We start from the raw sequence: 161958 nt of genomic DNA on the forward strand, positions 1-161958 counted from the left end.
CGCCCGCCGGTCGAAGAAGCGCGGTGCGTTGACCGCGGAGGAGCGCCGGCACCTGGAGGAGATGCAGGCCGCCCTGGAGCAGCAGCGGCTGATCGAGCTCAACGAGGCCATCCCGACCCAGATGATCGAGCACGCACCGGTGGACCTGGCCGAACTGGAAGCCCGTCAGGAACGGGTCAAGGAGATCCGGCAGATGGCCAAGGACCAGCCCGACGAGATGGCAATCCTGGTGCGCAGCTGGCTCACCGCCGACGCCACCCGCTGAGCCCGAAACGGGCGGCCGGCTTTCGCCGGTCGCCCGTTTTGCCATGTTATGCGGATAAGATAGACCTAGCTTGGGCCGAGGGAGTACGCGTTGACGACACCGGAACTCACCACGCTGTCGATGACCGGCGTGCGCAAGGCAGCGATCATGTTGGTGCAGTTCGACAAGGACCAGTCCGCACAAATTCTGGCCAACATGTCGGAGAAGGAAGTCGAGATGATCTCGGCCGAGATCGTTCGGCTGGACAAGCTCGACCCGCTGGTCGTCGATGACGTGCTGGACGAGTTCTACGCGATGGCGACCACCCGGTACGCCGGCGCCGGCGGCATGGCCTATGCCCGCGAGCTGCTCGAGGCGTCCCTGGGCAAGGAGCGCGCGGCGCAGATCCTGGACCGCCTCGAAGCCTCGATGAACGACATCCCGTTCAACTTCCTCAGCAACGCCGACCCCCGGCAGCTGCTCTCGTACGTGCAGTACGAGCACCCGCAGACGATCGCCCTGGTCCTCGCGCACATCCCGGCGGGCCTCGCCTCGTCGATCCTGGCCGGCCTGTCGCTGGAGGTGCAGACCGAGGTCGCGCACCGGATCGCGGTGATGGACCGGACGTCACCGGAGATCATCCGCCAGGTCGAGACGGCCCTGATGCGCAAGCTCTCCACCGTGCTGCAGCCCGACGAGCTCTCCACGGTCGGCGGCCTGGGGCCGCTGGTGGACATCATCAACCGCGCCGACCGCACCACCGAGCGGCTCATCCTGGAGGCCCTGGACGCCCGCAGCCCCGAGCTGGCCGAGGAGATCCGGCGCCGGATGTTCATGTTCGAGGACATCGTCAACCTCGAGGACCGCGCCGTGCAGCTGGTGCTGCGGCAGGTCGAGCCGGCCGACCTGGCGACCGCCCTCAAGGGCGTGCCGGATACGGTCCGCGACAAGGTCACCCGCAACCTGTCCGAGCGTGGCCGGGAGAACCTGCTCGAGGAGATCGACCTGCTCGGCCCGGTCAAGGTCAAGATGGTCGAGGAGTCCCAAGCCAAGATCGTCAGCGTGATCCGTACGCTCGAGGACTCCGGCCAGATCGAGGTCCAGCGCGGCGGCGAGGCCGATGAGCTCATCGCCTGACCCACGCAATCCGGTGATCCGAGGCGCGGTCGCGGAGAAGGCCACCGCCGCGCAGTTCGGCAAGAACCTGCGGGGCCAAACGCCCGCGGAGACCGCCGAGGAGATCCAGAACGCCCTGGAACAGGCCCGCACCACCGGATACGCCGAGGGTTGGGCCCAGGGCCAGCGAGAATATGCGATGGCCGCCGAGAAGGCCGCCGCTCGGGCCCAGGTCTCCCAGCAGGCCTACGACCAGCGCCTGGCGACTGCGCTCGCGCAGGCGGTGAACGCGCTCGGCCGAGCGGTCACCGAAATCGAGAACCAGCTCAAACCGACCTTCACCGAGCTTCAGGAGGTGCTGCTCGCGCACGCCTTCGAGCTGGCCGAGGCGATCGTCGGGCGGTCGCTGGACGACCCGCAGAAGCGGACCGCGGACGCGCTGCGCCGGGTGATGGCCGCGGCCCCGGAGTCCGGGCCGCTGGTGGTCAGCCTCAGCCCGGACGACTACAACACGCTGGTCGGCAAGGACGGGCCGGACGACTTCGACTACGAGGGGCGACACGTGCGCCTGCGCCCGAATCCCGCGCTGCAGCCGGGCGACGCGACCGCCGAGACCGGCATGGCCTCGGTGGACGCCACGATCTCGTCCGCGGTGGCCCGCGCCCGGGAGGCACTGCGCCTCTGAGCCGCGGCGCCAAGAGAGTGGGGGCCTGAACCATGACCGACCTGTTCCGCCACCGGATGGCCGCGGCGGTGAAGGCGTCGCGGCCGGTCGCCAGCGGCAAGGTGACCGGCGCGGTGGGCCTGCGGGTGACCGTGAGCGGGCTCGAGGCCCGAGTCGGCGACCTGCTGCGCATGGGCGACGGCCCGGAAGCGGTGTTCGCCGAGGTGGCCGCGCTGGACGGCGACCGGCTCTCCTGCATGCCGCTCGGCCCGCTGGTCGGCATCGGCGCCGGCACCCCGGTGACCAGCACCGGCGGTCCGCTGCGGGTGTCGGTGGGCCCGGATCTGCGCGGCCGGATCCTGGACGGCCTGGGCCGGCCGATGGACGGCGGTCCGCCGCTGCGCGGCGAGGAGGTCAGCATCGCCACCGCGCCGCCCTCGGCGATGGAGCGCCAGCTGGTCGACGCGCCGATGCCGCTGGGCGTACGGGTGCTGGACACGCTTGTGCCGTGCGGCCGGGGGCAGCGGATCGGCATCTTCGCGGGCTCCGGGGTCGGCAAGTCGAGCCTGCTCAGCATGATCACCCGGGGCACCTCGGCCGAACTCAACGTGGTGGCCCTGGTCGGCGAGCGCGGCCGGGAGGTACGCGAGTTCATCGAGCACGACCTCGGCCCGGAGGGTCTGGCCCGCTCGGTCGTGGTGATCGCAACCTCGGACGCGGCGCCGCTGGTCCGGCTGCGGGCCGGCGCGGTCGCCACCCGGATCGCCGAGTACTACCGGGACGAGGGCGCCGACGTGTTGCTGCTGATGGACAGCGTGACCCGGGCGGCCATGGCGCAGCGTGAGGTCGGGCTGTCGGTCGGCGAGCCGCCGGCCACCCGCGGATATCCGCCCTCGGTCTTCGCCATGCTCGCCTCGCTGCTGGAGCGGGCCGGCCCGGGCGCCCGGGGCAGCATCACCGGCCTCTACACGGTGCTGGTCGAGGGCGACGACCACAACGAGCCGATCGCCGACGCGGTCCGCTCGATCCTCGACGGCCACATCGTGCTGGACCGGAAGCTGGCCACCGCCGGTCACTTCCCGGCCATTCAGGCGCTCGACTCGATCTCCCGGGTGGCCAACCGGATCACCACCCCGCAGCAGCGGGCGGACGCTACCGAGCTACGCCGCCTGATGGCCGCGCACCGGGAGGTGCGCGAGCTGATCGAGATCGGCGCGTACGTCCCGGGCACCAACCCGGAGGCCGACCGGGCCAACGCCATCTGGCCGGAGATCACCGCGTTCCTGCGCCAGGACCTGGACGAGCGGGTCACCCCGGAAGCGTCCTGGGCGGCCCTGCATGCGATCGCCTCGGCGACCTGAACATCTCCTCCGGTGCAGGACGGGTGCAGGAGTCCGACGGACTCAGCGATCCGGGGCGGCTGTCGATGCGGTCATGTGAGGGAAAGGCTCAGACCACCCGCGCTAGGAGGCAGCAACCTTGAACCGCCTGTTCCGACTCGGTCCCGTGCTCCGCGCCCGCAAGGCGCAGGAGGACGCCGCCCGTGGTGCCGTGAACCAGTCGCGCGCCGAGATCCGCGAGGCTGAGGCTCTGGCCAAGCGCCGCCACCTGGACCTGGTGGGGTCCGAGGCCCCGACCGAGGGCACCGCCCGGGCCATGGTCGCCTCGCTGGTCGCCCGGCAGTCGCTGGCCGCCAGTCTGTTCGGCGCGCAGCGCATGGTCGCGGACGCCGAGGAGGTCGAGCGGGAGCGGCTCGCGGTACTGGCCGACGCGGCCAAGCGCCGGCGCGCGGTCGAGATGATGGCCGAGCGGCACGCGGAGCTGGTGCGCGCGCACGACCTGCGAGTCGACCAGGCCAGCCTGGACGAACTGGCGATCACCGCCAAGGCCCGGAACATGGCTCTCGGCCTCGGCGAGGGAGGCCCCGCGTGACGTTCATGGGCGTGGCGGGAGTGCTCTCCCGGATCCAGAACATCCAGAACCAGCTCAACCCGAACGCGATCGGCTCGGATGGCACCACGGTCGTCCCCGGCACGGTCACCACGACCGGGTCGTCGGACCCGACCTTCGCGTCGCTGCTCGACAACGCGAGCGGCGGACAGTCGATGGACGGGTACGGCAGTGTCACCGGCGACGCGGTGGTGGCGGACGCCAAGAAGTACCTCGGCATCCCGTACGTCTTCGGCAGCACCGACCCCAGCAAGGGCCTGGACTGCTCGTCACTGGTCCAGCGCGCCTACGCCGACCTGGGCATCCAGCTGCCGCGCACCTCGTGGGAGCAGGCGAAGGCCGGTCAGCCGGTGGACAGCCTCACCGACGCGAAGCCGGGCGACATCCTGGCCTTCGGCTCCCCGGTACACCACGTCGGGATCTACCTGGGCGACAACCAGATGATCGCGGCGCCGCACACCGGCGACCACGTCAAGATCCAGAAGGTGTACGAGCGACCCACCGCGATCCGCCGGGTGGTGACCGACGCGACCGCGGTCGCCATGCAGAACATGGCCGCGGTCCGGCCGGCCGCCCTGCAGGGCACCGGCGGGCTGGACGGCGTGCCGTACGGCGATCTGTTCGTCAAGGCCGGCACCAAGTACGGCGTCTCGCCGAAGCTGCTCGCCGCGGTGGCCAAGGTCGAGTCCGGCTACCACCCGGACGCGGTCAGCAAGGCCGGCGCCCGCGGCCTGATGCAGCTCATGCCGTCGACCGCCAAGGGTCTCGGGGTGGACAACGCGTTCGACCCGGAGCAGGCGATCTTCGGCGGGGCCAAGCTGCTCGCCGGCAACCTGCGCGAGTTCAAGTCGCTGCCGCTGGCGCTGGCCGCCTACAACGCGGGCGGCGGCGCCGTGAAGAAGTACGGCGGAATCCCGCCGTTCGCCGAGACCCAGGCCTACGTGCCGAAGGTACAGAAGGCTCTGGCCGCCCTCGGCGGCTGACCCTCCGACCCCCACGACTGACAGGAGAGCCGCGTGAACATGTCGAGTTCCGTGACGGGCCCGGACCGCGCCGGGATGGCCGATGCCGGCCGCCGAGGCACCGACCGGCGTGCGGACGGTGGCGACGACTTCGGCTCGGCCCTCTCGGCCGAGCTGAGCCGCCCCGGACGCGATGACAGCGCGGCGGCCACGGCCAAGGCCGCCGACGCCCGGGCCGCCGACGCCCGAGCCACCGACGCAAGGATCGCCGCCGACCGGGCGGCGAGCAAGGTCGCCGCGAACCGCGCCGCCGCCGACCGGGCGGCCAGCAAGGTCGCCGCGAACCGCGCCGCCGACCGGGCGGCCGCACGCCGCGCCGACCAGGCCGAGGACGACGAGGTACGGGCCAAGGCCGCCGCGCGCGAGCGGTCGGAGGCGGCCGAGGCCACGGACGACACCGGCCGGACCGACCCCACCGAGGGCAAGGTCGAGACCGACCAGAAGGCGGACCGGCAGGCCGAGGGCGGCACGGCGCCGGTCGAGGCGAAGGCCGCCGGCGAGACCGCGCCGTCGGTCACCACACCCGGCCTGGCCGTCGCGGCCATGCCGGTCGCGACGCCGTCGTCCATCCCCGTCGCCACGGCTCCGGCTCCCTCGCCGACGCCGAACGCCCCGGGCGCCGCGGTCTCCGGCGTGGCGCCGGCCGCGGCCGGCGCCACCGCGCTGCCGGGCGAGCCGAACGCGCCCGCTCAGCCGGGCTCGTCGGGGACCCCGGTCGCCGCGGGCCAGCCGGCTGGTCCCGGCACGGTCACGCCCGGCACCGCCACGCCGGCCGACTCCGCCTACGCGGCGGCCGCGGCGGCCGGGACCACCGGCCCCGTGGTCCGCGACGCGGCCGGCAAGCCGGTGGCGACCCAGGACGCGCGGGCCGACACGGACAAGGCCGGCGCGCCGGTGACCGAGGCGAAGCTAGCGCAGCAGCCGACGACGGCGATGGCGGTGGCCAAGCCGGACCCGGCCGCCGAATCGACCCCGCAGCCGCCGTCGACGCCGGTCACGCCGGACGCCAAGGCGACCTCGCCGGACACCACCGGCGCGGCCACGCCGGACGCCGCCAAGGCGACCGCGGTGACGCCCGCCCCGGGCGCCGCCGATCAGCCCGCCTCGACGCCGGATGCCACCCACCGCGCGTCCGACGCCACGACCCCGCCGCCGACCGGCCAGATCCCGGCCGCCACCCCGGCGGTCGCGGTGGACGGGACGGCTGCTCCCGGCGTACTCGGTCAGGCCGGTCTCGCCGGAGTCACCGGACCGCAACCCACCGCCCCGGCCGCTCCGGCGGCCGCCCCGGCGCCCGCGAGCACGACGGCCTCGCCGACGCCGCCGCCCGCCGCGCAGATGGCGATGCGGATCGCGCCGCTGCGGCTGGAGGCGGACGGCGTGCACCGGTTGACGGTGCACCTGCACCCGGTCGACCTCGGCCCGGTGCAGGTGGTGGCCGAGGTCCGCAACGGGGACATCAGCCTCCAGCTGACCGGTACCACCGACGCCGGCACCGACGCGCTGCGCAACGCGCTCGGCGACCTGCGCCGGGAGCTCGCCGACTCGGGCTTCGCCAACTGCACGCTCGACCTGCGGCAGGGCACGGCGCAGCAGGAGCGGGCCCGGCAGCAGTTCGCCGAGACGGGGTACGCCGGGGGCCGCCGCGACTCGGCGACGGCCGACTCCACCGCGTCCGCCGAGCCGAGCCGCACGGTACGCCGTACGCCGGGCAGCAGCCGACTGGACGTGCACGCCTGACCGAGCACGAGCGCCGGTGGACATCCTCCCGATGTCCACCGGCGTTCTTCGTCAGGCGGGATTCTCCATCTCGTGCACGTCCACCGGGGTGGGCGTGACCGCCGTGGCCTCCGGCTCCGGCTCCTCGGCACGGCCGTACCCGGCCGTCACGAAGCGCAGCGCGGCCAGCAGCAGCGCGGCGATCGGCACCGCGATGATGAACCGGATCAGCACGTCGGTGAGGTCCAGCTGATCGTGCAGGAACCGGTACAGCGCCGGTGCACTGAGCACGAACGCGAAGAGCAGGACCGACGGACGAATCACTGCCGCACCGCACGGGCCGGCCGCCGCGGCGGTGCCGACACCGGCATCACTTCGGTGGCGATCCGGGCGCAGAGCATCGCGGCCCAGACGTGCGGCGTGGCCGGCTTGCCGTCGAGCGAGTAGATCGGCAGGTCGAGCCCGAGCACCGAGCCGGGGTCGGTGGTGATCTCCACACCGTGCACGACGAGCGCCTCGACCTCACCGAGGATCCGCAGGTGGCGGGCCGTGTCGGCGGTCTTGCGGGTGGCGTCCACGACCGCCCAGACCGCGGTGGCTCCGATCGCGTCGCACATGTCGTTGACCCAGAGCGGGTCGGTGCCGCCCACCGGCGCGTCCATCACCACGACCCACGCCTGCTCCGCGTTGTGCAGCTTCTCCGCCCGGGACTCGGCGCCCTCGCGGGTGGAGATCAGCCGGGAGGCGTGCAGCCCGGTGCCGGCGGTCGACTCGGCCGCGAGCAGCAAGTGGTTCTCCGGCACGCCGATCTGGTCGAGCAGATGCCGGCCGATGGTCACGCCGAGGTTGAGGTCCCCGGCGAGCACCAGGATCTCGCCCGGCCCGTCCGGGATGCCGGGCGCCGGCGGCCGCGCCGCGAGCACGCTGAGCACGCCCGCGTAGGTGTCGGCGCCGGTGATCTGCCGGGCCATCGCCTCCGGCACGCCGACCGACATGAGATTGCGGACCACCGGCTCGTTGTCCGGCGTCGGTGCCGCGTGCGCCGGCGAGGCGGACATCGGCTTCAGCGGCTGGGCCAACAGCGTGGACTCGGCCAACGGCGTGGGTTCGGCCAGCCGCGTGGACTCGGCGAACATCGGGGGCGCGGCCAACGGTGCGGACGCCGGTGCGGGCGCAGGCGCGGGCGCGGGCGCGGGCGCTCCCATGGGCGCGGGCGCGGCCAACGGCGCGGACGCCTGCGCGGCGAACGGCGGAGGCGCGGGCGCGGTGAACGGCGCGGGCGCGGTGAACGGCGCGGGCGCGTCCGCCGCCAGCTCGGTCTCCGGGACCGCGATGGGCGCGTCCTCCTCGACCTCGAGGTCCCCGGCCAGCCCGCCGATCCGCTCGGCGAGGCTGGGCATGGGGGCCTTCGGTGGCGTGTTCACCGGCGTCTCGGTGGCCACGGCGGGACGGAACGGACGGACCGTCGGAGTGTCCTCGCCCCGCAGCGGCGTCGTGACCGGCGGCGGCGGGGTCCGCTCGATGCCGGGCTCGGCGTGCGTCTCCAAGCCCGCCATCAGCTCGGCGAACGCCGCGCTGGTGTCGCGCACACCGGCACCCCGGCTGACGTCGGCATCCGGAAACGCCGTCTCCGGCGGCCGGGCCTCGGCCGTGCGCCACGGCGGGTCGGCCTGCTGGGCCTGGGCCGCCGGCCGGGAGAACGTGGTCTCACCGGGCTGCGCGGCGCCGGCGGGGGCGGGCGCGGCCATGCGGGCCGGCGGATCCATCCGATCCTGGGACTCAGTCTGCTCCAGCAACCGCTCCAGCGAGTGACCGTTCTCCCCGGTCGTCGCGCGTTTCGCCAGGTCAGCCCGATCCTCGTTGGGGTCCGGCACCTCCACGGAAAGCTCGTAATGCTGCTTCGCGAAGAAGCCACCGACACCACCGCTGCGGACCTTGTCGGCGGAGATGATCCGGACACCGGAGCCGTACTCATCGCGGACCTGAGCCAGCAAAGGCTCGATGGCCGGTCCCTCAAGCAGCACCCGCGTAGGCACCGTTCACCACCCCAATCGTCTCGATCTGTGCTGTGGAACCAGAGATTTCGCCGTACGACAGCACCTGCACCCGGCGCGAGCCGGCGCGCAGCAGTCGCATCAGTGGCAGCCGCAGCTGTGGCGAGCAGGCGAGCACGGGCGAGAGCCCCTGCTGCTCTGCCGTCTCGACCAGGCGAGCGGCCTCGGTGACGATCGCCTCGGCACGCATACCGTCGATCGCCATGAAGGCACCGACCTCGCTCGGCCGTAACGATTCGAGCAGTTGCTGCTCGAGCATCGGATCGAGGGTGATCACCGTCAGCTTGCCGTCGGTCACGTACTGGGCGGCGATGGCCGGGCCGAGTGCGGCGCGGGCCGCCTCGACCAGGCCGTCGTGGTCGGCGGAGATCTTCGCTCGCAGGCTGAGCGCCTCGAAGATTCGGACCAGGTCGCGAATGGGCACGCCCTCGTCCAGCATGGCCTGCAGGACCTTCTGGATCTGGCCGAGGCTGAGCAGCCCCGGGGTCAGCTCCTCCACGACGACCGGATGGGTGCGCTTGACCACCTCGGTCAGCGCCCGGACGTCCTCGCGTCCGAGCAGCCGGCTCGCGTTGCTGCGAACCACCTCGGCCAGGTGCGTGATGATCACGCTGGCTCGGTCCACCACCGTGGCTCCGGAGAGCTCGGCCTGGTAGTGCAGCTCGGCGGGCACCCACTTGCCGGGCAGGCCGAAGACCGGTTCGACCCCGGCGCGGCCGGGCAGCCCCTGCAGGCCCTCGCCGATCGCGAGCACCGTGCCGGGCGGAGCCTCGCCGGTGCCGGCGTCCACCCCGGAGATCCGGATCGCGTACGAGGAGAGCGGCAGGTCGAGATCGTCGCGGGTCCGCACGGGCGGCATGATCACGCCGAGCTCCATCGCCATCTTGCGACGCAGGGCGCGCACCCGGTCGAGCAGGTCCCCGCTGCTCGCGTCGACGAGGTCGACGAGGTCCGGGGAGAGGGCGAGCTCGAGCGGGTCGACCCGCATCTCGCCGAGAAGTTGTTCCGGGGAGTCCGGCGCCGGCATGTCGACCGCCTCGGTGACCGCCGCCTCGGATTCGGGCACCGGGTCCTTGAGCCGCTGCGCGATCAGCAGGACGGCCGCGCCGACGACCAGAAACGGGATCTTGGGCAGGCCCGGGATGACGCAGAGGGCGAGCGCGGCGCCGCCGCCGATCCGCAGCGCCAGCTTGTTCTGGCTGAGCTGAGCGGTCACGCTGGCGCCCATGTCGCCGGAGGTGGCCGAGCGGGTCACGATCAGACCGGTGGCGACCGACAGGAGCAGCGCGGGCACCTGCGAGACCAGGCCGTCGCCGACGCTGAGCAGGCTGTACTGGTTCATCGCGTCGGTGGCCGACAGGCCCTTCTGCATGATGCCGACCGCGAAACCGCCGATCAGGTTGATCAGGGTGATGATGATGGCCGCGATCGCGTCGCCCTTGACGAACTTCGAGCCGCCGTCCATGGCGCCGTAGAAGTCGGCCTCGGAGGCCACCTCGGCGCGGCGGGTCTTGGCCTCGGCCTCGTCGATCAGGCCGGCGTTGAGGTCGGCGTCGATGGCCATCTGCTTGCCGGGCATCGCGTCGAGGGTGAACCGGGCGCCGACCTCGGCGACCCGCTCGGCGCCCTTGGTGACCACGACCATCTGGACGATCACCAGGATCATGAAGATCACCAGGCCGATGACCAGGTTGCCACCGACCACGAAGCTGCCGAACGCGTGGATCACCTTGCCGGCGTCGCCGTCGCGCAGCACCAGCCGGGTGGCGCTGATGTTGAGCGCGAGCCGGAACAGGGTGGCGACCAGAAGCAGCGCCGGGAAGACCGAGAAGTCGAGCGGCCGCTGGACGAACATGCTGGTCAGGAGAATGAGCAGGGCGCCGGTGATGTTGAGCGCGATCAGCATGTCCAGCAGGAAGGTCGGCAACGGGACGACCATCATGATGATGATGCCGATGACCCCGATGGGTACGGCAAGCCGGCTGATGTTGCGGTTCTTCACGGCACCTTCCCGAGACCAGGGTGAGGCTCACCCATCAGCCAGATCTTCCCTCGTTCGAGGTACGCATGTGAGGAAATCTCCTAAATTTTCGGTTATGCGGCTGCTGGGGCGGAGTGAGGGCTGCGGTGCAGACCAGCAGCAGAGCCACGTGCTTTGAGACTCATCACGAACGCCAGCACCTTTGCCACCGCGCCGTAGAACTCCGCGGGGATCTCGGCGCCCACCTCACAGCCGCCGTGCAGGGCCCGGGCCAGCGGCACGTCCTGCACCATCGGGACCCGGTGCTCGGCGGCCAGTTCACGGATCTTGGTGGCCACCGGGCCCTGCCCCTTGGCCACCACCCGGGGCGCGCCCTTGGTCGGCTCGTACCGCAGCGCCACCGCCACATGCGTCGGGTTGACCAGCACCACATCCGCGGTCGGCACGTCGGCCATCTGCCGGTTGCGGGCCATCGCCATCTGCCGGGACCGGATCTGCGCCTTGACCAGCGGGTCACCCTCGCTGTTCTTGTTCTCCTGCTTGACCTCCTCCTTGGTCATCCGCAGCTGCTTGTTGGTACGCCGGCGCACCACGAAGTAGTCGGCGGCCGCCATCACGATGCCGGCCGCGGCGGCGGCCCGGATCAACCCGAGCACGGCGTCCTTGACCGTGGACAGCAGCGCGGACAGCGGCAGTTGGCCGGCCGTCATCAGGGTGGGCACGACGTCCTTGGTCGTGGTGTACAGCACGGCGGCCAGCACCGAGGTCTTGACCAGCGCCTTGACCGTCTCCCAGAGCGCCTGCGGCCCGAACATCTTCTTGATCCCGGGCAGCGGGTTGAGCCGGCTGAACTTCGGGATGAACAGCTTGGTGGCCACCCGGATACCGCCCTGCGCGCCGGCCGACGCGATGCCGACCGCCGCCATCGTCCCGGCCAGCGGCAGCACCGCCCAGGCCACGCCAAGCCCGGCGTCCTTGAGCATGTGCATCGCCACGCTCGGATCGGGGTTCTCGATCACCCCGGGGACCTTCGCCATCAGGTCGCGGGCATGGTCGATCGCGGCGCTCAGCGTCCGGGGCAGCATGATGCTCGCCGCCAGCATGCCGAACCACGCGCCGATGTCCTGGCTGCGACCGATCTGACCTTCCCGCTTGGCCTTCTTCAGCCGCTGTTGAGTCGGTTGTTCGGTCTTCTCGCCCGCCATCGGTCACCTCCCCCGTCAGCCGCCGGTCAGCTTGAGCACCGCGGCCACCGAGCGCTCGACCAGCGTCTCGATCACCGCCGGCAGGGTGGTGACGGCGATCCCGGAGAGGACCAGCAGCAGGAAGATCTTGGCGGGGAACCCGAGCTGGAACGCGTTGAGCGCGGGTGCTACCCGGTTGAGCAGGCCGAACGCCACATCGGTGAGGAACAGGACGACCACCAGCGGGCCGGCGATCTGCAGCGCCGCCAGAAACATCTCGCCCACCCCCTTGATCAGCAGTTGGCCGAAGGTGGCGAGGTTGAAGCTGGCGTTCAGCGGCAGCGTCTGGAACGACTTGAGGAACCCGTGCAGGATCAGCAGGTGGCCGTTGGTGGCGAACAGGATGGTCATCGCGATCAGGTTGTAGAACCGGCCGAACACCGAGCTCTGGTTCTGCGACATCGGGTCGTACGCCATCGACAGGGTGAAGCCGCCGAACAGGTCGAGCATGTCGCCGGCCGCCTGCAACGCCGCGAACAGCAGCCCGGTGATGAAGCCGAGCCCGGCTCCCACGAAGACCTGCAGCACCGCGCAGGCGATGATGTCCCAGGTCTCCAGCGACGGGACCGACCCCCGCAGGTACGGCAGCATCGGCAGGGTGAGCCCGATCGACAGCAGGGCCTTGACCGTGCCGGGGATGTTCCGCGCGCTGAACGGCGGGGCGAGCATCATCCAGGCTCCGGTGCGGGCGGCGCCGAGCATGACCGCCAGCAGATCCGCGATCAGGACGTTCCAGTTCATTTGTACGATGCCACCAGCGCCGTGAGGATCAACCCCCAACCGTTGACCAGCACGAAGAGCAGCAGCTTGAACGGCAGGGAGATGGTCACCGGGGGCAGCATCATCATGCCCAGCGACATGAGGGACGCGGAGACCACCATGTCGATCAGCAGGAACGGGATGAAGATGACGAAGCCGATGATGAACGCCGCCCGCAGCTCGGACAGGACGAACGCCGGGATCAGCGTGGTCAGCTCGACATCGTCCTTGTTCGCCGGCTTAGGCTGGCCGGACAGCTTGATCATCAGGGCGACCTCGTCCTCGCGGGTCGTCTTCCACATGAAGTCGCGCAGCGGCTCGACACCGTCGTGGAACGCCTGCGACTGGGTCTTCTCCCCCTTCAGGTAGGGCTGGACGCCCTGCTGGTTCATGGCGGAGAGGGTCGGGCTCATGATGAACAGGGTCAGGAACAGCGCCAGCCCGGCGAGCACCTGGTTGGGCGGCATGCTGGTCAGGCCCAGCGCGTTGCGGGTGATCCCGAGCACCATGAAGATCTTGGTGAACGACGTGCACAGCAGCAGCAGGGACGGCGCCACCGAGAGCACGGTGATGCCCAGGATGATGACCAGCGAGGTGGGCGGCTTGGTGCCGTCCGGGTTGGTCCCGTTGATGTTGAGATCGATGCTGGGCGCGGTCGGTTTGACCGGTGGTGTCGGGGAGGGCGCGCGATCCGGCAGGGCCACCGCCACCGGCGCGTTGCCGGGCTCGGCGGCGGCCGCACCCGGCAGCAGCACCAACGCCAGGCCGATGCTCGCCAGCAGGAGAAGGATCGCGCGTCGCATCATTGCCTCGATGTCCGATCGCGAAGGTAGTCCAGGAACTTCCGGTTCGCGCGGACGGTGGCCGCCGGATGTGCGCCGGGCAGGTCGACGTTGTCGCGCCGTTCGGCCGGCGGCTCGAAGTCGGCCAGCTCGGCCTCGCCGAGAAGGCTGACGTGCTGGTCGGTGACCCCGAGGATCATCGCCCGGTCGGCCACCTTGACCACGGTGACCGTGGCCCCGCGGGCCAGCTGCTGCCGATTCAGCACCGCGAGACGGCCGTGCGCCCGGCCCACGCCCCCCGGTCGGCGTACCACCCGCGCCAGGGCCCACATCAGGCCGAGGACGACGAACAGCGAGAAGCCGACCCGCAGGACGAGCTCGAACAAGGCCGTTACCCCTCCGCACCCGGCGCGACGATCTCGGTGATCCGGATGCCGAAGTTCTCGTCCACCACGACCACCTCGCCGCGGGCGATCAGCCGGCCGTTGACCAGCAGGTCGGCCGGGCTGCCGGCGGCCCGGTCCAGCTCGACGACGGCGCCGGGGGTGAGCGAGAGCAGCTCCCGCACGCTCATCCGGGTGCGGCCCAGCTCGGCGGAGACCTCCATCTCGACGTCGTGCAGCATGTCGAGGCCGCCGCGGCGCGCGGCCGGCGCCTTGCCCGGCTGGGCCACGTCGATCTGACCGGGCTCCTCGCTCGGCCACGGGCTCAGCGCGAGCGCGACCACCGCGCGTGCCTCCTGGCCCTCGACCAGCGGTACGACCACCGCGTTGTCCTTGGCGGCGAGCGCGCTCAGCGCGACCGGGGACTCCATGATCACCCCGGGGTCGAGAACCACCGGCCCGAAGACCCGGGCCGCCGCCTCCAGGGCCGGGCGGATCGCGGCGGTCAGGTCGAGCTCGCCGAGCGGGCTCGCCTTGAGCGCGTCCGCGAGATCCTGGCCAACCACCACGACGACCTCGCCGGTGGCCGCCCCGCTGAACTTGGCCGTGACCGCCGTCCCGCCGGGTAGGACGTCCGCGGTCGCGGCGACCGGCGCGCCGACGGCAAGCTCACGGCTGGTGGGCAGGACGGCGAGCGCGGCCCGGGCGGCGTTCCGGGCGAGCGTCAGCTGCGGCGCGGTGATGGTGAGCGCGGTCATAGGTGGCCTGACTCCTTGGACGACTCGGGCGACGGCACCACGAGACACGCGAGCCGGGAACCCTGATTACCGGGAACTGCGTGAGCGAAAACGATCTCTTTGACGGTCACCTCGAGCGGCCGGCTGGTCGTGTGGGGCAGCGGCACGATGTCGCCGGGGCGCAGATCCACGATGTCATCGGCACGCATGCGAATGGGCTGAAATCGCACCGCAACGTCGATCGGCGCCGCGAAAAGTCCGGCCGTCAGATTGCGCCGGGCGAGGTCGCGGCTGGCCCGCTCGCTGTCGGTGAGCACCACCTGCTCGGCGCGGGACAGCACCGGCAGGATCATGTTGAACGGCATGCAGATGGTGGCCAGGCACTCCTCCGCGCCGATCTTCAGCTCGAAGGTGGCCACCACGCAGGCGTCGCCGGGCGCGTGCGCGCGTAGGAAGCTGGCGTTGTACTCGATCTCCCGCAGCCCCGGCGTGATGTCCACCAGCTGCTCGAAGCCGTACCGCAGCTCGCCCAGCATGCGCTCCATGAGGCTGCGTAGCAGCGGCATCTCGACCTCGGTGAGCGGACGCTCCGGCTGGGGTCCGCCCGGCCCGCCGAGCATGTGGTCGATCGCGGCCATCACGGCCGAGGACGCCAGCTCCATCAGAGCCGTGCCGGGCAACGGGTCGAGGGTCACCACGGCGATCACCGTGGGGTTGGCCAGCGAGGCGGTGTACTCGTCGTAGTTAAGTTGCTCGATGGCCGCGAGCGTGAGGGTGCTGACCACGCGCAGCCGGGTGGTCAGCAGGGTGCCGCAACTGCGCGCGTACGTCTCGAAGGCGATCTGCAGCGTGCGGATGTGTTCTCGAGAGAGCTTGATCGGGCGGCGGAAGTCGTACGGCAACGGTCCGCCTTGGCCGCGACGCGACATCTTGCCCGGGGATCGTGTTGCGGAGGTCACGACGTCCCCATCGGCTCATTTCCGGTGGCGCTGAGCGCGAGGGCCGTTTTTGGCGGAAGATCGGTGAATGGGTGGGTTCACCGAAATGAACCCACCCATCCTCGTTGTCCGGATTACTGGGTCACGAACGCCGTGTAGTACAGGTCCATGACCTCCTGCTTGCCGTCGACCGTGTACGCCTTCACCACCTTGTCGAGCAGCTCGGCCTTGATCGCCTCGCGGCCGTTCTCGGTGGAGAGCTCGGCCACCGACCTGCCGGTGTACTCATCGATCGCCAACTCGATCGCCTCGGCGGTGCTGACCGCCTCGGTGCCGGTGTCGGCCGTCTGCTGGATGGCGAACCTCAGCTTGAGGTAGTGCGCGTCGGCCAGGTTGACGGTCAGGGCGTCGTCGATGGGCGTGACGATGCCCTTCTTGGGCGCCGCCGACGCCGCCGACTTGTTGCTCTTCATCATGAAGAACGCCCCGCCGCCACCGCCGAGCAGCACGGCCACCGCCACAATGATGATCATCATCATGGTCTTGTTCGACTTCTTCGGCGCGTCGGCGCCCTCTCGCTCGTCAGACATCGAATGCCCCCGTCAGTCGGTCGTGGTTGTGGTCGTGGAGTTGGGCGTGCTGGTGGAACCGGGCGTGCCGGTGGAACTGGTCCCGTTCGCCGCGGCCGCCGCCTTCGCGAGCGCCTCGGCCTGGGCCGTGGTCTGACCGGTGTGCAGCTTGGCGTCCGCGCCGGCCGCGGCCGGCAGCAGCGCCGCCTGGTCGGGCGGGAGCGTGGTGAGGACGACGACGTCCACCCGCCGGTTCATCGTGATCGACCGCGGGTCAGCCGGGTCGATCAGCGGCTTGGTGTCGGAGAAGCCGACCGCGCTGAGCCGGCCCTTCGCGATGCCGTGCCCGGCGAGGTACCGGACCGTGGTGGAGGCCCGGGCCGCCGACAGCTCCCAGCCGCTGGGGTAGTACGTGGTCACGGCCTTGAGCTGGTTGGTGTTGCCGTCGACCTCGATGTTGTTCTTGATCTTGGTCAGCGTCGGCGCCAGCGCGTCGAGGATCTTCCGGCCGCCGGCCTGCAGGTCGGCCCGGTTACCGTCGAACACGATCTCGTTGGTGACGATGGTGACCACCAGGCCACGCCGGTCGATGGTGAACTGCACCGCGTTCAGCAGCTTCGCCTTGGCCAGCGCGTCGGACAGCTTGTTCTCGAGCTTCTTGAGGTTCTCCGCCTCCTTGACCGCCGCCTGGGCGTTCTTGGAAGCCTGGTACCGCTCGTTGGCCTTGATGGCGGCCTCGACCGCCGCCTTCTGCTTCTCGGTCATGTTCGAGGTGCCGGTCTTGCCATCGCCCGGGTTGGCACCCGGATCGATCCGCACGATCTCGGCCGACTGGCCGGCGCCGTCCAGCGCCGAGGTCTGGTCGGAGAAGACCGCGCTCTGCGAGCCGAACCCCGCGGACAGACCCGCGGCCAGCTCGGCGAACTTCTTCAGGTTGACATCGGACATCGAGTAGAGCACCACGAAGAGCACGAACAGCAGGGTGAGCATGTCGGCGTACGACACGAGCCACCGCTCGTGGTTGACGTGCTCCTCGTGCTCCTCATGTCCGACTTTCCGGCGCTTGGTCCGGCCACGGCCAGAGCTCATCGGTTACGCCGCCCTCTTGGTGCTCGCGGCTGCCTCGGCCTTCTTCGCCTCGTCCGGCGGGAGGAGGCTACGCAGCTTCTGGGCAACCAGACGCGGGTTCGAGCCGGCCTGGATCGCGAGTACGCCGTCGACCACCAGCTCCATCTCCTCCGCCTCGACCGCGCTGAGGCGCGCCAGGCGGGCGGCGATGGGCAGCCAGATCAGGTTCGCGCTCAGCACGCCCCAGAGGGTCGCGACGAACGCCGCGGAGATGGACTCGCCGAGGCCCTCGGGGTGCGCCAGGTTCGCCAGCACGTGGACCAGGCCCATGACCGTGCCGATGATGCCGATCGTCGGGGCGTAGCCGCCCATGTTCTCGAACAGCTTCGAGCCGGCCTTGTCAGCCTTCTTCTTGGCCGCGATCTCGGCGTGGAGGATGTCGTGCAGCTCCTCCGGGTCGGTGCCGTCGATCGCGAGCTGCAGGCCGCGCTTGAGGAACGGGTGCTCGACCGTCTTGACGGCGTCCTCGAGGGCCAGCAGGCCCTCGCGGCGGGCCCGCTCGGCCAGCTTGACGATGTTGTCGACGAGCGTGGTCGGCGGCGTCACCTTGGCCAGGAACGCCTTCTGCAGCTGCTTGCCGATGCCGGTCGCGTCCTTGAGCACGCCGCCGGCCATACCGGCCGCGAACGCGCCACCGAACACCAGAAGCATCGAGGGGATCAGGATGATCGAGGACGGCGATCCACCCTCCAAGATCTGGACGGTGAAGACGATCGCCAAGGAGGCGACCACACCGACGATGGTGGAGATGTCCATCAGCGTTCCTTCCGGTGCAGCGGGAGCACCTTGGCGTCCTGGTCGTCTTCATCGGAAGACTGGGCGTTGGCCGGCGGCTCGGCCTCCATGCGGCTCGCCTGGGCGATCAGCGAGGCGCGGTAGTGGCGTACCGAGTCGATGAACTCGGGCACGGACTCGGCGATGACGTACTTGGTGCCGTCCACCAGCGTGACGACCGTGTCCGGCGTGCAGTCGACACGCTCGACCAGGTCCGGGTTCAGGGCGAACACTGCACCGTTGATGCGGGTTACGAGGATCACTTACATCCGTCCTTGGCTGGTGGTGGTCCTGGGCTGGTGGGGCCGTCCGTGTGCCCCTGTCCCCCGAACAATCGGCTGCTCGACCTTGCGCATGAGATGCGGCCGGTCGCGTTACGGGTGCAGCCGAACGGTCAAAAGGCGGCGGCCGGACTGCTCTTCTATTAGCGCTTCATGCTGACGAGTTCCTGGAGGATCTCGTCGGAGGTCGTGATGACGCGGGAGTTCGCCTGGAAACCGCGCTGCGCGATGACCAGGTTGGTGAACTCCTGAGCGAGATCGACGTTCGACATCTCCACCGCGCCGCTGATGATCGAACCCATGCCCCCGGCGCCGGCCTGGCCGACCTGCGCGTACCCCGAGTTGACCGTGGAGCGGTAATTCGAGTCGCCGGTCTTCTCGAGGCCGTTGGGGTTCGTGAAGGTCGCCAGCGCGAGCTGACCGAGAACCATCTTCTGACCGTTGCTGTACACGCCGACAAGCTGGCCGGTGTCCGAGACGTTGTAGGACAGCGAGGTCAGCGCGCCGGCCGACTGGCCGTCGGTGGTGAACACCCGGGCGTCGCTCTGACCGGAGTACATCGTCATGTCGGTGACATCGAGGGTGAGCTGGTTGGGCGCCGCTCCGAAGGTCATCAAGTCCCGGCCGTTGGTGTGCGACAGCCCCGCCGGGGGCGGAGGCGTCTGGTCGACCGTGCCATTAAGGAACGGCAAGGTCAGCGTGCCGCCGATCGGGGTGACCCCGTCCGAGTCGATCAGGTCAACCGACCATTGCGGGCTGGATGTCGTCGCGGGCGGCGCGGGATAGTTGTTGGTGAACTTGGCGGTAACCGTCCGGGTCGCACCCGTCGCGTCGAAGACCTTGACCGGAATCGTCGTGCTGTACGAGGTGACCAGCGGGTCCGGGTCCCGGTCGCTGGTCAGGTTGCCCCGGAGCGTGACCTTCGAGGTCGCCGCAGGCGGGACCGTGCTACCCAGCGGCATCTTGATGTCGCCGGGCTGGCCGGCGGCGTTGACCACGCCGTTGACCGCGTTCCAGCCCTGCACCGGCTTGCCGTCCGCGGTGACCAGGGTGCCGTTCGCGTCGAAGGAGAACGAGCCGGCCCGGGTGTAGAGGTCCTCGCCACCGCTGCGGACGACGAAGAAGCCGTCACCCGAGATCATCATGTCGCCGGACCGGCCGGTGGTCTGGGTGGAGCCCTGCGCCCAGTTGGAGACGATGCCCGCGGTGCGCACGCCGAGGCCGATCTGCGCCGGGTTGGTGCCGCCCCCGCCGTTCTGCGGAGCGCCGGCCGAGCCGATCATCTGGCTGAGCGTGTCCTGGAACTGCACGGAGCTGGCCTTGTAGCCGACCGTGTTGACGTTCGCGATGTTGTTGCCGGTGACATCCATCATCTGCTGGTGGGCGCGCAGACCGCTGATGCCGGAGTACAGAGAACGGAGCATTTACTTTCCTTTGCGGGTCGGGGAACACGGGATTGGCGGTCGCGGGACCGTTAGTCGGACTGACGCTTGTGGTGCTGTCCGACTAGGGGGCCACCGAACCGGTCGAACCGGTCCTCGTGGCGGTCGAAAGGACTTCCGTGACCTTGGACAGCTGCACATCCGTGTTCCCGATCCGGAGGATCGGTTCGCTGTCTCCGTTGAGCTTGGCGGCCGAGACGACACCCGACTGGCTGACGCCGTTCTCGTCCATGTACGTGACACTGTTGCCGACCAGTCCGCTCACCTGGGTGAGGCGTTGCGACTTGAGCAGGTCGGCGATGTCGGCGAGCTTCTCGACCTGGGTGAACTGGGCGGTCTGCGCCAGGAACTGGGTCGAGTCGGCGGGGTTGCTCGGGTCCTGATACTTGAGCTGAGCCACGAGCAGCTTGAGGAAGGTGTCCTTGTCCCCGAGCTCCTTGCTCTTGTCAGCGATGCTGGTCGAGGGCGTGGCGCCGGTCGCACCGGAAATCGGCGAGGTCATTGACTTCTCCTGTCCGTTGGCTTTGCTCGACCTAACGTTCGACCACCCCACGTTTTTGCTTAGCCACAACCTTCCGACCACCCCGCCCACCACCCAAAAGCGGACTGAAGGCAAAAATTCGCGGGCCCGCCGTGGAGGCGGACCCGCGATAGGTACGAAAGATGCGCTCGATCAGAACGCGAGCGCGAGGCTGAATTTGCCCCCGCCGTACCGGTTGATCTCGACGGCGATGTCAATCCGGCGGCCCAGCGCCAACAGGTAGGCCCGGGCATCCTCGGGCAGCTCGTCACCGGGATACACCACCTGGTACAGCTTGATGTGCGGTCCACCCTTCCGGTTGAGCAGGCTCGTCAGGACGTTGCACAGCTCGAAGACGTTCTCGGCGAGGTTCGGGAAGAGCTGCTCCTCGTCGATGCTGTCCTCGGCCGCGCCGGCCGGTAGCAGGCCGAGCGCGGCGCCCGCGTTGGCCGCCAGCGACAGATCCATACCGAGTACGCCGTACGTCTTCAGCGAGTCGGTGAAGATCGCGACCGTGGCCGTGGGGAGCTCCTCGGCGGAGATCGGCTCGCCGGGACCGACGGTCACCTCGCGGCCGAGCAGATCCTCGAAGAGGTTACGAACGGCCAAAGTGCCAGGAAGAACCGATACATCGGACATGACGCAATCATCCCAGAATAGGAGAGAAGACCTCATCGAATCGCTCAGGCGAGAACGGCTTGACGATGAAGAAGAGGGCGCCGGCGTGCGCGGCCTGGTCCTTCATCTCGGGCGTGCTCTCCGAGGTCACGAAGCCGAACTTGACCTCGTTGCCCGCCGCGCGCAACTGCCGGAGCAGCTCCATGCCGTTCATCTCCGGCATGTTCCAGTCCGACAGGATCAGATCCGGCTTCTCTGCCTTGGCCAGATCCAACGCTTCGCGCCCGTTCGAGGCTTCGATCAGAGAGTGCTCGCCGAAACCAGCCTGACGCAGGGTCCGCACCACGATCTGACGCATGACCCTGCTGTCGTCGGCGATGAGGATCTTCATGCGCCGCCCTCCCCGCTGCCGCCCGGGCCGCTGTGCCAGACGGAGATCGAGATGGGTTCACCGTCCCAGAGGCCGTAGACGCCGCTGATCCGCTCGGTGTTCGGGAACCGCGCGGTGGATTCCGGAGCGAGCGTCACCTGGGGCAGGGAGAGAAGAGCGCCGTGCGGCAGCATCGCCTTCACGTTGCCGCCGACGATGTTCGCGAGTTCGCCCAGCGTGTCCTCGAGGTCCTCCGGGCTGACGTCGTCGATCTCCATGGCGAGGAAAGCGGCGGCGGCGCGGCGCGCGGCCTGCTTGGAACACGCATAGACGACGTGCCCGGTCCAAGATCCGGTGATGGAGACCGAGGAGTGCACCTCGGAGGGCTGATTCTCGTCATACGTCGGGATCAGCGGGCTGACGCCCTCCGGATCCAGGTATGACTCCCACACCTGTTCCACCATCTCGGCGAGATCGCTCTCGTTGACCTCGGCTTCGACGCTCATCAGCTCGCTCCGGTCGAGACGAGGCCCAGCAGGGCCAGCTTTTCGATCATGGCGCCCTCGGTGAAGGGCTTGATCACGTACTCGTGAGCGCCCGCGGCGAGCGCCCGTACGATCTGGCTCTGCTCGCTCTCGGTGGTGACCATGACCAGCGTCATCTCGCGCAGGCGTGGGTCCGCCCGGACGTTGGTGACAAACTCGAGCCCGTTCATGTTGGGCATGTTCCAGTCGATGAGGGCCAGGTCGGGCACCTCTTCCATCTCGGCGAGCAGGTTGAGTGCCTCTTGGCCGTCACCTGCTTCCACCGCGTCGAAGTTGAGCTTGGTGACAATGCGCTTGAGGATCATGCGCATTGCGCGGGAGTCGTCGATCACCATGGCGCGCATCGCGGCCTCATCCCCTTCTCGGAGCGCCCACGGGCACCCCGGTACGTACTCGGTAGGCGGAGGTGCGGCCGGCGGCCACCCGCTCGTAGTTGTCATCGATGCCGATGGTCGTCTCGGCCGCACCGAGGAAGAGCCATCCGTCCGGCCGGAGCAGCTTCGCCACGTTCTGCAGCACGGTCCGTTTGGTCGCGACATCGAAGTAAATCAGTACATTACGGAGGAAAATCACATCGAACGGCTGCATCGCCGGAAGCGGTGCAGTGAGGTTCATCAACTTGAACGACACGTTCTTGCGAAGCTGCGGAGCGACCCGCCAGTGCGCGCCGACCCGCTCGAAGTACTGCACCAGCTGAGTGGCCGGAAGGCCGCGGTTGACCTCGACCTGACTGTATTCCGCCGCCTCGGCCCGTTTGATCATTTCGGTGGAGATGTCGGTCCCCACGATCTCGTAGGACCAGCCGGGCGGTAGCGCCTCCTGGAGCGTGATGGCGAGGCTGTACGCCTCCTGCCCGCTGGAGCTCGCACCCGACCAGAACCGGACCGTTCGACTCGCCGAGCGCGACTTGACCAACTCCGGCAAGATCACGTCGGTGAGCGCGGTGAACGGCTCCCGATCTCGGAACCACGAGGTCTCGTTGGTGGTCAGCGCGTCAATGATCTTGCGCTGATGTCCCGGGTTCGGCCGGCGCTGCAGCTCGCCCAGGAACTCGTTGACATTGGCCGCGCCGACCGCCCGGGCGACCGGGATGAGCCGCGCCTCGACCAGGTACTCCTTGCCCGGCGCCAGGACGATCGAGGCTTCCTTCCGGACGAGCGTCGAGACGAAGGCGAACTCGGTCTGGGAAAGGGTCATCGAGCCACCGCCGCGGACCGACCACTCTTCACCCGGTTGACCAGAAAGCTCGCGATCCGCTCGAGCGGCAGGATCTCGTCCGCCAGGCCGGCGCTGACCACGGCGCCCGGCATGCCCCAGACCACCGAGGTGGCCTCGTCCTGGGCCAGGATCTCGGCTCCTGCGTCTCTCAGCACCTTCGCACCACCCCGTCCGTCTTGTCCCATTCCTGTGAGTACCGTCGCAAATGCCGATGCCCCGTAGAGGCTCGCGACCGACCGGAACATCACGTCCACGGCCGGACGGCAGGAGTTCTCCGGCGGCGCGCCGCTGAGCTGAGTCAGCGTCGCCGTGCCGCGACGGTGCAGGACGAGGTGCGAGTCGCCCGGGGCGATGTACGCCCAGCCGGGCGTCAGCTCCATCCCGTCGGTGGCCTCGACCACGTGCAACGCGGTGCTGCGGTCCAGCCGCTCGGCGAACATCTTGGTGAAGACCGGGGGCATGTGCTGGGTGATCACGATCGGAACCGGGAGGTCGGCCGGGATGCTGGTGAGCACCTTGGTGAGCGCGTCCGGGCCACCGGTGGACGCGCCGATCGCCAGGATGTCGACCTTGCCGCCCGGCGCCCGCTTGGCCCGGGCCGCGGCCGCCGGCGGGCCGGCGGGCACGGCGCCCGGCCGGCCGGGGCCGGAGGTCGGCAGTCCCGCCCGCGGCGGGGCGACGCCCGGCCGCAGCGGACGCGCCGGTGCCGCGCCGGGACGGGCCGGCGGCGCGCCGGCCAGGCCCGTGGAACGCCGCCGGCCGCCGAGCGCGTGAATCTTCGGGACCAGTTGCTCGCGGACCGCCGCGATCGACTCGCTCACCGAGCCGACGTTGCTGGGCTTGGTCACGTAGTCGGTGGCGCCGGCGGCCAACGCCTCCAGCGTGGCGCTCGCGCCGGCCGCGGAGAGCGTGCTGAACATGATCACGGGGATCTGCTTGTGGCGCTTGCGCAGTTCCTTGACCGCGGTGATGCCGTCCATCTGCGGCATCTCGATATCCATGGTGATCACGTCGGGCTTGAGCTGATCGATCTTCGCCTGGGCCAGCAGTCCGTTCGACGCCGTGCCGACGACCTGGATGTCCGCGGCCCCGCCGAGGGCGTCGACGATGAGCCGACGGACCACCACGGAGTCGTCTACGACCAGGACCGAAATCATCCGACCACCCCCTTTCACCCGAGCCACGCGGGGCCCAGTGCCGCCACGACCGGTGCTAGTAGCCGGTGCGCGGTGGAGGTGTCCAACAGGTCACGGACCACCAGCGCCTGTACGGCACCGCTGAGCATGTTCCAGACGCCACCGGCCCGATCGGCCAGCGGAATGTCGGCCGTATCGACGGCCTGTACCAACAGCATCTGCGCCGCGGCGGCGGTGCGGACCCGTTCCGAGAGATACGCCGCCCACGAGGCCGAGTGGACGGCCGGGGACCAGCCGCCCGCGTTCCGTCGCGCGTCCTCCGCCGAGGCACTGAGCCGGTTCATGTCCATCGACCGCAGCGAGCGGAGCCGGTCCAGCAGCGCCGACACCGTGTAGTGGTGCGGGCCCAGGTCGATCGGCGCTCCGACGGGAAGCTTGCGGGTGGCCGCCACCCAGCCCGCGCCGAGGTACCGGCGAGTGTCGTCGTCCAGCACCTCCCGCAGGTAGCTGGCCACCGCCGCATCGCAGAGCAGGGCGGTGGCCGACGCGGCCGTCTCGGTCTGCTTGGCGTCCCGGCCGGTGCCGGTCCAGGTCCAGGACATGACGTCGTACCGCAGGCAGGTCAGCAGCGCGTCGACCGAGCCGATCGGGGCCCGCTCGACCAGCGCGAGGCTGCCCGTCGGGTCATCCTTGGACATGCCCTTCAGCGACGGCATCCGCCGTGCAGCGCTCTCCACCTCGACCCAGAGCGGGCCGCGGACGCCCTCGTCCGGCAGCTTCTCGGCGAGGATCGGCAGGTCGTCGGTCTGCAGGCGCAGACCGCGCAGCACCACCTCGGCCGTGGCCGACCCGCCGGCGAGGCGGGTCAGGTCGAAGCCGAGGACCGGAGCGCTGACGAGGCTGTACATCAGGTCGTAGCACGGTACGTGTCGACGGCCTGGTTCACGTCGAGCGCGAGCATCAGCCGCCCGTCGAGCTTGAAGGTGCCCACCACGAGGTCCCGGGTCGGCCCGCTCAGCGTGTCCGGCGGCGGCTCGAACCGCTCGTCGTCCAGGTCGACCACCTCGCCGATCTTGTCGACGACCAGGCTGACCGGCTCGCCGTCGCCGCGCAGGATCACGTTCATGACCGGGCCCTCCAGCGCCTTACGGGCCATGCCCAGCTGGACCCGCAGGTCGACGGCGGCGATCACCTGGCCGCGCAGGTTGAACAACCCGCCCACGGCCGGCGGAGCGAGCGGCACGGGGGTGTACTCGTTGTACGAGAGCACCTCCTGAACCGTGTGCACCTCGACACCGAAGAGCTGGCCGGCCACCTCGAAGGTGGCGAACTGTCGGCTCGCCATCTCAGGCCTCCACCAGGATCTCGTCGTTCTCCAGGTCGGTGTAGAAGTTCGGGTCGGCGGCGAGGATGGCCCGGCGCACGTCCAGCAGCTCGGTCACCCGTTGCTGGATGACCGCGGTGCCGACCAGGCCGTCCTCCTCGGCGTCCCGGCGCGCCGTGGTCGAGTTCTCGGCGATATCCACGATCCGGTCCACCACCAACGCCACGCTCCGTCCGCCCTCGCTGTAGACGACCACCGACACGGTGTCGCCCTCCGGCTCCTCGCCGTACGCCCCGAGCAGGTGCGACAGCCGCACCAGCGGAAGGATCTGGCCGCGATACTGGACCACCTCGCGGGAGCCGGCATGCTCGATCCGGTCCCGCGGGAACTCCTCGAGCCGGGTGACGGTGTCCAGCGGGATCGCGACCCGCCGCTCGCCGACCGCGGTGACCAGCAGCCGCTCCCCGGTACCGCTGCCGGCGCTCGCCCGGGCGGAGGCCTCCAGGTTCTGCCGCTCGGCCTCGGCGGTCAGGTGACTGCGGCGGGCAAGCGAGGAGACGTCGAGGATGAGGCCCACCTTGCCGTCGCCCAGGATGGTCGCGCCCGCGTACAGGCCGATGTCCTTGAACCGGCTGTTCAGGGCCTTGACCACGACCTCCTCGGTGTTCAGCACCCGGTCGACGATCAGGCCGAACCGCCGGCCGTCGGCCTGCAGGACCATGATGTAGACGCCCTGGTCGCCACCGGGTTCCATGCCGAGCGCCTTGTCCAGCCGGACCAGGGGCAGCAGCTTGCCGCGCAGCCGGTAGACGGGCGCGCCCGAGGCGTACTCAATCTTGGTGGAATTTCCGTCGATGAACACCAGCTCGAGCACGGCGACCTGGGGTACGACATACCGCTGTTCGCCGCAGTCGACGGTCAGCGCCTGGATGATGGCCAGGGTCAGCGGGATGGTGAGCCGCCAGACGGTGCCCTCGCCGGGCGTCGAGTCGACGCTCACCGCGCCACCGATGTTCTCGATGTTGGTCTTCACGACGTCCATGCCCACGCCGCGGCCGGACACGTTGGTGACCTTGGCGGCGGTGGAGAAGCCGGGCTGGAAGACCATCGCCATGATGTCGCGCTTGTCCATGTTCGGGATCTGCTCGGCGCGGAGCAGCCCGTTCTGGACCGCCTTCTGCGCGATCCGCTCCACGTCCAGGCCCGCACCGTCGTCGGCCACCTCGACCGCGACGTGCCCGCCCTCGTGGTAGGCGCGCAGGGTCAGCGTGCCCTCGGGGCTCTTGCCGGCCGCCGCGCGGCGCTCCGGCTCCTCGATGCCGTGGTCGACCGCGTTGCGCACCAGGTGGGTCAGCGGGTCCTTGACCGCCTCGAGCAGGCTCCGGTCGAGCTCGGTCTCCTTGCCCTCCATGACCAGCTGGACCTGCTTGCCGAGCGAGCTGCTCAGGTCCCGGACGACTCGGGGCAGCTTGGACCAGATGTGCTCGATGGGCTGCATCCGGGTCTTCATGATGCCCTCTTGCAGCTCACTGGTGATCATGCCGAGCCGCTGGGCGCTGCGCACCAGGCCGGAGTCGCCGATCTCCATCACGCCACGGACCAGCTGGTTCCGGGCCAGCACCAGCTCGCCGACCATGTTCATCAGGGTGTCGAGCAGGTCGACGTCGACCCGGATCGCGCTGTCCGCGATGCTGCGCTTCGGCGATTGCGCCTGAAGCGCCTCGCTGACCGCGGCCGGCTTCGCCTTGCCCTGGTCGAGCAGGATCGTGCCGAGCTTGCGCTCGTCGCCCTCGATCTGCTGCTGCAACGCGGAGCCGACGTCGGAGGCCTGCGCCGCGCCCTGCTCGACGAGGATCTCGCCGAGCGGCTTGCGCTGGTGCTCCACCGGGTCGGGCGCCCGCCGGGCGGCCGTCTCGTCGAGCTGCTCGAGCTGCTCCGCCGCGGGCGCTTCCGCGGCCGGCTTCGCCGCGGCAACAGGTGCCGGCGCGGCGCTCTCGCCCGCCTTCATCTGCGCGTTGACCTGCTCGATGATCCGGTCGATGTCGACGTCGCCCTCGGCCTGGGTCTCCTCGATCGAGGAGAGGATGGAGCGCACGCCGTCGATCGTGGCCAGCAGCGTCGTGATCGTCGCCGGGGTCACCGGCATCACGCCGTCACGCAGCTTGGACAGCAGCGACTCACCGGCGTGGGCCAGCTTCTCCAGACGGCTGAACGCCAGGAACCCGCTCGTGCCCTTGATCGTGTGGATCGCCCGGAAAATGCGGGAGATCAGGTCACGCGAGTCGGGGTCCTGCTCGAGGGCGACCAGGTCACGGTCAATCTGGTCCAGGTTCTCGTGGCTCTCCAGAAGGAACTCGCCAACGATTTCGCCAAGGTCTTCCACGCTCACGTACCTCCAACTCGGCTTCCTCAGCTCTCATCGACGGCTACGCCCGTCATCTGAGAACACCTGTGACCAAGACGCCGGAAATCAGGACTCGCCTCCGGGCCGGCGGTAGCGGTAGCCGAATCCGCGGACGGACTCGATGGGTGACTCGTCAGGATCGGACCAGCCGAGCTTGCGGCGCAGCCGCAGGACGGCGAACTTCACCCGTTCCTGCCCGATGCCGGTGGGGTCGTCCCAGGCCTGGGTCAGCAGCTGGTTCGGGCTCAGCACCGCGCCGGCGTGCCGGACCAGCGCGTTGAGCAGCCGGAACTCGGTGGGTGTCAGGCGCTTCTCGTCCCCCCTCACGTAGACCCGGCGCTTGGTCGGGTCGAGGTGCACCAGTCCGTCGTCGTAGACCTGGCTGGCCCAGCTGTTCTGCCCGCTGGACGAGCGGCGGAGCAGCGCCTCGACCCGGGCCAGCAGCTCGTTGTTGGCGAACGGCTTGGTCAGGTAGTCGTCGGCACCGCCGCGCAGGCCGCGCACCTTCTCCGCCTCCTGGCCGTGCGCGGTGAGCACCAGCACCGGCACGTCGGAGACGTCGCGCAACCGCTCGAGCACCTGCCAGCCGTCCATCTCGGGCAGGCCGACGTCGAGCACGACCAGGTCGGGGTGCTCGGCGTAGGCCTCCTTGAGGCCGGTGCGACCGTCGCCGGCGTGCGCCACCTCGTAGCCCGCCCGGCTGAACAGCAGCCGCAGTGCAAGCGCGATGTCCGGGTCGTCCTCGACGACGAGAAGGCGACTCATCGTGTGCTCACCCTGCCTATTCCTCACCGCATTTATCCACACAAAGAACTCAATAGCGTGGTGTTGCGGCTTATTTACGGATAGTCACAGTCTACCGAGCCATCCGGCCCACGGGGGCGGTTCTGGCTGGGGGCTTATGTGATCCCTGGGGCGGGTGCGACAGGCCATCCCACCAGCCTGACACTTTTGCGTAGGCCAATACCGGTTTCCGCCAAATAAGGGACGTACGGGCCGGAAACAGGTCCTATATCCCTGGTGGGCGATCAGGCCCGCCCCGGATACCGGAGGCACCCTGTGCTACTACGTCTCGCCCTGTTCACGGCCGCACCCACGCTGCTGCTGACCAGTTCGCCGGCGTGGGCGGCAGTGCCGGCGCCGCCCCTGCCGCCGCACGCCCCGGCCACCGCCGTCGCACCGGCCGAGCTGATGTCTGAGGTCGTCACGATGACCAACCAGCAGCGGAACGCGAACGGGTGCGGCCAGCTCGCGGTGGACGCGGAGCTGACCGTCGCCTCCATCCGGCAGAGCCTGTACATGGCCCGGACCGGCCTGTTCAGCCACGTCTGGCGGGACGGCACGACCTTCGTGGCCCGCTCGCACGATGCCGGGTATGCCGAGCCGTCGGGCGAGAACATCGCCTGGGGGTACCGCACCGCGGCCGAGGTGATGCACGCGTGGATGGCCAGCCCGGGGCACCGGGAGAACATCCTGAACTGCGAGGCGCACTCGATCGGGACGGGCGTCGCGTACGGCCCGAACGGTCTGGCGTACTACACCCAGGTCTTCGGCTACGAGTGATCTATTGACATCAGTCGCTGGAATCTTCTATTAGTTAGGTTAACTAACCTAACTTCCCCCGAAGAAGGTTCCCCATGCGCCGATCCCTCGTGGCGGTTGCCGCGGCCGCCGTCTGTGCGACCGCGTTCGTCGCCGCCACCTCACCCAACGCCCAGGCCGCCACCACCTCACGCATCCCCGCGCACGTGTTCGCGCCGTACTTCGAGGCGTACAACGGCGACAGCCTGTCCGGGCTGTCCAGTCAATCCGGCGACAGGTTTCTCACGCTCGCCTTCGTGCAGACCCCGAGCCGGGGCTCCTGCACGGTCTACTTCAACGGCGACACCTCGATGCCGATCGCGTCCGGCACGTTCGGCTCCGACATCAGCGCGATCCGGGCGTCCGGCGGCGACGTCATCCCGTCGTTCGGCGGCTACGCGGCCGACAACGGCGGCACCGAGATCGCCGACAGCTGCACCGACGTCGACTCGATCGCCGCCCAGTTCGAGAAGGTCGTCACCACCTACGACGTCACCCGCCTTGACTTGGACATCGAGGACAACTCGCTCACCAATACCGCCGGCATCGACCGCCGCAACAAGGCGATCAAGAAGGTCGAGGACTGGGCGGCCGCGAACGGCCGACTCGTCGAGTTCAGCTACACCCTGCCGACCACCACCACCGGCCTGGCCGACTCCGGCCTGGCCGTCCTGCGCAACGCGGTCAGCAACGGCGCCCGGGTCGACATCGTCAACATGATGACCTTCGACTACTACGACGGCGCCTCGCACAACATGGCCACCGACACCCAGACCTCGGCCAACGGCCTGGTGAACCAGCTCAAGTCGCTTTACCCGAGCAAGAGCACCGCGCAACTGTGGCAGATGGTCGGCATCACCGAGATGATCGGCATCGACGACTACGGCGCGGCCGAGACCTTCACCCTGGCCAACGCCACGACGGTCACCAACTGGGCCAAGACCCAGGGCATCCGGTCGCTGTCGTTCTGGGCCCTGCAGCGCGACAACGGCGGCTGCCCCGGCGGTGGCGCGGCCGACAACTGCTCCGGCGTCTCGCAGAGCACCTGGCAGTTCAGCAAGACCATGCAATCCTTCACATCCGGCTCGCCGACCACCCCACCGACCACGCCGCCGACCACCTCCCCCACCACCACGCCACCGACAACGACCCCCACCACGCCGCCGACCACCGCCCCCGGCACGACGACCTGGGCGCCCTACACGGCGTACACGGTGGGCCAGATCGTCACCTACAACGGCAAGCGCTATCAGTGCCGCCAGTCGCACACGTCCCTGCCCGGCTGGGAGCCGCCGAACGTGCTCGCGCTCTGGCTGCCGCTTTAAAACCATCCGGGAGCGCTCCGGCTGCCGCTTTAGAACCATCCGGGAGTACGCGAAGGGGGTCGCCGCCGGTGCGGTGGCCCCCGCCTCTCCCCGCGACCACCTGCAACGAAAGGCCGTGGACGCGCGTCTCGCGTGAGTGGTCGGCCAGCTCCTGCGCGAGCCGTCCCGCCCGGTCCCGCGCCCGCCCGGTCCCGCGCCCGCCCGGTCCCGCGTGCCGCGCCCGCCCGGTCCCGCGCCCGCCCGGTCCCGCGAGCCGCGCCCGCCCGGTCCCGCGAGCCGCCCCCGCCCGGTCCCGCGAGCCGCCCCCGCCCGTTTGGGTGGGGCCGATTCAAGCAGACGGGTCCGACAATTCTCGGCCGTTGTCCACAGGCAGGGCGGTCAGAGCTCGCAGTTGATCAGAACCGGCTCGGGGTGCAGGTCGATGCCGAAGCGGGAGCGCACGCCGTCTCGGATGGTGCGGGCGAGTGCCAGTAACCCGTCCGTGCTGCCCGCGCCCCGGTTGGTCAGCGCCAGCGTGTGCTTGGTCGAGATGGCCACCCGGTCGCCGGCGAAGCCCTTCGGGAAACCGGCGTGCTCGATCAGCCAGGCCGCCGGGATCTTGACGGAGCCGTCGTCGCCGGGCCAGTGCGGCGCATCGGCCAACCCCAGCTCGGCCCAGCGCTCGGCGGAGACCACCGGGTTGGTGAAGAACGAGCCCACCGACCAGGTGTCCTGGTCGTCGGGGTCGAGCACCATGCCCTTGCCGGCCCGCAGCTTGAGCACGGTGTCCCGGGCCTGGCGGAGCGGCACCCGGTCACCGGCCTGGACGCCGAGGCTGCGGGCCAGCTCGGCGTACCGGATGGGTGCGGAGTCACCGGTGACCGCGAGCCGGAAGTCGACGTACGTGACGAGGAAGCGGTCGCTGTGCTTGAAGACGCTCGACCGGTACGCGAACGCGCACTCCAGCGGCGACATCGCGCGGATCGTGTCGTGCTCCCGGTCGTAGGCGTGCACGGCCACGATGGTGTGCGCGACCTCCTGCCCGTACGCGCCGACGTTCTGGATCGGGGTGGCGCCGGCCGAACCGGGGATGCCGGACAGGCACTCGATGCCCGACCAGCCGTTGCTCACGGCGTACTCCACGAAGTCGTCCCAGACCTCGCCCGCGGCCACCCGCACCACCACGCTCTCGGCCCGCGCCTCCACCACCTGGATGCCGCGGGTGCGCAGCAGCAGCACCTCCCCGGGGAAGCCGGCGTCGCCGATCACGACGTTGCTGCCGCCGGCCAGCACGAGCATTGGACGACCGGCCGCCGCGGCGTTACGCACCGCAGTGACCGCCTCGTCCGTATCGGTGGCGACCGTCAACGTGCCCGCCGGACCACCGAGGCGTAGCGTCGTGTACTCCCCGAGTGAGTCGGCGAGTGTGTCTGTTTGGCGTGGGCGACTAACGTCAGGCACGACGTTCACCCTAGGCTCAAGGGGTCAGGGCACTCATCGGCGGTCCGGTGGAGTGGAGAGATTCGCGATGAACAGGCTGCACGCGACGAAGGACTTCTGGCTCGCGGCGCTGCGGGCGGACAGCCCCGCGCTGCAGGATGCGGTGGCCCAGGCCGGGCCGGATGCCGAGGTCCCGTCCTGCCCCGGGTGGACCTGCGCCGACCTGGTCGAGCACGTGACGACGCTCCTGCACTGGGTGCGTGAGACCGTCCCGCGCGGCACCACCGCCCCGCCCACCACCCGCCCCGACCGCGACGGCCCCCGCCCGGCTTGGGAGCAGGCCCTGGATGAGCTGCGCCGGGAGTTGACCGGCACGATCGAGACGCTCGAGGCGGTGGAGTCCGACTTCGCGGCGTGGAACTGGGCGCCGCAGAGCAAGCAGGCCGGCTTCTGGCACCGCCGGATGGCCCACGAGGTCTCCGTGCACCGCTGGGACGCCGAGGCCGCGGCCGGCCGCCCCACCCCGATCGAGACGAAGCTGGCCGCCGACGGGGTGAGTGAGGTGCTCGACACCTGGCTGCCGGCCGGCAAGCGCAAGGGCCCGACCGACCTGCACGGCGTGGTTCACCTGATGGCCGGCGATGCCGGGCACGAGTGGTTCGTGCGGCTGCGCGGCGCCGGGGTCGCGCTGCTCGACACCGCCACGATCCTGGACTCCGACGACCACCACGCGCGGGCGCAGGCCACCGGCACCGCGAGCGATCTGCTGCTCGCCCTGATGGGCCGGCAGCGGCTGGATCGCCTGGTCGTCTCCGGTGATCCACGCCTGATCGGTGCCCTACGGACGGGCTGACCCGGTTAAATTCGTCTTACCGGCTCATCGCGTGGTCGTCCCGGCCCCTATGATTAACCGGTTAAGTAGACCTCGGAACACCAGGAAGCGGTGAACGCATGACGGCAACCGTCACGTCCACGTCGGCGCAGCCGGCCTTAGCCGGGATCACCTTCCCCGACGGCTTCGTCTGGGGCGCGGCCACCGCGTCCTACCAGATCGAGGGCGCCGTGCGGGAGGACGGTCGAGGGCCGTCCATCTGGGACACCTTCAGCCGTACGCCGGGAAGGGTCTACGCCGGGCACACCGGCGACGTGGCCTGCGAGCACTATCACCGCTATGTCGACGACGTGGCGCTGATGGCGGACCTGGGTCTGGCGTCGTACCGGTTCTCGGTCGCCTGGCCCCGGATCCAGCCCGACGGCACCGGCCCGGTGAACGTGAAAGGCCTGGACTTCTACGACCGGCTGACCGACGAGCTGCTCGGCAAGGGCATCGACCCGGTGGTCACGCTCTACCACTGGGACCTGCCGCAGACCCTGGAGGACCTGGGCGGCTGGGCCAACCGGCTGACCGCGGAGGCGTTCGCCGAGTACGCCCAGATCGTGCACGCCAGGCTCGGCGACCGGGTCGGCACCTGGACCACGCTGAACGAGCCGTGGTGCTCGGCCTACCTCGGGTACGCCAGCGGCCGGCACGCGCCCGGCCGCCAGGAACCGGCCGCTGCCTTCGCCGCCGTGCACCACCTGCTGCTCGGCCACGGCATGGCCGCCCGGACGCTGCGCTCGGCGGGCGCGCGCACGATCAGCATCACGCTGAACCCGTCGGTCGCCTTTCCGGTCGACCCGGAGAGCGCCGCCGACCGCGAGGCCGTCCGGATCATCGACGGGCTGTCCAACCGGATGTTCCTCGACCCGCTGCTCAAGGGTCAGTACCCGGCGGACATGCTCACCCACCTGGCCCGGTTCACCGACCTGTCCTACCTCCAGGACGGGGACCTCGCCACGATCAACGCCCCGATCGACGTGCTGGGGATCAACTTCTACCAGCCGTCGTACGTGTCGGCGAAGCCCGGCACGCCCGCGGCTCCCGACCAGCCGGGCAGCGAGGGAATCGCCTTCCGCGCCCCGGACGGGCCGGTCACCGACATGAACTGGCTGATCGAGCCGTCCGGGCTGACCCGTCTGCTCCAGCGGATCCACGACGACTACGACGGCATCCCCATGCTGATCACCGAAAACGGCGCGGCCTACCCGGAGGGACCGGCCGAGGACGGCGGCGTCCACGACACCCGTCGCATCGAGTATCTCGACGGCCATCTCCGGGCCTGCCATGATGCCTTGGCGGCCGGTGTCGATCTGCGCGGATACTTCGTCTGGTCGCTGATGGACAACTTCGAGTGGGCCGAGGGGTACGCGAAGCGCTTCGGGATCGTGCACGTCGACTACACGACGCAGCAGCGCGTCCTCAAGGACAGCGCGAAGTGGTACCGGGAGGTGATCCGGCGAAACGGCATCGCCGACCCGGGAGAGAGCGAGGGGTGACCTGGTGGTGACGCGGGAACGCCCGACCCTGGAGGCAGTGGCGCGCCGCGCCGGAGTGTCCCGGGCGACCGTCTCCCGCGTCGTCAACGGCTCGACGTCGGTGGCCGCCTCGATCCGCGAGGCGGTCAACCGTGCCGTCGACGAGCTCGGGTACGTGCCCAACCAGGCCGCCCGCAGCCTGGTCACCCAGCGCACCGAGTCGATCGCGCTGATCCTGCCGGAGACCGCCAACCGGGTCTTCTCCGACGACCTGTTCTTCCCGGCCATCATCCGCGGCGTGGGTGGCGAGCTGGAGGCCGCCGACAAGCAGCTGGTGCTGATGATGGCCGGCTCCGCCAAGAGCCACGACCGGGTCGAGCGGTACGCGGTCGCCGGTCACGTCGACGGGGTCATGTTCGCCTCGATGCACGGCGCCGACCCGCTCCCCGGCACCCTGGTCCGCCTCGGCATCCCGGTGGTCTGCAGCGGCCGCCCGATCGGCGAGGCCCCCGTCCCGTACGTGGACGTCGACCACTTCGGCGGCGTCTGCTCGGCGGTGCGGCACCTGGTCGCCGCCGGCCGCCGCCGGATCGCCACCATCGCCGGCCCGCAGGACATGGTGGCCGGCATCGACCGGCTGGCCGGCTACCGCGCCACCCTCGAGGAGGCCGGCCTGGCCCAGCACGTCGCGATCGGCGACTTCACCCGCGAGTCCGGGATCACGGCGATGCGCTCGCTGCTCGCCGACGACCCGGCCCTGGACGCGGTCTTCGTTGCCTCGGACATGATGGCGCACGGCGCGCTGCTCGCCCTCAAGGACGCCGGGCGCCGGGTGCCCTCCGACGTGGCGGTGGTCGGCTTCGACGACTTCGAGATCAGCCGGTACAGCGAGCCGCCGCTGACCACGGTGCGCCAGCCGATCGTGGAGATGGGGCGCACGATGGCCCGCCAGCTGCTGGGCCTGATCAACGGCGAGCCCCACCAGGCCGACGCGGTGGTGCTACCGACCGAGCTGGTAATCCGGGAGTCGGCCTGAGGGCAGCTCCACCGTCGGCTGGTCCAGGACCGTACGGGAAAGCAGGGTCGCTCCCGCGACCGCGGCCGGCATCAGCAGGATCGCGCCCAGCGGGATGAGAAAGCAGCAGAACACGGCTACGCCGAAGCCGAGCGCGAGCGGGCAGTGGGTGCGCAGCCGGGCGCGCCGGTCGGCCAGGCGCAGGCCGCGACGCTGGAACGGCACACCGGTCAGCTCGACGGCGAGCAACCAGCCGCCGATCGCGCCGCCGAGGACCGGGATCACCGTTTGGCCGACGACCGGCAGGAAGCCGAGCAGGAACAGCGGGATGCCGATCAGCACGGACAGTGCGATCAGGCGCAGCGAGTCGGTCAGGCCGCGGACCAGCGACCGCCAGAAGCCGACCTCGACCTCGTCCGGCACCCCGCCGAACCGGTCTTCGACCAGCTCGGAGATGCGCTCGTAGAACGGGTCGCCGATCAGCAGGGTCACCGCGGTGAAGGACAGGATGCCGAGCAGCGCGGCGACGCCGAGCAGGCCGGCCCCGGCCAGCACCTGGGTGAGCTGCCGCCAGCCCTCGGCCCAGCCGTCGGCGAACCAGGTGACGTCGCGGGACAGCCGGGGCAGGAAGTCGATCAGCACGCCGAGGGCGGCGGCGTACAGCAGGCCGGTGATCACCGCGGGCAGCAGGCCGAGGAGCAGCAGCTTGGGGCTGCGCAGGACGAGGACCAGGCCGCGGCCGAGCATGGCGACGCCGACGAAGAACTGCTTCACGACCCGGCAGCCTATTGCCTGCGCGCCACATCGCCACTTGTCGCTCGAGCCACTCATCTCGCCGCCGGAGCAACTCGCCGCCGGAGCAACTCGCCGTTGGAGCTACTCGTCGCTGGACGGCGAGGGGCTCGGCGAGACACTGGGCGGCGGCGGCTCCTCGCTCGGCATCTCGATGATCTCGGTGGGTGTGGGAACCGGCGGGTCGTCGAGGATCGGGGGCAGCGTGACCGAGGTGGCCTCGACCGTCGTCGGCGCGGCCGTGGTGGGCACCGGCGCCCCGGACGGCGCGGTGACCGGGAGGGTCACCCTCGCCATCGGGCGGGGCGTGAACTGCACCTCGGTCAGCGGCTGCGGCCTCGCGGGCCGCCGGGGCGCCGTGCCGAGGCCGTCACTGCCGCCGGCGCGCAGGCCGCCTTGGTCGGCCGGCGCGCCGATCGAGGCCGGCGGGCGGGCGGGGGTGGCCAGCGCCCAGCCGGCGGCCACCGCGATCGGCAGCCCCAGCATCACGAGTCCGAAAAAAATCGATTTGGGGGATAACTGCACGTCCAGAAAACCGCTTGAACGCCCCCAAAGGTTACGGCGCCGGTCTAGGAATTGAGGAAGGTCGAGATGCGCTCCCGCAGCTCGGCGCGGTTCGTCCAGAGCATCGCCGGGCGGTCGTACACGTGCAGCTCGGCCCCCGGCAGCAGGCCGGCCAACCGCTCCGCCCACGCCGCCGGGTGCACCTCGTCGCCCAGGCAGCCCAGCACCAGCGCCCGGCCGCGGAAGGCGCGCAAGGCCGACTCGTCCGGCACGGCCGGCTGGTGCCAGAGTGTGCTCAGCTCGGCCGCCAGCCCGTCCCGCTGCAACTGCTCCACCCGCTGACGCAGATAGCTCCAGCCGGTCGGGGTGTTGCGCACCGAGGGCGGCAGCTCGGACTCGGCGGCGGCGGCGATCGACGCCGCCTCGCCCGACTCGACCGCGGCGAGCAGCCGCTCGACCCGCGCCTCGGCGGCGGCCGGGCGGATCCCGTCGAGCGGGGCCGGCAGGTAGCAGACCACTCGCTCGAAGCGCTCCGGGGTCTCGCTCAGCAGGCGGCACAGCGCCCCCGAGCCCATGCTCACGCCGAGCGCCCGGGTGGCGCCGGCCAGGTCGGCCACGGCGCGCAGGTCGTCGGCGAGGTCGCCGAAGGTCCACGGGCCGACCGGGGCATCCGAGCGGCCGTGCCCGCGGAAGTGGAAGAAGACCCGGCGGCCGGTGACCGCGCTCGCCAGCGGGCGGGTGCCGGAGATGTCGCCGCCCAAGCCGTGCCCGAAGACGGTGACCGGCTCACCGACGCCGGTGACCAGCTGCTCCAGGCGTACGCCGGACGGGGTGGAGATCAGCTCGGTGGGCGGGCCGGGCAGGGTCGGGCGCCCGGACCGCGGGCCGGTCGGATCGGGGCGGTGCAGGCGCGGCCCACCGTCCGGCGGCGGCGGACCGAACCGCCTCACCAGAAGCCTTTGCCGTCCGACAGGTCTTTCAGCCCGGGCCGGACGTCAAGCAGATAGATCAGGGCGGCGCCGATACCGATCAGGCTGAAGATGCCGATCGCGTTGCTCACCAGCAGGGTCAGCACGATGCAGACCGCCAGGATCGCCGCCCAGGCCCCCTTCGGCAGGGTGCCGATGGCCTGGAATCCGTCGCCCCGCTGGGTCAGGCAGTGGATCAGCGCGACCGCCTGCACGACCAGCGAGAGGATCAGGATGAGGATCTCGATGTACGTGCGTACATGGAGGTAGAAGATCGGCGCGGAATAGGCCATGACGGAAAGTCTATGCCGCGGGCCCCGGCAGATGCCGGGGCCCGCTGATCACGATTGCCTACTGGCGTCCGATTACTTCTCGGCCGGCTTGGTGGCGCGCTTGCGCGGCTTCGGGGCGGCCGGGGCGGCCTCGACGGCCTTCGGGCCCTCGGTGGTCTCGATGTCCGCGTTCACCACTTCGGCGGTGGTCACGACGCCGGCGCCGACGACCTTCTCGCCGCGGGCGACCAGCGCGGTGTACGCCGCGACGGTGCGCTCCTGGGCCAGCTGCGCGATCGAGGTCGCCACGCTGGCGGCGTTGCCCCGGAGGGCGTCGAAGTCGGTGGTCTGCGCCTTTTCCCGCAGCTGGGTGGCCTTGGCGTTGGCCTGCTCGTTGTAGGTGCGCAGCGACGCGGCGGCCTTCTCGCTCAGCTCGGTCACCACGGCCGGCAGCTTGCGCAGCTGCTCGTAGGCCAGGTCACCGGCGCCGGCGGCGGCGTACAGCGGGGCGGGAAGCTTGGTCTTGGTCTGCTCGGTCATTTCGTCTCCTCGGCGGTGTCGGTGGTCTCGGGTGCGTGCCGGGCGTTCTCGTTGCGGAACGTCTCGTAGATCTGCGACAGCGACTGTTTCTGGGCGATCGTGAGGTCGGGATCGACTGCGATCGCGGCCAGCACCCCCTGCTGACCCTCGCCGTCCAGCAGACCCGCACGCAGGTACATCGCGGGTGTGGAGACCCGCAGCGCGCTGGCGATCTGCTGCAACACCTCGGCACTCGGCTTACGCAGGCCACGCTCGATCTGGCTGAGATACGGATTGCTCACGCCCGCCTTGTCGGCGAGCTGGCGCAGCGAGATCTTGGCATTCTCCCGCAGGTCACGGATGAAACTTCCGATGTCCTGTGGCAGATCCTTCGGCGTGCCCATGTCTCGAAGTTAGCTCGAAGTGCTAGCTCTTGCAAGCAGAATGCTAACTACAGCTAGCGTGAATCAGGTCACCCGGACCGCGCGCACCTCGCCGACCGGCTCGCCCCCACCGAGGATCAGCTCCTCGAGAACGGGCACGTCGACGCCGAGACGGCGCAGTTCGTCCAGGAGAACGGGGATACGAGCGCGTTGCCCGCCGTCCTCGATCTTGATAGCCACCGCGCCCACGCCAGGCATGGCCGCCGCCACCACGCCCTCGGCTCCACCCTTGACGAGCAGGCCGGGTACGGCGGCCATCAGCACCGTGTCGTCGGCGCCGGTGCCGGCCACCAGCTCGGGATGGGCACGCATCTCGTCGGCGACCCGACGCTCCGGCGTACCCGGGCCGGCCTCGACCAAACGAAGAAACGCGCGCGCCAGCCCGGTGAGCGAGTACGCGTGCACCGGCGCACCGCAGCCGTCGATCCCGATCGCGGCGACCGGCTCGCCGGCCAGGTCGGCGATCGCCTCCGTGATCGCCGCCTGCACGGGGTGCGCCGGGTCCAGGTACGACTCGACCGGCCAGCCGTTGGCCACGCAGGTCGCGAGCATCCCGGCGTGCTTGCCGGAGCAGTTCATCAGGATCGGCTCGCGGCCGCCCTGCCGGCGCAGCCAGTCCTCGCGCACCGCGGCGGACAGCGGGAACGCGGCCGGGCAGCGCAGCGCGGCCGGCTCGAGACCGGCGGCGTCGAGGATGTCGCGCACCCGCCGGACGTGCAGCGGCTCGCCGTAGTGACTGCCGCCGATCAGGGCCAGGTCGGACGGATCGCGCGGGGTCAGGCCGGCCCGCAGCATGCCGACGGCCTGCATCGGCTTGCTGGACGAGCGTGGGAAGACCGGCACGGTGACGTCGCCCCGGCTGACCCCGCCCAGGACCGCGACCGAGCCGTGGTGGACGCTCTCCACAAAGCCGGAGCGCACCACCTCGGCAACGATCATCGCGCCGGCCCGCCGCGGAGAGCGATCATCGCGCCGGCCAGCGGGAGAACGGCGGCCAGAGCGAGAACGGCGGCCAGAGCGAGAACGGCGGCCAGAGCGAGAACGGCGGCCAGGGGGAGAACGGCGGCCAGAGGGAGAACGATCATCGCGGCGGCACGCCGAGCAGCTTGCGGGCGGCCGCGGTGGTCAGCGGCGGCCGCTGGGCGAGCTGCGCGAACCCGGTGGCGCGGGCCACCAGCTGCATGTTCGACTCGACCGGCTGGCCCTTCGCGTACGTGACGGTGTCCTCCATCCCGACCCGCAGGTGCCCGCCCGCCGCCAGCGACGCCAGCATGACCGGAATGGTGCTGCGGCCGATGCCGGTCGCCGAGAACGTGGTGCCCGCCGGCAGATCGCGGATGGCCTGCTCGCAGGCGACCAGCGCGCCGGCCGTCCCCGGCATCCCGCCCGGCACGCCCATCACGAGGTCGACGTGCACGTGGCCCCCGGCCGGCAGGCCGTACTTGCCGAGCAGCCGCTGCAGCGTGGTCAGCTGGCCCAGGTCGAAGATCTCGTACTCCGGCACGATGCCCCGCTCCTGCATACGGGTGTGCAGGTCGACGATGAACTCCCAGCGGTTCAGGAACACGCCGTCGCCGAAATTGACCGTGCCCATCGTGCACGAGGCCATCTCGGGCCCGGCGTCGAGCACCGCCAGCCGGTCGGACTCCGGATCGGTCACCGCCCCACCCGAGGAGAGCTGGACGATCAGGTCGGTGGCTTCCCGCAGGGCGGCCACGGTGGCCCGCAGGCGGCCCTGGTCGAGGGTGGGCGCGGCGGCGTCGTCACGGATGTGCACGTGGATGATCGAGGCGCCCAGCGCCTCGCACTCCTTGGCGGTGCGCACCAGCTCGTCGATGGTGACAGGCAGGGCGGGCACATCCGCCTTGCTGACTTCCGCGCCGGTCGGAGCGACAGTGATCACGGTCCCGGTCATGGCATGAACGTTAGTTCAGGCGGGGTCGACCGCGGCGACCGACTCACCCACTCGCAGTGCCGCGTCGTCGGGCACGTTGCGCTTGAGCACGGCCAGGGCGATCATCCCGAGCTCGTGGTGGCGGACCGCGGTGCCGACGAAGCCCACCTCGCGATCGTCGAGGGTCACCGGGGTGCCCTGCGCCGGGGGCTGGTCGGACGCGATGCCGTCGAAGTGCAGCAGGACGAGGCGGCGGGGCGGACGGCCGAGGTGATGCACCCGGGCGACCGTCTCCTGGCCGCGGTAGCAGCCCTTGTCCAGATGGACGGCCGAGGCGATGAAGTCAGCCTCGGCCGGGATGGTGCGATGGTCGGTCTCCCAGCCCAGGCGGGGAATGCGGCGTTCCACCCGGATGGCCTCGTAGGCCCACAGGCCGGCCATCGGGACGCCGAGCGCTTCGATCACCCGGGTGCGTGTTTCCCGTGGAACCAGAAGATCGACACCCAGCGGTACGCGCCGGGCCAGGCCACCCTCGAACTCCCGTACGGCGTACCGGCTCGTCGCGTGCGCGGGCACCGAGCCGGCGGCGAACTTCGGACCCGGCACCGCGCCCACCCGCGGCTCGGCCAGCTCGGGGAAGAGGTCGGCGGCGCCCGGGCCGACCAGCGAGAGCACGGCGATCTCGGGGGTGGCGTCGCGCGGCTCGACCTTGCTGAAGAAGCGCATCATCTCGAGGTACTTCAGCAGCCCGGCGCCGGCCCCCGGCTCGGTGTCCAGCCAGGCCGTCTCGCCGTCCTCGGTCACGTAAGCATGCTGCTCGACGTGCCCGTGCGGGGAAAGCACCAGGAGCTCAGAGCCGGAAAGACCGGACAAATCCGAAAGATGCTGAGTGGTCAGGGTGTGCAGCCACGACGCCCGCTCCTCGCCCGGCACGGCGATCACGTCGCGGTTCGAACGGTCGACGAGGCCGACCGCGGTGGCCAGGGTGCGCTGCTCCCGCATCGGGTCGCCGTAGTGCGCGGCCACCCCCGCGTCGGCGGACGAGGGATCGAGGTCCTCGACCATCACGACGGTCATCTCACAACTCCTTGCAGTCCTCGCAGACGCCGAAGAGCGAGACATGGCCGACGTCGACCCGGAAGCCCCGCTCCGCGAGCAGCCGGTCGGTCACCGGCAGCATCACCGTCGGGTCTACCTCAGAAATCGATCCGCATCCACGGCAGACCAGGTGAACGTGCTGATCCTCACCCGCGGCGTGATAGGTGGGCGAGCCGTGCGACAGGTGCGTGTGGTTGACCAGCCCGAGCTCCTCGAGCAGCTCGAGGGTGCGGTAGACGGTGGTGATGTTGACGCCGGCGACGCGCTCCCGCACCGCCGTGTGCACCTGCTCGGGCGTGGCGTGACCGAGCTCGTGCACCGCCTCCAGGATCAGCTGGCGCTGCGGCGTGAGGCGCAGCCCGCGCTCCCGGAGCATCTCGGCTAGCGAAGTGGCGGACACGTGACAAGCATAGGCCGACGGTTACGCTGCGCCCGTGCCCGACGAAGTCCTGGTCTCCCCGGCCGAGCTGTTCGGCGACGGCGTCTTCGAGACCGTGCACCTGCGACCGTCCGGCCCGTGGCTGCTCGACGCGCACCTGTCCCGGCTGGCCCGGTCGGCCGCGCTCCTCGAGCTTGACGTGCTGCCGCTCACCCTCGGTGCGATGGTCTCGGATGGCCCGGAGAGCGCGCTGCGCATCATCCGCACCCGTCGGTCACAGCACGTCACGATCTCGCCGATCCCCGCGGAGACGCTTCGCGAGCGCATGTCCGGCGTCCGGGTGATCAGCGCCGGCCTCGGCTACGCCCTCGGCGGCAAACCACCATGGTCACTCTGGGCGGCCAAGACCCTGTCGTACGGGTCGAACTTCGCGGCCCGCCGCTGGGCGCGCGAGCGGGGCGCCGACGATCTGCTGTGGCTGTCCACCGAGGGGTACGCGCTGGAGTCCCCGACCGCATCATTGGTCTGGCTGACCGGCGACGAGCTGTGCACCGTCCCGCCCGAGCAGGCGCAGATCCTGCCGGGCACGACGGCCGCGCACCTGCTCTCGGTGGCGCCGTCGGTGGGACTGCGCCCGGCCCATCGCCTGGTCACCATCGAGGAGTTGCGCGGGGCGGACGCGATCTGGCTGGCTTCGGCCCTGCGCGGGCTCGCCTTCGTCAAATCCCTGGACGGCGCCCCTCGACGCACGTCGCGTTGGACGAAGGTCCTGCTCGACCTGCTGGGCTACTAACCGCCGATCCGCAGCAGCCGGGCCGACATGTGCGGCCGCAGTCCACTGTCGTCGACCGCCATCTCGTGCGCGTAGAGCAGCGCGCCCTCGACGATGCCGAAGAGTCGCTGGGCGCCGGTGACATGCAAACCCGTCGGCGTGTACGCCGTGGCATCCGCCGCCATCTCGAGCCGGGTCGTGCCGATCGTCTTGCCGAGGTACAGCTCGGCCGTACCCTCCGGCGTCACGACCACGGCCTCCATCTCGTCGCCGGCCCGCCCGTCGACCAGCACCGGCCGCCAGAAGCCCGACTCGGTCACCCACTCCCCGATCGGCTTCGACTCGTCGTCGAGCAGCCACGAGGTCGACTCGAAGCGCAGGAACGGCCGCCCGTCGTGGCTGATCCGCACCTGCTGGGCGAAGTTGTAGTCGTCGTCGGCCGGGAACCCGCCCTGCCCACGGCCGCGCCACAGCCCCACGAACGGCAGCAGCCCGAGCAGCGCCGGGTGCAGGTCGGGGCCCGTACGCAGGTCGTGGGTGTCCTCGTACGGCGATGGCTCGACCGGTGGCGCGTTCAGCCACGGCGGTGGGCCCAACGGGTTGTCCGACTCGCCGCTCACCAACGCCCCCTCGAAATCCGAATCGCCAGATAGCCGAGTCCACCCGCCAGCGCGCCCAACCCGGCGACCAGCAGGCTCACGAACCCGATCTCCGTAACCATGACCGGCCCATCCTATGCTGACCGGCATGGCACGTTTGCTGGTCGTCAAGGCAACCGCCGGTGCGGATTCTCCCGAGCGCTGCTCGCAGGCCTTCACGGTGGCGTCGACCGCCGCCGCGTCCGGCGTGGACGTCTCGTTCTGGCTGACCGGCGAGTCGACCTGGTTCGCGCTGCCCGGCCGGGCCGCCGAGTTCGAGCTGCCGCACGCCGCGCCCCTGCCCGACCTGCTCGACCTGCTGCTGGCCAGCGGCAAGGTGACCGCGTGCACCCAGTGCGCCGCCCGCCGCGCCATCACCCCCGCCGACGTCCTGCCCGGCATTCGCATCGCCGGCGCCGCGGTCTTCGTCGAAGAGGTCACCGCCGAGAGCGCGCAGGCCCTGGTCTACTGACCTCTTCGGCGTCCGGCCGGCCCCGCCGGTGCACGGGCGCCGGTGCGACACCCAGCTCCGGCCCGGTGGCCTAGCAACCGGTGCCGACGCCCACCCGAACCTGCTCGCCGTCCGGCACGACCACCACCGAAACCCCATTCCTGCGGTACGCCCACGCGACGTCATCCGACCGCACGATGGTCGCCCCCGCGCTCACCGTCCGCATCCGCGCCGCCAGATCGGCCGGCGGCGGCACCTCCACGGTGTAGCTGGCTGCCACCCCGCCATCCGGACAGGCGACCGCCCGCACCTGGGGCGCCGACGCCTTGGCGCCCAGCCCGGTCAGCACGGTGGCCAGCTCGGCCGGCGTCGCCGCGGCCCCCGGGTCCCGCTGGTCGGCCGCGCTCACCGGTCCCGGCCGGCACCCGCTGGTCAGCCGTAGGGTGATCGCCCTGGTCGTGGCGTCCAGCGCCGTGTCGATCCCGATGAAGTTCCCGGCGTCGGCGTGCATCGCCAGCCGCGTCCCGCCCCGGCCCTCCGACACCTCGGCGCGATAGGCCGCCGGCAGCGCGCCGGCGATCGCGTCGAGGGTCGCCCGCGCATCCCCTTGCCGCACGTAGACGGTGAGGTCGCGGGCCGCGACATACCCGTGCCGCACCGGCGTGATCCGGCAGCCCTCGATCAGCTCCAGCTCCCCGAGCATGACGACCCGCCCGTCCCCGTCGGCCGCCGCATAGGCCACCCCCGCCGCCTGCTGCAGCTCCGGCACGGCGCGAGCGATGTCCCGCTGCTCCGGCACCGTCGCCGGCGAGTGCCAGACCGACCAGGCCCCGACCACGACCACGACCGCCATCCAGGCGAACACGAGCCCGATCAGCCACCGCCGCCCTTTCCCGGCCGGCGGCGGAGTCCCGGCCTGCAGTCCCGTCACGGCAGCCATGGTGACACGCCCCAGCCCGTCGCGGGATCGGGCCGGGCTGTCGCATCACGGCTAGTCCGGGGACAAGGGCCGGGCTCAGCTCTTGGCGAGGCGCTGGAGAGCGCCGACGGCGACCTCGGGACGAGTCGTATACCAAAACGGGGGAAGTGACCTGCGGAGGAAGGCGCCGTAGCCCCGGGCCGTCTCCAGCCGGGAGTCGAGGACGGCGACCACGCCCTTGTCGCCGGTGGAGCGGATCAGCCGGCCCACGCCCTGGGCCAGGCGGATCGCGGCGATCGGGACGCTTACCGAGGCGAAGCCGGAGCCGCCGGCCGCGTCGACGGCCGCCGAGCGGGCCGCGGCCAGGGGCTCGTCGGGGCGCGGGAACGGAAGTCGGTCGATGACGACCAGCTGGCAGGCGTCGCCGGGCACGTCGACGCCCTGCCACAGCGACATCACCCCGAAGAGGCAGCTCGCCCTGTCCTCGCGGAACTTGCGGACCAGCAGCGGCAACGCCTCCTCACCCTGCAACAGGATCGGCAGGTCGGTGCGGGCGCGCAGCAGCTCGGCCGCCTGGGTCGCGGCCCGGCGGGACGAGAACAGGCCGAGGGTGCGACCACCCAGCGCGGTGACCAGCTTGAGCAGCTCCTCGCCGGCCGGGTCGGGCAGGCCGGACGCCATCGGGCGGGGCAGGTGCGCCGCCACGTACAGAATCCCCTGCTTGGGATAGTCGAAGGGGGAGCCGACATCCAGCGACGTCCAGCCGTCACCCGAGGCCGGCGGGGCATCGGGGGTGAGCGCGCCCGGAGCCGTGCTGCTACCGCTTGGTGCGCCGGACGGCACAGCGGGGACCGCGGCGACCGGCAGGCCGAGCGAGCGGGCCACCGTGTCGAAGCGGCCGCCCAGGGTCAGGGTGGCCGAGGTGGCCACCACCGTACGGTCCGTGTACAGGCCCTGGGAGAGCGTGCCGGCCACCGAGAGCGGCGCGACGACCAGCGCGCGTCGCCCGGTGCCCAGGTCGGACTTCTCCACCCAAGCCACGTCGAAGTCGGACTCCTCCTTCAGGCGCTGGGCGGTCTCGAAGAGATCGTCGAGAGCGGCCTTCGCCTGCTGCTTGCGTACGGGATCGGGGTCGTCGCTCTTGATCTCGCCGATCGCGGTCAGCGCGGCGCGCGCGCCCGACTCCAGCAGGGTGACCGCCTGATGCAGCGGCGGCGGCAGGCCCGCGGTGAGCCGGCCGGCCGGGATGTCGGCCAGCCCGACGGTGAGCGCGTCGGCCGCCTCGGCCAGCGACTCGGCCGCGGCCGGCGGGATGAGCTTGCCGGCGCGGCGGGCCGAGCGCTCGATCGCGTCGGGGGTCAGCTCGGCCTGGGCCGCCGAGGAGACCCGGTCGGCCAGCTCATGTGCCTCGTCGATGATCAGCAGCTGGTGCGGCGGGACGATGTGCCGGTCGGCGAGCATGTCGACGGCGAGCAGGCTGTGGTTGGTGACCACGACGTCGGCCTCGCGGGCCCGGGCCCGGCTGGCCTCGGCGAAGCACTCCGCGCCGTACGGGCATTTCGACGCGCCCACGCAGTCGCGGGCCGGCATCGACACCTGCCGCCAGGCCGTGTCGTCGACGCCGGGGTCGAGCTCGTCCCGGTCGCCGGTCTCGGTCTTTTCCGACCAGGCGTGCAGCCGCTGGATCTGCTTGCCGAGCTTGCCCGCCTCGCCCAGCCACTTGGTGGCCTTGGGCGGCGCGTCGTCGAAGAGCGTGTCGGTGATCGGCTCTTCCTCGTCGGCATGCTCCATCTTGGCCAGGCACAGGTAGTGGTGCCGGCCCTTGAGCACGGCGAAGGTGGGCCGGCGGCCGAGGACCGGCTCGACCGCGTCGGCGAGGCGGGGCAGGTCGTGCTCGACCAGCTGATTTTGCAGGGCCAGCGTGGCCGTGGAGACCACCACCGGGCCGTCGACGAGCAGGGCGGGCGTCAGGTAAGCCAGGCTCTTGCCGGTGCCCGTGCCGGCCTGGACGAGCAGGTGCTCGCGGTCGCGGACGGCCCGGTCGATCGCGCTCGCCATGGCCTGCTGACCGGGGCGAGCGGCGCCGCCGGGGACCGCGCCGACGGCGGCGGCAAGGAGCTGGTCTGCGGTCGCTTTCTTGCGGGTTGCTGCGGGCACGCTGAGACGGTACCCGCCACCACCGACAGAAGCCGACCACCGTTAGGGTTCTCGCATGCCGCAAGACATGGTCCGGGTCGTCTACACGAAGTACGACGGTTCGGCCCACCGGGACTATCCAGCGCGCCGCTTCGACTCCGATGACCTGGGCGTCTGGGTGGGCGTGACGCGCGGGACGCCGTCGGTCTACCACGGCCGCCCGTCGGTGGAGCAGATCCCGTTCGTCCTGCTGATCCCGCACCACGCCTGGTGGACCGCCATGTTCAACCCGCCGCCGCGGACCAGCGAGGTGTATTGCGACATCACCACGCCGGCCCGCTGGGAGGGCGACACGGTGCACATCATCGACCTCGACCTCGACGTGGTGCGCCGGCGCGAGACCGGCCTGGTGGAGCTGCGCGACGAGGACGAGTTCGACGAGCACCGGGTGCAGTTCGGCTACCCCGACGACCTGGTCGGCGAGGCCCGGTTCGCGGCCGACCGGCTGCTGACCGCCCTCGGTGACGGCAGCGAGCCGTTCGCCGGGCAGTACCACAAATACCTACTCCAGGTCGCGTAGCTCGAGCTTGCTCGGGTTGAGCTGGTTGAAGAGGCCGGTGATCCGGCCGTCGTCGACCGCGATCGCGAGCACCGAGTAGAGCGGCCGCCCGTTCGCGTACGTGCCCCGCACCAGCAGCCCGATCGAGCCGTTGACCAGCACCGACTCGACCTGCACCGGGCCCATTCCGGCGGCGATGCCGAGGTAGAAGCGGGCCACCTTCTCGGCGCCGACGATCGGGCGGGTGCCCACGCCGGGGACCAGGCCCCCGCCGTCGCCGATCGCCACCACGTCCGGCGCGAGCAGCGCCGCCAGCGCCCGCAGGTCGCCGCCGTTGGCCGCCGCCAGGAACGCGCCCAGCACCCGGCGCTGCTCGGCCAGGTCCGCGGTGTGCCGGATGGAGTCCTGGGCGACCGCGCGACGGCCGCGGGAGGCGTGCTGGCGGGCGGCGTTCTCGGTGGTGCCGAGCACGTCGGCGACGTCCTCGAAGGGCATGCCGAACGCGTCGTGCAGGACCAGCGCCACGCGCTGCTCCGGGCTGAGCTTCTCGAGGACCACGAGCAGGGCCATGGCGATCTGGTCGCTCATCTCCGCGCGGGCGGCCGGTCCGGCGTCCGGTTCCACCACGTACGACGGAAGCCACTGCCCCGGATAGGCGGTGCGGCTCACCCGGGCCGACTTGAGCACGTCGAGGCAGATCCGCCCGGTCACCGTGGTGAGCCACCCGCGCAGGTCGTGGATCTCGCCGCCGTCGCGCGCCTTGGCGTAGCGCAGCCAGGCCTCCTGCACCGCGTCCTCGGCCTCGGCGCGGCTGCCGAGCATCCGGTAGGCGACGGCGAGCAGGCGCGGCCGCTCGGCCTCGAACTCGGTGGCGGTCAGGGACGGCATGGGGGAATTCTGCGCGAGATTGCCCGAGTGCGGGTATCGGATGTGCCACAGTAAGAAACCCGCATTTCGTACGAATCGGATGGTGCAGTGAACGCTGCGACGATCGCCGGAGCTGTGACCGGCGCGGCCGGGCTGACCGGCCTGCTCTCCACCGGCGCCGTCCAGCTGCGACGCCCCCGACCCTTCCAGCCATCCGGGCACGCCATCGCCGAGCCCACGGCCATCGACCCGCTGCCCGACGTGCTGCGCCGCGGGCTCGGCGGACTGACCGTGTCGGTCACGCCCGGCCCGCACGGCGAGCTGTTCCTCGGCCCCGGCGGCCCGCAACCCGGCCGCACCCTGCGCCGCCTCGTGCTGACCCCGCTGTTCGCCCGGGCCAGGAGCCGCGGCGGCCGGCTCGCCCCCGATCAGCAGGTGCCGTTCCGGCTGGTCATCGAGTTCGCCGGTGCCAACCGCGAGGCGGAGACGCTGCTACGCGCGTACCGGATGCTCGATCAGCAGTTGCGGGACCACGCGGCGCTGCTCAGTCGCTGCGAGGGCGACACCCTCGTGCCGAGCGCCGTCGCCGTGTCGGTCGCCGGCATCGTCGACGTCCGGGACCTGCTCGCCGGCCAGAAGATCCGGTACGCGTTCGCCGACGGCTCCTTCGACGACCTCGGCTCCTGCGCGGCCCCGCCCACCCTGGTCCCGGTGATCAGCGAGCCGTGGAACCGGCGGTTCGGCTGGGACGGCCGCGAGCCGATCCCGGCCGAGGAGCGACACCTGCTGCACGCCATGGTGCGGCACGCCCACCGGGACGGCCGCACCGTGCGGATCGCCGGCCTGCCGGAGGGTCCGCGCCGGGCGCGCCGGGCGATCTGGACCGAACTGGGCGCCGCCGGGGTCGACGTGATCGCCGACCACGACCAGCGCGGCCTGGTCCGCCATCTGAACCGGCACCCGGTCAGCCGGCGGGTCGAGCCCGCTACGCTGCCCACCCGCGGGGTCCGCCGCACCTCGCCCCGGCCGCACCCGCCCCGCCCGGACCGCCGCGCCGAGCCGGTCTAGCGAACGGTTGCATGCCAACAGTCCGCTTTGGGCGGTGCGGCGGCGCGCCTGCGGTCAGGCGAACGCCAGATGAACGACGAGGGACCGCTAGCATGCCTGGAGATCCATCCCAAGCCCATCGATCGAGGTCCGCGCCGTGAAGTTTTCCTTCCGCCCCGTCGAGGGCGCTTTCTACGATCTCTTCACCTCCGCTGCGCAGAATCTGGTCAAGGGCACCGAGCTCCTCAACGAACTGGCGTTGCCGGGTGTCGACGTGCAGTCGGTCAGCGAGCGACTGAGCGATGTGGAGCACGACAGCGACCAGCTCACCCACGAGCTGTACAAGAAAATCAACTCCACCTTCATCACGCCGTTCGACCGGGCCGACATCTATTCGCTCGGATCGCAGTTGGACGACGTGATGGACCACCTCGAGGCGGTCGGCAGCCTTCTTTACCTGTACGGGCTGACCGCGCTCCCGTCACTCCCCCGGGAGATGCACGAGCTGATCACCGTGCTCGACCAGCAGTCCAGGGTGACCGCCGAAGCGATGCCGCGGTTGCGCACGATGAAGGACCTCGACGAGTACTGGATCGAGGTGAACCGGCTCGAGAACGACGGCGACCGGGCGTACCGGATGCTGCTGGTCCGGCTCTTCTCCGGCGAGTACGACGCGCTCACCGTGCTCAAGATGAAGGAGGTCGCCGACGAGCTGGAGGCCGCCTGCGACGCCTTCGAGCACGTGGCGAACACCGTCGAGACCATCGCGGTCAAGGAGTCGTAGACCTTGTCCGCCGATTTCATCGCCGTGTTCGCGGTGATCGTGGTGGCGATGGTGTTCGACTACACCAACGGCTTCCACGACGCGGCCAACGCGATCGCGACCAGCGTCAGCACCCGCGCCCTGACCCCGCGGGTGGCGCTGCTAATGGCGGCCGCCGGCAACTTCATCGGCGCCCACTTCGGCAAGAACGTCGCTAATACCGTCAGCAGCATCATCGAGGTGCCGCAATCGCAGGCCGGCCTCGGCGCGGTCTTCGCGGCCGTCGTCGGCGCGATCGCGTGGAACCTGATCACCTGGTACTTCGGGCTGCCGTCCTCCTCGTCGCACGCGCTCATCGGCGGGCTGGTCGGCGCGGCCCTGATCGCGGGCTACACCGTGGCCTGGGACGCGGTCGTCAGCAAGGTGGTCATCCCGATGGTGGCCTCCCCGCTCGTCGGCCTCGTCGCCGGCTTCCTCTTCATGCTGGCGATCATGTGGATCTTCCGGAAGGGCCGGCCGGCCAAGCTCAACCGCGGCTTCCGGCTCGCGCAGACGTTCTCCGCCGCGGCGATGTCCATCGGGCACGGCCTCCAGGACGCGGCGAAGACGATCGGCGTCATCGTCCTGGCCCTGAACGTCGGGGGCTACCAGGACTCGATCACCTACATCCCGCCGTGGACGTACTGGACCTCGGCGACCGTGCTCGCCCTCGGCACCTACGCCGGTGGCTGGCGCATCATCCGCACCCTGGGCCGCAAAATCATCCACCTGGGCCCGCCCGAGGGTTTCGCGGCCGAGACGGTCGCGGCGGTCCTGCTCTTCGTCTTCGGTATCAAGCTGCACGCCCCGATCAGCACCACCCACACGATCACCTCGGCCATCATGGGCGTCGGCGCCACGAAGAAGTTCTCCGCGGTCCGCTGGGGCGTGGCCGGCAACATCGTCACGGCCTGGATCCTGACGTTCCCGGGCGCGGGACTCATCGCCGCCGCCGCCTACCTGCTGACCCACCAGCTGTTCATCTGAGCCGTTCGATGGGGTTTCGATGGGTGTTTCGATGGGGTGAGGTGCTGTCTCGGGCGGGAGACAGCACCTCACGCGATGACCCTCCGAGGCTACTGACGGAGGGACGGTCAGAGCGACCACCAGACGGTCGTGTCCGCCGGGATGATCGCCACGCCGGCCTCGATCGTGACCGGGCCGCTGGCGATCAGCAGCTCGCCCGGGGCGTCGAGGCGTACCGGGGAATCGCCCATGTTGACCGTGCAGCGGAACTCCGGTCCACGGTCCAGCACCAGCACCCCCTCGGGCGCGTCGTGCCAGGTCAGCGCCGCGTTTCCGGCGAGGGCCTTGCGGCGCAGCGCGAGCGCGTCCCGGTACATGCTCAGCGTCGAGCCGGCCACGCCGTCCTGGGCCGCCACGCTCAGCTCGGCCCAGGAGTCGGGCTGCGGCAACCACGACGAACCGCCCTCCGGGCCGAAGCCGTACGGCGCGGTGACGCCCGACCACGGGATCGGCACCCGGCAGCCGTCGCGATAGCCGTCCTGGCCGGTGGCGCGGTGGAACGCCGGGTCCTGCCGCACCTCCGGCGGCAGGTCGACGACCTCGGGCAGGCCGAGCTCCTCGCCCTGGTAGAGGTACGCCGAGCCGGGCAGCGCGAGCAGCAGCAGCGTCGCCGCCCGGGCCCGGCGCAGGCCGGCAGCCGGATCGACCGCGGCGGGCTTCTTGCCGGCCACGTCGCCCTGCTCGTCCTGCATCAGCCGGTTGGTGTGCCGGACGACGTCGTGGTTGGAGAGCGTCCAGGTGGTGGGCGCGCCGACCGCGTCGTTGGCGGCGAGCGAGGCGTCGATCATGGCGCGCTGCGCGGGGACGTTCCAGGCAGTGCTCATGTAACTGAAGTTGAACGCCTGGTGCAGCTCGTCGGGGCGGACGTAGTCGGCGACCCGGGCCAGCGTGGGCGCCCAGGCCTCGGCCACGGCGATCCGCTCGCCGGGGTACTCGTCGAGGATCGTGCGCCAGCTGCGGTAGATGTCGTGCACCCCGGGGCGGTCGAAGCACGGGCTCTCGCCGACGTCCAGCAGGTGCCAGGAGGTCTCCTTGCCGATATCCGGCAGGCCCTTCTCCTTGACCAGGCCGTGCGCCACGTCGATCCGGAAGCCGTCGACGCCGAGGTCGAGCCAGAAGCGCAGGATCGTCCGGAACTCGTCGGCGACCGCCGGGTGCTCCCAGTTGAGGTCGGGCTGCTCGGGCGCGAACAGGTGCAGGTACCACTGCCCGTCGGCGACCCGGGTCCAGGCCGGCCCGCCGAAGATCGACGGCCAGTCGTTGGGCGGCAGCTCCCCGGACGAACCGCGGCCGTCCCGGAAGTGGTACCGCCCACGCAGCGGCGAGCCGGGACCCTCGGCGAGCGCCTGCCGGAACCAGTCGTGCTGGTCGGACGAGTGGTTCGGTACCAGGTCGACGATCACGCGCAGACCCAGGTCGTGCGCGTCGGCGACCAGGCACCGGGCGTCGTCGACCGAGCCGAAGATCGGGTCGACGGTGCGGTAGTCGGCGACGTCGTACCCGGCGTCGGCCTGCGGGGACAGGTAGAAGGGGGACAGCCAGACCGCGTCGACACCCAGGTCGCGCAGGTAGGGCAGGCGGCTGCGGATGCCGGGGAGGTCACCGATGCCGTCGCCGTTAGCGTCGGCGAAGCTGCGCGGGTAGATCTGGTAGATCACCGCATCGCGCCACCAAGCCGGGGGAAGATCGCTCATGGCGTGACGGTAGCAGGTTACTAACTCGTGTTACACCAGTGGTTTGGCCGCCGAGTCGCGGACGATGAGCGAGGTGCTGAGCAACTGATGGGGGTGCTGGTCCTCACCCCGAATGGCGGAGATGAGAAACGAAGCGGCACTCCTACCCTTCGTCACGATGGGTTGGCGGACGGTGGTCAGCCGCGGCCGGAACCACGCCGACTCGGCCAGGTCGTCGAAACCGGTCACCGAGACCTGATCGGGCACGGACAGCCCGAGCTCCTCCAGCGCATCCACCGCACCGAACGCGAGGACGTCGGAGAGCGCCAGGATCGCGGTGGGCCGGGGGTCCCGGGCCACCAGCTGCTTGGTCGCCCGGTAGCCGTCGAGCCGGCTCACCGGCACCTCGGCGAGCGCCACGTCCGCCATGGTCATGCCCGCGCCGGCCAGCGCCTCGGCGATGCCGTCCAGCCGGCGACCCAGCGGACCGCGGTAGCCGCGGGTGGCGACGTCCGGGCCCGGGCCGATGGAGAGCACGCCGATCCGGCGATGCCCGAGCTCGAGCAGGTACCGGGTGACCTCGCGGGCGCCGCCGTGGTCGTCCACGTCGACGCTCGGCGCGTTCTCGTACCGGTCGCTGTCGATCAGCACGAACGGGATCTTCCGGCGCTCCAGCTCGACCACCTCGGCGCCCTCGGTCTCCAGACCGCAGACGATGAAGCCGTCCACCGCCGCGTACGGGATCGCCTTGAGCACCGAGTCCTGCAGCGGCGGGGTGAGCAGCAGGGTGTAGCCCTCCTGGTCACAGATCTGCCCGACGCCCATCAGGAAGCGGGCGTAGTACGGGTTCTCCAGGATCTGCGCGAGCCGCTGCGGCAGCAGCACGCCGAGCGAGGTGGTCGTCCCGGCCTGCAGCATCCGGGCCAGCGTGTTGGGGGTGTAGCCGAGCTCGGCGGCCGCCGCGAGAATCCGCTCACGGGTGGTCGCCGAGATGCGCTGTGGACTGTTGAACGCGAACGAGACGGCGGACCGGGAAACACCCGCGGCCGCGGCCACGTCGCTCGACGTCGGCTTGCCGCCGACCTTCCTCGACGGCATCGCCCCAGAATAGTCAGTAGGTCACACCGATCTGCTCGCGGATGGCATCCAAGAGGCCCATGATCTCCAATGTGGTGGTGTGCGGCATGAGCGGACTCTCCAGCTCACCGGCCAGGATGCAGCGCTGCACCTCGGCCGCCTCGAACTGGTAGCCGCTGCCCTCGAACGGGAACTGGTACGTCTCGGGGGCGCTACCCGACCGGGTGAGGGTGAACTCGCGCGGCGCCCAGAAGCCCGGCGGGATGTCGATCCGCCCGTCGGTGCCGGTGATCGACGCGGCGTTCCGGCTCTCGCCGTTGATGCTGCAGGTCAGGGCGGCGACCGCACCGGGCTGCCAGCCGAGGAGCACGCCGGTGTTCTCGTCCACGCCCTCGGGGGTCAAATGCGCCCACGCCCGTACGGCGGTGGGGCTCCCCATGATCAGGTGGGCCAGGTTGATCGGGTAGACGCCGACGTCGAGCAGTGCGCCGCCGCCCAGCTTCGGGTTGCGCAGGCGGTGCTCGGCCGCAAACGGGCCCTGCAGACCGAAGTCGGCGTGGATCGCGCTGACCCAGCCGATCGCGCCCTCCTCGACCAGCTCCTGGATCTTCCGGACGGCCGGGTTGAGGCGCATCCACATCGCCTCCATCAGGAAGACGTTGTTGGCGTGCGCGGCCTGCACCAGCCGGGCCGCCGAGGCGAGGTCCAGCGTGATCGGCTTCTCCACCAGCACCGCCTTGCCGGCCTCCATGCAGAGCAGGGCGGCGTCCAGGTGCTGGGCGTGCGGCGTGGCCACGTAGACGACGTCCACGTCGGGGTCGGCGGCGAGGTCGGGGTAGGAGCCGTACACGCGGGCGAAGCCGTACCGCTCGGCGAACGCGACGGCGGTCTCCCGGGAGCGCGAGCCGACGGCGACGAGCTCGGCACCCGCGACCAGCGGGAGATCCTTGGCGAACTGTGCGGCGATCCCGCCGGGGCCGACGATGCCCCAGCGGACCTTCTGTTCGGTCATGATCGGTACGTTAGTCCCCCTTCCCGCGCTCCAAACCTCACCGCTTGCGGGTCCTTCCGATTTGGGTGATGGGTAGGGCGGCGGAATGGGGCACGATCGACGGGTGACCGACTCGAACCCTGCCTCCCTGTCCTTCCCGCTGCCGGATGCCATGGTGCGCCGGGCCCGCGAGTTCCGCGGCGATCCGGCGCCCACCCGGCCCGCGGCCACCGTCGTCCTCCTGCGCCCCGAGGGCCAGACCTTTCAGCTGTACGTGCTGAAGCGCGCCGCCACGATGGTCTTCGGCGGCCTGCACGCGTTCCCCGGCGGCGGCGTCGACCCGTCCGACCGTCCGGAGACCGTTCGTACCGACTGGGCCGAACGGCTGGGCGTGCCCGGCGAGCAGGCCCGCGCGATCGTCGGTGCCGCCGCCCGCGAGCTCTTCGAGGAGGCCGGCGTCCTGCTGGCCGGCCCGGTGGACGAGCTCGACCGCACGGTCAGCGACGGTTCCCTGAGCGGCGTCGTCACGCACGGGACCGAGCCGGCCGGCGGCGAGGCGGCGGGCGGGGACGACCGGGTCATCGGCGACGTCAGCGCCGCGGACTGGGAGGAGGATCGGGCGGCGGTGGCGGCCCGCAAGCTGACCCTGACCGACCTGCTGTGCCGGCGCGGGCTACGACTGCGGGACGATCTGCTGCTGCCGTGGGCCCGGTGGATCACGCCGGAGTTCGAGCCCAAGCGCTTCGACACCTGGTTCTTCGTCGCTCTCCTGCCGGAAGGCCAGACGGCGCGCGACGTCTCCGGTGAGAGTGAGTCGGCCACCTGGATCAGCCCGGAAGCCGCCGACGGCCTGGCCATGCTCCCGCCTACGAGGTCGACCGTGAGCTCGCTCCGCCCGTACCGGAAGATCGCGGAAGTGATCGCGGCCGCGAGTCGCCGCGATGCCGCACGGCCGGTCATGCCTCGCGTGGAGGTGAAGGGGGACGGGAGCGCCGTGTTGCACGTGGCGCTCCCGTCGCAGTAGGAACTTTCGATCAGCCGAAGCGGCCGGTGATGTAGTCCTCGGTCTTCTTCTGGGTCGGGTTGCTGAAGATCTTCTGGGTGTCGTCGTACTCGATCAGGCGGCCGGGCTCGCCGGTCTTGTCGATCGAGAAGAACCCGGTCTTGTCGCTGACCCGGGCGGCCTGCTGCATGTTGTGCGTGACGATGATGATCGTGAAGCGGTCCTTCAGCTTGAACATCAGGTCCTCGATCGCCAGCGTCGAGATCGGGTCGAGCGCCGAACAGGGCTCGTCCATGAGCACGACCTGCGGCTCGACCGCGATGGTGCGGGCGATGCACAGACGCTGCTGCTGACCGCCGGAGAGGCCGGCGCCGGGCCGGCCGAGCCGGTCCCTGACCTCCTCCCAGAGGTTCGCCGACCGGAGCGACTGCTCGGCGGCGTCGTCCAGCACGGACTTCTTCTTGACACCGTTGAGCTTGAGACCGGCCACGACGTTCTCGTAGATCGACATCGTGGGGAACGGGTTGGGCCGCTGGAAGACCATGCCGATCATGCGGCGGACCGCGGTGACGTCCACGTCCGCGTCGTAGATGTTCTGGTCGTCGATGGTCAGCCGGCCCTCGATGCGGGCGCCGGGCAGCACCTCGTGCATCCGGTTGATCGACCGGAGGAACGTGGACTTGCCGCAACCGGACGGGCCGATCAGGGCGGTGATGGTCTTGGGCTCGACGGTCATGGAGATGCTGTCGATCGCCTTGAACGAGCCGTAGTACGAGGTGACGTTGCTCGCCTCGATGCGCTTAGCCATGGGGATTACCTCTTAACGGGTCAAACTGTTGCGACGGGCGAGCATCTTGGCGGCGATCGTGAGCACCAGAACGAGCGCGACCAGGGTCAGCGCGGCGGTCCAGGCCCGCGCGGGTGCGTACTTCGAGGCGTCACCGGCCTGCTGGTACACGAAGAGTGCCAGCGAGGACTGGTTGCCACCGAACGGGTTGAAGTTGATCGCGTCGGCGCCGCCGGCGACCAGCAGAACCGGCGCGGTCTCGCCGGCCGCGCGGGCGATGGCCAGCATGACGCCGGTGACGATGCCGGGCAGCGCCGTCGGGATGACGATCTTGATGATCGTCTTCCAGTGCGGCACGCCGAGCGCGTACGAGCCCTCCCGCAGCGGGCCCGGCACCAGCCGCAGCATCTCCTCGGTGGACCGGACGATCGTCGGCAGCATCAGCACGGACAGCGCCAAAGCGGCGGCGAAGCCGGAGAAGCGCGGCTGCCCGTTGTTGAACCACGGGCTCACGATCAGCACCCAGAACGACAGGATGAACAGACCGGCCACGATCGACGGGATACCCGTCATGACGTCGACGAAGAAGCGGACCGTGTTGGCGAACCTGCCCCGGCCGTACTCGACCAGGTAGATCGCGCCGAGCACACCCAGCGGCACCGCGATCAGGGTGGCGATGCCGACCTGCTCGAGCGTGCCGATGATCGCGTGGTACGCGCCGCCGTTCGGGTCGCGCGCACCGATGTTGTTCATCGACGTGGTGAAGAAGATGGCGTCCAGGCGCTCCAGGCCCTTGGAGATCAACGTCCAGACCACCGAGGCGAGCGGCAGGATCGCCAGCACACAGGCCGAGTAGATCAGCGACTGCCAGGCCCGGTTGCGGGCCGCGCGACGGCCCTCGACCCGGCTCGCGGCCAGGAACAGCCCGATCAGGTAGAGGAACCAGCCGAGGACGACGACCAGCACCCAGTTGCCGACGCCCAGGCCGTAGACGACCGCCGCGGACAGGCCGAACGCGATCACGGCAACCAGCAGGTTGGTGACCAGCGGCAGCCTCTTGGTGCGGATGTGGTCCGGGGTCATCACGACGCCGGCCAGGTCACTTCGCGTCATCATGCTCATGCGGCACTGTCCCGGAACTCGCGACGGCGGTAGATGATCGCCCGGGCCGCCATGTTGACCACCAGGGTGATGGCGAACAGCACCAGGCCGGAGGCGATCAGCGCGCCCCGGCCGATGTCGTTGGCCTCGCCGAAGGTGTTGGCGATGTTGGCGGCGATCGAGTTACCGCCGGTCTGGATCAGGTTGAACGAGATGTTGAAGACCGTGCCGAGCGTCAGCGCCAGGGCGATCGTCTCGCCGAGGGCACGGCCCAGGCCCAGCATCACGGCGGCGATCACGCCGGGCTTGCCGTACGGAATCACGGCGGTGCGGATCATCTCCCACTTGGTGGCGCCGAGCGCGAGAGCCGCCTCCTCGTTCATCCCCGGGGTCTGCTGGAAGACCTCTCGGGAGAGCGAGGTGACGATCGGCAGCACCATGATCGCCAGCACCAGGGAGCCGAGCATGACCGAGCGGCCGAACGGGCCGTCGCCGCCGAACAGCGGGATCCAGCCGAAGTAGTGGTTGAGCCAGACCGAGAAGTTCGTCACCGGCTCGGAGAAGACGTCCCGGCCCCAGAGACCGAAGACGACACTGGGCACCGCGGCGAGCAGGTCGATCACGAAGCCGAGCGGGTTGGCCAGCCGCTTCGGCGCGTAGTGCGAAAGAAACAGTGCGATACCGAGCGCGATCGGGACCGCGACGATCAGCGCGATCACCGACGACAGCACGGTGCCGAAGGCGATCGACGCGATGCCGAAGTTCGGCTGGGCGTCGTTCGGGAACCACTTCTCGTAGGTGAAGAAGTTGGCCGTGTTCGCCTGCAGCGCCGGAATGGCCTTCGAGATCAGGAAGATCGCGATGGCCACGATGATGACCAGCACCATCGCGCCCGCCGAGACCGATAGACCTCTGAACCCGGACTCCATGGAGAACCGGGCCTTCCTCTGCAGAGGGGCGCCACCGCCGCCGATTGGGGGTTCTTGGTAACTACTCGGCGAAACGCCGTTGCCGGCGGACCGCGCGTGACGTCCTGTCACACCCGAGCCGCCGGCGGTGGCGTTCGTCGAGCGGGAGGGGTAGTCACCCATCTACTCGCTCGCTGTCGTGTCGGAGGGATGTTCCCGTTACTGGGGGGCGGAACAGCGTCAGCTGATGGAGGCGACCGAGGTCGCGACCTTCGACTGGATCGACGCGGGCAGCGGGGCGTAGCCCAGGTCGCCCAGCGCGGCCTGGCCGTCGGAGCCCGAGGTGTAGGTCAGGAACGCCTTGATGTCGGCGGCCTTCGAGGAGCCCTTGCTGCAGGCGATCTCGTAGGTGACCAGCACGATCGGGTACGCGCCCGGGGTGGTGGTGGCGTAGTCGATGTCCATCTTGAGGTCGTTGCCGGTGCCGACGACCTTGGCGCCCTCGATGGTCTTGCCGGCGCTCTCGCCGGTCAGCTCGGTGAACTCACCCGCGCCGTTCTTGATCTTCGACATCGCGAGGCCGCCGTTCTCGGCGAACGAGAACTCGACGTAGCCGATGGTGCCCGGGGTGCTCTTGATCAGGCTGGCGACGCCGTCCGACTTGGCAGCGCCGGTGCCGCCCGGAGCCTTCCACGCCTTCGCGTGGTCGTAGGTCCAGTCGGCCGAGGCGGTCTTGCTGAGGTACTTGGTGAAGTTGTCCGTGGTACCCGACTCGTCCGAGCGGTGCACGGCCTGGATCGCGGTCGACGGCAGCTTGGCGGCGGTGTTCAGCGCGGCGATGGCCGGGTCGTTCCACTTGGTGATCTTGCCGGAGAAGATCTTGGCAAGCGTCGAGGAGTCGAGCTGGAGGCCGGTCACGCCCTCCACGTTGTAGACCACCGCGATCGGGCCGATGACCATCGGGATGTTGAGCGCGGGGCCGCTCGCGCACTTGGCGTCGGCCTTCGGCTGCTCGTCGGGCTTCAGGTACGAGTCGGAGCCCGCGAAGTCGGCGGTGCCCTGAATGAAGGCCTGCACGCCGGCGCCGGAACCGGTGCCCTGGTAGTTCACCGAAGCGCCGGAGCACTTGGCGCTGTACTTCTTCGTCCACTCGTCCATGGCGTTCTTCTGAGCGGTCGAGCCCTGCGCCGTCAGGCTGCCGGTGCCGCAGCTACCCGGGGCGGCGGAAGCATCGCTCGCACTTCCCGTCGAAGTGTTGTCCGAGCCGCAGGCGGCGAGCGCAAGCGTCGCAGTCAAAGCAATGCCGGCAAGGTAGCCGGACCGCTGGAGCTTCACGATTTTCCCTTCGGGGTGGGGGTGCACAAGCCGATCTCGAATCGGCATGCCCCGAAGCTAGGAGGGCGAGGTAGCCGGTTAACCGGCCCCAAATGAACGAGCGGTGAACACGTGGGCGCCTCGAGTTTGCTTTCTACTGAGGCCGAGTTGTCCGTTACGTGAACTGGGTGAGCGAAGTCGGACATGTACGGTATTTCAGCCGCGTGTTTATCGCCTCGAGATCCGCGCTTGTCCGTCCCGTGACGCACCGGGCGGGTCACCCGAGGGGTCTAGCTGTATGCCGCAGCTACAAGTTTTCCCCCTTTTGAGCGATCCCGGATCCCATCCGCAAGAAATCGGGCCACATCGATGCCGACCGTCCGCCTGGCGGACACCGCCGAGACGCCGGCCGTATGCCTGTCTCGGCGCCTAGGCCGCCGCCGAGCCGGGCGCCCCACGAAGGCCGGACCGAATGGTTGCCATGTTTATGGTTGACATGTTTAGCTTTTGGCGTGGAGACCATCGGGGCGTTGTTGTGGCGGGTCACCAATCGGTGGCGGGCCGCGGTTGATCGGGCGCTGGCGCCGGTCGGCCTCACCCACGTGCAGTACTCGTTGCTGGCCACGCTCTACGGGATGGGGCGCGAGGGGCTGACCCCCAGCCAGCGCGAGCTCGGCGAGCGGGCCGGGTTCGAGCCGATGTACGTCTCCAAGGTGGCCCGCGGGCTCGAGCAGGCCGGTCTGCTCGAGCGGGCCCGTCATCCGCACGATCCGCGGGCCTTCGGGCTCGCGCTCACCGAGCACGGTCAAGAGGTGATCGGCCGGGCGATTCCGATCGTCGCCGGGCTGCAGGCCGAGTTGACCGCGCCGATCGGCGGGCCCGAGGGTGCGCGCGCCCGGGAGCTCGCCGAAGTCCTTCGGATTCTGCTGAAGCGGGAGTGAGGAAACGAGAGTGAAGATCACATGCCTGCCTTGACCGGACAGACCATCGCCGAGGCGCAGGGCGCGGTGCGTGCCCTGCTCGATCAGACGCTCGCGGGCAGCGGGCTGACCGGCAACGAGTACGTGGCGCTGCGGGTGGCGACCGCGCGCCGGACCGACGACCTCGCGGGATTCCTCGCGGGTCAGCCGCAGTTGGGTCTCGACCCGGCGGCGGCCGCCGCGCTGGTGCACGGACTGCAGATGCGCGGGCTCCTGGTGGAGAGCGCGATCAGCCCGGCCGGGGCCGAGCTCTTCCAGCGGATCACCGGCCGGGTCGCGGCGACCACCACCGAGCTCTACGCCGGGATGGACGAGAACGACCTGGCCACCGCGCATCGGGTGCTCACCGCGGTGATCGAGCGGGCCGGCGAGCTCAGGTCCGCGCGTACCTGACGTCGGTCTTGTAGATCTCGAAGCCGAGCTTGCGGTAGAGGGCGACCGCCGCCGCGTTCGACTCGTCGACGTAGAGCATCGCCTGGGTGAGGCCGGTGTCCGCGAGGTGGCGGAGGCCGGCCACGCTCAGCGCGGCGCCGAGGCCGCGCCGGTGGCCGCCCGGGTCGACGCCGAGCACGTAGATCTCGCCGATCGCCGGGTCGGCGCCGGTCGGCGGGTGGACCTTGGTCCAGTGGAAGCCCAGCAGGGTGTCCTCGAGGTCGACCGCGAGCAGGAAGCCGGCCGGGTCGAACCACGGCTCGGCCTCGCGCAGGCGCAGGTCGTCGACGGTCCAGCGACCCTGTTCGGGGTGGTGCGCGAAGGCCCGGGCGTTGACCGCGAGCCACGCCTGCTCGTCGTGGCCGGGCCGGAAGTGGCGCAGCGTCACTCCGTCCGGCATGACGGAGACTTCCTCGAAATCGGCCAACGACCGACGCATCTGCCAGAGGACCCGAGCACGCATGAATCCGGATTTCTCGGCAAAAACCCCGGCGTTGTCACCGTGGGCCCAGAACGCGAGCGGCCCGTCACCGGCGGCGGCCAGCAGCGCCGTGCCGTAACCGTGCCGCCGATGCCCGGGATGCACGACGAGCTCGCCCGACCCCGCATCGTCCACAAAGGCATAGCCGGCGAGGGCGCCGTCGTCCCCGTACGCCAGCAGATGGGTGCCGCCACCATTGCGTACGCGAAGAACCACGTCCTCGGAGAGCGGGTACACCCCGTCGGCCTGCTCCGCAGCGGTGGCCAACGCGAGAACGTCGGCCACCGTGTCGGCGTCCGGCCGGTCCACGGACCGGATCTTCGTCATCGATTCGTCTGGGGAAGGAGCGTCAGACCGGCAGCGAGACCGGCTCGTTGTCGGGCAGCTGGCGCCCGCTCGGCGGGACCACGAACTTGTAGCCCACCTGGCGGACCGTGCCGATCATCGACTCGTACTCCGAGCCGAGCTTGGCGCGCAGCCGCCGCACGTGCACGTCGACCGTGCGGGTGCCGCCGAAGTAGTCGTAGCCCCACACCTCACGCAGCAGCTGGTCGCGGGTGAACACCCGGCCAGGGTGCTGCGCCAGGAACTTGAGCAGCTCGAACTCCTTGTACGTGAGGTCGAGCGGGCGGCCCTTGAGCTTCGCCGCGTAGGTGTCCGGGTCGATGTTCAGCTCGCCGGCCCGGATCGAGCCGCCGGCCCCGGCGGTCGCGTTGTTGAGCCGGCCCACGCCCAGGCGCAGCCGGGCCTCGACCTCGGCGGGCCCGGCACCGGCCAGGATGACGTCGTCGACGCCCCAGTCGGCGTTCAGCGCGATCAGCCCGGCCTCGGTGACGACCGCGATCAGCGGCACCCCGATGCCGGTCGCGTGCAGCATGCGGCAGGTGGCACGGGCCTCGGAGAGCTCGGAGCGGGCGTCCACCAGCACGGCGTCGGGGCTCGGCCCGGACACCAGGGTGCGGACGTCGCGGGGCGCGGTGCGTACGGAGTGGGGAAGCAGATCCAGCGCGGGCAGCACGGCCGATGGTTCGCCAGCGCGTGCCGTCACCAGAAGAAGGATTTCCACACTCACCTCCGTCCTTGCGGCGCGAGGCCGCTCGGGTGACCCGGTTTGCGGCGAATTGCGGACCGCTTCCCGGAGGACTGTTTCCCCGGCGTCACCGACGGGTGGGCTGGCGTTACCTTAACTGATACAAGAGGTCGGAAGATGATTTTGTTAGACCGAGTGACGCACTAAACGCTCGTACGGTGGGCAAATGCCCAACTCGTAACACGCCTTTTACAAACCCCCCCTTGCCGGTGATCAACAAAAATGCCGCCACCGACTCACCGTCACCCCAAGCCCCGCTCAGCCACACAACCCCCTATCTGAGCGAACCCCCTATCTGAGCGAACCCCCTATCAGGGAACGGCCCGCGATCGCCCCGCTGATGAGGAGGCAGCCAGCTCAGCCGCACGGGACAGTCCCCCACGCGACTCACCCGGCCGACCGCAACCACCAGCCCAGCGGAGCAGCCAGCTCACCCCCCACGAGACAGCCCCCCACGCGACTCACCCGGCCGACCGCAACCACCAACCCAGCGGAGCAGCCAGCTCACCCCCACGAGACAGTCCCCCACGCGACTCATCCGGTCGACCACAACCACCAGCCCACCGAGAACAAAGCGGATCCAGCCAGCTCAGCCCACGGAGCGAAGCGGAGCCAGCAACTCAGTACCATCGCAGGGTGTTTCCCTCTACGCCGCAGGACGACGCCTGGGATGCGGACGCCTCGCGCGAGATTGCGCGCTCGGCGCCGGGCCGGCCCCCGGGCGGCTTCTACGGCGCCGAGTCCGACGAGAAGCCGGTGTCGCGCGCCGACGACGGCGAGCCGGACGAGGACGACGAGGAGGAGATCGAGGTCGTCCCGGTCCGGCGGCAGCTGTCGCTGGCCATCGCCGGGTTCGCCGGGCTGCTCGGCCTGGGGCTGGCGCTCGGAGCGCAGACCTCGGTGCCGGACAATCGCCTCCCGTACGCGATCGTGCTGTTCGGTGTGCAGTTGCTGTACCTGCTCGCCTGGATCATGGCGTTGCACCCGCCGGCGCCGGGCGCGACGGCCGCGATCAGCGCCGTGGTCGCGGTGGTGGCCGACTATCTCGCCGTGACGAGCACACCCGCCTCGCTGCTACCGCTGATCTACGTCGCCCTCGGCGGCTTCGCGGCGGCTCTGATCGGGCAGCTCTTCCGGGCGGAGGATCGCAGCCGGGTCAAGGACTCCTGGCGCGACACCCTGCTCATCGTGCTCGGCGTGGTCGGGTACGCGATCCCGGTGCTGCTCACCCGCCAGCCGCTCGGCACCCAGACGATGATCGTCAGCGCGGCCGGGGCGGGGGTGGCGCTGATGGTCGCCCGGGTGACCGACGCGATCTTCCCGAAGCCGCGGATGGCCCTCCAGGTGCCGCGCGGCGGTACCGGCGTGGTGCTCGGCGCGATGCTCGGCACGCTCGCCTCGGCCGGGCTGGGCAGCGTGCTGGTGTTGCCGTTCACCCCGGCCAAGGGCGCGGTGATCGGCCTGGTCGCCGCCGGAATCGCCACCGTGGTCGACCTCGCGGTGAACTTTGGCGAGGCGGGCCGGCGGCTGGCCGGCGACGCGCCGACGTTCTGGGTGGCCCGGCACATGCAGGGACCGCTGGGCGCGTTCGCGTCGACTGCGCCCGCCGCGTACGCGCTGGTGCATTGGTATTTGTCATAACGAACGTTGCGTTTTGCCGGACCCTGGAACCGGGCATGTAGCGTCCAGCGGAGTCGACGGACGGGAGAACCGGTGGCCGAGGTGTACGGAGCGCGACCGCGACGGCGAGGGCGGCGGGTGCTCTTCACATTCATCGTGCTGGTATTGATCTTGGTCGCCGCGCTGGCGGTTGCCGACCGGTTCGCGGCGTCGTTCGCCGAACGCAAGATCAGTGACCGGGTCGCCCAGCAGGTCGAGCAGCAGAAGGCGACCAGCGAGCAGCCGGAAGTGACGATCGAGGGCATCCCGTTCCTCACCCAGGTCGCCCGCGGCGAGTACCACGAGATCAAGATCGAGCTCGCGAACTTCTCCGGGCCGGTCGGGAACGGCCGGACGATCAAGATGAAGCTGCTGGACGTCCGCGCGAACGACGTGCGCGCGCCGCTCGACACGATCCGCTCCGGGAACGGCACGGTCACCGCCGGCTCGGTCATCGGCACCGGGCTGATCGACTACGCGCAGATCGTGCAGCTGGCCGGCCAGCCGGGCGTGCAGCTCGGCGAGCAGAACGGCAAGCTGGTCGGTTCGGCGCCGGTGCAGGTACTCGGCCAGACCTTCACGGTCAGCGCCACGGCCGACCTGAAGGTGCAGGGCGACGTGGTCCAGGTCGGTTTCAGCGATGTCAAGGCGGCGGGTCTGCCGGATAACGCGCTCGTCCGCGGGCTGGTGAACTCGTACGTCCAGAAGCTCGGCTTCAGTCTGCGGATCCCGGCGCTGCCGCTGAACCTAAAGGTCAAGAGCGTGCAGCCGCAGGCCGACGGCCTGAAAATCACCGCGGCCGCGACCAACGTCGCGCTCAACTCCGGCGGGCTGTGACCCCGGACTCGTTCCCGGATGGTGGTCGAGGCTGTTCCGCGGTCTGGAACCGCTGGTAGGGTCGCTTTCCATGAGCCCGTTGCTCACCAAGAGGCGTGCGGTCGACCTGTGCCGCATGGCCGCCTGCCTGTGTCGCCCTGTCCTCTGACGGGGCCACTAGTGCTGAGCATCTTCTGCTCGTAATCCCAAAGCCCGGCAGTGGCGCCGTCGCACAAGCACGAGATCTGAACCCAGGGTCCCGCGCGGGGTGCGACAAAACCTCCGTGCGCTGACTCTCCCCCCACCATCAAAGGGAGCGAATCGATGAGTCGCGACACCGCACTCGTCTCGGTCGATTGGGCCGAGAAGAACCTCGAAACCCCGGGCGTGGTCTTCGTCGAGGTCGATGAGGACACCACCGCGTACGACGGCGGGCACATCCCCGGAGCTGTGAAGATCGACTGGAAGAAGGACCTGCAGGACCCGGTCCGGCGGGACTTCGTCAACCAGGAGCAGTTCTCCGCGCTCCTCTCCGAGCGCGGCATCGGCAACGACGACCTGGTCGTGCTGTACGGCGGCAACAACAACTGGTTCGCCGCGTACGCCTACTGGTACTTCAAGCTGTACGGCCACGAGCAGGTCAAGCTGCTCGACGGCGGCCGCAAGAAGTGGGAGCTCGACGCCCGGCCGTACTCGAAGGACCTGCCCTCCCGCGCCCGGACCAGCTACTCGGCCAAGGCCCCCGACCTGACCATCCGCGCTTTCCGCGACGAGGTCGTCCAGGCCATCGGCGTGCAGAACCTGGTCGACGTGCGCAGCCCCGACGAGTACGCGGGCCGCCTGCTCGCCCCGGCGCACCTGCCGCAGGAGCAGTCCCAGCGGGCCGGCCACATCCCCACGGCGATCAGCGTGCCGTGGAGCAAGGCGGCCAACGAGGACGGCACGTTCAAGTCGGACGACGATCTCGCCAAGATCTACGGCGAGGCCGGCCTCGACGGCAGCAAGGACACCATCGCCTACTGCCGGATCGGCGAGCGCTCCTCGCACACCTGGTTCGTGCTCAAGGAACTGCTGGGCCAGCAGAACGTGAAGAACTACGACGGCTCCTGGACCGAGTACGGCTCGCTCATCGGCGTGCCGATCGCGCTCGGCGACGAGCCCGGAAAGGCGTGATCATGACTTCTCCGAACATCGCGGCCGGTTGCGCCGCTCCTGACCAGTCCGCGCCCCTCCCCGCCGGCGTCGACCTGGAGAAGGAAACCGTCATCACCGGCGTGGTGAACAACGTCGAGGGCGAGCCGGTCGGCGGCGCGTACGTGCGCCTGCTCGACTCGTCCGGCGAGTTCACCGCCGAGGTCGTCACCTCGCCCGCCGGCCTGTTCCGGTTCTTCGCGGCGCCGGGGTCGTGGACCCTGCGGGCCCTGAGCCGGGCCGGCAACGGTGACCTGGTCGTCGACGCCACCCGTGGCGTCAACGAGGTCGCGATCGGCGTGGTCGCGGCCTAGCCCACGCTCTGTTACAGGGCGGGACCCCCGGCGGGGTCCCGCCCTCAACTTATGGTGCCGCCGACCACGACCGCATCGGGCGGCACTTCCGGGCGCCGGCGGGACAACCGGCGGATGCCGGTGTTCAGCACGGCGATCAGCGGCACCGCGACCAGCGCGCCGATGATGCCGGCCAGCGTCGCACCGCAGGCGATTCCGATGATCACCACGAGCGGGTGGATGGCCACCGCCCGGCCCATGATCAGCGGCTGCAGCACGTGCCCCTCGACCTGCTGCACCAGGATCACCGCGCCCAGCACGATCAGCGCGATCACCCAGCCCTGGTCGACGAGCGCCACCAGCACGGCGACCGCGCCGGACACGCTCGCACCGACGATCGGGATGAACGCGCCCAGGAAGACCAGCGCGGCGAGCGGGAACGGGAACGGGATGTTCAGGATCACCAGCGCGGTGCCGATGCCGACCGCGTCGATGAACGCGACCAGCACGGTCGCCCGCACGTAGGCGCCGAGCGTCACCCAGGACGCGTCGCCGGCGTCGGCCAGCGACCAGCGGGCGTTCACCGGGAACAGCCGGACGATGAACCGCCAGATCTTCCGCCCGTCACGCAGGAAGAAGAACGTCGAGAACAGCACCAGCAGCATGCCGGTGACCACCTCGAACAGGGTGGCCGCGGTGGCGATGCCGGTCGAGGTCAGCTGCGAGGTGTGCGCGTTGACCCAGTCCTGCGCGTTGTTGATGGCCTGGTTCACCTGGGCGTCGGACAGGTGCAGCGGACCGGTCTTCAGCCAGTCCTGGATCTGCCGTACGCCGTCGCTCGCCTTCTGGGTCAGCTCGGACGCGCCGTCGACGAACTGCGAGATGACCAGGGTGAGGGTGCCGACGATCACGGCAAGCCCGCAGATCAGCACCAGGAAGGTGGCCAGCGAGCGGTTCAGGCGCAGCCGGAGCAGCCAGCCGACGGCCGGGGCGAGCAGCGCCGACAGCAGCATCGCGATCGCCAGCGGGATCACGACGAAGCTGACGATGCCGATGAAGTGCAGCAGCGCCCAGCCGACCAGGCCGACCACGATCAGCCGCCAGCTCCAGGCCGCGGCGATCCGCAGCGAGTGAGGCACCTCGGCGTCGTCCCGGCTGTTGGTCGAGTCGTGCACGACCTCCGGCTCGCGCGGCGGCGGCTCCACGTCGTCGTCGCGGGGCGGCTCGCCGGTCACCACCTCGTCGGCACGCGCCTCGCGCACGGATTGACGGCCCGAGTCATAGGCGCCACGCAGTTTGTCGCGGACTCGCTGGAAACGGCTCAAACCGGCCTACCCCCTCGCCGAAGCGGCGCCACGGTGTGGCGCGCGGTAATCACCGTAGTAGGAGTTGTCCTGCCGATCACGCGCGGCTTGCGGCGGCGTACCGTCTGGACTCGTGAGTTCCGATACCCGCACCGAGGCCGGACTGCCGATCCGGATGCTGCACGACCGCGTACTCGTTCGCCAGGACGGCGCCGAGGGCGAGCGGAGATCGTCGGCCGGCATCGTGATCCCGGCTACCGCATCCGTCGGGCGCCGGCTGTCCTGGGCCACGGCGGTCGGGGTCGGGCCCAACGTGCGGTCGATCGTGGTCGGCGACCGGGTGCTGTTCGACCCGGACGACCGCTCCGAGGTCGAGCTGCACGGCCGCGAGTACGTACTGCTGCGCGAACGGGACGTGCACGCGGTGGCGGCCAGCCGGGTCGAGTCCGACGGGACGGGCCTCTACCTCTGAGCTCTCCGGTGGGTCACGCCGGGCGGTTCGGGTTCGGCGGCGTCGTGCTCGGGCCGTTCGACGACGACGGGTACGGGTATTGCCAGGGATCCGGCTGGGTGTTCGGGTAGCCGCCCTGCTGCGGCGGATAGCCCTGCTGCTGCGGATAGCCCGGCTGGGGGTAGCCCGGCTGCGGGTAGCCCTGCTGCGGCGGCTGCGCGTAGCCGCCGTACTGGGGGTAGCCCGGAGCGCCGTACTGTGGCGGGCCGTACCCGGCCGGGGCGTACCCCGCGTACGCCGGCAGCCGGATCGGCACCGGCACCACCGGGTCCTCCGGCGGGGCAATCGTCCGGGGAACGCCGTCCGGGAAGATCACGTGGTAGTTCAGGCCGTCCCAGAAGGCCTGCGGCGTGGTCGGGTCCTTGGCCGTGAACAGTTGCCGGTAGGCGTGCACGTCCCAGAGCAGCCGCTGCTCGTCGGCACTGGTCTTCAGCTGATCCTTCGGGGTGGTGTGCAACCCCCGTTGCATGCCGTCGCGCAGCAGCGCCAACTGGGTCGCCGCGAACTGGAAGTCGCGCATCGCCTTGTGCCCGAGCGGCCCGGCCACCCGGCGCGCCCACTCCCGGGCCGAGTGCCGCCGACCCAGGCTGCCCAGGCTGGCCACCTCGGGCGGGGAGAACCATCCCCAGCGTACGTAGAGCGGCAGCACCCGCTCGGTGAGCCGGCCCTCCCACGCCCGCAGCGCGATCGCGAACCCGACCACCGTGAAGAAGAACGGGACCATGAAGCCCAGATAGCCGTACAGCATGATGATCGGTTTGTTGAGGCTCGCGGAGAGCGTGGGCAGCAGGTTGAACGTCCCGTGCAGGATCATCGCGAGCAGCAGGCCGGCGATCGGGGCGAGCCAGCGGACCCGGCGGTCGCCGGAGCGGACCGAGACGCCCAGCCCGATGCCGGTCATCGAGGTGAAGAGCGGGTGCGCAAAGCCGGTGAACAGGATGCGCACGATGAAGATCAGGAAGAGGTTTTGCAGACCCGTCGCCGGGCCGTACTCCTCGGCGCCCGCCGCGTACCCGTGCTTGCCGAGGTACAGGACGTTTTCCACCATGGCGAAGCCGAGCGCGGACATGCCGCAGTAGACGATGCCGTCGGTGATGCCGGACCACTCGCTGCGCCGCCGCCAGGCCAGCAGGATCGGGCCCAGCGCCTTCATCGACTCCTCGATGAACGGCGCCACCAGCACCGCGACCAGCGCGTCGGGCAGTCCCCAGTAGTCGAAGAGCTTGGCCGCGAAGGTATTCACGAACAGGGCCACCGCGGTGGCGATCGCGGCCCCCCAGGCGAAACAGAAGGCCAGGTAGCGCACCGGCTCGGGCTCGTAGCGGTCGAGCCAGAGGAAGCTCGCCACCAGCAGCGGAACCGGGATCACCGCGGCGGTCAGGCCGACCAGCAGGCCGGTGAGGCCGATGTCGACGCCGAGGAAGAGCAGCATGCCGACCGCGCCGAGCAGCAGGACGACGATCACGCAGACCATCGGAGCGTAGCGGCGCCAGGCCGGCCGGCGGGGCTCGGGCGTCCAGTCGATGGCCGACGGGGCGGCCAGTGCCGTTCCGGCCTCGGAGGGCAGCACGTCGGGGCCGGGCGGCGGGAACGACTCGACCGGCGGCTGCGGAGCGGGCGCCCCCGCCGGATCGGCCAGGCTTGCCGAATATGCCGGATCAGCCGGGAATGCCGGGCTTGGGAGCGCGCCCGGCACGGCCTGGCTGGGTGCGCTCTGGTCGGGCGGCCCGCCCGGCGAAACGTCGGCCATGCCAGCCAGCGTAGTCACCCGAACGGGTACCGACCGCCCCGGCCGGGTTACCAAATGATCAAGCGCTGGTCAGCCGTGCCCCCGTGCGGGCGGGCGGCGGCCGGAGCGGCGGGTCGCCCGCGGCCGGTCGTGCCAGCCGGCCGCCCGGCGGACCAGGCGCGGGGCCTCGGCGAAGTCGACGCCGCTCGCCCGCAGCAGGTCGGTGGCGGCCGAGCGCACCTGCGCCACCACCACCCCGCCGGAAAATCCCAGACCGTCGTCGTACGCCTTGGCGGCCTCGGTGACCGCGCTCAGCGCCCGCTCCCGCGCGGCGATCGGCTCGGCCGCCTTCGCCCACTCCTGCCGCAGCAGGTCGACCGCGTCCCCGAGCAGCCCGATCGCGGTGGCCAGCACCTCGGGCATCCGCTCCTGGTCGGCCAGCCCGGTGCTCACCCGGCGGAGCAACACCCGGACGTTTCGCAGCGCGTAGGTCGCCTGGGTGGCACCGTCCACGTACTGGGCCAGGGCGGTGCGGGTGTGCCAGCGGGCCGGGGCGAAGGCGACGTTCTCCCGGGCCGCGGTCACCGCGGCGGCGAAGGCGGCGAACGACGTCTCGGCCGCCCGCAGCCGGGCCAGCGTCGCCTCGATCTCGTCCCGGTCCCCGGCGCGCAGCGCGGTCGCGACATCGCGCAGCCCGTCGGCGAGCGCGCGCAACGCCGGGTCGGCCGCCCGCCGCACCACGGTGAGCGGGTTGAGCGGCAGCAGGACGGTCATCACCACCAGACCGACGCCGCCGCCTATCAGCGCGTCGAAGAAGCGGGTCCAGGGCAGGGCGGTGGCCGAGGTGAGGGTGGCGACCAGCACGGCCGACGAGGCGGCCTGGACGACCAGCGGGGTGCCGCCGCCGACCGCGGTGGCGACCAGGATGGCGAGCAGCACGATCAGGCCGATCTGCCACGGGCCGGTACCGATCAGCAGGATCAGCGCGTCGCCGATGCCGATCCCGATGGCCACGCCGATGACCAACTCGACCGTGCGGCGGGCGCGCTGGCCGACCGAGGAGGCCAGGGTGATCACCGCGGCGACCGGGGCGAAGAACGGGACCGGCCGCCCGATCACGTCGTGCGCCAGGAACCAGGCGAGCGCGGCGCCCACGCCGGCCTGCACGGCGAGCGCCAGGCCGCCGCGCACCCGGTGCAGGCCGGCGGCGAGCCCGGCCCGCGCGCGGGCCAGCAGCCGGGCCGGTGCGGACGTCATGGTCACGGACTCTTTCTACGCGCGTGCCAGGATGGCGGCGTGACTTCTCTCGTGGACGAGTTCCGCGCCGCGGCCCGGCAGGCCGGCGCCACCGCGGACGACGGCGACCTCGCGGCCGCCGGTGAGTACCTGCTCGCCCGCTGGTCGGAACCGCAGCGGCACTACCACACCGTCGCACACCTGTCGGCCGTGCTCGACGTGGTGGAAAGCCATGCGGAGCTCGCGCCGCATCCGGAACGGGTCCGCCTGGCCGCGTGGTTGCACGACGCCGTCTACGACCCGCGGGCGCTCGGCGACGCGAACGAACGCGACAGCGCCGAGTTCGCCGAGGGACTGCTGACCACGCTGGGCGTGCCGGCCGGGACGGCGGCCGAGGTGGCCCGGCTGGTCGGGCTGACCGCGGGGCACGCGACCGAGGCCGACGACCCCGATGGCGAGCTGCTCTGCGACGCCGACCTGGCCGTCCTGGCCGGCGACGACGCGGCGTACGCGTCGTACACCGCCGCCATTCGCCGGGAGTACGCGCACGTGCCCGACGACGCCTTCCGGGACGGCCGGGCCCAGGTGCTCGAGGCGCTGCTGGAGCTGCCCTCGATCTACCGCCTCGACCCGCTGCGGGCCGCCTGGGAGGAGAGGGCCCGCGCCAACCTAGTCCGGGAGCTGGAGGTGCTTCGGCCGGCGTAACCCGGCCGCCCGCAGGCGAGACGCCAGCTCCCGGGAGGGCAGCAGGGTCGCGCCGAGCCACAGCGCACTGCGGAACCGCTGGTCCGGGATGTCGTAGTGGTCCCGGTCGAAGCCCCGCCGCGGTACCCCCAGCATCTCCGCGAACACGTGCAGCTCGGCGTAGGACAGATCGCTGACCAGGTGCGACCAGAGCCGCCCGCGGGCCGGCCAGAGTGGCTCGTCGACGAGGATCAAAGATCGCCGAACGACGGAAGATCGGCCAGCAGGTCGATCGCCCGGTCGGCGGCGAAGCCGCGGACGTCCGGCACGCCGATCCGGGCCGCGTCCGCGGTCAGGTCGTCGGGCATGGTCTGCGACTGCCGCTCGGCGGCCACCCGGGCCAGGTAATGCTCGATCTCCCGGCTGCGCACCGCCTTGTCCCAGCCGAGCGCGTCGCTCATCACCGCGGCGGCGTGCTCGGCCGACTCGGTGCCGCGGTGCGCGGTCTCGAACGAGATCCGGGTGCGGCGGGTGAGGACGTCGTCCAGGTGCAGCGCACCCTCGGCCAGCGCCGCGTACGCGACCTCGACGGCAAGATATTCCGGCGCGCCGGTCAGCGGCGTGGCCAGCGCCGGCTCGGCGGCGATCATCGCGAGCAGGTGGACGGACAGCGTCCCGTACCGCTCGAGAAGGTGCTCGACCGCCCCGGCGCTGACGCCGTGCCGCCGGGCCATGTCGTGCCGGTCGCGCCACGCGGCGGCGTAGCCGTCCGCGCCGAGCAGCGGCAGCTCGTCGGTGCGCGACGGGCGGGCCGGACCGCCGAGCCGGCGCACCGCGTGATCGATCACGTCGGCCGCCATCACCCGGTACGTCGTGTACTTGCCGCCGGCCACCAGCAGCAGCCCGAGCATCGGCTCGAACACCGCGTGCTCGCGGGAGAGCTTGGAGGTCGAGTCGGCCTCGCCGGAGAGCAGCGGGCGCAGGCCGGCGTACACACCCTCGATGTCGTCGGTGGTCAGCGGGCGGTCGAGCACGGTGTTGACCTGGTCGAGCAGGTATCGGATGTCGCGGGCCGAGGCGGCCGGGTGCGAGCGGTCGAGCTTCCAGTCGGTGTCGGTGGTCCCGATGATCCAGTGACCGCCCCACGGGATGACGAACAGCACCGAGGTGGGCGTGCGCAGGATCAGGCCGGCCTCGCCGGTGATCGCCGAGCGGGGCACCACCAGGTGCACCCCCTTGGAGGCACGCACCCGCAGGCCGGGGCGGACGCCGACGTCGCTGAGCATCTGCGACATGTCGTCGCTCCACACGCCGGTGGCGGCCACCACCGTGCGGGCGCGGACCTCGAACTCCGGCGAGTCGGGCGACTCCAGATCGCGGACCCGGACGCCGACCACCTCGCGCGCCTCGCGCACGAAGCCGACCACCCGGGCGCTGGTCACCACGGCCGCGCCCAGGCTCGCCGCGGTGCGGGCCAGGGTCACCACCAGGCGCGCGTCGTCGACCTGGCCGTCGTAGTAGCGGATCGCGCCGGTCACCGCGTCGGCCCGCAGGCTCGGGAACAGATGGCGGGCGCCGTCCCGGGTGAGGTGCCGGTGCAGCGGCATGCCCCGGCCCTTGCCGAAGACGCCGGCGAACGCGTCGTACGCCGCGACACCGAGCCCGTAGTAGGCGCGGTGCCAGACCCGGGCCGGCGGGTTGGCGGACGGCAGCGGCACCAGGATCGGCACCGGGCGCACCAGGTGCGGCGCGAGCCGGGTGGAGAGCAGGCCCCGCTCGGTCAGCGCCTCGTGCACCAGGTGCAGCTCGAGCTGCTCCAGGTAGCGCAGGCCGCCGTGGATCAGCTTGCTGGACCGGCTGGACGTGCCGGCGGCCAGGTCACGGGCCTCGACCAGGGCCACCTTGAGCCCGCGGGAGGCGGCGTCGACGGCCGCGCCGGCACCGGTCACCCCGCCGCCGATGACCAGGACGTCGAACTGCTCGTCGCGGAGGCGCCGGAGATCGGCTATCCGGCGGATCGGCGAGAGCCGGCCGGCCGAGTAGCGGGAGACGGAGGGATCGCGCACCCGTCCCACGTTAGCGCCCAGGTGCGTCACACCGGCGGATGAAAATCTCAATGTCGGGCCGGGGCAGGCAAAAGGCGGGCCGCCGAAGCGACCCGCCTTTCCGTTTTGTTGCCGAAGGGCTGGACTCAGAAGTCCATGTCCCCGCCGCCCGGGGCACCGGCCGGGGCCGGGGTCTTCTCGGGCTTGTCGGCCACGACGGCCTCGGTGGTGAGGAACAGCGCGGCGATCGACGCGGCGTTCTGCAGCGCCGAGCGGGTGACCTTGGCCGGGTCGATGATGCCCGCGGCCAGCAGGTCGACGTACTCGCCGGTCGCGGCGTTGAGGCCGTGACCCGCGTCGAGGTTGCGCACCTTCTCCACCACGACGCCGCCCTCGAGGCCGGCGTTCACGGCGATCTGGCGCAGCGGGGCGTCGAGCGCGAGCTTCACGATCGTCGCGCCGGTCGCCTCGTCGCCGACCAGGTCCAGCTTCTCGAACGCGGTCTTGCCGGCCTGCACCAGGGCGACGCCACCACCGGGCACGATGCCCTCCTCGACGGCCGCCTTCGCGTTGCGAACGGCGTCCTCGATGCGGTGCTTGCGCTCCTTGAGCTCGACCTCGGTGGCCGCGCCGACCTTGATGACCGCAACACCGCCGGCCAGCTTGGCCAGACGCTCCTGCAGCTTCTCGCGGTCGTAGTCGGAGTCCGACTTCTCGATCTCGGCGCGGATCTGGTTGACCCGGCCCTGGATCTGCTCGGCGTTGCCGCCACCGTCGACGATGGTGGTCTCGTCCTTGGTGATGACGACCTTGCGAGCGGTGCCCAGCAGGCTCAGGTCGGCGTTGTCGAGCTTGAGGCCGACCTCCTCGCTGATGACGGCGCCACCGGTCAGGATGGCGATGTCCTCCAGCATGGCCTTGCGGCGGTCACCGAAGCCCGGGGCCTTGACGGCGACGGACTTGAAGGTGCCGCGCACCTTGTTGACCACCAGGGTCGCCAGGGCCTCGCCCTCGACGTCCTCGGCGATGATGACCAGCGGCTTGCCGCCCTGCATGACCTTCTCCAGCACGGGGAGCAGGTCCTTCACGGCGGAGATCTTGCTGTTCGCGATCAGGATGTACGGGTCGTCGAAGACGGCCTCCATCCGCTCGGCGTCGGTCATGAAGTACGCCGAGATGTAGCCCTTGTCGAAGCGCATCCCCTCGGTGAGCTCGAGCTCGAGGCCGAAGGTGTTGCTCTCCTCGACGGTGATGACGCCTTCCTTGCCGACCTTGTCCATGGCCTCGGCGATGATCTCGCCGACCGTGGAGTCACCGGCGGAGATGGAGGCGGTGGAGGCGATCTGCTCCTTGGTCTCCACGTCCTTGGCGATCTGCGAGAGACCCTCCGAGACGCTCGCCACGGCGGCCTCGATGCCCCGCTTCAGGGCCATCGGGTTGGCGCCGGCGGCGACGTTGCGCAGGCCCTCGCGAACGAGCGCCTGGGCCAGGACGGTCGCCGTCGTCGTGCCGTCACCGGCGACGTCGTCGGTCTTCTTCGCGACCTCCTTGACCAGCTCGGCGCCGATCTTCTCGTAGGAGTCCTCGAGCTCGATCTCCTTGGCGATCGATACGCCGTCGTTGGTGATGGTGGGGGCGCCCCACTTCTTCTCAAGGACGACGTTGCGGCCCTTGGGGCCGAGCGTCACCTTGACGGCGTCGGCGAGCTGGTTCATGCCCCGCTCGAGGCCCCGACGAGCTTCCTCGTCGAATGCGATGATCTTGGCCATACGGCGTTGTCCTCCTGGACATTCGCGGTGCCGGGCCGCCTGGGCCCGCCCGCACGTTGCGGAACTGCGGACGTCGCCACCTGGCGATGCGACGTCCTCAGGCCGAGCCGGATAGCCCGCGACGACCGGCCCCGTGCCCCGGCGCCGATGGCGGCGCCGCGACCGGAACCCCACCGTCCCGACCTGCTTGGCACTCAGCGGTCGTGAGTGCCAATGACCTGTTTAGCACTCCGGTGGGGCGAGTGCAAGGAAACGCCACCTTGCGCGCAGGCGGCCCGCGGTCAGTCCGGCTCCGGCGCGCAGAGCTCGGCGAACAGCGAGACGCTGGTCACCCGGCCTTCGGCGCGGCGGGCCTGGGCGTACGTCACGAGGGCGGCGATCGCCCAGAGCAGAACCGTGGCGACGGCCACCACGGTGGAGGCGATCCCGCCCCAGACCGCATCGGCCAGCCGGGGCAGCACGGTGACCCCGAGCGAGGCCACCGCCAGCTCGCCCAGCCGGCCCCGTGAGCACAGATGCAGCGCCCGGCGGCGGCTGTGCTCGCGCTCGATCATCACGACGCAGCCGAGCACACCGAGGAAGGTGAGCACCGCGGTGGAGAGCGCGGTCAGGCCGATCGCGAGCGGGACCGCCACGGCCGGGCCCAGCCGGTCGGCGGTGAGCAACAGCGGCAGCGACTGGGTGAGCAGGCTGAACGCGGCGAACCAGAGCCAGAGCGGGCGCAGCCGGTTGGCCACCAGCCGCCACACCCGGCGCGGGCCGGGCAGCGAGCCGGCGGCACCCTCGGCGAGGGCCACCGCGGCCCCGCCGGCCAGCGCGAGGACCAGCGGCAGTGCGGAGACCGCGAAATAGGCCAGCCACATCAACGGGAGCAGCAGCAGGCCGAAACCGCCCAGCAGGTCGGAGAGCGCCGGGGCGGCCACCACGGTGTCGTCCACCCGGCCGACGAAGAAGTGCATCGGCAGCGCGGCGATCAGGCCGATCGGCAGCAGGCCGAGGACGCAGCGGCGGAGCACCCCGCGCCAGCGGGCGAGCCAGCCGGGCAGGTTGGCATCGCGCGGCGGGACGATCGGGTCGTCCTGCTCCGGCTCGGCCGGCTCGGTCGGGACGGGCTCGCCGGGCCGGCCCAGCTCGGCCGTGCGGAGCTCCGGGTCCCACGGGTCGGCGGCCTCGACCACCGGGCCCTGGACCATCCGCATGTGGCCGTCGCCCGATTCCATCGACACACTTTGCCTCAGTCGTGGCCGGATCGGCCACCCCGGTCCGGTTTGTACCCGACCGGGTTGCCACGTCCCGCGACAGCGGGTAGGGAGGACAGCGTGAACAGCTGGCGCGTGCACCGGGTGACCGTCGAGGACGCGGCCCGAGTGCGCGCGCTGCGGCTGGAGATGCTGGCCGACCACCCGCTCGCCTTCCTGGAGACGCTGGCCCAGGCGGCGGCCCGCCCGCACGAGGCGTTCCGGCAGCGGGTGGCCCAGGCCGCGCGCGGCGCCGGGGTGGCACAGTTCGTCGCCGACCCGGGCGGCCGGGCCCGGCTGATCGGGCAGGCCGGCGGCACGGTCCTGCCCGATGTCCCCGGCGAGACGGTGATCTTCGCGGTCTACGTGACCCCCGCGCACCGCGGTGGCAAGGTGCTGGCCGAGCTGGTCGAGGCGGTGGCGGGCTGGTCCCGGGCGAGCGGGCGGGAGCGGCTGATGCTCGAGGTGGTGGAGGGCAACCGGCGCGCGGTCCGGGCGTACGAGAAGCTGGGTTTCGAGGACACCGGCGAGCGCGTGCCGCACCCGGTGCTGCCGGCCCTGACCGAGCTGCGGATGCGCCGGGCCTGCTGAGACCGTCCCCGCTGCGACCGGTGGCTCAGAGGGTCATCTGCCAGTAGGTGAGCGAGTCGATCGGCCGGAAGCCCATCGCCCGGTTGATCCGCAGCATGTGCTCGTTGGACGCGGCGTTGCAGGTGTCGATCCGCTGGAGGCTCGGGCGCAGCGCGCGCACGTGCGCCAGATTGGCGATCTTCACGAGCGTGCCCAGCCGGCGGCCGCGGTGCTCGGGGGCGACCAGCGTGATGTTCTGCCAGGCGTGCGCCTCGCCGACCAGGTCACCGGCGATCTTCGTCCAGGCGACCAGCCGTGCGCCGAGCAGGGCGCCGGCGTGGTAGCTGATGCGCCCGCGCCGGGCCGCGCGCAGCTCGCCCTCGCGGATCTTTTCGGCGTCGGCCTTCGCCGGCTCCCAGGACGGATCCCCGACCGGGGCGTCGACGTTGAGCCGGCTGTCCAGGTAGGCAACGTCCTCGACGATCTCCGCGGGCGGTACCCCGGTCCACTGGGTCAGGCGGTAGCCGGTCGCGTGCCGCCAGGCGTCCGCGTACAGGCCGTCGATCCGGGCCTGGTCGAGCGTGCGCAGGTCGAGCCGGCTGCGCACCTCCTCGAGGCCGGGCTTGGCGTCCATCGCGGCGGCGAACAGCGCCCCGTCCGGGTGCCGGGACATGACGTGACCGATCACCGTCTTCCGACCGGCCGCCCGGGCCCGCTCGACCACCATGTCGACCAGCGCCCGGCCCACCCCGCGGCGGCGGTAGCCGGGTAGCACCGACAGCTGGATCTGCACGTTGCCCAAATTGTCTAGATAGGGCAGCTCCATGTCGACATATCCGACCGGCATCCCGTCCACGTAGGCCAGATAGTGCTCGTGATCGGAGCCGGGCCATGGGTGGGCGAGCCGGGCGACGAAATTGTCGCGGGAGATGACCGGAATATCGGGCTTGTCGTGAACCTCGCTGGCACGAAAAATCTCGTACGCGTCGGCAGCCGCGACCAGCGGACCCACCAAAAGGCTCATGGCCGCCACCCTTCCGGGCAGCGGCCAAGAGCGCCAGAGTTTTTGGTCGGGAGGAGCTGACGCACAGCGCCTCCGGCACTGGGTCGTTGGGCACCTCAAGAGATTGTCGCCAAGCTCGAAAGGTGAGGGGCCTCGTACGGCGTCGGCCCTCCCGCAGAGAGCATCCTGCCGACACTGTGATCCCGGCGCAAGTCCTCCGGGGATGGAATCTTCAACTAATGGCAGACAGACGGTTACCCACCGTCATCCCAGCAGGCCGGCCTCGCGTGCCCCGCGCAGCGACGGTTTGATCCGATGAGTCGGTCCGACCAGCTCGGACACCGCGTCGAGCGTCTTGAGGCCCTCGCCGGTGTTGTAGACGACGGTCTCCTTCTCCGGATCGAGCTTTCCGCTCGCCACCAGCTTCTTGAGTACCGCGACGGTGGTACCGCCGGCGGTCTCGGCGAAGACGCCGGTCGTCTCGGCGAGCAGCCGGATGCCCGCGCGGATCTCGTCGTCGTCGGCGTAGTCCATCCAGCCGCCGGTGCGCCGGACCGACTCGATCGCGTACGCCCCGGCCGCCGGGTCGCCGATGTTGAGCGACTTGGCGATGCCGGTCGGCTTCACCGGGACGATCTCGTCGGTGCCGTTGTGCAGCGCCACGGCGATCGGGTTGCAGCCGGACGACTGGGCGCCGAAAACGGTCCAGCCACCGTCGGTCGCCGTGGCCAGTCCGATCTCGACCAGCTCCTGGAACGCCTTGTCCACCTTGGTGAGCAGCTCGCCGGAGGCCATCGGGATGACCACCTGGGCCGGGATGCGCCAGCCGAGCTGCTCGGCGACCTCGTAGCCGAGCGTCTTGGAGCCCTCGGCGTAGAACGGGCGCACGTTCACGTTGACGAACGCGGTGTCCTCGAACTCGTCGGTCTCGACCAGCTCGCCGCAGAGCCGGTTGACGTCGTCGTAGGAGCCCTCGATGGCAACCAGGTCACCGCCGTAGACCGCGGTGGTGACGACCTTGCCCTGCTCCAGGTCGTAGGGGATGAAGACGATGCTCGGCGCGCCGACCCGGGCCGCGTGCGCGGCGACCGAGTTGGCCAGGTTGCCGGTGGAGGCGCAGGCGAAGCGGGTGAAGCCGAGGCCGCGGGCGGCGGTGAGGGCGACCGAGACGACCCGGTCCTTGAACGAGTGGGTCGGGTTGGCCGAGTCGTCCTTGACCCACAGCGGCGCGCGCAGGCCCACGGCGGCGGCCAGGGCGGGCGCGCTGACCAGCGGGGTCAGGCCCGGGTCGAGGGTGACCCGGGTGGCCGGGTCCTGACCGGCCGGGAGCAGGCCCGCGTACCGCCAGATGTTCTGCGGGCCGGCCTCGATCTGGGCACGGGTCACCCGCGCGAGAGCAGCCTGGTCGTAGGCCACCTCGAGCGGGCCGAAACACTCGTAACAGGCATGCTGGGCGATAAGCGGATATTCGGCACCACACGCGCGGCAGACCAGGCCACGGGCCGGAGATGCGGTGATCGAGGGTGTGCTGACGGCAGACGTCATCGAGGCCTTCCTCTCATCTTTCCCCGCCGGCGGCCTGCCGGGCGAGGACGGAATTAGCACCTGCCGCAGGCGGCCTCGTCATCGAGACTCAACGGTGGTTGCCGGGGCTTCATCGGGCCGTTCCCTCTGCCCCTCTGGATGAGGTATTCAGTTGTGTTCCCAACACCATACGTCCTGGTTCGCCGAACGATAACGGGTCGTCCCGAGGTGTGAGCCAGTCGGCATCCCTACGAGGTGATGTCCTTGCGGGTGAAGCGCCAGAACGCCAGCGACCAGAAGAGCGTGGCGTAGACGACCGCGGCGATCGTGCCCTTGACCAGGTCATCCACCTGCGCCGGGGTGGACAGCAGGCCCAGCCAGGCGTCGCTGTAGTGGGTCGGCAGGCCCACCCGCAGGCTGCCCAGCGCGGTGATCTGGTCGAGGATGCTGGACAGGATCCAGAGCAGCACCGCACCGCCCACCGCGCCCAGCGCCGCGTCGGTCAGCGTCGAGAGCAGGAAGGCCAGGCCGGCCACCACGGTCAGGATCACGGCGAGGTAGGCGACGACCCCGAGCAGCCGCAGCACGCCCTCGCCGGGCGGGATCGCGGCGGCCACGGTGCTGCCCAGCGGATGCCAGCCGTACCGCAGGGCGCCGACCAGCAGGCCGGTCGCCGTCAAGATCAAAAGCGCGAGCAGCGAGTACGCGAGCGCCACCACCAGCTTGACCGCAAGCAGCCGGACCCGGGGCACCGGGATCGCCAGCAGATAGCGCAGGCTGCCCCAGCTCGCCTCGCTGGCCACCGGGTCGCCGCAGAACAGCGCCACCACCACGACCAGCAGGAACCCGGCCGACACCGCGAGGCAGAACAGCGCGAAGTTCAGCCCGCCCGAGGTGGCCAGGTCGACCAGGCTGCCGAACGCGCCGCCGCCGTTCTGGTCGTTGTTGTCGTCGCCGCCCCCGCCGAACGCGAAGGCGACCAGGATGATGATCGGCAACAAGACCATGAAACCCAGGGCCAATTGCGTACGCCTGCGGGTAGCTTGCCGCTTCACCTCGGCCCACACCGGCAACGTCGCCGACGCCCGCCATCCAACCGCCCCGCCCGCCGCCCTTGACCGGGCTGAAGGCTTTTCCCCGAGTGCGCTCATCGGTCACCACTCCCCCGCGAGTTGTCCCCGACCAGGGCCAGGAACGCGTCCTCGAGCCGCCGTCGCGGCACCACCCGGTCGACGTCGACGCCGGCCCGCACCAGCGAGGCCACCACCTCGGCGCGCGGCGTGCCGTTCATGTCCACGATCAGGCCGGAGGGCCCGTCCGGCGTCACCGAGCGCACGCCCAGGCCCGCCAGCACCTGCGCGGCGGCCGGCACGTCCGAGACGTCGAGCAGCACCGACGGCGAATCGCCGACGATCTCGTCGACCGGGCCGGACGCGACGATCCGGCCCTTGTTGACCACCACGGCGTGCGTGCAGGTCTGCTCCACCTCGGCGAGCAGGTGGCTGGAGACCAGCACGGCCCGGCCGTCGGTGGCGTACCGGCGCAGCACCCGCCGCATCTCGGCGATCTGCGGCGGGTCGAGCCCGTCGGTCGGCTCGTCGAGCACCAGCAGCTCGGGCAGGCCGAGCATGGCCTGGGCGATGGCGAGCCGCTGCCGCATGCCGTGGCTGTACTTGCGGGTCTTGCGGTGGATCGAGTCGCCGAGGCCGGCGATCTCCAGCGCCTCCTCGAAGTGCGCGTCCGCCTCCGGCCGGCCGGTCGCCCGCCAGTACGAACGCAGGTTGTCGAGGCCGCTCAGGTGCGGCAGGAAGCCGGGGCCCTCGACCAGCGCGCCGATCCGGGACAGCACCGGCGCGCCCGGGCCGAGCCGGTGGCCGAAGACCAGGGCGTCGCCGCCGGACGGCATGGTCAGGCCCATCAGCACCCGCAGCGTGGTGGTCTTGCCGGCGCCGTTCGGCCCGAGCAGGCCCACCACCTGGCCGCGCTCGACCGTGAAGCTGATCTCCTCGACCGCGACGAAGCCGTCCCCGTACGCCTTGCGCAGGTCGCGCACGACCAGCGGGGTGTCCGCGAACTCGTCGACCACCTCGTCGTGCCGGCGCCGCCGCAGCCGCCGCCGGACCAGCAGCACCACGGCCAGGCCCAGCGCGATCGCCAGCACGAGGCCGGCCAGCACGTAGCGCCAGATCGTCTGCGGGTTGGGGATCGGGGTGCCGACCACGGTCGGCAGGGTGATCGCCGAACCGGCCTGCACGGTGTAGACGGCCGGCTGAGCGGGCGTGAGGAACGCCTGGTCACTGGTGGCGACGACGACCCGCACGGTGTGGCCGGCGTCGATCCGCCGGACGATCGCCGGCAGGGTGACCGTCACCTCGGTGGCCTTGCCTAGCTCGGCCGGCAGGCCAGTGAGCCGGACCGGCGCGACCAGGCCGGCGCTGAGCGTCTCGGCGCCCGACCGGTCGACGTCGTAGAGCTTCACGAAGAGCGTCGCCGCCCCGGTCGGCGAGGCCGCGCGCAGCCGCACGGTGGGCGCGCCGGTCACCTCGACCGCGCTGGCCAGAGGGGTGGAGTCGAACGTCGCGTACTGCCCCGGGATGTCCCCGGCGACGCCGCCGAGCAGCTCGCTGAGGCGGCCGCCGGCGCCGGGCAGTGAGGAGATCGCCGCCGGGTTGCCGTTCGGCGGGTTGGCGATCGGCTGGGCCGGGCCGGCGATGGCGACCTGGGTGCTGCCGGTCCCGGTGAGGCCCGGGTACGCGTCGGTCGAGTACCCGTTGGTCACCAGCCCCCGGTCGAGCGCGCTGAAGCCGGCCACCCGGGAGTAGGTGAAGCTGTTCCCCGGCGGGTCGCCGTCGCCCTTCACGTAGTGGTCGAGCCACTGGACGGTGAGGTATTTGACCCTGTCCTGATCCGTTTTCGGGCCGGCGCCGCCGTCGTGCCCGCCGGTGAACCAGGCAACCCGCACCGGGGTGCCGGCGGCCGCGATACCGCGGGCGTTCGCATCCGCCTCGGAGAGCGGGAACAGCGTGTCGACCTCGCCCTGGATCAGCAGCGTGGGTGCCTTGATCTTGTCGAGCACCGTGGCCGGGCTCGACTTCTGCAACACCGCCCGGGTCGCCGCGTCCGGCGTGCCGGTGGTCGCCAGCTGGAGGTACGCCTGGCAGACGTCGGCGGCGAACCGCCCGCAGGCCGGATCGATCGCCCCGGCGCCGCCGGGGTGCTCGCCGCTGCCGGTCCCCTCGCCGCCGCCGGCGCCCGCGCCGCCGGCGGCGCCCACGGCCGAGCCCAGCGCGGACTGGCCGGCCGCCGCGCCGTTGCCGAAGAAGAGGCCCGCCCAACCCTTCTTGAAGACTCCGGTCGCGGTGGTGCCGGCGGACTGCGGCAGGAAGACGTTGGTGAAGTCGTTCCAGGTGATCGACGGGACGATCGCGTCGACCCGCCGGTCCTGTCCGGCGAGCAGCAGGGCCAGGCCGCCGCCGTACGAGCCGCCGACCACGCCCACCCGCGGGTCGCCGGGCGCGTCGAGGCGCACCTCGGGGCGGGCGGCCAGCCAGTCGAGCAGCCGCTGGGCGTCGCGCACCTCGTAGTCGGGGCTGTCCAGGTGGATCTGGCCGCCGCTGCGGCCGAAGCCCTGTGCGGTCCAGGTGAGCACCGCGTACCCCCGGTCGGCGAGCGACTCGGCGTCGGAGCTCACCGAGTTCTTCGTGCCGCCGAAGCCGTGCGCGAGCAGCACCGCCGGGACCCGGCCGCCGCGGTCGCGCGGCAGGTAGAAGCGGGTGTCGAGCACCACGCTCTGATCGCCGGCCGGCCCGGTGTGCACGGTGATCTGCTGGTCGGTCGCCGTCCACCCGGGGGTGTCGGGCCAGACCGCCCACCCGACCAGCCCGGCAACGAGCACGAGGACCGCCGAGCCGGCGACGAGGCGGCGACGAGTGACCGCTTTACGGAGGCGGCCCGACAGTGACATGAGGCAAAGCTATCCGGCCCGATCTGAGGCGCCGCTGTGAAGCGTCACAGGAGCGTGGCGGCGATAGCGTGTACCACTGAATCGCCGGATCGATGACGGAGGCAACTCGCGGTGGCCGATGAACTCACGCTGACCGTAACTTTGCGGCCGGCCGCCCTCGACGCCCGTCGCGGCATCGTCCGGCTCCACCCCGAGGTGATGACCGCCCTCGCGATCAACCCCGGCGATCCGGTACGCCTGGCCGGCAGCCGGACGACCGCCGGGGTGGCCGCGCGCGCCGAGGCGGATGCCAGCCGCGCCCTGCTCTACGCCGACGACCTGGTGATCGGCAACCTCGGCATGCGCGACGGCGGCCAGGTCACCATCGCCCCGCTGCCGGTGGTCGCGGCTCGCCGGGTCACGCTCACCGGCCCGGCCGAGATCGTCGCGGTGGTCTCCCCGGAGATGCTGCGGCTCGCCCTGCTCGGCAAGGTGGTCAGCGCCGGCGACGACGTCTCCCTGCTGCCGCAGGACGTGCTGCCCGCGGCGGCGAACCGCTCGCTGGTCGAGGCGGCCCGGCGCAGCCTGGCCAACCGGGTCGGCTACGGCTGGACCAGCGCCCTGCTCACCGTGGCCACGGTCGAGGAGACCGACGCCGCGCTGGTGACCATGGACACCGTGGTCGGCTGGGCGGACGGCTACGAGACCGCCGGCGGCACCGCGGCCACCCCGGTCGTGCACGCCGCCGCGCCGGCCGCCACCGACCCCGAGGTGCCGCCGCCCAGCCTCGACGACCTACCCGGCCTGCGCGCCCAGGCCAAGGAGCTGGAGGAGCTGCTCGACCTCGGCTTCCACCACGGCGAGGTGCTGGCCCGGCTGGCGACCAAGGTCTCGCTCGGCGTGCTGATCTCCGGCCCGTCCGGCTCGGGCAAGTCGGCCCTGGTCCGCGCGGTGGCCGCGCAGGTCGGCGCCCGCGTGCTGCCGGCCTGGGCGCCGTCGCTGGCCGCGCTCACCAACGACGCCGCCGCCCAGCAGCTGCGGGCGCTGGCCCGGGACGCCCGCGCGTCGGGCCCGTCGGTGCTGCTCTTCTCGGATGTGGAGGCGCTGGCGCCGCGCGACGAGCCCGGCCCGCTGGCGACGGTGTTCCACCAACTCCTGGAGGAGACCGTGCGGGCGGGCGTCGCGGTGGTCTGCACGACCAGCCGGCCCGAGTCGGTCGACCCGTCGCTGCGCGCACCCGACCTGCTCGCCGTGCAGCTGGCGGTGCCGCTGCCGGACGCGGCCATGCGCCGGGAACAGCTGGGAGTGCTCACCCGGGGCATGCCGCTGGCCGAGGACGTGCGGCTGGACGACGTCGCCGGGCGTACGCCCGGATTTGTCGCCGCCGACCTCGGCGCGCTCGCCCGCGAGGCCGGGGTGCGCGCAGCGTTGCGGCAGAAGGCCGCCGAGTCGCCCACGGTGACCATGGCCGACTTCGAGGCCGCGCTGGACGTGGTCCGGCCGACGTCGATGGCCGACTCGACGCTCGAGGTGGCCGCGGTGACCCTGGACGACGTCGGCGACCTGGAGGACGTCAAGCAGGTGCTCACCGAGTCGGTGCTGTGGCCGCTCACCTACCCGGACACGTTCGCCCGGCTCGGCGTCTCCCCGCCGCGCGGCGTGCTGCTCTACGGCCCGCCCGGCTGCGGCAAGACGTACCTGGTCAAGGCCATCGCCGGCACCGGCAAGGCCAACGTGCTCTCGGTCAAGGGCGCCGAGCTGCTCAGCAAGTGGGTCGGCGACAGCGAGCGGGCCGTGCGCGAGCTGTTCCGGCGCGCCCGGGAGGCGGCACCGACGCTGGTCTTCCTGGACGAGGTGGACGCGCTCGCGCCGACCCGCGGGCAGGCCACCGACGGCGGCACGGCCGACCGGGTGGTGGCGGCGCTGCTCACCGAGCTCGACGGGGTGGAGGAGCTGCGCAACGTGGTGGTGGTCGGGGCGACCAACCGGCCCGACCTGATCGACCCGGCGCTGCTGCGGCCCGGCCGGCTCGAGCGGCTGGTCTACGTGCCGCCGCCGGACGCGGCCGCCCGGGCGGCCATCCTGCGGGCGTCGTCGAAGCAGGTGCCGCTGGACCCGTCGGTCGACCTGGACGCGCTCGGCGCCGACCTCGACGGGTTCTCGGCGGCCGACTGCGCGGCGCTGATCCGCGAGTCGGCGCTGGCCGCGATGCGCGACTCGCTGGAGGCGACCACCGTCACGGCGGACAATGTGGTCACCGCACGCGAGCGGGTGCGGGCCTCGCTGGACCCGGCGCAGGTGGCCTGGCTCTCGGCGTACGCGAAGGAACACCAACCGGGCTGAGGCTATCGACGGCGGGTGCGTGACCGGGTGGCCCGCAGCCGCCGCAGGCGGCCGACCAGAACGGGGTCGTGCTCGGTGGCCTCGGGCTTGTCGAGCAGGCCGTTGAGCAGCTGGTAGTAGCGGGTCGAGGAGAGGCCGAAGGTGTCCCGGATGGCCTGCTCCTTGGCGCCCGCGTGCTTCCACCAGCGGGCCTCGAAGGCGAGGATCTCGAGCTCACGCTCGGTCAGGCCCGGCTTCTTCTCGATGCCACGCTGGGCGGGAATTTCCTGGGCGGTGGTGGATTCTTCGGACGGGTCCGCGGCGGCGGGCTGCATGGTGCTCCAAAAGCGAGGGCGTGGGGCCGCGAGCAGCATAGGTCGACCCACGGCCCGCGCGCATGGCCGACCCGACGTTACCTCACGTTATGTCCCGCTTACCCTATGTCCACAATGTGCCACCCGCCCGGTCACGCGGTGATGACGTGCACGCCGGCCTCGCGGAATGCGGCGACCGTGGCGGCCGGCGCGCCCGAGTCGGTGACCAGGGTTTCGATCTTGGTGATCGGGCAGATCCGGGCGAAGGCGTGTCCGCCCAGCTTGGACGAGTCGGCGATGACCACGACCCGCTTCGCGCGGGCGACCATCAGGCTGTTCATCGCCGCCTCGCCCTCGTGATGGGAGGCCGCGCCCAGTTCGACGTCCAGGGCGTCGACGCCGAGCAGGACGATGTCGAGGGTCACCTCCTTGAGCAGGGCGCCGCCGAGCGGGCCGACCACCTCGAAGGACTGCGGGCGGACCACGCCGCCGGCCACGACGATCTTCATCCGGGAGCGGACCAGCAGCTCGTTGGCGATGTTCAGGGCGTTGGTGACCACGGTCAGCTGGCTGCCCTCGCCGCCGGCGTTGAGGTCCGGCCGGACGGCCAGGGCCCGGGCGACCTCGGTGACCGTGGTGCCGCCGTTGAGGCCGACGACCGTGCCGGGGGTGACCAGGCCGGCCGCAGCCTCGCCGATGCGCTGCTTCTCGGCGGAGTGCTTGGCGCTCTTGTAGCGCAGCGGCAGGTCGTACGAGACCCCGTTGGCGACCGCGCCGCCCCGGGTTCTGGTGATCATCTGCTGCTGGCCGAGCTGATCGAAGTCGCGTCTGATGGTGGCCTGCGAGACGTCCAGGCGCGCGGCAGCGTCCTCGACGCTGACCCGGCCGCTCTCGGCGAGTAACTCAAGCAGGGCATTCCACCGCGCGTATCGGTCCACCAAGCCGCCCCAATGCACGTTCTGTGATAAGTGTGTGCACATTAGTGCGCGAAAGGCCGGGAAGCAAAGCTCCGCGCTGCGCGGTACGGCCTTGGTGGCGGGACGACGGTTGCGTCCGCCCGACCGTTCCGCGCAGAATGGCGCTCGAAAGAGCGGCGTACCGAGCGCTTATGCGCATCCGCGACGGTGTGAAGGGTGGCCCATGAGGCACGTCAAGGCGGAGATCGCGAGCCAGCCGGACTGCTGGAGTCACGCGGCCAAGCTGGCCGGCTCGCGGGGCCTGCCGGCCCGTGGCGAACGGGTCGCGATGGTCGGTTGCGGCACGTCGTGGTTCATGGGCATGGCGTACGCGTCCCTGCGCGAACGGGCCGGCGAGGGCGAGACGGACGTGTTCCAGGCGTCCGAGTTCCCGCACGGCCGGCGCTACGACCGGGTCGTCGCGATCACCCGCTCCGGCACCACCACCGAGATCATCGAGCTGCTGGACGCGCTCGACGGGCGCACCCCGACGACCGTGCTGACCGCCGACGGCGAGCAGCCGGCCGCCGCGCTGGCCACCGACGCGATCCTGCTGGACTTCGCCGACGAGCAGGCGGTGGTGCAGACCCGGTTCGCCACCAGCGCGCTGGCCCTGCTCCGCGCCCACCTCGGCGAGGACCTCGAGCCGGTGTGCGCGGACGCCGAGGTCGCGGTGCGCCTGCCGCTGCCGGTGCACCCGGCGCTGGTCGAGCAGATCACCTTCCTCGGCCGGGGCTGGACGATCGGACTGGCCCACGAGGCCGCGCTGAAGTGCCGGGAGTCCGCCGCGTACTGGGCCGAGGCGTACCCGGCCATGGACTACCGGCACGGGCCGATCTCGATCGCGGGGCCGCGCCGGGTGGTCTGGGCGTTCGGCGAGATCCCGCCGGGCCTGGCCGACGACGTGGAGGCGACCGGCGCCTCGTTCGTGCACAGCCGGCACCACGGCGGGTACGCCGCGCTGGGCAGCTGGCGCGGCGGCCGGTCCCCGCTCGACCCGATGGCCGACCTGGTGCTGGCCCAGCGGGTCGCGGTGCTGCTCGCCACGAGCCAGGGCCTCGACCCGGACAATCCACGCAACCTGACCCGGTCGGTCGTGCTGGCGTGACCGCCTGCACCGAGCGGCACCTCCGGGAGTTGCGCGCCCAGGCCGAAGGCGAGGGCCAGAAGGGCACGCCAAAGGAGGGCACAGCGTGACCGCCTGCACCGAGCGGCACCTCCGGGAGTTGCGCGCCCAGGCCGAAGGCGAGGGCCAGAAGGGCACGCCAAAGGAGGGCACAGCGTGAGCACCGGCGTCGTCGTTGCCCTCGACGTCGGCGGCACGGGCATGAAATGCGCGCTGGTTCGCCCGGACGGAACCGTCCACCACGAGGAGCGGCACCCCACCCTCGCCGCGCGCGGCCCCGAGGCGGTCACCGAGAACATCGTGGCGATCGCCGCCGGTCTGGCCGGCCGGGCGCGCGCCGACGGGCTCGAGCCGGTGGCCGTGGGCGTGGCCGTACCGGGCGTGGTGGACGAGGAGAACGGCGTCGCGGTCTGGTCGTCCAACGTCGGCTTCCGGGACGTACCGCTGCGGTCCCTGCTCGAGGAGCGGCTCGGCCTGCCCGCGGCGCTCGGCCACGACGTTCGCGTCGGCGGCATCGCCGAGGCCCGCCTCGGCGCCGGGAAGGGCGAGCGGCACGTGCTGTTCGCGGCGATCGGCACCGGCATCGCGGCCGCGCTGGTGGTGAACGGCGTGGGCTACCACGGCACGCACGGCGCGGCCGGCGAGCTCGGGCACATCATCGTGCGCCCCGGCGGCACCCCGTGCCCGTGCGGGCAGAACGGCTGCCTGGAGGCGATCGCCTCGGCCCGGGCGATCGGGGCCCGATATGCCGAGCTGTCCGGTTCTCCCGGGGCGACGGCGTTCGACGTCGTCAGTCGCATCGACTCGGACGAGACCGCGCGCCAGGTCTGGCACGAGGCGGTCGACGCCCTGGCGGACGGCATGATCACCGCGCAGGCACTGTTCGACGTGGGCGTGCTGGTGCTCGGCGGCGGCCTGGCGGAGGCCGGCGCCACCCTGCTGACCCCGCTCGCCGAGGAGATGGGTAAGCGAGTCACCTTCCACCGCATGCCCAAGATCGTGAAAGCCGCCCTCGGCGACACCGCCGGCTGCAAGGGCGCCGCCCTCCTGGCCCTGGACCATCTGGAGCACACCGCGTGAAGATCACTGGCCGGATCGTTCGCCCGGGCGCGGTAATCCCGGGACATGTGGAGATCGACGGCCCGACGATCATCGACGTGGTCGCCGACAACGCGGCCGGCGACGACATCGTCGTGCCCGGCTTCGTCGACCTGCACTGCCACGGCGGCGGCGGGCACACCTTCACCACCGGCGACCTCGCGCAGGCCCGGGGCGCCGCCGGGTTCCACCTCCGGCACGGCACCACCACGATGCTGGCCAGCCTGGTCAGCTCCCCGTTCGAGCTGATGCGCGACGCCACCGCCGCCTACCTGCCGCTGGTCCGCGAGGGCGTGCTCGCCGGCCTGCACTACGAGGGGCCGTACCTGTCCGGCGCGCGGTGCGGGGCACAGAACCCGGAGTTCCTGCGCGATCCGTCGATGGCCGAGCTCACCGAGCTGATCGAGCTCGGCGAGGGCTCGGTACGCATGGTGACCATCGCCCCCGAGCTGCCCGGCGCGACCAAGGCGATCGCCCTCCTGCGCGAGCACGGGGTGCTGGCCGCCATCGGGCACACCGACGCCACGTACGAGCAGGCCAAGGCCGGCATCGCGGCGGGCGGGACGGTCGGCACCCACCTGTTCAACGGGATGCGCCCGCCGCACCACCGCGAGCCCGGCCCGGTGGTCGGCCTGCTCGACTCGGTCGCGGTGTGCGAGCTGATCGCCGACAACATCCACCTGCACCCGGGCATGCTGGCGTTCGCGGCCCGCGCGGCCGGGCCGGACCGGGCCGCCCTGATCACCGACGCGATGGACGCCGCGGGCATGCCGGACGGCGACTACGAGCTGGGCGGCCAGCAGGTCGTGGTGGCCGACCGGGTGGCCCGGCTGGCCCGCAACGGCTCGATCGCCGGCAGCACGCTGACCATGGACCTGGCGCTGCGCAACGCGGTCGAGGCCGGGATCCCGCTCCAGGACGCGGTGGCGATGGCCTCGACCACCCCGGCCCGGGTGCTGGGCCTGGACGACGTCGGCGCGCTGGAGGCCGGCCTGCGCGCCGATCTCGTGGTGCTCGACGCCGGCCTGCGGGTCAAGGGCGTGCTGCGGGCCGGGGTCTGGGTGTAACTCGCGGCCGCGGCCCGGGGATGACTCGCTGCCACGGGACCCGCTCGATCAGCCGGGCCAGGAACAGGCCGAGCAGTACCCCGGCGATCGAGTCGGTGAGCCAGTGGAAGCCGGTGTACACCGTCGTGCAGAACAGGATGGCAACCGGCAGCACGCGTACGGCGAACGACTCTCGTGTGCGCAGCGGCCGCTGCAGCAGCAGGGCGGCGAGCAGGGCGATCACCGCGTACCAGATCAGCGAGTTGCCCATGTGCCCGGACGGATAGCTCATCGCCTTGACCCCGCTCGCGTACGGGTTGAACATCACCGCCTTGTCCGGCCCGTCGAAGCTCGGCGCGGCCCGGTCCGCCCAGATCTTCAGCGGCCCGATCGTGACGTAGGTCAGCACGAACGCCGCCGCGAACGGCAATACCGCCCGCCACGACCGGGTCCGGTACGCCAGCACACCGGTCAGGATCAACCCGACCGGCATCAGCACCTGACCGCCCTGGCCCAGGTAGTTGAAGACCCGCGCGGTCCAGTAGATCGGGGCCGGCTGGTGCGCGAACGACCAGTCGGCCACCCGCTGGTCGAGCGCCAGCAGATGGCCACCGGCGAGCGCCGCGGTCAGCCCGACGAACGCCGCGACCAGCACGACGTCGAGCCACCACCCGAGCAGCGGGCGGGTGCGGACGGGCGGCGGGATCGTCTGGGTCACGCCCTCAAAGCTAGAGGAGGCTGCGTAACCGCGCGGCGAGCAGGTCGCCGCGGACCCCCGAGTTGGGGCAGCCACCGAAGTGATGCAGGGCGACGACCTTGTTGGTGGCGCGGGACAGCACCGGCGAGCCGGACGAGCCGCCCTCGGTGTCGCAGTAGTACGAGACGTCCGAGCCCGCCGCGTACCCGGTGTAGTTGGGGTCGGCCACCGCGCAGTTGCCGGCCTTCTCGCCGAGCGAGCCGGCGATCCGGGTGGGCTGCCCGGCCGGGTGCTGCGGCACGTAGAGCTCCTGGCCCTTGGCCGGACGGGCGGTGTCCAGCGTGAGGTAGCCGAACTTCTGCACGGCGCTGAAGTTGTCGACCGTGAACAGCGTGTAGTCGTACGCGTGGTCGGTGGAGAGCACCTTGCTGCCCCAGACCTTGGTCGGCTGGAAGATGTCGTAGCCGCCGCAGGTCGCGCACTGGTAGTTGAACCAGACCTCGGTGTCCTGGGCCTCGGCCGAGGTGGTGAGGCAGTGGTTGTTGGTGAGCATCCGGTTGTTCGGGCCGACCCGCCAGCTGGTGCACAGCTCGGTCCCGTTGATCAGCAGCCGGGCGATGGCCTTCGACTTCGTGTACGCGACCGGGTCGCTCGAGCGGTAGCAGACCGCGTCGGTCGAGGTGTCGGCGCCGCACACCGACTCCTCCCGGCCGGTGGTGCCGGGCCGGGTGAGCTGCCCCTCCGGCTGGCGGGTCTGCTGGGAGCCGGTGAACCCGCGAACCACCCGGTCGACGTTCACGCCGAGGGTGTGGCGCTTGGCGCCGACGCCGAACACGTCCGACGTGCGGTGCATCTCGAGGACGGCGGCCTCACCGGTGACCGACATCGCCCATTTGTCGACCGAGCCGCTCCCCCTTCCGCGGGGCGCGTCGTATCGGTAGGACTCGGTGCCGTCGGCGTTCGTGACGGTCACATAGTCACCGGGCAGCATGTCCATCCGGTCGAAGTGCACCTTCACGTACGAGGCGCCGGGGTAGCGAAAAGTCTCCCTCTGCAGGCCCTTGCCCACATAGTCGAGGACTCGGTCGACCCGCAGCAGCTCGCCGACGCGCTCCCGGCCGTCGGTCGCGGCGGCCGGCTTGCGTTCGCCGCGCTCGACCCGGCTGGGGCTGGGCTCGCCGGGGCCGGACTGACCCGGGCTGGGCTGGCTGGGGTTGGGCTGGCTGGGGTTGGACTGGCTGGGGCTGAGCTGCGGGGTGGTGTCCTGGCCGGCGTCCGTCGGCGCCGCCGTGGGCTGCGGGGTGGCGGCCTGCTGCGCAAGTTCCGCGGCCGGCGCCTCGTGCCAGGTGCCGATCGCCCGGTCACCGCCGGTGTTCCACGCCGTCACGCCCGCCGCGGCGCCGAGAACCAGGACGGCACACGCCCCCACCGCGATGCCTGCCGTTCGCCGCATCTCATCCGCCCTTCACGTCGCATCGGGGACATACGTGCTATTCCGGCGTTCTTGCTCCTGTGTAACGAGCCACGTGCGACCGCGACGCGCCGAAGACACGGGCACACTGGTCCGGTGCGCATCACGTCCGCCCTCATCGACCCGGCGTTGCTGGATCTGCCGTGGGGCGTCCCGCTCGAGGAGTGGCCCGCCGACCGCCTGGTGGCTCTGCCGCAGGGCATCTCCCGGCACATCGTCCGGTTCGTCAAGCTCAACGAGACGGTCTACGCCCTGAAGGAGACCCGCGAGCGGATCGCGGAAAAGGAATACGACCTGCTTCGCGCGCTCGAGCGGATCGACTTCCCGGCGGTCGAGGCGGTGGCGACCGTCACCGACCGGGTGGACGCCGACGGCGAGCCGCTGGAAACCGTGCTGATCACCCGGCATCTCCAGTTCTCGCTGCCGTACCGGGCGCTGTTCTCGCACGTGCTCCGGCCGGAGACGCTCAACCGGCTGCTCGACGCGCTGGTCGCCCTGATCGTCCGGATGCACCTGACCGGCTTCTCCTGGGGCGACTGCTCGCTGTCCAACACGCTGTTCCGGCGGGACGCGGGCGCGTTCGCGGCGTACCTGGTGGACGCCGAGACCGGCAACCTCTACCCGAAGCTGTCCGAGGGGCAGCGCAGCGAGGACATCGAGATCCTCCGGCTCAACATCTTCGGCGAGTGCCTCGACCTGCAGGCCGCCGAGTTGCTGCACGAGTCGATCGACCCGGAGGCGGTGGTCGACGACATCGTGGCCCGCTACGAGCGGCTGTGGCACGAGGTCACGTACGAGCAGGAGGTCGCGCAGAGCGACGCGCGGCACCGGATCGAGCGGCGCATCCGCCGGCTCAACGAGCTCGGCTTCGACGTCGCCGAGGTGGCGCTGTCCACCGTGGACGGCGGGTACCGGGTACGCCCGAAGGTGGTCGACGCCGGCTACCACACCCGCCGCCTGCTGCGCCTGACCGGCCTGGACGCCGAGGAGAACCAGGCCCGGCAACTGCTGAACGACCTGGACACCTACCGGGCGGAAAGCGATCTCACCGACGAGGCGCAGGCCGCCCACCGCTGGCTCACCGAGGTGTTCGAGCCGGTGGTCCGGGCCGTGCCGGCCGGTATGCGGCGCAAGCTCGAGCCGCAGGAGATCTTCACGCAGATCATCCAGCACAAGTGGCTGCTGTCCGAGAAGGCCGGGCGGGACGTGGGGATGGCGCCGGCCGTGCAGTCCTACCTCACCGACGTGCTCGCCAAGAAGCCGGACGAGCAGGCCGTGCTCGGCGTCGAGGTCGGCTCACTGGCCGGCGGTGTCTAGCTGACCCTCGATCAACGGCGTGGCCTGCTCCAGGAGTACGCGTAGGCCGCCCCGGCGGGCGACCACCACCACCTCGTCGCCGGCCACCAGGATCCGGCGCGGATCGGGCGTCCAGTCCACCCAGTCCTGGCCGGCCGCGCGCATGCTGATCACCCGGGCCCTCCCCGCCTTTTCGGCGCTGCTCAGCGGCGCACCGTCCAATGCGGAGCCGGGCAGCACCTGCACGGTCGCGACCAGCACCGCGTGCCGGTCGACCGGGATCGTGGCCAGCACCTCCCGGTCGAGCATCGAGGCCGCGAACACCGGCGCGCAGAGCCGGGAGACGCTGCGCGAGATGTTGATGTTGAAGGCGTGCTCGACCCGGCGCGCGAAGTCGTCGTCGAACAGCCGCAGCACCACCCGGACGTCCGGCCGGGCCGCGCGGGCGTGCAGCGCGGCCTGCAGGTTGACCGCGTCGTCGGTGGAGAGCACCAGCAACGACCGGCAGGTGTCGATCGAGGCGGCGCGCAGGATCTCGTCCCGCGACGCGTCGCCGACGATCAGCGGCACGCCCAGCTCCTCGGCGACCCGGGCGCCCCGCGCGTCCGGCGCCCGGTCGATCGCCACCACGTCGAGACCGAGGTCGTTCAGCTGGCGCAGCACCCGGGTGCCGACGTTGCCGAGGCCGACCAGCACCACGTGGTCGGCGTGCAGGCCGAGCACCTCGCCGCGGTCGCGGGCCAGACGGGTCTTCACCAGGCCGTCGACGATCGCGGCGGTGACCAGCGGCAACAACGCGACCCCGGCGATGGTGAGCACGACCTGCGCGACCTGCGCGACCGGGTCGCGGTGGGGCTCCACATCGGACGAGCCGACCACGGTCAGCAGGGTGGTGTAGACCGACTCCCAGACGCCGTCCACGTGGGTATAGCTGGTCAGCACCGCGCCGGCGGCCACCGTGATCGCCACCGCGACGGCCACGGCGATCGCCAGCTTGCGGGATATCCCGACGCGCATCGCCCGGCGCACCGACAGCCACGGGCGGCGCCGCCGGCCGGAGCGGACCAGGCGCCGGGCGGTCGCGGCCGGCTCGGCCACCCGGCCGACCGCCTCGGCCAGCACCAGGTCGGTCGGGAGCCGGTCGTCGGGCTCGGGCTCGCCGGGCAGCACCGCGACCTGGCCGGCGTCGGCCGGTGCGGCCAGGGTCAGCACCACGTGGGCGTCGGCCACCTCGGCGCGGTGGGCCACGTAGAGCGTGCGGCCGGCGTAGCGGAAATGGGTGGGTGCAACGCCGCCGAGGGCCGCGGCCACGAAGGCGGGCGCGGCCATGCCGGCGTCGGAAAGCACGGCGCAGTCGGTGAACAGCCGGCGCACCCCCTGGGCGAGGCCGGTGGTGAACATCCGGATCACCAGGCGCAGGTCGCCCTCGACCGCGCGGGCACAGAGCGCCGCATGCAGATTGATCATGTCGTCCGGCATGACCAGGGCCAGCGCCGCCGCCCCGGCCAGACCGGCGGCACGGAAGGTGCGCTCGTCGAGGCGGTCGGCGGCGATCACCCGTACGCCCCGGCTCCGGAGATCGTGGAAATCCGGGACGTCGGCCCGCAGGTCGCGCGGCACGATCACGGTGAGGCGCAGGCTGCGGCCGGAGCTCATCAGCTCCTCGGCGAGCGTGTAGACCAGCGGGTCGGCGCCGCAGACCAGGAAGTGCGGCCGGTCGTCGCCGTTGCGATCGCGCAGCCGGGACACCAGGGACCGGCGCGGAACGTCTTTCGCCGGTTCCGTAGCCACGCTCGCGATCGTAGCCAGCCGGAACCCGCTCACGGGGCCGCTCGTTGCCCCCTCCGACGCTATTCGCCCGAGTTCGCGTAGTTGTTGCAGCCCATTTTCAGGAGGAGCCAGTGCGGAAGTCGTGGTACGCCGGTGCGGTCGCCGCCCTCCTGGTCGGGGCCGCCGTCCCCGCACAGGCCGACGGGCGCACTGTGGAGAATCCGCGGCACCGCCCCCCGGCCGGCGGCCTGCTGCCCGACGGGGCCTCGTCGAGCCCGGCGGAGCTCTTCGACCGCCGGCTGCCGCCGCTGGGCGGGCTGGCCGGCCTGCCGCTGTCGAACACGCTGCCGCGGGACCCCGGCGTGCCGGACGTGTCCGGCCTGCCGGCCGGCGGGATGACGGTCGTCCCGGCCATCGGCGAACCGGAGCCGGCGGTCACCCTCGACGACCCGCGCCTGCCCGCGGAGCCGATCGCCCGGAACGCGGCGCCACCTCGCGAGTTCTCGCCGAACGGCCGCCCGGTCGCCGGCGTCGACCCGCAGTACAGATAGGACATTCGGCGTTTCCGCCCAAAAAGCCACAAACCGGGCAAACGTCGCAAATGAGCCTCCTGTCGGGCTCGAACCGACGACCTCCCGTTTACAAGACGGGTGCTCTAGCCAACTGAGCTAAGGAGGCGAGGTCGTCAGCATAACGTCCCATTGGTCGGGGCCCGTCTTGGCACGTGGCGCAAAAGGCTTTACGTTTACAGCGCTGTTCCTCCCACTCGGATCGTCCGGCACGTTCCTGCCGGTGGAAAGGAAGTTGGTTTCACCATGGCCACCGTCACTTATGACCACGCCTCCCGGATCTACCCCGGGTCTGAGCGGCCCGCCGTCAACGAGCTCAACCTCGAGATCGGCGACGGCGAGTTCCTGGTTCTGGTCGGCCCCTCCGGTTGCGGCAAGTCCACCAGCCTGCGCATGCTCGCCGGCCTCGAGGACGTCGACAAGGGCCGCATCCTGATCGAGGGCAAGGACGTCACCAACCTGCCGCCCAAGTCCCGCGACATCGCGATGGTCTTCCAGAACTACGCCCTCTACCCGCACATGTCGGTGTACGAGAACATGGCGTTCGCCCTGAAGCTCCGCAAGACCTCGAAGGCCGAGATCGACCGGCGGGTCAAGGAGGCGGCGGCCCTCCTGCAGCTCGACGAGTACCTGTCCCGCAAGCCCAAGGCGCTCTCCGGTGGCCAGCGCCAGCGTGTCGCGATGGGCCGCGCGATCGTGCGCGAGCCGCAGGTGTTCCTCATGGATGAGCCGCTGTCGAACCTCGACGCCAAGCTCCGCGTCCAGACCCGCTCGCAGATCGCCACGCTCCAGGCCAAGCTGGGCGTCACCACGGTCTACGTCACCCACGACCAGGTCGAGGCCATGACCATGGGCCACCGGGTCGCGGTCATGCTGGACGGCGTGCTCCAGCAGGTCGACACTCCGCGGGCGCTGTACGACACCCCCGGCAACGTCTTCGTCGCCGGCTTCATGGGCTCCCCGGCCATGAACATCAAGACCGTCCCGCTGACCGAGTCGGGCGCGAAGTTCGCCGCCACGACCATCCCGCTGACCCGCGAGCAGGTCGCGGCGGCGCAGAGCGGCGGCGGCAAGGTCACGGTCGGCTTCCGCCCGGAGGCGGCCGACCTGGTGTCCGAGGCCGAGGGCGCGCTGCCGATCGTCGTGGACCTGGTCGAGGACCTCGGCTCGGACGCGAACGTCTACGGCCACGCCGACCTCGACGGCGGCGCCGAGCGCTTCGTGGTCCGCACCGACCGCCGGCACATGCCGACGATGGGCGACACCGTGTACGTGAAGCCGCAGACCAACGGCATCCACGTGTTCAACGCCGAGAGCGGCCAGCGTATCTGACGCCAGTCACGCTCTGACCGGGCGGTCCTCCTCGCGGAGGGCCGCCCGTTCGCTATTTGGGCCGCCCGTTCGCTATTTGGCGAACCGCAGCAGCTCGAAGTCCGTGTCGCCGACGCAGGCCAGCATCGCCCTGTCCCACGAGCAGGTGTCGGCACGCACGTCGTCGAACGAGCCGAGCGGCACCGCCTCGTCGCCGAGGTGCCGGCCGTACAGCGCGGTCTCCTCCGGCGAGCGGCTGAGCGGCTTCGAGAACTCCAGCAGGTTCCCGCCGTCGAGCCGGGCCGCCTCGCCGGTATGCGTCCAGACCTTCCCGCCCTTGGCGTCGAGCAGCGTCGTGTTCGGCGCCGTGGTCGTGACCAGCAGCGCCTCGCCGACCGGCACGATCTTCTGGACGTCGGACAGCCGGTAGCGCCACAGCTGCTTGCCCTCGGCCACGTCGAGCGCGACCACGGTGGCCGACTTCCCGTCGTAGCCGACCTCCTCGTCGAAGCAGACCCGGTCGTCGCCGCACGCGGTGACGTCGCTCATCTTGGTGTCCGGCGTCTGGACCGTGTACAGCACCTTGGGCTCGCCGAACTTCTTCAGGTCGTACGAGACGATCTGCTGGTCGCCGGACTCCAGCACGATCAGCCGCCCGTTGTGCGCGACCACCTCGTCGTTCGACTCGGCGACGTTCTGCCGCTCGGTAAGGATCTTGCCGGAGTTCGCGTCGATCACCCGTGCCGACTTGTCCGCCCCGATCTGCACGATCCGCGGGTCGTCGGCGAAGTCCGGCTCGAACGGCCGCCCGAACACCGTGGCCGGCCCGTCCAGATCCTTCGGCGTGGTCACCGCGACCACGTTCGTGTCACCGTACGCGCTCGTCGGATCGGCCCGCGACCACCGCTCGGCGCCGTCGCGGAGCCGCACTCCGACCAGCCGCTTTCCCTTCCGGTCCGCGACCACCGCGGTCTCGCCGGCGAACAGCACGTCGTCCCCGCTGTTGAGCGTCCGGTCCCAGAGCAGCGCGCCGTCCTTGGCGCCGAGCACCGCGAGCCGCCGAGTCGAGTCGACCCCCTGCGGGTCGCTGATCAGCGCCACCCCCTCGGGCAGCGCGATCATCGTCTTCCACCGTTCGGCCTGGCCGGCCTTCATGCTGGTCCAGACCGGCTTGGTGTCGCCGACACCGATCGCGACCACGCCAACGTTCCCGCTCTTCGAGTCGGAGCTGGCGAAGTAGGCCCGCCCGCCGAGAATCTCCGCATCCGACCAGTCCGAGCTGACCGGCACGATCGGCGTGATCCGCCGAGGCTCGCTGAGCGGCTGGTAGTCCAGCGCCCGATCGCCCGGCCAGAAATACCAGGTGACCCCGCCGGCGAGCGCGATGGTCACGGCCGTCGCAACAATCCAGAGGTACGAGCGTTTGCCCGGTCCCCGGCCTTTCCGGGCCGCTTCGTGGGTGGTCGCCCCCCGCGCCCAGCCGCCGGGTTGTCCCGGGTGGCCAAGACCGCCGGGCTGCACCGGATAGCCGGGACTGCCCGGCTGCACCGGATAGCCAGGACTCCCGGGCTGCACCGGATAGCCCGGACTGCCCGGCTGCACGGGATAGCCAGGACTGCCCGGCTGCACCGGATAGCCAGGGCTGCCGACCGGCCCGGAACCGGCCGCAATCCCTTGGTCCTCGGTCCGCAGGGGATAGCCCGCCGCGGCGGGCTGCCCCGACACCGGCCCGGCGACGGGGCCATGGGCCGGGCTCGCCGGCGCGATGTGCCCGGCCGCGAGCGCGGCGGCCTCCCCGGTCGCCCATGGGTCGACCGGCGCCGAACTCAGCCGCTCGTCGGCGTTTTCCGCCGGCGTGCCCACCGCCGGAACAGGTGCCGCCCCGCCGGACGCCGCACTGCCGGAGCCGTCGATGTCGGTCACGCTGCTGTCCCTTCAGCCACCACCTCGGCCCCGTCATGCTACGACCCGCCTACGACAGCCCGGCGTCAGGCGCGGCGCGCAACCCGTCGAAGACGATGGACAGCGTGCGGCGCTGGAGGGCGGGCGGCCACCCGCCGCGCAACGCGCCCTGGCAGACGGCGACGAGCAGCGCCATCACCTCGTCGGGCCCGATCTCGGCGCGCACCTCGCCGGCCGCCTGCGCGCGGGTGAGCAGCCCGGCCACCACCGCCCGGAACTGCGCGACCGATTCGGTCACCTCGAGCCCGGGCAGCAGGTCGACCACCGAGCGCTTGGCGGCCGCCTCGGCGACCAGCGCGGTGAAGACCCCGAACAGCGTGGCCTCGGGCGCGGCCATCCGCTCCGCCAGCCGGGCCAGCGTGTCCTTCATGATCGCGGCGAGCAGGTCGGCCTTGGTCGGGAAGTGCCGGAAGATCGTGCCGATCGCCACCCCGGCCTCGGCGGCGACCTGCTCGGTCGAGGCGGCCGCGCCCTGCTCGGCGAAGACCCGGGCGGCGACCTCGAGGATCTTCGCCCGGTTGCGGATCGCGTCGGCGCGTGGCGACATGAGCACTCCCGGTTGACAAGATGAGTCGCGACTCATATTTTACCTGAGTCATGACTCATCTTAGAGAGGGGCACGACATGACGCCGCGCGAGGTGTTCGAGCGGGCGATGCGGCCGGAGGCACTGGCCGGCGAGGTGAGCGGAGACCACCTCGCCGACGACGTGGTGATCGAGTGGCCGTTCGCGGCGCTCGGCCGGCCGCGCCGGATCGAAGGCAAGGCCGCGTTCCTGGCGATGGCCGGGCCGGCTCGGGCCGCCATGCCGATCCGGATCGACGAGTGCGCCATCGACACGGTGCACGAGACGGCCGACCCCGAGGTGATCGTGGTGGAGTACCGGCTGGGCGGCGTCCGGACGGCCACCGGCGAGCGCGGCTCGACCGATCTCATCGCCGTGCTGCGGGTGCGGGACGGCAAGGTGGTGCACTGGCGGGAGTATCAGGACACGCTCGCGATAGCTCAGTCGATGGGGGCATGACCGCCTGCACCGAGCGGCACTACCGCAAGTTGCGCACCCCGGCTGCAGGCGAGGGCCAGAAGGGCATGCCAAAGGAAGGCACAGCATGACCGGCCCGTGACCATCGGCACCTAGAGTGCTCGGCATGCGCATCGAACGGATCTTGAGCTGCGACGCGGTGCTCGCCGCGGCCGAGCTCTTTGATGCGCCGCCGATCCCGGCGGCCACCGAGCGATTCCTCGCGCAGCCGGGGCATCATCTGCTTTTCGCGTACGACGACGGCGGCCGGGCGGTCGGCATGATCTCCGGGGTCGAGATGACCCACCCGGACAAGGGCACCGAGATGTTCATCTACGAGCTCGGCGTCCTGCCGGCCGCCCGCCTGCAGGGCATCGGCGCGCGGCTGGTCGGCGAGCTGGCGGTGATCGCCCGGCGCAGCGGCTGCTACGGCATGTGGGTCGGCACCGAGGTGGACAACGACGCCGCGCTGGCCACCTACCGCCGGTCCGGCGCCGCCGAGGAGGCGCCGTTCACGCTGCTGAGCTGGGATCTGATCGACGGCCTAGCTCCGCCGACTGATAGTCCAGGCTTGGGTGAGGACACTGCCGATGTCTGAGCCGAGGCGCCGGTTCCTGGCGCCGATGGTGGGCCGCTCCTCCGACGAACAGTTCCGGGTGTCCACGCCGCTCGAGCTCTTCTTCGACCTGTGCTTCGTGGTGGCTGTGTCGCAGGCCGCCGCGCCGCTGCACCACAGCATCGCCGTGCACCAGGTGCGGCACGGCCTCACCGGCTACCTGATGGTGTTCTTCGCCATCTGGTGGGCGTGGATGAACTTCACCTGGTTCGCCTCGGCCTACGACACCGACGACGACGTCTACCGGATCACCACGTTCGTGCAGATCTCCGGCGCGCTGGTGCTGGCCGCGGGGGTCCAGCAGGCGTTCGAGCACAACGACTTCCGGGTGATCACCATCGGGTACGTGATCATGCGGCTCGCGCTGGTCACCCAGTGGCTGCGCGCCGCGAAGTCGGACCCGCAGCGCCGGTCCACCGCCCTGCGCTACGCGATCGGCGTGTCCGCGGTCCAGGCGCTCTGGCTGCTCCGGCTGGCCATACCGGAGTCCTGGTCGTTCCTGCCGATCTTCCATCTGCTGGTGGTGCTCGAGCTGGTGGTGCCGATCTGGGCCGAGCGCGCGCCCGGCGGCCCGACCAGCTACCACCCGCACCACATCGCCGAGCGGTACGGCCTGTTCACGCTGATCGTGCTCGGCGAGTCGGTGGCGGCCGCCACGATCGCCTTCCGCGGCGGGCTGGACGAGGACGGCGCGCACACCGGCGCGCTGATCCGGCTGGCCGTGGCCGGGCTGGTGGTGGTGTTCGCGCTGTGGTGGCTGTATTTCGACCGCTCGGCGCACAACCTGCTGTCCTCGCTGCGCACCTCGATGATGTGGGGCTACGGCCACTACTTCGTCTTCGCCTCGGCGGCCGCGGTCGGCGCGGGCCTGGGCGTGGCGGTCGACCAGCTCACCGAGCACGCCGAGATCTCCGCGGTGCTGGCCGGGTATGCGATCGCCGTGCCGGTGGCGGTCTACCTGTTCTTCGTCTGGCTGCTGCACATCCGGCCGCACCAGAGCGGGCCGATGAAGGCCGCCTTCCCGCTCGCCGCGGCGCTGGCCCTGCTCACCCCGCTGACCCCGGTGACGATGGAGCTGCTCGCGGCGCTGCTGGCCGGGCTGGTGGCGATCAACGTGTCGGTCGGCCGCCGAGTCCCCGATCGCGTGCGCTGAAGGGCGCGACCAAGCCCCGATCGCGTGCGCTGAAAAGCGCGACCAACGACGCACTGCCCGGCGGCCGGGTGAGGGCGCAACCACCCACCCGGCGGCCCGTGTCCGCCGGGGACTCGGCGAACGTCGTACCGTATCGGTGTTTTTACAGGTCGTAGAGCCGGCGGCGAGCCACCTCGGCCAACGTCACCGCCGCCGCCACGCTCGCGTTCAGCGACTCCACGTCGGACGCCATCGGGATGCTCACCCGCAGGTCACACGTCTCGCCGACGAGGCGGGAGAGGCCGCGGCCCTCGGAGCCGACGACCACCAGGAGCGGGCCGATCGCGGCCTCGAGCTGGTAGAGATCCGTCTCGCCGTCCGCGTCGAGGCCGATCGCGGTGAAGCCCGCCTTCTGCGCCGACTTGATCGCCCGGGTCAGGTTGACCACCTGGGAGACCGGGACCCGGGCGGCCGCGCCGGCGCTCGTGCGCCACGCCGTCGCGGTGATGCCCGCGGCGCGCCGCTCGGTCAGGAAGACGCCGTGCCCGCCGAACGCGGCCACCGACCGGATCACCGCGCCCACGTTGCGCGGATCGGTGATCCCGTCCAGCGCGACCAGCAGCGGCGCGGTCTGCTCGAGCGCCGCGGCGACCAGGTCGTCGAAGTTCTCGTACGCGAACGGCGGCACCTGCAGGCCGATGCCCTGGTGCAGCACGCCGCCGGTCATCCGGTCGAGCTCGTGCCGGCCGATCTCGAGAATCGGAATGCCCCGGTCGCCGGCCGAGCGGACGATCTCGGTGACCCGTTCGTCGATGTCGATGCCCTGGGCCACGTAGAGCGCCGTCGCCGGCACCGCGGCGCGCAGCGCCTCGACCACCGGGTTACGGCCGAGCAGCAGCTCGGGGCCCTCCTTGGTGGGGTTGGACCGGCGGCCCGGCGCGACCCGCGGCCCGCCCCGTGCGGGGAGCTTGCCGCCACGCTGGGGCATCGGCCGGCCGGTGTTGCGCCCGCTGCGACCCCAGGTGGTGTCCTTGCTGCCGGGCACGCCGACCTTGGGCGCGCGGCCCTCGGCGGCCGCGGCCCGGCGCTCCTTGTCCTGCTTGCGGGCCGTTTTCTCGGGCAGTTTCTCGGTGCCCGAGTAGCCCTTGTGCCAGGGGCGCTCGTCGGCGGGCAGGGTCTTGCCCCGGCCCTTGAGGCCGCCCCTGTTCTTGCCGCCGGAGCCCTGGGCCGCACCCTTCTTGGACACGACCCGTTTGCTCGCGTTGCGGGAGTTACCCGGCATCAGTGCTCTCCTACCGTCCAGCGCGGACCGGCCGGAGTGTCCTCCACCTGAATTCCCGCGTTCTTCAACTGATCACGAACCGAGTCGGCAGCCGCCCAGTCCTTGCGTGTGCGCGCCTGAGTGCGCTGTTCGAGAGCGAGTTTAACCAGCGCGTCGACTACCGGCTTGAGGTCGCTCTTGGCCTCGCCGGCGTTCCAGGCCGGGTCGAGCGGGTCGAGCCCGAGCACGCCCAGCATCGCCCGCACCGCGGTGAGCGCGCCCCGGATGCCGGCCTCGTCGCCGGCCGCCAGCGCGGTGTTGCCCTCGCGGATCGTGTCGTGCACGACGGCGAGCGCGGCCGACGTGTTGAGGTCGTCGCTCATCGCCGCGGTGAACGAGGGCGGCACGTCCTTGGGCCGGCCGGGGCCGACCACCTCGGCCGCCCGCTGCACGAAACCCTCGATCCGCCGGTACGCCACGGCCGCCTCGCGCAGCGCCTCGTCCGAGTAGTCGATCCGCGAGCGGTAGTGCGGGGTGCCGAGGTAATACCGTAGCTCGACCGGCCGGATGCCCATCGCCTGCACGGCCGCCACGTCGATCACGTTGCCCAGCGACTTGCTCATCTTGGCCTCGCCGAGGTTGAGCAGCGCGTGATGCACCCAGTAGCGGGCGAAGCCGAGCCCGGCCGCGCGGGACTGGGCGATCTCGTTCTCGTGGTGCGGGAAGGTCAGGTCGAGGCCGCCGCCGTGGATGTCGAACTCGTCGCCGAGGTAACGCCGGGCCATCGCCGAGCACTCGATGTGCCACCCGGGACGGCCGCGGCCCCACGGCGACGGCCAGGACGCGTCGGCCGGCTCGTCGGCCTTGACGCCCTTCCACAGCGCGAAGTCGCGATAGTCCCGCTTGTCGGGCTCGCCGCCGTCGGTCGGCGGGCGCATGTCATCGGGGTTTTGGCCGGAAAGCGCGCCATATTTCGGATATGACGGCACATCGAAGTAGACATCGCCGTTGCCGCCCGCGGCCACGTAGGCGTGATCGCCCGAGATCAGCTCGCCGATCAGCTCGTGCATCTCCGGGATGTGCCCGGTGGCCAGCGGCTCGTAGGTCGCCGGCAGCACGTTGAGGTCGCGGTAGTCGGCGTCGAGGATGAGCTTGTTCGCATACGCGATGGCCCAGAAGGGGCGGCCGGACGCGGACGCCTTGTCCAGGATCTTGTCGTCGATGTCGGTGATGTTACGGACGAATGTGACGTCGTGGTTGGTGTGCAGCAGCCAGCGCCGCAGCACGTCGTAGTTCACCGCGGACCGCAGGTGACCGATGTGCGGCGGGGACTGCACGGTCAGACCACACAGGTAGATCCCGACCTGACCGGGCGTCTTCGGGACGAAGTCCCGGACGGATCGGGTCGAGGTGTCGTACAAGCGCAGCGTCACCGTACGAGGGTAGCGAGGTTGCTCACGGACGAGTCATTCGGAGCACGTCCAGCGCCTCGTCCAGCTGCGCCTCGGTGAGCCTGCCCTCGGCCACGTGCCCGCGCTCGAGCACCACCTCACGGATGCTGCGGCCGGAGGCGAGCGCCGCCTTGGCGATGGCGGCCGCCTCGTCGTAGCCGAGGTAGCGGTTGAGCGGCGTGACGATCGACGGCGATCCCTCGGCGTAGGCGAGTGCGACCTCGACGTTCGGCTCCAGGCCGGCGATGCAGCGGTCGGCGAGCAGCCGGGCGACGTTGGCCAGCAGCCGGATCGACTCGAGCAGGTTGCGGGCCATCACCGGGAGCATCACGTTGAGCTCGAAGTCACCCTGAGTGCCGGCGAAGGCCACGGTCGCGTCGTTGCCGATCACCTGGGCGCAGACCTGCCGGACCGCCTCGGGGACCACCGGGTTCACCTTGCCCGGCATGATCGACGAGCCGGGCTGCAGGTCGGGCAGGCGCAGCTCGCGCAGGCCGGCCCGCGGGCCCGAGCCCATCCAGCGGATGTCGTTGACGATCTTGTAGAGGCCGACCGCGATCGTGCGCAGCTGCCCGGACGTCTCGACCAGGCCGTCCCGGGCGCCCTGCGCCTCGAAGTGGTTGGGCGCCTCGGTCAGCGGCAGGCCGGTGGTCTCGGCCAGCCGGGAGATCACCGCGGGAGCGAAACCGGGCGGCGTGTTCACGCCGGTGCCGACCGCGGTGCCGCCGAGCGGTAGCTCGGCCAGCCTCGGCAGCGCGGCGTTCAGCCGGGCGACGCCGTTGGCGACCTGCTGGGCGTACCCGGAGAACTCCTGCCCGAGGGTGACCGGCGTGGCGTCCATCAGGTGCGTCCGCCCGCTCTTGACCACCTTGGCCCACTCCTCGGCCTTGGCGCTGAGCGCGCCCGCGAGGTATTCGAGCGCCGGGATCAGGTCGGACACCACGGCCTGGGTCGCGGCCAGGTGGATCGACGAGGGGAAGACGTCGTTGCTCGACTGCGAGGCGTTGACGTGATCGTTCGGGTGCACCGGGCGGCCCAGCTCGCGGGCCGCGAGGGTGGCGATGACCTCGTTGGCGTTCATGTTCGACGAGGTGCCCGAGCCGGTCTGGAACACGTCGATCGGGAACTGCGACTCATATCCCCCGGCCGCCACGTGCGCCGCGGCCGTCGCGATCGCCTTGGCAAGATCTTCATCCAGTACGCCGAGGGCCGCGTTCACCTGGGCGGCCGCCCCCTTGATCTGGGCGAGCGCGGCGATGTGCGCCGGTTCGAGCCCCCGCCCCGAGATCGGGAAATTCTCCACCGCCCGCTGCGTCTGCGCCCGCCACAGGGCGTCGGCCGGGACCCGGACCTCGCCCATGGTGTCGCGCTCTACCCGATAGCTCTGCTCGGTAGTCACCCCACCATCCTGCCTCGCCCGGCGACGGGTCGCAGTTGATCCAGGCCGCGGCCGGACGGGCGACGCCGCAGGCCGGCCTCGGCGAGCGCGACCAGATCCGTCGCGCCGAGCGCCTGCGCGGTTCGCAGCACCCGCCGATGCAGGGTCAACGCGCCGTCGTGGTCGCCGGCCAGCGCCCGGGTGACCGCGAGGTCGTACGAGAAGGTCGCCTCGTAGAGCCGGTCCGAGGCCTCCCGCATGATCGCGATGGCCGCCTCGTGCAGCGCCGTGGCCTCCGCGTACCGGCCCAGGTCGCGCAGGAGGATGGCGTGCTCGTCGAGCACCTCGGCCTCCCCGGCGCGGTGGCCGCAGCGCCGGGCCAGGCGCAACGCGACGCCGAGATAGCGTTCGGCGTTCTCCGCCGAGGTCAGGCCGAGCGCCCGCTTGTCCTTCTGGATGTGGTTCAGCGCGATCGCGATGCCCGCGGCGTCGCCCGCCTCGATCGCCGTGAACAGGGCGAGCCGCCGGTAGTGCAGCGCCTCGGCGTGCCGGCCGAGCTTCGCGTACCCGGCGGCCAGGTTCTGCAACAGCGCGCGGGCCGAGGATGTCTCGCCGATCAGCGCCCGCAGCCGCAGCGCGGCCCGGCCCGACGCGACGCACTCGTCGAACCGGCCGAGGGCCTGGTAGAGACCGGCCCGGTTGCCCAGCGCGGTGGCGACCGCGCGCCGGTTGCCCAGCTCCTCTTGCACGGTGACCGCGCGGTCCAGCATCGCCAGGCCGCGCGGGAAGTCGGCACTTCGGACGTATGCCGAGGCGAGGTAGTTCGCGATGACCGCGAGGCCGGCCCGATCGCCGGCCCGCTCGACCGGAGCCAGGCTGCGCTCGAACAGCGCCCGCAGGTCGTCGTTGTAACCCCGGCTGAACAGGTGCCACCACGCCGCGCGCGGGATCCACCAGGCGTACCTGGTCCCGCCGGCGGCGTCCACGTAGGCGCCCAGCTGCGGGCGTTCCCGCTCCACCCGGGCCACCGGGTCGGCGACGGCCGCCACCAGGTCGGGGCGGCCGGGCTCGGGATGGCCGAGGTCCAGGTCGAGCAGGGCGCGGCGGCCCGGCAGGGTGGACGCGGCGAGCGCGTGGGTCTGTAGATCGAGGACCGCCTCGACGGCGGTCCGGCGCTCGTCCGGGGACAGGTCGGCGGCGAGCGCGGCGGCGAACTCGCGCAGCAGGTCGTGCAGCCGGAAGATGCCGTGCTCCGGCTCGTCCAGCAGATGCACGTCGATCAGGTCGTCGAGCAGGTCCTCGGCATCGTCGAGCGGCAGCCCGGTCAGCGCCGCGACGGCCGGCGCGTCGAACAGCGGCGCCGGGTACACCCCCAGCAGCCGGAACACGCGCTGGGCCGGGGCGGCGAGCTGCCCGTACGAGAGGGCGAACGCGTCCGCCACCGAGCGAGCCTCGACCACCAGCTCCGGCAACGCCGACTCACCGAACCGCCGGACCAGATCGGCCACCTGCCAGCGCGGCCGGTGTGCGAGCCGCGCCCCGGCCAGCCGCAGCGCCAGCGGCAACCCGCCGCAGCGGCGCACCACCTCGGCCGCCGCCTCCGGCTCGGCCCACACCCGGTCCCCGGCAATGCCGGCCAGCAACGCCAGCGCATCCGGCGCGGCCAGCACCGGCAGCGATTCCGGGTGCGCACCGTCCAGCCCGGCCAGTCGCCGCCGACTGGTCACCAGCGCGAGCGCCCCGGGCGAGGCGGGCAGCAGGTCGGCCAGCTGCGCGCTGGAGTGCGCGTTGTCCAGCACCACCAACACCCGCCGCCGGGCCAGCTCGCTTCGCCACATGGTGACCCGGTCCGCCAGGTCGACCGGCACCGCCTGCGACGGCACGCCGAGCTGCCGAAGCAGGGTGAGCAGCGCCGCGGCCGGCTCGACCGGCTCACCCTCGCCGAAGCCGCGCAGGTCGACGAACAGGTGCGCGTCCGGGTAGCGGTCACCGACCAGCGCGGCCACATGCAGCGCGAGCGTGGTCTTGCCGCTGCCGGCCATGCCGTCGATCACCGCGATCACCGGCGAGCCGGCGTCGGCGTCGCCGATCGCCCGGACCAGCCGGCGCACCGCGTCGTCGCGCCCGGTGAAGTCGCCGACCGTACGCGGCAGGCTGCGGACCGGCGCCGCCTCCCCCGCGCTCAACACCCGGCGATGCAGCTCCTGCAGCTCCTCGCCGGGCTCGATGCCCAGCTCGCCGCGCAACACCTCCCGGCACCGGCGGAACTCGGCCAGCGCATCCGCGGTGCGCCCGGCACCGGCCAGCGCCCGGATCAGCCGGCCACGCAGCCGCTCACGCAGCGGAAACCGCTCGACCAGCGGACCGAGCGCCCCGATCAGCTCGCGATCGCCGCCCGCCGCCAGCACCAGTTCGGCCCAGTCCTCGGCCGCGGCGGCGTACCGCTCGTCCAGGGCGGCCGCGGCGGCGCGCACAGGGCGGCTGTCGATGCCGACCAGCGCCTCGCCGCGCCACAGGTCGAGCGCCTCGCGGAAGACCGCGGCGTCGCCCTCGGCCCGGGCCCGCGCGACGAGCCGGGCGAAGACCTGCGAGTCCAGCTCGTCCGGCCCGACCCGCAGCCGGTAGCCGACCGGGTCGGTGTCGATCACGCCGGTCGGCAACGCCCGCCGCAGCCGGGAGACGCAGGCCTGCAGCTGGGCCCGGGCGGTCGGCGGCGGGCCCTCGTCCCAGACCGCGTCGACCAGCTCGGCCACGCTCACCACTCGGTCGGGGTGCAGGAGCAGCATGGCCAGCACGATCCGGTCCCGGCCGGCGGTGACCGCGGGCCGAAGCGGACCGAGAATCCGATACCTCAAGACGCCACCGCCACGAGTCGGCGCTCCACCTCGTACCGCTCCGGCACCTGGATCTCGGTGAACACCTCCAGCGCCTGCCGCCAGTGCTCGCGGGCGCCCGCCGGATCGGTGGCGGCCAGGCAGTCGCCGATCCCGAGGTGCGCGCGGCCGCGCTCGTACCAGTGCGTCGTGGCGAGGCTGCGCTCCAGCCCCTGCCGGAAGATGGCCAGGGCGGCATCCGGATCGCCGGACTCCAGGAGCGCCTGGCCGTGGCCGTTGATCGCGATCGGTTCCATCCGCCCGTCGTGGATCGCGACGATGAGCTCGCGAGCCCGGACGAACTCCGCGATCGCCTCCTCATAGCGGCCTTGGGAACGCAGCACGTCGCCGAGCATGTACAGCACGTCGCACTCGCCGCTGTGCAGACCAAGCCGGACCATCTCGTGTTGGATGAGCCGCAACCGCCGGCCGGCGAGGGCCGGCTCGATCGCGCCGGCCCGGAAGCGCACCAGGATCAGGTGCAGCAGCGAATGGGCGATGTCGAAGCGGTCGCCCAGCTCGACCAGGTGAAGCAGGCGCCGGCGCTGCAGGTTGATGGCCTCCGCGTGCCGGCCGAGGTACGAGTAGGCGAACGAGGCGACGTCCAGCTGCATCGAGGATTCGACCGCCCGGCTTCCCGAATACAGGACCTGGGCCCGCTCCGCGTACGCCGCGCCTTCCGCGTACCGCCCGTGCGAGTTGTGCAGGGTGGCCAGGTTGCACGTCGCCACCGCCGCGCCGATCTGGTCGCCCAGCTCCTCGCGCAGCCGGATGCACTCCTCGACCAGCGGCTTCGCCATCTCCAGGCGACACTGCCGGAAGTACACCGACGCGAGATAGTTGGCGGCCAGTCCCTGCGCCGCCCGGTCACCGGCGCGGCGGGCCACGGCCCGCGCGGTGGAGAAGATGCGCTCCACGTCGTCGGTGTAACCGCGGTCCAAGAGGAACCGCCAGGCCGCCCGCGCCACCTTCCAGACCAGGTCGGGCCGGTCCGCCGCGATCGCCGCGTCCTGGAAGTCGCCGAGGGCCGGGCGGGTGCGTTCCAGCCGCTCCGCCGCGTCGGCAAGCCCGGCCAGCAGGTCGGGGCGCATCGCGACCGGATACCCGAGGTCGCGCAGCGTCACGCTGATCCGGTAGGGCACCGCCATCATCGCCGCGTGCATCTCGAGATCCAGTGCGCGGACGACCGCGGCCCGCCGCTCGTCCGCCGACAGCTCCGAGCACAGCGCGATCGCGTACTCGTGCAGCAGGTCGTGCATCCGGAAGACGCCCCGCTCGGGCTCGTCCACGAGGTGCGCGTCGACCAGGTCGTCGAGCAGGTCCTCGGCCTCGGGCAGCGGCAGGTCGGCGACGGCGGCCGCGGCGAGCGCGTCGAAGGACCGGCCCGGGTACGCGCCGAGCAGCCGGAACAGCCGCTGGGCCGGCTCGGTCAGCTGGCCGAAGGAGAGCGCGAACGCGCCGGCCACCGTGCGGCTCTCCACCGCGAGCTCGGGCAGCATCGACCCGCCGAGCCGGCGCAGCAGGTCGGACACCCGCCAGCTCGGCCGGTGCGCCAGCCGGGCGCCGGCCAGGCGCAACGCCAGCGGCAGGCCGCCGCAGCGCCGTACCACCTCGGCGGCCGCGTCCGGCTCGGCCGACACCCGTTCGCCGGCGATCCGGGCGAGCAGGGCGATCGCCTCCGGCTCGGCCAGCACCGGCAGCGACTCCGGCCGCACGTCGTCCAGGGCGGTCATCCGGCGGCGGCTGGTGACCAGGGCGAGGCTGCCCGGCGCGGTCGGCAGCAGGTCGGCTATCTGGTCGCTGGCGGCGACGTTGTCGAACAGCACCAGCACCCGCCGCCGGGCCAGCTCGGTACGCCACAGCGCCAGCCGGTCGACCAGGGCCGGCGGGACCCGCTCGGCGTGCACGCCCAGCTGGCGCAGCAGGATCAGCAGGGCGGCGGCCGGGTCGAGCGGCTGCTCGGCGCTGTGCCCATGCAGGTCCACGAAGAGGTGTGCGTCCGGGTAGCGGTCGCCGACCAGCGCGGCCAGGTGCAGCGCCAGGGTGGTCTTGCCGCTGCCGGCCATGCCGTCGATCACCGCGATCGCCGGGCCGGGCCCGTCGATGGTCGCGAGCAGGCGGGCGACGATCTCCGCGCGGCCGGTGAAGTCGCCGACCGTACGGGGCAGGCAGCGCACCGGCCCGGCGGCGGCCTCGGCCGGCGGCAGGGTGTCGCCGAGGATCCGCTGGTGCAGCTCCCGCAGCTCGTGTCCCGGCTCGATGCCGAGCTCGCCGGCCAGCACGTCGCGGATCCGGCGGTACTCGGCGAGCGCGTCGGCCTGCCGCCCGGACCGGGACAGCGCCACCATCAGCTGGCCGCGCAGCCGCTCCCGCAGCGGGAACTCCTCGACCAGGCCGGACAGTTCACCCAGCAGCTCGCGCTCGTGGCCGGCGGCCAGCTCCAGGTCGATCCAGTCCTCGGTGGCCACCGCCCGCTGCTCGTCGAGCACCGCGGCGGCCCGGCGCACGGCCGGGCTCTCGATCTCGACCAGCGCCGGGCCGCGCCACAGCGCCAGCGCCTCGTGGAACAGCGCCGCGTCGCCCTCGGCCCGCGCCCGGGCGATGAGGCGGGCGTGGACCAGCGAGTCCAGCTCGTCCGGGCCGACCCGGATCCGGTATCCCGCCGGGTCGGTGTCGATCACGCCGGCCGGCAGCGCCCGCCGCAACCGCGAGACACACGTCTGGAGCTGGGCCCGAGCCGTCGACGGTGGATCCTCGTCCCAGACCGCGTCGATCAGCTCGCCCACGCTGACCACCCGGTCCGCGTGCAGCAGCAACATCGCCAGCACGATCCGATCCCGTCCGGCGGTGACCGCGGGCGTGAGCGGGCCCAGGATCCCGTACCTCATCGCGGCATCGCCGCCAGCCGCCGCTCCGCCTCGTGCTGCTCGGGCACGCCCATCTCGCGGAACTCGACGAGCGCCGCCGTCCACGAGCGACGCGCCGACTCCGGGTCGGTGTCCGCCAGGCACTCGGCGAGGCCGGCCCGGGCGCGCGCCGCGGTGTACCGCAGGCCCAGCGCCTCGGCGTCGCGCAGGGCCCGCCGATAGTCCGCGAGCGCGCCGGCCCGATCGCCGGCAGCGCGGCGGGTGTCGGCGAGGTCGACCGTGTAGGCCGACTCGTACCGGCGATCGGCGGTCTTGCGGGTGAGCTCGACCGCGGTCAGGTGCAGGGCGATCGCCTCGGCGTACCGGCCCTCCGCGCGCAGCAGCCGGCCCTGTTCGCTGCGGATGTCCGCCTCGCTGAAGAGATGCTCGTTGCGGATGGACAGACGCAGGGCGGCCCGCAGATACCGGTGCGCGGTGGCCAGGTCGATCTGTCCGAGCGCGATGCGGTGCCGCTGGATGCCCTGCAGGCAGTTGGCGAGCGCCGTCGCGTCGCCGACCTCGATCGCGTCGAGCATGCCGAGCCGCCGCGCTCGCAGCGCCTCCTCGTGCCGGCCCAGCCGGTCGAGGGCGTCGGCCAGGTTGTGCAACGGCGTCCGGTTCGAGACGCGCTCGCCCACCAGGTAGCGCAGCCGAAGCGACTCGCGCGCCGCCGCGACGCTCTCGGCGAACCGGCCCATCGCGTCGTAGACGTTGGCCAGGTTGGCCTGCGCCACCGCTACCGCACGCCGGTTGCCCAACTCCTCCTGTACGCGCCGGGAGAGCCGCAGCAGCTCCGCCGCCCGATCGAGCTCGCCGATCCGGGACGCCGACGAGGCGAGGTAGTTCGAGACCACGGCGATGCCGGCCCGGTCGCCGGCCTTCTCCACCATCGCGAGCGAGCGCTCGAGCAGCCTCCGCAGCTCGGCGGTGTAGCCCCCGTCATAGAGGAACCACCAGGCCGCACGGGGCAGCCACCACGCGTACACCAGATATTCGCCATCGGCGGCGGCCGCTTCGAGGTAGGCCGGCAGTTGGGGTCGTTCCCACTCCACCCTGGCCGCCGGGTCGGGCAGCGCCGCCACCAGGTCGGGCCGCAGCGGCCGCAGTGGACCGATGTCGCGCTCGACCGCCGCCCGCCACGAGGGCGGGTTCGCCGCCGCAAAGGCGTGTGTCTGCAGATCGAGGATCGCCTCGACGGCGGTCCGGCGCTCGTCCGGGGACAGGTCGGCGGCGAGCGCGGCGGCGAACTCGCGCAGCAGGTCGTGCAGCCGGAAGATGCCCGGCGCGGGCTCGTCGATCAGATGGACGTCATGGAGATCGTCGAGCAGGTCCTGCGCCTCGTCGAGCGGCAGTCCGGCCAGCGCGGCCGCGGCCGGCGCGTCGAACAGCGGCGCCGGGCACACCCCGAGCAGCCGGAACATCCGCTGCGCCGGGGCCGTGAGCTGTCCGTAGGAGAGCGCAAACGCGTCCGCCACCGACCGGTCCTCGACGGCGAGCTCGGGCAAGGCCGACTCGCCCAGCCGGAGCACCAGGTCGGCCACCCGCCACCGGCGCCGATGCGCCAGCCGCGCCCCGGCCAGTCGCAACGCCAGCGGCAACCCACCGCACCGGCGCACCACCTCGGCCAACGCCGCCGGCTCCGCCCGCACCCGCTCCCCGACGATCCGGGCCAGCAGCACGGTCGCCTCCCCCGGGGTGAGCACGACCAGCGGCTCGGAGTGCACGCCGTCCAGGCCGACCAGGCGCCGCCGGCTGGTGACCAGGGCGAGGCTGCCCGGCACGGTTGGCAACAGGTCGGCGACCTGGGCGCTGGAGTGCGCGTTGTCGAGCACCAGCAGGACCCGCCGTCGGGCCAGCTCGCTGCGCCACAGGGTGACCCGGTCGCCGGGCGTCACTGGGATCGTCTCGGCCGGGACGCCGAGCTGCCGCAGCAGGATCAGCAGCGCGGCGGCCGGCTCGAGCGGCTGCTCCGCGCTGTGCCCCAGCAGGTCGACGAAGAGATGCGCATCCGGATACCGCTCGCCGACCAGCGACGCCACGTGCAACGCCAGGGTGGTCTTGCCGCTGCCGGCCATCCCGTCGATCACCGAGATCGCGGGGTCGCAGCGGTCCAGCTCGGCCAGCAGGCGAGCGACCACGTCCTCGCGCCCGGTGAAGTCGCCGACGGTACGTGGCAGGCTGCGGACCGGGGCCGTCTCGCCCCCGGTCAGCACCCGGCGATGCACCTCCTGCAGCTCCTTGCCGGGTTCGATGCCCAGCTCACCGCGCAGCACTTCCCGGGTCCGGCGGAACTCGGCCAGCGCGTCTGCCGTGCGCCCGGCACCGGCCATGGCCCGGATCATCTGCCCGCGCAGCCGCTCTCGCAGCGGGAACCGCTCGACCACCGTGCCGAGTAGGCCGAGCAACTCGCGATCCCGGCCGGCGGCCAGCTCCAGCTCCGCCCAGTCCTCCACGGCGGCGACGTACTGCTCGTCCAACCCGGCCGCGGCCGCCCGCACCGGCCGGCTGTCGATCCCGACCAGCGCCTCGCCCCGCCACAGGTCCAGAGCCTCCCGGAACAGCACGGCGTCGCCCTCGGCCCGAGCCCGCGCGATCAACCGGGCGAAGACCAGGGAGTCCAGGTCGTCCGCCGCGATCCGCAAGCGATAACCGGCCGGGTCGGTGTCGATCGCGCCGGCCGGCAGCGCGCGGCGCAGCCGGGAGACACAGGCCTGCAGCTGGGTGCGTACGGTCGACGGCGGATCGTCGCCCCAGACCGCGTCGACCAACTCGGGGACGCTCACCACCCGGCCGGGACGCAGCAACATCATCGCCAGCACGATGCGGTCCCGGCCGGCGGTGACTGCGGGCCGGAGTGGACCGAGGATCCGATATCTCATGACGCCGCCGCCAGCCGGCGCTCCACCTCGTACTGCTCGGGCACCCCCATCTGACGGAACGCCGCCAGCGCCACCAGCCATAAACGACGGGCCTGCTCCGGATCGGTTTGGGCCAGACAGTCGGCGATCCCGGCCTCGGCGCACGCGGCCAGATAGGCCATCCCGTGCGCCTGGGCGAGCCGTAAGGCCCGCCGGTGCAGTTCGAGCGCGCACACGCGATCACCGGCCGACCCGCGGGTGATCGCGAGATCGTGGATGAACGTCACCTCGTACAGCCGGTCCGAGGTTCCCCGCACGATCGTGATCGCCGCCTCGTGCAACGCCACGGCCTCGTCGTGCCGACCCCGGTGCCGCAGCACGATGGCCTTCTCGTTGAGCACCTCCGCCTCGGTCGGACGGTTGCCGCGCAGGCGCGTCAGCCGCAGAGCAACGGCCAGGTAGCGGTCGGTGGCCATCGGGGAGCCCAGGCCGGCCTCTCGCTTGCACTTCTGGATATTGATCAAGGTCATCGCGGTCGCCCCGGCGTCACCGGTCTCGACCGCGAGGAACAGCGCCCGCCGGCCGTACCGCAACGCCTCCGCGTACCGGCCGAGCCGCGCGTATCCCCCGGCCAGGTGGGTGAGCGCCGTCGGCGAATAGTTGACAGCGCCGTGCAGGGCGCGCAGCCGCAAGGATTCCTGCGCCGAGGTGACGCAGTCGGCGAATCGGCCGGCCGCGTCATAGACACCGGCCCGGTTGCCCAGCGTGGTCGCGACCGCACGCCAATTGCCCAGCTCCGCGTGCAGGCGGATCGCCCGGTCCACCATCTCCAGGGCACGCGGATAGTCGGACAGCCGGACGTAGGCCGACGCGAGGTAGTTCGCGACGATGGCGATGCCCTGCCGGTCGCCGGACTTCTCGACGCTGCGCATGCTCTGCTCGAACACCACCCGCAGGTCGTCGTTGTAGCCGCGGTTGAACAGATGCCACCAGGCCGCGCGCGGGATCCACCAGGCATACCGGGTATCGCCGGCCGCCTGGACGTAGGCGCCCAGTTGCGGCCGTTCCCATTCGAAGCGGGCCGTCGGATCGGCCAGCTCGGCGAGCAGGTCGGGGCGTAGCGGCTCGTGCGCGCCGATGTCCCGGCGCAGCAGGCGCTGGTGCACCGGTGGCAACGCCGCCGCGAAGGCGTGCACCTGCAGGTCGAGGACCGCCTCCGCGGCGTCCGGCGGCAGCTCACCGGCGAGCGCCGCGGCGTACTCGCGGAGCAGGTCGTGCAGCCGGAAGATGCCGGGCTCGGGCTCGTCCAGCAGGTGCCCGTCGATCAGCTCGTCGAGCAGGTCGTGAGCCTCGTTCAGCGGCAACCCGGCCAGCGCCGCCGCGGCGACCGCGTCGAACAGCGGCGCCGGATACACCCCCAGCAGCCGGAACAGCCGCCGGGCCGGCTCACCCAGCTGGCCGTACGAGAGAGCGAACGCGGCCGCCACCGACCGGTCCTCGGCCGCGAGGTCGGGCAGCGCCGACTCGCCCAGCCGCCGTACCAGATCGGCCACCTGCCACCGTGGACGATGCGCCAGCCGCGCCCCGGCCAGCCGCAACGCCAGCGGCAGCCCGCCGCACCGGCGCACCACCTCCGCCGCCGCCGCCGACTCCGCCGCGATCCGGCCACCGGCGATCCGGGCCAGAAGCGCCAGCGCGTCTCCCGGCGAGAGCACCGCGAGCTGCACGGGGTGCACGCCGTCCAGGCCCAGCAGCCGTCGCCGGCTGGTCACCAGCGCCGCGCTGCCCGGCGCGGTGGGCAGCAGGTCGGCCAGCTGCGCGCTGGAGTACGCGTTGTCGAAGATCACCAGGGCCCGCCGCGAGGCCAGCTCGCTGCGCCACCGGGTGATCCGGTCGCCCAGCTCGGCCGGGATCGCGGCGGCCGGAATGCCCAGCTGGCGGAGCAGGATCAGCAGTGCGGCGCCCGGCTCGAGCGGCTGCTCGGCGCTGTGTCCGTGCAGGTCGACGAAGAGGTGGGCGTCGGGAAACCGCTCGCCGGCGAGCGACGCCACGTGCAGGGCGAGGGTGGTCTTGCCGCTACCGGGCATGCCGTCGATCGCCGCGATCGCCGGGCCGGGTCGGTCCAGCTCAGCCAGCAGGCGGGCGACCACCTCGTCCCGGCCGGTGAAGTCGCCGACGGTCCGCGGCAGGCTGCGAACCGGCGCCGCCTCGTCCGCGCTCAGCACCCGGCGATGCAGCTCCTGCAGCTCCGCGCCGGGCTCGATGCCCAACTCCTCGACCAGCAGGCGGCGGGTCCGGCGGAACTCGGCCAGCGCGTCGGCGACCCGCCCGGCCCCGACCAGCGCCCGGATCAGCCGGCCGCGGAGCCGCTCGCGCAGCGGGAACCGGTCGATCGCCGCGGTCAGCGGCCCGATCAGCTCGCGGTCGCGGCCCGCCGCCAGCTCGAGCTCGGCCCACTCCTCCACCGCCGCCACGTACTGCTCGTCGAGGGCGGCGGCGCCGGCCCGGACCGGTTGGCTGTCGATACCGACCAGCGCCTCGCCGCGCCACAGGTCGAGCGCCTCGCGATAGAGCGCGGCGTCGCTGCCGGCCCGGGCCCGGGCCACCAGGCGGGCGAAAATCGCGGCGTCCACATCGTCCGGATCGCCGGTCCATCGATAGCCGGCCGGGTCGCTGACGATCGCGCCCGGCGGCAGTCGCCGGCGTAGCCGGGACACGCAGGTCTGTACCTGGCTGCGGGCCGTGTGGGGCGGCCCGATCCCCCACAGTGCCTCGGCCAGCGTCGCGTGGTCGACCACCCGACCGGCATGCAGAAGTAACGTGGCCAGAAGTATCCGGTCACGCCCCGCAGTGATCGCCACTTGCTGTCCATCCTCGGTGACGGACAGTGGCCCAAGAATGCGGTATCGCAAGAGAGCGACTCCGATCCGTAAGTGCCCCGAGCGTAGACCAGCGCGCGATAGCGGATCGACAGCGATCTGATAGTGCGGCGCGCCAACCTAGGTTTTGCGTCGCCCCATCGCGGATGTTCCCAAGGCATCGCCCCAGCGCGATGGGGCGATGCAGCCGGTCCAACGGGGGATGTGCAGCCCGCCCGCGCGGTCGCTCGCGGGCGGGCTGTTCGTATCGCGATGATCACTCTGGGTTGGACATGACGGGCATCGGAACGTAACGTCGGGACGGTTTGGACGTTCCCGACGAGAAGGATCTTCCTGATGCGACGCGCCATCCTGGCCGCGATCGCCGGCGGCACGCTGCTGACCGGCGCCGCCTGCGACAGCGACGCGAACGCCAAGGCCGAGGGCGCGAGCCCGGCCCGGACCGCCGCCACCGCGGCGCCGAGCAGCGAGCCGGAGCCCGACTATTCGGCCAACACGCAGCTGGTCTGCGGCAAGCTCCAGTCGCTCTACACGACCGAGCTGCGCGCGTTCGGCACCGCGATGGGCCGCATGGTCACCTACAAGGAGGCCAAGCAGACCGCCGACGCGGAGAAGGCCGAGGCCACGGCGGCCGGCCAGCTCAAGGCGGCGGCCACGAAGATCCGCAGGGAAACGGCCGCGGCCGCCGACCCGGACTTCCAGGCGGCCGGCAAGGTCTCCGCCGCCAAGCTGGAGAGCAGCGCCGCCAACCGCCGGTACATGGACCGGGTCAAGTCCATGTCCGACCTCAACAAGACGGTCCAGGCCCAGTTCGCCGAGTGGCTGACCCCGGTCGCCGGCTACTGCGGCACCTCAAGCTAGGCCCACCGGCTCAGGCGAGCTGTTCGAGGGCCACCTCGGCGGCGGCCAGGAACGCGTCGTTCTCCTCCGGCGTGCCGATCGTGACGCGTACGCCGTCGCCCTGGAACGGCCGCACGATCACCCCACGCCCCTCGCAGACCACGCCGAACTGCGCGGCCTGGTCGCCCAGCGGCAGCCAGACGAAATTGGCCTGGCTGTCCGGCACGTCCACGTGCAGCTTCCGCAGCGCCTCGGCGACCCGGGAACGCTCCGCCACGACCAGCCCGCAGCGGCGCTTCACCTCCGGCTCCTGCGCCAGCGCGGCCAGCGCGGCGGCCTGCGCGACCAGGCTGGTCGAGAACGGCGTGAGCACCTTGCGGATCGCGGCGGCCACCTCCGGCTGCGCGACCAGGAAGCCCATCCGCAGGCCGGCCAGGCCCCACGCCTTCGACATCGTGCGCAGCACCAGCACGTTCGGCCGGTCGGCGTAGGTGGCGATGCCGTCCGGCACGTCGGGGTCGGTGACCATTTCCCGGTACGCCTCGTCCAGCACCACCAGCACGTCGGACGGCACGTCGGCGAGGAACCGGTCGAGCTCCGCCCGGCGCACCGCGGTGCCGGTCGGGTTGTTCGGGTTGCAGACGAGCACCAGCCTGGTCCGGTCGGTGATCGCGTCGGCCATCGCACCGAGGTCGTGGCCGTGCGCCGCGGTGTTCGGCACCCGCACGCTGGTCGCGCCGGCGCCGGCCGAGATGATCGGGTACGCCTCGAACGACCGCCACGCGTAGACGATCTCGTCGCCCGGCAGGCAGGTGGCCTTCACCAGGATCTCGGTCAGCGCCACCGAGCCGCAGCCGGTGACGATCCGGTCGGCGGCCACGCCGTACCGCTCGCCCAGCGCCGACCGCAGCTCGACCGCGCCCATGTCGGGGTAGCGATGCGAGGAGAGCATCGCGTCGCCCACGGCCTCGACCACGCCGGGCAGCGGCCCGTACGGCACCTCGTTGCTGGCCAGCTTGATCGCCTCGGCGATGCCCAGCTCACGGGTCAGGTCGGCGAGGTTGCGGCCGGGGACGTAGGCGGGCAGCCCGTCCAGGTCGGCACGGGTCAGGCGAGTCATCTATCGGCCCTCATTCCGATTTTGGGTGGCGGTCGGGCGGCCTTCCGAGGTGGGTTGCCGGTAGTGCGGCGGCAGGGCGATGACGACCGTACGCGCGGTCTTGTCGTGGTACGCCTGCCGCAGTTGCGGGTCGAACACGGGCGAGAGCGAGTAGATGAACTGCATCAGCAGCCCGAGCCCGGCGCAGCCCCAGGCCGGCGTCCACAGGCCGAGCCGGGCCCAGCGGCCGAAGGCGCGGCCGAAGCCGAGCGGCTCGGTGTTCTCGAGTGCGACCACCTTGATCCGCATGATCCGTTTGCCCAGGGTCTGCCCGCTGCCGGCGATCGCCGGCGCCTCGTAGAGCAGCCACAGCAGGGTGGCCACGATCAGCATGGCCCAGAGCAGCCCGTCCATCCGGGAGGAGCCCTGCGTGTCGAAGGCGCTGCCGCCGTTCGCGACCGACTCCATCGTCTTGCGGTACTCCGGCAGGAACTCCTGCCACCACTGGTAGGCGAAGTATCCGTTGACCACGACGTTCAGCAGCAGCACCGCGATGATGTCGAGCAGGCGGGCGACCAGCCGGGGGCCGAGCCCGGCCAGCGCGAAGCCGTGCGGGCGCGCCTCGACCGGATAGGGGTAGGCGGCCATCCGCATGCCCGGCGGCACCTGCTGCCAGGCCGGCGGCTGCTGCCACCCCTGCGGCGGGGGCTGCCAGCCGGGCGGGGGCTGCCAGCCCGGCGGCGGTGATGGTGGCATCGGACCCCAGCCGGGCGGCGCCTGCTGGGGCGGGGTCTGCTGGAGCGGGGCCTGAGGCGGGGTCTGCTGCGGCTGCGTCCACGGCGGCGGCGCCGCGACCACCGGCGCGGCGGGAGGCGCCTGCTGTTCGGCCGGGGGCGGGCCGTCCGGCGGGACCGCATCGGCCGGAATGGCCTTTCCGATCCAGCCCTCACCGTCCCAGTAGCGCTGGGTGGTGGTGTCGGCCGGGTCCTTGTACCAGCCGGCGGGCAACGAGCTCATGCGGAAACCTTAACCACCACGGTCGCGGCCGCCTTGTCGTGCAGGGTCTGCAGGTAGGGCTTGTCCCAAAGCTGCCACAACCCGTCGATGAGGCTGAGGAACGGGACGAAGATGGTGGCGACGAACTGGACGAGGTAGCGCTTGAACGCCATGCCCCGGGTGAGCCGGACCGAGGGATCGAGGGGCACCACCCGAATCTTCATGATCCGCTTGCCCACGGTCTGCCCGTACCGGTGCATGAGCTCGACCTCGTACAGGTAGCGGAGCACCAGGACCAGCACGAAGTAGCACAGCTCGAGCAGGAGCAGCGGCAGGATGAAGTCGGGGAACGGCGTCGGAGTGGTGTAGTCGTAGGTCGCCGCGGCGTCGAAGGACCGCCGGAAGACCACGAAGGCGGCCGGGATCACGAAGATCAGGCTCACCGCCGAGAGCAGCACCGCGTCGATGATGTACGCGAGAAGCCGGATCCCGAAGTCGGCGAGTGGCACACCGGCCGGGCTGACCGGCAGCGGCGGCGGCACGGGCTGGTAATACCCGGGCGGCAGCTGATATCCGGGCGGCGGATATCCGGGCGGCACCTGATATCCGGGCGGCGGGGGCGGATAACCCGAATAAGGTGCATAACCCGGATAAGGCGGGTAGATCGGCTGGGGCGGGCCGCCGGGCACCGCCGGTTGACCCGGCGGTGGCCCGTACCCCGGAGGCTGAGTCACGCGGACAGTGTTACAGGTTGCCCCGAAGCTCCTGCTCCCGCTCGATCGCCTCGAAGAGCGCCTTGAAGTTGCCCTTGCCGAAGCCGAGCGATCCGTGCCGCTCGATCAGCTCGAAGAACACCGTCGGCCGGTCCTGCACCGGCTTCGTGAAGATCTGCAGCAGATAGCCGTCCTCGTCCCGGTCGACCAGGATCTTGCGCCGCTTGAGCTCCTCGATCGGCACCCGCACCTTGCCGATCCGAGCTCGCAGCTCGGGGTCGTCGTAGTACGAGTCGGGGGTGTCCAGGAACTCGACGCCGGCCGCCGCCATCGCGTCCACGCTGGCGATGATGTCGTTGGTCGCGACCGCGATGTGCTGGGCGCCCGGGCCGCCGTAGAACTCGAGGTACTCGTCGATCTGCGACTTGCGCTTGGACACGGCCGGCTCGTTCAGCGGGAACTTGACCTTACGGGTGCCGTCCGCGACGACCTTGCTCATCAGCGCCGAGTAGTCGGTCGCGATGTCGTCGCCGATGAACTCGGCCATGTTGGTGAAGCCCATGACCCGGCCGTAGAACTCCACCCACTCGTCCATCTTGCCCAGCTCGACGTTGCCGACCACGTGGTCGACGGCCTGGAAGTAGCGTTTGGGCTGCAGGCCGGCCTCGATCGCGGGCTTCCGGTCGACGATCGGCTCGCGGGCGACGAAGCCGGGCAGGAACGGGCCGTCGTAGCCGGAGCGGTCGACCAGCGAGTGGATGGTGTCGCCGTAGGTGGCGATCGCCGCGATCCGGACCGTGCCGTGCTCGTCCTTGACGTCGTGCGGCTCGGTGACCCCGCGGGCGCCCGCGTTGATCGCGTGCAGGTACGCGGCGTCGACGTCGGGCACCTCGAGCGCGATGTCGTAGACACCGTCGCTGTGCTTCTCGACGTGCTCGGAACCGGGCGCGCCGGAGTGCACCGCGCCGGTGATCAGGAACCGGGCGGAGCCGCTGACCAGCACGTACTCGGCGTGGTCGCGATAGCCCTGCTCGGGGCCGCGGTAGGCGACACAGGTCATGCCGAAGGCGGTCGAGTAGTAGTGGGCGGCCTGCTTGGCGTTGCCCACGAGGAACTGAAGGTAGTCGACGCCCTTGACGGGGAAGACGTCGGCTTTGGTCGGGTGTTCCATCGTCTGCGTCATGTGCCGAGGCTGCCCTTACCCGAAGAGGTGGGCAATAGTTGACAATATTGCTGGACAGTCTGCGCAACTCGTACGGTTACTTGCCATGGAGACTATGCAGGTTGTCCAGCTCGACGCGCTCGATGCACGGATCGTGGAACTCCTGGAAGCGGAACCGCGGATCGGCGTACTGGAAATGTCCCGACGTCTCGCCGTGGCGCGCGGAACCGTTCAGGCCCGGCTGGACAAGCTGACCGCGCGGGGCGCGATCAAGGGCTTCGGGCCCGAGGTCATCCCCGAGGCGATCGGGTACGGCGTGATGAGCTTCGTGACCTTGGAGATCAGCCAGCGGTACGGGCACCAGGCGGTCGCCGATCACCTGGCGGAGATCCCCGAGGTGCTGGAGGCGCACACCATCACCGGCAGCGGCGACCTGCTGTGCCGGATCGTGGCCCGGTCCAACGCCGACCTGCAGCGGGTGATCGACCAGATCGTCGGCTACGAGGGCATCGTCCGCGCGTCGACCATCATCGCCCTGGCCGAGCTGATCGCCTATCGCACGTTGCCGCTGGTGCGGGCGGCATCCGTCATATAAGCGATCGACACGGACATATCGAGATCCTTCGCGCAGGTGATCGACGTCGTTAGGTTGTCGCCCATGGCGTCGGGTGGCAGTCCGTGGCGCGGCTATGCGCTGGCCGCCATCGTGCTGGTCGTCGTGCTCGCCACCAGCAACGTCTGGAACCCGTGGCCGCAGGTCTGGGCCTGGATCAACACGAGCGAGCCGATCGCCGCCGGCGTGGCGCAGTGGCAGACCCGGATCGGCGGCAGCCCGCAGGACGTCACCATCGCCGGCGACGCGGTGATCGTCGAGTACCGCACCTCGGTCGAGGCGTACGGGCTCGGTGCGGGCGTCAAGCTGTGGGGCAACAGCGCCGACTGGGCGGCCGTGGCCGGCGAGGGCACCGACGCCGTGGTGGTCACCGGCCGGCTGCTCACCAAGGGCTACCAGGTGCTCGACCCGCACACCGGGGTCGCCAAGCGGACCGACGACCAGGCCACCGCGGTCTGGGCGTACCGCACCGGCATCCTCGACCTGCGCTGCGCCAAGGGCGGCGACTGCGAGCTCACCGCCTGGGACACCAAGGGCAACGCCCGCTGGCGGGTCAGCACCGGCGGGATCGGCTGGGTGCTCGACGCCGGCAACCCGGACCTGCCGGACACCAACCCGATCAGCGCCGACGGCATCGACGACAACGTGGCCGGCCCGCGCGCGATGCCCGACCTGATCGGCCTGCCCGATGACCACCAGATCCGCGTGATCGACACGGCCAACGGCAAGCTGGTGCAGACCGCGCAGCCCGCCGACGGCCAGCGGGTCGCCGTCGCCGGCGGCCGGGTGCTCACGGTGACCGGCACGGCCGGCGACGGCACCTGCTACTTCGGCGTGGTCGCCACCGATCCACCGGGCAACGGCGTGGTCTGGCACCGGGACGGGCTCAACCTGCGGACCGCCGCCAACGGCTCGAGCTGCAAGCAGGACCGCGACCCGGCCGGCGGCGAGGACGTGGTGCTCGGCGTCGACCCGGTCGGGCGGCAGGAGCTGATCGCGGCGCACGACGGACGGGTGCTCTGGCACGGCGCCAAGGGCGAGGAGGTGCTCGCGGTCGACGACGCGTACGCGGTGATCCGCAGCGCCGACAAGGCCACCCTGCACGGCTTCTCGATGGCCACCGGCCGGACCGCGTGGAACCGGCCGGCCACCGCCGGTACGTCCGCCGCGCTGACCCCGCGCGCCGTGATCATCGTCACGTCGAAGCCGGCCCGCGTCACGGCGGTGTCCCCCACCGACGGCCGCGTCCTGTCCGAGGTGCGGACAAGCGCCAAGATCTTCGCCTCCGGGCCGGGCGGGATGATCGCCGTCGCCGGCCGCGACATGGCCTACCTGCCATTTAGTTGACACTGGTGGGGAGCATTCGGCGAGAGCGGTTCGCATCACGAGGCGCCGCTGTCCTAGGCTTTCCGGTCATGAGCAGAGGCGCCACCTTCTCGTACTCGCCGCTGTTGCCGATCGGCGACGACCTGACCGAGTACCGACTGGTCACGGACGAGGGCGTGGACGTGGTGCACGGCCCCGGTGGCCGCCGGTTCCTCACCGTCGACCCGGCGGTGATCACCCAGCTCACCGCCGAGGCGATGCACGACATCGCGCACTTCCTGCGCCCGGCGCACCTCTCCCAGCTACGCTCGATCATCGACGACCCGAAGGCGTCGGCGAACGACCGCTTCGTGGCGCTCGACCTGCTGCGCAACGCGAACATCGCGGCCGGCGGGGTGCTGCCGATGTGCCAGGACACCGGCACCGCGATCGTGATGGGCAAGCGCGGCCGGCACGTGCTCACCGACGGCACCGACGAGGAGGCCATCGCCCAGGGCGTGTACCAGGCGTACACCCGGCTCAACCTGCGCTACTCCCAGCTCGCGCCGCTCACCATGTGGGACGAGCGGAACACGGGCTCCAACCTGCCGGCCCAGATCGAGCTGTACGCCGAGGACCCGGGCGGCCAGCCGGACGCGTACAAATTCCTGTTCATGGCCAAGGGCGGCGGCTCGGCCAACAAGTCGTACCTGTACCAGGAGACCAAGGCGCTGCTGAACCCGGCGCGGATGATGGAGTTCCTGGACGAGAAGCTGCGCCTGATCGGCACCTCGGCCTGCCCGCCCTACCACCTGGCCGTGGTCATCGGCGGCACCAGCGCCGAGTACGCGCTGAAGACCGCGAAGCTGGCCAGCGCCAAATACCTGGACAACCTGCCCCGGCACGGCACGATGTCCGCGCACGGCTTCCGCGACCTCGAGCTGGAGGCCGCGGTCCTCGAACTGACCCGCGGCTTCGGCATCGGCGCCCAGTTCGGCGGCCGTTACTTCTGCCACGACGTACGCGTGATCCGCCTGCCCCGGCACGGCGCGTCCTGCCCGGTCGCCATCGCGGTCTCCTGCTCGGCCGACCGGCAGGCCCTCGCAAAGATCACCCCGTCCGGCGTCTGGCTGGAGCGCCTCGAGCCCGACCCGGCCCGTTTCCTGCCCGACGTCGAGCTGGACCAGGGCCCGGTCGTCCGGGTCGACCTGAACCGCCCGATGGCCGAGATCCGCGCCGAGCTGTCCCAGTACCCGGTGCAGACCCGCCTGTCGCTGACCGGCCCGCTGGTCGTGGCCCGCGACATCGCCCACGCGAAGATCTCGGAGCGCTTGGCGGCCGGCGAGCCGATGCCGCAGTACCTGCGCGACCACGCGGTCTACTACGCCGGACCGGCGAAGACCCCCGAGGGGTACGCGTCCGGCTCGTTCGGCCCGACCACGGCCGGCCGGATGGACGCCTACGTCGAACAGTTCCAGGCGGCCGGCGGCTCCCTGGTGATGCTGGCGAAGGGCAACCGCTCCGCCCAGGTGACCAAGGCCTGCCAGGCTCACGGCGGCTTCTACCTGGGCTCGATCGGCGGCCCGGCCGCCCGCCTGGCCCAGGACTGCATCCGGCACGTCGAGGTCCTGGAGTACCCGGAGCTGGGCATGGAAGCGGTCTGGAAGATCGAGGTCGAGGACTTCCCCGCCTTCATCGTCGTCGACGACAAGGGCAACGACTTCTTCGCCGAGGTCGCCAAGCCCGCCCTGACCCTGCAGATCGGCAAGCGCTAGCCAGCGCGGCCAAATCTTGGAGACTAGGCGCGCACCAGTCACGCTTGCGCCCCTAGATCTGGGGTCTTGCTGCGGTCAGGCGGGGACTAGGGGGATCTCGAAGAGGCGGCCGGTGGCACCGGTGACCATGGCTTGCGGGTCGGTGTAGTCGGCGGTCACCGCGTACAAGGTCTGCTGGTCGGCGGTGATGGCGCAGTCGAAGGCGCCGTCCGGCAAGGCGACCGTGGCCAGCACCTCGCCGCCCTCGCGAACGCGACGGCAGTGCCGGGCCGGGACGCTGGCGTACCAGACCGCGCCGGTGGCGTCGATGGCGATGCCGTCGGGCGCGTCGCCGGGCAGGTCGGCCCAGACTCGGCGGTGGGTGAGGGTGCCGTCGGGGGCGATGTCGAAAGCGGTCAGGCGGGCGCCGTGCGATTCGGCGACGATCAGGGTGGCGTCGTCGGGGGTGACCGCCATGCCGTTCGGGAAGAGCAGGTCGTCGGCCACCTGGCGGGCCTTGCCGTCGGGGGTCACCACGGCGATCAGGCCGGGCGCCGGCGTGCCACCCGGGAAGTCGTACCCGATGTTGTTGACGAAGGCGTTGCCGCGCGAGTCGACGGCGATGTCGTTCCACGGGTGCACGCCGTCGATGCCGGACAGGTCGGCGTAATCGGCGCCGTCGCGCAGCAGGCGGGCGGCCGGGCCGTCCAGGGTCAGCAGGGCGCCGCCGGGCAGCCAGTCGATGCAGAAGGGCAGGCCGCGCACCCGGGCCACGACCGTCGGGCGGCCGGCGTCGACCCTGATCACCGAGCCGGCGCCCCAGTCGCAGAACCAGAGCCGGTCGTCGTGCCACCGGACCGACTCGCCCATCACCAGCCCGGTCAGCACCGCCCGTGGGTCCGCCATCCGACCACAGTAGTCACAGCTCGGCGATGAGCACCGTGTTGACCGAGAAGTAGTAGCCGGGGGTGTCCGGGTTGTCCGGGCGGTCGACCGCCAGCCGCTCGACCGCCACAAAGCGATCGGTCACCTGCCAGAGTCCCGGATCCCAGGTCAAACTCTCGTTCTCGTTCGCCATGGGGTACCGCGCCACGGTCAGCCCCGTCCGCGGGTCGATCGCCAGCAGCGTGCGGTCGGCGGTCAGCAGCACCACCCGCCCGGCCGAGACGCCCAGCACGTGCGCGACGGGGTAGTCGTGCCGGGCCGCGCCGGTGACCGGGTCGACCGAACGCAGCCTGTTCCCCTCGGGGTAGAAGACCAGTCCGGCGGCGACCGTGGCGTCCGGACGGTCGAGCGCGGCCGCGCGCACCGGGGTGGCCCCGGCGGTGAGCCAACCGTGCCCCGCGGCGTCGCGCAGCGCGGCGCACCCGGACGAGGCGACGTCGCAGCCGACCGGCGTGTACGGGCCGGCCGGGAACGAGGCGGCCGCCGCGCCGGTCGCCGAGTCCAGCGCGCCCGACGGACAGAGCAGCTGCCCACCGGCGGTGGTGAAGCCGTCGTCGCACGCGGTCGCGGACGTCCACAGCCGGGCGCCCGTGCTCGCCTCGTACGCGGAAATCTGCCCACCGGCGGTGACCAGGACGCGGTGGCCGGCCACCCGCAGGCCGTCCGGCTGCCAGACGGTGCCGGCGCCGGTGCGGTGGCCGGAGTAGCCGGGCCCGGACGGACCCTCGGCCCGCCAGACGATCTTCCCGGTCCCGGCGTCGCCGGCCACCAGGGCGCCGTCCGACCAGCGGCTGATCACGATGTGCCCGGTCGCCACCACCCCGGAGAGCTGCTCGGGCCAGCGGCGGAAGGACCAGATCGCGGTGCGGACGGTGTCCGCGTCGGCCGGCGCGTCGGCCCGGATCTGCCGCTTCGAGGCGTAGATGCGCACCCGGTCCTCGACGATCAGCGGGGCTATCGGGGTGCGCCCGATGACGTGCGGCCAGACCGCCGGGGTCGTGGGATAGGGCGGCGTAGCGGTGGCCAGCACCTCGGCCGGGCGCAGCACACGCCAGCCGATCAGGACCGCCGCGGCGGCCACGACCAGCGCAAACAGCGACCGCAGAAGGACCCGGGGCACCCCGAGAGACTATGTCAGGCCGCGGCGGCCAGATCGTCCAGGTCGCGCCGGAGGGCGCCCTCGGCGGTGCCGGCCGCGAGACCGCCGAAGATCAGCGCAAGGAAACGCCCGGCCGGCGCGGTCGCCATGCCGTCCTGGACGACGGTGACCATCGTGCCGCCGCGGTGCCGGCCGGAGAGAATCGGGACGAACGAGTAGGTCATCCGGTAGTCGGCGCCGATGCCCGGCGAGGTGACCACGAACCGCTCGAAGGGCTCGCACTCGTCGACCCGGAACTCCTCGGTGACCTCGCCGCCGTCGGCCATCCGGCGGGTCTCCCGCCAGGTGGCACCCGCGCCGAACGGCTCCTTGGTGAGCACCTCGACGGCGGTGACGCTGGACAACCACTGTCGCCGCCGGCCCAGGTCGGTGAACACCTGCCAGACCTCGGCGACCGGCGCCTCGATCAGGCGTGTCACCGCGACCGTCGACATAGCGTGACCTCCCGAATACACGCTACGAGAGTAAGGCGCGAAACTCTAGGCGAGGATGGTTCCGGTCACTTCGCCCAAACCGATCTCGACGCCGGCCGCCCCGATCGTGGTTCCGCTGATGGTGACCCGGTCGCCGTCCTCGAGGAAGCCGCGCGTGCTGCCGTCGGAGAGCTTCACCGGCTCGGTCCCGTTCCAGGTCAGCTCCAGGAAGGAACCGACCTGGTCCCGCGCGTCGCCGGAGACCGTGCCGGAGGCGTAGAGATCTCCGGTCCGCACCGACGCGCCGTTGCTGGTCAGATGCGCCAACTGCTGCGCGGCCGTCCAGTACATCGACGCGAACGGCGGCGAGCTCACCCGGGTGTCGTTCCATTCCACCGACAACCTCAGGTCGTACGCCGGGCCCGCGGGCCGCAGGTAGTCCAGCGGTTCCGGATCCTGCTCGCGGGCGGCGGAACCGGCCAGCGCCGCCAACGGCACCACCCAGGGCGAGACCGAGGTGGCGAACGACTTGGCCAGGAACGGGCCGAGCGGACGGTATTCCCATGCCTGAATGTCCCGGGCCGACCAGTCATTGACCAGCGTCACGCCGAAAACGTGCTCGGCGAAGTCGTCGGTGCGGATCCGCCGCCCGCCGACGCCGACCACGAAACCGACCTCGGCCTCGATGTCGAGCCGCCGGCAGGGCCCGAAGACACCGGCCCCGAGCTGCCCCGACGGGCGCCGGATCGGGGTGCCGGAGACGACCACGGTGCTCGACCGTCCGTGATAGCCGATCGGCAGATGCCGCCAATGCTCGGGCAACTCCGGCGAGTCGGGCCGCAGGATCGCCGACACGTTCCGGGCGTGCTGCTCGGACGAGTAGAAGTCGGTGTAGTCGGCCACCTCGAACGGCAGGTCCAGCGTGACGTCGCTGAGCGGAATGCGCGCCGACCCGGCCGTCACGAACTCCACGACCGCCTCGCGGGCCGCCGCCCACTGCGCCGGACCGGCCGCCATCAGCGGGTTCAGCGTGCTCCGGTCGAGCAGCCCGCCCAACGGCGAAAGATCAACAACCGAGGACCCGAGGCGTACGCCGAGACGCGGCGCCTCGCCGGGTCGGCGGAACACCCCGTAGGGCAGGTTTTCGATGCCGTAGCGGCTCATTGGTGACCCCCGTTGATCAGACCGAGCCGGACCAGCTCGGTGAGCGGCTCGACCACGCTGGCCGAGCCAAAACCGACGAACAGCGGCCGCGGGCCGGCCTGGCGCGCCCGGGCCGGCTCGACCAGCGGCACCGGATGGGTGGCGGCCAGCACCTCGGCGACGTCGGCCACCTCGGCGCCGTCGCCGGCGAGCATCGCGGCGACCAGGACGTTGAGGAAGCCGTGGTGGGTGAAGCCGGTCTCCGGGTCGGTGTGCCGGATCGCGTGCCGCAAGCCGGCCGCGAGCCGGAACGGCAGCTCCCGGTCGCGGCACGCGCAGACCACGGCGGCCAGCTCGACCGGCGTCGGGAACAGCTCGGCCGCCAGCCCGCCGACCCGGAACTTCGGGGCGATCCGGAGACCCGCGGCGCGGCACTCGGCGACCGTGTCCAATGCGCCGAGCAGGCCCCAGCTGAGCGGGATCTCGGCGTACACCTCGAGGTCTTCGTCATTGCCGGCCAGGGCGCGCAGCTGGGCCAGGCCGGGCTGCGGATCCTCACCGCGACGGGCAACCGGCGCCTCCACGTGGTGGACGAGCGCGCCGGACGCCCGCAGCTTTTCCACCGCGGCCGGGACGGCGCTCACCGGCACGTCGCCGACCAGCGCGACCGGCAGCTCCCCGGCCGGCAGCTCGACGCCGATCACCGACGCCGGCACCAGCAGCGGCCCGAGCAGCCGGGCGAACCAGGCCTCTCGATGCTCGGCGTGCTTGGCCACCGCGTCAGGCAGGCTGATGAAGCTGGGCGGGAGCAGGGACGCGTCATCGACAAGCCCGGCGAACAGCGTAGGCACCAGCGTTGACACGAAACTGAACCTAATAGACGCTTCGAGAAGCGGACAACCACGTCCGCTATGTCGGTTTTTGAACCGGGTGGGAGAGGCAACGATGCCGTACTACCGCAGCGTCGGCGAGGTGCCACACAAGCGGCACACTCAGTTCCGGCGCCCCGACGGCGGCCTGTACGCCGAGGAGTTGATGGGTCAGGAGGGGTTCTCCTCCGACTCGTCCCTGCTCTATCACCGGCACGCGCCGACCGCGATCGTCGCGGCCGAGGTCCACGAGCCGCCGCCGCTGGGACAGACCCCGAACCTGCCGCTCAAGCCGCGGCACCTGCGCACGCACAAGGTCGACGCGGGCCCCGCGGACGCCGTGCTCGGCCGGCGTCCGCTGCTGGTCAACAACGACGTCCGGATCGGGTACGTGATCGCCGACCGGCCGTCCCCGCTGTACCGCGACGCGGTCGGCGACGAGTGCCTCTACGTCGAGGAGGGCGCCGCGATCGTCGAGTCGACCTTCGGACGGCTCGAGGTCGGCACCGGCGACTACGTGATCATTCCGACCTCGGTGGTCCACCGGATCGTCCCGCGCGGCGGCCCGGTACGGATGCTCACCATCGAGGCCACCGGGCACATCGGCCCGCCGAGGCGCTACCTCTCGGTGCGCGGCCAGTTCCTCGAGCACTCGCCGTACTGCGAGCGCGACCAGCGTGCGCCCGACTCACCCATCACCGTCGACGAGACCGACGTCGAGGTGTACGTGAAGCACCGGGCCGGCTGGACCAGGCACGTCTACGCCCATCACCCGTTCGACGTGGTCGGCTGGGACGGCTGCCTGTACCCGTGGGCGTTCTCGATCCACGACTTCGAGCCGATCACCGGCCGGTTGCACCAGCCGCCGCCGGTCCACCAGACGTTCGAGGGGCCGAACTTCGTGGTCTGCTCGTTCGTGCCGCGCAAGGTCGACTACCACCCGCTGGCGATTCCCGTGCCGTACAACCACCACAACGTCGACTCGGACGAGGTGCTGTTCTACACCGGCGGCAACTACGAGGCGCGGCGCGGCTCCGGCATCGAGCAGGGGTCGATCTCGCTGCACCCGAGCGGGTTCACGCACGGGCCGCAGCCGGGGGCGGTCGAGCGGGCGCTCGGCGTCGAGGCGTTCGACGAACTGGCCGTCATGGTCGACACGTTCCGGCCGCTGGACCTGTGCGAGGCGGCGCTCGCCGTGGAGGACACCGGCTACGCCTGGACCTGGAACCGGCAGGCCTGAGGCGGTCCCCAATCTAGATCGACTTCCTTCTAGGATCGGTGATCAACGATCCTAGGAGGAACACACTTGTCCCGCTTTCTCGTGGTCGCCGCGGCGGCCGTGGGCGCGATTCTCATACCGGCCGGGGTCGCGCAGGCCGCCGCCGCGAACCACCGGCCGACCGTTCCCGCGACCCTTTCCGCCGCCGGCATCGCCTGCGGCGACAAGGGCATCTTCATCGGCACCACCACGCCGGAGCTCGGCGCCCGGCTCGACGACCCGGACTTCGGCGTCAACGCGGCCGAGAGTGTGACCGCGACCTTCGCGCTGTGGCCGGTCGGCCACGCCGAGCAGCGGGTCGAGTGGTCCGCCGGCACGCCGCTGACCGTCGCCGGCGGTCTCGCCCGGTCGAAGCCGGCGGCGCCGCTGCTCAACGGCGTGCGCTACCGCTTCGAGGTCCGCGCCACCGACGCGGCCGGCGCCCAGTCGCGCTGGTCGCCCGAGTGCACCTTCACGGTGGACACGACCGTGCCGCACCCGCCGGCGGTGACCTCCACCGACTACCCCGCGACCGGCGAGGCGGGCGGCCCCGGGATCCCCGGCACGTTCACCCTCGCGGTCGCCGGGGGCGACACCGACGTGGTCAAGTTCCGCTGGTCCGCCCCGGGCGTCGGTCTGACCGACGTGCCGGTCGGCGCCCACGGCAGGGCAGTCATCCGGTACACGCCGGCCACCTACGCCACCAACCACATCGCCGTCCAGGCGATCGACCGCACCGGCAATCGCTCGGGCGAGACGACGTACGAGTTCCGCGTCCGCGACACCGAGCCCCAACTGACCGACCTCACCCCCGACGCCGGCCCGGGCGAGTCGCACACGTTGCGGGTGGCCCCCGGCAAGCTCGGCGGCCTGGTCTCCTACGACTACCGCCTGAACGACGGCCCCGCCACCACGGTCACCGCCGCGGCGGACGGCACCGCGACCTTCGTCGTCACCCCCACCGCGCCGGGCATGAACACCGTCTCGGTCATCGGCCACACGGCCGCGGGCCTGCCGACGGGCGAGGCGAGATGGAGCGTGAACCTGGTCTACCCGCCCACCACCCCGACGGTGACCTCGCCCGACTTCCCGGCGGACGGCACCCCGCCGCCCCTGGTCGGCCAGCAGGTCACGCTGACCTTCCACCCCGGCGAGCCGGGCGTGACCGAGTACGTCTGGTCGACCGACTTCGGCGCCACCGAGCGGGTGACCCCGGCCGGCCCGGACGGCACGGCCACCGTCCAGTACACCCCCCGCGACTGGCCCTACCTGGACGTACAGATCCGCAGCCGGGCGGCGAGCGGCACCGAGTCGTCGATCGCGGAGTTCGGCTGGGACCTGACGTCACACGCCCCGCAGGTCTCGTCGGAGCAGTACCCGATGTACGGGAGCGGGACCGGAGCCGGCGAGTTCGTCTTCGCGCCGGCACACGACGGCGTGACCGGCTACGAGTACTCCTTCAACGACGGCGAGACCCAGACCGTCACCGGCGAGACGGCCACGATCACCTGGACCCCGGACGCGTCCGGCTGGGTGACCCTGCGGGTACGCGAACACGTCGGCGACATCGTCTCCGACCCCACCGAGTACCAGTTCCGCGTCCTCTGAAAAGGGGGTACCGGGGTCGCGTCACGACCCCGGTACCTCGGGTCAGCCGATGTGGTACGGGTCGCCGTAGACCTTGAAGTCCAGCGGCGTGTTCAGGTCGAAGTTGCCGTTGTTGAGGAAGACGCGCTGGGCGGTGTCCACTCGGGAGGTGTCCGAGTGCGCCTCCTCCTTCTTCATCTCCACGACCCGCTCGTCGAGGAACGCGTTGAGCCAGGTCCGCTCCTCGCCGCCCTGGGACGGCGGCCTGGCCTTGGCCAGCGCCCGGCTGCGGATCGCCCGCATGCCGTCGTAGCCGTGCATGACCGCGGCGTCGTAGTAGGCGAACTGGCCCAGCGCCCGCACCCCGTCGGCCTTGCCGTCGGCGACCGACGGGTTGAAGTACACCCGGTCACGCTCGGCCTCCTGCGCGGCCTGGAACACCGGGTCGGCGGCCGCCGTCTTCCAGTCCTTGGTGAAGTTGGGGTCGAGGCCCGCGTGCGAGTCGGAGCCGTTGACGTTGCGCAGCGCCGGTAGGTACTTGGCGAGCACATTGGACGGCTTGGTGTTCGTGTACGCCTGGACCAGCTCCAGCATGTCCCCGGTTCCCGAGCAGAACCCGATGATCCCGGCGGTGTAGCCCCGCCCGTCACCGATGTCCTCGATGTAGGCGAACTGGGCCCGCCAGTCGAGCGACGAGTTCTCGGCCGCCGAGACGATCTCCATGGCGACCTCCTTCTTCGCCGGATCGTCCAGGTTCTTGCCCGAAGGGGCAGAGGTAGCCGGAGTTGTGGGTGTTGTTCCGCCGGACACGGACCAAGTCTGGTTCGCCGCGTTGTTGCATGTCCAGATCTGCAGCCGGGTGCCGTTCGCCGAGCGCTTGCCGGTGACATCGAGGCATTTGCCCGACCCGGTGTTGACCAGCGCACCGTTGGAGACGGTCCATTTCTGGGCGCCGGTGGCGTTGCAGTCGTAGAGCTGAATCTTGGCTCCGTTCGTAGTAGAGCCGCTGGTGACGTCCATGCACTTGCCCAGCGCGCGGATCGAGCCGTCGGCGTTGCCGACCGACCATTGCTGCGCCGAGCTGCCGTTGCAGTCGTAGAGCTGCACGGCGGTGCCGTTGGCGCTGTTGGCGCCGGCGACGTCGATGCACTTGCCACCGAGACCGGTGATCGGTCCGGCGGTGGCGGCGCTGGCCGGGAGCAGGCCGTACGCGACGGCTGCGGCGGGGACGACCAGGCCCAATGAGGCGTACGCGAGTCTCCTCACGCGTTTCATGGCGCTCCTCGAAGAGGGGGATACGGGGATGGCGCGCGCGATGGGCAGAGACGCTACAACTGTTAAAGAGCTTTATCAATCCCCGTCGATGATGGGGTCTAGGCTGCCTGTGGCGGGCCTTGACACACGCGTGGCCCGTGCCTACCGTCCGAGGCAACTGTTAGTCAGTTTGCCAATCACCACCGGGAGCTCAGTTGCCGCGTCTGGCCGGCTCGTCCAAGCTGCTCCGCGCCATGAACGAGAGCGCGGCGCTGGCGCACCTGCTCGACCCGGGCATGCTCACCCGGTCCGACCTGCGCAAACTCACGGCGCTCTCGACGCCGACGATCTCCGAGGTGCTGCGCCGGCTGACCGATGCGGGCCTGGTCACCGTCGTCGGCCACAACAGCGGCCGGCCCGGACCTAACGCGGAGATCTACGCCGCCAACCCGGAGGCGGCCTACACCGCGGCGGTGTCGGTGCGCGACATCGGCACCAGCGGCACCCCCTCGGTGGCCGCCGCGCTCTGCGACCTCACCGGCGCGGTCCGCGCCCGCTTCGAGTCCCGGGTCGACTTCCTCGCGGCGCAGCCGGCCGCGGCCCTGGTCGACGTGGTGGCCCGGCTGCGCGACGAGGCCGGCGTCCCGGGCGACCGGATCCGGCACGTGCAGCTCGGCGTCCCCGGCTCGTACGACGCGCGGACCGAGACCATCCGGCACGTGGACGTGCCCGGCTTCGCGCGCGCCGGCCTGGTCCCGGAGATCGCCGCCGCGCTCGGCACGCACATCGGCGTGGACAACGACGTGAACCTGGCCGCGGTGGCCGAGCGCCGACGCGGCACCGGCCGGGACGCGGACGGCTTCGCGCTGCTCTGGATCGGCCAGGACGGCCTCGGCCTGGCGATCGACATTGCCGGCACGCTGATCCGGGGCGCCCGCGGCGGCGCCGGCGAGATCGGCTACATGCCGCTGTACTCGCCGGACTCGGCCGATCGCAAGCTCGACCTGCAGGACCTGTTCGGCGGCGCGGCCATCCTCGAGCTGGCCCGGGACAACGGGATCGCCGGGGACACGCCGGCCGCCGTGGTCCGGGCGGCCGCGACCACGTCGGGCGATTTCATCACCGCGCTCGCCGACCGGATCGCGATCGGCCTGGCCGCGGTGACCGCCGTGCTCGACCCGTACCTGGTGGTGCTGGCCGGCCCGATCGCCCAGGCCGGCGGCGACACGCTGCTGGCCGCGGTGACCGCCGCGGCCCGCCGGACGGCGCCGCTGGAGAGCACGATCGCGGTCACCTCCCTCGATGACGACGCGGTGCTGCTCGGCGCGCTCGACGCCGGCCTCACCGCCGTCCGCGAAGCCTTGATCACCGCAATTCGCGACAGCTGATCCCCCCGCAGCACCCCGTCAGTTGAGAGGCCCAAAGTGAACAAACGGATACCCTCTGCCCTTTTTGCCCTCGGTACCGCCGTTCTGCTGACCACCGCATGCACCCCCGCCCCGAAAGAGAACAAGATCGCCGACCCGGGCGCCAGCGTCTCCGGCACGGTCGAGCTCTGGCACTTCTTCACCGAGCGCGAGGCCGCCGCCATCGACCAGGTGATCAAGGACTTCGAGGCGTCGCACCCCAACATCAAGGTGACCGTGAAGCCCGGACAGGACGACTCGAAGGTCACTCAGGCCATCGGCGCCGGCAACGGGCCGGACATCGGACTCTCCTACTCCACCGACATCGTGGGCAAGTTCTGCTCGTCCGGGGCGTGGGTGGACCTGACCCCGTACCTCAGCCGGGACAAGGTCGACCTGAACCAGCTCAACGCGACCACCCGGCAGTACACCGAGTACGGCGGCAAGCGCTGCGCGATGCCGTTCCTCGCCGACGCGTACGGCATGTACTACAACAAGGACATGTTCGCGAAGGCCGGCCTCACCGGGCCGCCGAAGACGCTGGACGAGCTCACCGAGGACGCCAAGAAGCTGACCGTCAAGAACCCGGACGGCTCGCTCAAGACGGTCGGTTTCCTGCCGCTGTACGACTTCTACGAGAACGCGGCCGCCCACCTGGCCCCGTCCACCGGCGCGAAGTGGCTGACCCCGGACGGCAAGTCGGCGGTCGGCACCGACCCGAACTGGAAGACGCTGCTGACCTGGCAGAAAAACCTCGTCGACTGGTACGGCTACGACAACCTGAACAAGTTCCGGTCCAGCCTCGGCGACGAGTTCAGCGCGGACAACGCGTTCCAGAAGGGCCAGGTCGCGATCAACATGGACGCCGAGTACCGGCTGGCGTTCCTCAAGGACCAATCCCCCAACCTCAAGTACGGGGTGGCGCCGATCCCGACCGCGGATCCGGCCCGCTACGGCGGCGGCTACGTGACCGGCAACATCATGGGTATCTCCAAGAACGCCAAGAACCCCGAGGCGGCCTGGGAGCTGATCAAGTACCTGACCACGAACGACGCGGCGGTCACCAAGCTCGCCAACCTGATCAAGAACGTGCCGACCACGCAGAAGTCGATCGCCGACCCGACACTGAACGCGGACGCCGACTTCAAGACGTTCATCGACATCTTCACCAACCCGAACTCGATGACCACGCCGCCGTCCGCCTCCGGCCCCGCCTACCAGGAGACGTTCGGCAAGTTCCTCAACGACTACCAGGCCGGCAAGGTGAAGGACCTGGACTCCGGGCTGGCCGACGCGGACAAGCAGATCAACAGCGTCATGACCCTCGGCGGCTGACCGATGACCGCCATCCGCGTACGGAAGAACCTCACGATCCTGTCGATGCTGGCGCCCGCGCTCATCGGGATCGCGGTGTTCTTCCTCTACCCCCTGATCTCGGCGGTGTACTTCTCGCTCACGAAGTTCGACCTGCTGTCCGTGCCGCAGTGGGTCGGGCTGGACAACTACAAGCGGATGGCGGACGACCCGTTCCTGCTCCAGTCGGTGCGCAACACCCTGTGGATGGTGGTGGTCTTCGTCCCGGTGCGGATCATCGGGGCGATCGGCCTGGCGATGCTGCTGACCAACCTGCGGCGCGGCGCGGGCTTCTTCCGGACGATCTTCTACCTGCCCGCGCTCGTCCCGCCGGTGGCCGCCACCATCGCGTTCGTCTACCTGCTCAAGCCGGGCACCGGCCCGGTGAACCACCTCCTCGAGAAGATCGGCATCGACGGCCCGCTCTGGTTCAACTCTCCCGCCTGGGCGAAGCCGTCACTGGTCCTGCTGGGCCTGTGGGCCATCGGGGACCTGATGGTGATCTTCCTGGCGGCGGTGCTGGGCGTTCCGGAGAGCCTGTATGAGGCCGCGTCGCTGGACGGCGCGAACGCCTGGCACAAGTTCCGGTCGATCACGCTGCCGACGATCCAGCCGGTGATCCTGTTCGCCGCGGTCACCGGCGTGATCTACACGTTGCAGTACTTCGACCAGGCGGCGGTGGCCGGCTCGATCGCCAGCGGGCAGGCCACCACCGGCGCCGGCATCTCCCAGTCCTTCGGCTACCCGGAGGGCTCGACCTTCACCTATCCGCTCTGGCTGTACACCGTCGGGTTCCGCTACAACGCGCTCGGCTACGCGAACGCGCTGGCGGTCGCCCTATTCCTGGTCGCGTTCATCGTCACCCTGATTTTGCTGCGCCGGGCCAAGGCCTTCTCCGGGGAGGAATCATGACGGCCGCCGTGCTCGAGGTACCGTCCGAGCCGATCGTCAAGCCGGCGCCGAGCCGGCGCAACCGGCGGCAGAGCCGGCTCGCCTGGGTCGCCCAGCACAGCATCGCGATCGTGCTGGTCATCATGTTCGTGACCCCGGTGGTCTACCTGGTGCTGCTCTCGCTGATGACCAGCAACCAGGCGTTGACCAGCAACTACTGGCCGCAGACCTGGCACCCGGAGAACTACGTCAAGGTCTTCCAGGCCACCCCGCTGCCGCGCTACCTGCTCAACACGGTGATCTACGCGGTCACCGCCACGGTCCTGACCATCGCGTCGAGCGTGCCCGCGGCGTACGCCCTCGCGAAGTTGAAGTTCCGCGGCCGCAACGTGCTGTTCCTGACCATCATCTGCGTGATGATGCTGCCGCCGCAGGTGGTCACCGTGCCGCTGTACCTGATGTGGGCGCGCTACCACCTGACCGGCTCGCTCTGGCCGCTGATCATCCCGGCGCTGTTCGGCGACGCGTTCTGCATCTTCCTGCTGCGGCAGTTCCTGCTCACCATCCCGAGCGAGTATCTCGACGCGGCCCGGGTGGACGGCTGCGGCGAGTGGCGGACCCTGCTGCGGGTGGTGCTCCCGATGGCCAAGCCGGGCATCGCGGCGGCCGGCCTGTTCCAGTTCTTCTTCTGCTGGAACGACTACTACGGGCCACTGCTGTACACCAGCGAGAATGAGAAGGCGTGGACGCTGACGCTGGGCCTGGCGTCGTTCCGCAGCGTCCACCACGTCGACTGGAACCTGGTCACGGCGGCAACGGTGCTGGCGATGGCCCCATTGATCATCATTTTCTTCTTCGCTCAGCGCGCCTTTGTACAGGGCATCACGTTAACGGGGTTCAAAGGGTGAAAATCGCGGTTATCGGCGGCGGCTCGACCTACACGCCCGAGTTGGTGGACGGCTTCGCCCGCCTGGGCACGATGGTCGACGAGCTCGTCCTCATCGACCCGGCGGCCGAGCGGCTGGAGATCGTCGGGGCGTTCGCGGCCCGGATCTTCGGTCACTACGGTCACCCGGGCAAGGTCACCTGGACGACCGACCTCGACGCGGGCGTGACCGACGTGGACGCCGCGGTGATCCAGCTGCGGGTCGGCGGGCAGCACGCGCGGATCAGCGACGAGACCTTCCCGCTCGAGTGCGGCTGCGTCGGGCAGGAGACGACCGGCGCGGGCGGGCTGGGCAAGGCGCTGCGCACGGTGCCCGTGGTGCTCGACGTCGCCGACCGGATCCGCCGGCGGGCCAGGCCGGGTGCCTGGATCGTCGACTTCACCAACCCGGTCGGCATCGTCACCCGGGCGCTGCTCGACGCCGGGCACCGGGCGGTCGGCCTGTGCAACGTGGCGATCGGCTTCCAGCGCCGCTTCGCCGGCTATCTGGGCGTCGAGCCGTCCGCCGTCGTGCTCGACCACATCGGGCTCAATCACCTGACCTGGGAGCGGGCGGCCTATGTGGACGGCGTGGACCGGCTTCCCGACCTGCTTTCCGAGCATCTGTCGGAAATATCGGATGAAGTGGACGTGCCGCCCGAGATCGTCACGATGCTCGGCAACGTGCCCTCCTACTACCTGTCGTATTTCTACAACCACGACAAGCACGTACGGGAGTCGCTCGGCGCCCCGACGCGCGGCCAGCGGGTCGCCGAGATCGAGGCGATCCTGCTCGACATGTACCGCGATGTGACGCTCACCGAGAAGCCGGCACTGCTCGGCGAGCGCGGCGGCGCCTTCTACTCGGAGGCCGCCGTCGGCCTGCTCGCCTCGCTGTACGGGCACGACGACACGTCCGTCCACAGTGTCAACGTGCGAAACAACGGGACCCTGCCGTTCCTGCCGGACGCGGCGGTCATCGAGGTCTCGGCCCGGGCGGGCCTCGAGGGCCCGGCGCCGCTGCCGGTCACCCCGGTCACGCCCGACCTGGCCGGCCTGATCACCCACGTCTGGGGGTACGAGGAGTATGCGCTGGACGCGGCGCTGCGCGGTGGCCGCGACCGGGTCTACCGCGCGCTGCTCGCCCATCCGCTGATCGGGCAGCACGAGTACGCCGACGCGCTGGCCGACAAGCTCATCGCGGCCGGCCGGGACCATCTCGCGTGGGCCCGATGAGAGCGCTCTATCTGGCGATCGACGGCGGCAACTCGAAGACGGACGTGCTGCTCGGCGACGAGACCGGGCAGATCCTCGGGTTCGTCCGGGGCGGCACGTCCTCCCCGCACAACGTCGGCCTGCCGGGCGCCGTCGCGGTGCTCGGCCGGCTGATCCGGGCCGTGCACGCGGACGCCGGCCTGCCCCTCGGCGCCCCGATCGAGGCGGTCGCCGCGTACCTGTCCGGCGCCGACCTGCCGATCGAGGTGACCCGGCTGGAACAGGCGATCGCGGCGGAGAGCTGGGCCCGCCGGACGATCGTCGACAACGACTGCTTCGCCCTGCTGCGGGCCGGCACCTCGATGCCGGACGCGGTGACGGTGGTCTGCGGCGCCGGCACCAACTGCGTGGGCCGGGCCGCCGACGGGCGCACCGCCCGGTTCCTCGCGCTCGGCCCGATCACCGGCGACTGGGGCGGCGGGCACGACCTGGCCGACCACGCGCTCCGCGAGGCGGCCCGCGGCGAGGACGGCCGGGGCCGGCCGACCGCGCTGTCCCGAGCGGTCGCCGACCACTTCGGACTGCCCACGGTCGAGGCGGTGAGCATCGCCCTGCACTTCGGCGACCTGCCGATGGAACGGATCCACGAGCTGTCCCCGGTGCTGTTCGAGGTGGCCGCCACCGGCGACGAGGTGGCCTCGGCCCTGATCGACCGGCAGGCCGTCGAGATCCTGGCCCAGTACCGGGTGGCGGCCGGCCGGCTGGACCTGCTCGACCGGCCGCACGCGCTGGTGCTGGGCGGGGGTGTGCTGCGGGCCCGCCACCCGCAACTGCACGATCAGGTGGTGTCCGGCGCGCGGGCGCTTTCCCCGTACGTCCAGCCGTCGGTCTTGGAATCCCCGCCGGTCGCCGGGGCGGCGCTGCTGGCCCTGGACGCCCTCGGTCTCTCGGCGGCCGCCGAGCCGACATTGCGCGCCGAGATCGCGGCCCGCCCGCCGACCCAGGTCCGCCTCACCGAGCCGGTCGCGGACTGAACGCGCCGCTCTGCTTACCCCTCGAAACTGGCTGGTAGGCAGAGCTGTGTCAGCTCCGGATCAGGACGACCATGGTGGCCGCGGCGGCCAGGAGCATGCCGACGATCAGCGGGATCACGCCGCCGACCAGGGCATACACCGGCAGCAGCAGGGGGCCGGCGAGGCTCAGGTAGAGCGCCACGGCCAGCGACCGGTGGCTCGACCGCAGCCGGGTCAGCGCGGCGCTCAGCGGGCCGGGGATGCTGCGCTTGAGCCAGATCGTCACGCCGACCACGATGATGAGCCCGAACAGCGCCGCCCACGCCCGCGAGATGCCGTCGCTGGCGGTCGACATCGCGGCCGAGACCACCGCGGCGATCAGGGTGGCGTTGGCGGCGATCTGGGCACCCCGGCGGAACGTGCCGGCCTCCTCGGCCGACGAGTCGAGCACCGGGCCGCGCGGGCGGCTCACCGCCGGCTCCCCGGTCCAGCTCGCCGAGGAGTACCCCGGCGGCGTCTGCGGCTCGGGCCGGTCGGGCGCCTGATACGGCCGGGGGAACGGCTCAGGATAGGGCCCGTCGTCGACCGGCGGCTCGTCGGCGGTCACCGGCAGGGCCGCGTCGTCGGCCAGACCCTCGAGGGCCTGCGCCCAGCGCCGGCGCTCGAAGCGGACGATCCCGACGTCGTTCTGGGCGGTCCCGATCGCCGGGTCGAGATCCAAGGCTTCCGCGTACGCCCGCTGGGCCAGCTCGAACAGCTGCAGCCGGGCGGCCACGACGGCGAGCACCAGGTGCGCCTCGGCCTCGGCCGGAGCGACCCGGACCCCGTTCCACGCGGCGTTCAGCGCCTCCTGGCCGTTGTGCGACTCGCTGAGCAGGGCGGCGCCGGTGCGCTGCGCGTACGCGTCGGCCGGCCACCGGCGCAGGATGTCCGAGGCGACCTGGGCCGCGTCCGCGTACCGCCGGCTGTCGGTGAGCGCCATCGCCCGGACGATCAGCACGGTCAGCGCCTCGGGCGCGGCCGCGACCGCCCGCTCGGCCGCGGCCAGTGCCTCGGCCGGCTGGTCGGCGGCCAGATGGATGCGAGCCAGGGTGGTCAGCAGGCTCGGCTCGTCCGGCGCGGCGCTCAGACCGGCGGCGATCTCGCCGGCCGCCTCGTCGTATCGGCCCAGGTCGGCGAGCAGCAGGGCGCGCTGCCGATACTCCTCCGGCGTGGTCTCGGGATCGAGGTCAGGGCCCACGCGTCGAGCGTAGGCGCTGTCCGCTAGTGAGTGATCACACGGTCGGGGGTGAGGCGGCAGACCACCCGCGTCGCCCCCGGCGTCGGCGTCCACGGCTTTCCGTCGTACTTGCGGCTGAGCTCGTCGATCAGGTCGTCGCCGCCCTCCTCGACGAGGGTGACCGTGCCCTCCACGGTGAAGTAGTAGTACGGGTCGGCCGGGTCGTACGCGCACAGCGAGATCCGCGGGTCGCGCTCCATGTTCCGGGTCTTGCGCCGTCCCCGGATCGTCGAGAACAGCACGTCGTCGCCGTCCCGCTTGATCCAGATGACGGTGGACTGCGGGCTGGAGTCGGCGTTGATCGTGGTGACCACCGCGAACGTGGTGGAGTCGGCCAGACGGCGGACGTTGTCGGGCAGCGAGACACTCATGTCGATGATCTGATCATGGCCACCGCGATCGCGGCCAGTCCCTCGCCCCGCCCGGTCAGGCCGAGCCCGTCGGTGGTGGTGCCGGAGACGGTGACCGGGGCGCCGACCGCCTCGGAGAGGACCCGCTGTGCCTCGTCCCGGCGTTTGCCGATCTTGGGGTGGTTGCCGATCACCTGGATCGAGACGTTGATCACGTCGAACGACGCGGCCCGCACCAGCCGCACGGTCTCGGCCAGCATCGCCGCGCCGGAGGCGCCGGCCCATTCCGGCCGGCTCGTGCCGAAGTTGCTGCCGAGGTCGCCGAGCCCGGCCGCGCCGAACAGCGCATCGCAGGCGGCGTGCGCGGCGACGTCCGCGTCGGAGTGTCCGGCCAGGCCGGTCTCGCCCGGCCAGAACAGCCCGGCCACCCAGCAGGGCTCGCCGGGCGCGAAGGCGTGCACGTCGGTGCCGATGCCGACCCGCTGATCGATCACGCGCTCAGCGTACGTGCAGCAGCGCCTCGGCCAGGACCAGGTCCAGCGGTCTGGTGATCTTCAGGGCCAGCTCGGAGCCGGGCACGCAGGTCACCGGCAGCCCGGCCTTCTCCACCAGGCCGGCGTCGTCGGTGAGCGCGTCGTCGGCCGACGCGTGCACCTCGGTGAGCACGTCGTGCCGGAAGCCCTGCGGGGTCTGGACGCTGCGGAGGACGCTGCGGTCGACGGTGCCGAGGACGGTGTCGCCGGGTCCGACCTCTTTGATCGTGTCGACCACCGGCAGCACCGGGATGACGGCCGGGTGCCCCTGACGCACCGCGGCCGCCACCGACTCGATCAGCTGCGGCGGCGTGAGCGCGCGCGCCGCGTCGTGCACGAGCACGACCTCGATCTCGGCCGGCACCGCGGCCAGCGCCAGCGACACCGACTCCTGCCGCTCGGCGCCGCCGGCCACCACGGTCACCGGCGCCACCGGGGCGAGCAGCTCGCGTACCGCCTCGACCTCGGCGGCGGGAGCGGCCACCACGATCATCCGCACCGAGGCCGCGGCCGCGACCCGGCGGATGGCGTGCACCAGCAGCGGCTCCCCGGCCAGCAGCCGCAGGGCCTTGGGGCCGCCCGGGCCGAGCCGGACGCCCGCGCCCGCGGCCGGAACAAGGACCGCGACGTCACCGCGAGCATTAAGCTGCGCGGTCACGTCGCGGTCCTGGACAAAGATATTCGGGGTGTAGCGTCCGGTCAGGCCTCGGTGAGGACCTTGTCGAGCAGAACCTCGGCCTCGTCCTTGGTGCTCTTCTCCGCGAGAGCGACCTCGCCGACCAGAATGTCGCGGGCCTTCGCCAGCATGCGCTTCTCTCCGGCGGAGAGACCGCGCTCGCGCTCGCGCCGCCAGAGGTCGCGAACAACCTCGGCAACCTTGAGGGGGTTACCGGAGGCCAGCTTCTCGAGATTGGCCTTGTAACGCCGCGACCAGTTGGTCGGCTCCTCGGTGTGCGGTGCGCGGAGGACGTCGAAGACCTTGCCCAGGCCTTCCTCGCCAACCACTTCACGCACGCCGACGATCTCGGCGTTCTCAGCGGGCACCCGAACGGTCAGATCACCCTGGGCAACCCGCAGAACGAGGTACTGCTTCTCCTCGCCCTTGATGACCCGAGTTTCGATTGCCTCGATGAGTGCGGCCCCGTGGTGGGGGTAAACAACGGTCTCGCCGACACTGAAAACCATAGGTTCGAAGCCCCTTTCGCTGTGTCTAGGGTAACACGCTCAGGCAGCTATGTCCCCCTCTGCCGGTGACTGTTAGTGCTGCTCAGGGGCCATGTGACGGGCCTTTCTACGGCTTGACAGAAGCCTTAGGACCTGCCTCGGCTACCGTACGTGACGAAAGCGTGACCGCTTTGCCCAGCGAGTCGGATATTTCGTACCTACGCCGTTTGTGAGGTCAAGCTTATCGCTAAGGTCCAGAGGCGCACACTACTGGCGGTCCGGCCGAGGTTAAGGGAGGCTGGACGCTAGGTTCCCCGACCGAAGAACTCCGGGTCGGCCAGGGGGGAGGGTGAGTATGGCTGTTCCGAGCGACAACGGCGGATGGCCGTCCGATGGCGGCTCGCCCGATGACCTGCCCGACCTCCCCGAAGAGTGGGGCGTGATCGTCATCCCCGACGATCTGTCCGAGCTCTCCGACGAGGTCGCGGCCGTCCGCGCCGAGTTGCGCCTGGCCGCGAAGCCGTCCCGCTGGCGCCGGTTCGTCAACCGCCCCGCCCTGCGCCGGGCTCGCAAGATCACAGCGACCGCGCTGCGCGCCCCGGTTCTGATCATCTCGATGGCGGTGCTGGTCACCGTCGCCAGCCTGTTCGCCTCGGCCTGGCCCGGCCCGCCGCGGCAGCCCGCCACCCAGCGCACCGCGAGCACCACCGACGACAACACCGCCCCCGGCCCGGCCGCCACCGCGCTGCCGGCGCTCGAGCTGATCGGCTCGGACGGCCAGACCGTCCCGCTGCGCGGGCGGCTACCCGCCGTGATTCTGCTGATCGACGGCTGCGACTGCGACGGTCTGGTGTCCGACACGATCGCCGCGGTCCGCCCCGAGATCGCCGTGGTCACCGTGACCGGCGCGCTCGCCACCGCCACGGCCGGCGTGGGCACCCCGCCCACCGGCGCCACCCCGCAGGCCCAGGGCAAGACCGTCCGGGTGCTGCACGACCCCAACGGCACCGTGCGCGACGTGCTCAACCTCGGCAAGGCCGACGGCACCGCCGCGGTCCTGCTGGTCGACAAGGGCGGCACGATCGTGAAGACCGTCCGGCGGGTCGCCACCATCACCGTCCTGAAGCCCGAGCTGGCCCGGATCTGAGGCCGACCCCAAGGCGTGTCCTGCCGATCACCCGGGGGCGAGGCGAGGTCCTAGTCCGCGGTCCGGTGCAGGGTGTAGCGGAAGACGACCGGGCCGGCCTCGTCGACGGTCACGTACATCCGCAGCCGGCCCGCGGTGGCCACCTTGAACTCGTCCGTCTGGGCGTCCAGCGTGCAGTCGAGGCCGCGTCCCGAGTCGATGGCCGGCTCGCCCATGCTGACCCGCACCCGGCTGTCGCCACCGCCGACGCAGACCACCGCCACCCAGTACGTGCCGGACTCGACGGCCGACACCAACTGGCGCTCGCTGCCGGCCGCGAGCGCCACGGTGTCCGCGTCGTCCTCGCCCGCCGAGTGGGGCAGCAGCCTCTCGGCGCTCTGCGTCCACCGCTCGATCGTCGGGTCGGCCTGGTCACTCGGCGCGGCCCGGAACCACCAGGTGGTCCCGGCGGCCAGGAGCACGGCGGCGGCCGCGTACAGCGCCGCCCCCCGTGCCCGATCCACCCTCACGCTGTGACTGTAGAGGTCTCCAGCAGCGCGCCGTAGAGGGTGAGCCCCGGTCCGAAAGCGAGCATGACGACGCGGCGCGGGGGCCGTGCACGGCGGCGCAGCGCATCGAACACCAGCAGCACGGTGGGTGACGAGCAGTTCCCGTACTCGGCGAGCACGTCCCGGGAGGGTGCCAGCGCCGCGTCGTCCAGCCCGAGCCGCTCCTGGACCACGTCGAGGATCTTGGGGCCGCCCGGGTGCACCGCCCAGCCGTCCACCTCGGCGACGCTCAGGCCGTGCCGGGCCAGCAGGTCGTCGACCAGCTTGCGGACGTGCACGCCGAGCACCTCCGGCACCCGCGGGGACAGGCCCATCCGGAAGCCCCGATCGGTCACCTCCCACGTCATGTGGTCGGCGGTCGTGCTGTCGGTGACGGCGGCAACCTCACGGACGGCGTACCCGCTGTCGGTCCTCTCGCCCGGGGTGACCACGACGGCGGCCGCGGCGTCCGAGAAGAGCGCATGCGAAACGATCTGCTGGACGTCCACCCGGGTGCCCGGCGGCTGCAGGTGCAGGCTGGTCAGCTCGGCGCAGAGCAGCAGCGCCGGCCGGCCCTGGGCGAGCACGAAATCGGCCGCCGTCCCCAGCCCGGGCAGCGCCGCGTAGCAGCCCATGTGCCCGACGAACAGCCGGCGCACGTCGGCCGCCATGCCCAGGTCACGGGCGAGCAGGATGTCCAGCCCCGGCGTCGCGTACCCGGTGCAGGAGCAGACCGCGAACAGGCCGAGCTGGTCGGCGGTGAGGCCGGCGCCGGTGAGCGCCCGGCTCGCCGCCTCCTTGCCCAGCGGCACCGCCTCGACCTGGTAGCGGCGCATCCGGCGCTCGGTCGACCAGTCCGACACGTCCTCCAGCAGCGGGCTCACCGCGGCCCGCCGGGTGCGCACGCCCGCGTTCGCGAAGATCCGTTCGGCCAGCACCCGGCGGGACCCGGCGTGCTGCCGGCCGAAGTAGCCGGTCCAGAGATCGTCCTGCCGGACGGTGGGCGGCAGCGCCACACCCACCCCGGCGATCGTCGCGTGGCTCACCATCGCGGAGCGAACCCCTCCGCGTCGGGATCGCCGCCGAGCGCGTCCACGCCGAGCCAGTCCGCGCAGACGTCGCTGGTGGCCGGTTGCAGCGAGCCGGCCCGGGCGTCCCGGTAGAGCCGTTCGAGGGGGTGGCCGCGGCGCATCGCCGAGGTGCCGGCCGCCTCCAGCATCGAGGCCGCCACCTCGGCCGCGGTCGTGCCGGCCAGCAGCTTGGCCCGCCACACCCAGCGGTTGGTCGCGGCGTCGCCGGGCGCCTCGTCGACCCGCCGGGCCGCCTCCATGACCGCGAGGTGCGCGGCGGCGACGGCCGCGTCGGCCCGCCCGATCCGGGCCCGGATCGCCGGCAGGTGGGCCAGCTTGCGCTCGTTGACGTGCTCGATCGCCGCGTCGACCGAGGCCCGGGCCACGCCCACGTAGACCGCCGCGTAGCTGGCCACCATCCAGTGCGGTGCGAGTTGGGCCACCACCAGAGCCAGGCCCTCGACGCCGCCGAGCAGGGCGCCGGCCGGCACGGTGACGTCGACGTGCAGGTCGTGCGAGGCCGTCGCGCGCATCCCCAGGGCATCCCACGTCGGCTCGACCCGTAAACCTTCCCCGGCCGGAACCAGGAACTGGGACACCTTTTCCGGCTCCTCGGCGCTGCGGGCCGCGACCAGATACGCATCCGCGTTGCCCGCCCCGGAACAGAAGGTCTTGGCGCCCTCGATCCGGTAGCCGCCGTCCACCGGGCGGTATCGGGTGCTCATCTGCGACAGCCGGGAGCCGACGCCGCGCTCGCTCATCGCCACCGCGTACCAGGCGCCCGCGGCGGCGGCCCGCAGGTAGTCGTCGCGGGCCCGCAGCGCCTCGGCGGGCAGGCCCAACGCCTCGGCGAGTTCGTCGGTGACCCCGCTGAGCGCGCCGGTCACCGACGCGTGCATGTTGAAGATCAACGCGGTGGCGCCGTTGCCGCGGGCCAGCTCGTACGCGATCGCCGCGTAGTCCGCGAAGCCGGCCCCCGCCCCGCCCAGCCGCTTCGGCGCCATCAGCCCGAAGAAGCCCGCGTCCCGCAGGTCGGCGAAGTCGTCGGCGGGAAACGTGCCGTCCCGGTCGTGCGCGGCCGCCCGGGCCGCGAATCGGGGCGCCAGCCGCCGGGCTTCGTCGATCATGAACGCTCCCCCTCCTTGCGACCCGTCCCCTGATAAAGCACCGTGGTCAGCCCCGACCGCACGATCCGGCCGCCGGTCCGCTCGCGGCGCAGCACCCGCCACCGGAAGAGCCCGGTCATCGTCGGCCGGGCGCCGCGCACCTCGACGCGTACGCCATGGCGGGCGAACTCGGCGATCAGCCGGCGCGGGCGCACGAACAGCGCCGGATCGTGCAGGTGCGGCGGGGCGAAGCCCAGCCACTCGCCGGCGGTGACCGTGATGAACCGGCTCAGCGCGTTGTCGTTGACCGTGTCCAGCACCAGCAGGCCGCCCGGCCGCAGCACCCGGGCCAGCTCGGCCACCGTGGCCGGCAGGTCGGTGACGTGCTCGAGGATCTCGCCGGCGGCCACCACGTCGGCGGCGCCGGTGGCGATCGGCAGGGCGGTCACGTCCCCGTTCACCGGGCGTACGCCATGCTCTGCGGCCTGCCGAAGGCCTTCCCGGCGGAGATCGACGCCGACGTGCCGATAGCCCTTGCCGCCGACGTGCGGGGCCAGCAGGCCGCCGCCGCAGCCGGCATCGACCAGCACCGCACCCGGCCGGTCGGCCGGCGGTATCAATGCGGCCCGCGCCGCCGCCAGCCAGTGCAGCATCTCGAAGCTGCCGCCGGGCCGCCACCACTGGTCGGCCAGCTCGTCGTACTGCCGCGGATCGTTCCGGGCCATCGACCGCATGTGATCGAGCGTGGCACGCATCCGGCACAACCACCACACTGCTCCCATGGCTCGCGCGCTCGCCCTGATCCGGTCGTCCCATCCGGAGCCCGGTCTCGCGGTCACCGTGGCGATGACCCTGCTCGCGGTCGGCGTGGGCCATCGCGGCTGGGCGATCGCCGGGATCTTCCTGGCGGTGTGCGCGACCCAGTTGGCGGTGGGCTGGGTGAACGACTGGCTGGACGCGGCGCGCGACCGGCAGTCCGGTCGCGGGGACAAGCCGATCGCGGCGGGGGCGGTCTCCCGGCGTACGGTCGGAATCTCGGGTTTGATCTCGGCTTTGGCAGTCCCGTTCCTGGCGGCGCCGTTCGGCCTGGAACCGGCCGTGATCCTCACCGTGGCCACCGGCATCGCGCTGCTCTACGACTGGCCGCTGAAGTCCACGGTGTTCTCGGTGCTGCCCTACCTGGTGGCGTTCGGCCTGCTCCCGGCGTTCGTCGTGACCGCGCTGCCCGGCCATCCCGCACCGCCGGCCTGGCTGGTCGCGGCGGCGGCGCTGCTCGGCGGCGGCGCGCACTTCGCGAACGTGCTGCCCGATCTCGACGACGACGCGGCCACCGGCGTGCGTGGCCTGCCGCATCGGCTCGGCGCCACCGGCTCGGCGATCGCCGCCGCGGTGCTGCTGCTGGCCGCGACGCTCACGCTGGTCTTCGGGCCGGCCGGACCGCCGTCGTGGGCGGGCTGGTCGGCCGCCGCGGCCGCCGTCGTGGTCCTTCCGGTCGGGTGGTACGCCGCCCGGCGCGCCGAGGGACGGAGGGTGGCGATGTTCCGGGCGGTGATCCTGGTGGCCCTGATCGACGTCCTGTTGCTGATCTTCAGTGGCCCGGTGGTGTGAATGGATGGGTCGGCGCACACGCCAGATCACCGACCTCTACGCTGAGGCTTACGCCTTGGTGTCTTTTCTTGGAGGATCGTGATGCGCTCGCTGGGAACCCGCCGCGTCGCTCTGGCCGCGGGTGCCGCGATGGCCGCCGTGATCGCACTTTCCGGCTGCTCCGCCGGCCAGGTCGCCGAGACCGCCATCCTGGAGAGCCCGATCTCCGGCCTGAACACGCAGAGTCCCGGCGGTGCCCTGCTGATCCGCAACCTCCAGGTGCCCTACAACAACCCCACCGGCTACCCGGCCAACGGCACCGCGCCGCTGCAGGTCAGCCTGTTCAACCAGACCGAGCAGCCGCTCACCGTGACGATCACCAGCAAGCCGCAGACCAACGTGGTGCCCGAGGTCGTCTCGGCGATGCAGGTCGGCGTCGGCGCCCCGCCGTCGTCGTCCGGTGCGTCCGCCGCGCCCAGCACGCCCGCGCTGCAGCCGGCCAAGTTCACCATCCCGGCGCTGGGCAGCCAGGTCTTCAACCCCGAGGGCGGCCCGACGACCCTGCTGGCGCAGGGCCTGAGCAACGCGCTCAAGCCGGGTTACTCGCTGGCGCTGACCTTCCAGGTGGAGAACGGGCCGGCCTTCGAGGCGATGGCGCCGTTCGCGATCCCGACGTCGCCGGCGTCCCGCGCGCCCGGCATCGAGGGCGAGAACACCGAGCAGTGATTTGTCGTACCCCCCGGCTAGTTTGACCGGGTGACGACCTCGCGCACGGCCCCGAAGGCCGCCCGGCCCGCCTTCGTCTGCGACGCCTGCGGGCACCAGCCGCCGAAATGGCTCGGCCGGTGTCCGGAGTGCGGCGAGTGGGGCTCGGTGATCGAGTCCACGGTGAGCAGCCCGCTCGGCGCGGGCCGGGTGGTCAGCTCGCGCATGCCCGCCGAGCCGGCCCGTCCGATCGCCACGATCAGCGCCGCCCCGGCCAAGGCGGTGCCCACCAATGTCAGCGAGCTCGACCGGGTGCTCGGCGGCGGCCTGGTCCCGGGCGCGGTGGTGCTGCTGGCCGGCGAGCCCGGTGTGGGCAAGTCCACACTGCTGCTCGACGTGGCCCAGCAGTGGGCGGCCGGCGCCGGCAGCCCGTCGTTGGTGGTCAGCGGCGAGGAGTCGGTCAGTCAGGTGCGGCTGCGGGCCGAGCGGCTGGGCGCCCTGCACGAGCGGCTCTTCCTGGCCTCCGAGAGCGATCTGGGTGCCGTCCTGGGCCACCTCGACGCGGTCCGGCCCGGCCTGCTCGTGCTCGACTCGGTGCAGACCATCTCGGCCCCCGGCACCGAGGGCGTGCCCGGTGGGGTCACCCAGGTCCGGGCGGTCACCACCGCGCTGGTCGGGGTGGCCAAGGAGCGCGGCATCGCCACCGTCCTGGTCGGTCACGTCACCAAGGACGGTCAGGTCGCCGGCCCCCGCGTCCTCGAGCACCTGGTCGACGTCGTGCTGCACTTCGAGGGCGACAAGCACTCATCGCTGCGCCTGGTCCGCGGGGTGAAAAACCGGTACGGCGCGGCCGACGAGGTGGGCTGCTTCGAGATGCACGAGGGCGGCATCGCCAGCCTCGCCGACCCGTCCGGCCTGTTCCTCACCCGCTATCACGAGCCGGTCCCGGGCACCTGCGTGACGGTCGCGATGGAGGGCCGGCGGGCGCTGGTCACCGAGGTGCAGGCGCTGATCGGGGCGGAGGTGCAGGGGTCGCCGCGGCGCACCGTCTCGGGTCTCGACAGCGCCCGGCTCGCCATGGTCCTGGCCGTCCTCGAGCGCCGCACCAAGCAGCTCAAGCTCTACAACCGCGAGGTCTTCGCGGCCACGGTCGGCGGCATCCGCCTGGTCGAGCCCTCGGCCGACCTGGCCATGGCGCTGGCGGTCGCCTCCGGCGGCCTGGATCTCGCGATGGCGCCGCACCTGGTCGCGATCGGCGAGGTCGGCCTCACCGGGGAGATCCGCCGGGTCGGCGCGGTCGGGCGCCGCCTGGCCGAGGCGGCCCGGCTCGGCTTCCGCGAGGCGCTGGTGCCGCCCGGCTGCGCCCCGGAGGGGACGGGGATCAAGGGCATGCGGGTCACGGAGGTCGCCGACCTACGCTCCGCATTGCAGACCGCGGCCCGGGCCTCGGCCGAGCACGGCGGGCAATGACGGCACCTTTTCGACGTGGCCAGGGTGGCAGCGCCTGGCGCCGGGCAACGGCCGGAACCGCCGGCCCGCAGGCAGGTTGAAAAGGTTCACTCAGGGTGAGTTTTGATCACGCTACGGAGCATTCATCGAACCACGCCTCGGCGGCCTGGATGACAGTCCGTAGAATGTACAGGTGCCGCTCGACCGCGATGGTTCCAAGCCCACCGCCGCCAGCCAGACGCCGCGACCCGGCGTGAATGGTTCGGTGCGCCCCGGCCTCGTGGGCGGGGGCGGGGGGAACCCCGACCCGCTCCGCGCCAATCTTGCCCTGATGGCCCCGGGCACCGCCCTGCGCGACGGCCTGGAGCGCATTCTCCGGGGCCGCACCGGCGCCTTGATCGTCCTCGGCCACGACGCCGTGGTGGAGAGCATCTGCACCGGCGGCTTCCCGCTCGACGTCGAGTTCTCCGCCACCCGCCTGCGCGAGCTGTGCAAGATGGACGGTGCGGTCGTTCTCTCCAGCGACGGCACCCGGATCGTCCGGGCCGCCGTCCATCTGATGCCCGACCCGTCGATCCCGTCCGAGGAGTCCGGCACCCGGCACCGCACCGCCGAGCGGGTCGCGAAACAGAGCGGCTTCCCGGTCATCTCGGTGAGCCAGTCGATGCGCATCATCGGGCTGTATGTGAACGGTCAGCGGCACGTCCTGGACGATTCGGCGGCCATCCTCTCCCGGGCCAACCAGGCCCTGGCCACCCTGGAGCGCTACAAGCTGAGACTGGACGAGGTCTCCGGCACCCTCTCCGCGCTGGAGATCGAAGACCTGGTCACGGTTCGCGACGCGGTGGCGGTCGTCCAGCGGCTCGAGATGGTCCGCCGCATCGCCGACGAGATCTCGGGCTACGTGGTCGAGCTGGGCACCGACGGCCGCCTGCTGGCCCTCCAGCTCGACGAGTTGATGGCCGGTGTCGACGCCGACCGCACCCTGGTGATCCGCGACTACCTGCCGACCGGTCGTAAGGCACGCACCCTCGACGAGGGCCTGGTCGAGCTCGACCTGCTCTCCGCCACCGAAATGATCGACCTGGTGGCGGTGGCCAAGGCGATCGGCTACCCGGGCGCCTCCGACGCGCTGGACGCCGCGGTCTCGCCGCGTGGCTTCCGGCTGCTGGCCAAGGTCCCGCGGCTGCCCGCCCCGATCGTCGACCGCCTGGTCGACCACTTCGGCAGCCTCCAGCGCCTGCTGGGCGCCACGGTCGAAGACCTACAGGCCGTCGACGGGGTGGGCGACGCGCGCGCCCGCGGCGTACGAGAGGGCCTGTCGCGGCTGGCCGAGGCGTCGATACTCGAGCGCTACGTCTGACGCCCACGGCTCGCCCGGCACCGGCGCGCCGCCGATCAGCCAGGCCGCCGCGATGCCGGCGCGCCGCCGCACACCGATTCGAACGGCTGGACCCGGCCGCCCGCACCCGACCGCGCACCTCACCCCGGCCGCCCGCACCCGACCGCGCACCTCACCCCGGCCGCCCGCACCCGGCCGCGCACCTCACCCCGGCCGCCCGCACCCGGCCGCGCGCCTCACCCGGCCTCGGCGACCCGTCGGCAGTGCTCGGCGGTTGCCTCGTCGGCCGGCAGATAGGTTTCCACCGCCACCTCGTCCAGCGCTACGTCGAAGGCCGCGCCGAAGGTCGTCACGGTCGTGAGGAAGCAAAGTTCGACCCCGCGATGCTCGATGCGAATCGGCAGCGCGATGTCGGCCGGGTCCGGCTCCGGCGGCCACTCGGTCCCGCCGCCGTAGGACCGCAGCTCCTCGCACAGCGCGTGCAGCGCACGGTCGCCGCTGTTGGCCGCCTGGCGCTCCAGCCTCGGCAACAGGTAGGACCGCACCTGGTCGAGGTTGCGCACCCGGGGGGCGAACCCCGACGGATGGAACCCGAGCCGCATCAGATTCATCGGCTCGCGTCGCAGCTCCGGCGCGACGTCCGCCACCAGCAGGCCGAACGAGGCATTGGCCGACAGCACGTTCCATCGGCGGTCCAGCGCGACCGCCGGATACGGCTCGTGCGCTTGCAAGATCCGGTCCAGGGCCGCGCGTACCCGCCCGAAGTCGGGATCGTCGGCCGCGCGCTCCCGATAGAGCGGCGCGTGGCCGGCCGCGACCAGCAGCCGGTTCCGCTCGCGCAGGGGAACCCCGAGACACTCGGCGAGCCGTACGACCATGGCACTGCTCGGATTGGTGCGCCCGGTCTCGACGAAGCTGACGTGCCGCGAGGACACCTCGGCGAGGTTCGCCAACTCGAGCTGGCTGACCTTGCGACGCAGCCGCCAGCCACGCAACAACTGACCGACGCTCTCCGCCACGAACCCAGTCTCAGGCAAGCGGCGCCTCCGTCGCCATTACCAGGCATGTCATCGACATGACCGCCGCCGGCTGCGACCGTCCCTGGCATGACCAACAAGGAATTGGTGCTCCACGGCTTCCGTGAGTTCGCCGCCGGCAACCTGGAGCCGCTGCGCACGCTGCTGCACGAGGACTTCGTCGAGCACGTCCCCGGCAATCCGTCCGGCCGCGATGCTTTCCTCGACTTCATCGCGGCGGCGCCGGTGGCGACGGCAACCCTCGACCTGAAGCGCGTGGTCGCCGACGACGACTACGTGGTGGTCCACTACCACATGACCGTTCCCGGTACGCCGGCCCGAGCTGTCGTGGACATCTGGCGCTTCGAGAACCATCGGATCGTCGAACACTGGGACGTGGTGCAACCCGAGGTCCGCTGAGGACGTCAGCCCACCGGCGCCGCGATCCCGTTGGCGTGATCGGTGACCGAGGCGCCGACGACGGTCGCCGAGATCGGCAGGAACTCCAGGCAGCGCCGAACGGCCGCACCCATCAGGGGATTGGGCACGCGCATGGACAGGGTGCAGTGCGGCACCCACCGCCCGGGCTGGTAGAGGTCCCAGATCTCCACCCCGCCGGCGACGAGCCGCGAGTGCACCTCCCGATGCACGGCGAGCAGCTCGGGCGTGGGCACGACGCCGAGCCACAGCACTCGCCCGACGAACTGCCCGACGAAATCCAGCTCCAGTTTCAGGCCGACCCCGACGGAGACGCCGGCCAGCGCCGACACCACGGCATCGGGCGCCAGACGGCGAGCGGCCACCAGCGAGACGTGCGGCCGATGACGCTCCTCCAGGAGGGTCGCCAGCGACGGAATGCCGTCCGTCTCCAGCGCGCCCCACAGCGTCCGGACGCGTCGCGAGGCGTCGACGTCCAGATAGAGCTCGAGAGCCGCGACCACTCAGCTGACGATAGTGATCAACACCGGCTGGGAGACCAGCGTCCCCAGCCGGGCGCGCAGCTCGAACTGCCCGGGCGGCGGAGCGGGGCCGGACGGCGTGGTGCCGGTGCAGCTGCTGGACTGCCGGCCGTTCCAGGTGACCTGGTAGGCGCGCGAGTTGCCGGGCGCGAACTGGCGTACGTCCGTGTTGTTGTCCTTGCTGCACGTGTCGGACGACCAGTACTTCTTGGCGCCGACCTCGAGGTACAGCTCCTGCGCCCCGGCGCCGACGTCGCGGCTGCACGTACGGTTGCCGGTGTTCTTGACGGTCAGGGTGATCTGCAGTGAGTTGCCGCGCTTCAGCGTCGTCGTCGGCACGCTCGCCGCCACCAGGAACTCGTTGTCGGCGCAGGAGCCGTCGGAGGCCGCGGTGACATTGGTGTTCTGCCCGTTCGCCGTGGTGGACGACGTGGCCGGGTTGCCGCCGTCGTCGTTCGGGCTCTTCGACTCCAGGTCGCTCAGCGCGGGCAGCGACTGCTGGGTCCCGGGCACACCGTCCAAGAAGGACTGCTCGGGCGACGCGGAGGACTTGGCGGGCGCGGGGGTGGGCAGGGACGACGCAGTCGAGGCGCCCTTGCCGCGCTGATCGTTCTTGTCGTTGCCGGAGCAGGAAACGAACAGCACGATGATGCCGAGCAGCACCGCGCCCAGCACGACTGCACGCCGCCGCCAGTAGACGGCGGGAGGAAGGGGACCAACCGTCGATCGCATGATGGGGTCACCGTAAACCCGGACACCCCCGACGATGGCCGCGACGCGCCGGGTATGCGACAGCGACTCGCCTTGCCCACCCTTACAGATAGACCTTCCGCTGGTAGACGGCATGCGCCCCGGCCACCCGATCGAGGAAAAGTTTGCCGCCGCAGTGGTCGATCTCGTGTTGCAGGGCGCGCGCCTCGAAGGCGTCGGTGGCGAGGATGATCGGCTCACCGGTGCCGGGCGCGAGCGCCTCGACCACGATCCGTCCGGCCCGTTTCACGTCGCCGGTGAGGTCGGGCACCGACATGCAACCCTCGCGTCCGGCCTTCCACCGGCTCGCCTCCACGATCTTCGCGTTGCACAGCACGAACGTGCCGTGGCTGGTGGCCGCCTTCGGATGGCCGGTCACGTCGACGGCGAAGACCCGCGCGCCGACGCCGATCTGCGGCGCGGCCAGGCCGACGCAGCCGGGCGAGACCCGCATGGTGGCCACCAGGTCGGCGGCGAGCTGGACGACCTCCGCCGAGGTGGGGTCGACGTCGGCGGCGACCCTGCTGAGCACCGCCGCGGGGGCGGTGACGACCGGGCGGACGCGGCCCTCGGTCACAGGATCTCCGACTCGGCGCCGCGCAGCGTCACCTCGACCCCGAGCTCGGCGCCGGCCACCGCGAGCCGCTCGCGCAACTCCTCGGACGCGCCGGCGGGCAGGTCGATCTCGGCGATCAGCACGTACAGGGTGCCCACCAGCCGGGTGCTCAGGTCGGTGATGTTGCCGCCGGCGGCCGCCACCAACCGGGTCACCGCGGCGACGATGCCGAGCCGGTCGGCGCCGTGCACGCTGACCACCCACGGCTCGCCGGTGTCGGCCGCGTCGGCCTCCGGCCCGACATCGCGGACGGTGGTGGTCACCCCGTCGAGTGATTCCAGGGCCAGCGAAGCGGCCTCGGCCCCCGCACCGGTGCAGATCAGGGTCATCGCGAAGTGGCCGCGAAGGCGGGTCATCGTGGAGTCGGTGAGGTTGGCGCCCGCCCCGGCAAGCGCCTCGGCCACGTCGGCGACGATACCGGGACGGTCCGGGCCGATGACGGTGATGGCAAGCTCATGCACCCGCCTACAGTAGGTGCTGCCATGACTTTCGCCGATGACGCCATCGCCTGGTTCGACCAGAATGCCCGCGATCTGCCCTGGCGGCAGCCCACGACGAGCCCCTGGGGGGTGCTGGTCAGCGAGGTGATGCTGCAGCAGACCCCGGTGGTCCGGGTGGAGCCCGCCTGGCGGTCCTGGATGACCCGCTGGCCCACCCCGGCCGACCTGGCCGCCGACCCGCCGTCCGAGGCGATCCGGATGTGGGGCCGGCTCGGCTACCCGCGCCGGGCGATGCGCCTGCACGCCTGCGCGGTCGCGATCGTGGAGCGGCACGGCGGGGTGGTCCCCGACGACCTCGATCGGCTGCTGGCCCTGCCCGGGGTCGGCACCTACACCGGGCGGGCGGTGGCCACCTTTGCGTACGGGCAGCGCCACCCGGTCGTCGACACCAACGTCCGGCGGGTGGTGGCCCGGGCCGTCGAGGGCAAGCCGGACGCCGGCCCGGCCACGACCGCGGCGGACCTGGTCGCGGTCGCCGAGCTGCTGCCCGATCGGCCGTCCCGGGCGGCGCGGGCGAGCATCGCCTTCATGGAGCTGGGCGCGATCGTCTGCACGGCCCGAGCCCCCCGCTGCCCGCAGTGCCCGTTCGAGGCGTCCTGCGCCTGGCGGGCGACCGGCGAGAAGCTGCCGGAGGGGCCGAGCCGCAAGCCGCAGCGGTACGCCGGGACCGATCGCCAGGTGCGCGGCCTGCTGCTGGAGGTGCTGCGGCACGCCACCGGCCCGGTACCACGGCAGCGCCTGGACCTGGTCTGGCAGGACGAGGCGCAGCGGGCCCGGGCACTGGCCGGGCTGGTCGAGGACGGCCTGGTCGAGTCGCTGGGCGCCGACGACTTCGTGCTCGCCGGCGACGCCCAGCACCCTGCCGCGCAGTCCCTTTAGTACGCACAGTCCCTTTAGTACGCGCAGTCCCTTTAGTACACGTACGGCCAGCCGCTCGAGTCGTATCCGAGGAGGTTGATCCCGAGCTTCGCGGTGCCGTTGTCCGCGTAGTAGTGGTAGACCAGCACGTCCGCGTCGGTGTCGGTGAAGACCGACTGGCCGCCGGGGCCGTGGATGCTGCCGTGCCCGGCGAGGATCTCGCTGCCGCCGCCGCTGGTCATCGCCGTCCCGTTCTTGTCGACGAACGGCCCGTTCACGCTGGTCGAGCGGCCCACCATGATCCGGTACGTGCTCGACGCCCCCCGGCAGCACAGGTCGAAGGACACGTACAGGTAGTAGTACGACCCGTGGTGGAACAGGAACGGCGCCTCGATCGCGCCGCCGCCGCGCCCGGCGATCGACCGGATCGTGCTGTCCAGCCGCTTGCCGGTGGACGTGTTCAGCTGCACCTGCTTGATCCCGGTCCAGAACGAGCCGAGGCTGAGCCACCAGCGGCCGGACGGGTCCACGTACAGGTTCGGGTCGATCGCGTTGAAGTTGTCGCTGGTCGTGGACTCGATGACCAGGCCCTGGTTGCTCCAGCTGCCGGACGCGCCGGTGCTGCTGGTGGCCAGGAAGATCGCCGAGTGGTTCGAGCCGAAGGTGGAGGCCGCGTAGTACATGTAGTACTTGCCATTGTGGTACGAGATGTCCGGCGCCCACAGGTTCGCGCTGCCTCCGGTGTACGAGGCGGCCCAGGAGGCGCCGCTGGGGAAGGCCACGCCGGCATCCTTGAAGGCGGTGCGGTCGGTCGAGGTCTTCAGCACGATGTTGTTGCCGGTGTGCGCGATCAGGTAGGTCCCGCCCTGCTTGACGATGCCGGGATCGTGCACGTTGACGCTGCCGGTCACCACGCCGGGGTTGGGATAGGTGGCGGCATCGGCCGCCCTGATGCCCACCGTCGCGCCGACCGCTGCGACCAGCACGACGGCTCCGGCAAGCGCTTTCCTACGCAGCACGGAACTCACCTCTCCAACGCTGACATTTCCGGGATGTTACCGCCATGGTGAACGTTAACATCGATGAGCGTCAAGAGGTGGCAGCGCTTTACCAGGGCATTTTCAAGCTCGACGTGAACGACCCGAGAACGGGAACGGCCCGGCTGCCAGGCAGCCGGGCCGTTCTCGGTCAGTTGATCGTTTACTCCTCGGTGGAGGCGGCCCCGAGGTCGGCGGGCACGGCGTCCGGCACCGAGACTCCGCGGTCGGCGCCGCGGAAGCTCAGCTTCGACTTCTCGACGTTCGCCGGGTCGCCCTCGCAGTCCACCACCACGATCTGGCCGGGGCGCAGCTCGTTGAAGAGGATCTGCTCGGACAGGCTGTCCTCCAGATCGCGCTGGATCGTCCGCCGCAGCGGCCGGGCGCCCAGCACCGGGTCGAAGCCCTTGTTCGCCAGGTACTTCTTCGCGTTGTCGGTCAGCTCGAGGCCCATGTCCTTGTTCTTGAGCTGGCCCTCGATCCGCGAGGTGAAGATGTCGACGATCTGCAGGATCTCGTCCTGCCGGAGCTGGTGGAACACGATCGTGTCGTCGATACGGTTCAGGAACTCCGGCCGGAAGTGCTGCTTCAGCTCGTCGTTGACCTTGACCTTCATCCGGTCGTAGTTGCTCTCGGTGTCCTCCGAGGCCTGGAAGCCCAGCGACACCGCCTTCGCCACGTCC

Annotated in this window: 157 protein-coding genes, 1 tRNA gene, 3 pseudogenes and 1 riboswitch; of the genes and pseudogenes, 58 read left to right on the top strand and 103 right to left on the bottom strand. The window is 71.4% G+C overall.

All coding sequences use genetic code 11. The features are described from left to right. The 7 genes and pseudogenes from ODJ79_RS25590 to ODJ79_RS25620 all read left to right on the top strand — a co-directional run. Positions 1-265 (top strand): annotated as a pseudogene (locus ODJ79_RS25590) (flagellar M-ring protein FliF); the annotation flags it as partial. Between the two features lie 90 nt (positions 266-355). Further along, positions 356-1381: a flagellar motor switch protein FliG gene (fliG, locus tag ODJ79_RS25595; protein WP_263026117.1), complete on the top strand. Its 1026-nt coding sequence runs from the start codon at positions 356-358 to the stop codon at positions 1379-1381. Between the two features lie 13 nt (positions 1382-1394). Then, positions 1395-2045 carry a FliH/SctL family protein gene (locus ODJ79_RS25600; RefSeq protein ID WP_263026118.1) on the top strand — a complete coding sequence of 217 codons (651 nt, stop codon included), beginning with the start codon at positions 1395-1397 and terminating at the stop codon, positions 2043-2045. 32 nt (positions 2046-2077) lie between these two features. Beyond that, positions 2078-3385 (top strand): FliI/YscN family ATPase, encoded by a 1308-nt coding sequence (locus tag ODJ79_RS25605; RefSeq protein ID WP_263026119.1) that lies wholly within the window; start codon positions 2078-2080, stop codon positions 3383-3385. Positions 3386-3503: 118 nt separating this feature from the next. Next, positions 3504-3956, top strand: a complete 453-nt coding sequence (locus tag ODJ79_RS25610; protein WP_263026120.1) for a cell envelope biogenesis protein TolA — start codon at positions 3504-3506, stop codon at positions 3954-3956. A 5-nt stretch (positions 3957-3961) separates the two neighbouring features. Next, positions 3962-4957 carry a transglycosylase SLT domain-containing protein gene (locus ODJ79_RS25615; protein WP_263026264.1) on the top strand — a complete coding sequence of 332 codons (996 nt, stop codon included), beginning with the start codon at positions 3962-3964 and terminating at the stop codon, positions 4955-4957. A gap of 39 nt (positions 4958-4996) precedes the next feature. Continuing rightward, the gene (locus ODJ79_RS25620) at positions 4997-6736 is read left to right on the top strand and encodes a flagellar hook-length control protein FliK (RefSeq protein ID WP_263026265.1); all 1740 of its coding nucleotides are present in this window, start codon (positions 4997-4999) and stop codon (positions 6734-6736) included. Positions 6737-6787: 51 nt separating this feature from the next. On the opposite strand, the gene ODJ79_RS25625 is transcribed toward ODJ79_RS25620, so the two are convergent. From ODJ79_RS25625 to ODJ79_RS25745, 25 genes are all read right to left on the bottom strand, one after another. Further along, positions 6788-7039, bottom strand: a complete 252-nt coding sequence (locus ODJ79_RS25625) for a hypothetical protein (RefSeq protein WP_263026121.1) — start codon at positions 7037-7039, stop codon at positions 6788-6790. Further along, the gene (locus ODJ79_RS25630) at positions 7036-8739 is read right to left on the bottom strand and encodes a hypothetical protein (RefSeq protein ID WP_263026122.1); all 1704 of its coding nucleotides are present in this window, start codon (positions 8737-8739) and stop codon (positions 7036-7038) included. The genes ODJ79_RS25625 and ODJ79_RS25630 overlap by 4 nt, the downstream gene beginning before the upstream one ends. Further along, positions 8729-10771, bottom strand: a complete 2043-nt coding sequence (locus ODJ79_RS25635; RefSeq protein WP_263026123.1) for a flagellar biosynthesis protein FlhA — start codon at positions 10769-10771, stop codon at positions 8729-8731. Before ODJ79_RS25635 ends, ODJ79_RS25630 begins: the two co-directional genes overlap by 11 nt. A gap of 92 nt (positions 10772-10863) precedes the next feature. Next, positions 10864-11955, bottom strand: a complete 1092-nt coding sequence (locus ODJ79_RS25640) for a flagellar biosynthesis protein FlhB (protein WP_263026124.1) — start codon at positions 11953-11955, stop codon at positions 10864-10866. A 15-nt stretch (positions 11956-11970) separates the two neighbouring features. Further along, a complete protein-coding gene (locus ODJ79_RS25645; RefSeq protein ID WP_263026125.1) occupies positions 11971-12735 on the bottom strand; it encodes a flagellar biosynthetic protein FliR in 765 nt (254 codons plus the stop codon). Next, positions 12732-13556, bottom strand: coding sequence for a flagellar type III secretion system pore protein FliP (gene fliP, locus ODJ79_RS25650; RefSeq protein ID WP_263026126.1), 825 nt, complete (start codon positions 13554-13556; stop codon positions 12732-12734). Before fliP ends, ODJ79_RS25645 begins: the two co-directional genes overlap by 4 nt. Further along, a complete protein-coding gene (locus ODJ79_RS25655) occupies positions 13556-13921 on the bottom strand; it encodes a FliO/MopB family protein (RefSeq protein WP_263026127.1) in 366 nt (121 codons plus the stop codon). The genes fliP and ODJ79_RS25655 overlap by 1 nt, the downstream gene beginning before the upstream one ends. Positions 13922-13926: 5 nt before the next feature. Continuing rightward, positions 13927-14676, bottom strand: a complete 750-nt coding sequence (gene fliN / locus ODJ79_RS25660; RefSeq protein ID WP_263026128.1) for a flagellar motor switch protein FliN — start codon at positions 14674-14676, stop codon at positions 13927-13929. Then, positions 14673-15557: a flagellar motor switch protein FliM gene (locus ODJ79_RS25665; protein WP_263026129.1), complete on the bottom strand. Its 885-nt coding sequence runs from the start codon at positions 15555-15557 to the stop codon at positions 14673-14675. The genes fliN and ODJ79_RS25665 overlap by 4 nt, the downstream gene beginning before the upstream one ends. Before the next feature lie 170 nt (positions 15558-15727). Then, on the bottom strand, positions 15728-16183 hold the full coding sequence (gene fliL, locus ODJ79_RS25670; RefSeq protein ID WP_263026130.1) for a flagellar basal body-associated protein FliL: 456 nt from the start codon (positions 16181-16183) through the stop codon (positions 15728-15730). A 12-nt stretch (positions 16184-16195) separates the two neighbouring features. Further along, positions 16196-17251: a flagellar motor protein MotB gene (locus ODJ79_RS25675; RefSeq protein ID WP_263026131.1), complete on the bottom strand. Its 1056-nt coding sequence runs from the start codon at positions 17249-17251 to the stop codon at positions 16196-16198. Positions 17252-17254: 3 nt separating this feature from the next. Further along, positions 17255-18046, bottom strand: coding sequence for a motility protein A (locus ODJ79_RS25680; RefSeq protein WP_263026132.1), 792 nt, complete (start codon positions 18044-18046; stop codon positions 17255-17257). After that, complete coding sequence (locus ODJ79_RS25685) at positions 18046-18327, bottom strand: flagellar FlbD family protein (protein WP_263026133.1); 282 nt, start codon at positions 18325-18327, stop codon at positions 18046-18048. Before ODJ79_RS25685 ends, ODJ79_RS25680 begins: the two co-directional genes overlap by 1 nt. A gap of 161 nt (positions 18328-18488) precedes the next feature. Beyond that, positions 18489-19769, bottom strand: coding sequence for a flagellar hook protein FlgE (locus tag ODJ79_RS25690; protein ID WP_263026134.1), 1281 nt, complete (start codon positions 19767-19769; stop codon positions 18489-18491). Positions 19770-19851: 82 nt separating this feature from the next. Next, a complete protein-coding gene (locus ODJ79_RS25695) occupies positions 19852-20289 on the bottom strand; it encodes a flagellar hook assembly protein FlgD (protein ID WP_263026135.1) in 438 nt (145 codons plus the stop codon). Positions 20290-20460: 171 nt separating this feature from the next. Next, positions 20461-20946 (bottom strand): hypothetical protein, encoded by a 486-nt coding sequence (locus ODJ79_RS25700; RefSeq protein ID WP_263026136.1) that lies wholly within the window; start codon positions 20944-20946, stop codon positions 20461-20463. A gap of 7 nt (positions 20947-20953) precedes the next feature. Beyond that, positions 20954-21316 (bottom strand): response regulator, encoded by a 363-nt coding sequence (locus ODJ79_RS25705; RefSeq protein ID WP_263026137.1) that lies wholly within the window; start codon positions 21314-21316, stop codon positions 20954-20956. Then, positions 21313-21801 carry a chemotaxis protein CheX gene (locus tag ODJ79_RS25710; protein ID WP_263026138.1) on the bottom strand — a complete coding sequence of 163 codons (489 nt, stop codon included), beginning with the start codon at positions 21799-21801 and terminating at the stop codon, positions 21313-21315. The genes ODJ79_RS25705 and ODJ79_RS25710 overlap by 4 nt, the downstream gene beginning before the upstream one ends. Further along, entirely contained in the window at positions 21801-22184 is a 384-nt protein-coding gene (locus tag ODJ79_RS25715; protein WP_263026139.1) for a response regulator, read from the bottom strand. The genes ODJ79_RS25710 and ODJ79_RS25715 overlap by 1 nt, the downstream gene beginning before the upstream one ends. Before the next feature lie 7 nt (positions 22185-22191). Then, the gene (locus ODJ79_RS25720; protein ID WP_263026140.1) at positions 22192-23037 is read right to left on the bottom strand and encodes a CheR family methyltransferase; all 846 of its coding nucleotides are present in this window, start codon (positions 23035-23037) and stop codon (positions 22192-22194) included. Further along, positions 23034-24215, bottom strand: coding sequence for a chemotaxis response regulator protein-glutamate methylesterase (locus ODJ79_RS25725; RefSeq protein WP_263026141.1), 1182 nt, complete (start codon positions 24213-24215; stop codon positions 23034-23036). Before ODJ79_RS25725 ends, ODJ79_RS25720 begins: the two co-directional genes overlap by 4 nt. Positions 24216-24229: 14 nt before the next feature. Beyond that, positions 24230-25102 carry a hypothetical protein gene (locus ODJ79_RS25730; RefSeq protein WP_263026142.1) on the bottom strand — a complete coding sequence of 291 codons (873 nt, stop codon included), beginning with the start codon at positions 25100-25102 and terminating at the stop codon, positions 24230-24232. Then, a complete protein-coding gene (locus tag ODJ79_RS25735; protein ID WP_263026143.1) occupies positions 25102-25539 on the bottom strand; it encodes a chemotaxis protein CheW in 438 nt (145 codons plus the stop codon). Before ODJ79_RS25735 ends, ODJ79_RS25730 begins: the two co-directional genes overlap by 1 nt. A gap of 1 nt (position 25540) precedes the next feature. Continuing rightward, a complete protein-coding gene (locus ODJ79_RS25740) occupies positions 25541-27901 on the bottom strand; it encodes a chemotaxis protein CheW (RefSeq protein ID WP_263026144.1) in 2361 nt (786 codons plus the stop codon). 87 nt (positions 27902-27988) lie between these two features. Beyond that, the gene (locus ODJ79_RS25745; RefSeq protein WP_263026145.1) at positions 27989-28687 is read right to left on the bottom strand and encodes a response regulator transcription factor; all 699 of its coding nucleotides are present in this window, start codon (positions 28685-28687) and stop codon (positions 27989-27991) included. A 294-nt stretch (positions 28688-28981) separates the two neighbouring features. On the opposite strand from ODJ79_RS25745, the gene ODJ79_RS25750 reads away from it, so the two are divergent. Together ODJ79_RS25750 and ODJ79_RS25755 are read left to right on the top strand one after the other, a co-directional pair. Further along, complete coding sequence (locus tag ODJ79_RS25750) at positions 28982-29485, top strand: CAP domain-containing protein (RefSeq protein ID WP_263026146.1); 504 nt, start codon at positions 28982-28984, stop codon at positions 29483-29485. 74 nt (positions 29486-29559) lie between these two features. Beyond that, on the top strand, positions 29560-30828 hold the full coding sequence (locus tag ODJ79_RS25755) for a carbohydrate-binding protein (RefSeq protein ID WP_263026147.1): 1269 nt from the start codon (positions 29560-29562) through the stop codon (positions 30826-30828). A 378-nt stretch (positions 30829-31206) separates the two neighbouring features. On the opposite strand, the gene ODJ79_RS25760 is transcribed toward ODJ79_RS25755, so the two are convergent. Beyond that, entirely contained in the window at positions 31207-32277 is a 1071-nt protein-coding gene (locus tag ODJ79_RS25760) for a UDP-N-acetylmuramate dehydrogenase (RefSeq protein ID WP_411267369.1), read from the bottom strand. A 58-nt stretch (positions 32278-32335) separates the two neighbouring features. Between ODJ79_RS25760 and ODJ79_RS25765 the strand changes: the two genes are divergently transcribed. The 3 genes from ODJ79_RS25765 to ODJ79_RS25775 all read left to right on the top strand — a co-directional run bounded on the left by ODJ79_RS25765 (position 32336) and on the right by ODJ79_RS25775 (position 35638). Further along, on the top strand, positions 32336-33100 hold the full coding sequence (locus tag ODJ79_RS25765) for a maleylpyruvate isomerase family mycothiol-dependent enzyme (RefSeq protein WP_263026149.1): 765 nt from the start codon (positions 32336-32338) through the stop codon (positions 33098-33100). Positions 33101-33198: 98 nt separating this feature from the next. Continuing rightward, a complete protein-coding gene (locus ODJ79_RS25770; protein ID WP_263026150.1) occupies positions 33199-34623 on the top strand; it encodes a GH1 family beta-glucosidase in 1425 nt (474 codons plus the stop codon). Between the two features lie 4 nt (positions 34624-34627). Continuing rightward, positions 34628-35638 carry a LacI family DNA-binding transcriptional regulator gene (locus ODJ79_RS25775; RefSeq protein ID WP_263026151.1) on the top strand — a complete coding sequence of 337 codons (1011 nt, stop codon included), beginning with the start codon at positions 34628-34630 and terminating at the stop codon, positions 35636-35638. Here ODJ79_RS25775 and ODJ79_RS25780 read toward each other — a convergent pair. The 11 genes and pseudogenes from ODJ79_RS25780 to ODJ79_RS25830 all read right to left on the bottom strand — a co-directional run bounded on the left by ODJ79_RS25780 (position 35603) and on the right by ODJ79_RS25830 (position 42483). Continuing rightward, the gene (locus ODJ79_RS25780; protein WP_263026266.1) at positions 35603-36364 is read right to left on the bottom strand and encodes an EI24 domain-containing protein; all 762 of its coding nucleotides are present in this window, start codon (positions 36362-36364) and stop codon (positions 35603-35605) included. The two genes, ODJ79_RS25775 and ODJ79_RS25780, sit on opposite strands and share 36 nt — an antisense overlap. A gap of 129 nt (positions 36365-36493) precedes the next feature. Further along, complete coding sequence (locus tag ODJ79_RS25785) at positions 36494-36898, bottom strand: hypothetical protein (RefSeq protein WP_263026152.1); 405 nt, start codon at positions 36896-36898, stop codon at positions 36494-36496. Between the two features lie 80 nt (positions 36899-36978). After that, the gene (locus ODJ79_RS25790; protein ID WP_263026153.1) at positions 36979-37863 is read right to left on the bottom strand and encodes an alpha/beta fold hydrolase; all 885 of its coding nucleotides are present in this window, start codon (positions 37861-37863) and stop codon (positions 36979-36981) included. Continuing rightward, on the bottom strand, positions 37860-38174 hold the full coding sequence (locus tag ODJ79_RS25795) for a DUF2516 family protein (RefSeq protein WP_263026154.1): 315 nt from the start codon (positions 38172-38174) through the stop codon (positions 37860-37862). Before ODJ79_RS25795 ends, ODJ79_RS25790 begins: the two co-directional genes overlap by 4 nt. Before the next feature lie 72 nt (positions 38175-38246). Continuing rightward, positions 38247-38693, bottom strand: a complete 447-nt coding sequence (locus ODJ79_RS25800; RefSeq protein WP_263026155.1) for a hypothetical protein — start codon at positions 38691-38693, stop codon at positions 38247-38249. Positions 38694-38695: 2 nt separating this feature from the next. Further along, positions 38696-39076 (bottom strand): annotated as a pseudogene (locus ODJ79_RS25805) (helix-turn-helix domain-containing protein); the annotation flags it as partial. Between the two features lie 63 nt (positions 39077-39139). Beyond that, positions 39140-40054 (bottom strand): asparaginase, encoded by a 915-nt coding sequence (locus ODJ79_RS25810; protein ID WP_263026157.1) that lies wholly within the window; start codon positions 40052-40054, stop codon positions 39140-39142. Next, positions 40051-40200 (bottom strand): hypothetical protein, encoded by a 150-nt coding sequence (locus tag ODJ79_RS25815; RefSeq protein ID WP_263026158.1) that lies wholly within the window; start codon positions 40198-40200, stop codon positions 40051-40053. The genes ODJ79_RS25810 and ODJ79_RS25815 overlap by 4 nt, the downstream gene beginning before the upstream one ends. Further along, positions 40197-41030: a 3-keto-5-aminohexanoate cleavage protein gene (locus ODJ79_RS25820; RefSeq protein WP_263026159.1), complete on the bottom strand. Its 834-nt coding sequence runs from the start codon at positions 41028-41030 to the stop codon at positions 40197-40199. Before ODJ79_RS25820 ends, ODJ79_RS25815 begins: the two co-directional genes overlap by 4 nt. 15 nt (positions 41031-41045) lie before the next feature. Then, the gene (locus tag ODJ79_RS25825; protein WP_263026160.1) at positions 41046-42086 is read right to left on the bottom strand and encodes a YgfZ/GcvT domain-containing protein; all 1041 of its coding nucleotides are present in this window, start codon (positions 42084-42086) and stop codon (positions 41046-41048) included. Between the two features lies 1 nt (position 42087). Next, positions 42088-42483, bottom strand: coding sequence for a Fur family transcriptional regulator (locus ODJ79_RS25830; protein WP_263026267.1), 396 nt, complete (start codon positions 42481-42483; stop codon positions 42088-42090). A gap of 58 nt (positions 42484-42541) precedes the next feature. Between ODJ79_RS25830 and ODJ79_RS25835 the strand changes: the two genes are divergently transcribed. After that, complete coding sequence (locus ODJ79_RS25835) at positions 42542-43279, top strand: aminotransferase class IV (RefSeq protein ID WP_263026161.1); 738 nt, start codon at positions 42542-42544, stop codon at positions 43277-43279. On the opposite strand, the gene ODJ79_RS25840 is transcribed toward ODJ79_RS25835, so the two are convergent. Both ODJ79_RS25840 and mtfM read right to left on the bottom strand, forming a co-directional pair. Continuing rightward, positions 43276-43878, bottom strand: coding sequence for an FABP family protein (locus ODJ79_RS25840; protein WP_263026162.1), 603 nt, complete (start codon positions 43876-43878; stop codon positions 43276-43278). The two genes, ODJ79_RS25835 and ODJ79_RS25840, sit on opposite strands and share 4 nt — an antisense overlap. Then, positions 43875-43979 carry a small membrane protein MtfM gene (gene mtfM, locus ODJ79_RS47025; protein WP_317620701.1) on the bottom strand — a complete coding sequence of 35 codons (105 nt, stop codon included), beginning with the start codon at positions 43977-43979 and terminating at the stop codon, positions 43875-43877. Before mtfM ends, ODJ79_RS25840 begins: the two co-directional genes overlap by 4 nt. A gap of 14 nt (positions 43980-43993) precedes the next feature. Between mtfM and ODJ79_RS25845 the strand changes: the two genes are divergently transcribed. After that, complete coding sequence (locus ODJ79_RS25845) at positions 43994-44368, top strand: DsrE family protein (protein ID WP_263026163.1); 375 nt, start codon at positions 43994-43996, stop codon at positions 44366-44368. Positions 44369-44438: 70 nt separating this feature from the next. Here the strand turns inward: ODJ79_RS25845 and ODJ79_RS25850 are convergent, their stop codons facing one another. Then, positions 44439-45278, bottom strand: coding sequence for a hypothetical protein (locus ODJ79_RS25850; protein WP_263026164.1), 840 nt, complete (start codon positions 45276-45278; stop codon positions 44439-44441). Positions 45279-45362: 84 nt separating this feature from the next. Further along, positions 45363-47423 carry an ATP-dependent DNA helicase gene (locus tag ODJ79_RS25855; protein WP_411267370.1) on the bottom strand — a complete coding sequence of 687 codons (2061 nt, stop codon included), beginning with the start codon at positions 47421-47423 and terminating at the stop codon, positions 45363-45365. Between the two features lie 55 nt (positions 47424-47478). Here ODJ79_RS25855 and ODJ79_RS25860 point away from each other — a divergent pair, with 55 nt between their 5' ends. Beyond that, positions 47479-47982 carry a DUF402 domain-containing protein gene (locus tag ODJ79_RS25860; RefSeq protein ID WP_263026165.1) on the top strand — a complete coding sequence of 168 codons (504 nt, stop codon included), beginning with the start codon at positions 47479-47481 and terminating at the stop codon, positions 47980-47982. Here ODJ79_RS25860 and sigJ read toward each other — a convergent pair. Next, positions 47965-48849 (bottom strand): RNA polymerase sigma factor SigJ, encoded by an 885-nt coding sequence (sigJ, locus tag ODJ79_RS25865; RefSeq protein ID WP_263026166.1) that lies wholly within the window; start codon positions 48847-48849, stop codon positions 47965-47967. The two genes, ODJ79_RS25860 and sigJ, sit on opposite strands and share 18 nt — an antisense overlap. An 87-nt stretch (positions 48850-48936) precedes the next feature. Here sigJ and ODJ79_RS25870 point away from each other — a divergent pair, with 87 nt between their 5' ends. The 3 genes from ODJ79_RS25870 (at position 48937) to ODJ79_RS25880 (ending at position 51664) form a co-directional block, all read left to right on the top strand. Next, complete coding sequence (locus ODJ79_RS25870) at positions 48937-49896, top strand: hypothetical protein (protein WP_263026167.1); 960 nt, start codon at positions 48937-48939, stop codon at positions 49894-49896. Between the two features lie 136 nt (positions 49897-50032). Next, a complete protein-coding gene (locus tag ODJ79_RS25875; RefSeq protein ID WP_263026168.1) occupies positions 50033-50659 on the top strand; it encodes a DUF47 domain-containing protein in 627 nt (208 codons plus the stop codon). A 3-nt stretch (positions 50660-50662) separates the two neighbouring features. Then, a complete protein-coding gene (locus ODJ79_RS25880) occupies positions 50663-51664 on the top strand; it encodes an inorganic phosphate transporter (protein ID WP_263026169.1) in 1002 nt (333 codons plus the stop codon). A gap of 107 nt (positions 51665-51771) precedes the next feature. Here the strand turns inward: ODJ79_RS25880 and ODJ79_RS25885 are convergent, their stop codons facing one another. The 3 genes from ODJ79_RS25885 to ODJ79_RS25895 are packed head-to-tail and all read right to left on the bottom strand — an operon-like array spanning position 51772 to position 55465. After that, complete coding sequence (locus tag ODJ79_RS25885; RefSeq protein ID WP_263026170.1) at positions 51772-53397, bottom strand: glycoside hydrolase family 13 protein; 1626 nt, start codon at positions 53395-53397, stop codon at positions 51772-51774. Between the two features lie 30 nt (positions 53398-53427). Continuing rightward, positions 53428-54474, bottom strand: a complete 1047-nt coding sequence (locus ODJ79_RS25890; RefSeq protein ID WP_263026171.1) for a LacI family DNA-binding transcriptional regulator — start codon at positions 54472-54474, stop codon at positions 53428-53430. A 13-nt stretch (positions 54475-54487) separates the two neighbouring features. Next, positions 54488-55465, bottom strand: coding sequence for a Gfo/Idh/MocA family protein (locus tag ODJ79_RS25895; protein ID WP_263026172.1), 978 nt, complete (start codon positions 55463-55465; stop codon positions 54488-54490). 85 nt (positions 55466-55550) lie between these two features. On the opposite strand from ODJ79_RS25895, the gene ODJ79_RS25900 reads away from it, so the two are divergent. Continuing rightward, positions 55551-56468, top strand: coding sequence for an NUDIX hydrolase (locus ODJ79_RS25900; protein ID WP_411267371.1), 918 nt, complete (start codon positions 55551-55553; stop codon positions 56466-56468). 10 nt (positions 56469-56478) lie between these two features. On the opposite strand, the gene pstB is transcribed toward ODJ79_RS25900, so the two are convergent. Genes pstB through pstS form a run of 4 tightly spaced genes read right to left on the bottom strand, consistent with a single transcriptional unit; the run spans position 56479 to position 60578 of the window. Continuing rightward, positions 56479-57255, bottom strand: coding sequence for a phosphate ABC transporter ATP-binding protein PstB (gene pstB, locus ODJ79_RS25905; RefSeq protein WP_263026173.1), 777 nt, complete (start codon positions 57253-57255; stop codon positions 56479-56481). Between the two features lie 12 nt (positions 57256-57267). Beyond that, positions 57268-58317, bottom strand: coding sequence for a phosphate ABC transporter permease PstA (pstA, locus tag ODJ79_RS25910; protein ID WP_411267374.1), 1050 nt, complete (start codon positions 58315-58317; stop codon positions 57268-57270). Positions 58318-58352: 35 nt separating this feature from the next. Further along, entirely contained in the window at positions 58353-59426 is a 1074-nt protein-coding gene (gene pstC / locus ODJ79_RS25915; RefSeq protein ID WP_263026175.1) for a phosphate ABC transporter permease subunit PstC, read from the bottom strand. 57 nt (positions 59427-59483) lie between these two features. Next, the gene (gene pstS, locus ODJ79_RS25920; RefSeq protein ID WP_263026176.1) at positions 59484-60578 is read right to left on the bottom strand and encodes a phosphate ABC transporter substrate-binding protein PstS; all 1095 of its coding nucleotides are present in this window, start codon (positions 60576-60578) and stop codon (positions 59484-59486) included. A gap of 491 nt (positions 60579-61069) precedes the next feature. Between pstS and ODJ79_RS25925 the strand changes: the two genes are divergently transcribed. Both ODJ79_RS25925 and ODJ79_RS25930 read left to right on the top strand, forming a co-directional pair. Further along, complete coding sequence (locus tag ODJ79_RS25925; RefSeq protein ID WP_263026177.1) at positions 61070-61498, top strand: MarR family winged helix-turn-helix transcriptional regulator; 429 nt, start codon at positions 61070-61072, stop codon at positions 61496-61498. Between the two features lie 21 nt (positions 61499-61519). Beyond that, positions 61520-61930: a hypothetical protein gene (locus tag ODJ79_RS25930; protein WP_263026178.1), complete on the top strand. Its 411-nt coding sequence runs from the start codon at positions 61520-61522 to the stop codon at positions 61928-61930. Here ODJ79_RS25930 and mshD read toward each other — a convergent pair. Next, positions 61911-62777, bottom strand: a complete 867-nt coding sequence (mshD, locus tag ODJ79_RS25935; RefSeq protein WP_263026179.1) for a mycothiol synthase — start codon at positions 62775-62777, stop codon at positions 61911-61913. The two genes, ODJ79_RS25930 and mshD, sit on opposite strands and share 20 nt — an antisense overlap. 22 nt (positions 62778-62799) lie before the next feature. Next, the gene (locus ODJ79_RS25940) at positions 62800-63516 is read right to left on the bottom strand and encodes a winged-helix domain-containing protein (protein WP_263026180.1); all 717 of its coding nucleotides are present in this window, start codon (positions 63514-63516) and stop codon (positions 62800-62802) included. A gap of 660 nt (positions 63517-64176) precedes the next feature. On the opposite strand from ODJ79_RS25940, the gene ODJ79_RS25945 reads away from it, so the two are divergent. From ODJ79_RS25945 to ODJ79_RS25960, 5 genes are all read left to right on the top strand, one after another. Further along, positions 64177-65181: a hypothetical protein gene (locus ODJ79_RS25945; protein ID WP_263026181.1), complete on the top strand. Its 1005-nt coding sequence runs from the start codon at positions 64177-64179 to the stop codon at positions 65179-65181. Between the two features lie 117 nt (positions 65182-65298). Next, positions 65299-66036 carry a DUF2993 domain-containing protein gene (locus tag ODJ79_RS25950; protein WP_263026182.1) on the top strand — a complete coding sequence of 246 codons (738 nt, stop codon included), beginning with the start codon at positions 65299-65301 and terminating at the stop codon, positions 66034-66036. Positions 66037-66106: 70 nt separating this feature from the next. Beyond that, positions 66107-66184 carry an Ms5788A family Cys-rich leader peptide gene (locus tag ODJ79_RS47030; RefSeq protein ID WP_317620705.1) on the top strand — a complete coding sequence of 26 codons (78 nt, stop codon included), beginning with the start codon at positions 66107-66109 and terminating at the stop codon, positions 66182-66184. A 155-nt stretch (positions 66185-66339) separates the two neighbouring features. Next, entirely contained in the window at positions 66340-67188 is an 849-nt protein-coding gene (locus ODJ79_RS25955) for a sulfurtransferase (RefSeq protein WP_263026183.1), read from the top strand. A gap of 2 nt (positions 67189-67190) precedes the next feature. After that, complete coding sequence (locus ODJ79_RS25960) at positions 67191-67520, top strand: DUF1416 domain-containing protein (RefSeq protein WP_411267372.1); 330 nt, start codon at positions 67191-67193, stop codon at positions 67518-67520. 44 nt (positions 67521-67564) lie between these two features. Here ODJ79_RS25960 and ODJ79_RS25965 read toward each other — a convergent pair whose 3' ends face one another. Beyond that, on the bottom strand, positions 67565-68824 hold the full coding sequence (locus ODJ79_RS25965) for an AI-2E family transporter (RefSeq protein ID WP_263026185.1): 1260 nt from the start codon (positions 68822-68824) through the stop codon (positions 67565-67567). A gap of 154 nt (positions 68825-68978) precedes the next feature. Between ODJ79_RS25965 and ODJ79_RS25970 the strand changes: the two genes are divergently transcribed. Continuing rightward, entirely contained in the window at positions 68979-69275 is a 297-nt protein-coding gene (locus ODJ79_RS25970; RefSeq protein WP_411267375.1) for a GroES family chaperonin, read from the top strand. A 13-nt stretch (positions 69276-69288) separates the two neighbouring features. Here ODJ79_RS25970 and ODJ79_RS25975 read toward each other — a convergent pair whose 3' ends face one another. Both ODJ79_RS25975 and ODJ79_RS25980 read right to left on the bottom strand, forming a co-directional pair. Next, positions 69289-71064, bottom strand: coding sequence for a PrsW family intramembrane metalloprotease (locus tag ODJ79_RS25975; protein ID WP_263026187.1), 1776 nt, complete (start codon positions 71062-71064; stop codon positions 69289-69291). 69 nt (positions 71065-71133) lie between these two features. Continuing rightward, positions 71134-72300, bottom strand: coding sequence for an FUSC family protein (locus ODJ79_RS25980; RefSeq protein WP_263026270.1), 1167 nt, complete (start codon positions 72298-72300; stop codon positions 71134-71136). 39 nt (positions 72301-72339) lie between these two features. Between ODJ79_RS25980 and ODJ79_RS25985 the strand changes: the two genes are divergently transcribed. After that, complete coding sequence (locus tag ODJ79_RS25985; protein ID WP_263026188.1) at positions 72340-72984, top strand: metal-dependent phosphohydrolase; 645 nt, start codon at positions 72340-72342, stop codon at positions 72982-72984. Here the strand turns inward: ODJ79_RS25985 and ODJ79_RS25990 are convergent. From ODJ79_RS25990 to ODJ79_RS26005, 4 genes are all read right to left on the bottom strand, one after another. Next, positions 72949-73218: a DUF4031 domain-containing protein gene (locus tag ODJ79_RS25990; protein WP_263026189.1), complete on the bottom strand. Its 270-nt coding sequence runs from the start codon at positions 73216-73218 to the stop codon at positions 72949-72951. The genes ODJ79_RS25985 and ODJ79_RS25990 overlap by 36 nt on opposite strands. After that, the gene (locus ODJ79_RS25995; protein ID WP_263026190.1) at positions 73215-75029 is read right to left on the bottom strand and encodes a glycerol-3-phosphate dehydrogenase/oxidase; all 1815 of its coding nucleotides are present in this window, start codon (positions 75027-75029) and stop codon (positions 73215-73217) included. The genes ODJ79_RS25990 and ODJ79_RS25995 overlap by 4 nt, the downstream gene beginning before the upstream one ends. 125 nt (positions 75030-75154) lie before the next feature. Next, complete coding sequence (gene groL / locus ODJ79_RS26000) at positions 75155-76777, bottom strand: chaperonin GroEL (RefSeq protein ID WP_263026191.1); 1623 nt, start codon at positions 76775-76777, stop codon at positions 75155-75157. Between the two features lie 281 nt (positions 76778-77058). Next, positions 77059-77997: a hypothetical protein gene (locus ODJ79_RS26005; protein ID WP_263026192.1), complete on the bottom strand. Its 939-nt coding sequence runs from the start codon at positions 77995-77997 to the stop codon at positions 77059-77061. Positions 77998-78096: 99 nt separating this feature from the next. On the opposite strand from ODJ79_RS26005, the gene ODJ79_RS26010 reads away from it, so the two are divergent. Beyond that, complete coding sequence (locus ODJ79_RS26010) at positions 78097-78606, top strand: GNAT family N-acetyltransferase (protein ID WP_411267373.1); 510 nt, start codon at positions 78097-78099, stop codon at positions 78604-78606. A gap of 25 nt (positions 78607-78631) precedes the next feature. On the opposite strand, the gene ODJ79_RS26015 is transcribed toward ODJ79_RS26010, so the two are convergent. The 4 genes from ODJ79_RS26015 to ODJ79_RS26030 form a co-directional block, all read right to left on the bottom strand. Next, positions 78632-79609, bottom strand: a complete 978-nt coding sequence (locus tag ODJ79_RS26015; RefSeq protein WP_263026193.1) for a GNAT family N-acetyltransferase — start codon at positions 79607-79609, stop codon at positions 78632-78634. A 243-nt stretch (positions 79610-79852) separates the two neighbouring features. Next, entirely contained in the window at positions 79853-81133 is a 1281-nt protein-coding gene (thrC, locus tag ODJ79_RS26020) for a threonine synthase (protein WP_263026194.1), read from the bottom strand. A gap of 10 nt (positions 81134-81143) precedes the next feature. Next, positions 81144-81278, bottom strand: a riboswitch (SAM riboswitch). Between the two features lie 82 nt (positions 81279-81360). Continuing rightward, positions 81361-82263, bottom strand: coding sequence for an ABC transporter permease (locus tag ODJ79_RS26025; protein WP_263026195.1), 903 nt, complete (start codon positions 82261-82263; stop codon positions 81361-81363). Then, on the bottom strand, positions 82260-85076 hold the full coding sequence (locus ODJ79_RS26030) for an alpha/beta fold hydrolase (RefSeq protein ID WP_263026196.1): 2817 nt from the start codon (positions 85074-85076) through the stop codon (positions 82260-82262). The genes ODJ79_RS26025 and ODJ79_RS26030 overlap by 4 nt, the downstream gene beginning before the upstream one ends. A gap of 111 nt (positions 85077-85187) precedes the next feature. Between ODJ79_RS26030 and ODJ79_RS26035 the strand changes: the two genes are divergently transcribed. After that, positions 85188-87398, top strand: coding sequence for an AAA family ATPase (locus tag ODJ79_RS26035; RefSeq protein WP_263026197.1), 2211 nt, complete (start codon positions 85188-85190; stop codon positions 87396-87398). Positions 87399-87400: 2 nt separating this feature from the next. Here ODJ79_RS26035 and ODJ79_RS26040 read toward each other — a convergent pair whose 3' ends face one another. Next, positions 87401-87712 carry a DUF3263 domain-containing protein gene (locus tag ODJ79_RS26040; protein WP_263026198.1) on the bottom strand — a complete coding sequence of 104 codons (312 nt, stop codon included), beginning with the start codon at positions 87710-87712 and terminating at the stop codon, positions 87401-87403. Positions 87713-87843: 131 nt separating this feature from the next. After that, entirely contained in the window at positions 87844-88629 is a 786-nt protein-coding gene (locus ODJ79_RS26045) for a DeoR/GlpR family DNA-binding transcription regulator (RefSeq protein ID WP_263026199.1), read from the bottom strand. A gap of 202 nt (positions 88630-88831) precedes the next feature. Here ODJ79_RS26045 and ODJ79_RS26050 point away from each other — a divergent pair, with 202 nt between their 5' ends. The 3 genes from ODJ79_RS26050 (at position 88832) to nagA (ending at position 91938) form a co-directional block, all read left to right on the top strand. After that, positions 88832-89755 carry an SIS domain-containing protein gene (locus tag ODJ79_RS26050; protein WP_263026200.1) on the top strand — a complete coding sequence of 308 codons (924 nt, stop codon included), beginning with the start codon at positions 88832-88834 and terminating at the stop codon, positions 89753-89755. 174 nt (positions 89756-89929) lie between these two features. Further along, entirely contained in the window at positions 89930-90853 is a 924-nt protein-coding gene (locus ODJ79_RS26055) for an ROK family protein (RefSeq protein WP_263026201.1), read from the top strand. Continuing rightward, the gene (gene nagA, locus ODJ79_RS26060; RefSeq protein WP_263026202.1) at positions 90850-91938 is read left to right on the top strand and encodes an N-acetylglucosamine-6-phosphate deacetylase; all 1089 of its coding nucleotides are present in this window, start codon (positions 90850-90852) and stop codon (positions 91936-91938) included. Before ODJ79_RS26055 ends, nagA begins: the two co-directional genes overlap by 4 nt. On the opposite strand, the gene ODJ79_RS26065 is transcribed toward nagA, so the two are convergent. Both ODJ79_RS26065 and ODJ79_RS26070 read right to left on the bottom strand, forming a co-directional pair. After that, entirely contained in the window at positions 91904-92635 is a 732-nt protein-coding gene (locus ODJ79_RS26065) for a phosphatase PAP2 family protein (protein ID WP_263026203.1), read from the bottom strand. The two genes, nagA and ODJ79_RS26065, sit on opposite strands and share 35 nt — an antisense overlap. 10 nt (positions 92636-92645) lie before the next feature. Further along, on the bottom strand, positions 92646-94067 hold the full coding sequence (locus ODJ79_RS26070) for a trypsin-like serine peptidase (protein ID WP_263026204.1): 1422 nt from the start codon (positions 94065-94067) through the stop codon (positions 92646-92648). A 114-nt stretch (positions 94068-94181) separates the two neighbouring features. On the opposite strand from ODJ79_RS26070, the gene ODJ79_RS26075 reads away from it, so the two are divergent. Next, positions 94182-95402, top strand: a complete 1221-nt coding sequence (locus tag ODJ79_RS26075) for a DUF4032 domain-containing protein (RefSeq protein ID WP_263026205.1) — start codon at positions 94182-94184, stop codon at positions 95400-95402. Here ODJ79_RS26075 and ODJ79_RS26080 read toward each other — a convergent pair. Continuing rightward, positions 95382-97172, bottom strand: coding sequence for a potassium channel family protein (locus ODJ79_RS26080; protein ID WP_317620702.1), 1791 nt, complete (start codon positions 97170-97172; stop codon positions 95382-95384). The two genes, ODJ79_RS26075 and ODJ79_RS26080, sit on opposite strands and share 21 nt — an antisense overlap. A gap of 110 nt (positions 97173-97282) precedes the next feature. Between ODJ79_RS26080 and ODJ79_RS26085 the strand changes: the two genes are divergently transcribed. After that, positions 97283-97702 carry a hypothetical protein gene (locus ODJ79_RS26085; protein WP_263026206.1) on the top strand — a complete coding sequence of 140 codons (420 nt, stop codon included), beginning with the start codon at positions 97283-97285 and terminating at the stop codon, positions 97700-97702. A 53-nt stretch (positions 97703-97755) separates the two neighbouring features. On the opposite strand, the gene ODJ79_RS26090 is transcribed toward ODJ79_RS26085, so the two are convergent. After that, positions 97756-97829: transfer RNA gene (locus ODJ79_RS26090), tRNA-Thr, on the bottom strand. A 137-nt stretch (positions 97830-97966) separates the two neighbouring features. On the opposite strand from ODJ79_RS26090, the gene ODJ79_RS26095 reads away from it, so the two are divergent. Next, positions 97967-99052, top strand: coding sequence for an ABC transporter ATP-binding protein (locus tag ODJ79_RS26095; RefSeq protein WP_263026207.1), 1086 nt, complete (start codon positions 97967-97969; stop codon positions 99050-99052). 72 nt (positions 99053-99124) lie between these two features. Here ODJ79_RS26095 and ODJ79_RS26100 read toward each other — a convergent pair whose 3' ends face one another. Then, complete coding sequence (locus ODJ79_RS26100; RefSeq protein WP_263026208.1) at positions 99125-100954, bottom strand: PQQ-binding-like beta-propeller repeat protein; 1830 nt, start codon at positions 100952-100954, stop codon at positions 99125-99127. A 49-nt stretch (positions 100955-101003) separates the two neighbouring features. Beyond that, on the bottom strand, positions 101004-101540 hold the full coding sequence (locus ODJ79_RS26105; protein ID WP_263026209.1) for a TetR/AcrR family transcriptional regulator: 537 nt from the start codon (positions 101538-101540) through the stop codon (positions 101004-101006). 50 nt (positions 101541-101590) lie between these two features. Here ODJ79_RS26105 and ODJ79_RS26110 point away from each other — a divergent pair, with 50 nt between their 5' ends. The 3 genes from ODJ79_RS26110 to ODJ79_RS26120 all read left to right on the top strand — a co-directional run bounded on the left by ODJ79_RS26110 (position 101591) and on the right by ODJ79_RS26120 (position 103782). Continuing rightward, positions 101591-102016: a nuclear transport factor 2 family protein gene (locus ODJ79_RS26110; protein WP_263026210.1), complete on the top strand. Its 426-nt coding sequence runs from the start codon at positions 101591-101593 to the stop codon at positions 102014-102016. Between the two features lie 124 nt (positions 102017-102140). Next, positions 102141-102611, top strand: coding sequence for a GNAT family N-acetyltransferase (locus ODJ79_RS26115; RefSeq protein ID WP_263026211.1), 471 nt, complete (start codon positions 102141-102143; stop codon positions 102609-102611). Then, positions 102604-103782, top strand: a complete 1179-nt coding sequence (locus tag ODJ79_RS26120) for a low temperature requirement protein A (RefSeq protein ID WP_263026212.1) — start codon at positions 102604-102606, stop codon at positions 103780-103782. Before ODJ79_RS26115 ends, ODJ79_RS26120 begins: the two co-directional genes overlap by 8 nt. A 142-nt stretch (positions 103783-103924) precedes the next feature. Here the strand turns inward: ODJ79_RS26120 and rlmB are convergent, their stop codons facing one another. From rlmB to ODJ79_RS26155, 7 genes are read right to left on the bottom strand one after another with little or no spacing between them, the layout of a single operon-like run. Continuing rightward, positions 103925-105043, bottom strand: a complete 1119-nt coding sequence (rlmB, locus tag ODJ79_RS26125) for a 23S rRNA (guanosine(2251)-2'-O)-methyltransferase RlmB (RefSeq protein ID WP_263026213.1) — start codon at positions 105041-105043, stop codon at positions 103925-103927. Then, positions 105043-106455: a cysteine--tRNA ligase gene (gene cysS, locus ODJ79_RS26130; RefSeq protein ID WP_263026214.1), complete on the bottom strand. Its 1413-nt coding sequence runs from the start codon at positions 106453-106455 to the stop codon at positions 105043-105045. Before cysS ends, rlmB begins: the two co-directional genes overlap by 1 nt. Before the next feature lie 22 nt (positions 106456-106477). Continuing rightward, positions 106478-107872: a class II fumarate hydratase gene (locus ODJ79_RS26135; protein WP_263026215.1), complete on the bottom strand. Its 1395-nt coding sequence runs from the start codon at positions 107870-107872 to the stop codon at positions 106478-106480. After that, positions 107869-110706, bottom strand: a complete 2838-nt coding sequence (locus tag ODJ79_RS26140; RefSeq protein ID WP_263026216.1) for an AfsR/SARP family transcriptional regulator — start codon at positions 110704-110706, stop codon at positions 107869-107871. The genes ODJ79_RS26135 and ODJ79_RS26140 overlap by 4 nt, the downstream gene beginning before the upstream one ends. Further along, the gene (locus ODJ79_RS26145) at positions 110703-113612 is read right to left on the bottom strand and encodes an AfsR/SARP family transcriptional regulator (protein WP_263026217.1); all 2910 of its coding nucleotides are present in this window, start codon (positions 113610-113612) and stop codon (positions 110703-110705) included. Before ODJ79_RS26145 ends, ODJ79_RS26140 begins: the two co-directional genes overlap by 4 nt. Then, positions 113609-116509: an AfsR/SARP family transcriptional regulator gene (locus tag ODJ79_RS26150; protein WP_263026218.1), complete on the bottom strand. Its 2901-nt coding sequence runs from the start codon at positions 116507-116509 to the stop codon at positions 113609-113611. The genes ODJ79_RS26145 and ODJ79_RS26150 overlap by 4 nt, the downstream gene beginning before the upstream one ends. Further along, positions 116506-119349, bottom strand: coding sequence for an AfsR/SARP family transcriptional regulator (locus ODJ79_RS26155; RefSeq protein ID WP_263026219.1), 2844 nt, complete (start codon positions 119347-119349; stop codon positions 116506-116508). Before ODJ79_RS26155 ends, ODJ79_RS26150 begins: the two co-directional genes overlap by 4 nt. A gap of 354 nt (positions 119350-119703) precedes the next feature. Here ODJ79_RS26155 and ODJ79_RS26160 point away from each other — a divergent pair, with 354 nt between their 5' ends. Beyond that, entirely contained in the window at positions 119704-120228 is a 525-nt protein-coding gene (locus ODJ79_RS26160) for a hypothetical protein (RefSeq protein ID WP_263026220.1), read from the top strand. Between the two features lie 10 nt (positions 120229-120238). On the opposite strand, the gene hisC is transcribed toward ODJ79_RS26160, so the two are convergent. From hisC to hppD, 4 genes are all read right to left on the bottom strand, one after another. Then, the gene (gene hisC, locus ODJ79_RS26165; RefSeq protein WP_263026221.1) at positions 120239-121327 is read right to left on the bottom strand and encodes a histidinol-phosphate transaminase; all 1089 of its coding nucleotides are present in this window, start codon (positions 121325-121327) and stop codon (positions 120239-120241) included. Beyond that, positions 121328-122323, bottom strand: a complete 996-nt coding sequence (locus ODJ79_RS26170; protein WP_263026222.1) for an RDD family protein — start codon at positions 122321-122323, stop codon at positions 121328-121330. After that, positions 122320-122901, bottom strand: coding sequence for an RDD family protein (locus tag ODJ79_RS26175; protein ID WP_263026223.1), 582 nt, complete (start codon positions 122899-122901; stop codon positions 122320-122322). Before ODJ79_RS26175 ends, ODJ79_RS26170 begins: the two co-directional genes overlap by 4 nt. 145 nt (positions 122902-123046) lie before the next feature. After that, positions 123047-124198, bottom strand: coding sequence for a 4-hydroxyphenylpyruvate dioxygenase (gene hppD / locus ODJ79_RS26180; protein WP_263026224.1), 1152 nt, complete (start codon positions 124196-124198; stop codon positions 123047-123049). Between the two features lie 85 nt (positions 124199-124283). On the opposite strand from hppD, the gene ODJ79_RS26185 reads away from it, so the two are divergent. The 3 genes from ODJ79_RS26185 to ODJ79_RS26195 all read left to right on the top strand — a co-directional run bounded on the left by ODJ79_RS26185 (position 124284) and on the right by ODJ79_RS26195 (position 127870). Then, the gene (locus tag ODJ79_RS26185; RefSeq protein WP_263026225.1) at positions 124284-124772 is read left to right on the top strand and encodes an Lrp/AsnC family transcriptional regulator; all 489 of its coding nucleotides are present in this window, start codon (positions 124284-124286) and stop codon (positions 124770-124772) included. 63 nt (positions 124773-124835) lie between these two features. Beyond that, entirely contained in the window at positions 124836-126137 is a 1302-nt protein-coding gene (locus tag ODJ79_RS26190; protein WP_263026226.1) for a PQQ-like beta-propeller repeat protein, read from the top strand. Between the two features lie 68 nt (positions 126138-126205). After that, positions 126206-127870: a fumarate hydratase gene (locus ODJ79_RS26195; protein WP_263026227.1), complete on the top strand. Its 1665-nt coding sequence runs from the start codon at positions 126206-126208 to the stop codon at positions 127868-127870. 75 nt (positions 127871-127945) lie between these two features. Here ODJ79_RS26195 and ODJ79_RS26200 read toward each other — a convergent pair whose 3' ends face one another. The 5 genes from ODJ79_RS26200 to ODJ79_RS26220 are packed head-to-tail and all read right to left on the bottom strand — an operon-like array spanning position 127946 to position 132372. Further along, the gene (locus ODJ79_RS26200; RefSeq protein ID WP_263026228.1) at positions 127946-128755 is read right to left on the bottom strand and encodes an SMP-30/gluconolactonase/LRE family protein; all 810 of its coding nucleotides are present in this window, start codon (positions 128753-128755) and stop codon (positions 127946-127948) included. A 13-nt stretch (positions 128756-128768) separates the two neighbouring features. Next, a complete protein-coding gene (locus ODJ79_RS26205; RefSeq protein WP_263026229.1) occupies positions 128769-129914 on the bottom strand; it encodes a PQQ-like beta-propeller repeat protein in 1146 nt (381 codons plus the stop codon). Between the two features lie 14 nt (positions 129915-129928). Further along, a complete protein-coding gene (locus ODJ79_RS26210; protein ID WP_263026230.1) occupies positions 129929-130387 on the bottom strand; it encodes an SRPBCC domain-containing protein in 459 nt (152 codons plus the stop codon). 45 nt (positions 130388-130432) lie between these two features. Continuing rightward, the gene (locus ODJ79_RS26215; RefSeq protein ID WP_263026231.1) at positions 130433-131530 is read right to left on the bottom strand and encodes a fumarylacetoacetate hydrolase family protein; all 1098 of its coding nucleotides are present in this window, start codon (positions 131528-131530) and stop codon (positions 130433-130435) included. Continuing rightward, a complete protein-coding gene (locus ODJ79_RS26220) occupies positions 131527-132372 on the bottom strand; it encodes a hypothetical protein (RefSeq protein WP_263026232.1) in 846 nt (281 codons plus the stop codon). Before ODJ79_RS26220 ends, ODJ79_RS26215 begins: the two co-directional genes overlap by 4 nt. 82 nt (positions 132373-132454) lie before the next feature. Here ODJ79_RS26220 and ODJ79_RS26225 point away from each other — a divergent pair, with 82 nt between their 5' ends. Continuing rightward, complete coding sequence (locus tag ODJ79_RS26225; RefSeq protein ID WP_263026233.1) at positions 132455-133618, top strand: homogentisate 1,2-dioxygenase; 1164 nt, start codon at positions 132455-132457, stop codon at positions 133616-133618. A gap of 66 nt (positions 133619-133684) precedes the next feature. Then, on the top strand, positions 133685-135244 hold the full coding sequence (locus tag ODJ79_RS26230; protein WP_263026234.1) for a hypothetical protein: 1560 nt from the start codon (positions 133685-133687) through the stop codon (positions 135242-135244). A gap of 42 nt (positions 135245-135286) precedes the next feature. Here the strand turns inward: ODJ79_RS26230 and ODJ79_RS26235 are convergent, their stop codons facing one another. Next, the gene (locus tag ODJ79_RS26235; RefSeq protein ID WP_263026235.1) at positions 135287-136498 is read right to left on the bottom strand and encodes a chitosanase; all 1212 of its coding nucleotides are present in this window, start codon (positions 136496-136498) and stop codon (positions 135287-135289) included. 194 nt (positions 136499-136692) lie between these two features. Between ODJ79_RS26235 and ODJ79_RS26240 the strand changes: the two genes are divergently transcribed. The 6 genes from ODJ79_RS26240 to ODJ79_RS26265 are packed head-to-tail and all read left to right on the top strand — an operon-like array spanning position 136693 to position 143301. Beyond that, positions 136693-137865, top strand: a complete 1173-nt coding sequence (locus ODJ79_RS26240; RefSeq protein WP_263026236.1) for an ROK family transcriptional regulator — start codon at positions 136693-136695, stop codon at positions 137863-137865. Between the two features lie 36 nt (positions 137866-137901). Then, the gene (locus tag ODJ79_RS26245; protein WP_263026237.1) at positions 137902-139218 is read left to right on the top strand and encodes an ABC transporter substrate-binding protein; all 1317 of its coding nucleotides are present in this window, start codon (positions 137902-137904) and stop codon (positions 139216-139218) included. 3 nt (positions 139219-139221) lie between these two features. Continuing rightward, complete coding sequence (locus ODJ79_RS26250) at positions 139222-140148, top strand: carbohydrate ABC transporter permease (protein ID WP_263026238.1); 927 nt, start codon at positions 139222-139224, stop codon at positions 140146-140148. Continuing rightward, complete coding sequence (locus ODJ79_RS26255; protein ID WP_263026239.1) at positions 140145-141035, top strand: carbohydrate ABC transporter permease; 891 nt, start codon at positions 140145-140147, stop codon at positions 141033-141035. Before ODJ79_RS26250 ends, ODJ79_RS26255 begins: the two co-directional genes overlap by 4 nt. Beyond that, positions 141032-142288, top strand: coding sequence for a 6-phospho-beta-glucosidase (locus tag ODJ79_RS26260; RefSeq protein ID WP_263026240.1), 1257 nt, complete (start codon positions 141032-141034; stop codon positions 142286-142288). Before ODJ79_RS26255 ends, ODJ79_RS26260 begins: the two co-directional genes overlap by 4 nt. Next, positions 142285-143301 (top strand): N-acetylglucosamine kinase, encoded by a 1017-nt coding sequence (locus tag ODJ79_RS26265; RefSeq protein ID WP_263026241.1) that lies wholly within the window; start codon positions 142285-142287, stop codon positions 143299-143301. Before ODJ79_RS26260 ends, ODJ79_RS26265 begins: the two co-directional genes overlap by 4 nt. A 49-nt stretch (positions 143302-143350) precedes the next feature. Here ODJ79_RS26265 and ODJ79_RS26270 read toward each other — a convergent pair whose 3' ends face one another. From ODJ79_RS26270 to ODJ79_RS26290, 5 genes are read right to left on the bottom strand one after another with little or no spacing between them, the layout of a single operon-like run. Beyond that, positions 143351-144520: a tetratricopeptide repeat protein gene (locus tag ODJ79_RS26270; RefSeq protein ID WP_263026242.1), complete on the bottom strand. Its 1170-nt coding sequence runs from the start codon at positions 144518-144520 to the stop codon at positions 143351-143353. A 23-nt stretch (positions 144521-144543) separates the two neighbouring features. Further along, positions 144544-144930 carry a PPOX class F420-dependent oxidoreductase gene (locus tag ODJ79_RS26275; RefSeq protein WP_263026243.1) on the bottom strand — a complete coding sequence of 129 codons (387 nt, stop codon included), beginning with the start codon at positions 144928-144930 and terminating at the stop codon, positions 144544-144546. Further along, positions 144927-145403, bottom strand: a complete 477-nt coding sequence (gene ispF, locus ODJ79_RS26280) for a 2-C-methyl-D-erythritol 2,4-cyclodiphosphate synthase (protein ID WP_263026244.1) — start codon at positions 145401-145403, stop codon at positions 144927-144929. Before ispF ends, ODJ79_RS26275 begins: the two co-directional genes overlap by 4 nt. A 4-nt stretch (positions 145404-145407) precedes the next feature. Then, the gene (gene ispD / locus ODJ79_RS26285; RefSeq protein ID WP_263026245.1) at positions 145408-146100 is read right to left on the bottom strand and encodes a 2-C-methyl-D-erythritol 4-phosphate cytidylyltransferase; all 693 of its coding nucleotides are present in this window, start codon (positions 146098-146100) and stop codon (positions 145408-145410) included. Positions 146101-146141: 41 nt separating this feature from the next. Further along, positions 146142-146627, bottom strand: a complete 486-nt coding sequence (locus ODJ79_RS26290; protein ID WP_030443670.1) for a CarD family transcriptional regulator — start codon at positions 146625-146627, stop codon at positions 146142-146144. A 334-nt stretch (positions 146628-146961) separates the two neighbouring features. On the opposite strand from ODJ79_RS26290, the gene ODJ79_RS26295 reads away from it, so the two are divergent. Then, a complete protein-coding gene (locus ODJ79_RS26295; RefSeq protein WP_263026246.1) occupies positions 146962-147753 on the top strand; it encodes a hypothetical protein in 792 nt (263 codons plus the stop codon). A gap of 50 nt (positions 147754-147803) precedes the next feature. On the opposite strand, the gene ODJ79_RS26300 is transcribed toward ODJ79_RS26295, so the two are convergent. From ODJ79_RS26300 to ODJ79_RS26315, 4 genes are read right to left on the bottom strand one after another with little or no spacing between them, the layout of a single operon-like run. Then, positions 147804-148262: a DUF6023 family protein gene (locus ODJ79_RS26300; protein ID WP_263026247.1), complete on the bottom strand. Its 459-nt coding sequence runs from the start codon at positions 148260-148262 to the stop codon at positions 147804-147806. After that, entirely contained in the window at positions 148259-149329 is a 1071-nt protein-coding gene (locus ODJ79_RS26305) for a type III polyketide synthase (protein WP_263026248.1), read from the bottom strand. Before ODJ79_RS26305 ends, ODJ79_RS26300 begins: the two co-directional genes overlap by 4 nt. Beyond that, positions 149323-150477 carry an acyl-CoA dehydrogenase family protein gene (locus ODJ79_RS26310; protein ID WP_263026249.1) on the bottom strand — a complete coding sequence of 385 codons (1155 nt, stop codon included), beginning with the start codon at positions 150475-150477 and terminating at the stop codon, positions 149323-149325. The genes ODJ79_RS26305 and ODJ79_RS26310 overlap by 7 nt, the downstream gene beginning before the upstream one ends. Beyond that, on the bottom strand, positions 150474-151190 hold the full coding sequence (locus tag ODJ79_RS26315; protein ID WP_263026250.1) for a methyltransferase domain-containing protein: 717 nt from the start codon (positions 151188-151190) through the stop codon (positions 150474-150476). The genes ODJ79_RS26310 and ODJ79_RS26315 overlap by 4 nt, the downstream gene beginning before the upstream one ends. A 46-nt stretch (positions 151191-151236) precedes the next feature. Between ODJ79_RS26315 and ODJ79_RS26320 the strand changes: the two genes are divergently transcribed. The 4 genes from ODJ79_RS26320 (at position 151237) to disA (ending at position 155560) form a co-directional block, all read left to right on the top strand. Further along, positions 151237-152064 (top strand): UbiA family prenyltransferase, encoded by an 828-nt coding sequence (locus ODJ79_RS26320; RefSeq protein WP_263026251.1) that lies wholly within the window; start codon positions 151237-151239, stop codon positions 152062-152064. 81 nt (positions 152065-152145) lie between these two features. Beyond that, on the top strand, positions 152146-152769 hold the full coding sequence (locus ODJ79_RS26325) for a hypothetical protein (RefSeq protein ID WP_263026252.1): 624 nt from the start codon (positions 152146-152148) through the stop codon (positions 152767-152769). A gap of 30 nt (positions 152770-152799) precedes the next feature. Next, positions 152800-154218 carry a DNA repair protein RadA gene (radA, locus tag ODJ79_RS26330; RefSeq protein ID WP_263026253.1) on the top strand — a complete coding sequence of 473 codons (1419 nt, stop codon included), beginning with the start codon at positions 152800-152802 and terminating at the stop codon, positions 154216-154218. Between the two features lie 172 nt (positions 154219-154390). After that, positions 154391-155560 carry a DNA integrity scanning diadenylate cyclase DisA gene (disA, locus tag ODJ79_RS26335; RefSeq protein ID WP_263026254.1) on the top strand — a complete coding sequence of 390 codons (1170 nt, stop codon included), beginning with the start codon at positions 154391-154393 and terminating at the stop codon, positions 155558-155560. A 215-nt stretch (positions 155561-155775) separates the two neighbouring features. On the opposite strand, the gene ODJ79_RS26340 is transcribed toward disA, so the two are convergent. Beyond that, on the bottom strand, positions 155776-156576 hold the full coding sequence (locus ODJ79_RS26340; RefSeq protein ID WP_263026255.1) for a helix-turn-helix domain-containing protein: 801 nt from the start codon (positions 156574-156576) through the stop codon (positions 155776-155778). A 69-nt stretch (positions 156577-156645) separates the two neighbouring features. Here ODJ79_RS26340 and ODJ79_RS26345 point away from each other — a divergent pair, with 69 nt between their 5' ends. Further along, on the top strand, positions 156646-156975 hold the full coding sequence (locus tag ODJ79_RS26345; RefSeq protein ID WP_263026256.1) for a nuclear transport factor 2 family protein: 330 nt from the start codon (positions 156646-156648) through the stop codon (positions 156973-156975). A gap of 5 nt (positions 156976-156980) precedes the next feature. On the opposite strand, the gene ODJ79_RS26350 is transcribed toward ODJ79_RS26345, so the two are convergent. From ODJ79_RS26350 to ODJ79_RS26365, 4 genes are all read right to left on the bottom strand, one after another. Further along, a complete protein-coding gene (locus ODJ79_RS26350; RefSeq protein WP_263026257.1) occupies positions 156981-157496 on the bottom strand; it encodes a 2'-5' RNA ligase family protein in 516 nt (171 codons plus the stop codon). Beyond that, positions 157497-158246, bottom strand: a complete 750-nt coding sequence (locus ODJ79_RS26355; RefSeq protein WP_263026258.1) for an adhesin — start codon at positions 158244-158246, stop codon at positions 157497-157499. It lies immediately after the preceding gene. Between the two features lie 82 nt (positions 158247-158328). Then, a complete protein-coding gene (gene def, locus ODJ79_RS26360) occupies positions 158329-158841 on the bottom strand; it encodes a peptide deformylase (protein WP_263026259.1) in 513 nt (170 codons plus the stop codon). Next, complete coding sequence (locus ODJ79_RS26365; RefSeq protein WP_263026260.1) at positions 158838-159341, bottom strand: glycine cleavage system protein R; 504 nt, start codon at positions 159339-159341, stop codon at positions 158838-158840. The genes def and ODJ79_RS26365 overlap by 4 nt, the downstream gene beginning before the upstream one ends. Before the next feature lie 21 nt (positions 159342-159362). On the opposite strand from ODJ79_RS26365, the gene ODJ79_RS26370 reads away from it, so the two are divergent. Further along, positions 159363-160259: an A/G-specific adenine glycosylase gene (locus ODJ79_RS26370; protein ID WP_263026261.1), complete on the top strand. Its 897-nt coding sequence runs from the start codon at positions 159363-159365 to the stop codon at positions 160257-160259. Positions 160260-160291: 32 nt separating this feature from the next. Here the strand turns inward: ODJ79_RS26370 and ODJ79_RS26375 are convergent, their stop codons facing one another. Further along, on the bottom strand, positions 160292-161257 hold the full coding sequence (locus ODJ79_RS26375; protein ID WP_263026262.1) for an arabinan endo-1,5-alpha-L-arabinosidase: 966 nt from the start codon (positions 161255-161257) through the stop codon (positions 160292-160294). A 181-nt stretch (positions 161258-161438) separates the two neighbouring features. Then, positions 161439-161958, bottom strand: a pseudogene (locus ODJ79_RS26380) (AAA family ATPase); the annotation flags it as partial.

Source organism: Actinoplanes sp. KI2, assembly GCF_025630775.1.
Lineage (GTDB): Bacteria > Actinomycetota > Actinomycetes > Mycobacteriales > Micromonosporaceae > Actinoplanes.

Bases quoted from the DNA above. Each gene is read 5' to 3' on its own strand.
- ODJ79_RS25605 (WP_263026119.1), top strand. From the start codon at position 2,078: ATGACCGACCTGTTCCGCCACCGGATGGCCGCGGCGGTGAAGGCGTCG.
- ODJ79_RS25615 (WP_263026264.1), top strand. From the start codon at position 3,962: ATGGGCGTGGCGGGAGTGCTCTCCCGGATCCAGAACATCCAGAACCAG.
- ODJ79_RS25620 (WP_263026265.1), top strand. From the start codon at position 4,997: ATGTCGAGTTCCGTGACGGGCCCGGACCGCGCCGGGATGGCCGATGCC.
- ODJ79_RS25640 (WP_263026124.1), bottom strand. From the start codon at position 11,955: ATGGCGGGCGAGAAGACCGAACAACCGACTCAACAGCGGCTGAAGAAG.
- ODJ79_RS25645 (WP_263026125.1), bottom strand. From the start codon at position 12,735: ATGAACTGGAACGTCCTGATCGCGGATCTGCTGGCGGTCATGCTCGGC.
- fliP (WP_263026126.1), bottom strand. From the start codon at position 13,556: ATGCGACGCGCGATCCTTCTCCTGCTGGCGAGCATCGGCCTGGCGTTG.
- fliN (WP_263026128.1), bottom strand. From the start codon at position 14,676: ATGACCGCGCTCACCATCACCGCGCCGCAGCTGACGCTCGCCCGGAAC.
- fliL (WP_263026130.1), bottom strand. From the start codon at position 16,183: ATGTCTGACGAGCGAGAGGGCGCCGACGCGCCGAAGAAGTCGAACAAG.
- ODJ79_RS25675 (WP_263026131.1), bottom strand. From the start codon at position 17,251: ATGAGCTCTGGCCGTGGCCGGACCAAGCGCCGGAAAGTCGGACATGAG.
- ODJ79_RS25680 (WP_263026132.1), bottom strand. From the start codon at position 18,046: ATGGACATCTCCACCATCGTCGGTGTGGTCGCCTCCTTGGCGATCGTC.
- ODJ79_RS25690 (WP_263026134.1), bottom strand. From the start codon at position 19,769: ATGCTCCGTTCTCTGTACTCCGGCATCAGCGGTCTGCGCGCCCACCAG.
- ODJ79_RS25695 (WP_263026135.1), bottom strand. From the start codon at position 20,289: ATGACCTCGCCGATTTCCGGTGCGACCGGCGCCACGCCCTCGACCAGC.
- ODJ79_RS25700 (WP_263026136.1), bottom strand. From the start codon at position 20,946: ATGTCCGATGTATCGGTTCTTCCTGGCACTTTGGCCGTTCGTAACCTC.
- ODJ79_RS25705 (WP_263026137.1), bottom strand. From the start codon at position 21,316: ATGAAGATCCTCATCGCCGACGACAGCAGGGTCATGCGTCAGATCGTG.
- ODJ79_RS25710 (WP_263026138.1), bottom strand. From the start codon at position 21,801: ATGAGCGTCGAAGCCGAGGTCAACGAGAGCGATCTCGCCGAGATGGTG.
- ODJ79_RS25715 (WP_263026139.1), bottom strand. From the start codon at position 22,184: ATGCGCGCCATGGTGATCGACGACTCCCGCGCAATGCGCATGATCCTC.
- ODJ79_RS25720 (WP_263026140.1), bottom strand. From the start codon at position 23,037: ATGACCCTTTCCCAGACCGAGTTCGCCTTCGTCTCGACGCTCGTCCGG.
- ODJ79_RS25725 (WP_263026141.1), bottom strand. From the start codon at position 24,215: ATGATTTCGGTCCTGGTCGTAGACGACTCCGTGGTGGTCCGTCGGCTC.
- ODJ79_RS25730 (WP_263026142.1), bottom strand. From the start codon at position 25,102: ATGTACAGCCTCGTCAGCGCTCCGGTCCTCGGCTTCGACCTGACCCGC.
- ODJ79_RS25735 (WP_263026143.1), bottom strand. From the start codon at position 25,539: ATGGCGAGCCGACAGTTCGCCACCTTCGAGGTGGCCGGCCAGCTCTTC.
- ODJ79_RS25745 (WP_263026145.1), bottom strand. From the start codon at position 28,687: ATGAGTCGCCTTCTCGTCGTCGAGGACGACCCGGACATCGCGCTTGCA.
- ODJ79_RS25755 (WP_263026147.1), top strand. From the start codon at position 29,560: ATGCGCCGATCCCTCGTGGCGGTTGCCGCGGCCGCCGTCTGTGCGACC.
- ODJ79_RS25765 (WP_263026149.1), top strand. From the start codon at position 32,336: ATGAACAGGCTGCACGCGACGAAGGACTTCTGGCTCGCGGCGCTGCGG.
- ODJ79_RS25770 (WP_263026150.1), top strand. From the start codon at position 33,199: ATGACGGCAACCGTCACGTCCACGTCGGCGCAGCCGGCCTTAGCCGGG.
- ODJ79_RS25780 (WP_263026266.1), bottom strand. From the start codon at position 36,364: ATGCTCGGCCGCGGCCTGGTCCTCGTCCTGCGCAGCCCCAAGCTGCTG.
- ODJ79_RS25795 (WP_263026154.1), bottom strand. From the start codon at position 38,174: ATGGCCTATTCCGCGCCGATCTTCTACCTCCATGTACGCACGTACATC.
- ODJ79_RS25800 (WP_263026155.1), bottom strand. From the start codon at position 38,693: ATGACCGAGCAGACCAAGACCAAGCTTCCCGCCCCGCTGTACGCCGCC.
- ODJ79_RS25810 (WP_263026157.1), bottom strand. From the start codon at position 40,054: ATGATCGTTGCCGAGGTGGTGCGCTCCGGCTTTGTGGAGAGCGTCCAC.
- ODJ79_RS25815 (WP_263026158.1), bottom strand. From the start codon at position 40,200: ATGATCGTTCTCCCTCTGGCCGCCGTTCTCCCCCTGGCCGCCGTTCTC.
- ODJ79_RS25820 (WP_263026159.1), bottom strand. From the start codon at position 41,030: ATGACCGGGACCGTGATCACTGTCGCTCCGACCGGCGCGGAAGTCAGC.
- ODJ79_RS25825 (WP_263026160.1), bottom strand. From the start codon at position 42,086: ATGACCGTCGTGATGGTCGAGGACCTCGATCCCTCGTCCGCCGACGCG.
- ODJ79_RS25830 (WP_263026267.1), bottom strand. From the start codon at position 42,483: ATGCTCCGGGAGCGCGGGCTGCGCCTCACGCCGCAGCGCCAGCTGATC.
- mtfM (WP_317620701.1), bottom strand. From the start codon at position 43,979: ATGGTTACGGAGATCGGGTTCGTGAGCCTGCTGGTCGCCGGGTTGGGC.
- ODJ79_RS25845 (WP_263026163.1), top strand. From the start codon at position 43,994: ATGCTGACCGGCATGGCACGTTTGCTGGTCGTCAAGGCAACCGCCGGT.
- ODJ79_RS25860 (WP_263026165.1), top strand. From the start codon at position 47,479: ATGCCGCAAGACATGGTCCGGGTCGTCTACACGAAGTACGACGGTTCG.
- sigJ (WP_263026166.1), bottom strand. From the start codon at position 48,849: ATGCCGTCCCTGACCGCCACCGAGTTCGAGGCCGAGCGGCCGCGCCTG.
- ODJ79_RS25885 (WP_263026170.1), bottom strand. From the start codon at position 53,397: ATGAGCGATCTTCCCCCGGCTTGGTGGCGCGATGCGGTGATCTACCAG.
- ODJ79_RS25890 (WP_263026171.1), bottom strand. From the start codon at position 54,474: ATGCCGTCGAGGAAGGTCGGCGGCAAGCCGACGTCGAGCGACGTGGCC.
- ODJ79_RS25895 (WP_263026172.1), bottom strand. From the start codon at position 55,465: ATGACCGAACAGAAGGTCCGCTGGGGCATCGTCGGCCCCGGCGGGATC.
- ODJ79_RS25900 (WP_411267371.1), top strand. From the start codon at position 55,551: ATGGGGCACGATCGACGGGTGACCGACTCGAACCCTGCCTCCCTGTCC.
- pstB (WP_263026173.1), bottom strand. From the start codon at position 57,255: ATGGCTAAGCGCATCGAGGCGAGCAACGTCACCTCGTACTACGGCTCG.
- pstA (WP_411267374.1), bottom strand. From the start codon at position 58,317: ATGACCCCGGACCACATCCGCACCAAGAGGCTGCCGCTGGTCACCAAC.
- pstC (WP_263026175.1), bottom strand. From the start codon at position 59,426: ATGGGTGACTACCCCTCCCGCTCGACGAACGCCACCGCCGGCGGCTCG.
- ODJ79_RS25930 (WP_263026178.1), top strand. From the start codon at position 61,520: ATGCCTGCCTTGACCGGACAGACCATCGCCGAGGCGCAGGGCGCGGTG.
- mshD (WP_263026179.1), bottom strand. From the start codon at position 62,777: ATGACGAAGATCCGGTCCGTGGACCGGCCGGACGCCGACACGGTGGCC.
- ODJ79_RS47030 (WP_317620705.1), top strand. From the start codon at position 66,107: ATGAGCCCGTTGCTCACCAAGAGGCGTGCGGTCGACCTGTGCCGCATG.
- ODJ79_RS25955 (WP_263026183.1), top strand. From the start codon at position 66,340: ATGAGTCGCGACACCGCACTCGTCTCGGTCGATTGGGCCGAGAAGAAC.
- ODJ79_RS25960 (WP_411267372.1), top strand. From the start codon at position 67,191: ATGACTTCTCCGAACATCGCGGCCGGTTGCGCCGCTCCTGACCAGTCC.
- ODJ79_RS25970 (WP_411267375.1), top strand. From the start codon at position 68,979: ATGCTGCACGACCGCGTACTCGTTCGCCAGGACGGCGCCGAGGGCGAG.
- ODJ79_RS25975 (WP_263026187.1), bottom strand. From the start codon at position 71,064: ATGGCCGACGTTTCGCCGGGCGGGCCGCCCGACCAGAGCGCACCCAGC.
- ODJ79_RS25980 (WP_263026270.1), bottom strand. From the start codon at position 72,300: ATGACGTCCGCACCGGCCCGGCTGCTGGCCCGCGCGCGGGCCGGGCTC.
- groL (WP_263026191.1), bottom strand. From the start codon at position 76,777: ATGGCCAAGATCATCGCATTCGACGAGGAAGCTCGTCGGGGCCTCGAG.
- ODJ79_RS26005 (WP_263026192.1), bottom strand. From the start codon at position 77,997: ATGGAATCGGGCGACGGCCACATGCGGATGGTCCAGGGCCCGGTGGTC.
- ODJ79_RS26015 (WP_263026193.1), bottom strand. From the start codon at position 79,609: ATGAGCCTTTTGGTGGGTCCGCTGGTCGCGGCTGCCGACGCGTACGAG.
- thrC (WP_263026194.1), bottom strand. From the start codon at position 81,133: ATGACGTCTGCCGTCAGCACACCCTCGATCACCGCATCTCCGGCCCGT.
- ODJ79_RS26025 (WP_263026195.1), bottom strand. From the start codon at position 82,263: ATGAGCGCACTCGGGGAAAAGCCTTCAGCCCGGTCAAGGGCGGCGGGC.
- ODJ79_RS26030 (WP_263026196.1), bottom strand. From the start codon at position 85,076: ATGTCACTGTCGGGCCGCCTCCGTAAAGCGGTCACTCGTCGCCGCCTC.
- ODJ79_RS26040 (WP_263026198.1), bottom strand. From the start codon at position 87,712: ATGCAGCCCGCCGCCGCGGACCCGTCCGAAGAATCCACCACCGCCCAG.
- ODJ79_RS26050 (WP_263026200.1), top strand. From the start codon at position 88,832: ATGAGGCACGTCAAGGCGGAGATCGCGAGCCAGCCGGACTGCTGGAGT.
- ODJ79_RS26070 (WP_263026204.1), bottom strand. From the start codon at position 94,067: ATGCGGCGAACGGCAGGCATCGCGGTGGGGGCGTGTGCCGTCCTGGTT.
- ODJ79_RS26095 (WP_263026207.1), top strand. From the start codon at position 97,967: ATGGCCACCGTCACTTATGACCACGCCTCCCGGATCTACCCCGGGTCT.
- ODJ79_RS26105 (WP_263026209.1), bottom strand. From the start codon at position 101,540: ATGTCGCCACGCGCCGACGCGATCCGCAACCGGGCGAAGATCCTCGAG.
- ODJ79_RS26110 (WP_263026210.1), top strand. From the start codon at position 101,591: ATGACTCATCTTAGAGAGGGGCACGACATGACGCCGCGCGAGGTGTTC.
- ODJ79_RS26115 (WP_263026211.1), top strand. From the start codon at position 102,141: ATGCGCATCGAACGGATCTTGAGCTGCGACGCGGTGCTCGCCGCGGCC.
- ODJ79_RS26120 (WP_263026212.1), top strand. From the start codon at position 102,604: ATGTCTGAGCCGAGGCGCCGGTTCCTGGCGCCGATGGTGGGCCGCTCC.
- rlmB (WP_263026213.1), bottom strand. From the start codon at position 105,043: ATGCCGGGTAACTCCCGCAACGCGAGCAAACGGGTCGTGTCCAAGAAG.
- ODJ79_RS26145 (WP_263026217.1), bottom strand. From the start codon at position 113,612: ATGAGGTACGGGATCCTGGGCCCGCTCACGCCCGCGGTCACCGCCGGA.
- ODJ79_RS26150 (WP_263026218.1), bottom strand. From the start codon at position 116,509: ATGAGATATCGGATCCTCGGTCCACTCCGGCCCGCAGTCACCGCCGGC.
- ODJ79_RS26160 (WP_263026220.1), top strand. From the start codon at position 119,704: ATGCGACGCGCCATCCTGGCCGCGATCGCCGGCGGCACGCTGCTGACC.
- hisC (WP_263026221.1), bottom strand. From the start codon at position 121,327: ATGACTCGCCTGACCCGTGCCGACCTGGACGGGCTGCCCGCCTACGTC.
- ODJ79_RS26170 (WP_263026222.1), bottom strand. From the start codon at position 122,323: ATGAGCTCGTTGCCCGCCGGCTGGTACAAGGACCCGGCCGACACCACC.
- hppD (WP_263026224.1), bottom strand. From the start codon at position 124,198: ATGACGCAGACGATGGAACACCCGACCAAAGCCGACGTCTTCCCCGTC.
- ODJ79_RS26185 (WP_263026225.1), top strand. From the start codon at position 124,284: ATGGAGACTATGCAGGTTGTCCAGCTCGACGCGCTCGATGCACGGATC.
- ODJ79_RS26190 (WP_263026226.1), top strand. From the start codon at position 124,836: ATGGCGTCGGGTGGCAGTCCGTGGCGCGGCTATGCGCTGGCCGCCATC.
- ODJ79_RS26195 (WP_263026227.1), top strand. From the start codon at position 126,206: ATGAGCAGAGGCGCCACCTTCTCGTACTCGCCGCTGTTGCCGATCGGC.
- ODJ79_RS26200 (WP_263026228.1), bottom strand. From the start codon at position 128,755: ATGGCGGACCCACGGGCGGTGCTGACCGGGCTGGTGATGGGCGAGTCG.
- ODJ79_RS26210 (WP_263026230.1), bottom strand. From the start codon at position 130,387: ATGTCGACGGTCGCGGTGACACGCCTGATCGAGGCGCCGGTCGCCGAG.
- ODJ79_RS26215 (WP_263026231.1), bottom strand. From the start codon at position 131,530: ATGAGCCGCTACGGCATCGAAAACCTGCCCTACGGGGTGTTCCGCCGA.
- ODJ79_RS26225 (WP_263026233.1), top strand. From the start codon at position 132,455: ATGCCGTACTACCGCAGCGTCGGCGAGGTGCCACACAAGCGGCACACT.
- ODJ79_RS26235 (WP_263026235.1), bottom strand. From the start codon at position 136,498: ATGAAACGCGTGAGGAGACTCGCGTACGCCTCATTGGGCCTGGTCGTC.
- ODJ79_RS26250 (WP_263026238.1), top strand. From the start codon at position 139,222: ATGACCGCCATCCGCGTACGGAAGAACCTCACGATCCTGTCGATGCTG.
- ODJ79_RS26255 (WP_263026239.1), top strand. From the start codon at position 140,145: ATGACGGCCGCCGTGCTCGAGGTACCGTCCGAGCCGATCGTCAAGCCG.
- ODJ79_RS26265 (WP_263026241.1), top strand. From the start codon at position 142,285: ATGAGAGCGCTCTATCTGGCGATCGACGGCGGCAACTCGAAGACGGAC.
- ODJ79_RS26275 (WP_263026243.1), bottom strand. From the start codon at position 144,930: ATGAGTGTCTCGCTGCCCGACAACGTCCGCCGTCTGGCCGACTCCACC.
- ODJ79_RS26290 (WP_030443670.1), bottom strand. From the start codon at position 146,627: ATGGTTTTCAGTGTCGGCGAGACCGTTGTTTACCCCCACCACGGGGCC.
- ODJ79_RS26295 (WP_263026246.1), top strand. From the start codon at position 146,962: ATGGCTGTTCCGAGCGACAACGGCGGATGGCCGTCCGATGGCGGCTCG.
- ODJ79_RS26305 (WP_263026248.1), bottom strand. From the start codon at position 149,329: ATGGTGAGCCACGCGACGATCGCCGGGGTGGGTGTGGCGCTGCCGCCC.
- ODJ79_RS26310 (WP_263026249.1), bottom strand. From the start codon at position 150,477: ATGATCGACGAAGCCCGGCGGCTGGCGCCCCGATTCGCGGCCCGGGCG.
- ODJ79_RS26315 (WP_263026250.1), bottom strand. From the start codon at position 151,190: ATGCGGTCGATGGCCCGGAACGATCCGCGGCAGTACGACGAGCTGGCC.
- ODJ79_RS26320 (WP_263026251.1), top strand. From the start codon at position 151,237: ATGGCTCGCGCGCTCGCCCTGATCCGGTCGTCCCATCCGGAGCCCGGT.
- ODJ79_RS26325 (WP_263026252.1), top strand. From the start codon at position 152,146: ATGCGCTCGCTGGGAACCCGCCGCGTCGCTCTGGCCGCGGGTGCCGCG.
- ODJ79_RS26345 (WP_263026256.1), top strand. From the start codon at position 156,646: ATGACCAACAAGGAATTGGTGCTCCACGGCTTCCGTGAGTTCGCCGCC.
- ODJ79_RS26355 (WP_263026258.1), bottom strand. From the start codon at position 158,246: ATGCGATCGACGGTTGGTCCCCTTCCTCCCGCCGTCTACTGGCGGCGG.
- ODJ79_RS26370 (WP_263026261.1), top strand. From the start codon at position 159,363: ATGACTTTCGCCGATGACGCCATCGCCTGGTTCGACCAGAATGCCCGC.